This window comes from Pseudomonas rhodesiae (assembly GCF_007858255.1).
GTDB lineage: Bacteria > Pseudomonadota > Gammaproteobacteria > Pseudomonadales > Pseudomonadaceae > Aquipseudomonas > Aquipseudomonas rhodesiae.
In genome coordinates, this window is record NZ_VFEU01000005.1 from 168,194 (window position 1) to 397,982 (window position 229,789).

The following is a 229,789-nucleotide window of genomic DNA, read 5'->3' on the forward strand; positions in this document are numbered from 1 at the left end:
CACTGCTATCGGGGGCAAGGCGAATCGTCGCACCGCCCCTCCCATATTTGTCCGGTAGTCTTATCAGTCCAGGGTTCGGGGCAGTTGCAGGGTGACGCGCAAGCCGCCCTCGCGCAGGTTCTGCAAACTCACTTCGCCGCCATGGCTGTGGGCGATGTTGCGTGCGATGCCCAACCCCAGGCCGTAGCCCTGTTGCTGGCCGGCGAGGCGAAAGTGCGGTTCGAAGACTTGCTCCAGACGCTGCTCCGGCACGCCGGGGCCTTCGTCGTCCACATGCAGGATGAACTGCACGCCATCGTCCTCGATATGCAGATGAGCGTTTTGCCCGTACTTCAACGCGTTGTCGATCAGGTTGCCGATGCAGCGCTTGAGGGCCAGCGGTTTGCCCGGGTAAGTCGTCAGCGCCATGCCGTCCAGGGTTACGCGACCGTTGCCGCTGGGCGCCACGTAGGGCTCCACCAGGCATTCGAGCACATGGTTGAGGTCCACTGGCTGGATGTTCTCGTGGATATCGGTGTCCTTCACGCATTGCAGCGCGCCCTTGACCAACAGTTCCAGCTCATCCAGGTCCCGACCGAACTTGGCTTGCAGGTTCTCATCTTCAAGCAGCTCCACGCGCAGGCGCAGACGTGTGATCGGCGTGCGTAGGTCGTGGGAAATTGCACTGAACAACTGGCTGCGCTCGGTCAGGTAGCGGCTGATGCGTTCGCGCATGGCATTGAATGCACGCCCCACTTCGACCACCTCGCTGCCGCCGCCTTCGGCTACCGGTTCGACGTCGGCGCCCAGGGACATGTCTCGCGCCGCCCGCGCCAGGCGCTTGAGGGGCCGGCTTTGCCAGTGCACCAACAAACCGATAAACAGCAGTAGAAGGCCGCTGGTCAACACGATGAACCACACCTGCTGAGACGGCAGGCCCTGTTCTTCGAGGCTGGTGTAGGGTTCGGGCAGCAGCGAAGCGATATACAGCCATTCGCCGGGCGCCAGTTGGATCTGGGTCACCAGCACCGGCGGGTTTACCGGCTCCAGGGTCAACGCGTAATGGGCCCAGGACCGTGGCAGCTCATCGAGCTTGAGGCCGGCGTTGAAAATCCGCAGGTCTTCGGCGCTGACGAATTCCACCGAGATATGCACATCAGCGCCCAGGGTCTGGCGCAACACTTCATCCACCGCTACCAGCACCGCTTGTTTGCGCGGAGTTTCAGGCAGTACTTGCATGTCGAGGGGGCGATCGTTGAGGGTCACCACAAAGCGAGTGCCGCCCATGCTGCGCAGTTGGTCGAGCACCAATGGGCGATAGGCCACCGGCAGGGAACGGAAGTAACTCACGCTGGCGGTCATCGAATGCGCCAGGCTGCGCGCGCTGGTGACCAGGCCTTCGAGCTGGGTGGCGCGCAATTGCGAGACCCAGATCACGCTGGACAGCGCCTGGGCGAACAGCACCACCAGCAACGTGAGCAACAACATGCGCCCCAATAGCGAGCGTGGCACCGGAAAGCGGCGGCGACGTTCGGCTACTGGTTCAGTGGGCATTGCCGGCAACCACGTTGGCTGCCAGTTGATAGCCGCTGCCGCGCACGGTGCGGATCAGCCGTGGAGGCTTTTCGGTATCGCGCAGGCGTTGGCGCAGACGGCTGACCGCCATGTCGACGATACGGTCCAGCGGCATCAGGTCGCGGCCACGGGTGGCGTTGCCGATGGTGTCGCGGTCGAGAATTTCCTGGGGATGATCGAGAAACAATTTGAGCAGGGCAAAGTCGGCGCCGGACAGAATCACTTCTTCGCCATCGACGTGAAACAGGCGGTGGCTGATCATGTCCAGTCGCCACTCGTCGAACACCACCACGTCGCCACCGGTGTTGCGCTCCTGGCCGAACTGACAACGGCGCAACAGCGCTTTGATCCGCGCTTGCAGCTCACGTGGGCTGAACGGCTTACCGATGTAGTCATCGGCGCCCAGCTCCAGGCCGATCACGCGGTCGGCTTCGTCGGAGCTGGCGGTGAGCATGATGATCGGCACCTGCGCCTGGCGCGGGTGCTGGCGAACCCAGCGACACAGGCTGAAACCGTCTTCGTCCGGCAACATCACATCAAGGATGACCAGATCGCACGGCGCGTCGTTCATCGCCTGACGGAACCCCGCGCCATCGGCCACGCCCCGCACCTGGAAGCCGGCGCGACTGAGGTAGGTTTGCAGCAATTCGCGGATTTCCTGGTCGTCGTCGACCAGGAGAATGGATTTACTGATAACGCTCACGAGGGGCCTCCTTGTTGTTATGGGGTGTTGTTGCTGGCCTCATCGGGGGCAAGCTCCCTCCCACACGGCTGTGGGTGGCTATCACTGCCTAAGCAAATGCCTGTTCTAACGCCACACCCGCCCCGGTCAAGCCGGAATACGGCGCCGTCACCAGCCACACCGGAATACCGTTGAAGTACTCGCTCATGCAGCCTTTGTCACGAAAGCTCTTGGCAAAGCCGCTGTGGATAAAGAAGTCGGCAAATCTCGGAATCACCCCGCCCACGATATACACGCCGCCGCGCGCGCCGGTGGTGAGCACGTTGTTACCGGCCACACGACCCAGCCAGATGCTGAATTGATCCAATACTTCCATGGCGATCGGATCGCCGGCCAGGCCTGCCGCCGTGATGGCTTCGGGCGTGTCCAGCACCGGCACATGACCGTCCACCGCACAAATCGCCCGATACAGACGCGGCAAGCCGCCGCCGCTCAAGGCAGTTTCGGCGCTGACGTGGCCGATCTCGGTGTAGATGTGCTGCCACAGCTGGGTTTCCCGTGGGCTGCTCAGGGGCAGGTCGACATGGCCGCCCTCCCCCGGCAACGCCGCGAACCGGCCGGCGCCAAGGTCCAGCAAGGTGCCGACCCCCAGCCCGGTGCCTGGGCCGATCACCACCGCTGGGCGCAACGGCTCGGGCGTGCCTTCGCAAACCACGCGGAATTCGTCGGGTTGCAGGCGCGTCATGCCCAGGGCCATGGCCGAGAAATCGTTGACCAGCAGCAGTTCATCCACCTGCAACGTTTTGCAGAATGCGGTCTTGCTCAAGCGCCAGTGATTGTTGGTGAATTTGAACTCATCGCCACTCACCGGCCCCGCCACCGACAGGCACACCGCGCCGATGTCGCCGACGCTCAGGCCCTCTTCCTTGAGGTAGACCTGGATGGCCGCCTCCGGGCTGTCGTGATCCGCCGTGGCGTGCACGCGGATCGAATGCAGGGCTTGATCCCGCCACAACGCGAAACGGGCGTTGGTACCACCGATGTCACCGACCAGCGCTAACTTCACTTAAGCGTCTCCAGGGCAGAGGTAAAGGCGCTGGCGCCCTGCTCTGCGGAGCTTGCGGCCAAGCGCATAAATGCAAACAGCTCGCGACCGGCCCCCACGTTATTCCCCAACAGGCCCGTGGCAGGCGCTCGCGCTGCAAATTCTTCGGCGTCCACCTTAAGCTCCAGGGTGCCTTTGACGCCATCCACGCGAATGATATCGCCATCGCGCACGCGCGCCAGCGGCCCGCCGCTTTGGGCTTCGGGGTTCACATGGATCGCGGCGGGAATCTTACCCGACGCGCCGGACATGCGCCCGTCTGTTACCAACGCCACTTTGAAACCACGGTCCTGCAACACACCAAGGAACGGCGTCATTTTGTGCAGTTCCGGCATGCCATTGGAGCGCGGGCCCTGGAAGCGCATCACCGCCACGAAATCTTTTTCCAACTCGCCGGCCTTGAACGCGTCGGCCAGGTCCTGCTGGTCCTGGAACACCACCGCCGGCGCTTCGACGATCTGGTGCTCAAGGGCCACGGCGGAGACTTTCATCACACCACGACCGAGGTTGCCTTCCATCACCCGCAGCCCGCCTTCGGGCGAGAACGCACGGGCCACCGGGCGCAGGATGGCTTCGTCGAGGCTCTCGATGGGGCCGTCGCGCCAGATCAGCTCGCCGTCGACCAGGAACGGTTCCTGGGTGTAGCGGCTCAGGCCTTTGCCGGCCACGGTGTTGACGTCTTCATGCAACAGCCCGGCTTCCAGCAGTTCACGGATCAGGAACGACATACCGCCCGCTGCCTGGAAGTGGTTGATATCGGCTTTGCCGTTTGGATAAACGTGGGACAGGGTCGGCACCACCTCGGAGAGGTCGGCCATGTCCTGCCAGGTCAGGATGATGCCCGCCGACATGGCGATGGCCGGCATGTGCAGGGTGTGGTTGGTGGAGCCGCCGGTGGCATTCAGGGCCACGATGGAGTTGACGATGGATTTTTCGTCGACGATCTCGCCGATCGGTGTGAAGTTGCCGTTGGCCTTGGTCAGCCGCGTCACCTGGTGCGCGGCTTCGCGGGTCAACGCATCGCGCAGCGGTGTATACGGGTTGACGAACGACGCGCCCGGCAGGTGCAGGCCCATCACTTCCATCAGCAGTTGGTTGGTGTTGGCGGTGCCGTAGAAGGTGCAGGTGCCGGGGCTGTGGTAGGACTGCATCTCCGATTCCAGCAGCTCCTCACGGCTGGCCTTGCCTTCGGCGTAGCGCTGGCGCACATCGGCTTTCTGTTTGTTGGAGATGCCCGACGGCATCGGCCCGCCGGGCACGAAGATCATCGGCAAATGCCCGTAGCGCAGCGCGCCCATCATCAGGCCGGGCACGATCTTGTCGCAGATGCCCAGCATCAGCGCCGCATCGAACATGTTGTGGGACAGCGCCACCGCCGTGGACATGGCGATGACTTCACGACTGAGCAGGCTCAGCTCCATGCCCGGTTCGCCCTGAGTCACGCCGTCGCACATCGCCGGAGTGCCGCCGGCGAATTGGCCGACCGAGCCCACTTCGCGTAGGGCTTTCTTTATTTGTTCAGGGAAATGTTCGTAGGGCTGATGCGCCGAGAGCATGTCGTTATATGAAGAAACAATTGCCACGTTGGCGGCATTCATCATGCGCAGGCTCTGTTTGTCTTCGGTGCCGCAACCGGCCACGCCATGGGCAAAGTTGGCGCATTGCAGCTTACCGCGCATCGGACCGTCGCTGGCTGCGCCGCGGATGAGCGCAAGGTAAGCCTCGCGGGTGGCGCGGCTGCGGGCGATAAGCCGTTCGGTGACCTCAAGGACGCGGGGATGCATGTGTAGAACTCCAGGCTAACGGATGTGGCGACCTGAGTGTCTATGCTGATCAAACGCCCACAGCGCATGGGATGGCAGGGTGTCGTTTGGATCATCGGACCAGTTGATTCAGGTCACTCGTTGTAGATTGAACAAAATATTGCCACTAAAAAGGCTTGTTTTCTATTTTTATGCGAATAATCTTGTAATTCTTACAACAAATCGACGACAGGCACTTTCCAATGACTCTTCGTATCGCAATCAATGGTTTTGGCCGTATCGGCCGCAATGTCCTGCGCGCACTGTATACCCAAGGCTACCGCCAGGATTTGCAGATCGTCGCCATCAATGATCTGGGCGACAGTTCGATCAATGCCCACTTGCTCAAATTCGATACCGTACACGGTACTTTCGATGCAGAGGTCGCCCACGATCAGGAAAGCCTGACCGTCAACGGTGACCGGATCGCCGTCAGTGCCATTCGCAACCCGGCCGAGCTGCCGTGGGCCGCGCTGAATATCGACGTGGTGTTCGAATGCACCGGTCTGTTCACCGACCGCGCCAAAGCCGCCGCCCATATCAGCGCCGGCGCGCGCAAGGTGATCATCTCCGCCCCCGCCAAGGGCGCGGACGCCACCGTGGTCTACGGCGTGAACCATGACATTCTGCGCCAATCCCACCAGATCATCTCCAACGCTTCGTGCACCACCAACTGCCTGGCGCCGGTGGCCCAGGTGCTGCACCGTGAGCTGGGCATCGAAAGCGGCCTGATGACCACGATCCACGCCTACACCAACGACCAGAACCTGACCGACGTTTACCACACCGACCCATACCGCGCGCGTTCGGCCACCCAGAACATGATCCCAAGCAAGACCGGCGCTGCCGAAGCGGTCGGCCTGGTGCTGCCGGAACTGGCGGGCAAACTAACCGGCATGGCCGTGCGCGTGCCGGTAATCAACGTGTCCCTGGTGGACCTCACCGTGCAACTGAAGCAAGAAGCCACGGCCGAGCAAGTCAACGCGCTGCTCAAGGACGCCAGCCAACACTCCAAGATCCTCGGCTACAACACCCTGCCGCTGGTTTCCAGTGACTTCAACCACAACCCGCTGTCGTCAATCTTCGATGCCAATCACACCAAGGTCAGCGGTAAATTGCTGAAAGTGCTCGCCTGGTATGACAACGAGTGGGGCTTCTCCAACCGTATGCTGGATAACTGCCTGGCACTCTGCAACGCCGAGTAATGGTGGTTGCGCGGGAGGGGGGCAAGCCTCCTCCCGCATTGGCTTTGCATTGAGCAACAGAGGAATAGCCACTTGCCATTTGCATTGATGATAAGCATTATCATTAACTGCCTATCGGTCTGGTGTCACTGTGAGCCAATCTCGCTTCAACCATGTCTTCCTCACTCAACGGGCGATTCTGCTGCGCACCCTGCAACGCATGGTGCATAACCACAGCACCGCCGAAGACTTGCTGCAGGAAACCTACCTGCGCGTGACCCGGGCCCTGAACGAGCGGCCGATCGATCACCTGGAACCTTTCGTCTATCAAACAGCGCGCAATCTGGCGTTGGATCATCTACGCGCGCGCAAAATCCAGGCCCGCACCCTGCAAGAAGACGTACCGCTGCAGATTCTGCAAAGCGTCGTCGCCCCCACCACCACCCCCGAGGACGCGACCCAGGCCGAGCAACTGCTGGAGCACCTGAGCGTCAGCCTGGGCCAATTGAGCGCGCGTCAGCAGCAGATTTTCATCCTCAGTCGCCTGCACGGTTGCAGCTATCAGGAGATTGCCGACCAGTTGGGTGTGTCCTTGAGCACGGTGCAGAAGGAACTGAAATTGATCATGGCCATCTGCGTAGGTGTGGCCGAACGGCTGGATCAGTCTTAAGCTGCATCCCACAGAAGTGTCGACGCAGGCCGTAGGAAAATTGAATAAAAACGTGGCGAAGACCCGAGGAACCCCGTGACCGACCCCAATAACCCGCGCCCCGAAGCGCTGGCGCATGAGGTGCTGCAAGACCCGGCGATGGACCAGGCCCTCGATTGGCTGATCGCCCTGCAGTGCCCGCAGCCCGGCCAGCAGGCTGAGTTCCAAGCCTGGCTGGCCCGCGATCCGGCCCATGCTCACGCCTTCGATAAAGCCCAAGGCGCCTGGGGCGGCGCGCCGGTACACAGCGCCGCCGTGGCCCTGGCCGCGCCGCGCAAACCCAGCGCCTGGCGCCGTATCCAACCGCACTGGAAACCCCTGGCTACCGCCGCCGTGCTGGTAATCGGGCTGTTCAGCTTCAGCAGTCTGCCGATGCGCCTGCAAGCCGACCACCTCACCGTGGTCGGTGAACGGCAGCGCCTGCAACTGGAAGAAGGCGCCAACGTGTTGCTCAACACCAACTCGGCGTTTTCCAGCCGCGTTCAGAACCACCAGCGCATCGCCCGCCTCTATCAGGGCGAAGCGTTTTTCGACGTGACGGCCACCCATGGCCTGCCCCTGGAAATCGATGCCGGCCCGGTGCGCGCCAGCGTAAGTGACACCGCGTTCGCCGTGCGCTACCTCAATGGCGAGGCACAAGTGCAGGTGCAACGCGGCGATGTGGACCTGAGCAACACCTTCGACGACGCCCGGGTGCGCCTGAGCGCCGGGGAAAGTATCCGCATCGGCCCCAAGGGCTTCGGCCAGCCGGCCAAGCTGGATGCCAACAAAGACCTGGCCTGGGTGCGAGGCCGGCTGATTTTCGAAAACTGCCCTTTGAGCGAGGTGCTTGCCGAACTACGTCGCTACTACCCCGGCTGGATCGTCAACACCAACGAGCAACTCGCCAGTGTGGCCGTCACCGGTAATTACCGCCTCGACCAACCTCTGGATGTAGTGCGCTCACTGGCCCACATCACCTCCGCCACGCTCTCGGAATACCCCGCGCTGGTGATCTTGAACTAAATGAGAATTATTTTTACTCGATAGCCAGCGGTGGTACGTCTCGTCTTAGCCAATGCAACTAATTCCTATTTGGAAAGGTTCGCAACTATAAGATTCGTACCCCGGAGCGCTCTCGATGTCCTCTCGTTTCAACCGCCGGTCTTCTTCGCCCGTTCTGTCCTTGCTCACCGCCGCCATCCTGTTGGCCGGCATACCCGCCGTCAGCGCCACGGCCGCCGAACAGGCGCCGCGCAGCCACGGCAATTATCAATTCAGCATCGAACAACAGCCGCTGGTCTCGGCCCTCAATGCCTTTACCGCGGTGACTGGCTGGCAAGTGGGCCTGCCGGCGGAACTCGGCCAGGGCGTGTCCTCTCCGGGCGTGCGCGGCCCATTGCCGCCGGATAAAGCCCTGGATCGGCTGTTGGTGGGGACCAACCTGAGCTATCGCAAACTGGGCAATAACAACATTGTTCTAGAGAGACGCGCCGCCGGCAGCACCCTGAACCTGCAACAGGTGACCATCAGCGCCACCCGCAACGCCCAGGACGTCGACAGCGTACCGAGCACCGTCAGCGTGCACGAGCGCGAGGGACTCGACCGCCAGAACGTCAATACCATTCGCGACCTGGCCCGCTATGAACCTGGGGTTTCGGTGGGCGGCGCCGGCACCCGTTCGGGCAATGCCGGTTTCAACATCCGCGGCATCGACGGCGACCGCATTCTCACCCAGGTGGACGGCGTGGAAGTGCCGGACAACTTCTTCAACGGCCCCTACGCCAAGACGCGCCGCAATTATGTCGATCCGGAAATCGTCAAACGCGTGGAGATTCTGCGCGGCCCGGCCTCGGCCCTGTATGGCAGCAGCGCCATCGGCGGTGCCGTGAGTTACTTCACCCTCGACCCGGACGACATCATCAAGCCCGGCCAGGATGTCGGTGCGCGCCTGAAGACCGGCTACAGCTCCGCCGACGAGAGCTGGCTGACCTCCGGCACCTTCGCCGGCCGCGTGGGCGACGTCGACGGTTTGCTGCACCTGAGCCAGCGCAACGGCCATGAAACCGAATCCTACAACGGCAACAACGCCACCGGCCTGGCCCGCACCGGCGCCAACCCGGAAGACGCACGCACCACCAACGTACTGGCCAAGCTCGGGTGGAACTACGGCGAGGATAACCGCCTGGGCCTGACCTACGAAAAGTACAAGGATGACCGCGACGTCAACTTGAAGAACGCCGTGGGTGGTCCGTTCATCGGTGGCCGAGGGTTCAACCTGTACCGTGATCGTCGAGGCAACGACACCATCACCCGCGAGCGTTTCGGCCTGGAAAACAGCTTCGCGCTTGAGTCGCCGATTGCCGATCGCATCAAGACCAGCCTCAATTACCAGATCGCCAAGACCGACCAGACCACCGCCGAGATCTATCAGTCAGGCCGTCGCGTCCTGCGCACGCGCGACACCCTGTACCAGGAAAAACAGTGGGTTTTCGATGCGCAGTTAGACAAAGCATTCAGCCTGGGTGCCACCGATCACCAAGTGACTTACGGCACCACCCTCAAGCAGCAGAAGGTCACCGGCTCGCGGGAGGGCAGCGCGACGTGCCTGGCCGTCGGCAGCGGTTGCACCGCCATCGGCGCGCCCAGCCCAATGGCCAGTGACAGCGTGAAGAAGTCCAGCGACTTTCCCGACCCGACCATCAACACCTACTCGCTGTTCGCCCAGGATCAGATCGCCTGGGACAAATGGACCTTCCTGCCGGCCGTGCGCTACGACTACACCCGGCTCAAGCCCAAGCTGACCCAGGAGTTCCTCAACACCGTCAACCCGACCGGCGCGGACCCGGTGAGTGACAAGGAAAAAACCTGGCACCGTATAACGCCCAAGTTTGGCCTGACGTATGCCCTGACCGATCAATACACCTGGTTCGGCCAATACGCCGAAGGTTTCCGTACACCGTCCGCCAAGGCCCTGTACGGGCGCTTTGAAAACCTCAATCTGGGCTACACGGTCGAACCGAACCCCGACCTCAAGCCAGAAACCAGCAAAGGCGTCGAAACCGGAATTCGCGGCAAGTTCGACGAGGGCTCTTTTGAAATCGCGTTGTTTTATAACAAGTACCGCAACTTTATCGACGAAGACAATGCCGTCGTCGGGGGCACGGTTGAACAGTTCCAGGCGGTCAATATCAAGCGCGCCACCATCAAGGGCGCGGAAGCCAAAGGCCGCCTGAACCTGGATGCTTTCGGCGCCCCGCAAGGCCTCTATACCCAGGGTGCGGTTTCCTATGCCTACGGCCGCAACGACGATAACGGCGAGCCGCTGAACAGCGTCAACCCGCTTAAGGGCGTATTGGGCCTGGGCTATGACCAGGACAACTACGGTGGCCTGTTGAGCTGGACCCTGGTGAAAAAACAGAACCGCGTTGACAGCAGTACCTTCCACGCGCCGGACGGCGATACCAGCGGCCCGTTCAAAACCCCAGGATTCGGCGTGGTCGACCTGACGGCCGTCTACAAAGTGACTGACGACGTGACCATCAACGGCGGCGTCTACAACCTCACCGACAAGAAATACTGGAACTGGGATGACGTGCGCAGCTACGACAGCGTCGGCGAAGCGGCTGTGACCGGTCCGGCCAACCTCGACCGCCTGACCCAGCCCGGGCGCAACTTTGCCGTCAATGTGATCTGGGATATCTGACCGCATCGACCTCACTTCGCCGAAATGTCAGCGGCGAGGTGAGGATTTTTTACTGTGCTGCGTCTTCTTGTTCGTCTAGTTGATAACCACTCTCTTTAAGAACAACCCGGCGCCCCCCCCTATCAAGGACTTTTTCATGACCGCTTCCCCTACCGCAGAACGCCCAAGCCTGCGCTCCCAGCGCCTGAACCAGATCACCCACGCCCCGCACGCCAAGCTCGACGCGCTGGTCAAGGCCCACGCCCCATTCGAGACCCAGGCCAACTTCGCGCGGTTCGTGGTGGCGCAATACCAGTTCCAATCGGAACTGGTGGCGCTGTACACCGATCCCGAGCTGATCAAGCTGGTGCCGGACCTGGCCGAACGCTGCCGCGCCGAAGCCGCCAGGCTGGACCTGGCCGACCTGGAGACCGACGTGCCAGCCCCGGTCCCGGGCGCACTGAAAAACCCAAGCAAGGCCGAAGCCCTGGGCTGGTTGTTTGTGTCCGAAGGTTCCAAGCTGGGCGCTGCGTTCCTGATCAAGCGTGCCGTGGGCCTGGGCCTGAGCGACACCTTTGGTGCACGTCATTTGGGTGAGCCGGCCGGCGGACGCGCCGAAGGCTGGAAAAGCTTCACCCGCACCCTGGATGCACTGCAATTGAGCGCCGAAGAAGAAGCGGCAGCGGAAAAAGGCGCGATTGACGCGTTTGTACGCTTCACCGTTTTGCTGGAACAGGCGTACGCTAGCGCCCCAGAACTGGCCTGATCTCGCTTTTGAAATGCAATCGACTGTAGGAGGGGGCTTGCCCCCGATGACGGCGGGTCAGTTACCTATTTGTTGGCTGATGCACTGCAATCGAGGCCAAGCCCCCTCCCACCTTTGTCTTTGTTTTTTCCCGAATCTGCATATCCCATGACCCGCCAGACCCAATCCACTTCGAAAATCGCCCAGCTCCTCTTCGGCCTGCTGGCTTATGTGAGCCTGGGCATCGGCTTGATTGCGATTGTGGTGCCGGGGTTGCCCACCACCGAATTCATCCTGCTGGCCGCCTGGGCCGCGACCAAAAGCTCGCCGCGCCTGAGCGCGTGGCTGGAGAACCACCGCCTGTTCGGACCGATCCTGTTCAACTGGCGCAACGGCAAGATCATCGCCCGTCGCGCCAAAATCAGCGCCACCGTGAGCATGTTGCTGTGCGCGATCCTGATGCTGGTGATGCTCGACCATGGCTGGCCGGTGTACCTGGCAATCGTCGGCATGAGCCTGGGCAACGTGTGGATCTGGTCGCGCCCCGAACGGCTGCCAGCCCCCGCGTAACAAAGGCTGTAGTTGTTTTCCTACCGCTTATCGCCTTCTACTCATGAATCGATCCGTTGCGCCGATGTTGCAGACATAGCGCTGAATGGACTTGGCCGTGCCTTGCCCACCACTACGTCCATTCGTGAGTGAACCTATGTTCGACACCCTCTCCATCCGCTTGAAAATCGTGCTGTTGTCCGGGCTTTGCCTGTTAGGGGTGATTGCGCTGGTGGTCAGCATCAACATTTACAACACCAACCAGAATGATCAACTGGTCAGTGACTCAAGCTCACGCATGCTCACTGACGGCGTGGAACAGTTGCTGCAGGCCAAGGCGGCCGAACAGGCGGTGCAGTTGCAGGAAACATTCGGCGACAGCCTGCTGGCGCTGACCGCACTGGCCGACCAGATCAAGGACCTGCGCATCATGGCCAGCAAGCGTGGCCTGGAAGCCGGCGCGCTGCGCGAAGACATCAACCAGAGCGTGAAAACCACGTTTGATCGCAACAGCAAAGTGCTGGGTTTCTGGCTGTCGTTCGAACCCAACGCTCTGGATGGCAAGGACAGCGAATTCCTTGATGACAAGGCCCGCGCTTCCAATGAGAAAGGGCGCTTCTCCAGTTATTGGAGCCGTGCCGGCGGCGAAAGCTTGAACACCATCATGGTTGAAGAGGACCTGAACAAGACCACTCTGACCCTCAACGGTACGCCCTACAACATCTGGTACACGTGCCCACGCGACACCCGCAATACCTGCCTGCTGGAACCCTATGAAGATACGGTAGGTGGCAAAAAGGTACTGATGACCACCATCGCATCGCCGTTGATTGTAGAAGGCAAGCTTATCGGCGTCGTCGGCGTGGACATTGCGCTGACCGCCTTGCAGGAAACCACCGACGTCGCACAAAAAGACCTGTTCAACGGGGCTGCGCACCTGGAGATTCTCTCCAGCAGCGGTCTGATTGCGGCCTACAGCGGCGAACCGGCCAGGGTCGGCAAGAATTTGATCGACACCCTGGGTGAAGAAGGCAAGGAGATCGTGCAGTTGCTGGCAAGTGACAGCCGCATGATCCGCGAACAGGGCGACACCATCCGCGCGGTGTACCCGGTCAAACCACTCGCCGATGCCAAGCCTTGGGGCGTGGTGATCAAACTGCCCAAAAGCGTGATGCTGGCCGATAACGTCAAGCTCCAAGCGGTACTCGACGAAGCCCAGGCCAGCGGCACAATCAAGGCGCTGCTGGTAGGGGCTGCTGCCGGCCTGCTGGGCCTGCTGCTGATCTGGCTCACCGCCACCGGCGTGACCCGTCCGATCAACAGCGTGGCGGCCATGCTCAAGAACATCGCCAGCGGTGAAGGCGACCTTACGCAGCGTCTGGCCTACGCCAAAAAGGACGAACTAGGCGAGTTGGTGAACTGGTTCAACCGCTTCCTCGACAAGCTGCAGCCCACCATTGCACAGATCAAGCAAAGCATCACCGAAGCCCGGGGCACGGCGGATCAATCGTCGGCCATTGCTCGCCAGACCAGTGAAGGCATGCAAGTGCAGTTCCGCGAAATCGACCAGGTGGCCACCGCCTCCAACGAGATGAGTGCCACGGCCCACGACGTCGCCAACAGCGCCTCCAACGCCGCCAGTGCGGCGCGCGGCGCCGACCAGTCGGCCCGTGAAGGCATGCAGATTATCGAGAAGAGCACCCGCGACATCACCACCTTGGCCGACGAAGTCAGCAAAGCGGTGGGTGAAGTCGAAGCGCTGGCGGTCAACAGCGAGCAGATCGGCTCAGTGCTGGAGGTGATCCGCAGCATCGCCGAGCAGACCAACCTGCTGGCGCTCAACGCGGCGATCGAAGCAGCACGCGCCGGGGAAAGCGGACGCGGATTCGCGGTGGTGGCCGACGAAGTGCGCAACCTGGCCAAGCGCACTCAGGATTCGGTGGAGGAAATCCGCCAGGTAATCGAACGCATCCAGAGCGGCACCCGTGGCGTGGTGGCGACCATGCATTCCAGCCAAAGCCAGGCCCAGAGCAATGCCGGACAGATCCATCAGGCCGTGCAGGCCCTGGGCAAGATCAGCGACGCAGTTACGGTGATCAGCGATATGAACCTGCAAATCGCCAGCGCCGCCGAGCAGCAGAGCGCCGTGGCCGAAGAGGTCAACCGCAATGTCTCGGCGATCCGCACCGTGACCGAAACCCTTACCGGCCAGGCCACCGAATCGGCGGCCATCAGCAGCCAGCTCAATGCGTTGGCCAGCCAGCAGATGAAGCTCATGGATCAGTTCAAGGTTTAACAAATACCATGGGACCAATGTGGGAGGGGGCTTGCCCCCGATTGCAGTGTGTCAGTCAACTCATCTGTAGCTGACACATCGCTGTCGGGGGCAAGCCCCCTCCCACCTTGTCAAAGACCGGGCCAAGCCTGCACAAACGCCGCCACATCTTCCTTCGGCGCCGTACGCGGCGGGTTCTGCGGTGTGCCCAAATAGAGGAAGCCAATCACTTCCTCATTCGTCGCCAGCCCCAAGCCCTTGGCGACGTGGGCCGAGTAGGACAATTCGCCAGTGCGCCACACCGCGCCTATTCCTTGGGCGTAAGCCGCCAGCAGAATGCCGTGGGCGGCGCAGGCGGCTGCCAGCAGTTGTTCGGATTTTGGCACCTTGAAATGCTCCTGCAGACGCGCGATCACCACCACCACCAGCGGCGCCCGCAACGGACCATTCTGGGCCTTGTCGATGGCGGCCTGCGGGGCTTGGGGGTCTTGCAGGCGCGCGGCTTCGGCCAGCAGCGTGCCCATTTGCTCACGCGCCGCGCCTTCAACGGTGAGGAAGCGCCACGGACGCAGTTGACCGTGGTCCGGCGCGCGCATGGCGGCGGCGAAGAGCACCTCGCGCTGCGCCGGGGTCGGTGCCGGCTCCAGCAAACGCGGCACGGAAACACGGTTGAGCAAAGCGTCGAGAGCCTGCATTGGCCACCTCCAGAAAAAAATGTGCGGTCATTCTAGCGGGAATGAACCGTGAGTCCATCAAACGATAATTGCTCTTATTCAATCCGCCCCGCCCTGTTAGACTTTGCGCCCACCTTTTTCGCATTCGTTCAGGAAACTCGATGTTCCGTTCGCTTTTTCGTCTGTCTGTCGCATGTATGGCCCTGGGCCTGACTGCGTGCGACAACGCCCCGCGCTTTACCCAGGCCGAGCCCGGTGAAGCGCGCGCCGGCGGTGCGACGACGGTAAACAAAGGCGACCAGAACGCGTTTTCCCTGCCCTCGGCCAACCTGTCACCCACGCGCCGCCTGGACTTCAGCGTCGGCAACAGTTTTTTCCGCAGCCCCTGGGTGATTGCACCGTCCACCACCACCGCCCGTGATGGCCTGGGCCCGCTGTTCAACACCAATGCCTGCCAGAACTGCCATATCAAGGACGGTCGCGGGCACCCGCCGCTGGCCGATGCGCCCAACGCAGTGTCCATGCTGGTGCGCCTGTCGATACCGGATGCACCGCCCTACGCCAAGCTGATCGAACAACTCGGCGTGGTGCCGGAGCCGGTGTACGGCGGGCAATTGCAGGACATGGCCGTACCGGGCGTGGCGCCGGAAGGCAAGGTGCGGGTCGACTACACCCCGGTCAACGTGACATTCAAAGACGGCACCGTGGTCGAGCTGCGCAAGCCGAACCTGCAAATCACCCAACTGGGCTACGGCCCGATGCACCCCGACACGCGTTTCTCCGCCCGCATTGCGCCACCGATGATTGGCCTGGGCCTGCTCGAAGCCATCAGCGACGCGGATATCCTGCGCAACACCGATCCAAAAACCGCCGACAAAGACGCCATTGTCGGTCGGCCGAATTGGGTCTGGGACGACGCCCAGCAGAAAACCGTGCTGGGCCGGTTTGGCTGGAAAGCCGGGCAACCCACGCTCAATCAACAAAATGTTCACGCGTTCTCTGGTGATATGGGCCTCACCACCACCCTGAGGCCCTTCGATGACTGCACCGACGCCCAAGTCGCCTGCAAACAGGCGCCCAACGGGAATGGCCCCGACGGCGAGCCGGAAGTCAGCGATAACATTCTGCGCCTGGTGCTGTTCTACACTCGCAACCTGGCCGTGCCGGTGCGCCGCGATGTCGACGCACCGCAGGTGCTGGCCGGGAAAAACCTGTTCTATCAGGCCGGTTGCCAGGGTTGTCACAAGCCGACGTTCACCACCGCCGCCGACGCCGCCGAGCCTGAATTGGCCAATCAAGCCATCCGTCCATACAGCGATTTGTTGTTGCACGACATGGGCGAAGGCCTTGCCGACAACCGCAGCGAATTCAAGGCCGGTGGCCGTGACTGGCGCACGCCGCCGTTGTGGGGCATCGGTTTGACGCAAACCGTGAGTGGTCATACCCAGTTTCTGCATGACGGCCGCGCCCGCAACCTGCTCGAAGCCGTGCTCTGGCATGGCGGCGAGGCCCAGGCGGCGCAGCAGCATGTGCTGTCTTTCAATGCCGAACAGCGCGCTGCGTTGCTGGCGTTTCTGAACTCTTTATAAGCTTCGCCCCAATTACAGAAGGGAGCTCGACATGTTCCGTCCCAAGTTGTTGTTCACCAGCCTGGCCGCCCTCGCCCTTGGCGCCTGTTCGCCCCAGGACCCGCAAGCCGTGACCTCGGCGGCCATCGCCAAGCAAGTGATCCTGCCTACCTACAGCCGCTGGGTCGACGCCGACCGCCAATTGGCAGTCAGCGCGCTGGCCTACTGCCAAGGCAAGGAAAGCCTGGACACCGCCCGCGCCGATTTCCTGCACGCACAAAAGGCCTGGGCCGAGCTGCAACCGCTGCTGATCGGCCCGTTGGCCGAAGGCAACCGCGCGTGGCAAGTGCAGTTCTGGCCGGACAAAAAGAACTTGGTGGGTCGCCAGGTCGAGCAACTGGTGGAAGCCCAGCCGCAGATCGACGGCGCCGCCCTGGCCAAGGCCAGCGTGGTTGTGCAAGGCCTGTCGGCCTACGAATACATCCTCTACGACGCCAAGACCGACCTCGCCGACAGCGCCCAGAAAGCCCGCTATTGCCCGCTGCTAATGGCCATCGGTGAGCGCCAGAAAGCCCTGGCCGAAGAGATCCTGGCTAGTTGGAACAGCACCGACGGCATGCTCGCGCAGATGAGCAAATTTCCGAACCAGCGTTATGCCGATTCCCACGAAGCGATTGCCGATCTGCTGCGTGTGCAGGTGACCGCGCTGGACACCCTGAAGAAAAAACTCGGCACGCCCATGGGTCGCCAGACCAAAGGCATCCCGCAACCGTTCCAGGCCGATGCCTGGCGTAGCCAGTCGTCGCTGCAAAGCCTGGAGGCCAGCCTCGCCGCCGCCCAGACCGTGTGGGTCGGCGTCGACAATAAAGGCTTGCGTGGCTTGCTGCCGTCGGATCAGAAAGCCTTGGCCGACAAGATCGACGCCGCCTATGCCGCGTCCCTGAAACTGTTCGCCAGCAACCAGCGCAGCCTCAACGAACTGTTGAACGACGACGCCGGGCGTCAGCAACTCAACGACCTCTACGACAGCCTCAACGTGGTGCATCGCCTGCATGAAGGTGAGCTGGCCAAGGCGCTGGGGATCCAACTGGGCTTTAACGCCAACGACGGTGACTGATGATGCTCAGGCGACAGGCTTTGGCGATTGGCAGCGTGCTGCTCAGCGCGCTCACTCTGGGCGGCTGGACGCTGTTCAAGCACAAGGACAACGGACCGTTGCTGCTGTCGGCGCGGGATGATGGGGACGGCAAGCACTACGCCGTGGGCTATCGCCTGGACGGCACGCGGGTGTTCGCCACCCAGGTCGGCCAGCGCTGCCACGACATCATCAACCACCCGACGCTGCCGATTGCGCTGTTTGTGGCCCGTCGTCCGGGCACCGAGAGCTACCTGATCGACCTGCGCGATGGCGCGCTGCTGCAAACCATCGCCTCAAACGCCAATCGCCACTTCTATGGCCACGCGGTCATCCACAAGAGTGGCGAGTGGCTGTACGCCACCGAAAACGATACCTCCGACCCCGGCCGCGGCCTGCTCGGTGTGTACAAGTTCGAGGGTGAGCGCCTGGTGCATAGCGGCGAGCTGTCCACCCATGGCATCGGCCCGCACCAAGTGTCGTGGATGCCCGACGGCGAAACCCTGGTGGTGGCCAATGGCGGCATCCGCACCGAAGCGGAAAGCCGCGTGGAGATGAACCTCAACGCCATGGAGCCGAGCCTGGTGCTGATGCGCCGCGACGGCACGCTGATCAGCAAGGAAACTCTGGACCAGCAAATGAACAGCGTGCGCCATATGGGTATTGCCAGCGATGGCACGATTCTGACCGGGCAACAGTTTATGGGCCCTTCCCAGGAGCGCTCCGAACTGCTGGCCATCAAGCGTCCCGGACAACCGTTCGTGGCGTTTCCCGTGGCCGATGCGCAGCTGCAAGCCATGGGGCATTACACCGCCAGCGTGGCCGTGCACAGCGAGTTGCGCTTGGTCGCCTTGACGGCCCCGCGCGGCAATCGCTTCTTTATCTGGGACATGGACAGCGGTGAGCTGCGCCTGGACGGCCCACTGCCCGACTGCGCGGGCGTGGGAGCGGTGGCGGATGGCTTTGTGGTCACCTCGGGCCAGGGCCGTTGCCGCTTCTACGATTGCCGGCAGAAACAGTTGGTCGCTAAACCGTTGGAATTGCCGGCCGGGCTTTGGGATAACCATCTGCACCTGGTCTGAATATCCCGACAGATTCAAGCGCCCTTTGGAACCGTAACGCGCGAATGGTCACTCAGCAGATTCATATCAGTACGACATCTCGAGGTGACCATGACGATCAGCAGTCCCCTATCCCGCCATTTCTCCCAGGTGCTGACGCCAGCATCGGTTAACCGGACCGATGCAAGATCCACTATTGAGAAACAATCTTCCTGGGGAATGGAAAACCCAGGCACTAGTGCTAGAGCGTTCGCAAGTACATTCACCAGCGCGGTTATCGAAAGCAATCACCGCGCGCTCAGAGACCCGCATTCACCACTGAAAAACCCGGACACGCAGGGGACGATGGCAAATAAGGCCAACACGGCTTCACTCAGTGAGAAAAATACTGACTTTGCCCCCACCGCTGCTACGGGACGGCCGCAAGGCGACCATCGCACGGCAGAACAGATTATCAGCGAAAATCCCATTTTGAATAACCTGCCCTCGTCTGTCTCGAAGGAGGCGATGTTCAAGCATCTGAGTGACTGGACCAGCAGTAATCCGGATCCAGAGAAACGAGCAGATGCAGCCTTCAATGCCGCACGCCTGTTCAATTACATTGATGGGCTCGAAGCGAAGCAATCCGCTCGAGGCGACAGCAAGCAAGGTGACGGCAAGATCAAGGGTGAGTACTGGTCCCCGCTCCCGCCGCCCTTCGATGAGGTCTCGATCGAAGAAAATTCCGAGGCCGCTCTGGTTAAAAAATTCAGCGAAGAGGGTTACGCCGCCTTGGGCAATCAAGGCGCACCGCTTGCCTCAGAGAATGAAAAAGCCGCTGAGACAATCCCGACTTCGGCTTCCGGGCGGCCTGAAGGCGATGGACGCACGGCGGATCAAATTCTCAGCGCGAATCCGATCGTTGCCCGGTTGGAATCATCCTTGGCAAAGCAACCTGGTGGCGCTAAAACGTTGGAGAACCTCAAAGCGCTGACAGGCGATTGGAGCGAGAACAATACGAATGCCGACTCGCGTGCCGACGCCGCGTACAACATCGCGAAAGTAGCCAACTATTTTGACGCAAACCCCACCTACAATCGGCTTGATGAGGCGTTTGATAACATCGGCCCTGGCCACCTGACTGGCTTCACCCGCAACGGCGCGAACCCAGGCACTGAAGCAAGCGCCCTGATCGACTTCAGCAATAGAGGCTACACGGCCTTGGCGGGATGATTAAAATTGCGGCACATTGAAAAAATGCCTCGCAGTGCGAGGCATTTTAGGTGGGTTTGAATCGTTTCAACTCTGCGGCCTCATCCCTTGAGACATTCCGAACATGAACAGCAACAGTTCATGATCGGGCTTGGCCGCGGTGCTCGCCTTGGCGACACGCGGCAACAGGCATTGCGCGCCGCCCTGCGACGCGCTGAGTACCTGGGTGCGAGGCTGCTCCCAGGCGGCCAGCGCCAAGGCTGCTACGCCTAACGCTCCCACCAAAAAAAAACCTCGTGCTATTTCTAGCTTCATCTGGTTAAGCCCTTGATAGCGCTGCCAAACGCCGTCTCGTAAAAGTAGCTGAGTTTTTCCCAGTCAGCGCTGCTCCACGACGAATGGCGCCGCAGTTGCAGCATGTCGTGGGAAGCCGCCCGATAAGCGGTCAGGCGCTGGCGACATTTTTCAAAATCCAGCAACGCCACTTCGACGTTGGCCGAGTCACCCTCGCCCGTCACGCGCGCAAAAATATGCTTGATGTACAGACAGCCGTGCTGCCAGCGCCCCTTGTGCATACGTGCCAGGGTGGTCGCCACTTCCTTGAGCAGACGCTCATGCACCTGTTCACCGTACTGCTCACGGCCACCGGCGGCATACCATTTTTCGATCTCGTCGAAACCGTCCAGTGAAGCTGTCACCAACAAGGCCTTCCATTGGTGGTCGGTATCGCGACGTGCCTCGCAAAACACCATTTCCGGGACTCGCACGTCCAACAGACGCAGACCGTTGAGCGCGTCACGTTCGCGCAGCACCGTGGGGCGCCCGAAGGGATGCAACCAACTGCGGTAAATATGCCCGGTCTGCCGCTTGCAGTAGAGCAAACGCCCGCTGGCACTTATAACCCGCTGTACACCGCTTTCACCGCCGCGCCGACGGTTGGGCTCTTCCACCCATTCGCCCTGCTGACGCCAGAAATAGTCAAATCGTTCTTCTGGAGCTACGTGACTGCCTGCTACGCACTCAACTGCCATCCTGTTACCTCTTGCGTAATACATATACTCGCCACATGGCGTAGAGCGGTATGAAGTCCAGAGCGTCCTGAACACGAAAACCCGCCTGCTCGAATTCTGCTTCTACAGTAGCAGCCGGTAACACAAACCTGTTTTGGTAACCGTCCTGCCCACCTTTGCTACGGCGTCGCTCTTCGCTGCGCTTGCGCTTCCACGCTTTGAAATTGCCGTCGACCCATAGCGAAATAATCACACTGTCACGGGTAACTCGCTGAAACTCGCGCAATATCGCCAGACGATGGGCCGGATCACCAATATGGTGCAGCAGGCGCATACAGAAAATGCTGTCGACCGCGTTATCTGGCAAATCAATATCAAAGGCAGAGGTGTGCAAAGGACGTACCCGTTTCACCACCTCTGCCGGCTGCGCCTGGGTGGCTACCTTCAGCATCGACGCGGAATTATCGGCACCGATAATCACGCGGTTGGGCTTTTCCGCCAGCAGCGGCCAGAAACGACCGGCACCACACGGCAGGTCCAACACCAGCCCAGGCTCACCGGCCATGGCCAGCGCGCCACGGGCCAATTGCTCGTCGCGTTTGTGGGACAACCGGCGAGCCAGATTGTCCTGATGCTTGAGCAAATATTTCTCTGCGTGCTGATCGTCGTACTTTTCGGAAAATTCGAGCTTGATCGGGGTAGGCATCAACAGGTCTCCAATGACTGATGCCTACAAACTATTCAGCGCCGCGTGATCAATAGGTCAACTCGTTGTGAAAAACTTGTCCTGTCCAATCTCATACATTTCAAGACTTTACAAAGACAAATAGTATCAACGGGCCATATTCGCCGAATTACGGCGACCATTGGCAGGATAGCGGCAGGGGGTGGAGTCAGGGTTTGACCTGACTCAACTCGACATGAAAGCGGCAACCATTGGGCTCCATGGTGCTGAGGCTGACGCTCCAGCCCTGGTTCTCGCAGATGCGCTGTACCAGCGACAGGCCCAGCCCCAGGCCCTCGCCACGTTTCTCACTACCGCGTACGAACGGCTCGAACATGGCTTCGCGTTTTTCTTCGGGAATGCCGACGCCGCTGTCTTCCACGACAAAACCGGTCGGTTCCAGAGTCAGGCGGATAAAGCCCTGCTCGGTGTAGTGCAACGCATTGCGCAGCAGGTTGCCCATTACCGCGTGCAGGAAGGTGGTGTTATAGCGCGTGTCCAGAGGGTTGCCCGGTTGATAGATCAGTTGCAGGCCCTTCTGCTCGATAGGCTCACGCCAGATTCCCAACAGGTCCTCCGCTACTTGAGTGAGGCTGACCTGGGGCGACATCACCGCATCGTTGTGCTGGGCCCGCGCCAGCATCAGGAAGGTTTGCACCAGCTCGCGCATTTCTTCGCAAGCCCTGGCAATGCGTAGCACCTGGTTACGCCCGCGCTGGTCGATGGCCGGGTTTTCCAGCAGCAGTTCGCAAGAACTGGCCAGCACCATCAACGGCGTGCGCAATTCGTGACTCACATCGCTGGTAAACAATTGCTCGCGGGACAATGCCTGGCGCAGACGGCCCAATGTGGCGTCGAATGCCACCGCCAATTCGCCCACTTCATCGGCCGCGTAGTCCGGCGCCAAAGGCGGCGCCAGGCCCAGCAACTGGTCACGATGGCGCACCTGGCGGGCCAGACGCACCACCGGGGCCATCACTTTGCGCGCCAGCACCCAACCGAGGAACACAGCCAGGGCAAGGCTGAGCACGAAGCCCACCAGCACCACGGCGAACAGCACGCGCTCACGTTCTTCGAAGTCACTTTGATCCTGCAGCAGCACGTAGCGCCGCCCGTCTATGACTTCGACCATGGCGTGGTATGACAGCGACTCACGGAATACCTCGTGAAAGCCAGGCTCGAGGTGACGCAGATCCTTGGGTAATTCGAAATCGCCACGGCCGCCGCTGAAATAGAACAGCTGATCCGGCTCGGGTCGATGGCTCCAGTCTTCGACGCTGTCCATCAGCAGCAAGCGTTGCAAATCGCCGCCGAGGCCCGCCGAAATCAGCTTTTCCTCCACCAGGTGCACCGTTGCCACAATGCCCATGGCGAAAGCCCCCGCCACCAGCGCGCTCATCAAGGCAAAGGCAATGATGATCCGCTGGGCAAGGCTCTGCTTAAATTCCATCTCGGCCCTCGGCCAGGCGATACCCCACACCGTGCACCGTGTGCAGCAGCGGTTTGGCAAAAGGTTTGTCGATCACTTGGCGCAACTGGTGGACATGGCTGCGCAGGCTGTCGCTGTCCGGGCAGTCATCGCCCCACAATGCCTCTTCGAGAATTTCCCGCCGCAGCACATGGGGGCTTTTTTGCATCAGCACCGCCAGCAGCTTCAGGCCGACCGGGTTGAGTTTGAGCAGGCGCCCTTCACGGGTCACTTCCAAGGTGTCGAGGTCGTAGCTCAGGTCACCCACTTGCAACTCCCGGCGGCCGCCGCCCTGGGCACGGCGAAGCACCGCTTCGATGCGCGCGGCAAGTTCCGACAGGGCAAAGGGTTTGAGCAGGTAATCATCGGCGCCGGACTTGAAGCCTTGTAGCCGATCGTCCAATTGGTCGCGCGCGGTGAGCATGATCACCGGCGTATCGCGCCGCGCATCTTCGCGCAGGCGCTTGCACAAGGTGTAGCCATCGATGCCAGGCAGCATGATGTCGAGCACGATCAGATCGTAGTGTTCGGTGGCGGCCAGATGCAGGCCCGACAGACCGTCTTGCGCACAGTCGACGGTGTAGCCCTTCAGCCCCAGGTAATCGGCCAGGTTGGCCAGAATATCGCGGTTGTCTTCAACCAATAGAATTCGCATGGGCAGTGTCTCCGTACGCGGTAACGGCCGTGTTGGCTCGCGCAGCTTAAGGCCAAGTGGGGCTCAGGGATAGACCTGAAAGGCCCGTGGATCAGGGTTTTCAATCAAATAGCCAGGGCAACGAGTTTTTCACTATAGCTTCACAAACTGACTACAGCGTCAGGACGAATATCGCCCCCCATTTATATAAGGAACATAGACATGGGTTTCGTCAAAACAGCGCCAATGCGCTATCTGCTGTTGATAACCGGTGCCTGGTTATTGATATTCCTGCTGACGCGCGCCGTGCTGCTGCTCACCCACCTGGATGAAGTCGGCGGCAACCTGCTACCGGTGTTTGCGGTGGGCCTGGTTTACGACCTGGGTTTCCTGGCCTATGCAGCCTTGCCGCTGGGCCTGTATGTGCTGCTCTGCCCGCCCGGCCTGTGGCGGCGTCGCGGCCACCGCTGGTTTTTGCAGGCGGTACTCACTGTCAGCGTTTTCGCGATGCTGTTTACCTCGGTGGCCGAATGGCTGTTCTGGGACGAGTTCGGTGTGCGCTTCAACTTTATCGCCGTCGACTATCTGGTGTACTCCGATGAAGTGTTGAACAACCTGCTGGAGTCTTACCCGATCGGCAAACTGCTCAGTTTGCTGGCGATGCTGGCCGTTGTGTTGAGCCTGGTGTTGCGCAAACCGTTCACCGCCGCCATGGACGCCCCGTTGCCGCCGTTGCGTGGCCGTTTGCTCAATGCACTGGTGCTGGTGCTGGCCGTCGGCCTCAGCCTGCAGTTGATCAGTCAGGACAGCCCTCGCACCCAAGGCGGTAACGCCTACAAAAACGAACTGGCCAGCAACGGCCCTTATCAGTTTTTCGCAGCCTTCCGTAACAACGAGTTGGATTACGCACAATTCTATAAAAGCCTGCCGACCGAAGTTGTCGCCAGGCAACTGCGCGCCGAACTCAGCGAGCCCAACGCGCGCTTCATCGGCCAGGACCCACTGGATATCCGCCGCGCCATCAGCCACCCGGGCCCGCTGCGCACGCCCAATATCGTGCTGGTGACCATCGAAAGCTTCAGCGCCAAATACATGGGCAGCAACGGCGACGGGCGTAACCTCACACCCAATCTGGACGCGCTGCGCCAACAAAGCCTGTACTTCAATAACTTTTATGCCACCGGTACCCGAACCGACCGCGGCCTGGAAGCGATCACCCTGGCGATTCCCCCTACACCCGGGCGCTCAATCGTCAAACGCATCGGTCGTGAAAGCGGTTTTGCCAGCCTCGGGCAACAGCTTTCCGCGGTCGGTTATGACAGCGTGTTCGTGTACGGTGGGCGCGGTTACTTCGATAACATGAACGCGTTTTTCAGCGGCAACGGTTATCGCGTGGTCGATCAGAGCAGCGTACCCGAGACCGAAATCTCGTTTAAGAACGCCTGGGGCATGGCCGACGAGGATCTATACAAACAAACTCTGAAACTGGCCGATGCCGATTACGCTAAGCAGCAGCCATTCCTGCTACAACTGATGACCACCTCCAACCATCGCCCTTATACCTACCCGGATGGGCGTATCGATATCAAATCCGGCAATGGCCGCGACGGAGCGGTGAAATACACCGACCATGCCATCGGCAAATTCCTCGACGCAGCACGCCAGAAGCCTTGGTTCGATAACACGATCTTTGTGTTCGTCGCCGACCACACGGCCGGCAGCGCGGGCAAAGAGGACCTGCCCATCACCAACTACCAGATTCCATTGTTCATTTATGCCCCCAAACTGATCGACCCTCGGGAATCCGCGCAACTGGCGAGTCAGATCGACCTGGCGCCGACCCTGCTGGGCCTGATCAACCTGAGCTACGAGTCGACGTTCTTCGGCCGCGATTTGCTTCAGGACAACCCGCTGCCGCCGCGCGTGGTAGTCGGCAACTACCAGCACCTGGGGCTGTTCGACGGCAAGGACTTGGCCATTCTCAGTCCGCGCCTGGGCTTGCGTCGCCACGATCAGGCGTTGGCGGAGAGTCAGGAATCGCGAGTGGGAAGCGATGATCCGTTGATTCAGCGGGCGATCACCTACTACCAGGCCGCCAGCTATGATTTCAAACAGCAGTTATTGAGTTGGAAAGCGCCCAAGGAGGCAAGCCCACGGTTGACCGAGCGCTAGGTACGTTCTTTACCGAACGCGCAATAAAAAGCCCCGCCTGCATCACTGCAGGCGGGGCTTTTCAGTACGGGGGTAAGGCTGGCTGTCGGGTAAGAAACGGCCATTACTGACCGTCCCTCCCCTAAGAACTGTACGTGCGAGTTTCCCCGCATACAGCTCAAGCCTTTGTAAGCCCTTTCTCAGTTGAAAGAGCCGGTGCCGCACTGTGTAACTGTCGATGACAGTTGGGATGCAACAACACCAGATTGCCCAGCTCGTCGCATCCGCCCTTGTGCCGCTCGATAACATGGTGAATGTTCCACCCGCTTTCGAACGTAATCAACTGCTTGCACATCGGGCAGCGCTTGCTCTGGCCAAGCCACAGCGTCAGCGTCTTCCGCTTCCCCTCGTCCGAGCTTCGCCACGCATATTCCAGCCGTTGCTCGAAGTACATCTCGTCCTCTGGGGCGTATGGGTTAGCCTCCGCCTTGATCTTGGTGTGCCGCTTGATCGGCGTATCGCTGGCGTACAACAAGTGGAGCAGTTTGCCGCTGGGGTGTAGCCCGGAGAATACCCAACTACGTGTTCCCACGCGCTTGAAGTATTTTTCCTTGATCCAACGTTTGCAGCGATTCAGATGTCGCCGCCTGCACCATCGCCATAGCAATTTCCAGATCCTGTAATCCACGTAGTTGAAGGTCTGCTTGGCGACAATCGGCCGATGATAATTGGCCCAACCCCGAATAACTGGATTGAGCTGCTTGATCAACAGGCTGGCCGGTGCCGCTTTGTTCGCTTCAACCAACGCCTTAACCTTGGCCAGAAATGCTTTCACGTTCTTGTGGGCTGGCTTTATCAGCAGCTTGTCACCGTACTTGCGAATATTCTGACCGAGGAAATCGAACCCATCCGATACATGCGTGAACAACGTTTTCTCCACCGCAAGGCTCAACCCCCGCTCGGCCATGAAGGCTTCGACGAGTGGCTTCACCTCGTTTTCCAGCAGCTCTTTCGAGATGCCGGTGATGACGAAATCATCTGCGTATCGCACATAGTTGACCTTGGTCTTGTAGCTGGCTTTGGTATTACGCTGCCCGAACCGAGATTCGAGCTCCTTTTCCAGTCCATCAAGGGCCAGGTTGGCCAATACGGGCGAGATGATCCCTCCTTGCGGAGTTCCCGCCCCTGTCGGATTCAATCGACCGGATTCCAAATATCCCGCTTTCAGCCATTTCCTTAGAACCACTTTGTCCATCGGGACGTTAGTGATCAGCCAGTCGTGACTGATGTTGTCGAAACATCCCTTTATATCGCCCTCCATGACCCACTGCGCAGAATGCTTGCGACCGAGATTGACGAACAATTGCTCGATTGCATCTGCCGTGGAACGGTGAGGGCGAAAGCCATAGGAATTTCGGTCGGCTGTGGTCTCAGACACCGGTTCAAGTGCCAGCAGGTATAACGCCTGCATCGCTCGATCCAGCATCGTCGGAATCCCCAGCGGTCTACGCTGGCCATTTGCTTTGGGAATGTAAATCCGCCGCAGTGGCCGGGGCTTGTAGCCCCTGCGCTCTAACCGAAAAACTGCCTTCCATTTGCTTTCAGGCGTGCTCCAGGTTTCCCCATCGACGCCGGGAGTCCTGCGACCCCGGTTTTCAGTGACCCGTTTAACCGCCAATACCTTGGCGGCAAACGAGCGAACCAGCATACGCTGCAAGGTTTTCACCTGCCGCCATTGCTGATTCTTGGCTGCCTTCGCGATCCGTACCTGTAGCCCTCGCACCTGTCGATGACCTGTTTCCCAGTCTATCGAATGCCAACTGATGGCCAGATGGGAGGACGCAGGTACTTCTATTTCAGACGCACTCATCTTGCTTTTCCTCCAGAGAAGATTTCCCCAGAGGGCAGTAGACGCACGTCGCCCTTGTGGGGGAGTGAGTACACTGCCCCGCAAGGGATTTCTATGAGTTAGACGCAGCCGGTCAAACCGACAAACGTCTGTTCTTGATGGCTTTACAGGCCTTCTCGCGATCAAAGACCAGTCGGAAGTCAGCACCGTTTCCAGTCAGGGCAGAGCCCTTATCCAACCCCATTACAGGGAGGCATTCGCTTTTTCCGACATCCTCTACCCGCATTTTCAACAGTCTTCCTCACGGTCGACCTGCCTTGCCATACAGGCCAATGGCGAAAATACGGGCTTACCGAGTTCCATAACCGTCACAAGGATGGGTTAGGCCCTGCCTATTCACCGATGACTCAATGTCAGCGTGCCCCCAGATGTAAAAGGGACAACCAGTCATGCACCATTTTGGTCAAAGCCTATCAGCAACTTTGGCTCCATGCGGTTGACGGTGTTTATCAGCAGTTCACTTACGTTGGCCATACCAACCAGCCTAGCGTCTCACCCGCGTGTTGCTCGCAGGGTCTGCATGGTGCCTCGCGGCGACCACACACCACAGAATCATGGGACTACATTGTCAGGAAGCTTCGCACCCCGCCGTTACCAGCGACGCACTATCCCTAGGCTACTTTTGGCTGAACAAAAGGTCTCGCGCCCCTCTACCTTGCGGTTTCCGGGTGAGACAATGACAGCTATGGCTTGCGCCCTATAGATAGGAGCAGGCCAGCTCTTTGGACACGATTTCCCATACCTCCCTCGCAGTGATTCAAAATCTGCAAGCTCAGTACGCATATCGTTCTGATGATTTCCAGAGAGAAAATCACGATATATAGGCGACATTACGCCGAATTCTAAGCACCTTGTGAGTGCCGGAAATCCGGGTTTTGACGCCCGGACTTCGGGTTTTTTAAGCTGTTTCTGCGGGAAAGTGATCACCGGTTCAACCGGTGATCACCTAAGATGTAGCCCGCTAGGTGCTTCTACCTATAGCGACTCTCGTCGCACTACATCATGCCGCCCATGCCACCCATGCCGCCCATGTCTGGCATACCGCCGCCAGCCGCGCCTTCAGCCTTCGGCTTGTCAGCAATGGCCGCTTCGGTGGTCAGGATCAGACCGCCGATGGAGGATGCTGCTTGCAGAGCGGAACGGGTTACCTTGGTTGGATCCAGGATGCCCATTTCGATCATGTCGCCGTAGACGCCAGTGGCGGCGTTGTAACCGTAGTTACCTTTGCCGTTCTTGACTTCGTTGACCACAACGCTTGGCTCGTCGCCGGAGTTGGCAGCGATCTGGCGCAGTGGTGCTTCTACAGCGCGACGCAGTACAGCAATACCGACGTTCTGGTCGGCGTTGTCGCCAGTCAGGCCAGTCAGGGCTTCCAGAGCACGGATCAGCGCAACGCCACCGCCAGGAACCACGCCTTCCTCAACGGCTGCACGGGTTGCGTGCAGGGCGTCCTCAACGCGGGCTTTCTTCTCTTTCATTTCAACTTCGGAACCGGCGCCAACCTTGATCACTGCAACGCCGCCGGACAGCTTGGCCAGACGCTCTTGCAGTTTTTCACGGTCGTAGTCCGAGGAAGTCTCGGCAACCTGGGCGCGGATCTGAGCGATGCGCGACTCGATGTCACCTTCAACGCCAGCACCGTCAACGATGATGGTGTTTTCCTTGGACAGGGTCACGCGCTTGGCGCTACCCAGGTTTTCCAGAGTGGCGCTTTCCAGGCTCAGACCGATCTCTTCGGAGATAACGGTACCGCCAGTCAGAACGGCGATGTCCTGCAGCATGGCCTTGCGACGGTCACCAAAGCCTGGCGCCTTGACGGCAGCGACTTTGACGATGCCACGCATGTTGTTCACAACCAGAGTCGCCAGGGCTTCGCCTTCGACGTCTTCGGCCACGATCAGCAGTGGGCGACCGGCTTTGGCAACCGCTTCCAGCACCGGCAGCATTTCGCGGATGTTGGAGATTTTCTTGTCGACCAGCAGGATCAGCGGGCTGTCCAGCTCGGCAACCATGGTGTCTGGCTTGTTGACGAAGTACGGGGACAGGTAGCCGCGGTCAAACTGCATGCCTTCTACGACCGACAGTTCGTTTTCCAGGCCCGAGCCTTCTTCAACGGTGATCACGCCTTCTTTACCGACTTTTTCCATGGCTTCGGCAATGATGTCGCCGATGGAGTTGTCGGAGTTGGCCGAGATGGTACCCACCTGAGCGATGGCCTTGGTGTCGGCGCATGGCTTGGACAGGTTCTTCAGCTCTTTGACGATGGCGATGGTCGCCTTGTCGATACCGCGCTTGAGGTCCATCGGGTTCATGCCGGCAGCGACGGCCTTGAGGCCTTCGTTGACGATCGACTGAGCCAGAACGGTGGCGGTGGTGGTGCCGTCGCCTGCGTCATCGTTGGCACGGGAGGCAACGTCTTTGACCAGCTGCGCGCCCATGTTTTCGAAACGGTCTTCCAGTTCGATTTCTTTAGCTACGGAAACGCCGTCCTTGGTGATGGTCGGAGCGCCGAAGCTCTTCTCGATGATCACGTTACGGCCTTTCGGGCCCAGGGTGGCTTTAACTGCATCAGCCAGGATGTTGACACCGGTGAGCATTTTCTTACGGGCGGAATCGCCGAATTTAACTTCTTTAGCAGCCATGATCGATATTCCTTAAATACTTTGAAGTAACGGGAAAATGAGCGGGAAATCAGCCTTCCAGTACAGCGAGAATTTCGTTCTCGCTCATGACCAGCAGGTCTTCGCCGTCGACTTTCACAGTGTTGCTACCGGAGTAAGGGCCGAAAACAACCTTGTCACCCACTTTCACGGCCAGCGCGCGTACTTCACCGTTCTCCAGGGTTTTGCCTGGGCCAGCAGCGACGATCACACCGTGGTTGGCTTTTTCAGCAGCCGAACCTGGCAGGACGATGCCGCCGGCGGTTTTCTTTTCTTCTTCGCTGCGACGGATGACGACGCGGTCGTGCAGAGGACGAAGCTTGCTCATTGTCGATCTCTCCTAATTGTGTTTTTCATCGGCCGGTATCAATTCCGGCGGGTTAAATTCCGGCGGTGCCGGTCGCGGTTCGCTGAGCGAAACGCGGAAGTCTGTCTAGTGTCACCACCAGAAACCTTGCGGTGACCGTTACATAAGGGCGCCTGGGCTTATTACAAGGGGCGGTGAATGAAATTTTTTATGTCCGGGAGCGGGTAAACGCAGCACGGCACCCGAAGGTGCCGTGCCAATGGAGCGGTTATTTGCTGTCGCGGTGCTCGAACTCGCCTTCGATCACATCGCCTTCACGTCCCAGGGGCTGGCGCGGAGCCGGGCCGCCACGGGGTTGCAGGTCGTCGGCAAACGCGCGCTGACGAATAGCTGCCTCCTCGGCACGCTGGCGCATCTTGCCGGCCAGTAGCCTGCGGGTAACCGGCAGCAGCATCACCAGGCCCACCACGTCGCTGATGAAACCCGGCAGGATCAACAGGCCACCGGCCAGGGCCATCATCAGACCTTCGAGCATGGTCTGAGCGGGCAATTCGCCGCGGTTCAGGCTTTCACGGGCACGCAGCGCCGTGGCCAGGCCGGCGACGCGCAGCACCAGAACGCCGAGCATCGAGCCCAGAATAATCAACAGCAATGCTGGGAAGAACCCGATCGCACCGCTGACTTGAACGAAGACGAACAGCTCCAACACCGGGAACAGCAGAAAGAGCAATAAAAAAGGGCGCATCAAATGTTTCCTCAACGCAAGAATGCCTTGCCAGTCCACCTTAGATGACGTCGCCGTTTCGTGAATTCAAGCGTCAGCCGCCGCTTTTTTCGGCCAGGCTGCGGCGTGAGCCAGTGAAACCAAGGCTTCGCGCACTTGTGTCGGCGTGTTGCAAGGCGCGGCAAATGGCAACCAATGTAGCGATTGGCCAATCCGCAGGTGCATGCCTTCACTGTCGATGCCGGCCAATTGCGCAGGCTCGCTGACGGGCAAACCGGCCAGGTCGACGTAATGGGCAATCGCCTTGGCATGGTCGCTGTTCATGTGTTCGACCATGCTGCGCTCTGCCGCGCCGGCGAAGGGGTTGGCCAGGGTCAGTTGATCGAGCCAGTGGATCGCGCCGAATCCGCCTATGTAGCGGTGGCGAACCGGCTTGAGCACCCAGAAATCGAAATCGTGGGCCTTGTGGTAATTGGCCGATTCGGGGAAGTAGCGGTAATAGCGCTCGGCTGCGGCCTCGATGGCGGCATCGTCATGCAATTGCTCGGCTTCGGCCAGGTAGGTGAGACGCCCTACCGCCTGCACATCGTCCGCCCCACGCTCACCGACCAGCAGCGAGCATTTGGGCTCTTTTTGCAGGTTATGGGTGTGCTGGGCGATGCGGCTGATCAGAATCAGCGGGCGGCCCTGCTCGTCCAGGCAGTACGGCACCACCGATCCAAATGGAAAGCCAGGCATGGCTTTGGACAATGTGGAGAGAGCCCCACGGTATTCCTTGAGCAACAGCTCTCGGGCGTTCTTGGCAACCTGTGCGCTCAACGTATGACTCCTCGGGTATTCAGCCGCCCATAACGTATGGGAATGGATCTCAACACAAGGTAATCAATATAAGCAGCGGTTGCCAGGGACGCGACTACCAGGCTACCCCGAAACCGGCGGTATAACGGGTCTTGCTCAGACTGCTCTCCGAGTCGCCGCTGATCACGTCACGCTCGGCCTTGAGGTTGAGCGATGCCCACTCGGTGACTTTGTAGCGCAGACCCATTTCCGCATCCAGGGAGTACTCGGCTGGCGCATCGATAGGCTTGCCCAGTTCGCCATTGGTGAAGAACTCAACGGTCTTGCCCACCAGGTAGCGGTTGTAGTTCCACTTCATGGCCAGGGAATAGAAGTTGTCCTTGCCGCCATCGGCATATTCATAGTCGGTGCGGTTGACCAGCGAGCCGAGGGAGAAAGCGCCCAGCTCGTCATCCCAGAACTGGTAGCCAGGGCCAGTACCCACGGTGCGCTGACGCGCCAGGTCTTCGACTTTGTCGCGCTTGTAGGTCAGGCGCCCCTGCCAGAACCAGTGCTCGGTGATAAAGCGGTCCAGGTCGTACTCCAGGGCCCAGTTGTCGGTGGTGGTCACGTCATCCTGGAATTCGCGGTTGTACTCGCCCTGCCCGGTATGGCGCCATTGGCCATGGCGGGCGGTGGTCTTGAAGTCGACGTCGTAGTCGTTGGTGTCTTTTTCGGCGCGCTTGTAGTCCAGCGCCAGATCGACATTGCCCTTCCACACCAGGTCCTCGATCACCGGTTTAGGCTTGATGATCTGTTGGATGCTCGCCAGTTCAACGGTCTTGGGCGCCTCGCCATTGGCCAGCACCACCTTGCCGTCTTCTGCCGCTTGGAGGGACTTGGCTTTCTCGCCACTGTAGGCATCCTGCTTGACCAGCAGCTCCTGGTCGCTTTCCAGGGTTTTGACTTGCTTCCAGTCCACTGGAATCGCACCGGCATACGCGGTCTGGATCAGCAATTTGCCGCCGTCGAAGACCTTTATTTTGCCGGTCAGGCGATCACCGTTCTTCAACCAGACGGTGTCCGCAAGCAAGGGTGTGGAAGCGCTTAAAACAGCAAGGCACAGCAAGGTTCTGGACAACATAAGCGGATTCGAGGCTCGGGCTTGGCGAAAAAGAGGGCATTATCGTGTTAGATAACGTCTTAGCAAGGACTGACTCAGGGATCGCAGATGAGTTCAATTCTCACCGCCATGTTTACAGCCGTTTCTTGCAAAAATGCCGACATATTCAACGGATAGTCCCACAGTGAAATTGCCTGTCGATACACCACAAACCGCTGCCGATATGCGCCGCACCGCGCTGTACCTGACCTTGGCGCAAGTGCCCGAGGGCTGCGTGGTGAGCTACGGCGAGCTGGCGCACTTGGCCGGTCTCGGGCGGGCGGCGCGCTGGGTGGGGCGGACCTTGAGCCAGCTCCCAGAGGACACGCGGTTGCCCTGGCATCGCGTGCTGGGTGCCGGCGGTCGGATAAGTCTGCCGGCGGGCAGCGCATCGGGTGACGAACAACGTGCGCGTTTGCGCGGCGAAGGTGTCAGTATCCTGAACAATCGCGTTGATATTCAGCGCCATGGCTGGCGCCCGGTAGAGCACAGCGGTTAGAGTGCGCGCTTTGTTTCCGTGAATCTGAGGCAGACTCCAGCCCATGCCCCGTAAAACCTGGCGCGCCGCGCTCGCTGCCTATGCCAGCCCCTCGACGTTAGTGCTGTTGTTGCTCGGCTTCGCCGCCGGCATGCCTTACATGTTGGTGTTCTCGACGCTTTCGGTGTGGTTGCGCGAAGCCGGTGTGGCCCGCGAAACCATCGGCTATGCCAGCCTGATCGGGCTGGCCTACGCCTTCAAGTGGGTCTGGTCGCCGCTGCTCGACCAATGGCGCCTGCCGCTGCTGGGCAGGCTCGGGCGCCGCCGTTCATGGCTGGTGCTCGCGCAGTCGCTGGTCATCCTGGGCCTGATCGGCATGGGGTTCTGCGATCCGCAGAAGCATTTGTCCTGGCTGATCGCCATTGCTGTGATCGTTGCCTTTGCCTCCGCCACCCAGGACATCGCGGTCGACGCCTATCGCCTGGAAATCGCCGACGACAGCCGCCAGGCCGCCTTGGCCGCCAGCTATATGTCCGGCTACCGGATCGCCGCGCTGCTGGCCACCGCAGGCGCGTTGTTCTTTGCCGAAGGTTTCGGCTCCACCGGTTTCAACTATAAGCACTCGGCATGGACCGGCACTTACGTGCTGTTCGGCGTGCTGATGATCCCAGCCCTGCTGACCACGCTGTTCATGCGCGAGCCCAATGTGCCGCTGCGTACCCAATTGCAGGCGGGCCGCTACAGCTTCGTGCATCAACTGGCCTCGGTGTTCGTGCTGATCGTACTGCTGGTGTCGGTGCCGGCGATGTTCACTCAGCTGTACAACACCGATTTCGCCAGCGTGCTCTTCCAGGGCGTCAGCCTGTGGGATTTGCTGATGGAAGACCGCGCCTTCCTGCGCGCAATCCTCTATATCACCCTGACCTGCCTGTGCCTGTCGACCATGGGCCGCCGTGGCCTGGCGCCGGTGCTGACGCCAGTCAACGACTTTATCCTGCGCTACCGTTGGCAGGCCCTGCTGCTGCTCGGGCTGATCGCCACCTATCGCATGTCCGACACGGTGATGGGCGTGATGGCCAACGTGTTCTACATCGACCAGGGTTTTACCAAGGACCAGATTGCCGGCGTCAGCAAGATCTTCGGCCTGATCATGACCCTGCTCGGCGCCGGTATGGGCGGCTTGCTGATCGTGCGCTTCGGTATCCTGCCGATCCTGTTTATCGGCGGCGTCATGTCGGCCGGCACTAACCTGCTGTTCGTGATGCTCGCCGATATGGGCCCGGACCTGCAGATGCTGATTTTCACCATCTCCCTGGATAACTTCAGCTCGGGCATGGCCACGTCGGCCTTCGTGGCCTATCTGTCGAGCCTGACCAACCTCAAGTTCTCCGCCACCCAATATGCGTTGCTCAGCTCGATCATGCTGCTGCTGCCGCGCTTGATTGGCGGCTACTCGGGCGTAATGGTGGAAAAGTTCGGTTACCACAACTTCTTCCTGATCACCTGCATGCTGGGTGTGCCGACGCTGCTTCTGATTGCGTTGCACTGGTTCCAGGAAAATCGGCGGATTCGGTTGAGTCCACCCGCTGAAGACTGACAATGTGGGAGGGGCATTGCGACGATTGGACTTGCCCCGGTAGGTCAGTAACACATTAGCGCCTGACACCCTGCTATCGGGGGCAAGCCCCATCCCACATGCCCCTCTGCATTCTGATGCCTGTACTCCTGCAGCCCGCGCCCGTACAATCCCAAGTCATTTCAAGTCCAAGCAACCGACAACGGCCTACCATGCGTACCAGTCAATATTTGCTCGCCACACAGAAAGAAACGCCTTCCGATGCGGTCGTGATCAGCCACCAACTGATGCTGCGCGCCGGCATGATTCGCAAGCTGGCCTCCGGCCTTTACACCTGGCTGCCCATGGGCTTGAAGGTGATGCGCAAGGTCGAAGCCATCGTTCGTGAAGAAATGAACGCCGCCGGCTCCCTGGAAGTGTTGATGCCGAGCACCCAGCCGGCCGAGCTGTGGCAGGAATCCGGGCGCTGGGAAGAGTACGGCCCTGAGTTGCTGCGCTTCAAGGATCGTCATGGCCGCGACTTCTGCGCCGGCCCGACCCATGAAGAAGTCATTACCGACCTGATGCGCAACGAGCTGAGCAGCTATAAACAGTTGCCGCTGAACCTGTATCAGATCCAGACCAAATTCCGTGATGAAATCCGCCCACGTTTCGGCTTGATGCGTGGCCGCGAATTCATCATGAAGGACGCCTATTCGTTCCACGCCGACCAGGCGTCCCTGCAGGTCACCTACGACCGCATGCACCAGGCCTACTGCAATGTGTTCACGCGCCTGGGCCTGAAATTCCGCCCGGTTGAAGCGGATAACGGTTCCATCGGCGGCGCCGGCTCCCACGAATTTCACGTACTGGCCGAGTCCGGCGAAGACGATATCGTGTTCAGCAACGGTTCCGACTACGCGGCGAACATCGAGAAAGCCGAGGCCGTGCCACGGGAAACCTCACGCCCTGCCCCGACCGAAGAACTGCGCCTGGTAGACACGCCGGACACCAAGACCATCGCGGCCCTGGTGGAGAAATTCAATCTGCCGATTGAAAAGACCATCAAGACCCTGATCGTGCACGCTGAGGAAGCAGGCAAGCTGATCGCCCTGGTTATCCGTGGCGACCACGAACTCAACGAAATCAAGGCCGCCCAGCAGCCAGGCGTGGCCAGCCCGCTGGTCATGGCCAGCGATGCCGAACTGCGCGACGCCATTGGCGCCGGCGCCGGTTCCCTGGGCCCGCTGAACCTGCCGCTGCCGATCATCATCGACCGCTCGGTCGAGCTGATGAGCGACTTCGGTATCGGTGCGAACATCGACGACAAGCACTACTTCGGCGTGAACTGGGAGCGTGACCTGCCGGTTCCGACCGTGGCCGACCTGCGCAACGTGGTGGCCGGCGACCCAAGCCCGGATGGCAAGGGCACCCTGGAAATCAAGCGCGGCATCGAAGTCGGGCACATCTTCCAGCTGGGCAACAAATACAGCAAGGCGATGAAGTGCGAAGTGCTGGGCGAGAACGGCAAGCCGATCACCCTGGAAATGGGCTGCTACGGTATTGGCGTATCCCGCGTAGTGGCGGCTGCCATCGAGCAGAGCAACGACGAGAAAGGCATCATCTGGAGCGACGCCCTGGCGCCGTTCCAAGTGGCGCTGGTACCGCTGCGCTACGAAACCGAGCAAGTACGCGAAGCCACCGACAAACTGTATGCCGAGTTGACGGCCGCCGGTTTTGAAGTGCTGCTCGATGACCGGGACAAGAAAACCAGCCCTGGCATCAAGTTCGCCGACATGGAACTGATTGGCATCCCACACCGGATCGTGGTCAGCGACCGCGGCCTGGCCGATGGCAATCTGGAATACAAGAGCCGGACCGAAGCCGAAGCCCAACCGTTGCCGGTGGCTGACGTGCTGTCTTTCCTTCAGGCGCGTATTCGTCGCTGAAAACCAGATCAAGAGAAGTCATGTTCAAGCGAAACACCAGAGCCCTGGGGGGCGCCGCCTTGTGCGGCGCCCTGCTGGTCAGCGGCTGCGCCAATCATATGTCGCAACGCAGTGAGCACGAGGAGCGGGTCGAGCGCAAATTGCTCGATCACAGCCTGCAGATCGATGTAGGCGAACCCAAAGTGCTGGAACTGCCGCAACGCCGGGTTCGCATTCACGAGCAGAAGACCTTCGAGGTCACCGAGTTCGAAGTCACCCGGCATTACGACCGCTACACCCCCTATCAGCCTTGGCGCAAAGTCTACGAGATGCCCCTGGGCGCGGTGGCACTGGTGGCGGGCGCGGGCGCCAATGTGGCGAACATCTTCGCCCTCGGCAACCTGCCTTCGAGCATGACCCATGACTGGCTGATCTACGGCATAGACGGGCTCAACCCGTTCATGAACGTGCAATCCCATGGACGCGCGCAACAGAACCTGGCGGGTATTGATGAAGTTCAGCGCGACAAGCGCCTGGATTATTCAAGCCTGCCGTGGAGCGAGCGTCCCGTGCAGGTCACCGCCGGCCAACACACCCACGAGCTGACCACCGACCGTAACGGCGTGCTGCGCCTGAACCTGTTGGACAGCCCGTTCGCCGAGCAGGACCTTAACCATGTCACCACCTTGAAGATCAGCGTGGAGGATGGTCAGGACGACGCGCACTCGGACTCGACCCTGGCTATCAGCAAGACCCTGCGCGGCAAGTTGCTCGAAGCCCACGGCTTGATCTATGACGATCTGGAAGACGACGAAGTCAGCCAGTGGGTACACCGGGTCAAGCGCCTTTCGGAGCTGGGTCTGGAAGAAGAAGCCAGCGAGCTGGAACAAAGCCTGATCGAACTGACCCGCAATGATCCGGAGTTGCAGCAGGAATTCCTGCAAGCGCTGACCAAGGATGCGGGGCGACTCGTAGCGGATCCAGGCGCACGCTGAGACGCCCAAAGGGTTGGAGATGGATGTGGGAGGAGCCCCTTCCACATTTTGATTGGCGGTTTCTACCAGGCGAACTCTAGCTGTTCGTTACCGCCACTGAGGTCCAACAACCGTACCCCGATCCCCAGCAGACGCACGGGCTTGCCGCCGCGATTGAACGCTTGGGTCATCAACCGTTGATAACTCTCCAGATCCCGCCCTGCCCCGGCCTGCTCCAAGGTGGTCTGGGTAAAGTCATGAAACTTCACCTTCACGAACGGCTTGCCCGCGCGATAGCTGCTGTCGATGCGCGCCATGCGCCCGGCCAGGGTTTCCATCAGTTCGGGCAATTTAGCCAGGCAGCTTGAGAGATCCGGCAGGTCCACATCGTAGGTATTTTCCACACTGATGGATTGCCGACGGCTGTCGTTCTGTACCAAGCGATCATCGATGCCACGGGCCAGACTCCACAGTCGCTCGCCAAAACTGCCGAATTCCCGCACCAGCGCCAGCTTGTTCCATTCGCGCAGTTGCAGGCAGTCTTCAATGCCCAAGCGCGCCAGTTTGTCAGCGGTAACTTTGCCCACGCCGTGGAGCTTGCTTACGCGCAACTGCGAGACAAACGCTTCGACCTGATCCGGCGTGATCACAAACAGGCCATTGGGCTTCTTCCAATCGCTGGCGATCTTGGCCAGGAACTTGTTCGGTGCCACGCCAGCTGACACCGTGATGTGCAATTGATTGGAGACGCGACGACGGATGTCCTGGGCAATGCGTGTGGCGCTGCCGCCAAAATGCGGGCTGTCGGAAACGTCCAGATAGGCTTCATCCAGCGACAACGGTTCAATCAGGTCGGTGTAGTCGCGAAAGATGGTCTGGATTTCCTTCGACGCCTCTTTATAAGCATCCATGCGCGGCTTGACGATGGTCAGGTCCGGGCACAGCTTCAAGGCATGCCGTGACGACATCGCCGATCGCACCCCGTAGGCCCGCGCTTCATAGTTACAGGTGGCAATCACCCCTCGACGATCGGCTGAACCACCGACCGCCAGAGGCTTCTGCGCCAGACTCGGGTCATCGCGCATCTCGATGGCGGCGTAGAAGCAATCACAGTCAACGTGGATGATTTTGCGCTGCGTCATAAATAGAAGGGGCAATTCAACGGGCGATCAGTATCGCATTCACCCCTGTATATAGCACCAGTAGTTTGAATCTTCCGCCTGAACGGTAGGAATTCTCCTCCATGGATTTATTTTCTCAATCGAATTCACCACCTCGATAGAGCTGAAAGCCTCGGCCTGACTGGGCCCGCGTGTTTTCGGCGCACCTCGCCGAACGCTAACCGATTGAACCCAAAGCGCTTTTCATGGATTTACGGGTTGACACACTCGCGTTCCTCTGTAGAATGCCGCCACACAGACGCGGGATGGAGCAGTCTGGTAGCTCGTCGGGCTCATAACCCGAAGGTCGTCGGTTCAAATCCGGCTCCCGCAACCAAACATCAAAAAAGGCTACTCGAAAGAGTGGCCTTTTTTGTGCGCGTCTGTTTTGAGATGTATGGAAATTGTAAGACAAAAAATCTTTGCCCACCGTAGACTTACCGTGCGAAGCGCAGGCAGGGCCATCAATTCACACTTATTTGACCCATTAGGTCATTAACGGTTGACACCTCGCCGTCTGACTGTAGAATGCCGCCCACAGACGCGGGATGGAGCAGTCTGGTAGCTCGTCGGGCTCATAACCCGAAGGTCGTCGGTTCAAATCCGGCTCCCGCAACCAAACATCAAGAAAGGCTACTCGAAAGAGTGGCCTTTTTTGTATCTGGCAGAAAAGTTCTTCTGAAACAATGACATGGCATCTTTCATGAAACCGTACAGGGTTTGTGGAGTCCATCTCAGCACACGCTATGCTTACTCCTCTACGACCGATGGTCGCAGTCGCCGCCCCCGGTGATACGCGTTAATATTTGTAATTATTTTGTCCATAGGGATTGGTAACTTGGCTGGATACCCCCATCCTGTCGCGCACAATCCTAGAGGTGATTGATGCGCGCCAACTCGTCTGAACCACAAGACTCCGTGACTGCAACCCAACCGATCGCCCCTACCCGTTTGCGTTGGCTTGATCTATTGAGCAAATACCGACAGCCGATCGGCCTGGCCGTTACGTTGTTGCTGTTTGCAATCGCCCTGATCGCCTGTCGACACCTGTTGCTGGAGCTGGATCTCTACGCTCTCCACGACTCCATCCTGGAAGTGCCCAAGCCAGCCTTACTGGGAGCCTTCGCCGCGGCCGTCGCCGGCTTTGTGATCCTGCTGGGCTATGAATTTTCCGGCGCCCGCTACGCAGGGGTGAACCTACCCGCCAAGACTCTGGCCCTCGGCGGCTTTACCGCATTTGCCATCGGCAACGCCATTGGCCTGTCGATGCTCTCGGGCGGGTCGGTGCGTTACCGTCTCTATGCCCGCCACGGCATCGGGGCTTCGGAGGTGGCGCGCATGACGGTGTTTGCCAGCCTGGCCCTGGGCACTGCCCTGCCGCCGCTGGCCGCTCTGGCGACCTTGAGCAACCTGCCGGCCGCCGCCACCTACCTGCATCTGCCGCAGATACTGCTCGGCGGCATAGCCGGCGCCGTACTGTTGCTGTCGACGGTGCTGTGCATCGGTATTTATCGCCGTCGCCTGCCGGAACAACCGTTTGCCGACAACCCGCTGGTCAAAGTCGGTCGCCGCACGCTGCGGCTTCCCGGGCGTCGCCTGACCTTCCTTCAGTTGATCATCACCGCGCTGGACGTCGCCGCCGCAGCCACCGTCCTTTATATGTTGCTACCGGAAGCGCCGCCTTTCGGGCCGTTCCTGCTGGTGTACCTGTTGGCCCTGGCCGCGGGCGTGCTCAGCCATGTACCGGGCGGTGTGGGGGTGTTCGAGGCCATCCTGCTCGCCGCCTTCGCCGATAAGCTCGGCGCCGCGCCATTGGCGGCCGCGCTGCTGCTGTATCGCATGATCTATGTGGTGCTGCCGCTGTTGATTGCCTGTGTGTTCCTGCTGGTCAACGAGGCCCAGCGCCTATTCCAAACCCAGCAGAGCCTGCGGGTTGCCTCGGGCCTGGCGGCACCGGTGTTGGCCGTACTGGTTTTTTTGTCCGGCGTGGTCCTGCTGTTTTCCGGCGCCACGCCGGAAATCGATTCACGCCTGGAAAACATCGGCTTCCTGATTCCCCACCGCCTGATTGACGCGTCCCACTTCGGCGCCAGCCTGATCGGCGTGCTGTGCCTGCTGCTCGCTCAAGGCTTGCGTCGACGTTTGTCGGCCGCCTGGATGCTGACCATGGTGCTGCTGCTGGTGGGCGCCCTGCTCTCGCTGCTTAAAGGCTTCGACTGGGAAGAAGCCACCCTGATGACCATGACTGCGGTGCTGCTGGCGATCTTTCGACGCTCGTTCTACCGCGCCAGCCGACTGACCGAGCTACCGTTTTCGCCGCTGTACCTGGTGGCCAGCGTCTGCGTGCTGGGGGCTTCAATCTGGCTGCTGCTGTTTGCCTATCAAGATGTCCCCTACAGCCATCAACTGTGGTGGCAATTCACCCTCGACGCCAACGCGCCGCGTGGCCTGCGCTCGTTGCTGGGCGCAGCGGTGTTGCTGGTGATTGTGTCGCTGACCTGGCTGCTGCGCACCGCGCGCCCGGTGATCCATTTGCCGACGCCGGAAGAACTGGAGCGTGCCACCAAGATTTTAATGGCTTCGTCCCAACCCGACGGCGGCCTGGCATTGACCGGCGACAAAGCCCTGCTGTTTCACCCCAACGATGAAGCGTTCCTGATGTACGCCCGTCGTGGACGCAGCCTGGTGGCCTTGTACGATCCGATCGGCCCGACCCAGCAACGGGCCGAGATGATCTGGCAATTCCGCGACCTGTGTGACATCCACCACGCGCGCCCAGTGTTCTACCAAGTGCGGGCGGAGAACCTGCCGTACTACATGGATATCGGCCTGACCGCGATCAAGTTGGGCGAAGAAGCCCGCGTCGACCTCAAGCGCTTTGACCTGGAAGCCAAGGGCAAAGAGATGAAGGATCTGCGTTACACCTGGAACCGCGGCACCCGGGACGGTTTGTCCCTGGAGATCTGCGAACCGGGCACGGCGCCGATGGAGGAGCTAAAGGTCATTTCCGATGCCTGGCTGACCGGTAAGAACGTGCGGGAAAAAGGCTTTTCCCTGGGGCGCTTCAGCGACGACTACCTTAAGCACTTTCGCATTGCGATTATTCGCTTCGAAGGGCGCCCGGTGGCCTTCGCCAACCTGCTCGAAACCTACAGCCACGACCTGGCCAGTCTGGACCTGATGCGCGCACACCCGGATGCACCCAAGTTGACCATGGAATTCATGATGGTCGGCCTGATTCAACACTACAAAACCCACGGCTACGCCCGCTTCAGCCTCGGCATGGTGCCGCTGTCGGGCCTGCAACCGCGACGCGGCGCTCCGCTGACCCAGCGCTTGGGCTCGATGGTGTTCCGTCGCGGCGAGCAACTGTATAACTTCCAAGGTTTGCGCCGCTTCAAAGACAAGTTCCAGCCCGACTGGGAACCTCGTTACATGGCCGTGCCCGCCGGACTCGATCCGCTGGTGGCATTGGCCGATACCGCCGCCCTGATCGCGGGCGGCTTGACTGGACTGGTGAAACGCTGATGATTCGACGCTCCTGGCGGTATGTATTGGCCTTTGTAGTGCTGCTCGCCCTGATCCTGGGCGGCGGCTTTTGGTACTGGAACCGCCCTGCCCCGCAGCCCACCCTGGAGCAGTTGCCCCAGGCCGATGGCGTTGCGATGACCCGCGTGACGCCGAACGGCAATGCCAAAGCCCGTGTGATCGTGGCGGTGATGGCCGACGACGTGTTGGCCGACAGTCAATTGCTTGCCCTGAGCCAGGGCGGTAAAGCGCAGATCGTGCAGGTGGTGCTGCCCAAGGATGACTGCAAGCTACAAGAACAAGCCTTGCAAGGCGCTCTGGCGCAGCTCAAAGGCCCAGCGACCCTGGTCAGCGGCATCGACCCCGGCGCAGCCCTCGCGTGGCGCTGGCTGGCCACACAGAACGACGATAAGGCCAATGCCATCTCCGTTGGCTTTGCCCTGGTGCAGGAAGGTTGCAAGGATCCGCTGCCGAAGACCGCCGCCCACGGCAACTGGCTGGTGGCCTGGAACGACAACCCTGACGACGAAAGCGCCAGTTTCGTACGCGATACGCCGCGCGCCACCACCAGCATCAGCGACTACGACATTCATTACCCGCAAGTGCTGAACAACGAGCTGCGCAAGCAATTGGTGGGTTCGGACAACGGCGGCCTGGCGATCCCGGTGGTTGAAGTGCCGGCCGGGCAAGCCAAGGACACCGTCACGCTGTTTCTCTCCGGTGACGGCGGCTGGCGCGACCTGGACCGCGATGTGGCCAGCGAGATGGCCAAGATCGGCTACCCCGTGGTCGGTATCGACACCCTGCGCTACTACTGGCAGCACAAGACCCCGGAACAAAGCGCCAAGGACCTCACAGAGCTGATGCAGCACTACCGGCAGAAATGGGGCACCAAACGTTTCGTATTGACCGGCTACTCATTCGGCGCCGATGTCCTGCCCGCTATCTACAACCGCCTGCCGGAAAACGAGCAACAGCGGGTTGATGCGATCATCCTGCTGGCCTTCGCCCGCACCGGCAGCTTTGAAATCGAAGTGGAAGGCTGGCTGGGTAACGCCGGCAAAGAGGCCGCCACCGGGCCGGAAATGGCCAAGTTGCCAGCGGACAAAGTGGTATGCATCTACGGTGCCGAAGAAGTCGATGAGAGCGGCTGCACCGATAAGACTGCCGTGGGCGAAGCCTTGAAGCTGCCGGGCGGCCATCACTTCGACGAGAACTACCCGGCACTGGCCAAACGCCTGGTAGATATCATCGTCAAGCACCAGGCCAAGTCCGAGTAATCCCGGGCTGTACGCCAAACAAACTGTGGGAGGGGGCTTGCCCCCTCCCACAGTTGTTTTGCGGCCTTAGTAAAATCTAGCGCGGTTCGATGTGGGCAATCATCAGTTGCACGGTTTCATTGCCACGAAACTCGTTCACATCCAGCTTGTAGGCCAATTCCACCCAACGCACCGTCGGGTTCGGCCAGACTTCCCGATCCACCCCGAACGCGATGCCGTCGAGCTTCACCGAACCGCACTCACTCTTGAGCACCACCTTCAGGTGCCGCTCCCCCACCACCCGCTGCTCTACCAACTGGAACACCCCGTGAAACAACGGCTCGGGAAAATGCTGGCCCCAAGGGCCGGCATGCCGCAGAGCGCGGGCCAGTTCCAGGTGGAATTCCTCCACCGCCAAGGTGCCATCGGACAGCAGGCGCCCGGTGAGGTCTTCTTCACGCAATTGCCGACGCACTTCGGCATCGAAAGCTTCAGCGAACAGCGGGAAATTTTCCTCAGGCAACGTCAGCCCCGCCGCCATGGCGTGTCCGCCGTATTTTGCGATCAGCGTGGGATGCTGGCTAGCGACTACGGCCAGCGCGTCACGGATATGGAAACCCGGCACAGATCGCCCTGAGCCTTTAAGCAGGCCGTCACCGGCGTCGGCAAAGGCGATGGTCGGGCGGAAATAGCGTTCTTTCATGCGCGACGCCAGGATGCCGATCACCCCCTGGTGCCACTCCGGATCGAACAGGCACAGGCCATAGGGCATGGAGTCCACCGGCAAGTCCTTAAGCTGGGCCAGGGCCTCGCGCTGCATGCCCTGCTCGATGGATTTACGGTCTTGGTTCATGCCGTCCAGTTGCGCGGCCATCTCACGCGCCGCAGCGAAATCGCGAGTCAGCAGGCATTCGATACCCAGGCTCATATCGTCCAGGCGCCCGGCGGCGTTGAGCCGTGGCCCGAGGATAAAGCCCAGGTCGGTGGAGGTGATTCGCGCCGCATCGCGCTTGGCCACTTCAAGGATTGCCTTGATCCCCGGTCGCGCGCGCCCGGCGCGAATACGCTCCAGCCCCTGATGGACGAGAATGCGATTGTTGGCGTCCAGGGGCACCACGTCGGCGACGCTGCCCAGGGCTACCAGATCGAGCAGGTCGCCGATATTGGGCTGTGGTGTGTTCGCATACCACCCCAACTCGCGCAGGCGCGCGCGCAGGGCCATCAATACATAGAAAATCACGCCGACACCGGCCAGGGCTTTGCTGGGGAACGTGCAGCCAGGCTGGTTCGGATTGACGATGGCGTCCGCCGCCGGCAACTCTTCCCCCGGCAAGTGGTGGTCGGTCACCAGCACCTTCAGCCCCGCCGCTTTTGCCGCTGCCACGCCTTCGACGCTGGAAATACCGTTGTCCACGGTGATCAGCAATTGCGGTTCGCGCTGCAGGGCAACGGCGACGATTTCCGGCGTGAGGCCATAACCGTATTCGAAGCGGTTGGGCACCAGATAATCGACATGGGCCGCACCCAGCAACCGCAGGCCCAGGGTGCCGACGGCGCTGGCCGTGGCGCCATCGGCATCGAAGTCGCCCACGATCAGGATGCGCTGGCGTTGCTCCAGCGCGGTCACCAGCAAGTCCACCGCGGTATCGATACCCTTGAGCTGCTGGTAGGGAATCAACCGCGCCAGGCTCTTGTCCAGCTCGGCCTCGGACTGCACCCCGCGCGCGGCGTAAAGGCGGGTCAACAGGGGCGGCAATTCACCAAGAAACGGCAGGACGGCGGGCAACGGACGAGGATCGATACGCATGGGGTGAAGGAAACTTCTCTTTAATACGACGGTTAAACGGCAAGGCTGAAATCAACTGACAGGCAACGTGGGAGGGGCAGGCCCCTTCCGAGCGTTTCAACCACGCTCGCCGACCAGCCACTGCAACTGCACTTCATGCTGGCCACGGTCGTCGGTGACGAACATCGTGCCTTCGCTGATCATCACATCCCACTTGATCACCCTGGGCATGTCCTTGGCCAGGGTTTCGAGGACTTCCTGCGGCACAGCCGCGATGTGCACATTCTTCAGGTTAGCGGCGACCGGCACCACTTTGCCTTCCCAAACGCGCAGGCTGCCGTAGGCCAGCAGGCTGGTGCGCTCGGTGCGGCGCGAGCACCAGGTCAGGCGATCGGCATCGGGTTGGCCGACTTCAATCCAGTGTAAAACCCGGTCATCCAGGCTTTTTTCCCACAGGGCCGGTTCGTCTACATCTGACAAACCACGCCCAAACGACAACTGCTCGTTGTACCAGAGGGCATAGGCCAGCAAACGCACGGTCATGCGCTCTTCGGTCTCCGACGGGTGGCGGGCGATGGTCTGTTTGACGCTCTCGTACACCGAACGGTCGAGGTCGGTGAGGTTGAGTTCGAATTTGTAGGTCGTGGACGGCTGGGCCATGAACGGGCTTCTAGAGACAAGGAAAGGCGGCCAGTCTAACCGATGGCGAGGCCAATCAACGAATCCTGCGCTGCATCACCCTTATCCCTGGGCCCCTCGCCTATGTTAAAAGGCATCACACACCTGTTCTGCGCAGCCAAGGATCCCCATGTCGTTTAATGCCAAACCGCTTGCCGGCCTGAAAGTCATCGAACTCGGCACCCTGATCGCGGGCCCGTTCGCCTCACGTATCTGCGCAGAATTCGGCGCCGAGGTCATCAAGGTCGAATCCCCGGGCGGCGGCGATCCGCTGCGCAAATGGCGCAAGCTGTATGAAGGCACATCGCTGTGGTGGTTCGTGCAGGCGCGCAACAAGAAATCCCTCACGCTGAACCTCAAGCACCCGGATGGCCTGGCCATTCTTAAGCAACTGCTGGCGGACGCCGACATCTTGATCGAAAACTTCCGTCCCGGCGTGTTGGAAAAACTGGGCCTGAGTTGGGAAACCCTGCACGCGCTCAACCCGAAACTGGTCATGGTGCGCCTCTCGGGCTTTGGCCAGACCGGGCCGATGAAGGACCAGCCAGGGTTTGGCGCCGTGGGCGAGTCCATGGGCGGGCTGCGTTACATCACCGGTTTCGAGGACCGCCCGCCGGTGCGTACCGGGATCTCCATCGGAGATTCCATTGCAGCGCTATGGGCGGTGATCGGTGCGCTGATGGCGCTGCGGCATCGTGAGGTTAACGGCGGCCTGGGCCAGGTGGTCGATGTCGCGCTGTATGAAGCGATTTTCGCCATGATGGAAAGCATGATTCCCGAGTTCGACGTGTTCGGGTTTATCCGCGAACGCACCGGCAACATCATGCCCGGTATCACGCCCTCCTCGATCCATACCAGTGCGGACGGCAAGCATGTGCAGATCGGCGCCAATGGCGATGCGATCTTCAAGCGCTTCATGGCCGCCATCGGCCGCGAAGACCTGGCCAACGATCCACAACTGGCCAGCAATGACGGGCGCGACAGCCGCCGTGACGAGCTGTACGGCGTAATCGATCGCTGGGTCAATTCGCTGCCACTGGAGCAGGTGATCGAGCAATTGAATGGTGCCGAGGTGCCCGCCAGCCGCATCTACAGTGCCGAGGATATGCTGGGCGACCCGCAATTTCTGGCCCGCGAGATGTTCCTCAAGGCGCAGCTTCCGGGTGGCAAGGATTTCAAGATGCCGGGCATCGTGCCCAAGCTGTCGGATACCCCCGGCAGTTGCGAGTGGGTGGGCCCGCAACTGGGCGAGCATAACGGCGCTGTACTGGGTGAGCTGGGCTATGACGCCGCAGCGATTGTGCGCTTGCGCGAGGCAGGCGCCATCTGATGCGCCATGGGTGCGTACGCGGGTTTGCGCAGCTCTGTCTGGTGACTGCACTGGCCAGCGTGTGGCCAGCCTCGGCTCACGCGCAAGACACCGTGATCTGGCTGCTGCGGGATTTGCCGCCATTGACGATTTTCGACGGCCCCGGCAAAGGCCAGGGCGCCTTGGATCAGTTGCTGCCGCTGCTGATCGAGCGCCTGCCGGACTATCGCCACGAAGTGCTGCACGTCAATCGCGCACGCGGAACGCAAATGCTGCGCGAGGGGACGCTCATCTGCGATCCCTCGTTGCTTTGGACGGCGAAGCGTGCGGCATACGTTGCGTTTTCCAAACAGGCCTTTGTCGTCGCCAGCAATGGCGCGGCCATCCGCAGCAGCCAGGGTGAGCAGCTGGCGCGATTTATCAGCCACGGTCAGTTGGACCTGCAGGCGTTTCTGGCTGCCCATGAAGCTCGGGTAGGCGCTGTTGCGGAACGAAGCTATGGACCGAATATCGATGAAGCGCTCAAGCAGACCGACACCCAGCACCTGGCCCTGCACTACGGCAACGATGCCATGGGCAGCCTGCTGCAAATGCAACGCCTGGGCAGACTGGAAGCGGTGCTCGGCTATTGGCCCGAGATCCGCTATCACGCCCAGCAACAAGGCATTGCACCTGACGACTTGAGTTTCTACCCGATCAAAGGCTCCCCACCCTATCAGCACACCCATATCGGCTGCTCGAACACGCCCCAGGGGCGCCAGGCCATCACCCGCATCAATCAAGCGGTGCGTGACATCCCGCAGAAGCAGATACAACAAGCCTACGCCGCCTGGCTGGACCCGCTGATGCGCCAGAATTACCTGCGCGACAACCCGGAATTTTTTCAAGACTGGAACGAGCCCTGACAAATCGCAGGCAAAAAGAAACCCCGAAGAGTGGGGAGACACTTCGGGGTTAAACGTGGCCTATCTAAAGACCAGTACAGCAAGCCACAAACACCGGAGCACAATGTTTGCTCTTGCTGTTACAAAATCTGACCGGGCACGCTGTAGGAAGTTTCCATGAGTGAACAATTCTTCATGCGCAGGCAGCGCCACGGGTTTGGGCGGCATTGCGCAGAGCAGCGATCACCGACGGTTCCAAGCGGCCTTCAGCGATTTTCAGGTCGCGCAGCAGGCAATCGACCACATCTACCAGCACCCGCTTATCCATCAACTGGGCGCGGTCGACTTCACGTTCCACCACGATAGCGCCGGCAGGATTCTTCACGGTTACCAGGCATTCGCCTTGCACGCCAACGGTGGTCAGCGTAACCCGGTAAGGGCTCAGTGCTTCTTCGAGCAATAGGCTGATACTTTCCATCTCGATCACCATTCAATAGTTCGGGAACAATCGTTTCAACGAGCGCTGCGTCTTTTCTAAATGACCGATTGCCATGTAGGAAAGTTCGCTTTTTCGTCGCTATGGACATCCGGGGTGTTCAGTTCAGCTTGCGCTTGGAACATGACAGACAAAAAACGGCGGCGCTGATCACGCGATGGCGGGTGTTGGCGGGTTTATCGGAGGCGAACGAAAAAAAACGCCGCTGCCCCATGAATGGGAAAGCGGCGTCTCTTACGCGGGCAAATCAGCCTTACAGCGGCTTGCCTCGGTTACCGTGTTGGCTGACAAACGCCTGCACGGCCTTCAGGTCATTGGCCAGTACGGTGCAACGTTCTTCACGCTCGAAGAGGTCCGCCAGGTGCGTCGGCAACTCCAGCGCCTTGCCAACGCCCGCCTTTTCCACCGCTTCCGGGAACTTGACCGGGTGGGCCGTGCCCAGGATCACCATCGGGATATCCAGGCTGCGACGGCATTCCCGTGCGGCCTTCACGCCGATGGCAGTGTGCGGGTCGAGCAGCTCGCCGGTCTGGGCATAGACTTCAGCGATGGTTTCGCAGGTCTGTGCATCGTCCACGGCCAGGGAATCGAACAACTTGCGGGTTTCGGTCCAGCGCTCTTGCTCGACGCTGAAACCGCCGCCTTGCTTGAAGTTGTCCATCAAACCGGCAATGGCCGCCCCGTTGCGACCGTGCATGTCGAACAGCAGACGCTCGAAGTTCGACGACACCATGATGTCCATGGACGGCGACAAGGTTGCGTGCAGGGTTTCCTTGACGTACTGGTTGCCGCTCATAAAGCGGTGCAGGATGTCGTTGCGGTTGGTGGCGACGATCAACTGGTTGATCGGCAGGCCCATGTTGCGCGCCAGGTAACCGGCGAAGATGTCGCCGAAGTTGCCGGTCGGCACCGAGAACGACACCGAACGCGCTGGGCCGCCCAACTGCAGGGCTGCGTGGAAGTAGTAGACGATCTGAGCCATGATCCGCGCCCAGTTGATCGAGTTCACCGCCACCAGACGCGTGCCCTTGAGGAAGCTTTGGTCGGCGAAGCTGTTCTTGACCATTTCCTGGCAGTCATCGAAGTTACCTTCGATGGCGATGTTGTGGATATTGTCGCCGAAGATAGTCGTCATCTGACGGCGCTGCACTTCCGACACCCGCTTGTGCGGATGCAGGATGAAAATGTCGACGTTTTCGCAGTGCTTGCAGCCTTCAATCGCCGCCGAACCGGTATCACCGGAGGTGGCACCGATGATCACCACGCGCTCGCCACGCTTGGCCAGCACGTAATCCAGCAGGCGACCCAGCAGTTGCAGCGCAAAGTCCTTGAACGCCAGGGTCGGGCCGTGGAACAGCTCCAAGACCCACTCGTTGCCGTTCAACTGACGCAACGGTGCGATGGCGCTGTGGGAAAACACGCCGTAGGTTTCTTCCAGAATCTTTTTGAAGTCCGCATCTGGAATGCTGCCGGTGACGAACGGGCGCATCACCCGAAACGCCAGCTCGTGGTACGGCAGGCCAGACCAGGAGGCAATTTCTTCCTGGGTAAAACGTGGCAGGTTTTCCGGCACGTACAGACCGCCGTCGGTGGCAAGACCTGCCAGCAGGACGTCTTCGAAATTCAGGGCCGGTGCCTGGCCGCGGGTGCTGATGTAGCGCATAAAAGCAAACCTTTGGTTTGAGCTTCAAGCTTCAAGCTACAAGCGGCAAGTTAAAGCTGATCGGCTTTTACCTGCAGCTTGCAGCTAATAGCTTGCAGCTGGATTAATTCAAATGTTCGACGCGAATCCGTACAACCGGCCCAACCACACCCTGGAGCGCTTCCAGTGCCTGGATGGCATCGTTAATGTGCTGTTCGAGCACGCGGTGGGTCAGCAGGATCATTGGCACTTGGCCGTTTTGCTCCTCGACTTCCTTCTGCATGATCGACTCGATGTTGATGCCCCGCTCCGACAGGATGCTGGCCACCTGAGCCAACACGCCCGGGTGATCCTGGGCCTGGATGCGCAGGTAGTAGGCGCTTTCGCACGCCTCGATCGGCAGAATCGGATGGGCCGACAGCGAGTCCGGCTGGAAGGCCAGGTGCGGCACACGGTTTTCCGGGTCGCTGGTCATGGCGCGAACCACGTCCACCAGGTCGGCGATCACCGACGAAGCGGTAGGCTCCATGCCGGCGCCGGCGCCGTAGAACAGGGTCGAACCTGCGGCGTCACCGTTGACCATCACCGCGTTCATCACGCCATTGACGTTGGCGATCAGGCGGTCGGCCGGGATCAGCGTCGGGTGCACACGCAACTCGATACCCGCCGGCGTGCTGCGAGCCACGCCCAGGTGCTTGATGCGGTAGCCCAAGGCTTCGGCGTAGTTGACGTCGGCGGTAGTCAGCTTGGTGATGCCTTCGGTGTAGGCCTTGTCGAATTGCAGCGGGATACCAAAGGCGATGGACGCCAGGATGGTCAGCTTGTGTGCCGCGTCGATGCCTTCCACGTCGAAGGTCGGATCGGCTTCGGCGTAGCCCAGAGCCTGGGCTTCGGCCAGCACGTCTTCGAAGGTGCGGCCCTTCTCGCGCATTTCGGTGAGGATGAAGTTACCGGTGCCGTTGATGATGCCGGCCACCCAGTTGATACGGTTAGCCGACAGGCCTTCACGGATCGCCTTGATCACCGGGATACCGCCGGCCACTGCGGCTTCGAACGCCACGATCACGCCCTTCTCGCGGGCCTTGGCGAAAATTTCGTTGCCATACACGGCGATCAGCGCCTTGTTGGCGGTGACCACATGCTTGCCGTTCTCAATGGCTTTGAGCACCAGCTCGCGGGCCACGGTGTAGCCCCCGACCAGCTCGATGACGATATCGATTTCAGGGTTGGTGGCCACGGCGAAGACATCGTTGGTAATCGCAATACCGGTCGTTTGGAACTGAGGCTTTGGCGAACGCGTGGCAATTTGCGCCACTTCAATTCCACGCCCTGCACGGCGCGAAATTTCTTCAGCGTTACGCTGAAGGACGTTGAAGGTGCCGCCACCGACGGTCCCTAACCCACAGATGCCTACTTTGACCGGTTTCACTGAAGAACTCCCCATGAAACGGCCGACGCTAGGTCGGCCGTGGAAAACAGCCGCACAACTGCGGCTTTCAATTAATGGTCCGTCGACTCATCGGCGGACCACGATCGTCAAAGATTCGACGATGCTGGTTTATTTGGCACTCAGCGCCAGTTTGGCAACTTGTGGTGCCGGCTGGTAGCCCGGAATCACTTGACCGTCCGCCAATACGATGGCCGGTGTACCGTTCACGCCAATGGACTGGCCGAGAGCGAACTGCTTGGATACCGGGTTGGCGCATTTGGCGGCCTTGATTTCCTTACCGTCGACCATCTTGTCCATCGCCGCCTTCTTGTCGGCTGAACACCACACGGCCTGCAATTGTTCATCGCCCGGCGAGCCCAGCCCCTGACGCGGGAACGCGACGTAGCGCACTTCCACACCCAGCTTGTTCAGCTCAGGCACTTCGGCGTGCAGTTTGTGGCAGTACGGGCAGGTGGTGTCGGTAAACACGGTGATGTGGGTCTTGGTTTCGCCGATGGCCGGGTAGACCACCGTTTCAGCCACGGGAATGCCATTGATCAGCTTGGACACGCCCAGGCGCTCGGCCTTCTCGGTCAGGTTGACGGGCTTGCCGTCCTTGAGCTGGAACAGGTAGCCCTGGACGATGTACTGACCATCGGCGCTGGCGTACAGCACGCGGCTGCCCTTGAGCTTGACCTCGTACAGACCGGCCATGGGGCTGGCGCTGATGCTTTCGATCGGTGTGTCGAGCTGCAGATTGGCCAGGCTCTTGCGAATGGTCTGCTCGGCAGCATCATCAGCGAAGGCAAACGAGGAAACCAACGCAATCGCTGCGGCGGCAATAATCTGGGTCAAGCGCATGGGAACTCCTGAAGGCAGATGCAGGGACGGGAAGGAACACCGATCTGGAAACACGGGCCGGGACCGTCCCCTTTGCTAACCGGCAAAGCCTACCACAGTTGGGCCGCAGGGCAGCCCGTGGCGGAATAAATTGGCGGTTTTCAGCCGCGCGGATGGTGCTTGGCGTGCATATCCTGCAAGCGCGCACGCGCCACATGGGTGTAGATCTGGGTTGTGGATAAATCGCTGTGGCCGAGCAGCATCTGCACCACGCGCAAATCCGCACCATGATTGAGCAAATGCGTGGCGAAAGCATGGCGCAGCGTGTGGGGCGACAACGCCTTGCCGATCCCGGCGACCTTGGCCTGGTGCTTGATGCGGTGCCAGAACGTCTGACGTGTCATCTGCTCGCCACGCTGACTGGGGAACAGCACATCACTGGGCCGCCCGCCGAGCAGTTCAATGCGCGCGTCACGCATGTAGCGCTCGACCCACACAATCGCCTCCTCTCCCATCGGCACCAACCGCTCCTTGCTGCCCTTGCCCATCACCCGCAACACGCCCTGGCGCAAGTTGACCTGCTCCAAGGTCAGACTGATCAGCTCGGTCACCCGCAGACCGCAGGCGTACAGCACCTCCAGCATCGCGCGATCGCGCTGACCGATGGCTTCGCTCAGATCAGGAGCATTGAGCAAGGCCTCCACGTCGGCTTCCGACAGGGATTTAGGCAGTGGCCTACCCAACTGCGGCATATCGATTTGCAAGGTCGGGTCGAGAGCGATGAGTTTTTCCCGCAGCAGATAGCGATAGAAACCTCTCACGCCCGAGAGAAATCGCGCCGTGGAACGCGGCTTGTAGTTCTGCTCCAAGCGCCAGGCCAAATGATCAAGGATCAATTCACGCCCGGCGTTGATCAGTTCGAGGTTCTTTTCCTGCAGCCAGCCATTGAACAGAGCCAGGTCGCTGCGGTAAGCCTGACGTGTGTTATCCGACAGGCCTTTTTCCAACCAAAGGGCGTCGAGGAAACGGTCGATCAGAGGGTGGTCAATGGCAGGCATGGGGGCTCGAACAGGAAAATAGATAGAAAAGAGATCCTAGCGCGGACCTTAAATCGCAGGCACAAAAAAGCAGCCCGTAGGCTGCTTTTTTCTGCATCGGAAGCTGGACTTAAGCCAGTTTTTCCTTGATGCGAGCTGCTTTACCGGACAGGTCACGCAGGTAGTACAGCTTGGCTTTACGTACGTCACCGCGACGCTTAACGGCCATGCTGTCGATCTGCGGGCTGTAGGTCTGGAAAGTACGCTCTACGCCAACACCGTTGGAGATTTTACGAACAGTGAAAGCACTGTTCACACCACGGTTACGCTTGGCGATTACCACGCCTTCGAACGCTTGCAGACGCGAACGGTCGCCTTCCTTCACTTTCACCTGAACGACAATGGTGTCGCCCGGGGCAAAGGTAGGGATCTCTTTGGTCATCTGCTCTGCTTCGAGTGCAAGGATGATTTTGTTAGTCATGCTGTGCTCCTAAGGTAAGTCAATGGACCTACCATCGATACGTTGTTAACTATCGTCCCGCGCGAGGATGTATTCCTCGAGCAGCTTCTTCTCTTCTCCAGAAAGCGAGCGGCTTTCCAGAAGATCGGCGCGTCGTTCATAGGTCCGACCAAGGGACTGCTGTAAACGCCAACGCCGGATGTGTGCGTGATTGCCACTTAGCAATACGTCGGGAACACGCTGATCCGCATACACCTCCGGTCGGGTGTAGTGCGGGCAATCCAGCAGACCATCCGTGAAGGAGTCTTCCTCCGCGGAGTCCGCATGCCCTAAAGCTCCAGGCAGCAGTCGTGTAACCGCATCTATCAGGACCATCGCTGGCAGCTCGCCGCCAGACAGAACATAGTCCCCAATCGACCACTCTTCATCGACATGAGCTTCAATAAACCGCTCGTCAATGCCTTCATAGCGACCGGCAATCAGGATCAGTGCTTCCTCATTCGCCAGTTCGCGTACCGCCGCCTGTTTCAGCTGACGGCCTTGAGGGGACAGGTAAATTACCTTCGCCTTCTCCCCGGCAGCTGCCTTGGCCTGAACCAACGCGTCTTCCAGGGGCTTGATCTTCATCACCATGCCCGGGCCACCGCCAAATGGGCGATCGTCCACAGTGTGATGTCGATCCGTCGTGTAGTCTCGCGGGTTCCAACAGGTAAGCTGTAACAGCCCCTGTTTCACCGCCCGACTGGTGATGCCGTACTCGCTGATGGCGGAAAACATCTCGGGAAACAAACTGATCACTTCAATGCGCAAATTAGCCACGCTTAGAAGTCCGCGTCCCATTCCACCTTCATCTCGCCCGCTGCCAGGTCGACGGCCAACACGCATTGCTCGGTATAGGGCAATAGGCGTTCGCGATCATCCAGGCTGCCAGCGCAAGGCTTGACCACCATTACATCATTGGCGCCGGTTTCCAGAAGATGATCGATTTTCCCGAGCAATTGCCCCAGTTGATCAATAACCTTCAGACCTTCCAGCTGGTACCAGTAGTACTCGCCGTCGGTCAATTCAGGGAACAGGTTGCGCGGCACGCAGATCTCATAACCGGCCAGAAGACGGGCTTCTTCACGATCATCAAGACCCTTGAGCTTTGCGACCAGGAACTTATCGCTCCCGCGTCCACTGACCAGCTCGACCTGTTTCACACTACCTTCGCGCTTGAGCGTCCAGGTCTTGTACTGCAACAGGTTTTCAGTCGGATCAGTAAAGGAATACACCTTCACTTCGCCGCGAACGCCATGAACAGAATAAATCTTGCCGATAACGATCAAATCATCAGCAACCGCTGGCGTCGCGCTCATATTGCTCAGGCTGCGGCCTTAGCCGAGTCCTTCAACAACTTGGCAACACGCTCAGAAGGCTGTGCACCAACGCTCAGCCAGTAGGCTACGCGCTCTTGGTTCACGGACAGGCGGACTTCTTGACCACGAGCGATCGGGTTGAAGAAGCCAACTTGTTCCTTGTGAGAGCCGTCACGTGGGTTGCGGCTGTCAGTTACGGTCAAGTGGTAAAACGGGCGCTTTTTGGAGCCGCCAAGGGCAAGACGGATTGTTAGCATGTGAACATCGTTCCTGTAGTCGGTGCTGCAAATCTAAATGCACAGCGGGCATAGGTGCCCGAAAGGCCGCATATTCTAAGGAATATCCGGACTTTTGCAAATGTCTTTTTCTGGCGCCTATGGGCGTACCACTCAGATCTGCTGGAGAGCCGTCGGTTAAAACAGCGAGTCAGCACCCGCCAACGGCGGGTTTGCTGGAGATCCCACATCCCTGTGGGGCGGAGCAAGAGCGAGCCCTTGCTCGAATTCTTTACATTTTCGGCATGCCGCCGCCGGGCAACATACCGCCCATGCCGCGCATCATCTTGGCCATGCCGCCTTTGGCGGAGAATTTCTTCATCATCTTCTGCATCTGCTTGTGCTGCTTGATCAAGCGGCCGATGTCCTGCACCTGAGTGCCGGAACCCATGGCGATCCGACGCTTGCGCGAACCGCTGATCAGCTCAGGGTCGCGGCGCTCGGCCGGGGTCATGGAGTTGATGATGGCTTCCATCTGCTTGAACTGCTTCTCTGCCGCGCCCTGGGCGTTGCCCATCTGCGCCAGGTTCACGCCACCGATGTTTGGCAGCTTGTCCATCAGGCCGCCGAGGCCGCCCATGTTCTTCATTTGTTGCAGCTGGTCGCGGAAGTCTTCGAGGTCGAAGCCCTTGCCCTTCTTCAGTTTCTTGGCGAGCTTGTCGGCCTTGTCCTTGTCGAGGGTGGCTTCGGCCTGCTCGATCAGGCTGAGCACGTCGCCCATGCCGAGGATGCGCGAGGCGATACGCTCAGGGTGGAACGGTTCGAGCGCTTCGCTCTTCTCGCCCATACCGATGAACTTGATCGGCTTGCCGGTAATCGAGCGCACCGACAAAGCGGCACCGCCACGGGCATCGCCGTCGACCTTGGTGAGGATCACGCCCGTCAGTGGCAGCGCATCGCCGAAGGCCTTGGCGGTGTTCGCCGCGTCCTGGCCGGTCATGGCGTCAACCACGAACAGCGTTTCGACCGGGTTGATCGCGGCATGCAGCGCCTTGATCTCGCCCATCATCTCTTCGTCGATGTGCAGGCGACCGGCGGTATCGACGATAACCACGTCGATGAACTTCAGCCGGGCTTCTTTAATAGCAGCGTTGGCGATGTCGACCGGCTTCTGGCTCAGGTCGGACGGGAAGAAGGTCACGCCCACTTCGCCGGCAAGCATTTCCAACTGTTTGATGGCCGCCGGACGGTATACGTCGGCCGACACCACCATCACCGATTTCTTCTTGCGCTCTTTAAGGAAGCGCGCCAGCTTGCCGGCGGTGGTGGTCTTACCCGCGCCTTGCAGACCGGCCATCAGCACGACGGCCGGTGGCACGGCGCTGAGGTTGAGGTCTTCGTTGGCAGCGCCCATCAGGCTTTCGAGTTCGGCCTGGACGATTTTCACAAACGCCTGGCCCGGAGTCAGGCTGCGGGACACTTCGGTGCCGACCGCGCGCTCCTTGACCGAGTTGACGAAGTCCTTGACCACAGGCAAGGCGACGTCGGCTTCCAGCAGTGCCATGCGCACTTCGCGCAGGGTGTCTTTAATATTGTCCTCGGTCAGCTTGGCCTTGCCGGTAACGTGGCGCAGCGTCTGCGAGAGACGGTCAGTCAAGTTTTCAAACATGCGCGATCCTTTCAGGCCCTATGGTAGACCGAGGTAATGGCGGCCCAGGCTGTGGTAAATCGCTATTAGAAACAGCGGCCGGCGAGCCTGCGGCGGGGGCAGGTCGCGGATTATAGCGAAGACTGCGCCCATGCACACCCGCTGTCTGGCGCGGGAGTCTTTCGTGGAACGCAGGTGTATGCCAAACTCAGCGCCTTTCGGGCTTGCCTAACAGGATTTATGCTCCCTTTGCCACCCAGTTTGCTACCCAGCCTCGCCGCCGCCCTTTTATATGCCGCTGCGACCCTCTATCAGGGCACCCGCCTGGCCCAATGCGCCAAGGCCGACAAACGCCTGCTGGTCGGCTTGGGCGTCCTCGCCCTGCTGGCACATGCCGCGAGCCTGTTCACCCATTTGATGACGCCGGTCGGCCTGGGCCTGGACTTCTTCAGCGCCGCCAGCCTGATCGCCGCCGCGGTGATTGCCCTGACGCTGCTCGCCTGCTCCCGCATTCCCGTAGAAAACCTGCTGGTGCTGCTCTTCCCACTGGGCATGTTGACGGTGCTGCTGGCGCAGTTCGCACCCACCGGCACCGTGCAGGTGATCGACGAAGAACCCGGCATTCTCGCCCACATCCTGCTGTCGATCCTGGCCTACGGCATGTTCACCATTGCCGTGTTCCAGTCCCTGCTCCTGCTGTTGCAGGACCACCAGCTCAAGCACAAACACCCATTGGGCCTGATCAAGAACTTCCCACCGCTGCAAACCATGGAGAGCCTGCTGTTCGGCTTCCTGTGGGCCGGTTGGACGCTGCTGTCGCTGTCGCTGATTTCCGGCTGGCTGTTCGTCGAGAACCTGTTCGCCCAGCACCTGGTGCATAAAACCCTGCTGGCCTGCCTGGCGTGGGTGGTGTTCAGCGTTTTGTTGTGGGGCCGCAACCGTCTCGGTTGGCGCGGGCATAAGGCAATCCGCTGGACCCTGGCCGGTTTCTGCCTGCTGATGCTGGCCTATTTCGGCAGCAAGCTGGTTCGCGAATACATCCTGCATATCTGACGGGCAGCGATCATGGACAATTTGCCCCTGGGGCCGATGCTCGCGGTAATCGCCCTGCTGGTGTTATGGGCCGGGCTGTTTACCGCCATAGAAGCCGCCCAGCAACACCTGCTGGCCCTGCGTCCCGGCACGCGCCAGGGCGACAAGGCCGCTGCCCGCCTGAATTTCCCGCGTGACAGCCTGATCCTGTGCAATACGCTGTGCCGTGGGGTGGTGGTCATCCTGTGTACGCTGCTGGCGATTTACGCCTGGGCGGAAAACGGTCCCTGGCTGGGCTGGCTGATTTCTTGCGCAGTCCTCCTGGTGCTGGCCGACTACCTGCCCCGGGCCCTGGCTACCCGCCATCCGCAAGCGGTGCTCGGTTTTGGCAATACGTTGCTGGGCGTGCCACTGAAGATCCTCTATCCCCTGGCGTGGTTGCTCAATGGCATCAGCCTGATGCTATTGCGTCCCTTCGCCCGCAAGACTGGCGCAGTCAAAAAAAGCGACGAGCCGCTGCCCGATCACGATGACGAACCGGAGCAGGCAACCGATAAAAGCCAAGCCCACGGCATGCCCGGCATCCACGCTCTGGACAACATCACGGTCAATGACATCCTGGTGCCGCGCAGTGAAGTCGACGGCATCAACCTGGACGAGCCGATCGAAGCGATCATCGAACAACTGCGCGCCTCCGAGCGTACGCGCTTGCCGGTGTTCCACAGCGATATCAACCAGGTGCAGGCGGTGTTGAATACGCGGCAGATCCAGCATTTGCTGCCCGACGCCAGCCTGACCAAAGAGGCGTTGCTCGCCGCCTGCCACGACCCCTACTTCGTTCCGGAAAGCACGCCGCTGCAGTTGCAACTGCTGAACTTCCACAAGCAGCAGCGTCGTCTGGGCATGGTGGTGGACGAGTACGGTGAAGTGCTGGGGATTGTCACCCTGGAAGACATCCTCGAAGAAATCGTCGGCGAATTCGAAAGCGAGCAAGGCGCGGATAACCCGCACATCCAGGCCCAGCCGGATGGTCGTTACATCATCGACGGCGCCGCTTCGATCCGTGAGCTGAACAAAAGCCTGGGCTGGCACTTACCCAGCGACGGCCCCAAAACCCTCAACGGCCTGGTGACCGAAGCACTGGAGACCATCCCGGATTGCGCGGTGTGCCTGAAGATCGGGCGTTACCGCCTGGAAATCCTCGAGACCGAAGATAACCGCGTGAGCAAGGTGTTGATCTGGCATACCAGCAGAATGCCTGTCGCCGCATAACTTCTGATCAACCAAAACTAAACGTGGGCCCCTTCTCCACAGGTTGATTTGCACCGTGTCAGGCCTTGTTACAATTCCACGCCCCTTCCTATAATCCCTGCGGCTTATCCAAGCTCTGCCAGACCGCGTGCTACCCGCACTCAGCGCGTCCAGGCATCGATTCACCATGTCCGACCGGTGTTCGCTCCCATCCCGAGCCGCCCCGCGTGCAACCCTGATCCATGGGTGTTCGACCAATAATAATCCGCGTCCAAACGCGCAACGACCGTCAGGGATACTGCCATGAGCACCACCTATAACGAGGCCGCGACCGCCGCCCCGAGCAACTCCACCGCACGGGTCGCTACCGCGAGCATCGTCGGCACTGCCATCGAATTCTATGATTTCTATATCTATGCCACCGCTGCGGCACTGGTGATCGGCCCGGTGTTCTTCCCGCAGAGTTCGGGCACCGCGCAGATGCTGGCGTCTTTCCTCACTTTCGGTATCGCCTTTATTGCCCGCCCGCTGGGCTCGGCACTGTTCGGCCATTTCGGCGATCGCATCGGCCGCAAGTCCACACTGGTGGCTTCGTTGCTGCTGATGGGCGTGTGTACGACGCTGATCGGCTTGCTCCCCGGCTATGACAGCATTGGAGCCTGGGCGCCGATCCTGTTGTGCGTGCTGCGTTTCGGCCAGGGCCTGGGCCTTGGCGGCGAATGGGGTGGCGCGGCGCTGCTGGCGACTGAGAACGCGCCCAAGGGTAAGCGCGCTTGGTTCGGCATGTTCCCGCAATTGGGCCCTTCCATTGGCTTTCTGGCAGCCAACGGCCTGTTCCTGATCCTGGCCATGAGCCTGAGCGACGAACAGTTCCGCAGTTGGGGCTGGCGCATCCCGTTTATCCTCAGCGCCGCGCTGGTGATGGTCGGCCTGTATGCGCGCCTGAAGCTGCATGAAACGCCGGTGTTCGCCAAGGCCGTGGCCAAGCAAGCGCCCGTGAAAGTGCCGCTGGTGGAGCTGTTCAGCCAGCATTGGCTGCCAGTGCTGCTGGGCGCCGCGTCGATGGTGGTGTGCTATGCGCTGTTCTACATCACCACCGCATTTTCCCTGAGCTACGGTGTTTCCACCCTGGGTTACAGCCGCGAGACGTTCCTCGGCCTGCTGTGCTTCGCCGTGTTGTTCATGGGCCTGGCCACGCCGATTGCCGCCTTGGCCAGCGACCGCTATGGCCGCAAACCCGTGCTGATCGTCGGTGCGATTTTGGCGATTCTGTCCGGTTTCACCATGGAACCACTGCTGACCCATGGTTCCACCTGGGCCGTGGCCTTGTTCCTGGCATTGGAGCTGTTTCTGATGGGCGTGACGTTCGCACCGATGGGCGCCTTGCTGCCGGAGCTGTTCCCGACCCGCGTGCGTTATACCGGGGCTTCGGCGGCGTATAACCTGGGTGGCATCGTTGGCGCATCGGCCGCGCCGTTTTTCGCGACCAAGCTGGTGGCAATGGGCGGGCTGAGTTATGTGGGTGGGTATGTGTCGGCGGCGGCACTGCTTAGTTTGATTGCGGTGCTGTGCCTGAAAGAGACGCGGGATAATGATTTGAACAGGGTGGGCTGATAGGCCGCTATCGGGGGCAAGCCCCCTCCCACTTTGATTTGTGAATACCGTCAAATGTGGGAGGGGGCTTGCCCCCGATGCTTTTAGAGTTCTACCACAACCGCTTTGGAAGCACGGGTAGCCTTGGCCCGAGCCGCTTCAATCGACTCATCCCGCGCCAACGCCACACCCATGCGGCGCTGGCCATTCACTTCTGGCTTACCGAACAGACGCAATGCCGTATCCGGCTCGCTCAAAGCCGCGCCGAGATTGGCGAAAGCGGTCTGGGTCGACTGCCCTTCCACCAGGATCACCGCCGACGCCGATGGCCCGAACTGACGGATCAACGGGATCGGCAGGCCGAGGATGGCGCGTGCGTGCAAGGCGAATTGCGACAGGTCCTGGGAAATCAGGGTCACCAGGCCGGTGTCATGCGGGCGCGGCGATACTTCGCTGAACCACACTTGATCGCCCTTGATGAACAATTCCACGCCGAACAAACCACGTCCGCCCAGAGCCTCGGTCACGGCCTTGGCCACGCGCTCGGATTCGGCCAGGGCAATCGGGCTCATGGCCTGTGGCTGCCAGGATTCCTGGTAGTCGCCTTTTTCCTGACGATGACCAACCGGCGCGCAGAACGTGGTGCCGCCGATATGGCGCACGGTCAGCAAGGTGATTTCGTAGTCGAAATCGATAAAGCCTTCGATGATCACCCGGCCTTTACCGGCACGTCCGCCTTCTTGGGCATAGTCCCAGGCTTTCTGCACGTCATCGGCGCTGCGCAACAGGCTCTGGCCCTTGCCCGACGAACTCATCACCGGCTTGACCACACACGGGAAGCCCAGGTCCTGAACGGCCTTGCTGTAGTCCTCGAAGGTGTCGGCGAAGTGGTACGGCGAGGTCGGCAGGTCCAGTTCCTCGGCGGCCAGGCGACGGATGCCTTCACGGTTCATGGTCAGCGACGTGGCGCGCGCGGTCGGGATCACGGTGAAGCCTTCGGCCTCCAGCTCCACCAAGGTAGCGGTGGCGATGGCTTCGATTTCCGGCACGATGAAGTGCGGTTTTTCCGCTTCGATCACCGCACGCAGGGCGGCGCCGTCAAGCATGTTGATCACATGGCTACGATGGGCCACCTGCATGGCCGGCGCATTGGCGTAACGATCCACGGCAATCACTTCAACGCCCAGGCGTTGCAGTTCGATTACCACTTCCTTGCCCAGTTCACCGCAGCCACACAGCAAAACGCGGGTCGCGGTTGGCGACAATGGAGTTCCGATTCGGGTCATCTCAGGTCCTCAGGGGAGCGGATCATGGGGAGAAAGGCCGGCATTTTACATGAACTGTAAAAATTGGCCTCAGTTGGCGACCGCCCGTTTGCGCACGCGCCAGGCCATGATCAGCCACACCGCAGTGACCCCGGCGAATTTCGACACCAGCGCGGTGCCCACCACCATCGGCGTCAACGCGCCGATCAGGCCGAAGAAGATAAACGTATCGAGGGGGATGCTCAGCGCCGAACTTATCCACAGGCGATCGTGGAGCGGGCGCTTGGTGATGGTGAACACCAGCCAGTCGATGCACTCGGACACCGCGAATGCCGTGGCACTGGCCAGGGCGATGGACGGGTCGGAGGTGATATAGGACAGCACCAGCGCGGCCAGCATGGCGATGATCGCGCCGTGGCCGAAGCGGGTTTGCACCATGTCGCGCAGGATAAACACCAGGCCACCCCAGGCGGACCAGATCACATCCAGGTGCGGGGCGGTGGAGAAGGCAAAGTTGATCAGCACGACGCTGCTGATATAGGCGATCAGGAAGAGCATGGCGGGATGGGCCCTGTGTATAAGGGGCACAGGGTACTTCACATTAAGACAGATGTCGTCTGGGGGCCTTATCGAGGGCAAGCCCCTCCCACACGCTTTCAAATGTGGGAGGGGGCTTGCCCCCGATAGCAATGGTTCAGGCGCCAGATTTACCAGAAGCCATAAACACCAACCCATTCGCCAAGGCCCGCTCATGGCACAAGCCCAACACTACCCGGCGCTCGGCATTAGCCATGCGACTCCAACGCGTGATTTCATCCACGGTGCGCTGGCAGCCGGTACAGATGTCGTCATCATCCAGCGCGCAAATGCTCACGCAGGGCGATGCAACAGGTCGTTCAATTGCACTCATTCTTCCTGCTCAGCCAGGTCACGGGCATAACGCTGCGAATTGTGTACATAGTGCGCGGCACTGGCCTCGAGCATCCTCTTCTGCGCCTCGGTCAATTCACGCACCACTTTGCCCGGCGACCCCATCACCAGCGAGCCATCGGGAATCTCCTTGCCTTCGCCGATCAGCGAGTTAGCGCCAATGATGCAATGCTTGCCAATCTTCGCGCCGTTGAGCACCACCGCATTGATGCCGATCAGGCTGTAATCGCCGACGGTGCAGCCGTGCAACATGGCGTTATGGCCGATGGTCACGCCGGTGCCGAGGGTCAGCGGGTAGCCCATGTCGGTGTGCATCACGCTGCCATCCTGCACGTTGCTGTTCTTGCCGATCAGGATCAGTTCGTTGTCGCCGCGCAATACCGCGTTGAACCAGACGTTGGCGCCCTCCTCCAGTTTGACCTTGCCCACCAGCGTGGCGTTGGGCGCCACCCAGCTGTGTGGATGGGTCTCGACGCGGGCATCGCCCAGGCGGTATTTCATGGTGTTCCCTCACGGCGTTGCCATTGAATGGATGGCTTATTTATGGATAAAGCTCTTGGGCGGCTGGTGCAGGCTGATCTGCGCGTCGTCATAGAGCAGGTTGATCAGCTCGACGATCATGATCGCCGTCAGCCCCCAAATCTTGTATTCACCGAAACGGTAGCTGGGCACGTACCAACTGCGGCCCTGGTAATCGATTCGGTGGGTATGCTCCCGCGGGTCCTGTCGGAAAAAATCCAACGGGACGCTGAAGACCGCGGCAATCTCGGCATCGTTGGCCAGGTACTCCACGTAATCGGGAATCACACCTACGTAGGGGGTGACGCGGATACCGTGCAAGGAGATCAGCGGGCTGAGTGGCCCGATGACCTCCACCAGGCCCGGCGCCAAGCCGATTTCTTCTTCGGCTTCACGCAGGGCGGTAAAGACCAGGTCCGGGTCTTCCGGGTCGCGACGCCCGCCGGGAAAGGCCACTTCGCCACCATGGGTCGACAGGCCGCTGGCGCGCAGGGTCAGGATCAGCTCAGGTTCGTCACTGCGGGTAATCGGCACCAGCACGGCGGCCTCGGGGAAACGTCCGTCGGTCTCCAACGTGTGCGGCGTGTGATTGCTTACCCGGCGAAGTAGCTCGTCCAGCATGAGTCATCTCGATCTGTTGGCTACCTGGCATCATGCACCAAAGCGTGCAGGCGCCCAACCCCAAAACCATGACCGTGTCGCGAAACGACAACTTGCAGGAACGCCTGACCCCAAGCCAAGATGGATGGACTTTCCAGGAACCCCAGCATGAAATTCTGCAGCCAGTGCGGTAAACCGGTGACCCAACGCATTCCCGACGGCGACGCGCGCCTGCGCTATGTGTGCGATCACTGTTCGACCATTCATTATCAGAACCCCAACATCGTCGCCGGCACCGTGCCGGTGTGGGGCGATCAAGTGCTGTTGTGCCGCCGCGCCATCGAGCCGCGCCTGGGTTACTGGACCCTGCCCGCCGGTTTCATGGAGAACGGTGAAACCGTGGAACAGGCCGCCATGCGCGAAACCCTTGAAGAAGCCTGCGCCCGCGTACGTGACTTGAGCCTCTATACCTTGATCAATGTGCCGCATATCAGCCAGGTGCATATTTTCTACCGTGCCGAGCTGATCGACCTGGACTTCGCCGCCGGCGCCGAAAGCCTGGAAGTGAAGCTGTTCGCCGAGGCTGACATCCCTTGGTCCGAGCTGGCTTTCCGCACCGTCGGGCGTACCTTAGAATGCTTCTTCGCTGATCGCCGCCAGCACGCCTACCCGGTGCGCAGCGAGTCGGTGCCGCCACTTGCCAAACCCGCCCAATAACAACGGCAGACGGCCTTCAAAGGGAAATCGTTTCAATGCGTTGGTTGCTTGCTCTGTTCTGCCTGTCGTTCACCCTATTGTCATCAGCCTCCACCCTGCAAACCGCGAGCGGTAAAACGGTCGAGAAGGTGCTGGTGCTCAAGTCCGCTCATCAATTGCAGTTGATCAATGACGGCAAGCCTTTCAAGACTTATCGCATTTCCCTGGGCAAAAACCCCAAAGGCCACAAACTGATCGAAGGCGACCGCCGTACGCCCGAAGGGCTGTACTGGATCGACTGGCGCAAGACCAGCGAGCGCTTCAACCTGGCCATGCACATTTCCTACCCCAATATCAGCGATGCCGCACGCGCGCGCCGCGAGGGCGTGAACCCGGGCAGCATGATCATGATCCACGGCACCCCCGACACCGAGGACTACCCGGAGCAGTGGTTTCATACCCTGGACTGGACCGACGGCTGCATCGGCATGCGCAACGTCGACATGCGCGAAGTCTGGAACCTGGTCAAAGACGGCACCCTGATCGAGATCCGGCCGTAACCGTCGACCGCTCGTAAAATAATTCAAAAACTTCTATCGCCCCTGGCGAGGCCTACCGGTGAATACCAGTTCACCGCGCGGGCCTGTGCATTTCTGCGCGCCACAAAGACCTCTCTAATACCACTTACCAAACAGCACCAATATCGCGCCCTAAATCATGGATTCGCACCGTTTTGGCAGCATTGACATGGTATTTAAGTGGTATTAGCTTGCGCCCCATACCGAGTGCCAGAACACCAATAACCGCATCGGACACCTCACAAATGAACCACATCCTCACCCTGCGCCCCGACGACAAACAATCCACGCCGCTGTACCTGCAATTGGCGCGCAATCTGGAGGCCGCCATTCATGCCGGTCGATGGACGTCCGAACAAGCTCTGCCGTCGGAGCGAACACTCAGTGAGCAGTTGAGCATTTCGCGGGTTACTGCGCGCAAGGCGCTGGAAGTGTTGCTCAGCCAGGGCTTGATCCGCCGCAGCCAGGGCTCAGGGACTTTTATCACGCCGCGCCTGGAGCAGCCGTTGTCGCGCCTGTCGGGGTTCAGCGAGATGTTGCGCCTCAAGGGGTTCGTGCCCAGCTCACAGTGGCTGGAGCGCGAGATCACCCCGCCGACCCATGAAGAACTGATCCGCCTGGGCCTGTCGCCCACCGACAAAGTCGCGCGGCTCAAGCGCCTGCGTAAGGCCGATGACACGGTGATGGCGATCGAGATGACCACCCTGCCCGCCAGCGTACTGCCGCAGCCGCAGTCCGTCGGCAACTCGCTGTACGAATACCTGGACGGCGTCAACAAACCCATCATGCGCGCGCTGCAGCATATTCAGGCGATCAACGCCTCGGACGAGTTCGCCAACCTGGTGGGCATCGCCCCCGGCACCGCCATGCTGCTGATGACCCGGGTCGGCTACACCGCCGACAACACACCGATCGAAATCACCGACACCTACTGTCGCAACGACTACTACGACTTCGTCGCCGAACTTCGACGTTAAAACGCCGCGCGGCGCTGACGTTGCGACCCTTTGCGAGACACAGAGAACTGCCCATGTCCGAAGACAATATCCTTACGCCCCAAGGCTGGGTGCGCGGCCGCCTGGTGCACGAGCACGGCAAGGTCGTCGCCGTCCACGGCCAGCCGTGCGACCCGGCCGACAACGACCTGCCCTACCTGCTGCCCGGTTTTATCGACCTGCATGTACACGGCGGTGGCGGCAAGGACATCATGGAAGGCGCCACGGCCTTCGAGACCATCACCCGCACCCATGTGCGCTTCGGCACCACCTCGCTGCTGGCCACCACCATGACCGCACCGGTGGATGAAATCTCCAGTGTCCTCGGCCAGCTCGGCGCGTTCTGCGAGCAACGCCCCGTTGGCTGCGCCCGGGTACTTGGGGTGCATCTGGAAGGGCCCTACATCAATCCGGGAAAACTCGGCGCCCAGCCCAACTTCGCCCACACCGCGCTGATGGCCGAAGTGGAAGCCTATCTGCGACTGGCGCCGATCCGGGTGATCACCATTGCTCCGGAAATCGCCGGCCATGACGGCCTGATCCGCGCCCTCAGCCAACGCGGCGTGCGCATGCAGATCGGTCACACCCTGGGCAGCTATGAAGAGGGCGTTGCGGCCCTGGCCGCTGGCGCTACCAGCTTCACCCATTTGTACAACGCCATGAGCCCCCTGCATCACCGCGAACCCGGCATTGTCGGCGCCGCGCTGGCCCATGCCACCTACGCCGAATTGATCCCGGATTTGCTGCACGTACACCCCGGCGCCATCCGCGTGGCGTTGCGGTCGATCCCGTGCCTGTACTGCGTCACCGACTCCACCGCCGCCGCCGGCATGCCCGACGGTGAATACAAGCTGGGCAGCCACACCGTGACCAAATGCCTGGGCGGCGTGCGTCTGGCCGACGGCACCCTGGCCGGCAGCACCCTGACCATGGATCAGGCGCTGCGTAACCTGGTGAAGATCGGCCTGCCGCTTCACGAAGCCTCGCAGCGCCTGTCGCAATTCCCCGCGGATTACCTGGGCCTGGAAGAACGCGGCCGCCTGCAACCCGGCAGCTTTGCCGACTGCGTGCGCCTGGACCGTTCCCTGCACCTCACTGACGTAATGGTCGAAGGAGACACCATTGACTTCAAAAATGCTTGAAGAGGCCCTGGCCTCCGCTGACGCGGTTGCCGCGCAGTTGCAACGTTTGGATCCGTTGCTGGAAGAGATTGCCGGTCGCCTGCGTCGCCAGCCGCCGCAAGTGGCGATGACCATCGCCCGCGGCAGCTCCGACCATGCCGCCAGTTACTTCGCTTACTTGGCCATGCAGCATGTGGGGGTGCCGGTGGCGTCGTTGCCGATGTCGGTGGTCACGTTGTTGCAAGCGCCGTTGAAGGTCAGTGGCCAGGTGGCGTTCGGGTTTTCCCAATCGGGCCAGAGCCCGGATCTGGTCAACAGCCTGCGCCTGCTGCGCAAGCGTGGCGCCTTGAGCATCTCGTTGGTCAATGCCGAAGATTCGCCCCTGGAAGCCGCGTGCGAATTCCACGTACCGCTGTGCGCCGGGCCGGAACTGAGTGTCGCCGCCACCAAAAGTTTTATAGCCACCCTTAGCGCCACGGCGCAGTTGATCGGCCACTGGAACCAGGAAGCCGAGCTGCTGCGCGCCTGCCGCGCGTTGCCCGATGAATTGCGCGCCGCCGCTAAGCAGGATTGGAGCCCCGCCATCGACGCCCTGCGCGGCAGCCAACGTCTGATGGTGATCGGTCGTGGCGCCGGTTTCGCCATTGCCCAGGAGGCCGCGCTCAAGCTCAAGGAAACCTCGGCGATCCAGGCCGAAGCCTTCAGCAGCGCCGAAGTACGTCACGGCCCAATGGCCTTGATCGATGACAACTACCCGCTGTTGGTGTTCGCCCCGCGCGGCGCCGAGCAGGCTGGTCTGCTGAGCTTGGCCGCCGACATGCGCCAACGCGGCGCCCGCGTGCTGCTGTCCGCGCCGGACGATATCGCCGAACGCGACCTGACCCTGAGCCGCGCCGAACACCCGAGCCTGGACCCGATCCTGGCGATCCAGAGTTTCTATGTGATGGCGGCCGGCCTGGCCGTGGCGCGAGGCATGGACCCGGACCAGCCGCGCCACCTGAGCAAAGTCACCCGCACCCACTGAGTCGCTTGCCGTGTTTTCCTGATGAGTACCGTGCCCATGTCCAATAACAACAATGACCTGACCCTCAGCGCCCCTTTAAGCGGGCCGGTGCTGGCCCTGGGCAATGTGCCCGACAAGGTATTCGCCAGCGGTGCCATGGGCGACGGCCTGGCCATCGATCCGTTGAACGATTGCCTGCACGCGCCGTGCGACGGCGAGATCATCCAAGTAGCCCGCACCGGCCATGCGCTGACGATCCGCGCCGACAACGGCGCCGAACTGCTGATGCACGTGGGCATCGACACGGTGGCGCTCAACGGCCAGGGCTTTGCCCTGCGCGTGGAACAGGGCGCGCGGGTCAGCCGGGGCCAGGTGTTGCTGCAGTTCGACCTGGACCGCGTCGCACGCCACTGCAAAAGCCTGATCAGCCTGATCATCCTCACCAATGGCGAGCACTTCCAATTGCGTCCGCTGGGGATTGATTCGGTCAAGGTCGGCGAGCCGTTTATGCAGATTACGGCGCGCGCGACCGCTTCGGTGCGCACGGCTGTGGACAACAGCGACGCTGAAGCCAGCGCCCAGGTGCGCGTCACGCATCGGGGCGGTTTGCATGCGCGTCCGGCGGCGCTGATCCGCAAGGCGGCGCAGGGGTTCAGCAGCCAGTCACGCCTGCATTTCGCCGGTCACTCGGCGGCGTGCGACAGCTTGATGGGCGTGATGGGGCTGGGCGTGGGAGAAGGCGACGAGGTGCGCGTGACATGCCGCGGCAAGGATTGCGAAGCCGCACTGCAAGCGTTGGTGACGGCGCTGTCCCAGCCCATCGGCGATGCCCCTCACGCGCCGGCCGCCGCCGCGCCCGTGCGGGTCACTGCCGAGGCCGGCGTGCTGCAAGGCGTGTGCGCGGCGCCCGGGCTGGTGTGCGGGCCGCTGTTGCGCATGGCCGGTGTGGAGCTGGCGCCCGATCCCGGCAATCATCAAGCCGATGAACAACTGCAGCGCCTGGACGCGGCGCTGGAGCAAGTGCGCGGCGAAATCCACACCACCCTGGCGCAGGCCCGCCAACGTAAAGCCGTGGAGGAAGAAGAGATCTTCGCCGCCCATTTGGCCTTGCTGGAAGACCCCGCGTTGCTGGACGCCGCCAACGCCGCCATCGAACACGGCAGCGCGGCCACCCACGCCTGGCGCGATGCGATCCAGGCCCAGTGCCAGGTGTTGCTGGGCTTGGGCAAGCCGCTGTTCGCCGAACGCGCCAATGACCTGCGCGACCTGCAGCAACGGGTGCTACGTGCATTGCTCGGCGAAGCCTGGCAGTTCGAACTGCCCGCCGGGGCCATCGTCAGCGCCCATGAACTGACCCCATCGGACCTGCTGCAATTGAGTGCACAACACGCGGTGGGCCTCTGCATGGCCGAAGGCGGCGCCACCTCCCATGTGGCGATCCTCGCCCGAGGCAAAGGGCTGCCCTGTGTGGTCGCCCTCGGCGCCGAAGTGCTCGACGTGCCCCAAGGCCAACGGGTGGTGCTCGACGCGGCCAATGGGCGCCTCGAATTGGCGCCCAGCGAGGCGCGTCACGCCGAAGTGCATCGGATTCGCGACGCGCAAAAACGCCGGCGCCAGCAGCAACAAAACCAGGCACACCAGCCGGCGCAGACCCGCGACGGGGTGAGCATTGAAGTGGCGGCCAATGTCGCCTCCAGCGCCGAGGCACAGGTAGCGTTCGAGAACGGTGCCGATGGCGTCGGCCTGCTGCGCACCGAATTCCTGTTCGTCGACCGTCGCACCGCGCCGGATGAGCAGGAGCAACGCCAGGCCTATCAAGCAGTGCTGGATGCCATGGGCGAAAAATCGGTGATCATCCGCACCATCGATGTGGGCGGTGACAAACAGCTCGACTATCTGCCGCTGCCGGCGGAAGCCAACCCGGTGCTGGGCTTGCGTGGTATTCGCCTGGCCCAGGTACGGCCCGAATTGCTCGATCAACAACTGCGCGCGCTGTTGCAAGTCACGCCGCTGGGGCGTTGCCGCATCCTGCTGCCGATGGTCAGCGAAGTCGACGAACTGCTGCACATCCGCCAGCGTCTCGACCAACTGTGTATGGAGCTGGAACTGAGCGTGCGTCCGGAACTGGGCGTGATGATCGAAGTGCCTGCCGCCGCGCTATTGGCCGAGCAACTGGCCCGGCATGCGGATTTTCTTTCCATAGGCACCAATGACCTGTCCCAGTACACCCTGGCCATGGACCGCGACCACGCGGGGCTCGCGGCCCGCGTTGATGCCCTGCACCCGGCGCTGTTGCGCCTGATCGCCCAAACCTGCGCCGGCGCGGCCAAGCACGGGCGTTGGGTCGGCGTGTGCGGCGCCCTGGCCTCCGATCCGCTCGCCACCCCGGTACTGGTGGGGCTGGGGGTCAGCGAGCTGTCCGTCAGCCCGCTTCAAATAGCCGAGATCAAAGACCGCGTCCGCCATCTGGAGGCGGCGCACTGCCGGCAACTGAGCCAAGGGCTGCTCGACCTGAGCAGTGCCACGGCCGTTCGCCAAGCCTGTCAACGCCACTGGCCGCTGAGCTGACAACAACAAGAAAAAGGGAGACATGCCATGTACCAGCACTTTATCGAAGGCCTGCAACGCCTGGGCCGTGCACTGATGCTGCCGATTGCGATCCTGCCGATCGCCGGCCTGCTGCTGCGCCTGGGCGACACCGACCTTCTGAACATTGCGGTGATGCACGATGCCGGTCAGGCGATTTTCGCCAACCTGGCGCTGATCTTCGCCATCGGTATCGCCGTGGGTTTTGCCCGCGACAATAACGGCACCGCCGGCTTGGCCGGGGCCATCGGCTATTTGGTGATGATCTCCACCCTCAAGGTGATGGACACCACGATCAACATGGGGATGCTCGCCGGTATCGCCAGCGGCTTGATGGCCGGGGCGCTGTACAACCGCTTCAAGGACATCAAGCTGCCGGAGTACCTGGCGTTTTTCGGCGGCCGGCGGTTTGTGCCGATTGTCACCGGGTTCTCTGCCGTGGGCTTGGGCGTGGTGTTCGGCCTGATCTGGCCACCGATCCAGCATGGCATCAACAGCTTCGGCGTACTGCTGATGGAAAGCGGCAGCCTCGGCGCATTCGTATTCGGCGTGTTCAACCGCCTGCTGATCGTTACCGGTCTGCACCACATCCTCAACAACATGGCCTGGTTCGTGTTCGGCAGTTTTACCGACCCGGCCACCGGCGCGGTGGTCACGGGCGACCTGACCCGCTATTTTGCCGGCGACCCCAAGGGCGGCCAGTTCATGACCGGCATGTTCCCGGTGATGCTGTTCGGCCTGCCCGCCGCGTGCCTGGCGATGTACCGCAACGCTTTGCCGGAGCGGCGCAAGGTCATGGGCGGGATTTTCCTGTCGATGGCCCTGACATCGTTTCTGACCGGGGTGACCGAGCCGATCGAATTCGCGTTCATGTTCCTCGCGCCATTTTTGTACCTGATCCATGCGGTACTGACGGGTCTGTCGATGGCCGTCACCAATATGTTGAACATCCACCTCGGCTTCACCTTCTCCGGTGGCTTTATCGATATGGTGCTGGGTTGGGGCAAGTCCACCAATGGTTGGTTGGTGGTCCCGGTCGGCTTGGCGTATGCGCTGATCTACTACAGCGTGTTCAGCTATTGCATCCGCCGCTTCAACCTGAAAACGCCGGGGCGTGAAGATATCCAAGCCGCGCCGACGCAAACACTGACCGACAACCAACGCGCCAGCGCCTATATCCGCGCCCTGGGCGGTGCGGACAACCTGCTCAGCGTCGGCGCCTGCACCACCCGCCTGCGCCTGGACATGGTGGATCGCAACAAAGCGCTGGATGCCGACCTCAAGGCGCTGGGCGCCATGGCCGTGGTGCGCCCCGGCAACGGTGGCAGCCTGCAGGTGGTGGTCGGGCCGATGGCCGATAGCATCGCCGATGAAATTCGCTTGGCCATGCCGTCATTCGTCGCTACCGCACCGGTGGCAGCGGCACCTGTGGATAAACCGAAAGCGGTGAATGAGCAGCACGCCGAGCAATGGCTGAACGCCTTGGGCGGACGCGCGAATGTGCGCCAATTGGAAGCGCTGGCCATGACCCGCCTGCGGGTGGTGCTGGGCGATGATTCAGCCTTGTCCGAAGCGCAACTGACGGCGCTGGGCTGCCAGGGCATCAGCCAGCTCGACAGCGGCGTTTGGCACCTGCTGGTCGGTGACAACGCAACCGGATTGGGCGAGGCGCTGGAACGCCTGACCCGCCCGCTCAACGCCTGACCGGCGGGGGGCACCACTGACTTATCTACAGCCCGTTCACGGCGCCATTCTCCAAGCTAAGGGTTCTTTCCCTCAGCATGGAGAATGTGCCCGTGAGCACGTCCAGCCCCCCTATTGCCCCGACGTTCGATGAGATAAAGGCCTACCTCAATCAGATCGGCCAGCATCTGCTCGAATCCCCCACACTGTTGATCCCGGAGAAAGCCCCCTCGCCTGACCTGCGCTATCTCGAACGCTTGAACGGGCTGATCCGTGGCGCCCGCCGGCAATACCTTGAACATGCCCGTGTCCACTACGGAACACTGCGCGACAGCGATCTGCGCAGCGAAGCAGGACAAGCCTTGCTCGCCACCCTCAAGGCCAACCTCGATACCCGGTTGCGACAACTGGATCTGGCCCACCAGATCGACGGCAAGCCGCGTAAATCCTTTATGACCTTCGACGCCGGCTTCATCGCGCTGACCCACGAAGCCAAGCTCGGCGTGCAGGATCGGCTGTTGCACCCACAAGAAGGCGCGATGCTTGAAAAGGTGTCGCTGTACCCAACCCTGCGCCCGGGGCTGTATGCGTTGCGCTTCAGCTATCAGGAGCAGACCGTCGAGCTGGCCGGTGCGTTTGTGGTGACCGAAAAAAACCATCCCGTGCCGAGCAGCCTCACCGCCCCGCTGGATGTCGGCCAGGTGCTGCTGTTCACTCCGGCGCGGGGCGTCGAGTCATTCGATTCATTGGCGCTGCTGGACAGACGCTTGCACCAGCAGTTCGAACACCCCGCCAGCACCGAGGAATTCAGGGCGCTGCTGCCAGTGCGCTACCAAGCGCTGGGTAGCAGCGGAATCTGGCCGCTGACGCTGTCGCCCATCAGCGATAAGCCGCTGTTCGAGCACGTCAACGACGTGCTGATCGACCGGCGCACCCTGGACATCGAGCGCGCGTTAAGCCTTGTGGACAACCCGGACCAGAACGCCGCGCAACTCATTGAGGCTGTCGAGCATGCCATCGAGGCCGCCCTGCCCGACCTCACCGCCCGCCTTGAACTGCGAGCCCAGACCCTGCTCGAACGCTGCCTGCGTTACAGCGCGCCGGACTGGTACCGCAGCGCCAGCGAGGTTGCGCGCAGCACCCTGGCCGAGCGCCTCAAGGGCTACGATCAGGCGCGCCGGGCAATGCTGGAGGTGTTGAACCCGGCCACCACCCCCCGCACGCTGGCACGCTATCAATGGCTGGAACGGCTGGCGGACGAGTTGGACATCCACGACCTGGAACCCCAGCACCTGCTGGTCAGCACCCGACGCTTCGTACCCAATGTCGGCCATTACGATCACGACCGCACGCTGATCGAGCTAGCCTTGCGCGGCCTGCACACCGACGATGAAAAGCCGGGCTCCGACTTCCTCGCCAACACCGTCCTCACCTACCAGGATGCGCCCCTGCCAGCGGCCTATCAGGATCTGAACGTCGCCTGGCTGGCGCAGCAAATGGCCACCCTGCAACCGCGCCTGGACTTCGCCGATGCGCAACGCGATCTGCATGGCCGGGCAGAAGTGCGGCGCGCGGTTGAGCACATGCTCGATCAACGTATCGTCGCATTGGCGTATATCGCCCACCTGCAAGGTCATCTGCTGGAGAGCGACCTGCAACTGCTTGAGCGTCTGCGCGAAGGCACCGACCCGCAGCTCAGCGCCGCCACCGTGGGGGCCAATACCCTGTCGCTGCACGGCGCACAGCTTCAGGACCTGTGGGTGCTGCGCCGCACGAACGCCAGCGGCGTCGTGGACCGCGTGCTGCTGTGCACCCCTGAAGCGCCGCGCGACCAGCAATTCAAGGCCTTCGACACGGAACGGGCCTGCCAGCAACATATCCTCGGCTGGACCTTGGACAACGGCCTGAAGGCCGCGCCGGGGAGCATGACCGATTACCTGATCACCCGCGTGCCGCTGCGCTTTCGCGCGGCGATGCAGCACGTACTCAGCAACCTGAGCCTCAAATACCACGCCGAGGAATACAAAGAGGTCACCTTCAGCACCACCGCCAGCCACGCCGAATGCCTGCAAGCGATGTCGCGCCATGTGCTGTCGGCGCGTATCGACGACTATGCGTTCAGCACCCCGAACTGGTACCGCTCGACCACCGATGAGGTGCGCAAACAACTGGTGACCGCCGCCGAGGACGCCGAAGGGGCGCTGCAGGCCTACCACGAACATCCGCTCTCGGAGGCTAATTTCCACAGCTTCAACACCTACCTCCATGACCAGGCCCGACAACGCTTGAATGGCCTGCTGGGCCGCCCAGGGAATGACGTCGACCCGGATACCGTCTGGGTCTATGCCCCGCCGACATTAGTTCTTGCCTCGCGCCCCGAACCGATGACCTACACCCAATTGTTTCGCGACGGCTACGCCGACGGGGTGGGCTTTCTCGATGAGAAATTTTCCCGCTCGGCTACTTTCAGGGGCCCGGAGGGTATCGACCTGAGCGCACTGACCGCCGAAAAGGTCGCGCGCTCGGTCACCGGGGTGTGGATCGGTCAGCGCTACACAGACAAAGTCAGACGCGAGCTGCTGAATGCCGACAGCCCGGCCTATGACTTCCGGCGCAATGCCATTCTGGCCATCACCCAACGCCAGTTGCTCAGTGCCGCCATCGAGGCGCAGCTCAAAGGCGACATCGCCGGGGTGGACTTGAATTGGCTGAAAAAAAGCATCGCCAGCCTGGGCGACACCACCGTGCAGACCCGCAAGACCTACGCCATCCACCGCTTGATGATCGATGGCGATTGGGTGATCGACACCTACCTGTTCAGCCACGCCGACAACCCGGTCCTGCTGTACACCCCGCAAGCGCCCGACGGCATCAGTTTTCGCGAGGCTCGGCTGTTCAATTACCTGCTCAAGACCCAGCCCGGCTGGATCGGCTACCTGGTCAACCGGGTCGGCGTTCAATCCCAGGTGCGAGTGCGCCGCTTTCTGGAAGAAGCGCGGCGCCTGCTGCCCGCGCACTTGGATAGCACCAGCCTCAGTCCGGCGCGCTACGACGCCATAGCCGGCGTGCCGCCTGTTACCGACCTGCGCCAGCTGCTGTACAACATGAAACTGCAACGCAAGATCGACAACGTCACAGGCACCACGGTCAACCGCACGCAAATGGTGACCGGCATTCTCTGGACCTGTGTGGAATGGGTCACCGCTATCGCCACCGCGCCCTACCCGGTGCTGAGCCTGAGCACCGGGATGTTGCTGGCTTTCAAGGACGCCATGCTCGCCCTGCACGCCTATCACCAGGGCGACACCGGCGCGACACTGGAACACCTGGCCGGGTACCTGTTCAACAGCGCCGGCGCGGTGTTCACCGACTTGCGCCCGGTATTGCGCGGCTTCAAGCCGACTGGCAAACCGTTGCGTCTGGCCGCAGCCAAGAACGAACACCTGCGCGCCATGAAATTGATCCGGCAACTGGAGCCCGCCCCTGCGGTGCCCGCCAACATGCAGCCGGTGATGTTCGAAGGGCAAGCCTTGTGGGCGAGCCGTACGCCGGATGTGATCGGGCGCTATTTGCTGTATCGGCTCGATCCGCTCAGCGGCAGGTTGGTCTCGACCACCCGCGTGGCCGCCCCCAATGCCGAGGGCGTATGGCGTCGTACCGGAGTGGCCGGCGGCGGCCCGAAATATGAAACGCTACCAGAGACACCCCAACCGTTTGCCCAGTATGAAATGCCGGAGAAACACTGGCGCGACCTGACGACGGTGATCAACCCGAACGTGCGCGAAGAACTCATACGGCTGGGCCGCGAACGCGACGTGCCGGCCTATACGGTGTTGTCGTCCGCGGCCGACAGCGTGAAACACTTGCAGCCGGTTTACGTGCAAAAAGTCGAGCGGCTGATCAAGGATGCGCGCAATTTTTTCCGATTCCTCGACCCGATCCCCACCCGCGCGCCCGCGCCGCCCATAGAGGCGAGCACAACCTTCAGGCAACTGCTCGACAGCGATGTGTTCGCCGGCAACAAGAACCTGGTCATTGGGGCGGTACCCGGCTCCATCGCCAGTAAACAGGTGCTGATGCAACAGATGGACGCCCTGATCGAAAAAGGCTTCAAGCGCCTGTACGTGGAATACCTGCCGGGGGACGTGTTCCGGCCGAAACTGGAGAAATTCAACAAGGGCCAGTCCTGGCGGCACATCCAGCAGCATATGCGGAGTATCGACAGCGCCTTCGGCATCGCCGACGACGCGGAGTTTTCCTACGCTGCCCTGCTAGGTAAAGCGCAGGAAAAAAAGGTGCAAATCTGCGCCCTCGATGCCACGACGTCCTATCAACTCGAAGACTCGCTGACCCTGCTCGGTAATACGCCGTCCACCACGCCACGGGGCAATGACCTGAGAAACTTCTACTCCCATAAAGTGATTCAAGCCGACAGCGTCGACGCCATGGATGAACGCTGGGTGGCCTTGGTCGAACCGTCCCGGATGCGCAGCTTCAATCAAACCCCGGGGCTGGCCGACCTGCACAATGCGGTGGCGTTGCGCATCGACGACGTGGGCGCGAACCAGCCTGTCGGCCTTTGGCTGGATACTCCCGGCGCGATTCCCGGCGATGGACTGGCCAAGGCCGATTACCGTATGACCCTGCACACCGACTACAAAGCCCCCCAACCCAGTATCGCGGAGAGTGCACCCCAGCCCGGTCACTTCAGTGAGTTCGACATTGCGCCGACCTTCAGGGACGACATCGCCAGCCTGGCCGAACACCCCAGGGGCCTGGACACGCGTTACGCCCCCAGCGGTGCCCGCAGTCGTGAAGCATTCGATGCCTTTGTGGCGCTACGCACGCAGTTGAAGGCCAGGGCCCGAGCGTTTTTTGCCGACTATCACGCCACGCCCCGACCGGAACTGCCGCACCTGAGAACGGACACCACACCGGAAGCTTTCCTCAAGCAGGTCAGTGACAGCACGTTCTCGGGGCTGGTGATTGGCGAAGCCCACTCGGCCCAGGCCAGCAAAGCATTCCTGCGCAAACAGATGAAGACCCTCAAGCAACAAGGCTTCAAAACCTTATATGTCGAGCACCTGCTGACCGACCTGCATCAGGCACAACTGGACCTGTTCCATCGCACCCAGCGCCTGCCCGACGAACTCAAGGCTTACCTAAAGCGCCAGGACAGCGGGCATATGCCACTGTATCGAGGCCCTAACAGTTATTCCGAAGTGGTTCAGGCCGCCGGCAAATACGGCATTCGCGTTCGCGCCCTGGACTGCACCGCCAGCTATCACGTCAAAGGCCTGGAGGGCATCACCGATCGCAATCAACTGTTCAGCTATTTTGCCGCTCAGATAATCAAGGCCGACCAGGCAGCCCATGGCCCGCACAAATGGGTGGCGTTCGTAGGCAGCGGCCACACCAATACCCAGCTCGGGGTGCCGGGGCTGGCCGAATTGCAGGGCGCCATCAGCCTGCATATTCGCGACGTCGCGCCCACCCTGTCGCGCAGCCTGCATCGCGGTTATTGGGAGACGGACATCCAGGGCGCCTACTGGCTTGCCGTGCGTAGCGACTTCAAGCTAGACGTCGGTATCGCAGGCACCCAGACGCCCCTGCCCTTTCCTGCCGCCGACCGCTCGAAACTGACTCGACCCGGTTACTTTCTGGTGGAACGCCCATCAGCTGCCGAAACCAACATCCTGCACCGCTCCCGTAGCGGCGAGATCGTTTCCACGCCAATTCAGGTAGATGACAACGGGCTGTTTTTCATCGACCGCTGGAACATGAAAGAACAGCGCTTCGAGTTCCAGAACACCCTGATCGAAGCCTTGAGGGAAGAGGTGAAACTGACACCGGCCCCCTGAACACCGGCCACAAAAAACCCGCCGACCATAAAGGCTCGGCGGGTTGCTTGGAGTGGCTGCCGGCAGATCAGAAATCCGCCAACGACCACACTTCATACGCAGGTGTTTCGTAGGGATGGCTGAGCTTTAACGCAGCCACTGCGGCTACGATCAAATCGTCCGCCACCACCATCTCAACTTTCCACTCATCGACCACTTCAACCTCGCCGACTTGCCCGAGAAACGGCTGGCTGCCGTCCAACGCGCGAAACTGGCCGCGGCCCAGCACTTGCCAGGCGCAGCTGTCGTAGTCGCCGATGCGCCCGCCGCCAGCTGCAAAGACGGCGGTTTTCACCGTCTCCACATGGCTGTCGGGCACAAAGAAGCTGAGCTTGTACACCGCCTCAGTTCACCCACACGCGCGCGTTGCGGAACATGCGCATCCAGGCACCGTCTTCGTTCCACTCTTCCGGACGCCACGAGTTCTGCACGGCGCGGAACACGCGCTCTGGGTGCGGCATCATGATGGTCACGCGGCCGTCGCGGCTGGTCAGGCCGGTGATCCCGCGCGGCGAGCCGTTCGGGTTGGCCGGGTAGGTCTCGGTGACCTTGCCGTGGTTGTCGACGAAACGCAGGGCCACGGTGCCGGACAGGTCGGCTTCCAGCAGTGCCTCTTCGCTTTCGAACTCGGCATGGCCTTCACCGTGGGCGATGGCGATCGGCATGCGCGAACCGGCCATGCCTTGCAGGAAGATCGAGTTGGACTCCTGCACCTGCACCATGGCGACACGGGCTTCGAACTGCTCGGAGCGGTTGCGCACAAAGTGCGGCCAGAACTCGCTGCCCGGGATCAGCTCGTGAAGGTTGGACATCATCTGGCAACCGTTGCACACACCCAGGGTGAAGCTGTCGTTGCGCTCGAAGAAGCCCTGGAACGCATCGCGGGCACGGCTGTTGAACAGCGCCGACTTGGCCCAGCCTTCGCCGGCACCCAGCACGTCGCCATAGGAGAAACCGCCACAGGCCACCAGGCCCTTGAACTCGTTGAGGTCGACGCGACCGGCGAGGATGTCGCTCATGTGCACGTCGATCGCATTGAAGCCGGCGCGGTCGAACGCCGCCGCCATTTCCACCTGACCGTTGACGCCCTGCTCACGCAGCACCGCCACCTGTGGGCGGATGCCTTTCTTGATGTACGGCGCGGCGATGTCCTGGTTGACGTCGAAGCTGAGCTTGGTGCTCAGGCCCGGGTTGTCTTCTTCCAGGATCACGTCGAATTCCTGCTCGGCGCAGTCGGCGTTATCGCGCAGGCGTTGGATCTGGTAGCTGGTCTCGGCCCACTGGCGTTGCAGCAGACGACGCTGGCCGCTGAACACGGTGTCGCCGTTGAAGGAGATATTGATTTCGCCGTTGTTGATCGGCTGACCGATCACCGCGACGCAATCGGCCAGGCCGGCCGCGCTGAACTGAGCCAGCACATCCGGAGTGGCGTCCTGACGGACCTGGATCACTGCACCCAACTCTTCGTTGAACAGGATGCCGTTGATCTCGGAGGCATCCTCGGCAACGCTGTCGAGCACGATGTTCAGGCCGCAGTGACCGGCGAAGGCCATTTCCACGACGCTGGTCAGCAAGCCGCCGTCGGAACGGTCGTGGTAGGCCAGCAGGTGGCCGTCGGCGTTAAGGCCCTGGATCACGGCGAAGAAGGCTTTGAGGTCTTCGGCGTCGTCGACGTCCGGGGCCTGCTTGCCGAGCTTGCCGTGGGTCTGCGCCAGGATCGAGGCGCCCATGCGGTTCTGGCCACGGCCCAGGTCGATCAGCACCAGGTCAGTGGTGCCCTTGTCCATGCGCAGTTGCGGGGTGAGGGTCTGGCGGATGTCGGTAACCGGCGCAAAACCGGTGACGATCAGCGACAGCGGCGAGGTGACGCTCTTGTCGGTGCCGTCTTCGTTCCAGCGGGTGGCCATGGACATCGAGTCCTTGCCCACCGGGATGGTAATGCCCAGCTCAGGGCACAGCTCCATGCCGACGGCTTTCACGGTGTCGTACAGGCGCGCGTCTTCACCCGGGTGGCCGGCGGCAGACATCCAGTTGGCCGACAATTTGATGTCGGACAGCTTGCCGATGCGCGACGCGGCGATGTTGGTGAGGGTTTCACCAATGGCCATGCGGCCCGACGCCGGAGCGTCCAGCAGGGCCAGCGGGGTACGCTCGCCCATGGCCATGGCTTCACCGGTATAAACGTCGAAGCTGGTGGCGGTGACGGCCACGTCAGCCACCGGGACCTGCCACGGGCCGACCATTTGGTCACGGGCCACCAGGCCGGTGATGGTGCGGTCGCCGATGGTGATCAGGAAGCTCTTGCTCGCCACGGCCGGGTGATGCAGCACGCGTTCGATGCTGTCGGCCAGTTCCAGCTTGCTTGGGTCGAAATCATCGCCCAGTTCGGTTTCACGTACCGCCGAACGGTGCATGCGCGGGGCTTTGCCCAGCAGCACTTCGAGGGGCATGTCCACCGGGCTGTTGCCGAAGTGGCTGTCGGTGACGGTCAGTTGCGGTTCGGCAGTGGCTTCGCCGACCACGGCAAACGGGCAGCGCTCACGCTCGCAGATGGCCTGGAAGCGCGCGAAGTCGTCGGCGCCGACGGCCAGCACGTAACGCTCCTGGGATTCGTTACTCCAGATTTCGTGCGGGGCCATGCCCGGCTCGTCGTTTGGAATATTGCGCAGTTCGAAGCGGCCGCCACGGTCGCCATCGTTGACCAGCTCCGGGAAGGCGTTGGACAGACCGCCCGCGCCGACGTCGTGGATAAAGCTGATGGGGTTCTTGTCACCCAGTTGCCAGCAACGGTCGATGACTTCCTGGCAACGGCGTTCCATTTCCGGGTTTTCGCGCTGTACGGACGCGAAGTCCAGGTCCGCCGAGCTGGTGCCGGTGGCCATGGAGGAAGCAGCGCCGCCGCCCAGGCCGATCAGCATCGCCGGGCCGCCGAGCACGATCAGCTTGGAGCCGACCAGGATCTCGCCTTTCTTGACGTGTTCTTCACGGATGTTGCCCATGCCGCCGGCCAGCATGATCGGCTTGTGGTAACCGCGCACTTCATCGCCACGGGGGGTGGTGATGGACTGTTCAAAGGTACGGAAGTAGCCGGTCAGGGCCGGACGGCCGAACTCGTTATTGAACGCGGCGCCGCCCAGCGGGCCTTCGATCATGATGTCCAGCGCGTTGACGATGCGCTCGGGCTTGCCGTACGGCACTTCCCACGGCTGTTCGAAGCCCGGGATCTGCAGGTTGGAGACGGTGAAACCGGTGAGGCCGGCCTTGGGCTTGGCGCCGCGACCGGTAGCACCTTCGTCGCGGATCTCGCCGCCGGAACCGGTGGCTGCGCCTGGGAACGGGGCAATCGCGGTCGGGTGGTTGTGGGTCTCGACCTTCATCAGGATATGCACCGGCTCCTGCACCGCGCCGTACTGGCGGGTCTCGGGGTCCGGGAAGAAACGGCCGGCGACGGAGCCGACGATTACCGAGGCGTTGTCCTTATAAGCAGAAAGAACACCTTCGCTGTGCATCACGTAGGTGTTCTTGATCATGCCGAACAGGCTTTTTTCCTGGCTTTCGCCGTCGATGTCCCAACTGGCGTTGAAGATCTTGTGACGGCAATGCTCGGAGTTGGCCTGGGCGAACATCATCAGTTCGATGTCGTGGGGGTTACGCTTGAGGCCGTTGAAGGCGTTGACCAGATAGTCGATCTCGTCTTCGGCCAGGGCCAGGCCCAGTTCGGTGTTGGCCTTCTCGAGGGCGGCGCGGCCACCGCCGAGCACATCAATCGCGGTCAGCGGCTTGGGCTCGGCATGGCTGAACAGACCGGCGGCCTGTTCCAACTGACCAACGATGATCTGGGTCATGCGGTCGTGCAGGCTGCTGGCGATCAGCTCGGCTTCGGCCTCGCTGAACTGCCCGGCGACGTAGAAGGCGATACCGCGTTCCAGGCGCTGGATATTCGACAGGCCGCAGTTACGGGCAATGTCGCTGGCCTTGCTCGACCAGGGCGAGATGGTGCCGAACCGTGGCAGAACCAGGAACAAGCGGCCGGTCGGCTCTTGAACGGGAACGCTTGGGCCGTACTTCAGAAGGCGTGCCAGCACTTGCTGTTCGTCGGCGGTCAAAACGCCGCTCACGTCGGCGAAGTGAGCAAATTCAGCGTACAAGCCTGTAACAGCTGGAACCTTCTGGCTCAGTTGCTCAAGGAGTTTGCTGTGGCGAAAGGCAGAAAGGGCAGGAGCGCCGCGCAGGATCAACATCTTCGGGACAGCCTCGGGAAGGGGTGTGCTTTGAGGCCGTGCATTCTAGCGTAAACCGCCGCCAACGGCACCCGAAACGGCATCGCTGGCCGCTGCCGAACGTCAGTTGGCCGCGATTGCACCTTATCGCGGCGGCATCCGCTGCATTCCGCGCAGTTATTTTAACCGTCACAAACGCCCGCCAACGCCCATTTCTGCGGGCTGCAGCACAGTTTTGGCAGCGCTAGCAGACAAGTCCTGCGCTGTCGAGATATGGCGCCGTGGGCCGTTTGCGTATACTGCGCAGATGTTCTCCCCAACTGCTTTGCGCCCGCGATGCGCCAGATGGCTCATCGCAACCGGACTCTTCCTGATGCTCAGCGCCTGTGTTGATAAACCCAGCACGCTCGAGCGAATCAAGGAGGATGGCGTATTGCGGGTGGTTACTCGAAACAGTCCAGCCACTTATTTCCAGGACCGCAACGGTGAAACCGGTTTCGAGTACGAACTGGTCAAGCGCTTTGCCGATGACCTTGGGGTGAAGCTGGAAATCGAGACCGCCGACAACCTTGACGACCTGTTCGGCCAGTTGGGCAAACCCAACGGCCCGGTGCTCGCCGCCGCCGGCCTGGTGAGCAGCGAACAGCGTCAGCAACAAGTGCGTTTCTCCCATCCTTATTTGGAAGTCACTCCACAGATCATCTACCGCAACGGCCAATCGCGGCCGACCAACGCGGCGGATCTGGTGGGCAAGAAGATCATGGTGCTCAAGGGCAGCACCCACGCCGAACAACTGGCCGAGCTCAAAAAGCAAAATCCTGCCATCGAATACGAAGAATCCGACGCGGTCGAGGTGGTCGATTTGCTGCGCATGGTGGACGAGGGCCAAATCGACCTGACCCTGGTGGACTCCAACGAAGTGGCCATGAACCAGGTGTACTTCCCCAATGTGCGCGTGGCCTTCGACTTGGGCAATGCCAGCAACCAGAGCTGGGCCGTGGCCGCAGGGGATGACAACAGCCTGCTCAACGAGGTCAACAGTTACCTCGACAAGGTGCAGAAGAACGGCACCCTGCAACGGCTAAAAGACCGCTATTACGGGCATGTCGACGTACTGGGTTACGTCGGCGCCTATACCTTCGCCCAGCATTTGCAGCAACGCCTGCCCAAATATGAAAAGCACTTCCGGGCATATGCCAAGGCAGAAAAGGTCGATTGGCGCCTGCTGGCGGCCATCGGTTACCAGGAATCACTGTGGCAGCCGGCCGTCACCTCCAAGACTGGCGTGCGCGGCCTGATGATGCTGACCCAGAACACCGCCCAGGCGATGGGCGTGTCCAACCGTCTGGATGCCCGGCAAAGCATCATGGGCGGCGCCAAGTACCTGGCCAAGATCAAGGACGAACTGGACGACAAGATCGCCGAACCGGACCGCACCTGGTTCGCCCTCGCCGCCTACAACGTGGGCACCGGCCATCTTGAAGACGCTCGCACGTTGGCCAAGCGCGAAGGCCTGAACCCGAACAAATGGCTGGACGTAAAGAAGATGCTGCCGCGCCTGTCGCAGAAGCAGTGGTATAGCAAGACCCGCTACGGTTACGCGCGGGGCGGCGAACCGGTGCACTTCGTGGCGAACATCCGGCGCTACTACGACATTCTCACCTGGGTGACCCAGCCGCAGCTGGAAGGCAACCAGGTGGTCGAAGGCAACCTGCATGTGCCGGGTATCGACAAGACCAAGCCGCCGGAAGACACCCCACCACTCTGAGCGCAATATTTCAGACACCGCCAATTGGCTTTACTTGGCTCAAAGGCCGGTGAGCAGATGGACTACGCCGCCCGGTAACACCATCACGCCCGCAATACCCGACGCCCTTAACCCCGCCTCATCCAGCCGCCCCGCATCCTCCAATTGCACCCGCACCCGCGTCAGTGCCACGCGCTGTTGCGACTTGAGGTTATCCGCCCCGCCCAACGCACTCAGCACCTCGGCCGACAACTCATTCTGCGTTGGCGCGGCTACGGTTTCCGCCACCAGATCCGGAGTAAGTGCCTTCCAGAACGCCCGCTGCAATTTCTCGAACATGCTCAAAGCTCCACGACAGGTGAGGTTTCAACGGTGGCCGCCTGGTACATGCGCAATGCCTCGCGCACTTGGGCGGCTTCTTCCAGGCCCAGGACCTGACGGGCGATGATCTGGCAGTCAGCCAGGTCCAGCTCGCGTACCGTGGCCTTGATAGTGGGGATCAACGGGACGCTGACCGACAGCTCATCCACCCCCAACCCGATCAACACCGGCACCGCCAGCGCTTCGGACGCCAACGCACCGCACACGCCTACCCACTTGCCGTGGGCATGGGCAGCCTTGACCGTTGTGTCGATCAGCCGCAATACCGCCGGGTGGAAGCTGTCGGCCTGACTGGCCAGGCGCGGATGGTCACGGTCCATGGCCAGGGTGTATTGGGTCAGGTCATTGGTGCCGATGGAGAAAAAGTCCACATGGGGAGCGAAGACGTCCGCCATCAATGCAGCGGACGGCACTTCGATCATGATGCCCAGTTTCGGTAGCGTCGCGAGCCCGAGCGTCGCTGCTTCTTCTTGAAGAATCCGCCGAGCCAGGTGCAACTCAGAGAGCAGGCTGACCATCGGCAGCATGATATGCAGCCGCGCGAAACCGGCGCTGGCGAGAATCGCGCGGAACTGTTCGCGCAACAATTGCGGCCGCTCCAGGCATAGGCGAATGCCGCGCAGACCGAGGAATGGGTTGTTCTCGGCCTCCATCGGCACATAGGCCAAAGGTTTGTCACCGCCGACATCCAGGGTGCGCACCACCAGATTGCGCTCGGTGCCCAAGGCACGGGCGATGGCGGTGTAGGTGGCGGCTTGTTCGTCGGGGCTGGGGGCGCGGTTGCGGTCCAGGTAGAGAAATTCCGAACGCAGCAGGCCGACGCCTTCGCCGCCCAGGCCCAGGGACTGCTCCACTTCCGGCAACGAAGCAACGTTGGCGGTGACTTCGACATGATGCCCATCGCGGGTGATTGCAGGAACACCGGCCTGCGCCATGTCCCGCTGATGACGCAGTAGCTGTTGCGCGCGCGCCGTTTCCAACTGCTCGATTTGCGCCAGGTCCGGGTCCAACTGCAACGTACCCTGATCGGCGTCCAACAAGACATACCGAGCGTTGGCCAGCGCCAGCACTTCAGGCGATACGCCGCAAATCGCCGGCAGGCCAAGGGCCCGGGCGAGGATGGCGACATGGCTGGTGGCGCCGCCGCCGACCGTGACAAAGCCCAGCACCTTGCGCGTGTCCAGGCTGGCGGTTTGCGAAGGGGTGAGTTGCTCGGCGATCAGGATCGCGCGCTCGGGCAAGTCCCAGGCGCTGTCTTGAATGCCGAGGATCAGTTTCAACACACGCTGGCCGACATCCGCCAGGTCCGCTGCCCGCTCAGCGATCAGCGCATTGCCCAAGCCCTGGAAGAGTTCCACGGTGGCGGCGGTGGCGCGGTTCCAGGCAAAGGCTGCGCTCTTGCCCTCGGCCAATAATCCGTGGGCTTGTTCCAGTAATGTCGGGTCTTCAAGCAGTTCCTGATGGGCACGAAAGATCTCCGCCTGGGCACTGCCGACGGCATCGTCCTGCAAGGCTTGAAGCGCTTGGGTCGCGGCCGCCAGACCACGGGCCAACGCTGCCTGCTCAACGGCCTGCCCGGCGCCCTGCTCGGTGATGTTCAACACAGGCTCGGCCACTTGAAACACTTGGCCGAACGCCGCCCCCGGCGATGCACACACGCCCCTTAGCAGCGTGGCCGGCAACACCGCTGTCGGTGTCGTAACGGCCTCACCACAGCCTTGCGTCAACAACGCAACCAACGCCGCGATCGCGGCCTCGGCGTCTTCCCCCGCCGCACTCACTTGCAAGCTGTCGCCCTGCACGGTTTGCAGGGCCATGATCGCCACCAGCGATTTGGCATTGGCGCTCTGGGTTTGCTTGTGCAGGTAGATGCTTGCGCTAAACGCTTTCGCGGCCTGGGCCAATACAGCCGCCGGGCGGGCGTGCAGGCCGTTGGCATTCGGCAAGGTCAGGGGCTTGGAGAACAGGGCGTCGCCCTCCTCCTCATCGGCCTCTTCTATCCGATTGCCAGGGGCTACCTGCAACACGGGCTGGCCCAGTTCTACCAGGCCGTTTGCCAAAGGCGTGAAGGGCTCGCCGCTGACCACCAGCATCAGGGTCAGCACACTGCGTGCGTTGAGCGCCACATAGTCGGCATCGAATTCGATCAGGGCTTGCCCCGCCTCCACCCGCTGGCCTTCCTCGACCAGACGGGTGAAGCCCTTGCCGGCCAGGCTTACGGTGTCCAGGCCGATATGCATCAGCACCTGCACGCCGTTGTCATCGGTGATGCTGACCGCATGCCCAGTGTCCTGGATATTGCTGATCACCCCGGCCAGCGGCGCGCAGAGGGTCTGCGATGTTGGGTCGATGCACAGGCCGTCGCCGATCATGCGGCTGGCGAATACCGGGTCGGGCACCTTGTCCAGCGCCAGCAGTACACCCGACAAGGGCGCCCGCAATTCCAGGGGTTGCGTTGCGATCATGACTTCACCTGCAGTTTTGTTCTGTAAAAATCACGGGGTGGATGCGTATGCCAGGGGTGTCTTACTTCCACCAGTATTCAACCTGCACGCCCACGTTCGACCCATGCCGCGCCGTGCCATAGGAACCGGTGTCGGACAACGCCGAGCCCGCCGCCAGTTCATTCGCCGCACGCTTGGCCGCTTCGTTCCAGGTCGCATAGGTGTAGTACAAGCGCACTTCCGGTCGCGCCCAGAAATCCGGGCCTTTGGGCGACCAGGTCGGGGCGAAGGTGAATTTGCTCAGTTTGCGCGTGCCGCCGGTGGCGTCGACTTGATCGTGCCCCAGTTCGGTGACCAGTTTGAATTGTTCGCTGAGCGCATACGCAGGTCGTACGCCGATGGACATCCAGGTCTGATCCTGGCTGCCGGGGCGAATGTCCTTCTGGTACACCGCCTCGATCTGCCCACCGAAACGCGGGGTCACCTGCCAGTCGAAAAACTCCACGGCGCGATAACTTTTGCTGCTGTTGTCCAGGAAGGTATTGCCGGTGTAGCCCAGGCCGGTGCCGGGGCCTTCGCCGTACTGCAGGGCGAATTTGTTCTTGCCGCCCAGGAAGGGTTTTTGCACATGCTGCGCGGTCAGCGCCCAACCGCTGTGGGTATCACGCCCACCGGCCTTTTCGATATAGCTCAAGCCCAGCTCCAGCTCGCCGCCGGGGTTGGTCTTGAAGCCCGCGACGTTGAAATCGTGACGGGTGGCGTATTCCTTCTGGTACAGGTTGTCCTTGCGGGAAATCGCATAGCTGTACTTGAGGTCGCCGATCAGCACGTCCTCGATACCGCCGCCCGTGGCGCTCTGGTTCCAGTAGTAGAAGTCGGAAATATGGATGTCGTTACGTTTGTAGTAACGCCGACCGGCCCACAGCGAACCGCCGTTGAGGGCAGGCAGGTTCGACCATTGCGCATACATCTGCGGCATGCGCGCCGAGCCGTTGTCTTCGCCTTGGAATTTAAGGGCGCGGTCGTACTTGTTGTAGAGCGAGGCCATCGCATCGACGCTGAGTACCGAGCCATCGTCGAAGGTCAACAAGTCCTGACGCAGTTCCAGTTCGGCGTACTGCTCGCATTCGTTGCCCAGACGGTATTTGGTTTGCGCCCCCGGCAACTGGAAACACTGCTGTGGGCCACTGCCCGTGGAAGTCCCCGCGCCACTGCGCAGGTAACCGGCGAATTCCAGGGCCTGGGCGCCGAATGGCAGACTCAGGCAGGAGGCAACGAGGCCGAGCTTTACGGTGGTTTTCATGAAGCACTCCAATATTTTTATTATGTTTTTTTGCAGCGCCCCTGCACTCCCATACAGGGGTTACAGCGGGTCTCAGTCCTTCAAATGCAGCACAAAAGATTCGTACGGACGCAACACCACCGTGGTGGTGCGTTGCGGGCAGTCGGGGTAGTTGCTGATCAGCAGGCGTTGCTCGGTCGCCGCACCAATCACCTGGTCAGGCAGTTGGATCTCACAGGGCTGGCCGTAGAAGTTGTTCAGCACCAGCAGGCGCTCGCCGAGGCCTTCGCGCAGGTAGGCCCAGACCTGCAAATGGTCTTGCAGCAGTGGCCGGTAAACGCCCTCTTGAATCAGCGGTTCGTGACGACGCAAGGCGATCAGCGCGCGGTAGTGGTGCAGCACGGAGTCGGGATCATCGAGTTGGTTTTCGACATTGATATGCGCCGCACTGACCGGGATGCCGATCCACGGCTCGCCGCTGCTGAAACCCGCATTTGGCTGCGCGTTCCATTGCATGGGCGTACGGCCGTTGTCGCGGGACTTCTGCATGATCGCGGCCATGCTCGCCGCTTCGGATTCGCCCGCATCGCGCTTGAGGCGGAAGATGTTCAGGGTCTCCACATCGCGGTACTGCTCGATCCTGTCGAAGCCCGGATTGGGCATGCCCAGTTCTTCGCCCTGGTACACAAACGGCGTGCCTTGGAGAAAGTGCAGCGCAGTGGCGAGCATCTTGGCCGAGACCACGCGGTACTCGCCGTCATCACCGAAGCGCGAGACCACTCGCGGCTGGTCGTGGTTACACCAGAACAGCGCGTTCCAGCCGCCACCGGCCTGCATGCCCAGTTGCCAGTCGGAAAGGATCTGCTTGAGTTGCAGGAAGTCGAAGTCGGCCTTCACCCACTTTTGCAGGTTCGGGTAATCCACTTTCAAATGGTGAAAGTTGAAGGTCATCGACAGCTCTTTCGACTCGGGCCGAGAGTAGCGGATGCAATGTTCCAGGCTGGTGGACGACATTTCGCCGACATTGATCAAGTCATGCCCCTCGAAGACTTCGCGGTGCATTTCCTGCAGGTAGGCGTGCACGTTCGGGCCATCGGTGTAGAAACGGCGGCCGTCGCTGCTGTCTTCAGGGAAATCGGCGGGTTTGGAGATCAGGTTGATCACATCCAGGCGGAAACCGCCCACGCCTTTGTCACGCCAGAAACGCATGAGCTTGAACACTTCGGCGCGCACCTTGGGGTTGTCCCAATTGAGGTCGGCCTGGGTGTGATCGAACAGATGCAGGAAATACTGGCCGGTTTGCGCCTCGTACTCCCAGGCCGAACCACCAAACTTGGATTCCCAGTTGTTCGGCTGGTCGCGCCAGATATAGAAATCGCGGTAGGGGTTGTCGAGGCTGCTGCGTGCCTGCTGGAACCATTCATGCTCGATGGAGGTGTGGTTGACCACAATGTCGAGCATCAGCTTGATGCCGCGCTTGGCCGCCTCGGCGATCAGCAGGTCGCAGTCGGCCATGGTCCCGTAGCTGGGGTCGATGGCGTAGTAGTCGCTGATGTCGTAGCCGTTGTCCCGTTGCGGCGAACGCAGGAACGGCGTGATCCACAAACAATCCACGCCTAGCCATTGGAGGTAGTCGAGCTTGTCCACGATGCCCAGCAGATCACCGGTGGCGTTACCCGCGTGACTGTGGAAGCTTTTGGGGTAGATCTGGTAGATCACCGAGTGTTGCCAGTCTTGCATGGTGGGTTCCTTTAGTAGGGTTTTGTGCTGGCCTCTCAGGCCTCATCGCGAGCAAATCGAACCGTCGCGCCGCCCTCCCACAGGGTGTAAGCATTCCAACTGTGGGAAGGGGGCTTGCCCCCCGATAGCGATAGTTCAGGCGACGCGATAACCCGGCCGAACAATCTTCATGCTCAACGCGCAGGTCAAAACAAACGGCACGACCATCGCGATGACCATCCCGATCACAAACATCGTGATGGATTGCGGCACGATCGAAATAAACCCAGGCAAGCCGCCCACTCCGATGGCCGAGGCCTGCACCTTGTTCAGCGACAGGAAAATGCTGCCCAGGGCCGCCCCCACCAACGCCGCATAAAACGGAAACTTGAAGCGCAGGTTCACCCCGAACATCGCCGGTTCCGTGATGCCGAAATACGCGGAAATCGCGGAGGTGGAGGCCATGCTTTTGTCCCGCGCATTGCGGGTGGTGTAGAACACGGCGAGTGTGGCACTGCCCTGGGCCAGGTTGGACATCACGATCATCGGCCAGATAAAGGTGCCGCCCTGGGTAGAGATCAGTTGCAGGTCCACGGCCAGGAACATGTGGTGCATGCCGGTGATCACCAGCGGCGCATACAGCAGGCCGAAAATCGCCCCGCCGACCATCGGCGCCAGGTCGAACAGGGTGACCACGCCTTCGGTGATCAGGATGCCAAGGTGACGGGTCACCGGGCCGATGATCGCCAAGGCCAGCACACCGGTGACCACGATGGTGGTGATGGGCACCACCAGCAATTGAATCGAATTGGGCACCCGTGCCCGCAGCCACTTCTCGATCACGCTCATCACATAGGCGGCCATCAGGATCGGCAGGATCTGCCCCTGGTAGCCGACTTTTTCGATCCTGAACCAGCCGAAAATGTCGAAGTACGGCAGGCTCTGGCCATCCAGACCGGCGACGGCCTTGCCGTAGTTCCAGGCGTTGAGCAGGTCCGGATGCACCAGCATCAAGCCGAGTACGATGCCGAGGATTTCACTGCCGCCGAAGCGCTTGGCCGCCGACCAACCCACCAGCGCCGGGAGGAACACGAACGAGGTATTGGCCATCAGGTTGATCAGGCTCCACAGGCCATCCAGGTTCGGATAGGCCTCCAGCAGCGTCTTGCCCTCGATGAACATGCCCTTGGCGCCCATCAGGTTGTTGATGCCCATAAGCAGGCCGGCAATGATCAGCGCGGGCAGGATCGGCATAAACACATCGGAGAACACGCGGACCAGGCGCTGCATGGGGTTGGTTTTGTCGGCGCCGGCTTTCTTGACGTCGGCGATGGTCGAGGCGGCAAGGCCGGTTTGCTCGCGCAGGGCGGCGTAGACCTTTTCCACTTCACCCGGACCGATCACCACTTGAAACAGGCCGCCGGTAAAGAACAACCCCTTGACCAGATCGACCTGGTTCAGCGCGCTGCCATTGACCCGGCTGGGGTCCTTGAGCGCCAGGCGCAGGCGGGTCACGCAGTGTGCGGCTTGCTCCAGGTTGTCGCTGCCTCCGAGGTGCTCGAGGATCTCGCGGGCGATATTCGAATAGTCGTGGCTCATGCTTGGTTTCCACTTTGGTTTTTTTATTTGGGGGCAGTTATTGGCAGCACGCCGAAAGCAAAAGTACTCGTACAGACGAGTTAAAGCAACAACTCGTCTGTACGAGTTTGAAATTGTTTTTTCCTGATTTTCTGTAGGAATCTGCTGAGCCCCATGGAAGCCGCAGCAACCAAGGGCTCAATGGACAAACCCTATCGGTAGCACTAAGGTTCGAGCCTGAATAAGCCGGGCACAGAGCCATCCCCATGAGCAAATACAACCAGATCTATAGCGATCTGCTTGCCAGCATCACCACTGAACGCCTGCAACGTGGTACGCGCCTCCCCTCCGAAACCGAATTGATGGACAGCTACCAGGCCAGCCGAGGCACCGTGCGCCGCGCCATCGAACAGTTGCAGGAGCGTGGGTTTGCGCAAAAGATCCACGGCAAGGGCACGTTCGTGTTGTCGCCCAACCCGATCGAGTTTCAACTGGGCGGCATCGTCAGCTTCCACGAAACCCACGCCGACCTCGGCGATGACGTCCTGACCGAAGTGGTCGAATTCACCCAGATCCCGCTGGAGGGTTCGCTGCTGCAACACATCGAAGCCGAACCCGGCACGCTGATCACCCGCATCAAACGGGTACGACACATCGATGGCAAACGCGTGATCCTCGACATCAACCACTTCGTCGCCGACCTGATCCCAGGCTTGGACCGCACCATTGCCGAGCAGTCGATCTACGCGTTCATCGAACAGACGTTGCAGCTGCAAATCAGCTACGCCCAACGCACCATCAAAGCCCTGCCACGCAGCAAAGACGACCAGGCCCACCTGGACCTCGACGGCCAGAGCCATGTGATCGTGGTGAGCAACCAGACATTCTTCCAGGATGGACGGCAGTTCGAGTACACCGAGTCGCGGCATACGTTGGATAAGTTTTATTTTTCGGATATTGCGCGGCGGTGAGCCGAGTCAGGAAAAAGCAATGGCGTTAAGTCATCTGCTACGAACTCCCCCCTATGTTGAGTAGAGACTTTTCCTGCCGTCGGCCATTGGCCGGCGTCTGTAAAGCCTGGTTGGTGATGCTCAGCGTGCTGCTCATCGCCTGCCAGACGCCGCGTGAGGCGCTGCAACAACTGGCTCAAGAGCATGGCCGACACTGGGAGGTCTTGCCGGGACATGAGTTCCCCCTCTTCATCCTTGCACCGCGAACTGCCGAAAAAATGACTCGCCTGCGTGTCTATTTGGAAGGCGATGGGCATTCCTGGGCCACGGCCACACAACCCAGCCTGGACCCAAGCCCGCATAATCTCTTGGTGCCACGGCTGGCGGTCGACGATCCGACGCCGAACGTTTACTTGGCACGCCCCTGCCAGTTCGTGATGGCCGCAACCTGTCAAACCTCACTCTGGACCGATCGACGATTTTCTCAGGCAGTGGTCGACCGTCTCAGCCAGGCCATGGACCAACTGAAACAGCGATATGGCAATCGTGAGTTCGAACTGGTGGGGTATTCAGGAGGCGCCGCGCTGGCATTATTGCTGGCGGCGCAGCGCAATGATGTGACCCAAGTGCAAACCCTTGCCGGCAATCTCAGCCCACGTCTGTGGGCGGCGATGAAAGGGTTGTCCCCGCTCGACGGTTCACTGGAACCGCTGGACTACCGTGATCGACTCGTCTTAATACCCCAGCGTCATTTCATCGCAGAAGCTGACTCAATCATTCCGAGTCATTTAGCCGATCAGTACCAACAGGCACTTGGCTCGCCCCTCTCCCAATGCGTGCATGTACCAGGGGCAAGTCATGACAAGGGGTGGGAAGCGGCATGGAGCCGCTGGGCTAAAACTCCGTTGGCGCATCAGCGTCTTGAGGCTGAGAGTAGGCAGATCCCTTTGAAACAACCCACTACCTCCCCCATCAGGCTCCGCGCGGCGCGTGACAGCGCCAATAACCCTGAAGTTCCAGCTATTGCTGATTAATTCCGCAAAGTTAAAAAAAATAACTGAAACGTCGCATTTTTTAGCTTTTTTCCCGGCCCTAGTCATTTTCTTGATGAATTGTCCTACACGCATCGTGTAAATTCGGCCGCGCTTGAATCAGCACTCACTGACAAGCTGGCAGGGATGCCTAAAAGACGGACGCTGACGCGCGCGTTATTCCCTGTCAGTTTCCGCCCTGTAAGGATACTGCCTTGAACATTTCCCACCTGCGCCGCTCGTTGTTGGCACTGTCCGTTGCGGCTGCCACTGCCACGGTCCATGCCGCACCCGCACCCGACTTCAACCATGACCTGAACAACGGGGCCTACAACAGCGACGGCGATGTTTTCAATAACGCCACCCTGACCGGGACCTCGCAAAACGCAGGTGTCGGCCTGCTCAACGTGACCCTGGCGGGCAATCTGATCAATCAGGGCAACATCAACCTGACGACCACCAGCCCCAGCGACGTCCCATCCGGCATCGCCGTACTCCTTAATTCCAACATCGCGGGCGACCTGGTCAATAACGGCGACATTACGGTGAGCGGCAACGGCGCGATGGGGCTGGACCTGTATCAGGCGAATATCGCGGGCAATGTAAACAACAACGGCAAGATCAGTGTGACTGGCCAAAACGCCAACGGCATGATGATCACCTCGACTCAGGCGCGCATCAATAACTCGGGCACGATCACCGCTCGCGGCCTCGATTCAGCGGGCATCGAGATCGAGAACGCGCGCTTCACCGGGCAGATGACAGGCGCGCCCTTCACAAGCGATATCAACAACAGCGGGACTATCTCCGGCGAAGGCATGGGTATCCACTTCGTCAACCTCGACACCTCCGGGGGCTTCGACACCCTCTCCATCAGGCAGACAGGTGGCCTGATCGAAGGCGGCATTGCGGCAATTCTGGTGAACGACAACGCCTCACCCTCGTATTTCTACTGGCAAGGTGGTCAGGTCAAGGGTGACCTGCTGGGCCTCAGTGGCGTGCTGGTGCAAGGCGAGGCGATGTTCGATGGCTCGACCATCCGCGCCGGTTTCGTCGATATCGACGGTGGCCGCCTGACGCTGCTTCGCCCGCAGACCACCATCGTCGGCGACCTCGACATGGACAGCGACACTGCGCGCCTGCGTCTGCTGCTTGATAACGACACACTGCCCAACGCGCCGATCCTGAAAGTCACCGGCAATACCTTCTTCTCGGCAGGCAGCCAGATCGAATTGCAGGCCCGCTCCGATGACTTCCGCACCTCGGCCGCGGGCAACCGCTACACCCTTATCAATTCCGGTACGTGGGAAGACCCAGAGAACCTGTCCGTGGTTTCCTCCTCGGCCCTGCTTGAGGTAAAGAACTTCGGCATTGAAGGCCAGGACGTGAAAGCACTGGTTGCCACCCGCAATGATGAGGTCGTCACACAAGACCTGCTGGGTGCCCACGGCTCGCGTAATGCGGTGAATGCCATCAAGCCGTTCAAGAACACGGTGATGGGCCAACTGGACGAAAGCGACCCGGTATTCCAAAGCTTCGCCAACGCCGCCACCGCCGAAGAGCTGGCCAAACTGGCCGAAACCCTGACGCCGGATGTCAGCCGTGGGGCGATCAACGCTGCCACCAACAGCCAGAACTTGGTCGCAAGCGCCATCAACCGTCGTGCCAGCAAAGCGCGCAGCGGTTTGTCCTCCGGTGACGTGCTGGCTGAACAAGGCGTATGGCTGCAAGCGCTGTCCAGCGATGCCGACCAAGACAGTCGCCACGGTGTCGCGGGCTACGACGCCAACACCAACGGCATCGCCGTGGGCGCCGACGGCAAGGTCAACGCCGAGACCACCGTGGGCCTGGCTTACAGCTACCTGACCAGCGACGTCAAATCCGACCTGGGCAACAAAACCGATGTCAGTGGCCACGCATTGACCCTGTACGGCAACTGGGCCCGTGACAACTTCTTTGTCGACACCTCGCTGATGTATGGCTGGAACGACAACGAATCCAAACGCTACATCGCCGGCACCCGTGCCAAGGCCGACTACGACAGTGAGATCTTTGGCGTCAACGCACTGGCCGGCTACACGTTGCAGCTCAACAAGCAGTGGCTGCTGGAACCTCAGGTCGGTGCGCGCTATGCCAATGTGTCGATGGATTCGTACCACGAGAAAGGCAGCTCAGCCGCCCTCAACGTCGGCAGCCAGCGCTATGAAATCGGCGAAATGGGCCTGGGCGCTCGCCTGGCGGCCGCTTTTGACCTAGGTGCAGGCAGCCTGGAACCGGAAGCCAAGCTGATGGCCTGGCACGACTTCATCGGCGACAAGGCCGGCACCACCTCCACCTTCGTGCTCGGCGGCACCCCATTCACCACCACCGGCGCCACACCAGCGCGCGACAGCTACGAGCTGGGCCTGGGTGCAAACTACCGAGTGGGCGCTTGGAGCGTGGGAGGGACATACAACTACCTGACCAGCAGTGGTTTCGACGCCGACACTTTCAGCGCGAACGTGCGTTACGACTTCTGATAAACCCCTTCGCTAGAAACAACAAAACCCGCCCATGCGGGTTTTGTTGTTTCAGGCTGGTGGTTTGCGGCGGGTGGGCGCCGTAGCCGACGCATCGTAGGCATCGCCAACAGCCGCTAAGTTTCGTAGGAAATTTTGTAGGTCTTGCCTAGCCGTTCGACACGTGCAAACCCGAGTTCGCCAAGGTGCATACCCGCGATAAGAATCTTATCCGAGCTAACAACACTCAATAGTTTGGATCGTGTTTCGGCGCTAAGAAGCGGATCTTGGTCGAATGCAATGGATACATCGGGACGAGCAATCTGAATTTGGGGGAAATGAACGATATCCCCCCAAACCAGCAGACTACGACCATTGGAATCGAGACGATAACCGCAATGTCCTGCGGTATGCCCCAGAAGAGGCATCGCACTGATGCCAGGCAGAACTTCGTTATCAGTAAACGTGCGCGTCTTCTCCCGATACTGATCGAACACCTTGCGAGCAAACAGAAAGTTGCCACGAGCCCGCTCACTCGATCGGCTGAGGTTGCCATCATCCTTCCAAAAAGAAACCTCGCGCTGGTGGACGACTAACTCTGCATCGGGAAAGGCTGCTTCCCCTGAAGAGTCAAGCAGGCCCCCAACATGGTCGGGATGAGCATGGGTCAGAAGAATGGTGTCAATGTCAGCGGGTTGCACCCCAGCAAGCGCGAGATTCGCCTTTAACTTGCCGCCCCACTGCTTGAAACCACCAGCCCCCGCATCGATGAGGATCGTGCGGCCCCTTCCACGCACCAGGTAACAGTTGATGTGAATCGAGGACGGGTCGCTCACACCTGCGTCCTGCTGCAACTTGTACGCCTGCGTAGGATTAATGTTGGAGAGAAGATCCAGACTTGCGCAAAGGTATCCATCACTGATGGCCGTAATCGAAAAGTCGCCGATCTGCTGGCCCGGAAATTTCATGTCGTTCATTGCGGCACTCCTTGCGGATCATCAGTTCCGCGCGTAGAGGGTATCGGCTGGATAGCCAAAGCAACGGATGCGTGCCGTGAGCCCGGCATGGCGTTTTATTGCCTCATCCAGTCGCGCCATGAAATCGTCCATGACCGATGGCGTTCTGAACGGTTCGAGGCGGTACTTGATTTGCGCGTAAGCAGGATGCCCACGCCCCTGGCGAGCAGCGACATAGATGACATGCACGTTGTCCAGCGCAGCCTGGAGGACGTCCGTGCAAAGCAGGGTGCATCGTTCGGTGAGTTCCGCCAGATTCGCTTCGGGCGGCATCTTTTGCGCCTGGATAAAGATCGTCAGGTTAGGCATGTCGATTCCGCCCCTGCGTCAGGGGCACTGCGCCATTGCCACCGGTCAATTGCGCGGTCATCGGTGCATAGAGGTGCACGTTCTTTGGAAGGGTATTTGCACCAAGACTAATGGCGCTATCCAGCTTCGCCAGCCACCTGTTTTCAGGACATTTCTCCAATGCGACCGCCCACATCTGCTCAGGCGTGAGCCCCATCTCGATGAGCGGCTCGGGACCGACTGCGCTCACGATCAGATACTCGCCTTCACCGATGGCAGGCGCGCGCTCAAGGCCGCCGTAAAGATTGCGGTGCCAATCGGTAATGTACTGCTGCCAGCGCGCGAAGTTGCCCCCGCCCTTCTGGCGATACTCATCACTTTCAAGCACAGCCAGACCGTCGATCGAGTGCATGGCCAGGTACACAGGGCAACCAGTGCTAATCGCTTTGAAGCGTTGCGAAGTATGGAACCCACTTACGGAAATAAGCGCGGGTAACTTCTCCAAGCTATAGAAATCATTCCACAGTGCTTCGCTGACTGGGTCAGCAAAGCTGCACTCGACGGTATAGATCATGGATAGCTTGCTACCGGCCTTTTCGTAGGTCCGGCCCTAATTATTGATGTCTAGTCATGCTATGACCTTGATCTCGGCGTATAAAACGATTAATCGGTATGCTTCAGTGACAAAAGATCAAGCTAAGCTGGATCACCATCATCACAAAGGGAACGCTCATGCGAAGGAAGATCCCCAGCAGCACGGCACTGACAGCATTCGAAGCCGCCGCCCGCCACGGCAGTTTCGCGCGCGCAGCAGAGGAACTGTCTTTGACTGAAGGAGCTATCAGTCGCCAGATCGGCCGGTTGGAAGCCTTCCTCGGGGTCACGCTGTTTGAGCGGATCGGCAATCGTGTCCGACTCCTTCCTAACGGAGAGCGTTACGCGGCGCAGGTTCGCGAATCACTTGACCGCTTGGATCGGGACAGTCAGTACTTGATGGGGCAGCCGAACGATGGCGCAAGCCTGGACATTGCCACTATCCCAACGTTCGCGATGCGATGGCTCATCCCTCGCTTGGGACGCTTCCAGCAGAAGCATCCGAACATTACTGTGCATTTGGCCGAGCGCATGGAGCCCTTCGTCCTGGCCGGCAGCGGATTCGATGCTGCCATCCATTTCGAACACCCGGCGTGGACGGGCATGCAAACTCACCAACTTTTGCATGAAGTGCTGGTTCCGGTTTGCCATCCTGGACTTCTGACAGGACGCAATCGAACAACCGCATTGGACGAATTACCGCGCCTTCACCGACGACAGAACCCTGACGCTTGGCAACACTACTCCCAAGAGGTGGGAAGCCCGCTGACCAATCCTGCAATTGGCGCACGCTTTGATCTCCATGGAATGTTGATAGAAGCCGCATTGGCCGGCCTCGGCGTTGCGCTAGTACCGCGCCTGTACGTTGAGACCGAACTGGCGTCAGGAAGCCTGATCGCCCCGTGGCCGGACGGAAAAACCATCTCTAAAACCTTCTGCCTCATCCTCCCTGAGCCCATCGAATTGGGTAGAGAGCCAATACAAGCTTTTGCTCAATGGCTGCTCGACGAAGCAAAGAAGGGAACAGAACTTGCCCGCGGCGATCATCTTCTTCGCCTCCCCTAGACGCTCACACGCTTGAGCCAGGGTGATCCCGCCTAAGCCGTAACGACCGGAGCTGACGTCACACAGACACGCTGCCTGGCGATGCACAAAGCTGCCAGAATTTGCCAGCCCCAAAAAGCCAAAAGCCCGCAGTTACGCGGGCTCCAGGGCATTTTTTGCTAGTGGGTGCCGGACAGTGCCGGACGTCCCATCATTCCCACTCAATCGTCGCCGGCGGCTTGCTCGACACGTCATACGTCACGCGCGAGATGCCTTCGATCTCATTGATGATACGGCCGCTGACGGTTTCCAGCAGTTCGTACGGCAGGTGTGCCCAGCGGGCGGTCATGAAGTCGATGGTTTCCACTGCGCGCAGGGCCACGACCCAGGCGTAACGACGGCCATCGCCGACCACGCCAACCGACTTGACCGGCTGGAACACCACGAACGCCTGGCTGACTTTGTGGTACCAGTCGGCCTTGCGCAGTTCTTCGATGAAGATATGGTCGGCGCGACGCAGCAGGTCGGCGTATTCCTTCTTCACTTCACCAAGGATACGCACACCCAGGCCCGGGCCTGGGAAGGGGTGACGGTAGACCATGTCGTACGGCAGGCCCAGTTCCAGGCCCAGGCGACGGACTTCGTCCTTGAACAGTTCGCGCAGCGGTTCGACCAGCTTGAGGTTCATTTCCTCAGGCAGGCCACCCACGTTGTGGTGGGACTTGATCACGTGGGCCTTGCCGCTCTTGGCGCCGGCCGACTCGATCACGTCGGGGTAGATGGTGCCCTGGGCGAGGTACTTGATGTTGTCCAGTTTGCTGGACTGGGCATCGAACACGTCGATGAAGGTGCGACCGATGATCTTGCGCTTCTTCTCCGGGTCGGACTCGCCGGCCAGGTTATTCAGGAATTGCTCTTCGGCGTTGGCGCGGATCACTTTGACGCCCATGTTCTCGGCGAACATGGCCATCACTTGCTCGCCTTCGTGCAGGCGCAACAGGCCGTTGTCGACGAACACGCAGGTCAGTTGGTCGCCGATGGCCTTGTGCAGCAGCGCAGCAACCACGGAGGAGTCAACGCCGCCCGACAGACCAAGCAGCACGTTGTCGGTACCGACCTGGGCGCGTACTTGGGCGATGGCGTCTTCAGCGATTTTCGACGGGGTCCACAGGGCTTCACACTCGCAGATATCGAGGATGAAGCGCGACAGAATGCGCCCGCCTTGCTTGGTGTGGGTCACTTCCGGGTGGAACTGCACGCCGTAGTAGCGACGCTCGTCACTGAACATGCCGGCGATCGGGCAGCTCGGGGTGCTGGCCAGGATGTGGAAGTCTTCCGGCATTTTGGTGACCTTGTCACCGTGGCTCATCCATACGTCGAGGCCGAACAGGCCGTCGGCGTCGACGTGATCTTCGATGCCGTCCAGCAGGCGGCTCTTGCCGACCACGTCCACACGGGCGTAACCGAACTCACGCAACTCGGAACCTTCGACCTTGCCGCCCAGTTGCTCGGCCATGGTCTGCATGCCGTAGCAAATACCGAAGACCGGCACGCCCAGGTCGAACACGGCTTGTGGGCAGCGCGGGCTGTTGGCTTCGTGCACGGACTCGGGGCCGCCGGCGAGGATGACACCTTTAGGGGCGAATTCGCGGATCGCTTCGTCGTCCATGTCGAACGGATGCAGTTCGCAATACACGCCGATTTCACGCACGCGGCGGGCGATCAGTTGGGTGTACTGGGAACCGAAGTCGAGGATCAGGATGCGGTGGGCGTGAATGTCGAGGGCCATGAGAGAAACTCTGAAGAGCAGTTGCAAGCTTCAAGCTGCAAGCTGCAAGTAATCGGAAGCCGCGCGGTAGCTGTACGAATACAGCCCCGCTTGCAGCTTATAACTTGTGGCTTATAGCTGTCGGCATCAGCCGACCCGATAGTTTGGCGCTTCCTTGGTGATCTGCACGTCGTGGACATGGGATTCAGCCATGCCGGCGCCGGTGATCCGTACGAACTCTGGCTTGGTGCGCATTTCGTCGATGTTGGCGCTGCCGGTGTAGCCCATCGAGGAACGCAGGCCACCCATCAGTTGATGGATGATGGCGCTCAGGGTGCCCTTGTACGGCACACGGCCTTCGATACCTTCCGGAACGAGCTTCTCAGCGCCAGCCGAGGAGTCCTGGAAGTAACGGTCGGAAGAACCTTGCGCCTGGGACATGGCGCCCAACGAACCCATGCCGCGGTAAGCCTTGTACGAACGGCCCTGGAACAGTTCGATTTCGCCTGGCGCCTCTTCGGTACCGGCGAACATCGAGCCCATCATCACGCAGGAGGCACCGGCGACGATGGCCTTGGACAGGTCACCGGAGAAACGGATGCCGCCGTCGGCGATCAACGGTACGCCAGTGCCTTCAAGGGCAGCGGCGACGTTGGCGATGGCGCTGATTTGCGGCACGCCCACACCGGCGACGATACGGGTGGTGCAGATCGAGCCAGGGCCGATACCAACCTTGACCGCATCCGCGCCCGCTTCGGCCAGGGCCTTGGCGGCAGCGCCGGTGGCGATGTTGCCGCCGATCACTTGCACTTCAGGGAAATTCTGTTTGACCCAACGTACGCGGTCGATCACGCCTTTGGAGTGACCGTGGGCGGTGTCGACCACCACCACGTCCACACCGGCAGCGACCAGGGCCGCAACGCGGTCACCCGTGTCTTTACCGGTGCCGACGGCGGCGCCGACGCGCAGACGACCTTGGTCATCCTTGCTGGCCAGCGGGTAAGCCTTGGCTTTTTCGATGTCGTTGACGGTCATCATGCCTTTGAGGGCGAATTTGTCGTCGACGATCAGCACGCGCTCGATGCGGTGCTTGTGCAGCAATTCGCGCACGTCGTTCTTGTCGGCGCCTTCCTTGACCGTGACCAGACGCTCTTTAGGCGTCATCACTTCGCGGACGGTGACTTCAAGACGGTTCTCGAAACGCACGTCACGGGAGGTAACGATGCCGACCAGGTCGCCATCGTGCAGTACCGGAACGCCGGAGATGTTGTGCAGGCGGGTCAGGTCGAACAGGTCACGCACGGTAGCGTCGGCTTCGATGGTGATCGGATCCTTCACCACACCGGCTTCGTAACGCTTGACCTTGCGCACTTCGGCAGCTTGCTGCTCGATGGTCATGTTCTTGTGAATAATGCCGATGCCGCCTTCCTGAGCCATGGCAATGGCCAGACGGGCTTCGGTGACGGTGTCCATGGCAGCGGAGACCAGGGGAATATTCAGCTCGATGCCACGGGTTAGGCGGGTCTTGAGACTGACTTCGTTAGGAAGCACCTCGGAATAACCAGGCACTAGGAGAATGTCGTCGAATGTCAGAGCTTCTTGGCTGATACGCAGCATCGCGGGGGCTCCCGAGCGGGAAAATGGAAGCGCGCCATTATATACATGCACCCTGCCTGGCTCAATGTAAAACTCTGACAAACTTGGTAATACTGATAGATGGATTAAAGTTCGACCTTGACCCAACTGATCTTCTGGTCCAGCCAATCGGCAAATTCGTCGATAAAGCTCTGCTTGAAGCCCGCTTCGGCCCAGTTGTTGAAGATAAATCCCAGGTTGGAAAACCCGCACTCCTGCAAGAACAGAAAGCCGTTGATGTCATCTTCATGCCCGCACAGTGGGCAGGTGAAGTTGTCGGTGTGGCCGGGCATCCAGTCTTCCAGGCTTTCGAACAACGCCTCCCCCACTTCCCGCCGACACTCCGGGCAGCCGGCCTCGCCAAGAAAGCCTTTGGCGGGCGTGTAGATACAGCGTTTATAGATAATTTCCAGCCCATTGACCGGCTCGTTGAACGGTAGCGCTTCGGGATACAACACCACGGCGCGGGCGCCGTCGGCCAGGGCATAGCCCATGCGGTTGCCGGTGCGGCCGCAGGTGGTCAGTTCTTCCTGGACGATATTCTTGCGCACCAGCCAGCGCACGATTGCCCGAGCGCGGGGTTCGTGCACGGGCAAAGTGGAGATTTTCGGAACAAGGATGCTTTGGGAATTCATGGGAGTCCTGCGGTGTGGCTTCTGACGCCTGGGAGGACGGCAGCTTAATCCCTGAAGAAATCAGGTCAAGTACTCAAATACCGTCCAATCAACGCAATGCCGCTGGCCAGCACCAGCCAAGTCACCAAGCGCACGAATGCCTCCCGCGACAGGCGCATCGTCAACCTGCGCCCTGCCCACAACCCCACAGCCATCGCCGGCAACAAGCACACGGCAAGTAGCAACAGCGGTAAGTCCGCATACACGCCGGCGACCAGGAACAGGCTCAAGCGCACCACAGTGCTGCAACTGATCAACGCACTTTGGGTGGCGCGCGCCGCGTCCTTGGGCAGACGACTGTTCAGGTAGATCGCATATAAAAAACCGCCGCTGCCGAACAGCGCACCAAACAGCCCGCCGATCGTTCCCATCGGGATCGACCAACCCGCAGCCAACTGCGTCGGGCGGGCCTTTATCGCCAGGCTATAAAGGGCGTAGGCACTGATAAACAACCCCATCAACAGCAGCAGCAGGTCGGAATGCAGATTGAGCAAAAACACCACGCCCAAGGTGCAACCGACGGCCATGCACGGCAGCAGGCGCAATAACTCGGGCTTGCTCACGTCTCGTCGGGTTTGCAGCAAACCGCCAAATGCCGCGACAAAATCCAACAGCACCAGCAGTGGGATGATCTTCGACAGCGGCATAAACACAATCAACACCGGCCCGGCCACCAGCGCCGTGCCAAAGCCGGCGATGCCGAACACGATATAGGCAACGGCCACGCCCAGGCCGATCACGAGCCACTCCAAACCGCTAAACGACCACTGACTCATCAGCTCAACCGGGCCCATGGGTGATTCCTTGCAAGAGATGGCGTTCACTTTAGCCATCGACGAGCGTTGCGACTAATATCTTCAAATCCTTCAAGCCATCTTAAAAAGGCATAACGCGTGATCTCCACCCGCCAATTGCGCTACTTCGTTGAAATCGCCGACAGCGGCAGTTTCAGTGCCGCGGCCGAGCGCCTGTTCGTCGCGCAATCGGCCTTGAGCCGGCAAATCAAGGCGCTTGAGCACCAACTGCAAACGCCGCTGTTCGAACGCACGGCGCGTCAACCGAAGCTGACGGCGGCGGGCGAAGCCTTTTACCCTCGGGCGCGCAACCTGCTGAGCGAACTGCATAAGGCCAGTGAAGCGGCGACCCAGATCGGCAGCGGCCAGGTCGGCACCCTGCGTCTGAGCCATTCGAGCACCGTGCCGATGAGCGGCGTGCTGCTGCGCGGCATCAGTGCCTGGCTGGAGCGCTGCCCTGGGGTGTCGGTGGATATCGCCAAGATGTCCTCCGAAGCGCAGCTGGAAGAGATCGCCGACGGCCGCCTGGACATCGGCCTGCTGCGCTTGCCGGTGTTGCGCCAGCGCGAAGGCGTGCGCGTACAGCCTTTATACAGCGAACCCTTGATGCTGGCGGTGCCGCCGAACCATGCGCTGGCTGGCCGTGATGCGCCCATAGAGCTGGCGCAGTTGCGGGATGAGGCGTTTATTTCGATCCCCCATCCTCAGCGCGGCGGTTTGAGTTATCTGTCCGCCGAGCTGTGCATGCGCGCCGGTTTTTTCCCCAAGGCGGCCCGGGTGATGTCGCGCAAGACCACGCAGTTGCAGTTGATCCAGGCCGGTTTCGGTATTGCCTTGTTACCAAAATCCATGCAGGACATTGCACCTGCCAACCTGCGTTTTTTACCTCTGGCCGAGCCGGACAGCCTCAGCACCGTGGCCCTGGCCTGCGCGCAAGGGCCGAGCGCGCTGGTCGAGCAATTCTGCCAAACCCTGCGCGAATGCCTATAAACTGCCGCCCATGATTAAAGACCTGTTGCCATGATTAAAGACCCGTTTGCCCGTCTGGGCCTGGACCGCGAAGTTCTGACTGTCAGCCAGCTCAACGGCCGTGCGCGGGTGTTGCTGGAAGACGTGTTCGCCAATATCTGGGTCGAAGGCGAAATCTCCAACCTCGCCCGCCCGGCGTCCGGCCACGTGTATTTCACCCTCAAGGACAGCGGCGCCCAGGTGCGTTGCGCATTGTTTCGCAGTAACGCCGCACGGGTTCGGCAGGCCTTGAAGGATGGCCTGGCGGTGAAGGTGCGCGGCAAGGTCTCGTTGTTTGAGGGCCGTGGTGATTACCAGTTGATTCTCGACACCGTGGAGCCCGCAGGCGACGGTGCGCTGCGCCTGGCCTTCGATGCGCTGAAAGAAAAACTCAGCGCCGAAGGTCTGTTCAGCGCCGAGCGCAAAGTGCCGCTGCCGGCCCACCCGCAGCGCATCGGCATCATCAGCTCGCCCACCGGCGCGGTGATCCGCGACATCATCAGCGTATTCCGTCGCCGTGCGCCGCAGGTGCAACTGACGTTGATCCCCACCGCCGTGCAAGGCCGCGAAGCCATCCCGCAAATTGTACGGGCGCTGAAACTGGCGGATGCGCGCGGCTTCGACGCACTGATCCTGGCCCGTGGCGGCGGTTCGCTGGAAGACCTCTGGTGCTTCAACGAAGAAGCCGTGGCCCGTGCGGTGGATGCCTGCGTAACCCCTATTGTCAGCGCCGTCGGCCATGAAACCGATGTGTCGATCAGCGACTTCGTGGCTGACGTACGTGCGCCTACACCGTCCGCTGCCGCCGAGCTGCTGGCGCCGGATTCAAGCCATCTGGTGCGCCAGGTGGAGAACCTGCATCGGCGCCTGGTGATGCTGATGCGCAACCGCCTGCGGCACGACCGCTTGCGACTTGAGGGCATGGCCCGCCGGCTGCGTCATCCGGGCGAACGTCTGCGCCAACAGGCCCAACGCCTGGACGACCTGGACATGCGCCTGCGCCGTGCCTTCGAGCGTAGCCTCAACACCCGTCGCGAGCGCTTGATCCGCCTGGAAACCCGCCTCGCCGGCCAGCATCCGGGACGTCAACTGGCCCTTTTGCGCCAGCGCTTGGACAGCCTCGCCGAACGCCTGCCGCGCGCCATGCGCGAAGGCCTCAAGGCGCGTCGTCTGCAATTGCAAAGCCAGGTGCAGACGCTGCAGGTGGTCAGCCCGCTAGCCACCCTGGGCCGCGGCTACAGCATCCTGCTGGACGAGCGCGGCCAAGCCATTCGCAGTGCCGCGCAGACCCACACTGGCCAGCGTCTGACCGCGCGACTTGGTGAAGGCCAATTGCAAGTGAGGGTGGAAGACAACCACCTGACACCCGTTACCCTTTCGTTACTGGATTGATCGATGCCACGTCTTTTTAGCCTGTTGATGCTGCTATGCCTGACCTTTAACGCCCACGCCGACAGTTACATCAGCCGCACCCTGAACAAACCGGTGCCGGGCGGCGTGGCAGTGGTCGAGCTGGGCCCTTCGGCAACGGCGCCCAAGGCCACGTATCAAGGCAAGCCGGTGCTGGTGGTCAAGGAACAGGACAATTGGCTGGCGATCGTCGGCATTCCGCTGACGGTCAAACCCGGCAACGAGCGCATCAGCAGCGGCGGCCGCAGCCTGCCCTTTATCGTCGGCTATAAAAAGTACCCGGAACAGCGCATCACCTTGAAGAACAAAAGCCAGGTCAACCCTGCCCCGGCGCAGCTCAAGCGCATCGAGGCCGAGCTGGCGGTACAGATCAAGGCTTACCGCAGTTTCAGCCCGAACCTGCCGAGCAATCTGGTGCTGGACAAGCCTGTTAACGGTCCGCTGTCGAGCAAGTTCGGCGTGCGCCGCTTTTTCAACGGCGAAGAGCGCAACCCGCATTCGGGCCTGGACTTCGCGGTGCCCGCCGGCACGCCGATCAAAACGCCTGCAAACGGCAAAGTGATTCTGGTGGGCAATTACTTTTTCAACGGCAATACCGTGTTCGTCGATCACGGCCAAGGCTTTATCAGCATGTTCTGCCACATGTCCACGATCGACGTGAAGGTCGGCCAGCAACTGGTGCGAGGCGCGGTGGTGGGCAAGGTCGGCTCGACCGGCCGCGCGACGGGGCCGCACATGCACTGGAACGTCAGCCTTAACGATGCGCGGGTGGACCCAGCGATCTTTATTGGCGCATTCCAACCTTGATGCCCGCGATTGCGCGCCTAAGAATTGGCGCGCAATAAAATCCATGTCATACCCGAATAAATGGCAGAAAATCTCGACAATACTGCACAACAAAGAACTTCTATCAATTTTTTTCGACTGCTTGCCATCATTCACCTCGGCGGTTAGGGTTGGACCTATGAAAACCTCTCATACCCTCATTCAGCTCCGCCAGCACCGCAGCCTGTGCCTTGTCAGCGCACGACTGCCAGGCTGAATCGATCTGCCTCGTCTTGTGCTTTATCCCAATAACAGTTCCACGGCAGGCCGCCTCTTCTCGGCCCCTACACAAAGGATTTCCCGATGAGCATGCTCAAAGACCCGTCTTCGAAGTACCGCGCGTTCCCGACCATCGATATCCCGGACCGCACCTGGCCATCGAAAACCATCACCGCCGCGCCGATCTGGTGCAGTTCCGACTTGCGTGATGGCAACCAATCGCTGATCGAACCGATGGATGCGGTAAAAAAACTGCGCTTCTGGAAAACCCTGGTCGCAGTGGGCGTGAAGGAAATCGAGGCCTCCTTCCCGGCGGCCTCGCAGACCGACTTCGACTTTGTGCGCACCCTGATCGAAGACAACCACATCCCCGAGGACACCACCATCCAGGTGCTGACCCAGGGCCGTGAAGACTTGATCGCACGTACCTTCGAATCCCTGCGCGGAGCCAAGAAGGCCATCGTGCACTTGTACAACGCCACGTCGCCGTCGTTCCGCCGCATCGTGTTCAACCAGGACAAGGACGGGATCAAGGCGATCGCGGTCAACGCCGCCAAGCTGTTCGTCAAATACGCCGCCCAGCAACCGGAAACCCAATGGACCTTCGAGTACTCGCCTGAGACCTTCAGCGCCACCGAACTGGAGTTCGCCAAGGAAGTCTGCGACGCCGTGATCGAGGTGTGGAACCCGACACCGGAGCACAAGGTCATCCTCAACCTGCCGGCCACCGTGGAATGCGCCACGCCAAATATCTATGCCGACCAGATCGAGTGGTTCGGTCGCCATATCAACCGCCGTGACAGCGTGATCATCAGCCTGCACACCCACAACGACCGTGGTACCGGCGTGGCTGCCACCGAATTGGGCCTGATGGCCGGTGCCGACCGTGTCGAAGGCTGCCTGTTCGGCAACGGCGAGCGCACCGGTAACGTCGATCTGGTCACCGTGGCCCTGAACCTCTATACCCAGGGCGTGGACCCTGAGCTGGATTTCTCCGATATCGACGGCGTGCGCAAAGTCGTTGAAGAGTGCAACCAGATCCAGGTCCACCCACGTCACCCGTACGTCGGCGACCTGGTTCACACCGCGTTCTCCGGCTCCCACCAGGACGCGATCCGCAAGGGCTTTGCCCAGCAGAAATCCGACGCACTGTGGGAAGTCCCGTACTTGCCGATCGACCCGGCCGATATCGGCCGCAGCTACGAGGCCGTGATCCGCGTCAACAGCCAGTCGGGCAAGGGTGGCATCGCCTACCTGCTGGAACAGGAATACGACATCAGCTTGCCGCGTCGCATGCAGATCGAGTTCAGCCAAGTGGTGCAGGCCGAAACCGACCGCGTGGGCCTGGAGATGACCGCACCGCAAATCTATGCGTTGCTGCAACGTGAATACCTGCAAGCCAACACACCGTATGCGTTGGTCAGCCATCGTTTGCAGGAAGAGAACGGCAACAGCTTCGTCGAGGTGGAAGTCTCCGGCAAAGGCCAGGGCGAGACCAACCTGCACTGGAAAGGCAAAGGCAACGGCGCGCTGGAAGCCTTGGTGGCCGGCCTGCCGGTGGCGGTCGAGATCATGGACTACAACGAACACGCCATCGGCGCGGGCACCAACGCCAAGGCGGCGGCCTACATCGAACTGCGTGTGAACGGCGAACGCCCGGTGCATGGCGTGGGCATCGATGAAAACATCACCACGGCCAGCTTCAAGGCATTGTTCAGTGCACTGAACCGCTCGTTGAGCCAGTTGGAAGCTAAGGCGGCGTAAACGCCGGCCGCTGAGTGCCAAAGGCCCCTGGGTGTGAATCCAGGGGCCTTTTTATTGAGTATCGGATTTGGGTTGACCGTCAGGCACTCATCGGGGGCAAGCCCCCTCCCACATTTTTGAATGTTTTCACAAATCAACCTGTGGCAGGGGGCTTGCCCCCGATAGCGGTCAGTCAGACGAACTGAAAACTATCGGCATCCAGATGCGCCGGAAACCGGGCGCGATACGCCGCCAACTCCGCCGCCTCCAGCTTCACCTGAAACACCCCGTCAGCCTCCCCTGCACTGAGCAGCGTCTCTCCCTGGAAGTCCAGCACCTGACTGTCGCCGGTGTAGGCAAAGCCTTTACCGTCGGTGCCGACCCGATTCACTGCGGCTACATAACACAGGTTTTCGATGGCCCGCGCCGGTAGCAAGCGGTTCCAGTGCTGGCGCCGGGCGCCGGGCCAGTTGGCGGTGTACAACAGCAGGTCAGTATCTTGAGCGTCGCGGCTCCATACCGGGAAGCGCAGGTCGTAGCAAATCAACGGGCGTATACGCCAGCCCTTCAATTCGAACTGCACTTGGCGCTCGCCGGGGGTGTAGTGATTGTGCTCGCCGGCCATGCGGAATAGATGGCGCTTGTCGTAGTGCAACACCTCGCCATCCGGCCGTGCCCATAGCAAGCGATTGCGGTGGCTGCCATCGGCGGCCTGGATGATCACACTGCCGGTGATCACTGCGTCGTATTTGACCGCTTGGGATTGCAACCACTGCTGGGTGGGACCGTGTTCCGGTTCGGCGAGGGCCTGGGACTCCATGGAGAAACCCGTGGTAAACATCTCGGGCAGTACGATCAGATCGGCTCCCCTGGCCTGCTCCAGCAGCAGTTCAAAATGCTCAAGGTTGGCCTGGCGGTCGTGCCAGGCAAGGGTGGTCTGGATCAGGGCAATCGTCAGATCGGGCAGTGCAGTCAGATCACGCATAGTTTTTCGGCTGCCTGGCGCAGCGTGTCCTCACGTTTGGCAAAGCACAAGCGCACCAGACGCTGGCCTTGGGGTGGGTGCTGGTAGAACACCGAGATCGGAATGCTCGCCACGCCATGTTCGCGAGTCATCCACAGCGACATGGCGACGTCATCCAGATCCGGGCGTATCTGTGAGTAGTCCACCAATTGGAAGTAAGTACCGGTCACCCGGGTAAAGCTCAAGCGCGACGGCGCCAGCAAGTCGCAGAACAGGTCGCGCTTGGCCTGATAGAACGCCGGCAGTTCGTCGACATGCTCCGGGCGTTCGGCCATAAAGTCAGCCAATGCGCACTGCAACGGCGTCACACCACAGAAATTGACGTATTGGTGCACCTTGCGCAGTTCAGCCGTCAGCGCTGGTGGGGCGACGACATAGCCGGTTTTCCAGCCGGTGACGTGATAGGTCTTGCCAAAGGAGCTGACCACGAACGCACGTTGGTAAAGCTCCTCATGGGCCAACACGCTGACGTGAGAGACCCCGTCGAATACCAAGTGCTCGTAAACCTCATCGCTGACCAGGTAAATATCGCGATCGCGGATCAGTTCAGCCAATTGGTCCAGCTCAGCACGGCTGATCAACGCGCCGGTCGGGTTGTGGGGGGTGTTGAGGATGATCATGCGCGTGCGCGGCGACAGCGCGGCCTTGATCCGTTCAAAGTCCAGCGCGAAGCCTTGCAGGCTCAGTTGCACATGCACGCAACGGCCGCCGGCCAGCTCGACCGAGGGTTCATAGCTGTCGTAACACGGGTCGAACACGATGACTTCGTCGCCGCTGCGAATTACTGCCTGGATGGCGCAAAAGATCGCGGCAGTCGCGCCAGGCGTGATGGTCACTTCGGTGTCGGGATTGACCGTAACCCCATAACTGCGGGCGATCTTGGCCGCCACTTGCTGACGCAGAGCCGGCAAACCCGTCATAGGCGAATATTGGTTATGGCCGGCGGCAACATGCTTGCCCACCGCATCGAGCAAACCTTGAGGCCCGTTGAAATCGGGGAAACCCTGGGACAGGTTGAGGGCGCCGGTTTCAGCGGCGAGTTGCGACATGGTGGTAAAAATGGTCGTGCCGACCGTTGGCAGCTTGCTGGTGATCATCGAAGGCCCCTGCGGATGAGCCCCAAGTTTTAAGCTGCCAACCCGGTTGGGTCAAGGCACAAACCGGCGCGCACAAAAAAGGGCTCATCAAGAGCCCTTTCTGCGAAGTCGATATCAGCGCTTGTCGCGGCGCTTTTTGTCGGCTTTCTTGTGGTGAGTCATCAAACGACGCTTCTTGTTCACCTGACGGTCAGTCAGTGTGTTCTTGTTGCCTTCGTATGGGTTCTCACCACCTTTGAACTCGATACGAATCGGCGTACCGACCAGTTTCAAGACGCGGCGGTAGGTGTTTTCCAGGTAACGCACGTAGGACTTGGGCACCTTCTCGATCTGGTTACCGTGGATCACGATAATCGGCGGGTTGGCACCACCCAAGTGGGCATAACGCAGCTTGATCCGGCGGTTGTTGACCATCGGCGGCGCGTGCTCACCCACTGCGTCTTCCAGGATCTGGGTCAGACGGTTGGTCGGCCAGCGGGTGACCGCAGACTTGAACGAGTTCTGTACGGAGGCATAGAGGTTACCCACGCCAGTGCCGTGCAACGCCGAGATGAAGTGGATATCTGCAAACTCGACGAAGAACAGTCGACGCTGCAGCTCGACCTTGACGAAGTCGCGCTCGCTCGGCGTCATGCCGTCCCACTTGTTGATCGCGATCACCAGTGCCCGACCGGCCTCCAGGGCGAAGCCCAGCAGGTTGAGGTCGTGGTCCACCACGCCTTCACGGGCGTCCATCACAAAGATCACCACGTTGGCGTCCTTGATGGCTTGCAGGGTCTTCACCACGGAGAATTTTTCAACTTCCTCATGGATCTTGCCGCGCTTGCGCACACCGGCGGTATCGATCAGCGTGTACTTCTCGTCGTTGCGTTCGAACGGGATGTAGATGCTGTCGCGAGTGGTGCCTGGCTGGTCATAGACGATGACGCGGTCTTCACCGAGCATGCGGTTGACCAGGGTCGACTTGCCCACGTTGGGGCGGCCGATAATGGCGATCTTGATACCGTCTTTTTCGCTCGGGCCAGGAATGCGCTTGGCTTCCTCGCCTTCGGCGACGATCTCTTCTTCGCCCTCTTCTTCCTCGACATCATCTTTCGGGAAGTCGCGCAGAGCGACCTCCAACATCTGAGTGATGCCGCGACCGTGGGCACCGGCAATCGGGATCGCGTCACCCAGGCCCATCGGGCTGAATTCGGCACGGGCCTGCTCAGGATCGATGTTGTCGATCTTGTTGGCGACCAGGTAGGAGCGTTTGTTGCGCTTGCGCAGGTGCTCGCCGATCATCTGGTCGGCAGCGGTGTAGCCCGCGCGGGCGTCCACCAGGAACAACACGACATCGGCTTCTTCAATGGCCAGCAGCGACTGCTCGGCCATTTTTTCGTCCATGCCATGCTCGTCACCGGAGATACCACCGGTGTCGACGATAATGTAGGAGCGCCCTTGCCACTTTGCCTCACCGTATTGGCGATCACGGGTCAGACCGGACAAGTCGCCGACAATGGCGTCGCGAGTCCTGGTCAGGCGGTTGAACAAGGTGGACTTGCCGACGTTAGGTCGGCCCACCAGGGCGATTACGGGAACCATGCGGCTCTCCACTTCGTTATTTCAGAAAATACAAAAGCCGCTGCAGGGCAGCGGCTGGTGCTCGGGGCAGCATATTCATGCCGCATACCCTGCCAAAGCAGGGCCGCCTGGGGGTAACCCCAAGCATAGTCAAACCTTTACTTGATGGTCAGGGCTTCCAGCTTGCCGCTGTTGCCATACACATAAAGCATGTTACCCACCACCAGCGGACGCGCACGCAGGCCGTAGCTGTCGATACGCTCGCGACCGACAAAACGACCGTCCACCTGGCTCAGCAGGTGCAGGTAGCCTTCGAAGTCGCCGACCGCCACATAGCTGGAGAATACTTCCGGCGCCGACAACTGACGGCGAGCCAGCGAGTCATTGCTCCACAACGCAGTGGTAGTACGCTCGTCGACACTTTCCACGGTTCCCGACGCCAGGCTGACATAGACACTGCCAAGCCCCTGCGCGACACCGGCGTAGCTGGAAGCATCACGCTGCCAGTTCACCCGACCGGTCTGCAGGTCCAGTGCCGCGACACGGCCTTGGTAAGTGGCGACGTAGAGGGTTTCGCCCGACAGCAGCAAGCCGCCATCGATATCCACAACGCGGTCCAGCTCGGAACGACCTTGTGGGATGGCCACGCGGGTTTCCCAGGCCGGTACGCCGTTAAGCGTATCAAGGGCGACCACTTTACCGGTCGACAGACCTACCACGGCCAGATTATTGGTCACTACCGGACCGCTGGTACCGCGCAAGGTCAACACCGCCGGGGTACTGTCGTACAACCAGCGCTGTTCGCCGGTGCTGGCGTCCAGGCCAATCACACGGTCGTCCTGGGTCTGCACCACGACCACATTGCCATTGGTGGCAGGGGGTGCGAGTACTTCACTGGTCACGCGAGCGCGCCATTTCTCTTCACCGGTGCTGGAATCCAGCGCCACGACTTCGCCCTTGAGCGTGCCGAGCATTACCAGGCCATAACCCACGCCAACGGCGCCGGACACTGGCAGTTCCAGGTCTTTCTTCCACTTGACGTCGCCGTTCATGCGATCCATCGAGATCACAACGCCGGTCACGTCAGCGGCAACGATGTTTTCACCGTCGATAGCCGGCACCAACATGTTGTAGGTTTCGCCCTGACCGTCACCGATGGAGCGGCTCCACTGCTTTTGCAGGACCACTTCTTCCTTGAAGCTGGTCAGCTCGGCCGGAGGCAGTTCTTTTTTACTGTTGCTGCTGCAACCCGCGGCCAGAACGGCCAGAGCCAGCAATGCTGCATGTTTCCAACGGATCACGTCACGCATCCCCTTTGGCCAAGTCGTCCAGCTTGATTTGTAAGCCACCGACCGCCGCTTCATCAGACAGCGCCGCCTTGGCTTTTTGGTACGCAGCATTCGCTTCGTCGGTACGACCCAATTGGACCAGCAGGTCGCCCTTGAGCTCTTCGCGAGTGGCTACAAATGCTTTGTCAGCATCGCCGTCGAGCAGTTTGAGTGCTTCGTCAGCTTTGTTCTGTGCCGCCATCACCTGAGCCAGGCGCTGACGCGCGATTTCACCCAGGGTCGGGTTGGTCGGCTTGTCGACGATGGCTTTCAGCTCGGTGGCTGCATCGTCCAGCTTGCCGGTATCGACCGCGACTTTCGCGACGAACAAGCTGCCGTACTGGGCGTAGGTGCTGCCGCCAAATTCGTTCTTCAGCTTGCCGGCCAGGTCGGCCACGCGCGCCGGATCGGGCTTACCGTCCGGTGTCAGGGTGGTTTCCAGCAATTGCTGATAAACGATCGAGGCGCCTTGGGATTGGTTGGCCTGATACTTGGTCCAGGCTTGCCAGCCGAACACCACCACTAAAGCCAGCAGACCGCCGGTAACCAGGGGCTTGCCGTTACGCTGCCACCAGTCCTTGAACTCGGCCAACTGCTCATCATCAGTACTCGACACCCCAATACTCCTTAATCGCTAAATTCGGCTGTTCGACAGCTTCAACCCTGCACGACGCAGGTGGCCAAGTGCGCTGCGAGCGCATCAAAGGCAATATTCTGTTGCTCGCCCTGGCCACGCAGGGGTTTGAAACCTATCACTTGCTGGGCCAACTCGTCATCGCCCAGGATCAATGCGTACAACGCACCGCTCTTGTCGGCTTTCTTGAACTGGCTCTTGAAGCTGCCCGCGCCGGCGTTGATCTGCAGGCGCAGGTTTGGCAGTTGGTCGCGAACCTTTTCGCTCAAGGCCAGTGCAGCCAACTCGGCGGCCTCGCCAAAGGCGCACAGGTACACATCCACCTGACGGGAAATTTCTTCCGGCACCTGCTCCAGGGTTTCCAGCAGCAGGATCAAGCGCTCGATGCCCATGGCAAAACCTACGCCGGTGGTCGGCTTGCCGCCCATCTGCTCGACCAGGCCATCATAACGGCCACCGGCACACACGGTGCCCTGGGCGCCGAGCTTGTCGGTAACCCATTCGAATACGGTTTTGCTGTAGTAATCCAGGCCACGTACCAATTTCGGATTGATCACGTAGGGAATACCGGCCGCATCCAGGCGAGCCTTGAGGCCCTCGAAGTGCGTGCGGGATTCGTCGTCCAGGTAATCGGCCATTTTCGGCGCGTCGACCAGGACCGCCTGGGTATCGGCGTTCTTGGTGTCCAGCACGCGCAGCGGGTTGGTCTTCAGACGGCGCTGGCTGTCTTCATCCAACTGATCCAGGCGCGCGGACAGGAATTCAACCAGGGCTTCGCGATAGCGCCCACGGGACTCGCTGGTGCCCAGGCTGTTGAGTTCAAGCTTGACTGCATCGCGGATGCCCAACATGCCCCACAGGCGCCAGGTCAGCACGATCAATTCGGCGTCAATGTCCGGGCCATCGAGGTTGAACACTTCCAGGCCGATCTGGTGAAACTGGCGATAACGGCCCTTCTGCGGACGCTCGTGACGAAACATCGGGCCGATGTACCACAGTTTCTGCGGCTGGCCGCCACCGGTCAGGCCGTGTTCGAGTACTGCGCGCACGCAGGCGGCAGTACCTTCCGGACGCAGGGTCAGGGAGTCGCCGTTGCGGTCTTCGAAGGTGTACATCTCTTTTTCGACGATGTCGGTCACCTCACCGATGGAGCGCTTGAACAACTCGGTGAACTCGACGATGGGCATGCGGATCTGCTTGTAACCGTAGTTATCCAGCAGGCGCGCGACAGTCCCCTCGAAATAGCGCCACAGTGGCGTCTGGTCGGGCAGGATGTCGTTCATGCCACGAATGGCTTGCAGAGACTTGCTCACATCAAATCCTTAAATTCGTTCTTAGCCGCGTGCGATCAGCGCTGCGTCAGCCGCGACCTTCTCGGCCGCTTTCTCGCGGATCAGCCGTTCAAGCTCATCCACCAGATTGTCATTCGTCAACTTCTGCGACGGTTTGCCGTCGATGTAAATCAGGTTCGGTGTACCGCCGGTCAAGCCAATATGGGCTTCCTTGGCTTCACCCGGCCCGTTGACCACACAACCGATCACCGCGACATCCAGCGGTACCAGCAGATCTTCGAGGCGCCCTTCCAGATCGTTCATGGTTTTCACCACGTCGAAATTCTGCCGCGAGCAGCTCGGGCAGGCGATGAAGTTGATGCCTCGGGAACGCAAATGCAGGGATTTGAGAATGTCGTAGCCGACTTTCACTTCCTCTACCGGGTCTGCCGCCAAGGAGATGCGGATGGTATCGCCAATCCCTTCGGCGAGCAGCATACCGAGACCCACCGCAGATTTCACTGTGCCTGAGCGCAAACCGCCCGCTTCGGTGATACCCAGGTGCAGCGGCTGCACGATTTCCTTGGCCAATAAACGATAGGCTTCTACCGCCATGAACACATCGGAGGCTTTTACGCTGACCTTGAAGTCCTGGAAATTCAGGCGCTCCAGATGTTCAACGTGGCGCAACGCCGACTCAACCAGCGCCGCCGGGGTTGGCTCGCCGTATTTTTTTTGCAGGTCTTTTTCCAGGGAACCGGCGTTGACGCCAATACGGATAGGGATCCCACGATCACGCGCGGCATCCACCACCGCACGCACGCGGTCTTCGCGACCGATGTTGCCCGGGTTGATGCGCAGGCAGTCCACACCCAGCTCGGCAACGCGCAACGCAATGCGGTAGTCGAAGTGAATGTCGGCCACCAACGGCACTTTGACCAATTGCTTGATACGACCGAATGCCTCAGCGGCATCCATGTCCGGCACGGACACCCGCACGATGTCCACACCGGCAGCTTCCAGGCGATTGATCTGGGCAACGGTTGCGGCCACATCATTGGTGTCGCTGTTGGTCATGCTCTGCACCGCGATGGGAGCATCGCCGCCCACCGGCACCGAGCCGACCCAGATCTTGCGCGATACGCGACGTTTGATTGGAGATTCGCCGTGCATGACTATTGTCCCAACTTGAGGCGAGCGGTCTCGCCACTGGTGAACGGCGCCACGTCCACAGGCTGGCCGTTATAGGCCACTTGTGCGCCTCGGGCGTAGCCCAGACGCAGCGTCAAAGGAGGCTTGCCGCCCTGGTCCAGCGTATCGCCCTTGCGCTTGAGACCGCTAAACAGCACTTTGCCATTGCCATCGGTGAGCTGCGTCCAGCAATCAGCGATGAAAGTGATCTGTACGCGCCCGTCACCGGCAATCAACGCAGGCGTGGTGGGCGGCGAAATCGCCGGGGTGGCCGGAGCAGCCGGGGCGGTGGTTGCCGGAGCCTGTGCGGGCACGGCAGGCACATGGGCTTGGGCGGCAGGCGCAGCTGGTGTTGCGGGGGCCGCAGGCGCGGTCGCAGCCGGCGCGGTTTCCGATGCGAGCGGCTGCTCAGTGGCCAGTGGCGCCTCAGGCGTGGTCTGCCCCTCGACAACGGCCTGGTCTTCCGGCTCATCCAACGGATGAATCTGGGTGGTGCCATCGGCGCTTTCGACTTCGACATGCTCCATGGCGTTACTGGTCATGTCCTTGGTGCGCTGGGAAGTCTGGTCTTGCCACCAGACAAAACCGCCGCCAATCACGGCGATCAGCAGCAAAAGGCTGACAATTCGCAAAATAGTGTGAGAAACGCGTACCGGCTCTTCAATACGTCCCAGCCCATGCACGCTGCTGCCTTGGGAGTCGGTGCCGGTGTACTGGTCGAACTCCTGAACCAATACGGCCTGGTCGATACCCAGCAATTTGGCATAAGCGCGGATATAGCCACGGGCGAAGGTATGCCCAGGTAACTTGTCGAACGCGCCTGCTTCAAGGTTAGCCAGGGACGTAGTGGTCAAATTGAGCTTGAGGGCCACTTCCGCCAGCGACCAACCATTGCTTTCGCGGGCCTGACGCAAGGTCTCGCCTGGGTTTACGCGATTAGCTGCTACAACTTCCGGGTGCGCCGCTTTCATCATTGCTCCGACAGGTATTGCTGATATTCCGGGGTACCGGGATAGAGTCGTTCGAGTTGCTGGCCAAACCGTGCGGCCGTGTCGCGTTCTTCATGAACCGTCGCCAGGCGCACGCCGAGCAATAGACTACGTGCATTTTGCCCGCTGAGCAGGCTAAAACGTTCGTAATAGTCGCGGGCCGGCACATAATGCCTGTCTTCATAAGACAACTCAGCCATTTCGAGCAAGGCACGCGGCTGGCGAGCGTTCAAATGCAGAGCCTTTTCCAGATGCCTGCGGGCGTCTTCACGCTGGCCGAGGCGCACCGCAGTAACCCCGAGATTTTCGAATACCCGCGAGCGCTCAGGATAGAGGGTATCAACGCTTGCTCGTTGGAAATAATCGGCGGCCTGCTCATATCGTTTCTGCGCGAACAGGAAGCTACCGTAGTTGTTCAGCAACCGTGGGTCGTCAGGACGGGCAGCCAGGGCCTTCTTGAAATAACCGTCAGCCAGCTCCGGCTCGGCCTGGGCTTGAAAGACCAGCGCCAACGCTGCGTTAGCATCGGCATCATCGCCGTCCAGCTCAAGGGCCTTTTTCAACGGTACCTTGGCCTGTTCGCTCATGCCCTGCTGCAAATAGCCCAACCCTAACTGAACATAAGCGACTCGCGCTTCGTCACGGCCCTTGCCGGTTTGCAAAGGGTGCTCATGGCCCGATGAAACACACCCGGCAAGACCGGTAATCAGCAGAAGCAGCGCAAGGCGCAAGGGCATAGAGATCCTCTCTCAGGTTCGATTCACAGCGCTTTGCGGCATATCGTCGGCGGCGCTCAGTTCGCGCACCGCAATATAACGTTCGCTGCGACGGGTGCGATCCAGCACCTGTCCTACCAATTGGCCACAGGCGGCGTCGATGTCTTCACCACGGGTGGTGCGTACGGTGACATTGAAACCGGCCTGGTGCAGTAGATCCTGGAAACGACGGATGGCGTTGTTGCTCGGCCGCTCGTAGCCAGAATGGGGAAACGGGTTAAACGGAATCAGGTTGATCTTGCATGGGATGTTCTTGAGCAACTCGATCATCTCGACCGCGTGTTCGACCTTGTCGTTGATGTCTTTGAGCAAGGTGTACTCGATGGTCAGCACGCGCTTTTCGCCCAGGGACGACATGTAGCGCTGGCAAGATTCGAGCAGCATCTTAAGCGGATACTTTTTGTTGATCGGCACCAATTGGTTACGCAATGCGTCATTGGGTGCGTGCAGCGACAACGCCAGGGAGACGTCGATGTGCTTGGACAGCTCATCGATCATCGGCACCACGCCGGAGGTCGAGAGGGTCACACGGCGCTTGGAGATGCCGTAGCCCAGGTCGTCCATCATCAGGTGCATGGCCGAAACGACCTTGTCGAAGTTCAGCAGCGGCTCACCCATGCCCATCATCACCACGTTGGTGATGGCACGGTCGACGGTTGCCGGGACGCTGCCAAAGGATTTGTTGGCAATCCACACCTGGCCGATGACTTCGGCGGCCGTGAGGTTGCTATTGAAACCTTGCTTGCCGGTGGAGCAGAAACTGCAATCCAGGGCACAGCCTGCCTGGGACGAAACGCACAATGTGCCGCGCTTGCCCTGGGGAATGTAAACGGTCTCGACGCAGCTGCCGGACGCCACACGCACCACCCACTTACGGGTGCCGTCGCTGGAAATGTCCTCGCTGACCACTTCGGGACCACGGACCTCAGCAATGGCCTTGAGCTTGTCGCGCAAGGCTTTGCTGACGTTCGTCATGGCGTCGAAATCGTCGACGCCAAAGTGGTGAATCCACTTCATTACCTGACCGGCACGGAAACGCTTCTCCCCGATTGAGTCGAAGAATTTTTCCATTTCCTGTTGAGTCAGACCCAGCAGGTTGGTTTTTACAGTCGATGTAGTCATGGATTCACCTTCACTCTTAAGCCGATGCTTAGCGAGTGGTTACTTCAGTAGCTGCGAAGAAGTACGAGATTTCGCGAGCGGCAGCGGCTTCGGAGTCCGAACCGTGTACAGCGTTGGCGTCGATGGATTCAGCGAAATCGGCACGGATGGTGCCGGCAGCGGCTTCTTTAGGGTTGGTCGCGCCCATCAGCTCACGGTTCAGAGCGATAGCGTTTTCGCCTTCCAGCACCTGAACGACAACAGGACCGGAGATCATGAAAGCAACCAGGTCACCGAAGAAACCACGCTCTTTGTGCTCAGCGTAGAAGCCTTCAGCTTCAGCTTTGGACAGCTGCTTGAGTTTCGAAGCTACCACCTTCAGGCCGGCTTTTTCGAAACGAGTGGTGATCTCGCCGATGACGTTTTTTGCAACAGCGTCAGGCTTGATGATGGAGAAAGTACGTTGAACAGCCATGGTGTAACTCCAGAAACGGTAATTTACGAAAAATTAAACCCGCGAATTATACGCGGGTTATTGGGTATTGCCTAACTGCGTAAGGGAGGCGTCAGTCCTGTTCTTCTTGCCAGGCAGTCTGGATAGCTTCGAGAACCTTCTCTCCCCCCCGATCACGCTCGTCGTCGAACCCTGGCAATGCCATGACCATGTCACGCAAAGCTACAAAGTTCAGGGAATAGGGATCCAGATTCGGATTGCCATCGGCCAACAGGATAGCGATCTCTCGTACATCAACCCATTTAAGACTCATGACATTTCCTTGAATCAATGCGGCGCTTCGGCCGCATGGTTGAGCGAATATTTCGGGATTTCCACGGTGAGATCTTCAGTTCCCACTTTCGCCTGGCAACTCAGGCGCGATGTCGGCTCAAGGCCCCACGCCCTGTCAAGGTAGTCTTCTTCCAGATCGTCGGCCTCGTTGAGGCTATCAAAACCTTTACGAATGATGCAGTGGCAGGTGGTACAGGCGTTCACGCCACCACAGGCACTTTCGATCTCAATGTGGTGGTCATGGGCAACTTCAAGAAGGGACTTGCCGGTCTCAGCCTGCACGACCATGCCATCCGGGCAATGCTCGGCGTGCGGTAGAAAAGTGACCTGCGGCATCAGTTATTCCTCAATTTCATTCAGGTTGCGGCCCGCCAGCGCGGCTTTAACCGTCTGATCCATACGGCGGGCGGCAAAGGCATCGGTGACTTGCGACAGGCGCTTGGTCTGCTGTTCGATGGCATAACCATCGTTACCTTTCATCAGTTCGGCCAATTCCTGCATCTGCAAGTCAATGACCATGCGCTCTTCAGCGTCCAGCAGGCGTTCGCCATCGACATCCAGGGCGCCCTGCACCGCCTCGAGCAGACGCTGGGCGTCCACTTGCTGTTCGCGCAACACCCGGGCGACCTTGTCGTCACTGGCGTGCTGGAACGAATCCTTGAGCATTTTGGCGATTTCGCCGTCGGTCAGGCCGTAGGACGGCTTGACCTGGATGCTGGCTTCAACACCCGAGCCCAGTTCGCGCGCGGCCACATTGAGCAATCCATCGGCGTCGACCTGGAACGTCACGCGAATCTTCGCCGCACCGGCAACCATCGCCGGAATGCCGCGCAGTTCGAAGCGCGCCAGGGAGCGGCAGTCACTGATCAGCTCGCGCTCGCCTTGCAGCACATGAATCATCATGGCCGTTTGGCCGTCTTTGTACGTGGTGAAATCTTGGGCACGGGCAACGGGGATGGTGGTGTTACGTGGAATCACCTTCTCCATCAGGCCGCCCATGGTTTCCAGACCCAGCGACAACGGAATCACGTCGAGCAACAACAATTCGCCGCCATCGCGCTTGTTACCGGCCAAAGTATCGGCCTGGATGGCTGCACCGATGGCGACTACCTGATCCGGGTCGATTTCAGTCAACGGCTGACGACCAAACGCCTCAGCCACGGCCTCTCGCACGCGCGGAACACGGGTGGAGCCACCGACCATCACCACAGCCCCTACATCTTCCAGTTCGATACCGGAGTCGCGTACGGCACGGCGGCATGCCTTGAGGCTGCGAGCAACCATCGGCTCGATCAGCGCATCGAAGGTCTCGCGAGTCAGTTGAGCCGACCAGTCGCCGTAGGAAACTTCAACGGACGCGGCGTCAGTCAACGCCTCTTTCGCCGCACAGGCGGTTTGTAGCAGGTTGCGCTGCGCGCCCGGATCGAGATCGGCGGACAAGCCCGCGCCGCTGATGATCCAACCCGCGATAGCGTGATCGAAGTCATCACCGCCCAGGGCACTATCGCCGCCGGTGGCCAGCACTTCGAACACACCGCCGGTCAGGCGCAGGATGGAGATATCAAAGGTGCCGCCACCCAGGTCATAAATGGCAACCAAGCCTTCGGCGTGCTGGTCCAGGCCATAGGCTACTGCGGCCGCAGTCGGCTCATTGAGCAAACGCAGCACATTCAGACCGGCGAGCCTCGCCGCGTCCTTGGTGGCTTGGCGCTGCGCGTCATCGAAGTACGCGGGCACGGTAATCACCGCGCCAACCAGCTCGCCACCCAGGGTGGTTTCCGCGCGCAGGCGCAGCACCTTGAGAATTTCCGCCGACACTTCCACCGGGCTTTTTGGGCCCTGGACGGTGTCGATAAACGGCATATGGGACTCGCCGCCAACAAAGCGATACGGCAGTTGATCGCCCAATTGCTTGACGTCGGATAGCCCACGGCCCATCAGGCGTTTAACAGACAGCACCGTGTTGAGCGGGTCAGCCGAGGCTGCGAGCTTGGCCGATTCGCCTACTTCGACGCGGTCAGCGTGGTAGCGCACGGCGGACGGCAGGATCACCTGGCCATCGGCATCGGGCAATGGCTCAGACAGGCCGCTGCGCAAGGCAGCGACCAGGGAATTGGTGGTGCCCAGGTCAATCCCCACCGCCAGGCGTCGCTGGTGCGGTTGTGGGCTTTGGCCGGGTTCGGCGATCTGCAGTAGAGCCATGGTAATCAGGTCTTATCTGTCTATCAGGCGTGCAACGGGGCAGCGCTGGGTTAATCGTCGAGGCGCTCTTCTAGCTGGCGCACTTCATAGGTGAGCTTGTCGAGAAACTGCATGCGCCGCATCAGGCGTTCGGCCTGTTCGCGTTGCGCTGCATCATCCCAACAGGCTGCGAAGCTTTCGTTGAGCTCATCCTGGGCCGTTTTCAGGCGACGCTTGAAGACCGCGACGCCCGCCAGATCAGCGTCGTCCTGCAAGTCTTCCAGCTCCTCGCGCCACTGCATCTGCTGCATCAGGAAGTCGGGGTCATGCACGGTGACTTCCAACGGCAACTCGCCCCCGTTCATCGCGAGCAGGTAGCGTGCGCGTTTCGGCGGACTCTTGAGGGTCTGATAGGCTTCGTTGAGGCTGGCCGATTGCTCCAGCGCCAGGCGCTGCTCACGTTCGGAAGCGTCGGCAAAGCGGTCCGGATGCACCCCACGCGCCAGCTCTCGATAGCGCGTGGCAAGCTGCTCAAGATCGAGCCGAAAGCTCGGCTGCAAATCGAATAAAGCGAAATGACAAGGAGTGCCCACGAATAGCCTCAGATGTTGAAGCTTTCGCCGCAGCCACATTCACCGCGAACGTTGGGGTTGTTGAACTTGAAGCCTTCGTTCAACCCTTCCTTGACGAAATCGAGTTCGGTGCCGTCCAGGTAGGTCAGGCTTTTGGGATCGATGATCACTTTCTCGCCGTGACTCTCGAACACCTTATCTTCCGCCACTACCTCGTCGACAAACTCCAGCACGTAGGCAAGGCCGGAACAGCCTGTGGTGCGAACACCAAGACGAATCCCCTCACCTTTACCGCGCCCATCCAGGGAGCGTCGCACGTGCCGCGCAGCCGCTTCTGTCATGCTGATAGCCATCGTTGACTCCTTACTCGTCGCCAAATGCTTAGATCAAGCCTTTCTTCTGCTTGTAGTCGCGAACGGCGGCCTTGATGGCGTCTTCAGCGAGCACGGAGCAGTGGATTTTCACGGGCGGCAGGGCCAGCTCTTCAGCCAGCTGGGTGTTGCTGATGGTGACAGCTTCATCCAGGGTCTTGCCTTTCATCCATTCGGTCGCCAGGGAGCTGGAGGCGATGGCCGAACCGCAACCGTAGGTCTTGAACTTAGCGTCTTCAATCACGCCAGCATCGTTGACCTTGATCTGCAGGCGCATCACATCGCCGCACGCGGGAGCGCCGACCATGCCGGTGCCGACATCCGGGTCTTGCGCGTCCATCTTGCCGACGTTGCGCGGGTTTTCGTAGTGGTCGATGACCTTTTCACTGTAAGCCATGGTACTGAATCCTCACTCATCAGGGCCGCTCTGGAACCCTGTAGAAACGCCTGCGTTTTCCGCCACGTTCCTACAGAGCTGGGGTGGCGGCTTCTATAGTTAGTGTGCCGCCCACTCGATTTTGGAAATGTCGACACCGTCCTTGTACATGTCCCACAGCGGCGACAGGGTACGCAGTTTGTTGACCGCTTCGCAGACTTTCTGCGCGGCGTAATCGACTTCTTCTTCGGTGGTGAAACGGCCAAACGTAAAGCGGATCGAGCTGTGCGCCAGTTCATCGTTGCGGCCCAGGGCACGCAACACGTAGGACGGCTCAAGGGAAGCCGAGGTGCAGGCCGAACCGGAAGAAACCGCCAGGTCCTTGAGCGCCATGATCAGCGACTCGCCTTCGACGTAGTTGAAGCTCAAATTCAGGTTGTGCGGGACGCGGGCGGTCATGCTGCCGTTGATGTACAGTTCTTCAAGGTTCTCGACCTGCTTGAAGAAGCGATCGCTCAACGCCTTGATGCGCACGTTTTCGGCAGCCATGTCTTCCTTGGCCACACGGAACGCTTCACCCATGCCGACGATCTGGTGAGTCGCCAGGGTGCCCGAACGCATACCGCGCTCGTGACCGCCGCCGTGCATGGTGGCTTCGATGCGCACACGCGGCTTGCGGCTCACGTACAGCGCGCCAATGCCTTTGGGGCCGTAAGTCTTGTGCGCAGAGAACGACATCAGATCGACTTTCAGCTTCGACAGATCGATATCGACCTTGCCAGTGGACTGCGCCGCATCGACGTGCAACAACACACCCTTGGAGCGGGTCAGCTCGCCGATCGCGGCGATGTCATTGATGGTGCCGATTTCGTTGTTAACGTGGATCACGGAAACCAGGATGGTGTCTTCACGCAGCGCAGCTTCGATCATGGCCGGAGTGACGATGCCGTCAGTAGTGGGCTCAAGGTAGGTAACCTCGAAACCTTCACGCTCCAGTTGGCGCATGGTGTCGAGGACAGCCTTGTGCTCAATCTTGGTGGTGATCAGGTGCTTGCCCTTGGTCGCGTAGAAATGCGCGGCACCCTTGATAGCCAGGTTGTCGGACTCGGTGGCACCGGAGGTCCAGACAATTTCACGCGGATCGGCGCCGACCAGATCAGCAACCTGGCGACGAGCGTTCTCAACCGCTTCCTCGGCTTTCCAGCCGAAAACGTGGGAACGGGAGGCCGGGTTGCCGAAGTTTCCGTCAACCAGCAGGCATTCGCTCATCTTTTGTGCGACACGCGGATCAACCGGGGTGGTCGCTGAGTAATCAAGGTAAATCGGCAATTTCATGGACTTTCTCCTAAATCAGGCTGGCTGGCGTGCCGTTAGCTCTGCGGCTGTCACTCGACGGCGGACGCTTCAATCTTGTCCAGACGCGGCGCCTTGGTATTGCAACGGCGCTGGTCCTGACGCTGGGCTACTTCTTGCACCTCACGGCGAGTCACAAGATCAGCCAAGCTGATACCACTCAAAAACTCATGGATCTGCAGGCTCAAATCACACCACAAGTGATGTGTAAGGCAGGTATCGCCGGCATGGCAGTCACCCAACCCCTGGCATTTTGTGGCATCGACCGATTCGTTGACCGCATCGATCACCTGGGCTACCTGAATGCCCTGCATGTCGCGGGACAATTGATAGCCACCACCCGGCCCACGCACACTGGAGACCAGATTACTGCGGCGCAATTTGGCGAACAGTTGCTCAAGGTAGGACAGGGAAATGCCTTGACGCTCGGAAATATCGGCCAGGGACACCGGCCCAGTTTGCGCGTGCAAGGCCAAGTCGAGCATGGCAGTCACCGCGTATCGGCCTTTTGTAGTCAGTCTCATGGACAAGTACCAAGGTGTTTCAGAATGGGAGCAAGTATGCGATTCCCGAGTATTTAAGTCAACTATAAGACCTAGTACTTTAGTCAGGATTACCCGTAAAAAGGGCGCGCGAATCATAGCAGGATGGGGTTGGATCGAACAGCGAGAACAGGACCGACCAGGAATTCCGAGACCAATGGAGCCAAAAATCTGGGAGGGCTCGCCCCTCCCATGGGGTTTGGTGGCTTCAGCCGGCCTTCGTGACAGCTTCGTCCTTGATTTCGGCGAAGTCCTCTTCACGCAGCTCAGGCAGATCTTTCGCACAGTAAGTGCTACCCAGCTCCTTCAGTGCACCGCACATACCATCCAACTTTCCATCCACCGCTTGCAGATGGTCGAGCAACTGCCCGATGGCGCGAGCCACGGGGTCGGGCATGTCTTCGCTGACGCCATAGGCATCGAAACCGATTTTCTCGGCCATGGCCTTGCGCTTGGCCTCTTGCTCATCACCGACTTCCGGCTTGACGATGATGCGCCCCGGAATACCCACCACCGTGGCGCCAGGCGGAACCGCCTTGGTCACCACAGCATTGGAGCCCACCTTGGCACCAGCGCCGACCGTGAACGGACCAAGCACCTTGGCGCCCGCCCCGACCACCACACCATCGCCCAACGTAGGGTGGCGCTTACCTTTATTCCAACTGGTACCGCCCAGGGTCACGCCTTGATAAAGCGTTACGTCGTCGCCGATCTCAGCGGTTTCACCAATAACGATGCCCATGCCGTGATCAATAAAGAAGCGCCGCCCCACCTTGGCGCCCGGATGAATCTCGATCCCGGTCAGCCAGCGACCGAAATTCGACACCAGCCGCGCCAGCCATTTCCAGCCCATATTCCACAGCGCACCGGAAAGACGATGGATCCAGATCGCGTGCATGCCCGGGTAGCAGGTCAGCACTTCAAAGGCGTTGCGCGCCGCCGGGTCACGGTGAAAAACACTCTGGATATCTTCTCGCAAACGCTCGAACATTTTTAATCCTTCCGCTTAAGGAGTTCGCCACGGGCCGCTTTCTGGGTTTCCGTGAGGATGCCACGCAATATATTCATTTCCGCCCGACTGACCGAGCTGCGGCCGTAGAGGCGACGCAGGCGCGCCATCAAGTGCCGTGGCTTTTCAGGATCGAGGAATTCGATGGCCACCAGAGTATGTTCCAGATGCTCATAGAATCGCTCCAGCTCGTCCATGGTGGCCAACTCACCACTTTTAGTGGACGCCACTTCATCCTTCTCGACCTTGCTCGGCTGCCCTTCGGCGGCCAGCCAAGCCATGCGCACTTCATAACTCAACACCTGCACCGCCGCCCCCAGGTTCAGCGAACTGAACTCGGGGTCTGACGGAATGTGCACATGAAAGTGACATCGCTGCAGCTCCTCATTGGTCAGGCCGGAGTCTTCACGGCCAAATACCAAGGCGATTTCAGCGCCGCCTGCCGCTTCCTCCACCACCTTGGCCCCGCACTCTCGCGGGTCCAGCAATGGCCACGGGATACGACGGTCACGGGCACTGGTGCCCAGCACCAGGTTGCAGCCGACCAAGGCATCTTCCAAGGTGGCGACGACCTGGGCCTTTTCAAGGATGTCATTGGCGCCCGACGCGCGCGCGTCAGCCTCGTGGTGCGGGAACACACGCGGCTCGACCAGCACCAGGCGCGTCAGCCCCATGTTTTTCATGGCTCGCGCCACCCCACCGATATTGCCGGGATGACTGGTATTGACCAAGACGACACGAATGTTTTGCAGCAAGGGAGGCGCTCTCGGACACAGGAAAGGGGAGCAAATCTTACAGAACAGCCTAAGGTTATGCCATGAAAGCGAACGTCGTCCTTCACCTGAAGAAAGTTTCTGCTAGAATGCCCGGCTTTCTTTAACAACCTTAGGTGACACATCCATGCAGCCCATGCTGAATATCGCGCTGCGCGCCGCCCGCAGCGCCAGTGAATTGATCTTCCGCTCCATCGAGCGCCTGGATACCATCAAGGTCGACGAAAAAGACGCCAAGGATTATGTATCCGAGGTGGATCGCGCCGCCGAACAGAAAATCATCGACGCACTGCGCAAGGCCTACCCTACCCACGGCATCCTCGGCGAAGAAACCGGTTTGCACAAAGGCAGCGGCGAAGGCGAAGACTACCTGTGGATCATCGACCCACTGGATGGCACCACCAACTTCCTGCGCGGTATCCCGCACTTTGCCGTGAGCATTGCCTGCAAATACCGTGGCCGTTTGGAACACGCGGTTGTACTCGACCCGGTTCGCCAGGAAGAATTCACCGCCAGCCGTGGCCGTGGCGCCCAGCTCAATGGCCGTCGCCTGCGCGTCAGCGGTCGCACCAGCCTGGACGGCGCTCTTCTGGGCACTGGCTTCCCATTCCGCGACGACCAGATGGATAACCTGGAAAACTACCTGGGCATGTTCCGCGCCCTGGTTGGCCAGACCGCCGGCATCCGCCGCGCCGGCGCCGCCAGCCTGGACCTGGCCTACGTTGCCGCCGGTCGTTTTGACGCGTTCTGGGAGTCGGGCCTGTCCGAGTGGGACATGGCCGCAGGCGCACTGCTGATTCAAGAAGCAGGCGGCCTGGTGAGCGACTTCACCGGCGGTCACGACTTCCTGGAAAAAGGCCATGTCGTTGCCGGTAACACCAAATGCTTCAAGGCAGTTCTGACGGCGATCCAGCCGCACCTGCCGGCCTCGCTGAAGCGTTAAGCGAGCGAGCAAAAAAAAGCACCCTTCGGGGTGCTTTTTTTGTGCCTGGGATTTGGTGCGAGTCTAAATGCCAAGAGCACCACAAATAAAATGCGGGAGGGGGCTAGCCCCTCCCGCATTTTGAACTGCACACGCCGTTGAACCTGCGTCTGGACGAGTATTACTGCTGGTTTTGACCGAGGACGAGACGACCCTCCTTGTCGACCGGAATCTGGCCGCCTGGATCACGATCCATGCGCACCGAACCTTCCTTGCCATCCAAGGTGTACCGCACGTCATAGCCGACAACCTTGTCGCTGATGTCGTTGACGGTGTTACACCGGGTTTGTGTGGTGGTGTAGGTATCGCGGTTCTGCATACCTTCCTGCACCTTGTTGCCGGCGTAACCACCACCGACCGCACCGGCCACGGTGGCCAGTTTCTTACCGTTGCCGCCGCCGATCTGGTTGCCCAGCAGGCCACCTGCGAGGGCGCCGACGACGGTACCGGCGATTTGATGCTGATCCTGCACCGGACGCTGCCGGGTCACGGTGACGTCCTTGCAGACCTCACGCGGGGTTTTGATCTGGGTCTTGACCGGCTGCACCGCCAGTACTTGCGCATACTCAGGGCCGCTTTTTACCAGGCTGTAGGTGGCGACAGCACCCCCGGCAGTTACACCGACAGCACCCAATACCGCACCAACCAGTAACGACTTGTTCACGTTGAACCTCCTGACCATCACAAACGGACCGAAAGGTCCGCGCTATACCCAGCCTTGGAGCAAAAAAAAAGGCACGAGTTCAATACTCGTGCCTTCTTTGTAACAACGATCAACTAGCGCCCATCAAGGACGATCGTCGACTTCCTTGTCGGTGATGGCCGGAGGAATCAGGTCTTCGCTGTTGAGGTTCAGCCAGATCAACACCACGTTGGCGATGTAGATCGACGAGTAGGTGCCCGCCAGAACGCCGATGAACAGCGCCAGGGAGAAGCCCCACAGGTTGTCGCCGCCGAAGATCATCAACGCCGCGATCGCCAGCAAGGTGGAGATCGACGTGGCCATGGTCCGCAGCAGGGTCTGGGTGGTGGAGATATTGATGTTCTCGATCAACGTCGCCTTGCGCAGTACACGGAAGTTCTCGCGGACCCGGTCGAATACCACGATGGTGTCGTTGAGCGAATAACCAATGATCGCCAGCACCGCCGCCAGCACCGTCAGGTCGAACGTGACCTGGAAGTAAGCCAGGATGCCTACAGTTACGATCACGTCATGGATCAGCGACACAATGGCGCCGACGCCGAATTTCCACTGAAAGCGGAACGCCAGGTAGATCATGATGCCGACCAGCGCCATCAGCATGCCGAGGCCGCCCTGGTCGCGCAGCTCTTCACCCACTTGCGGCCCCACGAACTCGACGCGCTTGACCGACGCCGGGTTATCGCCGCCGACCTTCTGCAAAGCCTCGGCCACCTGGTGACCCAGTTGCGGGTCTTCGCCAGGCATACGCACCAGCAGATCGGTGGTAGCGCCGAAGTTCTGCACCACGGCTTCGTGATAACCGGCCTTGACCAGTTCGTTGCGCACCAGGGTGACGTCGGCCGGCTTCTCGTAGGTCAGCTCGATGAGCGTACCGCCGGTGAAGTCCAGCCCGTAGTTCAGGCCCTTATGGAACCAGCTGAACAATGCCAGAACGGTAAGGAGCACTGTGGCGCCGAACGCAATGTTGCGAACGCCCATGAAGTTGATTGTACGTAACATGGCAGCCCCTTAAATCCACAACTTCTTGAAGTCACGTCCGCCAAAGATCAGGTTGACCATTGCGCGGGTCACCATGATGGCCGTGAACATCGAGGTAAAGATACCGAGGGACATGGTCACCGCAAAACCTTTGACCGGGCCGGTGCCCATGGCAAAGAGAATCCCGCCGACCAGCAACGTGGTCAGGTTGGAGTCGAGAATCGCGGTAAATGCCCGGCCGAAGCCTTCGTTGATTGCGCGCTGCACCGTCATGCCGGCGGCGATCTCTTCACGAATACGCGAAAAGATCAGCACGTTGGCGTCCACCGCCATACCCATGGTGAGCACGATACCAGCGATACCCGGCAGGGTCAGCGTTGCCCCCAGCAGCGACATCAAAGCCAGCAGCATCACCATATTGCCCGCCAGGGCCACAGTGGCGATGACACCGAAGAAGCGGTAGATGGCGATGATGAACAGCGATACGAAAAGCATGCCCCACAAGGCTGCATCGATACCCTTGGTGATGTTGTCCGCACCCAGGCTCGGGCCAATGGTACGTTCTTCGGCGAAGTACATCGGCGCGGCCAGGCCACCGGCGCGCAGCAGCAGCGCCAGTTCGGACGATTCACCCTGGCCGTTCAGGCCGGTGATGCGGAATTGAGCACCCAGCGGCGACTGAATGGTCGCCAGACTGATGATCTTCTTCTCTTCCTTGAACGACTGCACCGGCACGTCTTTCTCGACGCCGTTGACCATTTGCTTGGTGTAGGTAGTGATTGGGCGTTGCTCGATGAAGATCACCGCCATACTGCGACCGACGTTGCTGCGCGTAGCGCGACTCATCAGTTCGCCGCCATGGCCATCCAGGCGGATATTCACTTCAGGAGTGCCGTGCTCGCCAAAACCGGCCTTGGCGTCGGTCACCTGATCACCGGTGATGATCAAGCCACGCTCGATCAGCGCCGGAGGACGGTTGCCTTCGCGGAACTCGAACTCTTCGGCAGTAGCACGGGTAGCGCCCGGCTCAGCCGCCAAACGGAATTCCAGGTTGGCGGTCTTGCCCAGGATACGCTTGGCTTCAGCAGTGTCCTGCACGCCCGGCAGCTCAACCACGATACGGTTGGCGCCCTGGCGCTGCACGATCGGCTCGGCCACACCCAGTTCGTTGACGCGGTTACGCACCGTGGTCAAGTTCTGCTTGATGGAGTATTCGCGGATTTCCGCGATCTTGGCCGGGCTCATCGCCAGACGCAGTACAGGTTGACCATTCAGGTCGGCCGGTACGATGTCGAAATCGTTGAAGTTCTTACGGATCAGCGCACGGGCCTGTTCGCGGGACGCTTCGTCAGAGAAGCCCAGCTGGATGGCACCGTTGAGCTGCGGCAGGCTGCGATAACGCAGCTTTTCTTTACGCAGCAGGCTCTTCACGTCGCCTTCGTAGACCTTGAGGCGGGCGTCGAGGGCTTTGTCCATGTCGACTTCCAGCAGGAAGTGCACGCCACCGGACAAGTCCAGGCCCAGCTTCATCGGGTGCGCGCCAATGCTGCGCAGCCACTGCGGGGTGGTTTGCGCCAGGTTGAGCGCGACCACATAGTCGTCACCCATGGCCTTGCGCACGACATCCTTGGCCGGCAATTGGTCTTCCTGCTTGGCCAGGCGCAACAAGCCGCCCTTCGCACCAGCCGCCAATGTTGCCGCCTTGACCTGGATACCCGCGTCGGTGAGCGCCTTGCTCGCGCGGTCCAGATCAGCCTGATTGACCTGCAGCGAAGTGCTGGCGCCAGTGATCTGGATCGCCGGGTCATCAGGATAGAGATTGGGAGCGGAATAAATAAAACCGATCGCCAGCACCGCCAGGATCAGTACGTATTTCCACAGAGGGTATTTGTTCAGCATCACGCCGCCCGCTTATAACGCGGGGCGCCTTGCGCGCCCCGTCGATTGGTAAAGGTTGTTACTTAGATCGCTTTGAGCGTGCCTTTAGGCAGCGTGGCGGCGATGGCGCCCTTCTGGAACTTCATTTCAACGGTGTCGGAGACTTCCAGTACCACGAAAGCATCGGAAACCTTGGTGATCTTGCCGGCGATACCGCCAGTGGTGACCACTTCGTCGCCTTTCTGCAGGCTGCTGAGCAGGTTCTTCTGCTCTTTGGCGCGCTTGGCCTGTGGACGCCAGATCATCAGGTAGAAGATGACCAGGAAGCCGACCAGGAAAATCCACTCGAAACCACCGCCCATAGGGCCCGCAGCGGCAGGCGCAGCGGCGTCGGCCATGGCGTTAGAGATAAAAAAGCTCATTTAGCACTCCAGTTGCAAATAGTGAATCTTAGGGTCGGGAAACTCAGTCCAAGGGCGGCACAGGGAGCCCGCGCTTGGCATAGAAGGCATCGACGAAGGCGGCCAATGTACCCTGTTGAATAGCCTCGCGCAAACCAGCCATCAGGACTTGGTAATGACGCAAATTGTGGATGGTATTCAACATGCTACCCAGCATTTCTCCGCACTTGTCCAGATGGTGCAGATAAGCACGGGAGAAGTTCTGGCAGGTGTAGCAATCACAGGTGGGATCCAGCGGCGAATCATCATGGCGATGGAACGCGTTACGGATCTTCAGCACGCCTGTATCGATGAACAGATGCCCATTGCGGGCATTACGGGTTGGCATCACGCAATCGAACATGTCCACACCGCGGCGCACACCCTCTACGAGATCTTCCGGTTTGCCAACGCCCATAAGGTAACGAGGTTTGTCAGCCGGCATCAGGCCCGGCAGATAATCCAGCACCTTGATCATCTCGTGCTTGGGCTCGCCCACCGACAGACCGCCGATGGCCAGGCCGTCGAAGCCAATCTTGTCGAGGCCTTCCAGCGAGCGCTTGCGCAGGCTTTCATGCATGCCGCCCTGGACGATACCGAACAACGCCGCAGTGTTATCGCCATGGGCGTTTTTCGAACGTTGGGCCCAACGCAGCGACAACTCCATGGACACGCGCGCGACGTCTTCGTCGGCCGGGTACGGCGTGCACTCGTCGAAAATCATCACGATGTCCGAACCCAGGTCACGCTGCACCTGCATCGATTCTTCCGGGCCCATGAACACTTTGGAACCATCCACCGGCGAGGCGAAGGTCACGCCCTCCTCCTTGATCTTGCGCATGGCGCCCAGGCTGAACACCTGGAAACCACCGGAGTCGGTGAGGATCGGGCCCTGCCACTTCATGAAGTCATGCAGGTCGCCATGCTTCTTGATCACTTCCGTGCCCGGGCGCAGCCACAGGTGGAAGGTGTTGCCGAGGATAATCTCGGCGCCGGTGGCGACGATATCGCGCGGCAGCATGCCCTTGACGGTGCCGTAGGTGCCGACAGGCATGAACGCCGGGGTCTCCACGGTGCCGCGCGGGAACGTCAGGCGACCGCGACGGGCCTTACCGTCGGTGGCCAGCAATTCAAACGACATACGACTCATAGTTGTTCCTCTGGGCCGCGCGGCGCCGGGTTACGGGTGATGAACATCGCATCACCGTAGCTGAAAAAACGGTATCCATTTTCGATGGCGGCTTGATAAGCGGCCATGGTCTCGGGATAACCGGCAAATGCCGACACCAGCATCAACAGCGTGGATTCCGGCAAATGGAAGTTGGTGACCAGGCAATCGACCACATGGAACGGTCGGCCTGGGTAAATGAAGATATCGGTGTCGCCGCTAAACGGCTTGAGCACGCCGTCGCGCGCCGCGCTTTCCAGGGAGCGCACGCTAGTGGTACCCACCGCAATCACCCGCCCGCCGCGCGACTTGCACGCGTTGACCGCGTCCACCACATCCTGAGTGACCTCCAGCCATTCGCTGTGCATATGGTGGTCTTCGATGTTCTCCACACGCACCGGCTGAAACGTGCCGGCCCCCACGTGCAGGGTCACATAGGCGGTCTCGACGCCCTTGGCGGCGATCGCCTCCAGCAGCGGCTGGTCGAAATGCAGCCCGGCCGTAGGCGCGGCCACCGCACCCAGGCGCTGGGAATACACGGTCTGATAGCGTTCGCGGTCGGCGTCTTCATCCGGGCGGTCGATATAAGGAGGCAACGGCATATGGCCGACGCGCTCCAGCAATGGCAGGACTTCTTCGGCGAACTTCAGCTCGAACAGCGCATCATGACGCGCCACCATCTCGGCTTCGCCACCGCCATCGATAAGAAGGCTCGATCCCGGTTTCGGTGATTTGCTGGAGCGCACATGGGCCAGCACGCGATGGCTGTCCAGCACCCGCTCCACCAGAATTTCCAGCTTGCCGCCGGAGGCTTTCTGGCCAAACAGCCGCGCCGGAATCACCCGGGTATTGTTGAACACCATCAGATCGTCTGGGCGTAAATGCTCAAGCAAATCAGTGAATTGACGGTGTGCGAGGGCACCGCTTGGCCCGTCCAGGGTCAGCAGTCGACTGGCGTGACGCTCGGCCAAAGGGTGGCGAGCGATCAGCGAATCAGGGAGCTCAAAAGTAAAGTCAGCAACGCGCATGATGGGGTTCGTCTAGCAGGGCCGGGAAGTCTAGCGGAAATAGTCAAAATTGACCATGAAACGTGATTGACCAACGGTAATCACCTCTCTATACTTCGCCGCCATTGAGCCCTGATGGCGGAATTGGTAGACGCGGCGGATTCAAAATCCGTTTTCGAAAGGAGTGGGAGTTCGAGTCTCCCTCGGGGCACCATCTTAAAAAAAGACCTTGAAATTCAAGGTCTTTTTTTTCGCCTGTCGAAAAGTGGGCACTCTGCTGATTTATTGCTCAGCGCCTCTTTCAGCTGAAACACAGTTCACTGTGGGAGCCAGGTTTGAAGCGGCAGAGGGAAAAGTCGTAATCGGCCCCCGATTACACACCCGGCCGCCCTGGCCGGGCGGCCGGTAACCTTACTTGAACAGCGCAATCACCACGCACACCAGTGTGATCGCCAGTGCCGGCCATTGCATGGGCAAGAAAAAGAAATGGTGGCGCACGCCATCTTCATGCACTTCCCTATTCAGCACAAAACCCAGCACCGTGTTGATGGCCGAGCCGATCCCCACGCCCATCAGCAATTGCGTCAACGAGGTGTTGCCCGGTTTGACGCTGGGGTCGGGCCACAACACCATCAGCAACAAAATCATGGCCACCGGTGTGAACAGCGTCAGCCAGCCTGCGCCGCGATAGATCATCGTTTAATCCCTTTATGCACAATCAACGATTACGCGAGCGGTTCACGCCAGCTCGCGCGTTTGAGTTTGAGCCGTGAGCACTGTGTCCAGCGTATGCAGGAACAGGTCGTGGCTCAGGATGCCGGTGGCGATGGTCGACAGGACCGGTTGGCCGCTGTCGCCTTTGATTACCACTTTTTCGCTCCAGGCGTTGAGGTCGACGCTGCGCAATGACGACATCGGCACCTTACGGCCCTGGTATTCCAGGCACTGAGCGCTCACCAGGATGGGCGCCGTGGTGATCTTGAGGAAATTACCGCTCATGCGCTTGCCCCACACTTGGCCGGAGCTGATGCAATTAAACGTCACCGCCCCGCCCGACTCCAGCACACTGAGCACTCCCGGCATGCGCGCGCGGACGTGCAGTTCGCGCACCAATTGCTGGAATTTTTGAAAACCCTTAAGGCTTTCAATCACGCGATGAAACGGCTCGGCGGCCGTGCGACGGTAGGCCAGGTTGGTGATCAAGCCTGTCATCACCGTTTGCCCGGAGCTGAACAGATACAAGTCCTGGATCTCGATAAACGGGGTGTAGTCGCGCTGGCCCTGGTTGATGCGTGCGATGCCATGCTCGTACACATCATAAGCGGTACTGCGCAATTTCTTATGCCAACCGTACAGGCCGAATACACACAGCCCAAGAATGGCCAGAAAGCCACTGGTGAGATTGATCAGCGACTGCCCGCTGCTGAAGTTAATCGTCATGCCCCGGGACGTTGTGACACCGATAGGCCCTTCATTACCCGGCGGCAGGATCGTACCCAGATACAGCACAAATCCCGCGAGCGCCAACAGCACAACGCCGAGTATCAGGCTGAAAATGAGAAAACCTTTGCCATGGCGAAAGCTCGCGATCAGCTCGCCGGTGGCGGATGAATCAGGTGTGGAGGATGGCTGCATAAGTACTTGCGTCCCTGTAAGTGAGTCAAACGTGCCGATTCAACATCGCACCGGTCCATTGGCTGGCTGCGCGAGCTGTGCACGGCGGGTTGGAACATGGCTAATTAATATCGTTCCGCGGAGAGCTTGAGGTGCAAGCGTTTGAAGTCTTTTTTTTCAGCCGCAGAACAGTGATTATCGCGCTCCGCCCGCACACCGAGGAAGCCCTACCATGGAATTGACGCTGGAAGCTGTTGCGCTCTTCGCACTCAAACTGGTGCATGAAACCGACGGCGGCAGCCCGGTATTGCGCGACGACCCGGCGATGGCCGCGTATGAGCGTGAAGTGTTTGGATTGCTGGTGCGCCAAGGGGACTTGCGCCAGATTCAACGTAAGCTCGATGAATGCGTGATGCAGGCGCTGCAGGCGTTGGGCGGAACGGAGACGGTGTTGGGGCGTGAGTTGGAGAGACTGGCCGCCGACACTCGAAAAGCCTCTACGCTGGAGGAACTCGATGCCCCGCTCGACGCACTCAAGCATTACCTCAAAGCTATCCAGTGACACCTTCCATTGAAGGAACGAGCCTGACCACGATGAGTGTCAACTTATGCGGCGTCACAGACCGACCACAAGGACCGTTACATGATCGACTTCAACAACAAAGGCTTCTTCAAACTCAAACAAAACAATGAATACGCCGAACGCGTCTCGGCCTTGCTGCTCGATGGCGAAGAAGTGGTGGACGCCTACAAGGCCATGCGCGACGGCGTGGTGTTCACCACCAAACGCATCATCGCGGTAAACGTACAAGGCATCACCGGCAGCAAGAAGGACTTCACATCACTGCCGTACAAAAACATCGTGGCGTATTCGGTGGAAACGTCCGGGACCTTCGACCTGGATTCGGAGTTGGAGATTTACTTTTCATCCCTGGGCAAAGTGAAATTCGAGTTCACTGGGAAGACCTCGATTGTGGAAATCTCGCGGCTGATTTCCAAGCATTTGCTGACGTGATCAATCGGCCAGAAGTATCGCCTGGCGAAGGAGTGCTTACTTGGACGGGAACGTCTCAAGATACGCCAGGATATTTTCAATCTTCTCCTGATCGCTGATACCCCAGAAGATCATCCGCGTGCCGCTCACTACCTTCTTGGGGTCTTCGATGTACGCGGCGAGTTTTTCGCGGGTCCAGACCACGCCGGAGTTTTTCATCGCGTCGGAATACTGGTAGTCCTCGGTGGTGCCGGCGGGGCGGTCGATGATGCCGTTGAGTTGCGGGCCGAAACCGCCGCGCGCGCCTTCGCCGATGCTGTGGCAGCCGCCGCAGGTCTTGGTGAAGAGCTTACCGCCGGCTTCGGCATCGCCAGCGGCGAAGGCTGGGGCGGTGTTGAGAATCAGGGCGAGGGTCAGTAAGGCGTACTTCATGGGCGACTCCACATCGGCGGTTGCGGGAATTATGCCTGGCATCTCCATCCGGATCACCGCCGCCTGCAATGCCACGGGTGCAAACACGCAACCTAGACACCCTGAACGACCACCCATCGCCTGGGACACATCCAATCGAACCTATACCGCTGCGTTCCACTCCACCTAACTGAACCCTGATGGTGGAGTAAGGATCATGGCTCAGCCATCGATTTTGGTATTGGAAGACGACGAAATTATTCGGGCGTTGATGGTGGATGTACTGGAGGATTTCGGCGCGATTGTGACGTCGTTTCCCTCAGCGGATGAAGGGATGATTTACCTGGAACGCGAGGACGACCCCGTGGACCTGATTGTCAGCGACATACAAATGCCTGGCCTGCTCAATGGTTATGACTTGAGCCGCGTGGTTGCCCATCGCTGGCCATCAGTGCGGGTGCTGCTAACCTCGGGCAATACAAAAATGGCTGAAGAGCTAGGCGGTTCCGTGCGTTTCCTGCCCAAGCCATGGAGCACTGAGCATCTGATCGAATGCGTGCAAACGGCGCTGACTCAGCAAGGTTCGTCACTGCACTGATAGCGCCGCAATATCACCTAAACCGAACTTCACGGTACGCTGCACGGTCAGTCATAAGGCAAGGAGCGACTTTTCTGATCCGCTGGTCAGGCCTTTCGCCTTGTGCGTACAGTCAATGGCCATGAGTTGTGTAGAATCGTCGCCCATTTCCACGCGTCATTCATGGCCGGCAGGCCCACAGCTCGAGCTATTTGCATGCTTTCAAAGGCCCATGACGTTGGTGCGCCCTCATTGCTTGATGCGTTACGCACAGGCACCAGCCTGTTGCACGTTGCGCTGGAAAAGCGTTTGCCGTTTTTTTCCGAGCGCCTGGATGCCGACGGGTACCGGCGCCTGCTACAGGCCTATCACGGGTTTTACGCCCCCATTGAAGCGGCGCTGTATGCCAGTGGGCTGATCCCGGCGGGATTCGATACTGCCCTGCGTGTGAAAACGCCGACATTGGTCAGCGACCTGCACGGTCTTGGCCTGGATGACACCGCTATCAACGCCCTGCCCCACTGCACCGCCCTGCCGCGCCTCGACACCCCTGCGGCCTGCCTCGGTGTGTTGTATGTGCTTGAAGGCGCAACGTTGGGCGGCCAGGTGCTGCGCCGGGAAATGTCCCAGCGCTTTGGCATCGATGCCACCAACGGTGGCGCGTTTCTTGATGTGTATGGCCCTGAGACGGGCCGGCGTTGGAAAGACTTTCTCGATTATCTGGGCAGCCAGGCGCTGGACGCCGAAGCCCAACAGCGCGCGGTACATGCCGCCCGTTCGACATTCAGCGGCTTTGAGCGATGGCTCGACAGCCAGGAGGTACTGCTATGAAACCCCAAGATTTTGAACAGCTGCTTGCCAACTGCGCCGACGAACCCATCCGCTTTCCTGGGGCGATTCAGCCTCACGGTGTGCTGCTGACGCTGTCCGAGCCAGACCTGAAGATTATCCAAGTGAGCGCCAACGTCGCTACGCTGTTCAACCGCACGCCCGAGGCGCTGTTGGGCCAGCCGCTACATAGCCTGATCGGCCCCGAGCACGCCCAGGCCGTGCAGGCCATGGCCGAACTCAATACGTTTATCGATGCGCCGCCGCTGCACGTGACGCTCAACGGCGCTGAGTTCGAAGGTTTGTTGCACCGCCACCAAAATGTGCTGGTGCTGGAGTTCGAACCCCACCTCAAGGATTTTCAACCACGGGCCCCCAACGGTCGCACCAGTGATCTGGGCAAGATGCTGCGCCGCTTGCAGTCGGCAAAAACCCTGGCGGCGCTGTATGACATCAGCGTCACGGAAATCCAGGCCATGACCGGTTACGACCGCGTGCTCATCTACCGCTTCGAAGAAGAAGGCCATGGTCAGGTGATTGCCGAAGCATCCGCTCCGTCCATGGAATTGTTCAACGGGCTGTTCTTCCCTGCATCTGACATCCCCGAACAGGCTCGCGAGCTGTACCGCACCAACTGGCTGCGGATTATCCCGAACGCCGATTACACGCCGGTGCCGCTGGTGCCCAAATTGCGCCCGGATACCGGCGAACCGCTGGACCTGAGCTTTGCGACGCTGCGCAGTGTGTCGCCGATTCACTGCCAGTACATGCAGAACATGGGCGTGTTGTCGTCCATGAGCATTTCGCTGATGAAAGGCGACAAACTCTGGGGCCTGATCAGTTGCGGCAACCGCACCCCGCTGCTGGTACCGAACGAACTGCGTACCGCCTGCCAGACCATCGGCCAGGTACTCTCGCTGCAGATCAGCGCCATGGAGGCTCTGGACCTGAGCCACCAGCGCGAAGAAAAAGTCGAAGCCTTGGCCCAACTGGACAAAGCCATGAAAGCCTCGGACCACAACGTGTTCGACGGCCTGGCCAAGCAACCGCGCTTGCTCATGGACCTGACCCTGGCCGGCGGCGTGGCGATCATCGAAGACAAACAACTGCACCGCTACGGCAACTGCCCGGAACCGGCGCAGATCCGGGCGTTGCACAAGTGGCTGCAAGCCAGCGGCGAACCGGTGTTCGCCAGCCATAACCTGGCCTCGGTTTACCCTCCGGCGGCGGAGTTTCAGCAAGTGGCCAGCGGCGTATTGGCCATGGGCCTGCCCAAGCCGGTGGACAACGGTGTGCTGTGGTTCCGCCCCGAGGTCAAAGAGAACATCAATTGGAGCGGCGACCCGAAAAAACCGCTGGACCTGGAAAATTCCGACGCTGGTATGCGCCTGCGCCCACGCACGTCGTTTGAAATCTGGAAAGTGGAAATGGCCGGCATCTCCACCAAGTGGAGCCACGGCGACCTGTTCGCCGCCAACGACCTGCGCCGCTCCGCCCTGGAAAACGACCTGGCCCGCCAGGTCGAGCGCGAGCAACAGGCCGTGCGCGCCCGTGATGACCTGGTGGCGGTGGTGTCCCACGACCTGCGCAACCCGATGACTGTCATCTCGATGCTCTGCGGCATGATGCAAAAAGCCTTCAGCTCCGAAGGCCCACACACCTCGCGCCGTATTTCCTCGGCCATCGACACCATGCAACAAGCCGCCGGGCGCATGAACGTGCTGCTGGAAGACCTGCTCGACACCTCGAAAATCGAGGCCGGCCGCTATGTGGTCAAGCCCGTGGCGCTGGATGTGAACCAGATGTTCGAGGAGGCGTACTCCTTGCTGGCACCGTTGGCGATGGAAAAAGGCATCGACCTGTCGTTCAACGCCGAACCTGGCCTGCAGATCAAAGGCGACCCCGAGCGCTTGTTCCAAGTGCTGTCGAACCTGATCGGCAACGCCATCAAGTTCACCCCGCGCCAGGGCAATATCGGCATCAGTGCCATGAGCAACGGCGAGGAAATTGTGTTTTCGGTGCGCGACTCCGGCGAAGGCATTGCCCCAGAGCTGTTGCCGTATGTGTTCGACCGCTACTGGACACAGACCGAAAACAATCCCACCGGCAGCGGGCTGGGGCTGTATATCACCCAAGGCATCGTGCAGGCCCACGGCGGCAAGATCGTGGCCGAAAGTGAAGTAGGCCGTGGCAGTGAGTTCCGATTCACGGTGCCGAAGGTGATGCAGGACGCCCATACCTGATCGGTCCGGCTGAAGGGCTCGATGGCCCTAAACCGCCATTGCCGTTACACGTTGCCACGAGGTGTTTATAGCTCCAACACCTCGCGCCTCTATAAGTTTGGCCCGGCTTCGCAGACGCGGAGCCCATCTAACTTACAGAAGGATATTTTTATGCTTGGAGCTATCAGTCCGTTCCTAGGCCATCTGCAACTCCCCACCCCACAACACGATGAAGTAGCCCTGCAACGCAAGAAGCGCAGCCTGGACAGCCACTCACTCCCACTTGATCCCCAGCAAACCGACAACGCCCCACGTCACAATCGGCGCCGCGGCAGCGGCAGCCTGGACAGCCTCGGCAAGGGCAACCTGCTTTAGAGCGACCTACGGAGGGCAGCCCGCTGCCCTTCGTACACCCCATGCCTTAACAAAACACTGACATTCATTGCGCTAACCTTGCCGGTTCTAGCCTGGCCGGAGCCCTTCCCTGCATGCTGCACCCCGACAACCTGCCCGCCGTACTTGCCGGCCCTTTGCTACGACGTCTCGAACCCAGGCGCCTGGTGCTGTGGCTGACTGGCAGTCGTCCCCTGGACCTGACCTTGAAGCTGCAATGGGCCGGACACACGCTGCACATCCCGCTGGATCAAGGCCAGTGCCAAGTCAACCCCATAGGCCGCCAGGCCTTTGTGCATCTGATTGATGTGCCGCTGGACGAAGCGCTGCCCCAGGACGAGGTCATCCACTACGACCTGCTGATCGACGGCCTCGGTATCGCCTATTGGGCGGCGCATCTGCTGTATGCCGACGCGCCATCACCGCATTTTGTCCTGCACAGTCGCATCCACCAGCTCGTGCACGGCTCCTGCCGCAAGCCTCACCACGCCGCAGACGACGGCCTGCTCTGCGTCGATCGCCTGCTCGCCGATGCGCACACGCTCGATGAGCGTCCGGCCTTGCTGATGATGAGCGGCGACCAGGTTTACGCCGACGATGTGGCCGGGCCGATGCTTCGGGCAATCCACGCACTGATCGCGCGCCTGGGCCTGTTCGACGAACATCTGGAAGGCGCCGTGGTGGACGACAGCGCCAGTCTCTACGGGCACCGCGCCAGCTATTACCATCGCGCGGACCTGCTACCGGCGCTGGACAGCAATCAGACCCTGCGCGAGCGCTTCTTCGGCGGCGTTAAAAAGCCGATTTTCACCAGCAGTACCGCCGACAACCATCTGGTCACCTTTGCCGAAGTCATGGCGATGTACCTGCTGGTATGGTCCCCCACGCCCTGGACCTTGATCGAAACCCAAGCGCCACCACTGAGCCCGGACGAATCGGCGCGCTATGCGCGTGAGCACGTGCACATCGAGCGCTTTCGCGACGGCCTGCCCGGCGTTGCGCGAGTCTTCGCGCACCTGTCCACCCTGATGATCTTTGACGATCACGACATCACCGACGACTGGAACCTCAGCGCCCAATGGGAAGAAACCGCCTACGGCCACCCGTTTTCCAAGCGCATCATCGGCAATGCCCTGCTCGCCTATCTGCTGTGCCAGGGTTGGGGCAACCACCCGGATGCCTTCGTCGAACTGTTGCCGCCCATCCAGGCGCTGACCGCTCACGTCCCCGACAACCATCTCGACGCCGCTGCCCAGGATGCCTTGCTGGCCACGTTGCTCAAATTTCAACAATGGCATTACGTGCTGCCCAGCACCCCCGCTCTGGTGGTGCTCGACACCCGCACCCGGCGCTGGCGCAGTGAGTTCACCCTCAAGCAACCCTCCGGCCTGCTGGACTGGGAAGCTTTGAGCGAACTGCAACAGGAACTGCTGGACCACCCGTCGGCGATCATCGTCTCGCCCGCGCCGATCTTCGGCGTCAAGCTGATCGAGACAGTGCAGAAGGTCTTCAGCTGGTGCGGCTACCCGCTGCTGGTGGACGCGGAAAACTGGATGGCCCACCGGGGCGCCGCCCAGGTGATCCTCAATATTTTCCGCCACTCGCGTACGCCGGGTAACTACGTGATTCTCTCCGGTGACGTGCATTACTCGTTCGTCTATGCCGTGCTGATCCGCCACCGCAATGCCGGCCCCCGGATCTGGCAGATCACCAGCAGCGGCATCAAGAACGAATTTCCCCGGCGCCTGCTGGAATGGTTCGACCGTCTCAACCGCTGGCTATACTCACCCCGTTCGCCGCTCAACTGGTTGACACGCCGTCGCACCATGCAGGTCGTACCGCATGTTCCGGAACATGCCGAGGCCGGCGAACGGTTATGGAACTCGGCGGGCATCGGTCAGGTGTTTTTCAACGAACAAGGTCAACCGGACGCAATTTACCAACACAATGCGAACGGGAAGGCTCGCACACAGATGGTTGCGCCCACGCCATAGCGCGCGGCGGCGAACGCAGTGCGCATGCAAGGAGCAAAAGCAATGGGCGATACCTCAGGCAGCAACCCGGCGAAGCAGGATTTCTCGCACCTCAACGCCGACATGCTGCACACCATCCTGGAGCTGGTCAGCGACGGTATCTGGGACTGGAACGCCAACACCGGGTTCGTCTACCGCAATCCGGGCTGGTACGAAATGCTGGGCTACCCGCGGCATGCGCTGGAGAACACCCTGTTCACCTGGGAAAACATCATTCATCCGGAGGACTACCCCCAGGTGATGGCGCTGTTCGATGACTACATCAACCGCCGCGCGCCGCACTACCAGACCGAATACCGTTGCCGAAAAAAAGATGGCAGCTACCTGTGGATCGAGGACCGCGGCTACGTGATCGCGCGTAACCCCGACGGTTCGGTGGCGCGCATGGTCGGCGCCCATCGCGACATTCAAGCGCGCAAATATTCAGTCGCCCAACTCGAACAACGCAACCAGTCGCTGGAAGCGCTGGTGGCCGAGCGCACCCGTGAACTGGCTCGGGTCAACCAGCAACTCAAATTGCAGTTGGACGAAAACCGCGCCTTGGCCGAGCGGGACGCCTTGACCCTGGTTGCCAACCGCTATCGCCTGGAAAAAACCCTGCTGCAAGCGTGCGAGCGTGCCCAGCGCTTCCGCCTGCCGCTGGCGCTGATCGCCATGGACATCGATGACTTCAAGCCCATCAACGACCGCTATGGCCACGGCGCTGGCGACCAGACCCTGGTGCGGGTGGTGGATGCCTGGAGAGCTGCATTCGCCCGTGTGACCTACTGGCACGCTGGGGCGGCGATGAATTCATGGTGATCCTGCCCGAGAGCACCCTGGAAACGGCCAAGGCGTTGGCCGAGCAGATCTGCCGCAAGATACGCACCATCCAGGCACCCGGCGACTTCGCCGTCACCCTGAGCCTGGGCGTGGCCGAGCGCCACGCGGATGAATCCCCCGCCGCCCTGATGGAGCGCGCCGATCAAGCGTTGTATCGCGCCAAGGCCGCGGGCAAGGCCGGGGTGTCGGAATAACCGGAGGCGTCAGCGCAGCGGCGCGCACTTGAGCAGTGTCGACCGGTTTGTCCGCGCCCCCTTCGGCAGTAGCTCCTTCCGATTTGGAATGACCCAAAGACTTTATTTCGTTTGCGACAGGCCCCGGCGGGCGGCTTAGATAAAAAACGCCCCACCACTGCCGAGTCCCGGATTCATGAGCCACGCCACCGTCAGCCAGTCGATTTCCATCGTCCACCCCATCAGCCTCAGCCACGGCAAGAACGCCGAAGTGTGGGATACCGCAGGCAAGCGCTATATCGACTTCGTCGGCGGCATCGGTGTGCTCAACCTCGGCCATTGCCACCCGCGGGTAGTCGAGGCGATTCGCGAGCAGGCTACTCGGCTTACGCACTATGCCTTCAACGCCGCGCCGCACGCGCCCTACATCGAGCTGATGGCACGCCTGAGTGATTTTATCCCTGTGAGCTACCCGGTCAGCGGCATGCTCACCAACAGCGGCGCGGAAGCGGCGGAAAACGCTTTGAAGATCGTGCGCGGCGCCACCGGCCGCACTGCGGTGATCGCCTTTGACGGTGCCTTCCATGGCCGCACCCTGGCCACCTTGAACCTTAACGGCAAGGTCGCGCCCTACAAACAAAAGGTCGGCGTCCTGCCCGGCTCGGTGTATCACCTGCCGTACCCCAGCGCCGACAACGGCGTGACCTGCGCCGACGCACTGAAGGCCCTGGAGCGTTTGTTCAGCGTGGAAATCGACGTGGAAGACGTCGCCTGTTTCATCATCGAACCGGTGCAGGGCGAAGGTGGCTTCCTGGCTCTGGACGTCGAATTTGCCCAGGCGCTGCGGCGTTTCTGCGACGAGAAACAGATCCTGCTGATTGCCGACGAAATCCAATCGGGCTTCGGCCGTACCGGTCAACGCTTCGCGTTTTCGCGCCTGGGCATTGAGCCGGACCTGATCTTGCTGGGCAAAAGCATTGCCGGCGGTGTACCGCTGGGGGCGGTGGTCGGGCGCAAGAACCTGATGGACAACTTGCCCAAAGGCGGCCTGGGCGGTACGTACTCCGGCAACCCCATCGCCTGCGCGGCGGCGTTGGCCACCCTGGAGGTGATGACGGACGCAAACTTGCACGCGTGGGGCGCGCAGCAGGAAGCCGCGATTGTCCGCAGGTACGCGACCTGGCGCGACCAAGCGCTGTCGCCCTACCTCGGGCGCCTGACCGGCGTCGGCGCCATGCGCGGCATCGAACTGGCCAACGCCGACGGCACGCCGGCGCCCCGGCAATTGACGCAACTGCTCGGCCTGGCGCGGGACGCCGGGTTGCTGCTGATGCCCAGCGGCAAGGCGCGGCACATCATCCGCCTGCTGGCACCGCTGACCACAGAGCCAGCGGTGCTGGAAGAAGGGCTGGATATCCTTGAAGCCTGCTTCAAGCGCCTGGATCAGTAGCGCGCATCCACCGGTTTGCCGCCGTTCGGCCAGTCTTTGACCTTGTCCGGGAAGTCCGGACGCGGCTGCCCGGAAAAGTACGCCGCGACGTCCACCGCTTCCTGTTCCGTCAAGCCACCCTGCCCCAGCGGGAAGCGTTCGTGGAAGCCAATCGGCATATTGCGTTGGACGAACGCGGCGGCTGTGTAGGTGCGCGCCATCCCCGCACCGATATTGAACGACTGCTCACCCCACAGCGGCGGGTAGATCCATTCACCGTCGGCACGGGTCAGGCCCTGGCCATTGTCGCCATGGCACACCGCGCATTGCTTGGCGTACACCGCTTTGCCATTGGCCAGGTCGGGTTTGAGCGTCGGGTCGACCTTGCCCACGCCGCGCCCGGCGACTTTGTCCTGCGGGCGGGTGTTGTTTTTCATCCAGTCGAAATACGCCACCATCGCCTGCATATCCGCCGATTGCGGCGCCAGCGGCTTGCCGTTCATGGACCGGCGGAAACAGCCGTTGATGCGCTCCTCCAACGTGATCACCTTGCCGGCACGCGGGGCATAACCGGGGAAAAACGCCGACACCCCTAAGAACGGCGATCCATCGGCCACCGTGCCTGCATTGAGATGGCAACTGGTGCAGTTCAGTGCGTTGCCGACATTGTCCGGCAGCAGTGCCTTGGTCTGCAGATGCAACCGCATACCACGTAGCACCTGGTCGGCATTCGGAGCGGCCAGCAACTCGGCCAGACGCGGAGTCTGGAACGCGGACATGTCACTGCTGGCCGGGTTGAGCTGCTCGCGCAGGGTTTTCACCTGCGCGGGGCTGACCGGTGTGCCCTGGTTGCCCCAATGGGTGCGCACAAAACTGAGGATCTCGGCGATTTCCTGGTCGGCCAGCCGCGCGAACCCAGGCATGGTGTAGACCCGCGGGTGGGTGGCGGTTTGCGCGGTTTCCCAGCCGGTGAGGGTGATATGCAAAAGAGATGTTGGGTTAGCGGCGACCACGCTCGGGTTGCCGGCCAACGGCGGGAACAGGCCCTTCACGCCGGCACCGTCACTGCGGTGGCAGTCGCTGCAGAACTGCGTGTAGCCCAGGCCGCCACGACTGCTGAACAGGTCGTCAGGCACGCCAACCGGGGCTTTGGCCACGGCAGGCATCGGCAGATCCTCCTGGCCCGCCGGCAGGGATTTTAAGTAACGGGCGATGGCAATCAGGTCGTCATCACTAAAATGCTGGGTGCTGTGGTGGATCACATCGGCCATGTTGCCCGACACTGTGGCAAAACGGTTTTGCCCGGTCTTGAGCAGCTGCACGGTGTCGTCAACGGTCCACAGGTTGCGCAGGCTCAAGGCGCGCCAATGCTCGACGGTTTCCCCCGCCAGGTAGTGCTGGCCGCCACGCTCGGTTTCGCTCATGGCTTTTTCCTGGAACGCGATGCCCCTCGGCGTATGGCACGAGCCGCAATGCCCCAGGCCCTGAACCAAGTAGGCACCACGGTTAAGCCCCGCGTCACGGCCAGGATCGGGTTGGAAGGGTTGCTTGTCGAGAAAGGCGAAATTCCACAATGCCAAGCCCCAGCGTTGATTGAACGGAAAGCCCATGTCCGCCGGCAGGTTGTCCTGGCGGACCGCCGGCACGCCCTGCATCAGGTAGGCGTACAACGCGCGCATGTCCTCTTCGCTGATCTTCGCGTAGGACGGGTACGGCATCGCCGGGTACAAGTTCATACCACTGGGGGTAACGCCTTCGCGCATGACGCGGTCGAACTGCTCGAAGGTGTAGCGCCCGATGCCTGTCTCGGCATCGGGCGTGATATTGCTGGAGTAGATCGTCCCCATCGGCGTACTCAACGCCAGGCCGCCGGCCATCAGCGCGCCTGGCTTGGCGGTGTGACAGGCAATGCAGTCGCCGAGTTGAGCGACGTAGTGGCCGCGTTCGAGCAGAGGGGCGTCGGGCGTGCTGGCGTGCAGCGAGAGGGACAGGCACATCAGCATCCCCATGAAGCTGACGCGTAAGAGGGCAAACATCATCGCAATAGTCCTTTAAGGACCTGGCGTGGAGCGGTCTCCTCGGCGCAGGTCTGCAATTGTTTTTATGCGTTATCAGGCAAATAGTCGGGGGCGCAGTCAGCCCCGAGGTTGTTGTAAACCACTCTCCGGCATGGCCTTTTGATATGGATCAGCGGAACGCCGAAGGCAGTGTGCCGCCTTGACCTGACTCCCCTGCCCCTTGAAAATGCGCGACGCTTTTTTGTCTCCGTTTATTGAAGTAGTGAACTATTAATGTCCGATTCCTACACCGCAGAATCCGTCGTCGCCTTGGCCTCCAAAGCTGAATACGAAAACGCCATCAATCTTTCACAGCATGTGCCAGCGGCCAAGACCATCAGCGAGATGGTGCTGGACGCGTTTCACACTTCCAAGGAGAGCGACCAGATCCGCGAACTGCGCGTCGCCATCCGCCAGGCCCACGATGCGTTCGACGACGACAAGGCCTACGACCTGATGGGCCAGCTCAAGCAACTCAAGGACGCCGAAGCCGCCGACAACCTGGCCCTGGAAGACTTGAGCAGCAAGTTCTCCATCAGCCGCATCCTGTCCAGCTTCAAGGACGACCCCGAGTTTCAGGAACTGGTCTACGGCCTGGCCCTCAAGGTGCTGAACCAGACCCATCAAGCCATCAGCAACCCGAGCGCCGGCAAGGGCAAGGCGGCACGCGCCAAGAAAGACGCCGAAGTGTTCGTGATCAGCAAGGACGGCATCAGCGTCACCCTGCCGCTGCGCACGCCACGCTCCAAGCTGAACGTGGACCGCGAAGCGTTCGAGTTTCTAGGGTTCAGCTTTGTGGGCGAAGGGGATGACGCCGAGCTGGAACGTGAGTCGTTCACCGACAACAACGGCGCTGAGTTGCCGGTCAACCGCAAGAACGTGGTGAACGCCTTGCAACAGAAAACCGCATTTGATGGGTACAGCATCGCACAGCAATAACACCTGGGACTTCATTGAGGGAGGAGCGTCGCCTTCCCTCATGGAGTCCTGCGCTAGACCCGCGCGGCAAACACCTCACGAAAGCGCGCCATCTCCTGCTTGTTCCCCACTGTCACCCTTACCCACTGCGGCCAGTTCTGCCACACCCGGCCGATCAATACGCCTTCGGCGGCGAGCTTTTCGATGACCTGCTGCGCGGGCTGCTTGACGTCGATCATGAAGCAATTGCTGTGGGAAGCGGTGCAAGTGAAACCACGGCCCTTGAGCCAGGCCAGGGTTTCATCGCGCAACTGGGCATTGAGGGCTTTACGTTGGGGCAGCAGTTTGACGTCTTCCAGGCTGGCAAGGCCGCCGAGCAACGACGAGCCCGCCGGCACATTGTCGCCGCCAAACACCGCCAGCCGTTCCAGCAACGTTGGGTGGCCGATGGCCAGGCCCAGGCGTGCGCCCGCCATGCCGTAGATTTTCGAGAAGGTGCGCAGCACCAGCAGGTCGTCGTGATCCTTGACCCAACTGACCACGCTCGGGGCGTCGGCGAAGTCGATGTAAGCCTCGTCCACCACCAGCACGCTGCCCTTGGGCTTGTTCGCCAGTGCGTCGCGAATGGCCTGGGTGGGAGTCAGGGTGCCGGTGGGGTTGTTGGGGTTGCACAGGTAGAGCATGCCGGCCTGGGGGTCGGCGGCGAGCATGGCGGGGATATCGTGGGCGTGGTGGGCGTCGAGGTTCACTTCATGCACCGGCGCCTTGTGCGCTTCGGCGGCCTGGCGCGGTACTTCGTAGGATGGCGTGGCCATTACCAGGCCACGGGTATCGCTGGTGAACGCCAGCACCGCATAACGCAACGCCGCCATGGAGCCTGAAAACACCGCCACCTGTTCTTCGGCAATGCCCTGTTGCTGAGCGAACAATGCGGCCAATGCGTACATGTGGTTGTACGGGTAGCGCCCGGCAGTGGCGATGCCGCGCTGCATCGCTTCACGGGCCGCCAGGGCTGGACCGTAAGGGCTTTCGTTGTAGTTGAGACGGACCTTGTCGGCCTTGGCCGGCGGCGTCGCCGCGACCGCCCAGTCCAAGCGCCCCAGCAAGGGCAAGGCGGCGCTGAAGGCGAGAAGGGACCGACGACTCACGCTGACCATGGTGACTACTCCTTGTAGGCGGGTGATGGATTCGCACAGTGCGTACAGAGGGGTATGACGAGATAAGCGTGGGCAGATTTAACCTGACGCCCGAGAAAAACCCACATCACCGCAGAGCAGGAACAGGGTCGCAGTGGGGAGGAGCATTGCGCACCCTCCCCCACGCTAAAGCCGAATAGCCCTAGTTGAGCTGCAACTTATGCTTGAGGCTGTGCATGACCTGCGCCTTGTTCTGCAGGTATTCGTTCAGGCCGCGAGCGCGCAGGTTGCAGGCGTCGCATTCGCCGCAGCCGGTGCCGATCACGCCGTTGTAGCAAGTCAAGGTGTGTTCGCGCACCAGGTCCAACTGATGGTGGTAATCGGCCAGGGCCCAGGTCTCGGCCTTGTTCAACCACATCAGCGGGGTGTCCAGCCGTACGTCGTACTCCATGCCCAGCTTGAGCGCCTGGTTCAGGGCTTTGACGAACTCATCGCGGCAGTCGGGGTAGCCCGAGAAGTCGGTTTCGCACACGCCGGTAATGACCGTCTCGGCCTTGACCTGGTACGCGTAGATCGCCGCCAGGGTCAGGAACAGGATATTGCGCCCCGGTACAAAGGTGCTCGGCAGGCTTTCGCCGGAACTGTTCACGGTGGGCACGGGGATGTTGTCGCGGGTAAGACTACTGATGGCCAACTCGTTGAGCAGGGACACATCCATCACTTTGTGCACCGTGGCGCCCAGTTGCTTGGCAAGCTGGCGGGCCACTTCGATTTCCGCCACATGGCGCTGGCCATAATCGAACGTGATGCAGTGCACTTCGTCATACAACGCCAGTGCCTGGATCAGGCAGGTCGTCGAGTCCTGCCCGCCACTGAACACCATTACGGCTTTTTTACTCATCGCTGTGCTTCCTGGATGCGTGGAATGGGGGATAGTTTAGAGGCCATGCCATAAAAAACCCCGCGCTTCTTGCGAAGGCGGGGCCTTTTACTGCTCGGACCACTCAGTGGGCGTAGGTCAGCAACAGCTCTTTCGGTACTTGGAAATCCAGGGACATCATCACGCTCAGCGCGGTGATGGTGAAGATCGAGAACACGAACAGCTTGCGCGCCCAGACGGTGTCGTCTACCGCCTTGTAGCCGGTCCAGGCCATGTACAACCAGTACATGCCCATGGCGGCGGCGACGGCGAGGTAACTCATGCCGGCGTAGCCGCTGAAGGTCAACATCAAGGTCGCCACAAGGAAGGCCAGGATGTAGAGCAGGATGTGTTTCTTGGCCACCTGGATGCCACGCTTTACCGGCAAAACCGGAATCGACGCAGCCAGGTAGTCATTGAAGCGGAAAATCGCGATGGCGTAGGAATGCGGCATCTGCCACAGGCTGAACATCACCAGCAGCGTCAGCGCGGCCATGTCGAAGCTATTGGTCACAGCCACATAACCAATCACCGGCGGCATCGCCCCCGACAGACTGCCCACCAGCGTGCCGTGAACCGACTTGCGCTTGAGGTACAGGCTGTAGAGGCCGACGTAGATGACAAAGCCGATCACGGCAAACAACGCCGCCAACGGATTGGCCACCTTGTACAACAGGGCCACACCGGCAACACCCAGGACGGTCGCGTAGACCAGTGCCAGTTTCAGGGAGATAAGGCCCTGCACCAGCACACGGTTTTTGGTGCGTTCCATCTTGATATCGATGTCACGGTCGATGCAGTTGTTGAAGACACAACCGGAAGCTACCACCAGGGATGTGCCGATCATTGCAGCCAGGAAGATGGCCAGATCGACATGTCCCTTGGAGGCCAGGAAGAAACCGCCCGCCACAGAAAGCACGTTACCGAAAATGATCCCCGGTTTGGTGATTTGGATAAAGTGCTTAAGCGACATCGGGTCTTACCTCACTTCGCCATCATGTAGGTGTGGATGCTGAACATGATCCACAGCGACAGACCAACCAGCAGAACGATCACCAGGCCGGCGAACACGAACGCAATCACGTTCTCGCGCTGGGCCTCGGAGCGGTCCAGGTGCAGGAAGTACACCAGGTGAACCAGTACCTGAATCACTGCGAACGCCAGGACGATCATCAAGGTGATCGACTTCGGCAGGGTCGGGTACATCACCAGGCCGAACGGGATCAGGGTCAGGATGACCGACAGGATGAAGCCGATAGCGTAAGACTTGACGCTGCCGTGGCTTGCATCGTGGCTGTCATGGGAGTGTGCATTAGCCATTACAGAGTCCCCATCAGGTAGACAACGGTGAATACGCAGATCCAGACCACGTCCAGGAAGTGCCAGAACAGGCTCAGGCAGCTCAGGCGGGTCTTGTTGGTGTTGGTCAGGCCGTGCTTATTGACCTGATACATCATCACCGCCATCCACAGCAGACCGGCCGAGACGTGCAGACCGTGGGTGCCGACCAGCGTGAAGAACGCCGACAGGAAACCGGAACGGTGCGGGCCGTAGCCTTCGGAGATCAGCAGGTGGAACTCGTTGATCTCCATGCCGATAAAGCCCAGGCCGAACAGGAAGGTCAGGGCCAACCAGCTCAGCACGCCTTTCTTGTTGCCCTTGTAGAAGGCCAACATGGCGAAGCCGTAGGTGATCGAACTGAACAACAGCAAGGCGGTTTCGCCGAGCACGTAAGGCAGTTCGAAGATGTCGTGGCCCGACGGGCCACCCGCTACGTTGTTTACCAGTACCGCGTACACCGCGAAGATCGACGCAAACAAGATGCAGTCGGTCATCAGGTAGAGCCAGAAACCGAAGACGGTCATTGGCCCCGAGTCGTGGTGATGGTCATCGTGCCCATGGTCATCGACATGGGCGTGTCCAGCATTGGTCACTAAGTTCGACATGGTTTAAGCCTGTTCCAACGAGGTTTCTACACGGTTGGCCGGGATTTTCTTCTCGGCGACCAGGCGAGCGTGCTGCTCGGCTTCGATGCGTTCGATCGTTTCGACCGGCACCATGTAGCCTTGATCATCACGTGCGGCGTGGACGATGAAGTAACCGATGGTACCCACCAGACTCACGATCGCCAGCCACCAGATGTGCCAGATCATCGCGAAACCGAACACGGTCAACAGCGCACCCATCACCACGCCAGTGGCGGTGTTGCTTGGCATGTGGATCGGTTCGTAGTGCTTAGGCTTCTGGTACGCCGTACCGTCTTCCTTGGCTTCGGTGAACGCATCGATCGTGTTCGCAGTCGGGATCACGGCGAAGTTGTAGAACGGTGGTGGCGACGAAGTCGACCATTCCAGGGTGTGGCCGTTCCATGGGTCGCCGGATTCGCACATGTTCTGCTTGCGATCACGCACGCTGACATACAGCTGGATCAGCTGGCAGGCGATACCCACCGCAATCATCACCGCACCGAACATGGCGACGTACAGGTACGGCACCCACTCAGGGTTGGTGGTGGCGTTCAGACGACGGGTCATGCCCATGAAGCCCAGTGCATAAAGCGGCATGAACGCGACGAAGAAGCCCGAGATCCAGAACCAGAACGCAGCCTTGCCCCAACCTTCGTGCAGCTTGAAGCCGAACGCTTTCGGGAAGTAGAAGCTGAAACCGGCGATGTAACCGAATACCGCACCACCGATGATCACGTTGTGGAAGTGCGCGATCACGAAGAGGCTGTTGTGCAGCACGAAGTCAGCACCTGGGATGGCCAGCAGTACGCCGGTCATGCCGCCGATGGCGAAGGTCACCATAAAGCCCAGGGTCCACAGCACCTGGCTGGTGATACGCAGACGCCCGTGGTAGATGGTGAACAGCCAGTTGAATAGCTTCACCCCCGTCGGGATGGAAATCAGCATAGTCGCCAAGCCGAAGAAGGCGTTGACGCTGGCCCCCGAACCCATGGTGAAGAAGTGGTGCAGCCACACCATGAAGCCAAGTACGGAAATTGCGCCCGATGCGTAAACCATCGAGTGGTGACCGAACAGGCGCTTGCCGGTAAAGGTCGAGATCACTTCGGAGAAGATACCGAACGCTGGCAGGATCAGGATGTACACCTCAGGGTGACCCCATGCCCAGAACAGGTTCACGTACATCATTGGATTGCCACCAAGTTCGTTGGTGAAAATGTGGAAATCCAGGTAACGGTCAAGCGACAGCAGCGCCATGGTAGCGGCCAGGATCGGGAACGAAGCCACGATCAGGACGTTTGCCCAGGTGCAGGTCCAGGTGAAGATCGGCATGTCCATCAGTTTCATGCCAGGGGCGCGCATTTTCAGGACGGTGGCCAGGAAGTTGACCCCCGTCAGCGTCGTCCCTAGCCCTGATAGCTGTAGCGCCCAGATGTAGTAGTCCACCCCCACGCCAGGGCTGTACTGAATGCCCGACAGCGGCGGATACGCAACCCAACCGGTCTTGGCGAATTCGCCAACGCCCAGGGATACGTTGATCAGCACGACGCCGGAAACCAGCAGCCAGAAGCTCAGGGAGTTCAGGAACGGATAGGCCACGTCACGCGCGCCGATCTGCAGCGGCACTGCCAGGTTCATCAGGCCGGTGAAGAATGGCATCGCCATGAAGATGATCATGATCACACCGTGAGCGGTGAAGATCTGGTCATAGTGTTCAGGTGGCAGGTAGCCAGGCGAACCCTCGGTGGCCATGGCCAACTGGGTACGCATCATGATGGCGTCGGCAAAACCGCGCAGCAGCATGACCATGGCGACGATGATGTACATCACGCCGATTTTCTTGTGGTCGACCGAAGTCAGCCACTCGGTCCACAGGTAGGTCCACTTCTTGAAGTAAGTGATACCCGCGAACAGTGCCAGACCACCCAGCGCGATCATGGCGATGGTCACCATCACGATCGGCTCGTGGAACGGGACCGCATCCCAACTTAATTTACCAAACATCGTTTACTCCTCTGCCCCAGCAGTTGAATGCGCGCCCGTCTCAGAACCTTCAACCGCGGCCACTTCTTTCTTCTCGTGCTTGACCGGCTTGCCTGGCTTCATACCTTCGTACTTGTCGACGATTTTCTGAAACAGGTTCGGCTCGTACGAGGAGTACAGCGCGACAGGGTTGTTCTGGCTCGGTTTGGCCAGGGCGTCGTATTCAGCTTGATCAAGCTGTTTAGGTGCGGCCTTGACTTCGGCTACCCAGGCGTTGAAGTCTTCCTGGGTCGTCGAGATCGCTTTGAATTTCATGCCGGTGAAGCCAGCGCCGCTGTAGTTGGCGGAGATGCCTTCCATTTCAGCTTTCTGGTTGGCGATCAGGTGCAGCTTGGTCTGCATACCTGCCATCGCGTAGATCTGGCCGCCCAGGGCTGGGATGAAGAACGAGTTCATCACGGCGTCGGAGGTGATCTTGAAGTTCAGCGGAGTGTGCTCCGGGAAGCGGATCTGGTTAACCGTGGCGATACCCAGGTCCGGGTAGATGAACAGCCACTTCCAGTCCAGCGCGACCACTTCGATATTGATCGGCTTGGCGTCCGATTCCAGCGGACGGTACGGGTCCAGCGCGTGGGTGGACTTGTAGGTCACATAACCCAGGGCAATGATGATGAGGATCGGAACCAGCCACACCGCGATTTCGATCTTGGTGGAGTGCGACCACTTCGGCGCGTAGGTGGCGCTGGTGTTCGACGCGCGGTATTTCCAGGCGAAGGCGAAGGTCATGATGATCACAGGGACCACGACCAGCAGCATCAGCAGGGTGGCGGTGATGATCAGGTTTCGTTCATCCAGACCGACCTGTCCTTTTGGGTCGAGCAAGGTCCACTTGCAGCCTCCCAGCATTAACATCATGCCAAGCAGCGGCAAAAAGCCTAGTAATCGGGGGTACCTGTTTTTACTCATCTCACGACCTCTAAAGCAGCTTGCGCAATGCAGTTGGGTTTTGATCGCCAACACTTCACCCTGCCAAGGGTTGGCATTTCTCTTCGATTGAATAAGAGCCTGCTCGCACGCCATGAATGGACGATTTACGAGCCTGCGGTGAGTTCTTATTCGATTTCGTGGTTAAAGGCCTTGTTACAGACCAATTCCATTTGGTGCGGATAGTTGAAAGGCTGCCGGAACCTGGGGTCGCACAGAGCCATCCATCTGCCCCTCGACCGCTCCAATGCTCAAATATTGAACAGCACCGGACATTCAGTGCGGGCGATTGTAGTTAGCTAGCGATGTATAAACCATGTCTTATAAAGAAATAATTTTTATCGAAAGCAGCAATAATCCTTCACCAAAATTGCAAAGGTCGGGGATCTTATCGTGTTCGATTCTCAACAAAAACCACAAAAATTGCCGTGTTATAGGGCAATCCGCCACATCCCTTACCCTCTGTAAGGGCTTGCCAAAGCCATCCAAGTCCCCATAAAACAAGGCATTCGTACATCATCGAATGGCGCGGACGGCGCGTGGTTCCTGACATTGGCCAGACGATGAAGTGACAGCACAATTTGACCGTTCGGTGCAAATTTAAGCGGGGTTGCGGGGGGTCAGAAACGTCCTGCGACAGCTTCCGTGTGACAACATGTCGCACACCGCGCGCAGCGGAAATTGTCCGGCGTCATGCTCTGTTCATAAAAGCCTACCTGCGAAAACGCCCCGGCCCTCCAGAGGAGGAACCGGGGCGTTTTCGTGCAGTGGCTCAGGCCGCGTGACGGCGATTGCGGTAAATGCCCAGCGGCACCAGGATCACGGTCAGCACAAAAGCCACCAGCGCCCATTGCGCCAGGGACAGCCCAAGGATCGGTGGGTAAGGCGTGCTGCAGAAACCATCGACCTGAAAGCCCAGTGGGAAGACCTTGGCCAGCGGCAGGTCATCGACGATGGGCTGCAGCACATCGACGCCGCAACTCACCTGGGGAAAGAACTGCGTATAAACATGATGGCCCGCCGCTGCGACCCCGCCGAGGGCGCTGAGGATCACCAAGCCTTCGAAAAACGTGAGGGCGCCTTTGCGGGGCATGGCGGCGCCGATAAAGGCGAAGATGGCAATCAACAACAAGGCATAACGCTGCAGGATGCACAGTGGGCAAGGCGCTTCGCCCAACACCACCTGCATGTACAAGGCCCCGCCGATCAACGCCAGGCAGATGATGCCCAGCAACACCAGAAAGCGCCGCTCCCTGCCTAAACGCAATTCGTCACTCATCTCCGTTTCCCTTTGTTTGGTTGTGCCTGTAGGCGCGAGTTTACACACAGGGAGTGGTTTAAACAGAGAGGGGTTAACAGGGGATTAATTGGGGGGGTAGCGATAAGTTGCAAGCTGCAAGCTGCAAGTAAAAAAGCGGGCTTCGATCCGGCCTTTACTTGAAGCTGCAGCTTCCTACTACTCCAAAGGCGGTTACTCCAACGCGGCAGCCGGACCGAAGAATTCGTAGCGGCTTTGCTTTTCGGGCACGCCCAGCGCTTTGAGGTGGCGTTTGATCGCGGCCATAAAGCCTTTAGGTCCCAGGAAGTAAGCATCTAGGTCGCGCTGTTCAGGCAACCATGCGGCCAGTTGTTCCTGGCTGAGTAGGCCGACCTTGTCCGCCGCCGGGCTCACGCCGTCGTCTTCGGCGTAGCAATAGAAACGCTTGAGCTGCGGGTGCTTGGCCGCCAGGGCGTCGACCCAGTCGCGAAACGCGTGCACGCCGCCGTTACGCGCGCAGTGGATAAAATGCACCGGGCGCTCGGTGGCCAGCGCCGCTTCGAGCATCGGCAGGGTCGGGGTGATGCCTACGCCGCCGCTGATCAGCACCAACGGCTTATCGCTGGCGGCCAGGGTGAACTCCCCCGCCGGCGGGAACAGGTCGAGGGTCGCGCCTACCTGCAACTCATCATGCAGGTAATTGGACACTCGCCCGCCGGCTTCGCGCTTGACGCTGATACGGTACTGGCCAGCATCGCTCAACGCCGAGAGCGAATAGTTGCGACGCACCTCTTCGCCGTCCAACACCAGCGTCATACCGATGTACTGGCCTGGCGCTGCCGCCAGGATCGGGCCGTTATCCACCGGGGCGAAATAGAAGGAGGTGATCTCGGCGCTCTCCTTTACCCGCTTGATCAGCGTGAACGACCGCGCACCGCGCCAGCCGCCAGGGGCTTGGGCTTTCTCGTCGTAAATGGCCGCTTCGGCGCCGATCAGGATATCCGCCAATTGCCCGTAGGCCGCGCCCCAGGCATTCATCACCTCCGGCGTGGCGATCTCGCTGCCCAGCACTTCAGAAATCGCCCGCAGCAGGCAGGCGCCGACAATCGGGTAATGCTCCGGCAGGATCTGCAAGGCCACATGTTTATTGATGATCTTGGCCACCAGATCGCCCAGTTGATCCAACTGGTCAATATGTCGCGCGTACATCAGCACCCCATTGGCCAGGGCGCGGGGTTGATCGCCGCTGGCCTGGTGGGCCTGGTTGAACAGCGGGCGAACTTCGGGGTACTCGGACAGCATCATGCGGTAGAAATGGGTGATCAGCGCTTCACCGCCACTTTCCAGCAGAGGCACGGTGGATTTGACGATGGCACGGTCTTGGGCACTAAGCATGAGAGCCTCCAGGGCTTCTTTAAGGATTACCCTTGTGTACTCAGCATTCGTGCCAACTAAAAATTCGTTATTTATCAGGTAGTTGAAATAGATGTAGTCAGTATGACTTCCTACACGCTAGAGTCATAAGGACTACAAGGAGTCATTATGACTGCGCACTCACTGCTCACCACCCTCCTGCCTCTCGTGGCCGACCTGTCCCGCGACCTGCCCGAGGGCGAGCGTTACCGCCGCTTGCTGCAAGCCATGCGCACTCTGCTGCCCTGCGATGCCGCCGCGCTGTTGCGCCTGGACGGTGAAGCGCTGGTGCCGCTGGCGGTGGACGGCCTGAGCGCCGATACCCTGGGCCGACGCTTCAAGGTCAGCGAACACCCACGGTTTGCGGTGTTGCTCGCCAGCCCCGGCCCCACGCGCTTCGACAGCGACAGCGAATTGCCCGACCCCTATGACGGCCTGGTGGACGGCCTGCACGGGCACCTGCCAGTGCACGACTGCATGGGCTGCCCGTTGTTTGTCGACGACCGGCCCTGGGGCCTGCTGACCCTCGATGCGCTCGACACCGAGCGCTTCGAACGGGTCGAGCTGGACGCCCTGCAAGCCTTCGCCAGCCTGGCCGCCGCCACCGTCAATGTGGCCGAACGCATCGAACGCCTGGCTCTGCGCGCTGAAGACGAACACCAGCGCGCGGAAATCTACCGTCAGGCCAGCGGCCAACAGCACAAGGAAATGATCGGCCAGAGCAAAAGCCACAAGCGCCTGGTGGAAGAAATCAAACTGGTGGGCGGCAGCGACCTCACCGTGCTGATCACCGGGGAAACCGGGGTGGGTAAGGAATTGGTGGCCCAGGCGATTCACGCCGCTTCGGCGCGTGCCGACAAACCGCTGATCAGCCTCAACTGCGCGGCCCTGCCGGAAACCCTGGTGGAGAGCGAGCTGTTCGGCCATGTCCGTGGCGCCTTCACCGGCGCGCTGAACGAGCGTCGGGGCAAGTTCGAGCTGGCCAACGGCGGCACCTTGTTTCTCGACGAAGTGGGCGAGCTGTCCCTGACGGTGCAGGCCAAACTGCTGCGGGTGCTGCAAAGCGGTCAGTTGCAGCGCCTGGGCTCGGACAAGGAACACCACGTGGATGTGCGCCTGATCGCCGCCACCAACCGCGATCTGGCCGATGAGGTGCGCAATGGCCGCTATCGCGCCGACTTCTACCACCGCCTGAGTGTTTACCCGCTGCAAGTACCGGCCCTGCGCGAACGCGGTCGCGACGTGCTGCTGCTGGCGGGTTTCTTCCTCGAACAGAACCGTTCACGCATGGGCCTGGGCAGTCTACGCCTGACCGGCGATGCCCAGGCAGCCCTGCTGGCCTACAACTGGCCAGGCAACGTGCGGGAGCTGGAACATTTGATCGGGCGCAGCGCGCTCAAGGCCCTGGGAAACTGTCGCGAACGTCCGAGGATTCTCAGCCTGAGCGCCGCCGACCTCGACCTGCCCGACGTCAGCGCGCCGCTAATCGAAGCCCAGCTACCATCGACGCCCATCACCGGCGACTTGCGCCAGGCCACCGAAGATTACCAACGGCAAATCATCAATACCTGCCTGGAACGCCACCAGCACAACTGGGCCAGCACCGCCCGCGAACTCGGCCTCAACCGCGCCAACCTCGCCCGCCTGGCCAAGCGCCTGGGGATAAAATAGCTCGCTGAACTCGGTCAAAAATGAGGGGGAAAGTCCTGATGCCAGTCCGATCCACCTCAGGCAATGACTATCAAAAGTGGGAGGGGGCTTGCCCCCGATAAGGGTGCGTCAGTGATAGCTGGGCTGACTGTCACACTGTAATCGGGGGCAAGCCCCCTCCCACATTTGGTCCCGTCCAGGGCAGAAATTCATTCACTGAGTCCTTTACTGATGGGCATCAGTGACTTGCCCCCTGTTCAGACTGTTCTCGCCTTCAAGACCGGACTCACAATCTTGGGCTTGCGAAATACCAACACATTCCCCGCCATCACCAACCCCAACCCCACCAGCGCCGGGGCGGTCCACTGATAGCCCTCGGCGAACGCCGACACATTCAACGCCACCACCGGAAACAACACCGTGCAATACGCCGCACGCTCCGGCCCCATACGCCCGACCAGCGTCAAATACGCGGTAAACCCAATCACCGACCCCGGAATCACCAGGTACCACAACGCGCCGATATACCGCGCGCTCCAGTCCATCTCGAACGGAATGCCACGCAGCACACACCAGGTCGCCAGCATGGCCGCGCCATACGCCATGCCCCAGGCATTGGTGGTCAGTGGCCTGAGCCCGGCCTTCTGCTGCAAGCTCGACAACATATTGCCGGCCGAGAAACACATCGTCCCCAACAGCGCCAACCCCAGGCCCAGCAAGGTCTGCGGGCTGGCGGTATGCCCCACCAGTTCTGGCCAGAACAACAACCCCAACCCTGCCAACCCAAGGCCACCGCCCATCAACACGTTGCGGGCCACGCGCTGGCCGAAAAAGACCCGCGCGTTCAACGCGTTCCACAGCGTCGCGGTGGAAAACACCACCGCCACCAAGCCGCTGGGGATCCATTGGCTGGCCGTGAGAAAGCACATGAAGTTGACGCAAAACAGGCACAACCCCTGGGCCAGGCAGATCAGGTGCCCGCGCCGGTTCATCACCTGCAACTTGCGGCTGAGCAATAGCAACGCAAACAACACCAACGCCGCCAGGGCGAAGCGATAGACGATGGACACGGGAATCGCTACCACGCCCAGTTGCCACTTGAGGGCGATCCAGGTGGTGCCCCAGATCAGCACGGTGAGTAAGTACAGGAAAAGGTTCATGACAGGCTCCATCGATTGAGCCTCAGTGTCGCCCCCAAGGCGCGCCCGGCTCTTGCACATTCTTGCGCTTTTGTCGGGTGAGCAGCGCACAGCACCGGCAGCGCGGAGTAGGATGCAAGGCGTCGGAGAGTACACGCCATGTCAGATCTGGAATCCCTGCAAGTCTTCCAAGCCCTCAACCGCTCGCCCCACGCCCGCCTGGAAGCCTGCGCCGAGCTGGGTGACGGCCTCGCCGCGGCGCTGTGGAGCAATCATCATGACTCCCAGGACTACCAAGCGCCGGGGCATCACACCCTGTCGTGCTATGTGGGCGGCGGCACCGGTACGTTTCGGCGCGACCGGCCCGACACCAAGGGCGGCCCCGACAAGCTGTGCATCCTGCCCGCCGAGCATCAGTCCGGGTGGGTGATCAACGGCGAGATCCGCCTGGCCCATGTGTACTTCAGCCAGGAACAATTCGCCCTCGGTTGCGTGACCCTGCTCGACCGCGAACCACGCACTGTGCAGTTGCACGAGAGCACGTTTCTGGAAGACCCCACGCAAGCCCAACGCTTTCACCAGTTGATCGCCCTGAACTGGCAGGAACCCGCCGAGCGTTTGCTGACCAGCAGCCTGGCCCACGAACTGCTCAACCACACTTTGCTCAGCCAGGTCGGCCTGCGCGACGGGTTGCGTTTGAAGGGCGGGCTGGCGCCGCACCAACGCCGGTTGTTGGTGGACTACATCGATTACCACTTGGAGGCTCCGCTCAGCCTCGGCCAATTGGCCGGGTTGTGCGCGTTGTCGGAATACCACTTTGCGCGGATGTTCCGTCAAAGCTTCGGCCTGCCGCCCCATCAATACCTGCTGGCGCGCCGCCTGGCTCGTGCGCAGAGCCTGTTGCGGGGCGGCACCCTGCCCCTTGGCGAGATTGCGCTGATATGCGGCTTCTCCAGCGCCAGCCATTTCACTCACCGCTTCCGCCAGGCCATGGGCGCCACGCCTGGGGAATATCGCCAGGCGTTCTGCGCCTAGGTCATCAAGCCCAACGTCTTGGCCTTGGCCACCGCCTGGGTACGCCGCTCCACGCCGAGCTTGCTGTGGATGCGCCGTGCATGGGTCTTGACGGTGTGCAGGGAGATAAACAATCGGTCGGCGATTTCCAGGTTGGAGTTGCCCAGGGCAATCAATTGCAGCACTTCCAGCTCGCGCTGACTGAGTGGGTTTTCCACCGTGCCCGGGCTTGAGGCCTGTGGCTCCATCCCCAGTTCGCTCAACAGCCCCGGCGAGCGCAGACGCAATTCGCGAATCGCTTGCTGCACCTGGCAGCGCGCCGCCAATTCAAGCCCGGCGTGCAATGAACGACGCGCCAGGCCGGCGTCGCCCAGTTGCCAAGCCACTTCGCCCAGCACCAGTTGCAATTCGGTTTCCAGACAGAGCATGCCGCGCTGGTGGGTGGCGTCCAGCAGCGCTTGCAGGCGTGCCAGCGGCTGTTCGGCGCAACCCAGTTTTACCTCGGCCAGCACCAATAAGTATTCGAGGCGCGGGATCAACTCCAGAGTGGCCGGCGGCGCTTGCTTGGCCAGCGGCCCACGGAAGTGGCGCAGCACGCGGCGCAGCGCTTCCACGGTCAACTCGGCGCGGCCCTGCTGCAACCAGAAATGCCCGCTGACCAGCAGCAACACCGCGCGGTACACGGTGTCCGGCACCTGGCGTTGCTGCATCAGCCGTTCGGCCTCGCGCAGTTGAATGAACGCCTGGGCGTAATCGCCTCGGTTGGCCGCCAGCAGCGCCAGGCCAAGAAACCCGTAGAGCACGCGCTTGTCCTGGCTGTGCAGGCACAGGGGCAAGCCACTCTCAAAACACTCCGCGGCCAAGGCATCCTGCCCCTGGCGCAACGCCAGGTGCCCGCGGCGCAAGGCGATACGCCCGAGCAACGGTCCGGCCTTGAGCCGCTGCTTGAGCAACATCGCCTGCATATGTTCCAGCAGGCTCTGCGCCCGATGCGGCGCGCCGCGCTGTTCCAGTAACTGTGCGTGATCCAGCTCCAACAACGCTTCCAACAGCAATGAGCCATGGGCGCGCGCCAGGCACAGCGCTTCGCGATTGAGGGTTTGTGCCACATCCAATTCACCGCGCAGCAAGGCTTGCTGGGTGAGCCCCGACAGGCACATCAACCGCGAGGTCCAGGCGCTGTCGGGCAAGGCTTGCAAGGCCTCGATAAAGTGCGCGCGCGAACCCTCGGCGTCGCCGTCCAAATGCAGCAACCACCCCCACTGTGCCTGCCAGCGCGCCAGCAAGTGGCGCTGTTGCGCAGCCGTGGGTTGCGGGGCGAAACGCGCAAGTTGGTCGATGCACACCGCCGCCTGCTCGAAGCGCCCGGCAAACAGCAGCGCCGCCGTGACCAGCCCCACCAACTGGGCCGAACCGAGCATCAGTTCGTCGCCATGCTCCTCGTGCAGGCGCAACAGCAACACCGCGTTCTGCTGACGAAACAGGTCTTCGAAACTGAAATGCTGCAACAGGCTTACCGCCACTTCGTATTCTTCGGCCAGCAGCGCCTGTTCGAAGGCCGCCTGCCAGTCCTGCTCGGCGGTGAACCATTGGCAGGCGCGACGGTGCCAGGAGCGCTTGGTCGGCCAGGGCTCGTCGCGTATCAAGCGTGCCAGGGGTGGGAACACCTGCAACCAATCGCTGCTTTCCCACGCTTGGATAAACGCGCCGAGGGCCTGTAGGTCACGCAGGTACTGATCACCGTCGCCCGCGCCGAACAGGTGCTCGCACAGTCCGGTGTTGAAACGCGGCAGGTGGGCCAGCACGCGCCACGCGTCGGCCAGCTCAGGGGGCAGCGTGCTGAACAGTTCGTGTTGCAGGTAATCGAGTAGGGTCTTGTCGGGATGACCGTCGCCCAGCAACGCGATGCGCACACCGGCGCACCAGCCGGCGCTGAATTGCAGCACGCCCTCGACGGACTGCCCCGGCGCATGGTTGAGCAGCGCCTGGATCTCTGCGGCGCTGAAGGCCAGCTCCGCGCCGCATTCCAGCAGTTCGTCGTCCAGCAGCAGCCGCGGCCAATTGCACGCCGGCCGCCGCCGCGCGCCTAGCCACCAGGTCAGCGCCGGGCTGCTGGCGGTAAACAGGCGGTCGAGCAAGGCATCGGTTGCGGGAGCGGGCAAGCGGCAAAAGTCATCGAGGAACAACCACGCCAGCGCCTGCCAGCGACCCAGGTCCTGTAGCAACGTGGCTTCATCGGTGAAGGGCAACCCCAGGTTATGCGCCAAGCGCTGGCAGAGATCGAGGGGGTCGAGCGCCACGCCGTTGAGCGGCAGCCAGTACACCTGACAGCCTTCAGGCGCCTGCAACGCGCACTCGGCGAGCAGCGCGCTCTTGCCACTGCCGCCGGGGGCACACACCAACTTTACCCGCGCGGCAGACGCCAGCAACGGCTCAGCCAGTCGCGGGCGCAGCAGATGATGGGCGGACAGCCGAGGCATGAATCCAGGACGGTCCAGGCAGCGAGTCATGGCGGTCATTGCTGCATCCTGCGTTTTTATTGTTATGCAACCTGACGCGTACCCTAGACCCGTGGCGGGCGATTGTTGAAGAAGTATTCAGCGGGGTGATTGAAGGCCATGCATAAAACCCAAGGTGGGAGGGGGCTAGCCTCCTCCCACCTTTGCTCCGGGATCAGCGCACGCCTTCGGCTCGCAACGCCGCCGGGGTGTAGTCCGCCGCCTTGGCCGCGAACCCGAACACGAAGCTGCTCTTCTCCTCGTTCTTCATCCCCAGCGCGATATAACGCCCGGCGATCAAGTCATACAGGGTCTCGACGGTATACGCCGGCACCTGATGGTCGTAGTAGAACTGCGAATGACCTTCGGCAACCCGCCACAGTTGACCACGGCCGTCATAGTGATCCACCAGCGCGACTTGCCAGCTGTCTTCATCGATGTACATGTGACGCTTGGCATAGATGTGGCGCTCGCTCGGCTTGACCGTGCCGACCACTTCCCATACGCGGTGCAGCTCGTAGCGGGTCAGGTCCTGGTTGATGTGGCCGGCCTTGATGATGTCGTCGTACTTGAGCGACGGCGAGTCGAGCTTGTAACTGTTGTAGGGGATGTACATCTCTTTTTTGCCCACCAGCTTCCAGTCATAGCGGTCGGGCGCGCCGGAGAACATGTCGAAGTTGTCGGTGGTGCGCAGACCGTCGGACGCGGTGCCCGGCCCGTCATAGGACACTTGCGGCGCCCGCCGCACGCGGCGTTGACCGGCGTTGTAGATCCACGCCAGGCGCGGCTCTTTCACCTGGTCGAGGGTTTCGTGCACCAGCAGCACGTTACCCGCCAGGCGCGCCGGCGCGGTCACCGATTGCTTGAAGTAACTCAACACGTTAGCCGCCTTGGCCGGGTCGATATCCGGGATGGCCTGGGGCACCGCCACTTCTTCCTCGAAGCGGATCGGCGTGTAGCTGCCATTGGTCTGTGGGGTGGCCTGGGTGATGATGCGACGCAGGTTGCCGCCGTGATAACGGGTGATGTGGTTCCACAGCACTTCCACGCCATTCTTGGGAATCGGGAACGCGTAGTAACGATTGCCGGTGAAGTTCTCCAGGCCGTTGCCGTCGTTGATCGCCTTGACGTTCAGCGCGCTGCGTTTGATCGATTCATAGATGTCAGGCGGCAGGTTCACCGTGCGGTGGCTGGGGTAGACCGGGATCTTGTAGGTCTCGGGGTAGCGCTTGAACATCGCCACTTGGCCGTCGGACAGTTTGTCCTTGTACTTGTCCACCGTAGCGGCGGTGATCACAAACAGCGGTTTTTCATTGGCGAACGGGTCAGCCAGAAAGCCTTTGCTGTCCACCGCGCCGGCGTTTTTAGGGATGCCACCGGTCCAGGCCGGGATCGAACCGTCGGCATTACCGGCCTTCTCCGCGCCCACCGGAGTGAGGGTGGTGCCAAGCTTGGCGGCTTCTTCCGGGGAAACCGCGGCCCATACGTTGGCGGCCAACAAGCTGAGGGCCAACACTGCAATTGTCTTACGCATACGTTCTTGTCCTTCTTTAAGCCAAATCAGAAGTTCACGCCGAAGCTGAGGGCGAGGAAGTCACGGTCGGTCAGGGTGTTGTAGTCGCCGCCGAAGAAGTCGGTGTAACTGAGGCTGGCGGTGTAGGTGCTGCGGTAGTCAGCATCGACGCCCACGCTGATGGCCTTGGCGCCTTTGTTGAACAGGCCGTTGGGGCCGTAGCCGGCAACGTCATGGGACCAGGACAGGTTGGGTTTGAGGTTCACCCCGGCAATCGCGTTGTTGTAGTCCAGGATCGCCCGCGCGCGGTAACCCCAGGACGTCGAGGTGACGAAACCGTCGGTGTCGCCCTGGAATCCGTAAGCGCCATACACCGAGTCGCGGCCGTAACGCAGTTTGGATTTGTCTTCCAGGCCCGCCACATGTACCACGGCCGCTTCGCCCACCACCGTCAGACGCTCAGCGCCCAACACCTGGTCGAAGAACTGGGTCATGGAGCTCTGGATCTGGGTGATTTCCTTGCGGCGGTAGCCGGTGTTGTCATCCCCGAAGTTGCTGCGAATCGGCGAGGCCGCCTGGCCGGCGACCGGGTTGATCAAGGCCAGGGTCAGGTCGGTGGTGTTCAGTTGCACCGGCGCATTCGGCCGGTAGCTGATCTCCCCGGTCCAGGCCGTGCCGGTGGGCAACGTGGTGGAGAAACTGGCGCCGAACAGTCGGATATCTTCCGGGTAATCGAGGTAGTACTGGCCACGCCCGAGCATCAGGCTTTGCACCAGACCCGCACCGGAACCGGGGGCCAGGCCATTGGCCGCGCCGGCGATGGCGCCGAGGGTGGCCAAGCTGGTGTTGTTGGTGATGGTGCCCACGGTCGGGGTACGGCTGTGGTAGTTCATGAAGTACAGGCCGTACTCGGTGTCGTCGCCCAACCAGCGCAACGCGGCGCCGAACTGGCCGGAATCCCGCGCATCGCGGTCGCCGGCACGCCGTACGATCACCCCTTCATTGGCCACACTAAAACCCTGGCCGAACGCCGCCGCTACCGGTTGCAAAGGGCGGATGGCCGGGTTGCCGACGGTGTAGTTATTGGTGCAACCGTCCGCCGCCACATCGCCACCGAAGAACGTGCCGCAGTTGTCCAACACAGTCTGGTCCCATTCCAGCTGATAGAAACCTTCCACGGTCAGCTGGTTGGTCAGGCTCTGGGACGCAAACAGCATGTTCACCGGGATCAGGCCTTCCTTGATCTCGGCGCCCGGCCGACGAAACGCTGACACGTCGATCGGGTTGATGCTGTTAATGGAGTTACCGATGAAGGTGCTTTCGCCCCAACTGACCACCTGCTTACCGGCGCGCACGGTGCCCGGCAGGTCGCCCAGGGAATAGTTGTGGTAGACGAACGCATCGAGGATCTCTGCGCCGCTGGATTTGGCGCCTTCCTTGCGGTTGTGGTCGCTGATGGGTTTGAACTCGCGGTCTTCGTCCTTGAGTTCGAAGTCGTACCAGTATTTGCCGCGCACGAATACGCCGGTATCGCCGTACTTCAGCTCCAGATCGTGCAAGCCTTTAAAGATTTTGGAGAAGGTCTCGCCCTTCTTGAAGTTGAGACGTCCGTCATCCCCCGTGGAAGCCTGGCCCGTGCCGCCGTTGACGGTGCCCACGAGCTTCTTGTCGGCATCGCGCATGCCCCAACTCGAACCGACCGACAGCGACGAATCGAATTGCCCTTCGATCTCGCCAATGTTGAACGAAACAGCCTGCGCCTGAGCACAGCAACCCAACGCAACCGCAGCGGCCAGCGCCTGTGGCGTGAAGATGGCGCGCATTGTTGTTTTTGTCATGCGTCTTCCCCGGTGAGTGACAGAAGGCCCCACCCTACTGCCGCGAATCAGGAGCGATAAGCGCACCAAGGAGGGATTCGTGTTGTCGCTCGAAAGGATTACAGGCCGCTCTGGCTGGGTGCGGGCGCGGGTATGCGCCGGGTGGATGGGGCACTATCAGGAGCATGGATGGCGAACTTATGACTGTTTCCGGATACGTAACAGTCCTTGTCCTGAACCGCTATTACTCATCTTGTTACAAACCGCTATTCTGACCGGGCTTTCAGGGCAAACCGCCCGCTTCCAGGTTTGGAAGACAAGCTGAAGTTCAATAGATTGATGCCTTCTTTCAATCTGTTACCGGTGTTCACTGACGTTGATTTGTTGCTCCTTGATCAAACGTCTTACTTCGGCCGCTGCCTGTGCAGCGGCCTTTTTTATGCGCGAAACAAAACGGGGCGCCATCAGCGCCCCGTGGGATTCAAGCATGTTCAGGCAATGATCACAGGCTGTATTTCTGCAAGTTGGCCATCATCTCCTTTAACGCTTCGATATTGTCCTTGGGGTGCGCGGCGCCTTCGAAGTCGCAGATCTGCGCCCAATGGGCGGCCACATCGTCCGGGGAGAACCCGGCTTCGGGGTCGAAGCCCACGCCCAGGCTGCGCTCCCAGCGGGTCTTGCCGATCCAGCCGCCGCCCACTTCGAACAGCCCCGAGGTTTCCTGGCAGGCCTCACTGCCCAAGTACACCACCAGCGGGCTGACCAGCTCCGGCTTGAGGCGTTCGAACACCTGCGGCGGAATCAAGCCTTCGGTCATGCGCGTGGCGCCGGTCGGGGCGATGGCGTTGACCAGGATGTTGTTCTTGCGGCCTTCCAGCGCCAGGGTGCGGGTCAGGCCGTACAGGCCGAGCTTGGCCATGCCGTAGTTGGACTGGCCGAAGTTGCCGTAGATGCCCGAGGTGGACGCGGTGAAGATCACCCGGCCATAACCTTGCTCGCGCAGATGGGGCCAGGCGGCGCGGGTGACTTTGTAGGCGCCTTCGACATGCACCCGGTAAACCAGGTCCCAGTCGCTGTCGTCCATTTTATGAAAGGTCTTGTCCCGCAGAATGCCGGCGTTGTTGACCACCACGTCGATACGGCCAAACGCATCGAGAGCGTTCTGCACGATCTTGTCACCGTCGGTGACAGAGTCATGGTTGGCCTCGGCGATACCGCCCGCCGCACGAATCTCCGCCACCACACGGTCAGCGGCCGACGCACTGGCGCCCTCGCCCTGGGTCGAACCGCCGAGATCGTTGACCAGCACCTTGGCGCCATGCCGGGCGAACAACAGCGCATGGGCCCGGCCCAAGCCGCCGCCGGCACCGGTGACGATCACGACCTTATCCTGAAACTGCACTGACTCACTCATACCGAACTCCAATGGCGACAATGGGAATGGCTGGAGTGTCAGGCACAGGGCCTTTGGTCACAATAAATACGGTCGCGGCTGAATGGTGCGCGATAAGGCTGAGGGATAATTGCGCGCCTCAGGAATAGGCCACCTGCGACGCTGGCCGCCCGATCCGGTCACGAAATGCCAGGTAGTGCTTGAGCACCTGCACCGGCGCCTCGACCTGTGGGTAATGGCCGATATTGGCCAGCAGCACCGTGTCGGCATTCGGTATCAACTGCTGGTAACGCTCCACCATGTGGGCACCGGAAATCGGGTCGATCTCGCCGTCGATCATCCGCAACGGCACGCCCCCCCTTTGCATGGCCTGCACCCAACGCTCGCGCAGGCGCCGACGTTGGGGGATGTAAGCGATCAATTTGTGCAGGATGCGCGGGCCATCGTTGCAACTGATCAGGCTCCAGTAATCATCCAGGGCACTTTCGCTGGGGCGGGTGGAGGGGCCGAAAATCTGGCTGAAGCTTTTCGACAGGGCATTGCGCCCGAAGGCCCGCCCGATCATCCAACCCAATGGGCTGAGCAAGAGTTTCTGCACCAGCGCCGGGCGATGGGTTTCCGGAAACAGCCCACCGTTGAGAAACACCCCACTGGCCATGCGGAAGCGGCCTTCATAGTGCCGCGCCAACAGTTCTTGGGCGACGCTGTCGCCATAGTCGTGGGCCAACACATGTACCGGTTGATCCACACACAGATGGTCGAGCAGGGTCTGCTGCAAATCCGCCTGTTCCAACAGGCAGTAGCCATGGTCCAGAGGCTTGTCCGAATCGCCAAAACCGAGCATGTCGCAGGCGATCACTAGGTAGCGCTGGGCCAGGGCTTGCCACAGGTAATGCCAGTCCCAACTGGCCGTGGGAAAACCGTGGATCAGCAACAGCGGCTCGCCCTGCCCCGCTACCCAGTAGCGGATGGTACGGCCATGAAAGTCGAAATCCTGGCCACGCTTGCGCCAGGCTCGAAGCGGGATCTCGGCGATTGGCATCAGGTTTTATACCCAGGGTTTTGATGGTCCAGCTTACGCAGCAACGCCGGCCAGGCCAGCGCGCCGCCCATGCCTTGAGCGCTCTTGGTGACGGCCGCGCTCATGGCCTTCGCTCCCGCGAGAATCTGCGGCTCGATGCCAATCAGCTCGGCGCCGCCGGTTTGCGCCAGTACTTGGATTTCGCAGGCGCGCTGGAAGATAAACATCATCAGGAACGTGTCGGCGATGCTGGCGCCGCAGGTCAGCAGGCCATGGTTGTGCAACATCAGAAATTGACTGTCGCCCAGATCGGCTTGCAGGCGGGCCTTTTCCTCGTGGTTCAGCGCCACCCCTTCGTAAGCGTGATAGGCCAGGCTGGAGAGCACGAAGATCGATTGCTGACTGATGGGCAATACGCCCTGTTTCTGCGCAGCCACGGCGACACCGGCGGCGGTGTGGGTGTGCAGCACGCAGGTCACATCGTGGCGCACTTCATGGATGGCGCTGTGGATGGTGTAGCCGGCTGGGTTGATGTCATAGGGGCTGTCCATGCGCTTGTTGCCGGCCTGGTCGACCTTGACCAGGCTCGACGCGGTAATCTCGTGGAACATCAGGCCGTAGGGGTTGATCAGGAAATCGTCGGTGCCCGGCACTTTGGCCGAGATATGGGTGAAGATCAGATCGTCCCAACCATGCATCGCTACCAGGCGATAGCACGCGGCAAGGTCGACACGCGTTTGCCACTCGGCAGCGCTGACCTGGGCCTGGACATTGTGTGGCGATACAACCGGGGCTAGGCTCACGGTGATGACCTCCTTGGCGCACGTTCTTATTGTTTTTTTTTTGGGATGGGCCAGTCTAGTCAGGCGCCTTGGCTGGCGGAGTCGCCTTGGCAGCCAGCTTGATGACTGTGCGAGTCAGCTTTGAGAATAGTTGAAATTCGTCCAAGCGCCGTCAGAGAAGCGCCGCCAGTAAAGGCGCGGCGAACAGGTTGAGCAGGCCGGTCAGCACCATCACCAGGCCGGCCACCGAGCCTTCTTCGCCACCCACCTCATGGGCGCGGCTCACACCCGCACCGTGGGCGCCTACCCCGAACAGCGCGCCACGCGCCAACGGCGTGCGCAACGGCAGCCATTTGAGCAACACGCCGCCGAGCATGGCGCCGATCACCCCGGTGAACATCACGAATACAGCCGTGAGTTCCGGCACCCCGCCCAGGTCGGATGACACCGGCATGGCGAACGGCGTAGTGATCGAGCGCGGCACCAGCGACAACGCCACCGAGCTGTCCAACGCCAGCGCTTTGGCCAGGCCAAACGAGGTGGCGATGGAGGCCGCGCTGCCCGCCACCATCCCCAGCAACAACGCCGACCAGTGGCGCGCCAACAAACGGCGCTGCTGCCAGATAGGCACCGCGAACGCCACGGTGACCGGGCCTAGCACCCCAATCAACCAGTGGGTGTCGGTGGCGTATTCGGCATAGGCGGTATGCATCGGCACCGCCACCGCCAGCAGCAACACCGGCACCAGGACCAACGGCGACAACAGATAACGCCCGGTGCGTCGATACAACCAACGGCTGAAGACATAGGCGCCGAGGGTCAGCGCAAGCCAGAACAACGGCATCAGTTCAAACTTCATGGCGCAACCTCCAGCGGCACACCAGCTCCACGGTAAACGCCGTGACCAGCATCACCGCCAAGGTGCTGCAACCGATCACCAGCAGGATGCGCCAGCCTTCGTTGCGTACCAGGCCGCCGTAGTCCAACAGGCTCATCAATGCAGGAATAAAGAACAGCAGCATTTCCGCCATTAACACACCGGCGCCCAATTGCAGCGTGGCCGGTTGCACCAAGCCACTGGCGAAGGCCACCAGCAACAGGCCCAGGCCCACCACGCCGCCGGGAATCGGCCAGGCCAGCCAGGCGGCCAATTGGCATCCCAGCAGGTAGATAGCCAGCAGCACCACCAGTTCGGTCAGCAGGCGGCCAAGGGGTTTAAAGGTAAGACGATTCATGGTTGGAGTCCTCGCAGGGCTTCTATTTTAAAGAGCCCATGCCTATCCCCGAAGCGAATTGTTAGACTGCCAGCCATTCCAGACTGGAATCGGACCCATGGAATTCAAGCAGCTGCGCAGTTTTGTCGAAGTGGTTCATCGCGGCGGGTTTACCCAGGCCGGTAAAACCCTGCATATCAGCCAATCGGCGGTCAGTAAGCAGGTCGCACAATTGGAATACAGCCTCGGCACGCCGCTGCTGGAGCGCACCGGTTCGCACATTCGCCTGACCGCCGCTGGCCGCGTCGTGTTGCAACGCGCCGAAGCCATGCTGCGCTTGCAAAGCGAACTGCAGAGCGAACTGGACGACATGCAACAGCTCACCCGTGGCGAGTTACGCCTGGGCCTGCCGCAGCTAGGCGGCGATACCTTGTTCGCCGAGCTATTTGCCGAATACCGCCGACGCTACCCCAACGTGACCATCCAATTGCTGGAAGGCGGCACGCGCAGCATCGAACAGGCGATTCTCAACGGCGAATTGGAAGTGGGCGGCAGCCTGATGCCCAGCGACCCGGCGTTCGCCTGGCAGGCGTTCTGCGATGAACCGCTGGACGCGTTGCTGCCCGTGGATCACCCCTTGGCGCAACAACCACAGGTACACCTGGAGGCGCTGGCCGACACGCCGTTCCTGATGTATCAGCGCAGCTTCGTGTTGAATGATCGGCTGCTGCAAGCCTGCCAAAGCCTGGGCTTTACCCCCAAGGAAGCCGGGCGCAGCGGCCAGGCGGATTTCCTTGCGGCCCTGGTCGCGGCCGGCCAGGGCGTGGTGCTGCTACCCAGCGTGGTCGCCCGTGGGCTGGTGCGTCCAGGGGTGGTGCGCGTGCCCCTGCAAGCGCCGGATTATCTGCGTTGGGACATTGCTTTTATCTGGCGCGAAGGCGCTTATCTGTCGAAAGCCGCCCAAGCCTGGCTGGCACTGTTGCGTGAGTACCCACTCAACCGCGCAGTGCCGTGATCAACTCGCCCAGCCACGGTTCGGCGTCGGTTTCCGGGGTCACGCTTTCGCTGGCATCCAGGCGCAGCATCGGCAGCACTTCGCTCACGCCCAGCTCGCCGAACAGCTCGCGCATCTGCTCGCCACCGGCGCAGAAGGTATCGCCGTAGCTGGCGTCGCCCAGGGCGATTACCGCGCCAGGCAAACCGCGCAAAGCGGCAGGTAGTTGATCGCGAAGTGTCGAGTACAGAGGCTGGAGGTTGTCGGGCAATTCACCCATGCCGGTGGTGGACGTCACGGCCACGAGCGCCTGGGGGGCATACGCCTGCACGTCCGCCAGGGTGGCGCGAGGATCGTGCCAGGCCTCGAAGCCTGCGGCTTTGAGGATGCTGACAGCGTGGCGGGCCACTTCTTCTGCGGTGCCGTACACCGAGCCGGAAAGGATGGCGACTTTCATCAATCTGATCCTGTAGTTGAGCGAAAGCCTGGGATATTAACAGCTGGCGCAAAAATTTCGCGGCGCCCCGTGCAAGATTCAGCACTTGCCATAAACTGCACATTCCACCGACATGCCATGGACCGCTCAATGATTAATGCCAAGCTGATGCAACTGGTCATCAATGCGTCGAACGACGGTATCGTCGTCGCGGAACGCGAAGGCAAAGACAAACCGCTGATTTACGTCAACCCGGCATTCGAACGGCTGACCGGTTACACCTTGGATGAAATCCTCTATCAGGACTGCCGCTTCCTGCAATCGGGCGATCGCGACCAACCCGCGCTGATGGCCATTCGCGACACGCTGGAGAGCGGCGGCGCCTGCCGAGAAATCCTGCGTAATTACCGCAAGGACGGCAGTCATTTCTGGAATGAGCTGTCGCTGTCGACGGTTTATAACCAGGCCGACAAGCAGACGTATTTTGTCGGTGTGCAAAAGGACGTCACCCAGCAGGTCAAGGCCCAACAGCGCGTGGCCCAGTTGGAAGCCGAACTGGCCCAGGTCAAGGCCGAGCTGGCCGCCCTTCGCGCGACCAGCGGAACAAACAAAATTTAGAAAACAGGGTCACTAAAGGGGATAATGGCGCTTTAGCACCTCCTACCGAGCAACGGCGATGCCACGCAACGCACTTCTGACCCAGGATGAACTGGACTTCATTCAGAACATGCAGCACAACCCGCAACTCAACCTGCGGGATTCTTCGTCGAGCCTGACCGTCAACGGCGGCGCGCAGATTCGCGATTTACTCACCCGCCTCGCGGCTCATGACCATGTGACCATCCAGGCGCAGTTCGACAACCAGCAACTGACCTTCCCTTTGCAGTTGGTAGAGGACGAGTTCAACGCGGTGCATCTGCGGCTAGGCGTGCCGAGTATTTTCGAAGACGGGCCCATGATTCGCCCGTGGCGGCTGGCGCTGGAAACGCCGGTGGCATTGGAGAATATCCGGGGCATCCCTGGCGCCCTGTGGGTGCATGAGGTGTCATTCAAAGGCGTGCTGGTGGAAATCCGCGGGCGCTTCAAGCCGCCGAAAACCTTTGCGTTGTGGTTCAGCCCTTCCGGCTACGAGCGCATCGCCCTGCGCGGCACGCTGCAACGGGAAACCGCGCGGGGCCTGTTCGCCTATCGCATAAGCCAGAGCAACGTGGACGAAACCGAGCGCCTGCGCCACTTCATCCTGCACCAGCACCGCCTGGCGCACCCGCACGTGCATGCCTGAAATCAGGTATCGAGGCTGCCGCTGAGAAACTGCTGCAAACGGCGCTGCATCACCGGCCCGTCATTGCCCAAGCAGCCGATGGAAGAACCCGCCAGGTCGTTTTCGGCTAGGTCCGAAGCATCCCCGGCGATAAATAGCGGGCAATCCAGGGTTTGCGCCAGGCGGTTCAACCGCGCAGCCAGGTCGTGGTTATGGGCATGATTGGAGAAGATCACCAGCGCCTGGGGCTGGATCTTCTGGCAGACCAGCGTCAACTCGTCGAAAGGCTGGCCCATCCCGAGCACCCTCACGGCTAGGCCGTCGCGCGCTATCAGCAAGCCCGCCACCAGCAATTCCAACTTACGGCATTCGCCCGGCAGAGCCGCCAGTAAAACCCGACGCGGTGCTGCGGCGCTTGCCAGTTGCAGACGCTGCGATACTTGCATGCGCAGGAAGGCGTCGAAGAACAACCATTCACTGGCCTGGCCGAAGCGCCCTTGATGGCGCAGCAGCTCACTCCATAACGGCATCAGGATGTCCTGGAATGCGACGCTGATCGGATAAGTGGCAAGCACCTGGCCGTACAGGCTCTCCAGTTGGCGGTCATCGAAGGCACTGATGGCCTGCCTTAGCCTTGCCTGTAACTGCAGCCATTCATTCTCTTGCGGCGCAACCCCTTCGGCGCGGACCGCTTCGGCCTGGCGAGCATCGCGGGCAAGAATCTTGCCCACTTTACTGACCGCCACCCCGCGCTCGACCCAACTGAGAATGCGATTGACCGTCTCAATATCGTGCCGAGAGTACAACCGATGCCCACTTTCGGTGCGCATTGGCTGGATCAGACCGTAGCGTCGCTCCCAGGCACGCAGGGTGACGGGGTTGATGCCTGTCATTCTGGACACTTCGCGGATCGGAAACAGCTCTTGGGAATCCGTCGAATCTGAATGCGAAATACTATCAACAGGGGCAATGATCACAGGCATTTAAGACCAAAGAACCAACGGTAAGCGGGGCCTCATTTAACGCCTTTAAAGCTGTCTATTTCAAGGCCTGTGCTTTTCAGACCAATGTCGCTGGTGTATTGGCTGAATTCAGGAATAATCCTTGCCTGTTTTTTCCACGTCGCTGCATTACCCCGCAGCCTCGTCTGTGTGCCACCTACCCGGTCAAGCGCACCTGTCTATTTGGAGATACACAATGTCTACCTCTCCCGTCACCCTGATGGTCGCCCGCCGTGTGGCCAAGGGACGCTACGAAGAACTGATGGCCTGGCTGCGCGAAGGCGAGCAATTGGCCACCGACTTCCCTGGTTACCTGGGCTCGGGCGTACTCGCGCCACCGCCCAACGACGATGAGTTCCAGATCATTTTCCGGTTCGCCGATGAACAGACCCTGCACGCCTGGGAGTTTTCGGCGTCGCGCAGTGCATGGCTGAGCCGGGGCAGCGACTTGTTTGCCGACCCGTCCGAGCACCGTGTGCGTGGCATCGACGGTTGGTTCGGCGCAGTAGGTGCACGTCCACCGCGCTGGAAGCAGGCCGTGGCGATCTGGCTGGCCTTTTTCCCGGTGTCGCTGCTGTTCAACTTTGTGTTGGGGCCGCTGCTCAACGGGCTGGAGCTGGTGCCTCGGGTGCTGGTCAGTACCCTGGCGCTGACGCCACTGATGGTTTACCTGTTCATCCCGCTGTCGACCCACCTGCTGGCGAACTGGCTGCACCCCACCCCGCCACCGCGCAAGGCCACCGAAGCGGCGGCGTAAATACAGAGGCGGCGTGTCGCTGGTATGATTCGAGCCTGCCAGCGACGCGAGCCTCCCATGACTGCAACGAACGCCCCGATCCTGATCACCGGCGCCGGCCAGCGTGTCGGCCTGCATTGCGCCCATCGCCTGCTGGACGAGGGTCAACCGGTTATTTTCAGTTACCGCAGCGAACGCCCCGGCGTGCAGGCCTTGCGCGAACGCGGCGCGATCGGCATCTTCGCTGACTTCTCCAGCGAGGCCGGGGTGCTGGCGTTTATCGCGCAAGTGCACACCCGCACTCAAAGCCTGCGCGCGATCATTCATAACGCCTCGGCCTGGATCGCGGAAACCCCGGGTGATGAAAGCCGCGCGTTTATCGACATGTTCAATGTGCACATGCTTGCGCCGTACCTGATCAACCTGCATTGTTCACCTTTGCTGCAACGCTCTTCACCCGCCGATATCGTGCATATCAGCGATGACGTGGTGCGCAAGGGCAGCCGCCAGCACATCGCCTATTGCGCCACCAAGGCCGGGCTCGACAGCCTGACCCTGTCGTTCGCCGCGCAGTTCGCGCCGCGGATCAAGGTCAACGGCATTGCGCCGGCCATGGTGATGTTCAACGAGGGTGATGACGCGGCCTATCGCGCCAAAGTCCTGGCCAAATCGGCACTGGGCATCGAGCCCGGCCCCGACGTGATCTACCAGAGCGTGCGTTACCTGTTGGATAACCCTTATGTCACCGGTACCACCCTGACCGTCAATGGCGGGCGGCATATCAAGTAAGCCGTTTTGAGGATGTTGTATGACCTTTTCCCTGCCCCACCATTACCGCGAGATCCTCATGGGCCTGGGCGAAGACCCGGAACGCGAAGGCTTGCTCGATACCCCCAAGCGCGCCGCCAAAGCCATGCAATACCTGTGTCATGGCTACGAGCAGAACCTGGAAGAGATCGTCAATGGCGCGCTGTTCGCCTCCGACAATGACGAGATGGTGATCCTCAAGGACATCGAGCTGTATTCGCTGTGCGAGCACCACCTGCTGCCCTTTATCGGCAAAGCCCATGTGGCGTATATCCCGACCGGCCGCGTGCTGGGCCTGTCGAAGCTGGCGCGCATCGTCGACATGTTCGCCCGACGCCTGCAGATCCAGGAAAACCTCACGCGGCAAATCGCCGATGCGATCCAGGAGGTCACCCAGGCCGCTGGCGTGGCCGTGGTGATCGAGGCCCAGCACATGTGCATGATGATGCGCGGCGTGGAGAAACAGAATTCAACCATGAACACCTCGGTGATGCTCGGCGCGTTTCGCGAGTCGAACACCACGCGCATGGAGTTCCTGCAACTGATTGGACGGAGCAAGTAGCAATGCCACAACTTCAACCAGGCATGGCGCGCATCCGGGTCAAGGACCTGTGCCTGCGTACCTATATCGGCATCAATGAGGACGAAATCCTCAATAAGCAGGACGTGCTGATCAACCTGACCATCCTGTATGCCGCCCAGGAAGCCGTGCGCGACAACGACATCGACCACGCGCTGAACTACCGCACCATCACCAAGGCCATCATTGCCCATGTGGAGGGCAACCGCTTTGCCCTGCTGGAGCGCCTGACTCAGGAACTGTTGGACCTGGTGATGAGCAACGCATCGGTGCTGTATGCCGAAGTCGAAGTGGACAAGCCCCACGCGCTGCGGTTTGCCGAGTCGGTGTCGATAACGTTAGCTGCAAGCCGCTAGCTACAAGCTGCAAGCTAAAGGCCAACCCCATTCCAACTTGCAGCTTGAAGCTCACCCGCTTGAAGCTGCCTCGAAGAGCCCCACTATGAACGATCAACAACGCCTCGAACTCGAAGCCGCCGCCTTCCGCCGACTGGTAGCGCATCTGGACAGCCGCAAGGACGTGCAGAATATCGACCTGATGAACCTCGCCGGCTTCTGCCGCAATTGCCTGTCCAAGTGGTACAAGGCCGAGGCCGATGAGCGCCAGATCGAGCTGAGCCTCGATGACGCCCGTGAAGTGGTGTACGGCATGCCGTACGCCGAGTGGAAAGCCCAATACCAGAAAGAAGCCAGCGCCGAGCAACAGGCCGCGTTCGCTCAAGGAAAACCCCATGACTGATCTGAACACTCTGCGCGCCAGCCTTAACAGTGGCGAGCACGTTTTTGCCGATACCCTGGCGTTTGTCGCGGCCGGTTACGATTACCAGCCCCAAGCGTTCACCAATGGCAACGTGGAAAACGCCGCTTTGCAGAACGAAGGTTCGTGCAAGACCCTGGGATTGGCCCTGCTGGAAGGCTTGAGCGTTCAGGAAGCGCTACTGGCGTTTGGGGAGCACTACCGTGCGGTGGTGGCCACGCCGGAGGGCAGTGACCATGGCAATATTCGCGCGTTGATGGCCCATGGGTTGGCCGGGGTGAAATTTGCGGCACCGCCCCTGACGCGCAAGTCCTGAGTCAGATGCAGGTAATAGACTTGCCCAGATAGGGTCAGGTCAGCCAACTATTCTGCAGCGGGTACATCTGCATCGGGGGCAAGCCCCCTCCCACAAATCTGATCGGGTCCATGCCTCCACAATGCGCCAAGCTGAAGGCAAACGCAGATTCAGTGTGGGAGGGGGCTTGCCCCCGATAGCGGTGTCCAAAAAAAACCGGCCTCGCAGCCGGTTTTTTTATATGGGCACTTTAGAACGAAGCGTTCTTCAAACCGTCGAGGTAACGCTCGGCATCCAGGGCCGCCATGCAACCGGCGCCGGCCGAGGTGATGGCCTGGCGGTATACGTGGTCAGCCACGTCACCGGCGGCGAAGATACCTTCGATATTGGTGGCGGTGGCATTGCCTTCACGACCGCCCTGCACCACCAGGTAACCGTCTTTGGCTTCCAGCACGCCTTCGAACAGCGAAGTGTTCGGGGTGTGACCGATGGCGATGAACACACCGTCGACTTTCAGCTCGTCGAAGCTGCCGTCGTTGTTTTTCAGGCGAGCACCGGTCACGCCCATATTGTCGCCCAGGACTTCGTCCAGGGTGGCGTTGAGCTTGAGGATGATTTTGCCTTCGGCGACGCGGGCGTGCAGCTTGTCGATCAGGATCTTTTCGGCACGGAAGGTCTCACGACGGTGGATCAGGGTCACGGTGCTGGCGATGTTGGCCAGGTACAGCGCCTCTTCCACGGCAGTGTTGCCGCCACCAACCACGGCGACCGGCTTGTTACGGTAGAAGAAACCGTCGCAGGTGGCGCAGGCGGACACGCCCTTGCCCATAAACGCTTCTTCCGACGGCAGGCCCAGGTAACGGGCGCTGGCACCGGTGGCGATGATCAGGGCATCACAGGTGTACACGCCGCTGTCGCCAGTCAGGCTGTAAGGCTTCTTCGAGAAATCGACCTGGTTGATGTGGTCGAAAACAATTTCGGTCTCAAAGCGCTCGGCGTGTTCTTTCATACGCTCCATCAGCGCCGGGCCGGTCAGGCCGTGGACGTCGCCCGGCCAATTGTCGACTTCGGTGGTGGTGGTCAGCTGACCGCCCGCCTGCATGCCGGTGATCAGCAGCGGCTTGAGGTTGGCGCGGGCCGCATAGACGGCAGCGCTGTAACCGGCAGGGCCGGAACCGAGAATAATCACTCGCGAATGACGGGTATCAGACATGACTCGCTCCTATCGACCGCCCGAACCACAAGACGGCTGGAATAAAAAAAGGACTGCGAAGCACTTGGGGAAGGCTTGAACTCGCAGATCCTGAAAAATAATGGGTGCAGCGTATAGAGGGGGGCAAGATTAAGGAAATACGGATTAACAATCCAGCTCATAGGCGGTCTCTATGCAGTCGACGCCCTTGATCGACGCGTTTGTTACCTTTGATGTCGTCGCGCTGACCACGCTTTCGCCCTGAAGACAAAGCCGGTAAGGTCGGCGCGTTCGTCATTCTGCTCGGAGTTCATCATGCCCGCCCCTGTACTTTCCGGCCCGCAATACCTGCGCGAGGGCCTCAAACTGGTGTTGAGCCCCGGCCTGCGTTTGTTTGTGCTGCTGCCGCTGGCGATCAACCTGATCTTGTTCGTCGGCCTGATCTATTTTGCCGGCCATCAGTTCAGCCTGTGGGTCGATCACTTGATGCCGACCCTGCCCAGTTGGCTGAGTTTTCTCAATTATCTGCTGTGGCCATTGTTTGTGGTGCTGGTGGTGCTGATGGTGTTTTTCACCTTCACGATGCTCGCCAACATCATCGCGGCACCGTTCAATGGCTTCCTGGCGGAGAAGGTCGAAGTGGTGGTGCGGGGCACCGATGACTTCCCGCCCTTCAGTTGGGGCGAACTGATCGCCATGGTTCCCCGCACCCTGGCCCGGGAAATGCGCAAGCTGGGTTACTTCCTGCCACGGGCCATCGGCCTGTTTATCCTGTCGTTCATTCCGGTGGTCAACCTGGTCGCCGCACCGCTGTGGCTGCTGTTCGGCGTATGGATGATGGCGATCCAGTACATCGACTACCCGGCGGACAACCACAAACTGGGCTGGAACGAAATGCTCGCCTGGCTGCGCCAGAAACGCTGGCAGAGCATGAGCTTCGGCGGCGTCGTCTATCTGGTGCTATTGGTGCCGGTGGTCAACCTGTTGATGATGCCGGCGGCGGTGGCCGGCGCAACGCTGTTCTGGGTGCGTGAGCAGGGGGCCGAGGCCATGGCGCAGCAACACAAAGCGACACCCGTCATAAATCCATCATCCCGATGACACATTGACGACATGGCCCACAGTGAGACTGTGGGTCATGACGACAGCTTCGCTTCACATCACCCTGATTACCGAAACCTTCCCGCCAGAGATCAACGGGGTGGCCAATACCCTCGGCCGCTTGTGCGATGGTTTGCGCGCCCGTGGCCATCAAGTCGAACTGGTGCGCCCACGCCAGAGCGTTGACCAGAGCCGCCCGAGCGACGCCCAATTGCTACTGTGCCGTGGCTGGCCGCTGCCAGGTTATCCGGGGCTGCAATGGGGCCAATCGTCGATGCACAAGTTACTACGACGCTGGACACGTCAGCGCCCGGATGTGCTGTACATCGCCACCGAAGGCCCCTTGGGGTTGTCGGCGTTGCGCGCGGCGCGGCGTTTGGGGATCAGCGTGGTCAGTGGTTTCCACACCAATTTCCAGCAGTACTCGAACCAATATGGTCTGAGCCTGTTAAGCCGGATGGTCACCCACTATCTGCGCTGGTTCCATAACCGTTCCAGCTTGACGCTGGTGCCCAGCGCCAGCCAACGCCTGGAACTGGAACGCCGGCATTTCGAGCGCCTGGGCATGCTGTCGCGCGGCGTCGACAGCCAACTCTTCCACCCGGCCAAACGCGACAATGCACTGCGCGACAGTTGGGGGTTAGGCAACGAGGATGTGGCGGTGCTGCATGTCGGGCGACTGGCCCAGGAAAAAAACCTCGGGTTGCTCAAACGTTGCTTCGAGTCCTTGCAGACCACTTATCCACAGCGCCGACTGAAATTAATCATCGTCGGCGACGGCCCACAGCGGCCTCAACTGGAGCGCGACCTCCCGGACGCAATCTTCTGCGGCACCCAGCGCGGCGAGACCCTGGCCAGGCACTATGCCTCGGGGGACCTGTTCCTGTTTCCGAGCCTCACAGAAACCTTCGGCAATGTTGTGTTGGAAGCCATGGCCTCAGGATTGGGCGTGGTGGCGTACGATCAGGCGGCCGCGACCCAGCACATCCGCCATGGCTATAACGGTGTGCTGGCGATGCCTGGAGATGAGGACGCGTTTTGCGATGCGGCCAACTGGCTACTCGAAGAACGCGAAAGTTTGCGCAGGGCACGCTTGAATGCACGCCAGCATGCGAGCCGCCAAGGCTGGCCGGCGATCATTGAGCAGTTCGAGCGCCAATTGCGCGGTGTCTGCGAGGGCGGGCACCTGGCACCCGCCCTGTCGCCGCTTACACCAGGGTCGTCAACGCCTCACGACTGAACGGCAGGATGTCGGCTTCGCGGCCTTCGCGCACCTTGACGGCCCAATCCGGGTCCACCAGCAGCGCACGACCTACGGCAACCAAGTCGAACTCATCGTTGTTCAGACGCTCCAGCAGTTTTTCCAGGCTGGCCGGTTGGGCGACCTTATCGGTGTTGACCATAAATTGCAGGAACTCGCCATCCAAGCCGACGCTGCCGACGGTGATGGTGGGTTTACCGGTGAGCTGGCGAGTCCAGCCGGCCAGATTAAGGTCGGAACCTTCGAACTCCGGCTCCCAAAAACGCCGCGTGGAGCAGTGGAAAATATCCACACCCGCGTCAGATAGCGGCTTGAGAAACTCACCCAGCGCTTCGGGGGTTTGTACCAGACGCGCGGTGTAGTCCTGTTGTTTCCACTGGGAGAAACGGAAGATGATCGGAAAGTCCGGGCCCACAGCGGCGCGGGTTGCTTGGATCAGCTCGATGGCGAACCGCGAGCGGTTGGCCAGGCTGCCGCCGTACTCGTCGGTGCGCTGGTTGCTGCCTTCCCAGAAGAACTGGTCTACCAGATAGCCGTGGGCGCCGTGGATTTCCACGCCGTCCATGCCGATACGCTGCGCGTCTTTAGCCGCTTGTGCGAAGGCGGCGATGACGTCCTGGATATCCTGGGCGGTCATACCGTGGACGACCACGTTGCCATCCTTGAGTTTTTCCATCGGGCCGTAGGCCGGTACGCTAGCGTCTGGCTCGGTGCCTATGCGGCGTACGCTGCCTACATGCCACAACTGCGGGACAATCTTGCCACCCTCGGCGTGCACGGCGTCCACCACTTTCTTCCAACCGGCCAGAGCAGCTTCGCCATAGAAATGCGGGACGTTCGAGTAGCCGTTGGAGGCTTTATGACCCACCACGGTGCCTTCGGTAATGATCAGACCCACGCCTGCGGCGGCACGGCGGCGGTAATACTCGACAACCTTGGCATTGGGCACGCCGCCGGGCGAGAACGAACGGGTCATCGGCGCCATGACCACACGGGTCGGCAAGTGCAGCGCACCGAGCTGGAACGGTTTGAACAAGGCTTGGGCAGGCATGGGAGCACTCCACAAAGGGCTGGATTTATGATGCGGATAATATGGCCAGCATCGTGTGTGGAGTAGCACTATTGATCTGAGTGATTAAGGCTTAGAAACGCCGAACACCTGCAGGCGCAAACATGCTTGCGCCCGCAGGTGAGGGGGATCAGGACAAGGCTTTTTCGATGGCCTGAATGACCGTCGGATCATCCGGCGCCGTGCGCGGCGAGAAGCGCGCAAGCACGCGGCCATCTTTACCCAGCAGGAATTTTTCGAAGTTCCAGGTGATATCCCCAGGAAACTCGGCACCCTCGCCCGCCAGCAAGCGGTACAGCTGGTGACGCTCAGGGCCGTTCACGTCGAGTTTGCTACCCAGGGGGAAGGTCACGCCGTAATTCAGGCTGCAGAACGCGCGGATTTCTTCCTCGCTGCCGGGTTCCTGGCCCGCAAACTGGTTGCACGGCAGGCCCAGCACGGTAAATCCGCGGCCTTTGTATTGTTTATAGAGGTTTTCCAACGCCGCATATTGCGGGGTCAAACCGCACTTGGACGCAACGTTGACCACCAGCACAACTTGCCCCTTGAAAGGCGCCAGCGGCAGCTCCTGTCCGTCTAAAGCTTTGAGTTTCAGGTCGTGGAAAGCACTCATGACGAACTCCAGATATCCCATGTTCTATGCATTGCGGCTGTTCGAGAGTACAGACCGCAAGCCTGCAATCATAGACGGCGATTACAAAACCCGCCTGCGGGTTACTGAGCGGTCGGCCACGGCAAAATCGGAATCGCCGTGACGGCATTCTGCGGGCTGCCCTCGATCAGGCGGTCGCTGTAGACCAGGTACACCAGGGTATTGCGCTTCTTGTCGAGGAAACGCACCACCTGCATGGTCTTGAACACCAGCGAGGTGCGCTCCTTGAACACTTCATCGCCATCCTTGAGTTCGCCCTTGAAGCGGATCGGCCCGACCTGACGGCAGGCGATCGAGGCTTCGGCGCGGTCTTCGGCCAGACCAAGGCCGCCTTTCACGCCGCCAGTCTTGGCGCGCGAGAGGTAGCAGGTCACGCCGTCGACCTTGGGGTCATCGAACGCTTCGACCACGATCCGGTCATTGGGGCCGACGAATTTGAACACCGTCGACACCTGGCCAACTTCCTCGGCAGACGCCAGCAGCGGCATGGCCAACAGCAGGCCGAGCAATCCTTTCATTACGCGCATCGTGTATTCCTTTGGTTAAACCAGGATCAGGTTATCGCGGTGCACCAGTTCCGGCTCCGCCATGTAACCCAATAGACCGACAATCGCGTCGGACGGCTGCCCGATGATTTTTTGCGCTTCCAGAGCGCTGTAGTTGGCCAGGCCGCGGGCGATCTCACGACCGTCCGGCGCCACGCAGACCACCATCTCGCCACGGCGGAAGCTGCCCTGCACTTGCTTGACGCCTACCGGCAACAAGCTTTTGTTGCCTTGGGACAACGCCGCCACAGCGCCGTCGTCCAGCACCAGGGTGCCACGGGTTTGCAAATGCCCCGCCAGCCACTGCTTGCGTGCCGCCAACATGCCGCGCTCCGGCGACAGCAACGTGCCGATGCGCTCGCCGGCCTTGAGACGGTCCAGCACACGCTCCAGGCGCCCACCGACGATGATGGTGTGCGCGCCGGAACGCGCCGCCAGGCGCGCAGCGCGCAGCTTGGTCTGCATACCGCCACGGCCCAAAGCACCGCCGACACTGCCGGCCACGGCATCGAGCGCCGGGTCATCGGCGCGCGCTTCGTAAATAAGCTGGGCATCGGGGTTGTTGCGCGGGTCGGCGTCGAACATGCCGTCGCGGTCGGTGAGGATCACCAACAGATCGGCTTCCACCAGGTTGGCCACGAGGGCGGCCAGGGTGTCGTTGTCGCCGAAGCGGATTTCGTCGGTGACCACGGTATCGTTCTCGTTGATCACCGGGATCACCTTGAGCTCCACCAGGGCGCGCAAGGTGCTGCGGGCGTTCAGGTAGCGTTTGCGGTCGGACAGGTCGTCGTGGGTCAGCAGGATCTGCGCGGTGTGACGGCCGTGCTCGGCAAAGCTGGATTCCCAGGCTTGCACCAGGCCCATCTGGCCGATGGCGGCCGCCGCCTGCAGCTCGTGCATCGCGCTGGGTCGCGCGGTCCAGCCGAGGCGGCTCATGCCGGCGGCAACCGCCCCGGACGACACCAGTACCAATTCAACACCGGCCTCATGCAAGGCCACCATCTGCTCGACCCAGACGCTCATGGCTGCGCGATCGAGCCCCTTGCCATCCGCCGTCAGCAGCGCACTGCCGATCTTTACGACCCAGCGCTGCGCGCCTGTCACTTTGCTCCGCATCATCTTCAACCTTAGAGTGAGGGCTGCGCGACCCAGCGCGGCCCATAACGTTATTCGTGGCTACTTTAAAGACTACAGATACCAAAACGCCGCTCAAGTGAGCGGCGCTTAAGTTTACTGCAACGAATCAGTCGCGCACGTAAATGATTTCCGGACCGTCTTCGTCATCCACGTCTTCTTCGTCCCAATCATCGTCGCCGATGTCGTGGACCGACTTCACGCCGCTACGGCGCAGGGCACGCTGGTCATCCAGAGCCTGCAGTTGGGCGCGCGCTTCGTCTTCGATACGCTGGTCGAGTTCGGCCAGTTCGGCCTTGAACACCGGATCGGCCGCCAGGCGGTCGGCGCGGTCTTCCAGGTAGCGCATGATGTCGCGGGTCAGGCGCTCGGTGCCTTCTTTGGCGATGGCCGAGATCACATAGACCGGACCGGTCCATTCCAGGCGATCGACGATTTCCTTGACGCGTTCCTCGTGTTCTTCTTCGAGGATCTGGTCGCACTTGTTCAGCACCAGCCAACGATCACGCTCGGCCAGGGAGGGGCTGAACTTGGTCAGCTCGCTGACGATCACTTCGGCGGCGTCTGGTGCACTGGTGTCATCCAGCGGCGCCATGTCGACGAGGTGCAGCAGCAAACGGGTGCGGGACAAGTGCTTGAGGAAGCGAATACCCAAGCCAGCACCGTCGGAAGCGCCTTCGATCAAGCCGGGAATGTCGGCGATCACGAAGCTTTTCCAGCGGTCTACGCTGACCACGCCCAGGTTAGGTACCAGGGTGGTGAACGGGTAGTCGGCGACTTTCGGCTTGGCGGCCGATACCGAGCGGATAAAGGTACTCTTGCCAGCGTTCGGCAGACCCAGCAGACCCACGTCCGCCAGTACTTTCATTTCCAGCTTGAGGTCACGCTGCTCGCCCGGCTTGCCCGGCGTAGTCTGGCGCGGCGCACGGTTGGTACTGGATTTGAATCGGGTGTTACCCAAACCGTGCCAGCCGCCCTGTACCACCATCAGTTTCTGACCGGCCTTGGTCAGGTCGCCGATCACTTCCTGGGTCGCCGAGTCGATGATCGTGGTGCCTACGGGTACGCGCAGGACCAGGTCTTCACCCTTCTTACCGGTGCAGTCGGTGCTGCCGCCGTTGGAGCCACGCTCGGCATCGAAGTGCCGGGTGTAACGGTAGTCGACCAGGGTGTTGAGGTTTTCGTCGGCCATCATGTAGATGGAACCGCCGTCACCGCCGTCGCCGCCGTTGGGGCCACCGTTTTCGATGAACTTTTCGCGACGGAAACTCATGCAACCGTTACCGCCGTCGCCTGCTTTTACTCGGATGGAAACTTCATCAACGAACTTCATAACAAAACGCCTCTCGTCGCATGGACGAGCTTAAGAAACCAAGACATAAGACTCTTGCAAAAATGAGCGCAGCGACCTCAAGCAACATCCGCAAAATCCGCTGCTCTTGCCCATCACAAACAGCTTTGCAAGAGACTCACTCCACAAACGAAAAAGCCCCGTCGCAAGACAGGGCTTTTCCAGCGATCTCGCAATTAAGCTGCGACAACGCTCACGTAACGGCGGTTGAACGCGCCTTTTACTTCAAACTTGATCACGCCTTCGATTTTAGCGAAGAGGGTGTGATCTTTACCCATGCCAACGCCGTAGCCAGCGTGGAATTGGGTGCCGCGCTGACGCACGATGATGTTGCCCGGAATGATTTTCTGGCCGCCATACATCTTCACGCCAAGGCGTTTGGCTTCTGAGTCGCGACCGTTACGGGTACTACCACCAGCTTTTTTGTGTGCCATGAGTCAATTCTCCTAGTGAGGAATTAGGCTGAAATTAAGCCTGAATACCGGTGATTTTGATCTCGGTGTACCACTGGCGGTGGCCCATACGCTTCATGTGGTGCTTACGACGACGGAACTTGATGATGCGGACTTTATCGTGACGACCTTGGGAGATCACTTCAGCCACAACGGTAGCGCCAGCAACGACTGGAGCGCCGATGTTCACGTCATCGCCATTGGCGACCAACAGAACGCGATCAAAAGTCACGGATTCGCCGGTAGCGATTTCCAGTTTTTCGATCTTCAGGTATTCACCTGGGGCGACCTTGTATTGCTTGCCACCAGTAACAATTACTGCGTACGACATGGTATTTCTCCGATAATCCTGCTCACCCAGCGCTTTATAAGAAGAGGTATTGGCTGGCATGGCTGCATGGGATGGACGTCCCGAATGCAATTGCGTAAGGCAGGTGCTGCCCAGGAAGTTCAGGGTGCGCGATTGTACGCAAGGTAAATGGGTGTTGCAAGAGGCCGTCCATCGCGCCTTGACACTGCGGGGCCTGGGTCCTAGCATGCCGCGCAACCCTTCTGGAGCGACTGTCGCTGATGCAACCCCAAGCTTTCTACCGCGCGGTCGCGGACGATTTTAGCGCCGTCGACGGCATCATCAAGCAGCAGCTGACATCTAAAGTGCCGCTGGTCTCCAAAATTGGCGACTACATTACGTCGGCCGGCGGCAAACGCCTGCGTCCTTTATTAGTGTTGCTGTGCGGCAAGGCCCTGGGCCGCGAAGGCGATGACCTGCGCTTGCTGGCCGCCACCATTGAATTCCTGCACACCGCCACCCTGCTGCATGACGACGTGGTCGACATGTCCGGCATGCGCCGTGGCCGCGAGACCGCCAATGCCATGTGGGGCAACGCGCCCAGTGTGCTGGTGGGTGACTTCCTGTATTCGCGCTCGTTCGAAATGATGGTCGAGCTGGGCTCGATGCCGGTGATGAAAATCCTGTCCCAGGCCACGCGCATCATCGCCGAGGGCGAAGTGCTGCAACTGTCCAAGGTGCGCGACGCCAGCACCACCGAAGAAACCTATATGGAAGTGATTCGCGGCAAAACCGCGATGCTCTTCGAGGCCTCCACCCACAGCGCCGCCGCGTTGTGCGGCGCGACCGCCGAGCAGGCCGAAGCCTTGCGTACGTTCGGCGATCATCTGGGCGTGGCATTCCAGTTGGTGGACGATTTGCTCGACTACCGTGGCGACGCCGAAACCCTGGGCAAGAACGTCGGCGACGACCTGGCCGAAGGCAAGCCCACCCTGCCACTGATCTACACCATGCGCGAAGGTACGCCGGAGCAGGCTGCCCTGGTGCGCAAAGCCATCCAGAAAGGCGGGATCGAAGACCTGGAAAGCATCCGTGAGGCCGTCGAGGCGTCTGGTTCGCTGGAATACACCGCGCAACTGGCCCGTGACTACGTAGCCCGTGCCATCCAGTGCCTGGACGCCCTGCCCGCCAGCGAATACCGGGACGCCCTGGTTGAGCTGAGTGAGTTCGCGGTAGCCCGTACGCACTAAGTCATTCCAATGTGGGAGGAGCTTGTCTCCTTCCACATTTAGATTTCATTCAACCTGTAAGACCATAAATCCCTATACAATGTGCGACTTTAGCCATCCTGACCTTTAAGGAGCGCAAGTGAGCACTTTGCCACCCTGCCCGAAATGCAATTCCGAATTCACCTACGAAGACGGCACTCAACTGATCTGCCCGGAATGCGCCCATGAGTGGTCCGCCAATGGCGAGACCGAAGCAGCCGGCGATGAAACCGTTAAGAAGGACTCCGTGGGCAACGTGCTGCAGGACGGCGACACCATCACCGTGATCAAAGACCTCAAGGTCAAGGGCACCTCGCTGGTAGTAAAAGTCGGCACCAAGGTGAAGAACATTCGCCTGTGCGACGGTGACCACGATATCGATTGCAAGATCGACGGCATCGGCCCGATGAAACTCAAGTCCGAGTTCGTGCGCAAAGTCTGAATCTGCTGCTTCCATCCCGCGCCCGCCGCGGGATGGCGTTTCGCCCTCTGCGTTGACCGAACGCAATGCCCTTCCAGAAAAAACAGAAAATCGCCAATAGGCACTTGCTATTCAGCGAATAAGAATTATTCTCATTGAAACTCATCAAGGAGAATTGACCATGACTTATTTGATCGACGCCTGGCTGGATCGCCCACACCCTTACCTGCGGATCCTGCATCGGGAAACCGGCGAAGTCTGCGCGGTGCTTGAAGAAGAAGCGTTGAATGAACTGCAAGACCAGGGCGACCTGGACGTCAACGGCCTGAGTTCGAGCGAACCCGGTGTGCTCAAGGAGGTGGTGCGTAACCTGTTTCTGTTCTGCTATGCCCGAGCCTTGCGCCCGGCCACTGAGCTCAATGGCAAGTTTCATCCATGAGCTACGCCACCCAACACTGTAGGAGCGAGCAAACTCGCTCCTACAGGTGATCAGCCAACAGTCTTACAGAACGTCGAGCAGCTCGACGTCAAACACCAGAACGCTGTGCGGCGGGATGCTGCCAACGCCTTGAGCGCCGTAAGCCAGCTCGCTCGGCACGTACAGGCGCCATTTGCTGCCGGCATTCATCAGTTGCAGAGCTTCGGTCCAACCGGCGATCACGCCGCCGACCGGGAATTCGGCTGGCTGGCCACGCTCGTAGGAGCTGTCGAACACAGTGCCGTCGATCAGGGTGCCGTGGTAGTGGGTACGCACTTGGTCTTCACGGGTCGGCTTGGCGCCGTCGCCCTGGGTCAGCACTTCAAATTGCAGGCCGGAAGCCAGGGTGGTGATGCCTTCGCGCTTGGCGTTTTCAGCCAGGAAGGCCAGGCCGGCACCGGCGGCCGCTTCAGCCTTGGCAGCTGCTTCAGCTTGCATGACTTCGCGGATCACCTTGAAGCTGGCAGCCATTTGTTCCTGATCAACACGGCTTGGCTTGCCCGCGAAAGCGTCGGTCAGGCCGGCCAGGATTGCGTCCAGGCTCACGCCCGGTGGCGGGTTGTCGCGCAGTTGGTCGCCCAACTGACGGCCGATACCGTAGCTGACGCGGGTTTCGTCGGTGGACAGATTAACTTCGGACATGAAGAGGCTCCGCTGTAGGGCGGTACTGAAAACACTGTCTCCCGCACCGCCCAAAACTAAAAGGGCCCGCAGACTAGCACACAAGACAGCCCTGTGATCAGCCCCCGCCCCGACTACCAGAGTGCCAGGTCGTATGTGAGATAGAGCCGATAATTGTCCCGGTCACTGGCGTAGGTCGAACGATAGGTCGCCTTGCGCACCTCCACCCCAAGACCTTTGAAAGTGCTGTCCTGGATCACATAGCGCAGATTGGTGTCGGATTCCCATTCGCGGGCCTCACGCCCCTTGTAGTCACCGTTCTCACCCTTGTAGTAACGGGTTATAAAGCTCAGGCCGGGGAGCACGTTGGCAAAATCGTAGTCGTAGCGCAGCATCCAGGTTTGCTCACCCGCCTGGATGAACTTGCCCACACCGGCATTACTGAAGGAATACACCGTCGATACGCTGGCATACGGCAACGCAGTATCGCCCCGCACCTTCTGATAGCCGACGCCGAACGCTTGTGCGCCCAGTCGGTAAGTGAACAGCCCGCTGAAAAGGTCACTGTCGACCTTGCCATTACGCGCCTCCCCCGCCTCGCCGCTGATGAAGTAGCGCACGTCGCTAGTCAGCGAGCCACGTCCAACCGGTTGTTTATGGACAAGGCCGAAGAATTGCTGGCGATAGAACTCACGCATCTCGCCGTAATACCACGTTGCGCTCAGGCTCGGCGTCAAAGCATAGGTGGCCCCGGCGAAGTCGAAGTCGCTGCCACGGTTGCCGGTGTAGCCCTGAGGATAAATAGCCACGCTGTCGGTGGAGTTGCGCTGCTTGAACCGATCCAGATGCCCGGTGTGCAGGTACAGGTCAGGAATGCCGGTGTATTCCAACTGGGTGCCCTGGAACGTTTGCGGCAACAGGCGCCCATCGTTGTGCACCAACACTGGGATCTTGGGCAATAACGTGCCACTTTTCACCACCGCATCGCCCCAGCGCAGCTTCGCGGTGACGCCCAGGCTGGAGAATTCACTGGCCGCGTGGCCATCGTCGTGCACCGGCAACAGGCCGGTTCCGGCATGGGTGGGGCTGGAATCAAGGCGCAGCCCGGCAAGGCCGAGTGCATCCAGGCCAAACCCCACGGTGCCCTCGGTATAGCCGGACTGCAGGTTGAGCAGAAAACCCTGCGCCCACTCTTTGCGATCTTCGCCGCCATCGCGGTAACCGTCGTTGAAATAGAAATTGCGCAGGGTCAATCGCCCGTGGGAATCCTCCCAGAAGCCTTGCGCCATAAGCGCCGGTGACAGGCTTGCCATCAGGCTCGCCGAGACTATTTTTCCCCTGCTGATCAGTCTGCGCATGGCCGCTTCCTCAATGCCTTTTTATGGTTTTTTATGGGCAGTTCGATGGCGCGACACACTGGACGGAATGTCGCGATGGAGCGGACACTAACGGCTCGTCGAAAGCCCTACAACGTTATGCGAGATGCGCATCAGGCTATGCGCAAAGCAGCAATTGCCGCTCGCAACCGCCAGGAAAACCATGGTGAATCTCAAGCAACTCGAAGCCTTCAAGGCGATCATGTCCACCGGCTCGACCATCGGCGCCGCAACGCGCATGGGCCTGTCGCAATCTGCGGTCAGCCGTCTGCTGAGCCAACTGGAAGAAGCCTTGGGGTTCGTGTTGTTTCTACGCAAGAAAGGCCGCCTGATAACCACCCCGGAAGCAGAAGAGATGCTGATGGAGGTCACCGGCCTGGTGGACGGCATGCAGCGTATTCAGCGCCTGGCCGACGAAATGCGCGTAGGTCGCTCGCGCAAGAGCCTGCTCAAGGTCGGGGTGCCCACCAGCATGACCCAGGAGCTGTTGCCACCTATCGTTGCGGAGTTTCTCAAAGACCATGAGGACATCGTCGTGGAGCTGCTGACTGGTTCCTACGACACCATCGAGCGCGCCGTACTCGACCGTTCCGCCGACCTGGGCTTCGTACGCCTGCCGACGGAAATGCCCGATTTCGACATCGAACCGGTGCTGCAAACCGAAGGCGTCTGCGTGATGCCGGCCGACCACCCTCTGACTCGTCACGCCTGCATCGAAGTGCAGCACCTGCGCAATGTGCCGCTGGTGATGCTGGGCCGGCAACGCGCTTTACGGGCGCAACTGAACCAGGTGTTCCGCGCCGCCAACCTCACCCCCCAAGTGCGTGTCGAAGTGCATTCCGTAGGCGCGGCGTGCAGCTTTGTCGCCGAAGGTCTGGGGGTGTCCATCGTCAATGGTCTGCTGGCCAGCCACTTCCTGCATTTGCCGATTGTCACACGACCTTTTCGGCCGGCGCTGCCCTACGCATTCGGCCTGGCCTACCGCGTCAACGAACCCCGCTCACGAGTGGTGACCGCGTTCGCCGAGCATCTCAAACAGCGCCTGGCGCCACAAAACGCATAGCCCAACCCACCCTGCGCATAACGTTGTCGGCGCAAAAACTTTGCCCTAGTGTCCGCCCAACACACGTCACTCCCCCATAACAAAAACGGCGAACGCCGGGGCAGCCAGCATGAGCGAACCACAGATCACCTCCCCTCAAGCAGGGGTAGAAAAACCGACACTGCGCAAACAGATCAACCCGACCATCATCCTCCTATGCATCGTCTTGCTCGCGGTCGCCTTCACCTACGCGGTGAACGCGGGCAAGTTCGAGCGCCAGAACGGCCTGGTGGTACCGGGGTCCTACCAAGTGCTGGAAAAACACGATGCGTTGGGCCAACTGTTTTCACTGGAGCCGCGCAAGGTCAGCGATCCGGTGGCCCGCCCGGTGTCGCTGGTGGAAGGTTTCATGGCGATTCCCCAGGGCATCGAGAAACGTGCGGCGCTGATCTTCATGGTGTTGTTCATCGGCGGCATGTTCGGCGTGCTCAACAAAGCCGGGGTGATCGACGCCGGGCTGGAGCGCCTGCTGGGGCTGACTCGAGGCAATATCTACGTGCTGGTGCCGAGCCTGATGCTGGTGTTTTCCGCCGGCAGCACATTCATGGGGCTGGCCAAGGAATTCATTCTGATCGTGCCGCTGATGGTCGCCATGGCCAATCGTCTGGGACTGTCGAACCTGATCGGCCTGGCAATCGTCGCAATCTCCGTGAAGATCGGTTACCTCGCGTCGATCTCTAACCCGGTGGCGTTGTCCGTCGCCCAGCCAATGGTCGGGCTGCCGATATTCAGCGGGCTGAGCATGCGCGTGCTCGCCTACTGTAGCTTCCTGCTGGTGGGGATCGCCTTCGTGCTGTGGAGTATTCGCAAGCACGGTTTCGATGCGAGCGCGCAAATCACGTTCGAACGCAAACCCCTACCCATACGCCACCTGATCAACCTGACCGTCTTAATGGCGGGCATCGGCTTCCTGGTGTATGCCTCCAACCGCTGGGCCTGGAAATACCACGAACTGTCGGCGTTTTATCTGCTCCTGACGGTGGTGTTCAGCGTTGTCGCTGGGCTAGGGGCAAGCGTCGCCGCCAGCGCCTTCGTCGATGGCATGAAAAAAGTCCTGATCGCGGGCGTCCTGATTGGCCTGGCCACCGCCGTGGAAATCATCCTGAGTACCGGCCAGGTACTGGACACCATCGTCAACAGCCTGGCCAATCTGGTGGGTGACCACGGCCCGATTGTGTCGGCCTACGGCATGTTCTTCGCACAACTGGGACTGGATGTGTTGATCCCCTCCACGTCAGGCCAGGCCGCCGTCACCATGCCGATCTTCGGCCCGTTGGGCCAACTGTCCGGCGTCAGTCCACAAACCACGGTGTTCGCGTTCTTGATGGGCAACGGCCTGACCAACATGATCACCCCGACCTCCAGCGGCTTGCTGGTACTGCTGGCCACGGCCAATGTCGGCTGGGGCCAATGGGCGCGCTACATCCTGCCGCTGTTCCTGATCTACGCCGTACTGGCGATGGTGCTGCTGGCCATCGCGGTCACGAGTGGGTACTGAGTCAATGACTGCTTTGCGAGGACGTATTTCCCCCATGCAAACCCTGCTTAACCAGATGATCCCGATGCGCGACGGCATTTGCCTGGCCACCGACATCTACTTGCCCGCACAGGGCGAGGGGCCTTTTCCGGTAGTCATCGAACGTACGCCTTACGACAAGAGCAAACCCTCGCGCTCGGAAAAACAGCTCGACGGCCAACACATCTCCCGCGAGCAAATGGCCGCGCGCTTTACCGATCAAGGCTTTGTCGCGATCTTTCAGGACTGCCGTGGCCGCTATGCCTCGCAAGGGGTGTTCACCAAATACACCGCCGAGGGCCAAGACGGTTTCGACAGCCTGGCCTGGATCGTCCGGCAGCCCTGGTGCAACGGCAAGCTTGGCAGCATGGGTCTTTCTTACGCGGCCCATACCCAACTGGCGATGGCGTGCCTGCATCCGCCCGGCTTGAGCAGCATGGCGCTCGACAGCGGCGGCTTCGCCAACGCCTATCAGTGCGGGATACGCCAGGGTGGCGCGTTCGAACTCAAGCAAGCCACTTGGGCCTTTCGCCAGGCCAAGGAAAGCCCCACGGCACTGGCCGATCCGCAAATTCGCCAGGCCTTGGAGCAGGAAGACATTCATCAGTGGTTCACACGCATGCCGTGGCAACCCGGCCAGTCGCCCTTGCGCCATGTGCCGGAATACGAGACGTACTTACTGGACCAGTGGGCCCAAGGCAGCTTCAGCGAATATTGGCGCAAGAACGGTCTCTATGCCGAAGGCCACTATGGCCGGCTGCCTGATATTCCGGTGCTATTCATGTCCAGTTGGTACGACGCCTACGTCAGTTCGACCCTGGCCAACTACCGTGCTTTCGTGCAAAACGGCACGGCAAAGTCCCGACTGGTCATGGGACCGTGGCTACATGGTGATCGCAACATCAGCCACAGCGGCGACGTGGAATTCGGACCCACCGCGGTGTTTGACGGGCAGGTCGAGCAGGACTGGCTGAGCTGCCGCCTGGCATGGTTCGAGCAAACCCTCAACGCCTCGGCCCAAGCAGCGCAGACCCGCGTGCAGGTATTTTTGATGGGCGGCGGCAGTGGTCATCGCGACCGCAACGGCCGCCTGGAGCATGGCGGGCGCTGGCTGCAATCGACGCAATGGCCACTGCCGGACAGCCAGGTGCTGACCTTATACCTCAATGCCCCCGGGCAATTGAGCCACACAGCACCCGAGGCCGACAGCGCGAGCCTGAGCTACCTCGCCGACCCGGCACACCCGGTCCCGACCATCGGCGGCGCGCTGACCTCCGGCGCTCCGGTGTTCGTGGGCGGGGCTTTCGACCAACGTGAACGCGCGGACTTCTTCGGCACCTGTGGTAACGACCGCCCCTTGAACGAACGCGACGATGTGCTGAGTTTCCAGACCGAGCCTCTGGAGGAAGACCTGATCGTCGCCGGTGACGTACAGATTGAGCTGTGGATCGACAGCGACGCCCCCGACACTGACTTCACCGCCAAGTTGATCGATGTATACCCGCCCAGCGCCGATTACCCCGAGGGCTTTGCGATGAACATCACCGACGGCATCCGGCGTTGTCGCTATCGCGATTCGTGGACCCAACCGAAGCCACTCACAGCGGGCGAGCGGGTCAAGGTGCTGATCGAGCCTTTCGCTATCTGCAACCTGTTCAAGCGTGGCCACCGACTTCGCCTGGACATTGCCAGCAGTAACTTCCCGCGCTTCGACGTCAACCCCAATAGCGGCGAACCCTGCGGCCAGGCTAACCACCCACGGGTAGCGCGCAATACCCTGCACCTGAGTCGCGACGCCGCGTCTTGCCTGAGGCTGACCATCGTGTCCACCGTCACCACAGCGTAAACGCACAAGGGCGCCATCGCTGCCTGGCGATGGTGACCCTTCGTCGCCCCGCGCAATAAAAGCACTACAGAATCGTCTCTTGCCGCCGATACATTCCTTCTCAACTTGGCTGGCTCAAACAACAACACCGTCCAGCAGACAAATCACTTTTGCGGAGCATTCGATGAACAGCTGGTTCGGTAACATCAGCGTCAACCTCAAACTCGGCCTGGGCTTCGGTCTGGTGCTGGTCCTTACGTCCATCCTGGCCTTCACTGGCTGGACCAGCCTCGGCAGCCTGATCAACCGCAGTAACTGGATGAGCGATATCACCCAGCTCAATGCATCACTGACCAAACTGCGCATCGTGCGTTTGCAGTACATGCTGGCCAATGGCGACGAAGCCGTGGCGCAGAATGTGCAGACCAGCCTGGATGCGTTCGCCGCGCAACAGCAGAAGTTGCTAGACAGTTTCAAGAGCCCGGAAAACGTTAAGCTGCTGACCGACCAGAAGGCCGTGATCACCGCCTATCAGCAGTCCCTGAACAAAATGCGCGAGGCCTACCGTAACGGCAACGCTTCACGCCAGGTCATGGGCGACAAGGCCGACATTGCCAACGCTCAGATCGAAGCACTGGACACCAATGTGCAGCAGATGCCGGACAGCCCGGAACGCTTCACGCAGTTCCAGGCATTGACCAATGCCAAACAGCAATTCCTGTTAGCGCGCTACGAAGTGCGCGGCTATACCAACAACGTCAACCCTGACACTGAAGCCCGTGCCGCGGCACAAATCGAGAAAACCATCACCGGCTTGAAAGACTTGAGCGCGGTGTTCGGCAGCAGCCAGCAAAGTGCGTTGACCGCCCTTGAAACCGCGCTGAGCGCCTATCGCAGTGCCGTGCAGAACTACAAGGCCGCCAACGCCAACATCGTCGCCGCCCGGGCCGAGATGACCACCCAGGGTGCCGATATCGTCACCATCAGCGACAAGCTCTACGACATTCAGCTTGAGCGCCGCGACGCCGAAAGCGCCCAGGCCCGCAGCCTGCAATTGATCAGCACCTTGCTGGCACTGCTGGTTGGCATCATCGCCGCGCTGGTGATTACCCGCCAGATCACCCGCCCGATCCAGGACACCCTGGCCGTAGTGGAACGTATTGCCTCCGGTGATTTGAGCCATAACATCCAGGTCACCCGTCGCGACGAACTGGGCGTACTGCAACAAGGCATCCAGCGCATGGGCACGACCTTGCGTGAACTGATCAGCGGGATTCGTGACGGCGTCACGCAAATCGCCAGCGCCGCCGAAGAGTTGTCGGCCGTGACCGAGCAAACCAGCGCCGGCGTGAATAGCCAGAAAATCGAGACCGACCAGGTCGCCACCGCGATGCACGAAATGACCGCCACCGTGCAGGAAGTGGCGCGCAACGCCGAGCAGGCCTCCCAAGCCGCGTCCGATGCCGATGGCCAGGCCCGTGAAGGCGACAAGGTGGTGGCCGAGGCGATCGCCCAGATCGAGCGACTGGCCGCCGAAGTGGCACGCTCCACCGACGCCATGACGCACCTGCAGCAAGAGAGCAACAAGATCGGCAGCGTCATGGACGTGATCAAGGCCGTGGCCGAACAGACCAACCTGCTGGCCCTCAACGCCGCCATCGAAGCAGCGCGTGCCGGTGAAGCCGGTCGTGGGTTTGCCGTGGTCGCGGACGAAGTACGTGGCCTGGCCCAGCGCACACAGAAATCCACCGAAGAAATCGAAGGTCTGGTGGCCGGTTTACAGAACGGCACCCAGCAAGTGGCCACGGTGATGAACAACAGCCGCAGCCTCACCGACAGCAGCGTGGAACTGACCCGCAAGGCCGGAGTGTCGCTGGAGAACATCACGCGGACGGTGTCCAACATTCAATCGATGAACCAGCAGATCGCGGCTGCCGCCGAAGAACAGAGCGCCGTGGCCGAAGAGATCAGCCGCAGCATCGTCAACGTACGGGATGTATCGGAGCAGACCGCCACCGCCAGTGAGGAGACCGCCAAATCCAGCGTGGAACTGGCCCGACTGGGCAGCCAGTTGCAGCAGATGGTGAGTCACTTCCGGGTATAAGAAACCAAAAAGCCGCCTCGGCATACACCGAGGCGGCTCCGCTTTTCAGACCTTAGCGGTCATCGAAGCTGTCTCGCAGGAACTTCCATACGTGATAAGCACGCAGGCAGTTCACTACGAGGTTCCACATACGTCGTGCAAACTTAGACATACTCGGCCCTCCGTGAGTTGGGCCTTACCTCCAGCGCACTTACCGGAACATGTGGGCCTTCGGATGCACGTCAGTGCTCCTGTGAGGCGGCCAGGTTTAAGGTCCTCGTGCGTGAATCCGGCACGGGTTGCAAGCCCGTGGCAGTCGGTCCAAATATCTGCGCGCGAACCCAGCCAACCTCTTCACGATGATGCAGAACGGGGCGATACTAGCTCACCCCACCGCGCCAAGGTGTGACGAGAAACCGCCATTTACCCTTAAAAGTTGTTGCCGTTTTTTGCAGATATGAACGCGGAAAACTGGCGTCTACGGCATCCTCAAAAGGTGTTGCATAAAGCCTTGAAGCCGCAGTAGTATCGCCAGCACGTCAGTGCTCCTGTGAGCCGCAGCCCTGGCCGCAAACCGGGACTGCAAAAAAACCGTCTTAACCAAGACGGTTTTTTATTGCCTGCGATTTACCGCTCAGCCCTCGCCCTCCTCCACAAACACCAGCCGATTGCCGAACGGGTCCTTGATGCTCATCTCCCGCGAGCCCCATGGCGTTTCCTCGACCCCTGGCTTAGCGTAGCGATAATTTTTGGCCAACAATTGCTGCTGATAACCGTCCACGCCTTGTGCCTGGATACGCACAGCGGCGCCAGGCGAGGCATCGCCATGGTGCTCGGACAGATGCAGCACACACTCGCCCAGTGACACTTGCAGGTACAACGGATAATTGGCCTCGAAACGGTGCTGCCAATCCACCTTGAAACCCAGGAAGTCGACGTAGAATTCCAAGGCCTTGGCCTCGTCGAAAATCCGCAGGATGGGGGTGACTTTTCCTAAGTGCATGGCGCTCGCTCCGTGTATGAAGGCGCCCACTATAAAGACGAAAAGCCCCCGCGCAAATCCCCGCTGCGCGCCAGGAAGCGACCCGGTCGTTGACCGTTGGCCTGCCCATCGTGGTAGCTCAAAACGCCGTTGACCCACACCCCCTCAATGCCTTCTGCCGCCCGCTGCGGCGCTTTGAAATCGGCCACGTCGCGCACCCGCAGAGGATCGAACAACACCAGATCTGCCCAGTGCCCTTCACGAATTTGACCGCGCTCCGACAAACCAAACCGCGCCGCCGACAGGCCCGTCATTTTGTGTACCGCCGTATACAGTGGGAACAGCCCCACATCCCGGCTGAAGTGCCCGAGCACCCGTGGGAACGCACCCCACAAGCGCGGATGGGGGAACGGGTCTTCCGGCAAACCGTCAGAGCCCACCATCGACAACGGATGCGCGAGGATGCGCCGCACATCTGTCTCATCCATGCCGTAGTACACCGCCCCCGCCGGTTGCAGGCGACGTGCTGCGTCGAGCAGCGAAACGCCCCACTCGGCGGCAATGTCCTGCAAGTCGCGCCCGCCCATGGACGGGTGCGGCGTCGACCAGGTGATGGTGATGGGGAAAGCATCGGTGACTTGCTTGAGGTCCAGGGTCGAGGAACTGGCGGCGTAGGGGTAACAATCGCAGCCCACCGGATGGGTGTTCGCGGCGTGTTCCAAGGACGCCAGCAACTGCGGACTACGCCCCCAGTTACCCGCGCCGGCACATTTGAGGTGGGAAATGATCACCGGCGCCTGGGCATGCCGACCGATCAGGAACGCCTCGTCCATGGCCTCCAGCACCGGTTCGAATTCGCTGCGCAAATGCGTGGTGTACACCGCGCCGAAGGCGGTGAGTTCTTCGCTCAATTGCAGCACCTCATCGGTCTCGGCGTTGAACGCGCTGGCGTAGGCCAGACCGGTGGACAAACCCAGAGCGCCCGCCTCGAGGCTTTCCTTCAACTGCGCGCGCATGGCCGCGATTTCCGCCGGGCTGGCCGTACGGTACAGGTCATCCAGATGGTTGCTGCGCAGCGCCGTGTGGCCGATCAGCGCCGCGACGTTGACTGCCGGCTGGGCGTTTTCCACCGCCTGGCGGTAGTCGGTAAAGCGCGGGTAGGCAAAGGCGTCGCGCCGACCCAGCAGGTTCATCGGGTCCGGAGGATCGCCGCGCAGGCTGACCGGCGCGGCGCTGATGCCACAGTTGCCGACGATCACCGTGGTCACGCCCTGGCTGAGTTTGGGCAGCATCTGCGGTTGGCGGATCACCACGGTGTCGTCATGGGTGTGCACGTCGATAAACCCTGGTGCCAGCACGCGGCCGGCAGCCTCGAGGTGATGCTCGGCCACGGCAGCCGACAGGTCACCGATCGATTCGATGCGCCCGGCCAACAGTCCTACATCGGCGACATATCCCGGGGTGTTGCTGCCATCGATAATCAGCGCCTGGCGGATCAACGTGTCGTACTTCATTTCAATCTCCAAGCGGTAAGGCATCGGGGCCGCCGCGGTAGTCGTCCAGGGCCAGCTTGATGCGGCGCAAGCGCTCCTGGTTATCGTCCGGCATGGCCAGCGCCAGCTCGGTGGCGAGCAGGTCAATGGCCAACAGCATGCCGTAGCGCGCCGCCGTGGGTTTGTAGATAAAACTGGTTTCGGCCGGTTGCAGCGGCAGCACCACGTTGGCCAGGCGCGCCAAAGGAGAGTCGGCGAGAGTGATGGCGATAACGCGTGCGTCGTAGTTGCGCGCCAGTTCCACCACATCGAGCAACTCGGGCGTCAGGCCGGTCAGCGAGCAGACGATCAATACATGCTGCGGGCCCAGCGTGGCGGCGGTGACGCGCATCATCACCGGGTCATGACAGGCCGCAATCGGAAAACCCAGGCGCACCAGGCGTACTTGCAACTCGTCGCTGCACAGGCTCGACGGCCCGCCCATGCCAAACGCGTGCACCATGCGCGCCCGGCTCAACAGGCTGACGGCATCAGCGAAACCTGCCTGCTCGAAGCCCGACAGATGCTGACGCAGAGTGGCTTCGATATCCCCCAGGATCTGCCGGTGAAACGCCGACTGCTCCGGTGTGCCCGCCGGGTCCAGGAAGCGGCTGCCGACGCCGCTGGCCTGGGCCAGTTGCAGGCGCAGATCACGCAGGTCGCGACACCCCACACTGCGGGCAAAGCGCGACAAGGTGGTGGTGCTGACCTCCGCCCGTTGGGACAACGCTTCCAGGCTGGCCGACGCGGCAAACCCCACGTCTTCCAGCATCAGCCGGGCGATGCGCCCTTCGCCGGCGCTGAAGGACGCCTGGCGGGCGCGGATCTGGTAGAGGATGTCCATGGCGTCTCCGAATTACAGCAGGCAGGCCAGACCATAGGTCAGACCGAAGGCAACCACCGAAATCAGGGTCTCCAGCACGGTCCAGGTCTTGAAGGTCTGGATCACCGTCATATTGAAGTATTCCTTGATCAGCCAGAAGCCGCCGTCATTGACGTGGGAAAAGATCACCGAACCGGCGCCGGTGGCCAGCACCAATAATTCCGGGTGTGGATAACCCAGGCCCAGGGCCACCGGCGCCACCACACCGGAGGCGGTGGTCATGGCCACTGTCGCCGAGCCAGTGGCGATGCGCATCAATGCGGCGAACAACCAGCCCATCACCAACGGCGACAGGTGGAAGGCATGGGCCAGGCCAAGAATCTCGTTGGTCACGCCGGCATCCACCAGGATGCGATTCAAACCGCCACCCGCACCCACCAGCAGCGTGATGCTGGCGGTCGGTGCCAGGCATTCGTTGGTAAATTTGAGGATCGACTCGCGATTGAAGCCTTGAGCCAGGCCCAGGGTCCAGAAGCTCACCAGGGTCGCCACCAGCAGCGCGATCACCGAGTTACCGATAAACAACAGGAACTGGTTGAACCCTGTGCCCGGCGTGGAAATCACATTGGCCCAACCGCCGATCATCATCAGTACCACCGGCAATAGGATGGTGGCCATGGTCAGGGTAAAACTCGGGAGACGGCTACGCGGTTCGCGCTCGATAAACTGGCGCTCCAACGGGTTTTCCGCTGGCAGGTGGATACGCGGGACGATGTACTTGGCGTAGACGGGACCGGCAATGATCGCCGTCGGAATGCCGATCAGAATCGCATACAGCACGGTCTGCCCCACCGACGCGTTGTACGCCAGCACCGCCATCATCGCCGCCGGGTGCGGCGGCACCAGCGCGTGCACCACCGACAACCCGGCCACCATCGGCAAACCGACCATGAGGATCGACACCCCCACGCGCCGCGCCACGGTAAAGGCGATGGGCACCAACAACACAAAGCCCACCTCGAAAAACAGCGGCAGCCCCACCAGGAACGCGATACACACCATGGCCCAATGCGCGTTGCGCTCGCCGAAGCGATGGATCAACGTGCGCGCCACCTGCTCGGCGCCGCCGGACTCGGCCATCATCTTGCCAAGCATGGTGCCCAGTGCCACCACCAGGGCGATGTGCCCCAGGGTTTTGCCGACGCCCGCTTCATAGGACCCCATGATGGTGTCCGCCGGCATCCCGGCCATCAGCGCTAGGCCGATGGACACCAGAGTGATAACGATGAACGGGTTGAGTCGGTAACGTGCAATCAGCACGATCAAAGCAATGATGGCGATGGCAGCGTATGCCAACAGCCCGAAGCCCGGTGATGCGGCCATGCGGTACTCCTCGGAAAGGGTCACGTCGAATTGGTTGTGAAAGTCATAAATCATTTCCGCACGGCATTTTCAAACTGCATGAAAGTAACTTTCGTCCACGGATAAGCGCTGTCGCCATCGGGCATGCCCGGCGCCATCGGATGAAAATCAGGGGGGTGTTCTTACATGAGGATCGGACGCTGCCGGAAACTCAAACCGCGCCGTTGGGTCTTAGAATGCGCATCCACTCATGCCCAGGAAAATCGATGATGATTCGTAGCTCTCTCGCCACCGGCGCCGTGCTTCTGGCTTTGTGCGGCCACGCATCGGCTGCCGATAACGCGGCGCTGGAAAAATGCATGGACAGCGCCACCACCACGTTCGACATGGTCACCTGCAACACCAAAGCGGCCAAGGTTCAGGACGAACGCCTGAACCGCGCCTACAAAACCGCCCTCGCCGCCCAGGAAGGCCCGCGTAAACAGCAACTGCAGGACGTGCAGCGCCTGTGGATAAAGTATCGCGACGCTAATTGCGCCTTCGCCGGTTCGGCAACCGGTGGTTCCATCGATCGGGTCAACGGCTCCGGCTGCGTGCTGGACATGACCCAGACCCGCGCCCAGGAACTCGAAGACCTGGTCGGGCCATAACCCCTCGCTCAGAGTTGAAGGTCAGTCATGATGCACCCGCGCGCGCTTGAGCAGTTTCTTGCAGCGCTCGGACAAATGCAGCACCCGCAGGTGCTTGCCGGCCTTGCTGTAGCGCTCGCGCAAGGTCATCAACGCGGCAATCGCGGAATAATCGACGAAGCTCAGGTGGCGACAATCCAGCGTCACCTGGGCCGGGTCGTTGGCCGGATCGAACTGGTTCAGAAACGGCGTGGTCGAGGCGAAGAACAAGGTGCCGTGCAGGCGATAGAGCTTGCTGCCGTCGGCTTCCAGGTGTTCATCGGCATACAACTCGCGGGCCTGTTGCCAGGCGAAATTCAGTGCCGCAATCACGATCCCGCACAGCACGGCGGTGGCCAGGTCGGTGAACACGGTGATCACCGTCACCGCGATAATCACCAGTACGTCGTTGAGCGGCACTTTATTGATCACCCGCAGCGACGCCCAGGCGAAGGTCTGCTGCGACACCACGAACATCACCCCCACCAGCGCCGCCAACGGGATCCGCTCGATCAGCGGTGACAGAAACAGAATGAACAACAGAATCATCACCCCGGCAAACACCCCGGAAAAACGCCCGCGCCCGCCGGAGCTGAGGTTGATCACGGTTTGCCCGATCATCGCGCAACCACCCATGCCGCCGAACAGACCCGAGACCATATTCGCCGCGCCCAGGGCCACGCTTTCGCGGTCGGGGTAGCCACGGGTTTCGGTGATTTCGTCGGTGAGGTTGAGGGTCAGCAGGGTTTCCAGCAGACCGACCATGGCCATCAGGAACGCGTAGGGCGCGATGATGCCCAGGGTTTCCAGGGTCCAGGGAACCTGCGGCAGCGCAAAGCTCGGCAAGCCGCCGGCGATGTGGGCCATGTCGCCCAGGGTGCGCGTCGGCAAACCCAGCAGGTACACCGCCAGGCCCACGCCGAGGATCGCCACCAGCGCCGGTGGCACTGCGCGGGTGATGCGCGGCAACACATAGACAATCGCCATGGTCACCAGCACCAGGCCGGCCATCACATACAACGGCGTACCGCTGAGCCAGGCTTCACCGTTCTTGAAGTGTTCCAACTGCGCCAAGGCAATGATGATCGCCAGGCCGTTGACGAACCCCAGCATCACTGGGTGCGGCACCATGCGCACCAGTTTGCCCAGGCGCAACAGGCCGAAGGCAACCATGATCAGCCCGCCCAGCAGCACGGTGGCGAGCAAATAGTCCACGCCGTGCTGCACCACCAGCGCGACGATCACCACGGCCATCGAACCGGCCGCCCCCGACACCATCCCCGGCCGCCCGCCGAACAGCGCCGTGAGGGTACAGATGATAAAAGCGCCGTACAGGCCCATCAGCGGGTTGAGGTGAGCGACCAGAGCGAAGGCGATGCACTCGGGCAGCAACGCAAAGGACGTGGTGAGGCCGGCCAGGGTATCGGCGCGCAGACGGGTGAGGTTCATGAAGTACCAAGGTATTGCGGGGAATAAGGCCGGGAATGGTACGGAATTGAGCGGGGTGGGGCTAGTCTTGAAGGCCGAGTGGGGCCCATCGGGGGCAAGCCCCCTCCCACATGACTGTGGGAGTCGAATCAGCAGGCATACCGCGCCAGCTTGGCCTGGATAAAGTCCAGGAAGCACTGGATGCGCAGCGCCAACTGGGAGTTGCGATAAAACACCGCGTGGATCGGTTGGCGGTAGCCGCTGTAGAACGTTTCCAGCAGCGGCACAAGGCGCCCGGCGTCGATATCGTCGAAGGTCATGAAGTTCGACAGGCACGCTATGCCTTGCCCCTCCAATGCCAGATGACGCAAGGTCTCGCCACTGGAGGCGGCGATGCTCGGCTGAATCAACCAGCGGTCGCCTGCCGCGTGGCGCAACGGCCAGTGGTTGAGGGTTTCGGTCTGGGTGAAGCCCAGCAAGGTGTGGCTCGCCAGTTCAGCGACCGTGCGCGGGGTGCCGTGGCGTTCCAAATAGTCGGGGCTGGCGAGGATATGCAACGGCGTGCAGCCCAAGGAACGCGCATGCAGGCTCGAATCGGCCAATGCACCGATGCGAATCGCAATGTCGGTGCTCTGTTCCAGCAGGTCGATGATCAGGTCATCGCTGTTGAGCTCCAGCTGGATCTGCGGGTACAGGCGGCGGAATTCGGCGATGTACGGAATGATCCCGTGCAGCATGAACGGCACCGCCGCGTTGATGCGCAAGCGCCCGGCCGGTGTTTGCTGGCGCGATGACAAGCGTTCTTCCAGCTCATCCATCTGCGCCAGGATCACCTTGGCCCGCTCGAAGAAGTATTTGCCCTCTTCGGTCAGGTCCATGCGTCGCGTGGTGCGGTTGATCAGCGTGGTGTCGAGCTTGGCTTCCAGGCGCGACAAGGTCCGGCTGACCGCCGACGGCGTCTGCCCGGCCTGCTCCGCCGCCGCGGAAATCGAACCGCACTCGATCACGCTGACAAAGATCTGTAGTTCATCGGACCGGGCTTTCACGGGCGCTCCTCTCTCATCTAGAGGGGCAGCTTACACCGAGAGGTTGAACACCTGCGCCAGATGCTGCTCATAGCGCGCCACATCCGCCTCGATGGCCGGACGCTTCATCACGTCCACGCAGAGGAACGTCGGCAGGCCGGTCATGCCGAGGAACTGATTGGCCTTGTGGAATGGGAAGTACACCGCGTCCACACCCTTGGCTTCAAAGAAGTCACTGGGGTCGTCGAACGCTTGCTGCGGTGCGTTCCAGGTCAGCGACAACATGTACTGCTTGCCCTGGATCAGGCCGCCGCTGCCGTATTTCTGCGACGCATCGGAACGGGTGCGACCATCGCTGGCATACAGGCTGCCGTGGCCTTCGGTGAAGACTTCGTCGATGTACTTCTTGACGATCCACGGCGCGCCCATCCACCAACCAGGCATCTGATAGATGATCACGTCGGCCCACAGGAACTTGGCGACCTCTTCGGCCACGTCATAGCCGGCGTCGATATGGGTGACCTTGACGTCGATACCGGCACGGTCCAGCACCGCCGCCGCCGTGTCATGCAGGGTGGCGTTGTAGCGGCCATCGGAGTGGGCGAATTGTTTACCGCCGTTGAGCAAGAGGACTTTTTTCATGGGAGATTCCAGAAGGTTGAAAGGTCTGGACGCAGACTATCCATCTGGCTCCCTTTGAATAAGCCATGAACCGGCAAAATACATTTGACCTACAGGCACGAATAAACAGCCATTGTTAACCACTGATCAGCAGATGCCCGCCCAATAGCGCCATACCAACAAAAAATACCCGTTTGAACACCACGGCACTGATGCGCTGGCGTACCCACTGACCCAGCCACATGCCCAACAACGCCGGCACCAGCGCCAGCAGCGAGGCATTCAGTTCGGCGCCGCCCAGCCCGCCGCGCCAGGCCAGCCCGGCAGCCAAAGCCAGGGTAGACACGCTGAACGACAACCCCAACGCCTGCACCAGTTGATCGCGCTGCAAGCCAAGCGCCTGCAGATACGGCACGGCGGGGATCACAAACACTCCGGTGGCGGCGGTCACGATGCCGGTGAGCAATCCGCATAACGGGCCCAGCCAGCGTTCCGTCGTCGAGCCGACCTTGGCCGTGGGCAAGAACAAGCCGCTCAATGCATACATCAGCAAGGCTGCGCCCAATGCGCGCGTCACCCAGTCACCACTGTCCATGCCCAGCCACAGCGTACCGAGCCCGGTGCCGAGAAAAATCAGCAGCAGCATCGGCCACAGGCGCTTGAACAGCGCACTCAGATGGCCGCCGAACGCCAATTGCCAGAGGTTGGTAACGGTCGAAGGAATGATCAGCAACGCCGCAGCCTGCGCCGGTAACATAGCCAGACCGAGCAAGCCCATGGCCACCGTGGGCAAGCCCAGGCCGATCACCCCTTTGACGGTGCCTGCCAGCATAAAGGTGCCGATCACCAGCAAAGACAAGGCCAGGCCGATATTTTGGTAAAACGTAAGGAAAGTCGTCATTGATCGATAATGACGTTTTCCGATGGGCTCGAAAATTCGCCATATACTGAGCCAGCCTCTTGTTTAGCTTGAGGCTTAGCGCCCCTCGAAACGCCAATGTGGGAGGGGGCTTGCCGCCGATTAGGCCCGCTGAGCCACCCGAGAAACCAGTCATGCACTTTGACCTGATCGACCTGCGTCTCTACCTGCACACCCTGGACGCCGGCAATATCACCGCTGGCGCATCCCGCAGCCATTTGTCCCTGGCCGCCGCCAGCGCGCGCATCCGGGCCATGGAAGCGTCGCTGGGCATCGAGCTGCTGCAACGCGGTCGCCGCGGCGTCAGCCCAACGCCCGCCGGCAAAGCCCTGGCTCGCCACGCGCGGCTGTTATTGCAACAGGCCGATCACTTGCGACAGGACCTGGCCGCCTACGCCAACGGCGTCAAAGGCCAGGTGCGCTTGCTCTGCAATACCACCGCACTGAGTGAATACTTGCCTGAACTGCTGGCGGATGTACTGCGCGAACATCCCAACCTGGATATCGACATGCAGGAACTGCCCAGCCTGCGCATCACCCAGGCGTTACGCCAGGGCACGGCCGATTTGGGGATTATCTCCGACGCCGTCGACACCCACGGCTTGCAGACCCTGCCCTTTCGCGACGACCCACTGCTACTGATCATGCCGACAGAGCATACGTTGGCGGCAGGCCCGGTCAGTTTTGTCGACAGCCTGCAACACGATTTCGTCGGCCTGGCCGCCCACAGTGCGCTGGCGGTGTACCTGGACGAACAAGCGTTGCACGCCGGCTTTCGCCTGCACGCGCGCATCCGCGCCGAGAGCTTTGATGGGGTGATGCGCATGGTCGCCCGCGGCGCCGGCCTGGGGATCGTGCCCCAGGCCGCGTTGGACCGTTGGCCGGGGGAGCATCACTTTAAAGCCCAGCCCCTGCGCGAGGACTGGGCCTGTCGGCGACTGCTGTTATGCGCGCGCTCGTTCGAACAACTGCCGGGTTACGCCAAGGCCTTGTTCGAGGCGCTGGCAAGATCCCCTGTGGGAGGGGGCTTGCCCCCGAAAACGGTACGTCAGTGACATGTGGGCTAACCGACCTATCGGGAACCAGCGCCCTCACACATTTCAGGTGACACTGTGGCGGACCTTGAATTGCGGCTGGTCCCAGGTGCGGTTATCGAGAATCTCACCGAGGATTTCCACGGCGTCGAAGACTTCGGTGAAGCTTGTGTACAACGGGGTAAACCCAAAACGCATGATGCGCGGTTCGCGGTAATCGCCGATCACGCCTCGGGCGATCAGGGCCTGGATCACCGCGTAGCCTTCAGGATGCTCGAAGCTCACATGGCTGCCACGCCGGGCGTGTTCACGCGGGGTAATCAGCACAAGGTTATGGGCCGCGCAGCGAGCCTCCACCAAGTCGATAAACAGATCGGTCAACGCCAGGGATTTGCGGCGCAGGCTGGCCATGTCGGTCTGTTCAAAAATCTCCAGACCGCATTCCACCATCGCCAGCGACGTGATCGGCTGGGTGCCGCACAGGTAACGAGCGATGCCGGCGCTCGGCGCATAGCTGGACTCCATAGCGAACTGCCGCGTATGCCCGAACCAGCCCGACAACGGCTGGCGCACCAGGTCCACCAGCGCCGGGTTGACCCACACGAACGCCTGGGAACCGGGGCCGCCGTTGAGGTATTTGTAGGTACAGCCAATTGCGTAATCGGCGCCGGCCCGATGTAGGTCCACCGGCACCGCGCCCGCCGAGTGCGCCAGGTCCCAGATCGTCAGCGCACCGCACTCGTGGCTCAGGGTGGTCACGCCCTGCATGTCGTACAGGTAGCCGGTCTTGTAGTTGACGTGGGTGAGCATTACCACGGCCACGTCGGCGTCGATGGCCTGGGTCAGCTCGTCGGGGCTGCTCACCAAGCGCAGCGAATAGCCCTGTTGCAGCAACTCGGCCAGGCCTTCGGCGATGTACAGGTCGGTGGGAAAGTTGCCGGCCTCGCTGACGATCACCTTGCGCGTCGGCGCCCGCTGGCGCTGCACACTCAACGCGGCACTGAGCACTTTGAACAGGTTGATCGAGGTGGTATCGGTGATCGCCACTTCGCCATCGCGTGCGCCGATCAGCGGGGCCAACCGGTCGCCCAGGCGCAGGGCCAGATCCGCCCAGCCCGCGCTGTTCCAACTGCGGATCAAGCCCTCGCCCCACTCCTGGGCAATCACCTGTTGCGCCCGTGCCAGCGATGCCACGGGGCGGGCGCCCAGGGAGTTGCCATCCAGATAGATCATGCCGTGGGGCAGAGCGAACTGCTCACGCAAAGGCGCCAATGGGTCCTGGGCATCAAGGGTTTGGCAATGGCTTCGAAGGGGCATGGGCGATCCTGGTTTTTATAAGAGAAGATGAGCCAAATTATTAACGAAGCTTTAGAGAATTTTCGTGCAAAGTGGTGGGCAACAAGCTAATTAAGCTGTAGGAAATTCGAATTAAACCTCCAAATACGCGGAATTATTCTAAGCATGATTCTTGACCCCACCGACCTGCGCCTCCTGCATTTCCTGCAACAGGATGGCCGTATCAGCAACCAGGAACTGGCGGAAAAAGTCGCCCTGTCGCCCTCTGCCTGCCTGCGCCGCTTACGCCTGCTGGAGAGCGAAGGCGTGATCAGCGGCTACCGGGCGGTGCTGAATGCCGAGCAACTGGGGATCGAATTGGAGGCCATCGTTCACCTGTCTTTGCGCCAGGACGTGGAGGATTGGCACGAGACGTTCATCAAGAAAGTGCAAGGCTGGCCGGAAGTGGCCAGCGCCTATGTGATCACCGGCGCCAGCAACTATGTGCTGCGGGTACAGGCGCGCAACCTCAAGCATTTTTCGGACTTTATCGTGAACCACCTGAACCGCACGGCGGGGGTGACGGATATTCGCTCGGAGATCGTGCTGCAGAAAATCAAGGATCGGGATGAGGTGTTGGATCTGGTCGTGCGCAAATAGTCAGCCACGCCCCCATTCAAATGTGAGAGGGCGTTAGCCCGGCAAGCACGGCGACCTCAACGATGGTGGAATCCGCCCAACAATGGCTGTTGGATCAGGCACTTGATGGCGTTCAGCTGTATTACGAACAGTTCACGCAGAGTAATATCTGACCCCAGCACTTCTGAGGGGCTGATGCGGCCTGCACTCACCCTTAAGAAAAACAAGTAGAAGGGAACGTTAATGGCGGATGACATGGTTAACCCGGTGGGCCTCAAGCGTGGCTTGAAGAACCGGCATATTCAGCTGATCGCTTTGGGCGGCGCCATCGGTACGGGGTTGTTCCTCGGCTCGGCCGGGGTGCTCAAGTCTGCCGGGCCGTCGATGATCCTCGGCTACGCGATCGCCGGTTTCATCGCCTTCCTGATCATGCGCCAGCTCGGCGAAATGATCGTCGAAGAGCCGGTGGCCGGTTCTTTCAGCCACTTCGCGCACAAATACTGGGGCGGTTACGCGGGCTTCCTGGCAGGCTGGAACTACTGGGTGCTGTATGTGCTGGTGGGCATGGCCGAACTGACGGCGGTGGGCAAATACATCCAGTTCTGGTGGCCGGAGATTCCGACCTGGGTCAGTGCGTTGGTGTTCTTCGTCGCAGTGAACTTGATCAATACGCTGAACGTGAAGTTCTTCGGTGAGGCCGAGTTCTGGTTCGCGATCATCAAGGTGGTGGCGATTGTCGGCATGATCGTGCTCGGCTGCTATTTGCTGTTCAGCGGCAGCGGCGGCCCCCAGGCCTCCATCGACAATCTGTGGAGCCACGGCGGGTTCTTCCCCAATGGCGGCATGGGGCTGTTGATGTCCATGGCGTTCATCATGTTCTCCTTCGGTGGCCTGGAGCTGGTGGGCATCACCGCCGCCGAGGCCAGCGAACCGCGCAAGGTGATCCCCAAGGCGATCAATCAGGTGGTGTACCGCATCCTGATTTTCTACGTGGGTGCGCTGACCGTGCTGCTGTCGCTGTATCCATGGGACCAATTGCTGCAAACCCTCGGCGCGTCGGGCGACGCTTACAGCGGCAGCCCGTTCGTGCAGATCTTCTCGCTGATCGGTAACGACACCGCTGCGCACATCCTCAACTTCGTGGTGCTGACCGCGGCGCTGTCGGTGTACAACAGCGGTGTGTACTGCAACAGCCGCATGTTGTTCGGCCTGGCCGAGCAAGGCGATGCGCCCAAAGCGCTGATGAAGCTCAACAAGCAAGGCGTGCCGCTGCGAGCCCTGGCGATCTCGGCGCTGGTGACGATGCTGTGCGTGGTGGTCAACTACGTCGCGCCGCAGAGCGCGCTGGAGTTGCTGTTCGCCCTGGTGGTTGCCTCGTTGATGATCAACTGGGCGCTGATCAGCATCACCCATATCAAGTTCCGCAAGGCCATGGGCCAGCAAGGCGTGGAGCCGTCGTTCAAGACCTTCTGGTTCCCGTTCAGCAACTACCTGTGCCTGGCGTTCATGTTGATGATCGTCAGCGTGATGCTGGCCATTCCGGGGATTCGCGAGTCGGTGTTTGCGATGCCGGTGTGGGTGGGGGTGATCTATGTGGCCTACCGGTTGCGAATGAGTAAGGCGAAAGCGGTCGCCGCTGCGCAGTGATAGCCATATGGGAGAGGGCTTGCCCCCCTCCCATATTTGTTTACAGCGTGGAACGCACTCGCCACAGCTCGGGGAACAACACCGTGTCGAGCATCTTGCGCAGGTAACCCACACCTTCGGTTCCCCCGGTGCCCGGTTGGAAGCCGATGATGCGCTCCACCGTGGTCACATGGCGGAAGCGCCACTGGCGGAACGAGTCCTCCAGGTCGATAAACTTCTCGGCCAACTGGTACAGGTCCCAGTAACGGCTCGGATCGCGATACACCTCGCGCCATGCCGCCTCCACCGAGTCATCGTGTACGGTCGCGGCCGTTGGGTCGCGTTCGGCGCGTTGCGGGTCAATCGACAAACCGGCCTTGACCATCAAATTGATCGCCTCGTCATACAGCGACGGCGTGGCAATCGCCACTTGCAGTTGCTGCAACAATTCCGGTCGATGGGCATGGGGCCGCAACAACGCCGGGCTCTTGTTGCCGAGGATAAATTCGATCTCACGGTACTGAAACGACTGGAACCCCGACGACTGCCCCAGGAATGGGCGAATGGCCTTGTATTCCGACGGTGTCATGGTCGCCAGCACGGCCCAGGCATGCACCAGTTGGTCGAAGATTCGCGACACCCGCGCCAGCATCTTGAACGCCGGCGGCAACTCGCCCAGGCGCACGTGTTCGCGGGCGGCCTTGAGTTCATGGAGCATCAGCTTCATCCACAGCTCGGAGGTCTGGTGCTGGATGATAAACAGCATTTCGTTGTGGTCCGGCGACAGAGGGTGCTGGGCGCTGAGCACTTTGCCCAGGTCCAAGTAGTCGCCGTAGCTCATGGACTCGGAAAAATTCAGCTCGGCGTTATGCCATTCTTCCGGGGCTTGGTAGTCGGCAGAAAAGGGACATTGGCTCATCGCGTGGGCTCCTTGAGCGGGCGCAGGATTGCGCGGACCGGGCTGGCGTCGAGGTGGGCAAAGCGCAGCGGCAAGGCGATCAGCTCGTAGTCGCCCTCCGGCACGTCGTCGAGCACGATGCCTTCGAGAATCGCCATGCCATGCCGGGCCACGGCGTTGTGAGCGTCCATGGTCTTGGACTGTTGCGGGTCCAGGGACGGGGTGTCGATACCGATCAGCCGCACCCCCAGGCTGGCAAGCCGCTCGATGGTTTGCGCGGCGATGGCGGTGAAATTCTCATCCCACTCGGTCAGCGGCGCTTGTGGATAAGTACGCAGCAATACCCGCTCGGGCAAGTTATCCACACGACCGTCGAGCTGATGGGGCTGCACTAGCGCGCCACTGTCCAGGCAATGCAGCACTCGGCACGGGCCCATGTACACATCCAGCGAAACCTCGCCAATCGGCGCGCCGTCGGCGCTGTAGTGCAGCGGTGCATCCACATGGGCGCCGGTATGCGGCGAAAAGGTCACGCGCCCGACATTCACCGGACACTCCGGGCCCAACTGCCATACGCGTTCTTCCTGAAACGGCGTATCGCCCGGCCAGGTGGGCGTGGCCGCGCTCAAGGGCGGGCTGATGTCCCACCACGTTTTTATTGGGTTCATGCTCAAGGCTCTCGGTCGTTACTGGGGTGAATGATACGAGGGCCTGCTGTGAATTTTCTTGCAAATTCTGGCGTAAGAGGTGAGTTCTTTCGCACTTACTGCGAGAAACAGGCTTATTCACGCTCGAATATGTCGCCTAATGTGGGAGGGGGGCTTGCCCCCGATTAAGTGGGCCAGTTGATCCAGGTGCCCGTTGTGACGCCGCCATCAAGGGCAAGCCCCTCCCACACTGACCTCGCCGTGCCAATAACACCCTATTCATCTGCGCTTCTGGACATCCCGATGTCGAGTTCAGACCACTGAGGGTGCTGGCGACGCTATAGGGTTCGACTCTCGTTTCCTTGCCTCGGAGTCATCATGTCCAAGCCCATTACCGTACTGCGCGACACCCATCCCTTGCCGGTCCTGGATGCCTGCAAATGGGAGAAGCTCGAAGGCGACCCGCACACCGTCAACCTTAACGCCTACACCAGCGAAGACGGCAGCAAGATCATGGGCACCTGGATCTGCACCCCAGGCAAGTGGTACGTGGAATACGTGAAGTGGGAGTACTGCCACTTCCAAGAAGGCTACTGCGTGATCACGCCTGAGGGGATGGAGCCAATTCACTTGCGGGCTGGGGATATCTTTGTGGTGGAGCCAGGGATGAAGGGGACGTGGGAAGTGGTCGAGACGGTGCGTAAGTATTTTGTGTTTGCTTGACGGGCGATGGTGTAACGCACTGGGCACGAACTCAGCCCAGTGCACTTTCACGGTACGCATTAAGCCCTGACCTACAGTTTTTTCGTCGGCGATTGGCAAGATCTGAACGGTTTCAATCTACGAATTGAACAATTCAGAGGAAGCCAATGATCCCTATCTCGTCCCAAGTTGCCTCGCCCTTAACCATCTACCAGCCCCTAGAGCCAGGCAACCTAAGTGCAAAGAAACAGGTGTTCCCCAACTCCTGCGGTGCAGCCGCATTGCTATGTGCGGCAAAAGAACTTGGGGTCAATAAAATACCGGCTCTTGCCGGATCTATGTCTGAGCATCTAGGTGTCGACACACTTGAGCTGGACAATCGCTGTGAAAACGACCTGTATAGGATCACCAGCGGCAGCACAAGCATCAGGCAGGGGCAGAGCAATTTGCTAGAGGCTGGTTACTCGATGCCGGACAATATCGTCATCGCGGGGAGGCTTTTGGGCTTGAACATGAGAGTGGAAAAGTGCCCGGGCCTGTTCGTGACTGCATTGGAATGGCTTTACCCAACGATCGAAAAAAACCTCAAAGGGATTGGCTGCCCTGTTGACCTGCCTGGTCCTGCGCTCAGGAGCAATGAGGTAAAACTGGAAGCCATGGCGGTGTCATGCGTAGGCGTACCCATCGGATTGCACTGGGTGCTGAACCGGGCGGATGGCAGTTATATGGACCCCGCAACAGGCGAAAACCAAAAAAATCTTTCCGAGTTAAACAAGGGAGCTAAAAAAGCTGTCGGCAGAATAATTGGCTATTTCCCATCGGGCATTTCAATCGTCGCGTCGTTGAACACGTAAACGATGACGTAAAAGCCGGGAGGCAACCTAAAGTTGCCCCCCGCCCCCTTAATTGTTTTTAAGGTAGCTGTTGATGATCGCCGAGAAGTCCTTACCCCCTTCCCCACGCTGGCTCATAGACTGGTACAACTGCTGCGCCACTGCACCGAGGATCACCGGCTGGTGTGCCTGGCGTGCGGCTTCTGTTGCCAGGCCCAGGTCTTTGAGCATCAGATCGGCACCAAAACCACCGGTATAGCCACGCGACGAGGGTGCAGTTTCAATCACTCCCGGCCACGGATTGTAGGTATCCGAGCTCCAGCAGCGCCCGGTGGAGCTGTTGATGATTCCAGCCAGCACCTTTGTATCGATACCCAGCGCATCGCCCAGCGCCATAGCTTCGCTGACGCCCACCATGCTGATGCCGAGCAGCAGGTTATTGCAGATCTTGGCGATCTGGCCAGTACCTACTTCACCGCAATGCACGATGTTGCGGCCCATTTGCCCCAGTACCGGTTGCAGGGTAGCGAACAGTTCAGGGGTCGCGCCGACCATAAAGGTCAGCGTACCCGCCTGGGCGCCGCCGGTGCCGCCGGAGACGGGCGCGTCGGCCATCGCCACGCCGTGTTTGGCTGCCGCTGCGGCCACGTCACGAGCAGTCTGCGGGTCGATGGTGCTGCAATCCACCGCCGGCACGCCGCTACCGATACCGGCGAGTACGCCATCGTCATTCATCCAAACGCTGCGTACATGAGCGGCGGCCGGGAGCATGGTAATCACCAGCTCAGCGCCCTGGGCCGCATGGCGTGGCGAGTCGCTGATAGTACCGCCCAGTTCGGCGAGTTCCTTGAGCACAGTCTGGTTGAGGTCAAACAGGTTCAGCGCGTGGCCGGCCTTGATCAAGTTGCGGGCCATGGGCGCGCCCATGTTGCCCAAACCGATAAATGCAATCTTCATGAGGGTCTCCCGGAATCAGCGCAGGTTGATGGTGGTGTTGACGCCATCGTTGACCGTGTCGTCGTCGAACCAGCGGCTCGTGACGGTTTTGGTCTGGGTGTAGAACTGCACCACTTGCTTGCCGTAGGGGCCGAGGTCGCCGAGCTTGGAACCACGGGAACCGGTGAAGCTGAAGAACGGCACCGGCACTGGGATCGGGATGTTGATACCCACCTGGCCCACGTCGATTTCGCTCTGGAATTTACGCGCCGCCGCCCCACTCTGGGTAAACAGGCCGGTGCCATTGCCGAATGGGTTGGCGTTGACCAGGGCGATGGCCTCATCAAGGGTGTCAACTTCGATCACCACTAGCACCGGGCCGAAGATTTCTTCGGTGTAGATGCGCATGTCCGTGGTCACGCCCGAGAACAGGGTCGGGCCGACAAAGTTGCCCTGCTCGAAACCCGGCACCTGGATGTCGCGACCGTCCAATTCGAGCTTGGCGCCTTGCTGCACGCCACTTTCGATCAGCTCCAGGATGCGTGCCTTGGCGCGCTTGGAAATCACCGGGCCGACATCGGTGCCGGCTTCGCTGCCGGCGTTGACCTTGAGCTTCTGTGCCAGCGCCTTCAGGTCCGGCAGCCATTGCTTGGACGCGCCCACCAGCACCACCACCGACGTGGCCATGCAGCGCTGGCCTGCCGCACCGAAACCGGCGCCGACCAAGGCATTGAGGGTGTGTTCGCGGTTGGCATCCGGCAGCACGACGGCGTGGTTCTTGGCGCCCATCATCGATTGCACGCGCTTGCCGTGCTTGCCGGCCAGGTCATACACGTGGGTGCCGACGGCGGTGGAGCCGACGAAGGACACCGCCTTGATGTCCTTATGAGTGCACAGTGCATCTACCACGTCCTTGCCGCCATGCACCACGTTGAGCACACCGGCCGGTACGCCGGCTTCCAGCGCCAGCTCCACCAGCAGCATGGTCGATAGTGGGTCCTGTTCGGACGGCTTGAGGACGAAGGTGTTACCGCAGGCGATGGCCATCGGGAACATCCACAGCGGAATCATCGCCGGGAAGTTGAACGGGGTAATGCCCGCACACACGCCGATGGGCTGGCGCAGGGTGTAGGTATCGACGCCACCGGCGACGTTCTCGGCGAACTCGCCCATTTGCAGGGTGCCGATGGAACAGGCGTGCTCCACCACTTCCAAGCCACGGAAAATATCGCCCTCGGCATCGGCAATAGTCTTACCCTGCTCGGCACTGAGCACGACGGCGATGCGTTTGGAATGTTCGCGAATCAACGCCTGCAGCTTGAGCATGATGCGCATGCGCGCGCCGATCGGCGTCAGCTTCCAGGTCTGGAAGGCGCGATGGGCGGCATCGATGGCGGCGTTGACTTCATCAGCAGTGGCAAACGGGACTTTGGCCAGCACTTGCTGAGTGGCGGGGTTGACGATGTCTTGCCACTGGGTGGTCTTGGACTCGACCCACTCACCGTTGATCAGCAACTTGACCGGTTGTACGGAAATTTCGGCAGATGCGTTCATGTGGTCTCCAATTCTTATTTATATGCAGAGAACCAAGGCGTTGAACCGCCTTGAAGAATGAGGCGTTCGGACTGTTTTTGGAGTATAGATGTGCAAATCTCTAATAAGAACGCACATAAAAGCCGGACCAATATGCAAAAAAACATCACGTCTCTGGGCTCCCTGAACTGGGATGACCTGAAGTTTTTCCTCGAAGTGGCCCGCACCCGCAAGGCCAGCGTCGCCGCCAAGCGCCTGGCGGTGGACTACACCACGGTGTCGCGGCGCATCAGTTCGCTGGAAGTGTCATTGGGCACGCTGCTGTTTGAAAAATCCCGCACCAACGGCTTTGTACTCACCCCCGAAGGCCAACGATTGCTGGGCTACGCCGAGTCCATTGAAAGCACCCTGCACATGGCCTGCGAGCAGGTGTCCGGCTCCGGTGTCGCACTGTCCGGGCATGTGCGCATGGGCTGCACCGAGGGCTTCGGCAGCTTCTTCGTCACGCCGCAATTGAGCCACTTTGTCGACACCTACCCGGCGATCTCCGTCGACATCCTGCCCCTGCCCCACTTCATCAGCCTGTCCAAGCGCGAAGCCGACATCGTCATCGCCCTGGAACGCCCGGAACACGGGCCGTACGTGTGTTGCAAACTGTGCGACTACACCCTGCAGCTGTACGCCACCCAGGATTACCTCGACCAACACCCGCCGATCCAACGCCCGGCGGACCTGGCCACCCACCCGTTTATCAGTTACGTCGATGACCTAGCCTTCAGCTCCGAGCTGCTCTACCTGGCCAACGTAGTCCCCGGCGCCAGCGCCAGCCTGCGCAGCACCAGCGTGATTGCGCAGTACGTCGCGGCACAACAGGGCCGCTCGATGGCGATACTGCCGTGCTTCCTGGCGGCACAAGACCCACGCTTGTTGCCGGTGCTGGGGGAGCAAATCACGATCACGCGCCAGTTTTGGATGTATTGCCGGGAGGACTTAAGGAAGCTGAAGCGGATTACGTTGTTGTGGGATTACATCAGGGAAGTGACCGAGCAAAACCGGGGGTTGTTAATGGGGGAAACGCGGGAGATGCGGTTTGCGGATTGAGAATCTGCAAGACCAAAGGAAGACTCATCCCAACGATTTCAAGAGACTACTGGCTACTGCAACAGCGATTGTGACAACAACACTTGTTACTGTGCCGGGGGCAGTCCAGATCTGTCGCGTGGTGAGCGTTATCCTAGATCAATTTTCTGGCAGTCAGCGCATGGCATTAGGAAACGCTTTAGTGATCCTCTCAATGGTAAAGCATGCCCAAAAATTGCCAGTGCAAGTACCTAGAATAAGCCAGTTGCTTGCATCAAGGACGTTATGCGGCTTATAGATTTTGAAGCCAAATTCAGAATGGGGTTAGGTGCTTGCTGTAGCCGAATTTAACACCTGATGCGAAAAACCCTCCGCACTCACTCTGTTTTGTGCAGCTCAGGCACTCAGGCGCGTACTCATTCTTCCAGTCGCTGATTGACTTACGGTAGTAGGGCTGGATGTCCCGATTCACCAAGCACAGCTGATGGTTATAGACAGAGATGTTCATACCGTATCTGGCCAGGATACTAACCGATTTGCTGAGCGTGTCTTTGTACTCGACCGGGTCGATCCACAGCTCATCAAGATTGGCTCTGGTGAAGCCCATCATCTCAAGGCCCATTAGCGCCACATGGTCAACAAACAGCAGATTGCGAGCGATGAACTCACACAGTTCAGGCAGGCGCTGCACCGAAAGTTTGTGAATGACAACTCGGATCTCAACCTTCTGACCCAAGCGCTTCAGATTGAGGATGCCCTGAATGGTTTCATCGAACGCGCCTTGGGCTTGGACGATGTAGTCGTGCAGCGTCGGATCGTCTGAATAGACAGGGATTCCTATCATCGCGTCGTGCAATTCAATCCGCGCATACTTTTCAGCGAACGCTGGGTCTTTGAAGCTGCGCCCGTTCGAGAGAATATGGATTGCGGTTCTCGGCAGATAACTTTTTGTCAGGCTAATGATCTTAAGGAAGCGCTCTCGATTGGTCGTCGGCTCGCCCCCAGTAAACCCCAGCTCGCGGGTATCTTTTGGAATAAGCGGAATCAGACTCTCGATTTCGTCAAGTATCCACGAGTCATCAGCTGCCTTAGGCGGTTGTGAACACATAAGACAGTAATGATTGCATTGCTCGGTGACCAGGATGCTGTTGTGCGGCGACGATGCTCGGAACAGTACGCTAATGCTCTGACGATCAGCTGAAAGCCGAATAATGTCACCATCATCGATGTAGCTGTAGTCATCCGGTAGGAGCGAGTAATCAGAGTCGGAAAGCAGTACCTCAACCAAGTGTTTATGTTTCTCAAGCAGAAGGTAGTGCGCGAATCCTCGGGGGATCTCCTGATCGGAAACCAAGTAGGCTATTTCCCGTCGCAAGACTTCTGGCAAATTCCGGCTGGTCGACACCTTGAGCAGAGTAAGGTCCCTATGAACATCAACCGCATGGATGCGGATAATCTTTCCGCCGAGTTTCAGCATCGGTTGGCCCAACCCATAAAAATCCGTTTTATTTGCTCATCGCTTTCCATCAGCTCAATGAGATGCTTGAAAATCGCCATATTTCGCTTGCAGAAAGAGGACTCAGGTTTTCTTGCTACAACGTCTTTGTAAATGGCGTGATGGTAGACAGGCTCCGCTCCACAGTAAGGTTCAAATGCACAGTCAGAGCACATAGGAGCGCTTAAGGTGAAAGAGTTTTCCAGTGCATCCAGAAGCTGATCAGAGAGGATGATCTCCTCATATGAGTGTTCAAGAATGTTGCCCAGACGGAACGTTTGATCTCCCATTTCGGCAAGCATACGGCTTTCATCTGAGGCGTAGACCGATCCGTCGTAGTTGAACACGATGGCTGCGATACCAGCACCGGCAGGGTTCATCAAATCAACGAACCCAGGGTCTTCTGATGTCAGCATTTTTGTCAGCACGAGCGAAGAATATTGCTCTACAAATCGTATGCCGGACTTGTTTAGATCAATGATGTACTCAAGGCCCTCCTTGTAAAATTCCAGCCAGCGCTCCGTGTCATACGACATGAATTTTTTGGTCTTGATCGCAAAGCCGTAAGGGGAGAGCGTGCGGAGGAAGATGCCATCAAAGCCCAGGCGCAAGTATTCATCAATGATGTCGCGTGCTCGTGGCAGGCTCTTATCTGTGGTTGTCATCAGGGCTGACACTTGGTCATAGCCGAGGGCTGCACGTGCTTTCTTCAAGCCTTCCTCGAAACGCTGATGACTATCTCTGCCGGGGCGTGGGCGATTTGCGTTATGCAGATCCATTGGCCCGTCAAGCGAAGATGAAAGAACGATGTTGTGCTGCTTACAGAAGTCGAGCACATCATCGTTCAGTAGCGAGAGCGTGGTCGCAATGACGAACTGTAGGTCACGTCCTTCCTTGACGTTACGTTTTTTGGCTTTAAGAACAACGTACCTCACCATCTCGAAGTTCAGCAGCGGCTCTCCACCCTGAAATTCAATTTTGATGGCGGGATTGGGAGACATAAATACGAAATCCAACGACTTGTCTGCCATCTCCGTGGTCATATCGAATTCGCCTTTGCTCTCCGACTGCCTTGAAACCTGGCAATACGGGCAGCTATGGTCACACCGAAGAGTCACTACAAAGATATGCAGATTGGTGAACTCGGCCAGCCTGGACAATCGCGTACGAATTTTGAGAGCCAGAAGCTGAAGTGGCGCTTGCTCATTGGTGAAGCGAATGAACTGCTTGGATCTAAGCGTAGGGATCAGCTCTGATGTGAGCGGAAGCGTCTTGCTAATGATCGATTCAAGCATCGGCACCGGTATGACATGAAATTCGCCTGCCATGTTGGTAATGACGTACTCGTTGTCATTCAGACGGTCGAACTTAAAGGGCAGCAACTCGTAGGGACGTTGCTGCGCGTAGAACTCCAGCTTTTGGAATTTACTCACTAATCAGTCCGGTTTTTGAAAAGGCCAGTCCGAGTATCAGGTTCTTGATCGGTTGCGTCTCAACTGCCAGTCGGTGACGAAGCTGATAATCGAGCGCATCCTTCTTGAACTCTTGGACCGCAGACAGAAAGGACTGCTCGTCCATGCCGATATTCGATGACAAAGCGCAGACAAACTGCTTCCCATCGGATGTGATATCAACGGTCAGGACATTGATCGATCGATATGCAGCTTTCTGCAAAACCTGCGCGTCATAAAGCCGCTCATCAAAAAGGAGCTTATGAGAGAAATCCATTATCGTCCCGAATAGTGGGAGCTGTGGGAACTGTGCGAAGAGTGGGAGCTATGGGAGCTGTGATAAGCCATCATCTGCCCCTGGTCCCCGCGTTTGAGAACAAAGGCGAACAGATCGTTGCCACCACGAACCGAAAGGTTCTCGCTTTGGGCTTCAGCTTGAAATGCGTTCTTGGCTTCCGGGCTGGGCTCGATAACTTCATAAGTAGTTAGAGCGGAGGCCTGTTCGGTAGCAACGGCTGCAGCCAGAGTGGCCAGGGGAACCAGAAAGGAACGCTTTTTCATTGCAGATATCCCTATAGATGCGATGGTTATTCGCTTCAGTGTCGGTGATCCCTGCTGATGATGTCAATGTGAAATCGCTTAATGGCCTTTATTCATCAACAATCCGACAACCGACACCCCTCTGCTTCCTGACTGCTTAACGCGGGCTATGAGTTGAGAAAATGCTCAGCGCGAAAATGATGCAGATACCAACACCTGGCAGGCTCTCCAACTGAGCCACGATTTGAACGCCACGGTTCAGAGCACCTTTGTCAGCGCCTCAGCCACCTGCTCGCCGCCCATTAAGGCACTACCAGCCCTACGCAAGTCATAGCTAACCTAGCAAAACCGGGAGGTTGTTGATGGGGGAAACGCGGGAGATGCGGTTTGCAAATTAATCGGCCGAAGCCAGACCAACCGGTAGGCAGGGACTCGCCGTGGTTCAGCCACGCCGTCATCGGGGGCAAGCCCCCTCCCACATTTGATCTGGTTTCGTCAGCCAGGTATTCAACCTGCAATGCATTCGAGGTGGGAGGGGGCTTGCCCCCGATGGGGCCTGCTCAGTCGATACCTGTGTTGCAGACCCACCGCTATCGGGGGGTGAGCTCATACTTGATCGGCATTCAGGTTGAAGCGCGTGAAACCGCTCAGTCGGCAATCACCACAATCGCCACCCGTCGATTCTCGGTGCGCCCTGCGGCTGTATCGTTCGACGCCACGGGCTGGCTGCTGCCCAAGCCGCGCAGTTGGATGTTTTCTTCTTTCATACCCACGCCCGTCAGCACCGTGGCCACGCTTTTGGCGCGGCGCAGGGAGAGTTGCTCGTTGTAGGCTTCTTTGCCGGAGACGTCAGTGTGGCCGTCCACGCGTACGCGCTCTATGCCCACGCCGAGCAGGGCTTTGCCGATGCGTTGGACGATCACGGTGCTCGGCGGGTTGAGGGTTTCGATGTCGCTGCCAAACAGCACTTTGCCCGACAGGCCGAATGCCCAGCCGTCATCCGTGAGTTCAAAGCCCTGTTGTTTGAGTACCGCGACTTGCGCCGGGGTCAGGCCTTTAGGGGGTTGTGTCTGACAGCCGCCGAGGGCCATCAAGACCACCAGCATAGTAAGAAACAGAACGCGTGCAGTCGAGAACAAGGGATCAACTCCTGTGTTGAACGTTAACAGCAGAGTGCTCCGACTCCGCCGTGTGCTGGCCGCCCTGGGTCAGGCGTTTGGCCTGGTACATCGCCGCGTCGGCGGCATTGAGCAAGGTGCCGGGTGTGGCGCCATGCTCGGGGTAAATAGCAATGCCGATGCTGAGCGACGTCAGCACTTGGGTGCCACCCGGCACCTCAATCGGCATGTCCATGCTGGCGATGATCTTGTCAGCGATGCGTTGCGCGTCCTCGGCCTTGTGCAACGGCGCAAGCAGGATGGCGAACTCGTCACCGCCCAGGCGCGCCACCAGGTCACCGTCACGCAGTTGCGCGCGCACACGGGCAGCGACAGCCACCAGCACCGCGTCGCCGGCGGCGTGGCCGAAGTTGTCGTTGATGTCTTTGAAGCGATCGCTGTCGAGGAACAATACCGCGACCCGCTCGTCGAGCTTGGCCGCGCCGCGCAGGGCTCGAATCAGCCGACCTTCGAAGAACGCGCGGTTGGGCAGGCCGGTCAGGCTGTCGTGGTTGGCCTTGTGGGCCAGGGTTTCGTTTTCGCTTTGCAGGTGGCTTTGCCAGGCTTCCATTTCGCCGAGCAAGGCATTGAAGTCACTGCCCAGGCTGTCGAGTTCGGCGATGCGCGCGGGCGGTACACGTCGATCAAAATCCCGCTCGCTACGAGCGGCGTGAGCCACGGCGGCCAGGCTTTGCAACGGCACGGTGATCCCGCGCAGCAGTCGCCGGGCCAAGTGTAATGCGACCCAGGCGCTGAGGGCGGTGCAGATCAGAATCCCGGCCAGACCACTGAGCAGGAAGCGCAGCAGGCTGCCGCCGTGGCCGGTCAGGTGGATACTGCCGACGGTGCGGCCCTGGTGCAGGATCGGTTGGTTGATCGGCTGTTCAAGCAGGGCATGCGCCAGTGCCAGTTCCACCCGCGAGAGCATGCCGGTTTCGGGGCGTGCCCAGTGGGCCAGTAACTTGCCGTTGGCGTCGAAAACGTCGGCATCGGCCACCTCTTCGGTGGACGCAATCAGGCTCAGTGCCTCGGTGGCTGCGGCGCGGTCGTTGAACACCACCGCCGCTTCCACGGTGTAAGTGATGGAGCGTGCGATCAGGTGCAAGTTGTGTTCGGCATAGACGCGCAGCGCCAGCACGCCGAGCAGGGTCAGGGACACACTGGCCAGGGTCACCGCCACCAGAGCCAGGATCAAATGACCACGGCCGATAACCGAGCGCAGGCTAGGTCGCACTTTCACATGGGTCATGGAGCAGGCGCCCGACGGCGGGACAGTTGCAGCACGCTGGGGTGAATGCGCACGCCGCTGCGTGCCACCGAGTCGAGATTGACCTCGAATGACACTTGTTCATCGCTTACGCGCAGGCAAAACAAGCTGCCGACGGTGCACTGGTCGCCGCCTTCGCTGATGCTGAGCACCGGGTGGCCGATCAACGAGGCAAACAATTGGCTGCGCTCATCGGCGGTAAGCTTGCCGATGTACACCGCGTCGCAGGCGTTGACGATATCGGGATGGTTGACCAACAGGCGCTGCACCACCACCGGACGGCCGGTCGCCTGGGTGGTGCCTTTGATCAGGTCATCGGTGTATTGGGTGGGCCCGACGATACACAGGCGCAATTGCGCTGGCTCCACCGGCCACCGCGCGTAACTGAGAATACCGAGTACCACCTGAGTGACCGCCTGGGCACGCTGCGCGGCCATACCCTCGGTGGCCGGGACGTCCGCAAACCCGTATGGCGCCAGCGCACACAGCAGCGCCATCAGCAGCAGGCGTCTCCAGCTCCAACGGCACTCTGTGGGCGAGACAGCCACGTTCATGCTGCGATTCTCTCAGGTGTTTTCGTGGGGTGATGCCGCAACGATAGCACAGCGGCGGAAAACCCCGCGAGGCAGTGCCTTCGCGAGGTCCGCTATTTTTTCAGAAAATTCAGGCAGTAGAATCAGAAATATTAGATGACCTATCAGTCAATTTTTTAGGCGCCTTGATCCAACTCCAGCATTAACCCACTCAAGCGCTTGACCTTGCGCCGCACCGCTTCCTCAAACACACCGCCGCGCGGCTCGATCAGGCTGAACCAGCGCTTGGCGCGGGTGATGCCGGTGTATATCAATTCTTTGGTCAACACCGGGTTCAGGGCGTCGGGCAGGATCAGCGCAGTGTGGGTGAATTCCGAGCCTTGGGATTTGTGCACGGTCATGGCGTACACGGTTTCCACATCGTTCAGGCGGCTGGGCAGCACGAATCGCACGCCGCCCTGGCCGTCATTACGTGGGAAAGCCACCCGTAGCACCTGAGGGCCACCGTCGCTTTCGGGCAGTTTGAGGGCGATGCCGATATCGCCATTCATCAGGCCCAGGCCGTAGTCGTTGCGCGTCATCAGCACCGGGCGACCTTCGTACCATTGCTCGTCACCTTCGATCAGCCGCACTTTACGCAGCGCCGCGGTGATTCGCAGGTTCAACCCCTCCACACCCCACGGACCTTTGCGCACGGCGCAGAGCAATTGGAACGCGTCGAAGGCCTGCAACAATTGCTGCGCCCAGGCCGTCCAGGCGTGGTCGTCACGGGGGGTGGCGGGTGACGGACGCGCCGATTGCAGCAGGTTCAGGTAATAGCGATAGCCCTCGGCACCGCCGCCCTGCCCGTCCAGCACCAGGCGCTCAAGCGCGTGGTCGTGTTCGCCCTTGAGGCTGACGCAGAACAGGTCGCTGTGGCTGCGCGCGGCCAGCAGCTTGCGGGCCTCTTCGGCATTTTGCTGGTTGACCCAGCGCGCCAGTTGGCCGATGCCGCTACCTTCGCCGAACCGCCGCGAATAGCGCAGCATCACCACTTGTTGCGCCAGGGGGTGGCTGTGGTCAAGGTCTTCGCTCAGGCCGCTGGTGCTGAGGTCTTCACCGCTGACGGCTTGTAGCCACTGGCGCGTGTCGGGGCTGTACCAACCGGCTTCGGCGTCGCGGCATAAATCGCCGAGCACGGCACCGGCTTCCACCGAGGCCAGTTGATCCT

207 protein-coding genes, 3 tRNA genes and 3 pseudogenes (1 of these 213 only partly in view) are annotated in these 229,789 nt (G+C 60.5%); 83 read left to right on the forward strand and 130 right to left on the reverse strand.

Going from position 1 to position 229,789, the window contains the following annotated elements; translation table 11 throughout:
* Nucleotides 1-63 precede the first annotated feature (63 nt).
* The 4 genes from FIV35_RS09795 to edd form a co-directional block, all read right to left on the reverse strand.
* Nucleotides 64-1,533 carry an ATP-binding protein gene (locus FIV35_RS09795; RefSeq protein ID WP_034139159.1) on the reverse strand — a complete coding sequence of 490 codons (1,470 nt, stop codon included), beginning with the start codon at nt 1,531-1,533 and terminating at the stop codon, nt 64-66.
* Entirely contained in the window at nt 1,523-2,257 is a 735-nt protein-coding gene (locus tag FIV35_RS09800; RefSeq protein WP_034100258.1) for a response regulator, read from the reverse strand. The genes FIV35_RS09795 and FIV35_RS09800 overlap by 11 nt, the downstream gene beginning before the upstream one ends.
* An 88-nt stretch (nt 2,258-2,345) precedes the next feature.
* Nucleotides 2,346-3,302, reverse strand: coding sequence for a glucokinase (locus FIV35_RS09805; RefSeq protein WP_034139160.1), 957 nt, complete (start codon nt 3,300-3,302; stop codon nt 2,346-2,348).
* Nucleotides 3,299-5,125, reverse strand: a complete 1,827-nt coding sequence (gene edd, locus FIV35_RS09810) for a phosphogluconate dehydratase (protein WP_034100262.1) — start codon at nt 5,123-5,125, stop codon at nt 3,299-3,301. The genes FIV35_RS09805 and edd overlap by 4 nt, the downstream gene beginning before the upstream one ends.
* A gap of 221 nt (nt 5,126-5,346) precedes the next feature.
* Here edd and gap point away from each other — a divergent pair, with 221 nt between their 5' ends.
* The 7 genes from gap to FIV35_RS09845 all read left to right on the forward strand — a co-directional run bounded on the left by gap (nt 5,347) and on the right by FIV35_RS09845 (nt 14,290).
* Entirely contained in the window at nt 5,347-6,348 is a 1,002-nt protein-coding gene (gap, locus tag FIV35_RS09815) for a type I glyceraldehyde-3-phosphate dehydrogenase (RefSeq protein ID WP_034114997.1), read from the forward strand.
* Between the two features lie 130 nt (nt 6,349-6,478).
* Nucleotides 6,479-6,997 (forward strand): RNA polymerase sigma factor, encoded by a 519-nt coding sequence (locus FIV35_RS09820; protein ID WP_034114998.1) that lies wholly within the window; start codon nt 6,479-6,481, stop codon nt 6,995-6,997.
* Nucleotides 6,998-7,072: 75 nt separating this feature from the next.
* Nucleotides 7,073-8,041 carry a FecR family protein gene (locus tag FIV35_RS09825; RefSeq protein WP_034139161.1) on the forward strand — a complete coding sequence of 323 codons (969 nt, stop codon included), beginning with the start codon at nt 7,073-7,075 and terminating at the stop codon, nt 8,039-8,041.
* A gap of 115 nt (nt 8,042-8,156) precedes the next feature.
* Nucleotides 8,157-10,721 (forward strand): TonB-dependent receptor, encoded by a 2,565-nt coding sequence (locus FIV35_RS09830; RefSeq protein ID WP_034139162.1) that lies wholly within the window; start codon nt 8,157-8,159, stop codon nt 10,719-10,721.
* 136 nt (nt 10,722-10,857) lie between these two features.
* Nucleotides 10,858-11,466 (forward strand): biliverdin-producing heme oxygenase, encoded by a 609-nt coding sequence (locus FIV35_RS09835; protein ID WP_034139163.1) that lies wholly within the window; start codon nt 10,858-10,860, stop codon nt 11,464-11,466.
* A gap of 147 nt (nt 11,467-11,613) precedes the next feature.
* Nucleotides 11,614-12,015: a YbaN family protein gene (locus FIV35_RS09840; RefSeq protein ID WP_034139164.1), complete on the forward strand. Its 402-nt coding sequence runs from the start codon at nt 11,614-11,616 to the stop codon at nt 12,013-12,015.
* A 136-nt stretch (nt 12,016-12,151) separates the two neighbouring features.
* Nucleotides 12,152-14,290 carry a methyl-accepting chemotaxis protein gene (locus FIV35_RS09845; protein WP_034139165.1) on the forward strand — a complete coding sequence of 713 codons (2,139 nt, stop codon included), beginning with the start codon at nt 12,152-12,154 and terminating at the stop codon, nt 14,288-14,290.
* 110 nt (nt 14,291-14,400) lie between these two features.
* Here FIV35_RS09845 and FIV35_RS09850 read toward each other — a convergent pair whose 3' ends face one another.
* Nucleotides 14,401-14,964: a nitroreductase family protein gene (locus FIV35_RS09850; protein WP_034139166.1), complete on the reverse strand. Its 564-nt coding sequence runs from the start codon at nt 14,962-14,964 to the stop codon at nt 14,401-14,403.
* A gap of 140 nt (nt 14,965-15,104) precedes the next feature.
* Here FIV35_RS09850 and FIV35_RS09855 point away from each other — a divergent pair, with 140 nt between their 5' ends.
* The 4 genes from FIV35_RS09855 to FIV35_RS09870 all read left to right on the forward strand — a co-directional run bounded on the left by FIV35_RS09855 (nt 15,105) and on the right by FIV35_RS09870 (nt 19,919).
* Nucleotides 15,105-16,532: a di-heme oxidoreductase family protein gene (locus FIV35_RS09855; RefSeq protein WP_034139167.1), complete on the forward strand. Its 1,428-nt coding sequence runs from the start codon at nt 15,105-15,107 to the stop codon at nt 16,530-16,532.
* Between the two features lie 31 nt (nt 16,533-16,563).
* The gene (locus FIV35_RS09860) at nt 16,564-17,628 is read left to right on the forward strand and encodes an imelysin family protein (protein WP_034100282.1); all 1,065 of its coding nucleotides are present in this window, start codon (nt 16,564-16,566) and stop codon (nt 17,626-17,628) included.
* 2 nt (nt 17,629-17,630) lie between these two features.
* Nucleotides 17,631-18,728, forward strand: a complete 1,098-nt coding sequence (locus FIV35_RS09865) for a DUF1513 domain-containing protein (protein ID WP_034139212.1) — start codon at nt 17,631-17,633, stop codon at nt 18,726-18,728.
* 90 nt (nt 18,729-18,818) lie between these two features.
* On the forward strand, nt 18,819-19,919 hold the full coding sequence (locus tag FIV35_RS09870; protein WP_146374968.1) for a hypothetical protein: 1,101 nt from the start codon (nt 18,819-18,821) through the stop codon (nt 19,917-19,919).
* Nucleotides 19,920-19,985: 66 nt separating this feature from the next.
* Here the strand turns inward: FIV35_RS09870 and FIV35_RS09875 are convergent, their stop codons facing one another.
* From FIV35_RS09875 to colR, 5 genes are all read right to left on the reverse strand, one after another.
* Entirely contained in the window at nt 19,986-20,213 is a 228-nt protein-coding gene (locus FIV35_RS09875) for a hypothetical protein (protein WP_034100283.1), read from the reverse strand.
* Nucleotides 20,210-20,929, reverse strand: coding sequence for a lipopolysaccharide kinase InaA family protein (locus FIV35_RS09880; RefSeq protein WP_034139168.1), 720 nt, complete (start codon nt 20,927-20,929; stop codon nt 20,210-20,212). The genes FIV35_RS09875 and FIV35_RS09880 overlap by 4 nt, the downstream gene beginning before the upstream one ends.
* Before the next feature lie 4 nt (nt 20,930-20,933).
* Nucleotides 20,934-21,614: a class I SAM-dependent methyltransferase gene (locus tag FIV35_RS09885; protein WP_034139169.1), complete on the reverse strand. Its 681-nt coding sequence runs from the start codon at nt 21,612-21,614 to the stop codon at nt 20,934-20,936.
* A 187-nt stretch (nt 21,615-21,801) separates the two neighbouring features.
* Nucleotides 21,802-23,082, reverse strand: a complete 1,281-nt coding sequence (locus FIV35_RS09890) for a sensor histidine kinase (RefSeq protein ID WP_034139170.1) — start codon at nt 23,080-23,082, stop codon at nt 21,802-21,804.
* Nucleotides 23,072-23,755 carry a two-component system response regulator ColR gene (colR, locus tag FIV35_RS09895; RefSeq protein ID WP_034139171.1) on the reverse strand — a complete coding sequence of 228 codons (684 nt, stop codon included), beginning with the start codon at nt 23,753-23,755 and terminating at the stop codon, nt 23,072-23,074. Before colR ends, FIV35_RS09890 begins: the two co-directional genes overlap by 11 nt.
* Before the next feature lie 201 nt (nt 23,756-23,956).
* Here colR and FIV35_RS09900 point away from each other — a divergent pair, with 201 nt between their 5' ends.
* On the forward strand, nt 23,957-25,906 hold the full coding sequence (locus FIV35_RS09900) for an LTA synthase family protein (protein ID WP_034139172.1): 1,950 nt from the start codon (nt 23,957-23,959) through the stop codon (nt 25,904-25,906).
* Nucleotides 25,907-26,063: 157 nt separating this feature from the next.
* Here the strand turns inward: FIV35_RS09900 and ltrA are convergent, their stop codons facing one another.
* The 6 genes from ltrA to FIV35_RS09935 form a co-directional block, all read right to left on the reverse strand.
* The gene (gene ltrA / locus FIV35_RS09905) at nt 26,064-27,755 is read right to left on the reverse strand and encodes a group II intron reverse transcriptase/maturase (protein WP_071534438.1); all 1,692 of its coding nucleotides are present in this window, start codon (nt 27,753-27,755) and stop codon (nt 26,064-26,066) included.
* 1,034 nt (nt 27,756-28,789) lie between these two features.
* A complete protein-coding gene (groL, locus tag FIV35_RS09915) occupies nt 28,790-30,436 on the reverse strand; it encodes a chaperonin GroEL (protein ID WP_034100295.1) in 1,647 nt (548 codons plus the stop codon).
* 49 nt (nt 30,437-30,485) lie between these two features.
* The gene (locus FIV35_RS09920; RefSeq protein WP_034139173.1) at nt 30,486-30,782 is read right to left on the reverse strand and encodes a co-chaperone GroES; all 297 of its coding nucleotides are present in this window, start codon (nt 30,780-30,782) and stop codon (nt 30,486-30,488) included.
* Between the two features lie 247 nt (nt 30,783-31,029).
* Nucleotides 31,030-31,506: an FxsA family protein gene (locus tag FIV35_RS09925; RefSeq protein WP_034139174.1), complete on the reverse strand. Its 477-nt coding sequence runs from the start codon at nt 31,504-31,506 to the stop codon at nt 31,030-31,032.
* 66 nt (nt 31,507-31,572) lie between these two features.
* The gene (locus FIV35_RS09930) at nt 31,573-32,304 is read right to left on the reverse strand and encodes a HugZ family pyridoxamine 5'-phosphate oxidase (RefSeq protein WP_034139175.1); all 732 of its coding nucleotides are present in this window, start codon (nt 32,302-32,304) and stop codon (nt 31,573-31,575) included.
* Between the two features lie 94 nt (nt 32,305-32,398).
* Nucleotides 32,399-33,406, reverse strand: a complete 1,008-nt coding sequence (locus FIV35_RS09935; protein WP_034100302.1) for a DUF481 domain-containing protein — start codon at nt 33,404-33,406, stop codon at nt 32,399-32,401.
* A 133-nt stretch (nt 33,407-33,539) separates the two neighbouring features.
* On the opposite strand from FIV35_RS09935, the gene FIV35_RS09940 reads away from it, so the two are divergent.
* From FIV35_RS09940 to FIV35_RS09955, 4 genes are all read left to right on the forward strand, one after another.
* Nucleotides 33,540-33,923, forward strand: coding sequence for an MGMT family protein (locus FIV35_RS09940; protein ID WP_052198998.1), 384 nt, complete (start codon nt 33,540-33,542; stop codon nt 33,921-33,923).
* Nucleotides 33,924-33,966: 43 nt separating this feature from the next.
* Nucleotides 33,967-35,499, forward strand: coding sequence for an AmpG family muropeptide MFS transporter (locus tag FIV35_RS09945; RefSeq protein WP_034115007.1), 1,533 nt, complete (start codon nt 33,967-33,969; stop codon nt 35,497-35,499).
* A 191-nt stretch (nt 35,500-35,690) separates the two neighbouring features.
* Entirely contained in the window at nt 35,691-37,406 is a 1,716-nt protein-coding gene (locus FIV35_RS09950; RefSeq protein WP_034139177.1) for a proline--tRNA ligase, read from the forward strand.
* A 20-nt stretch (nt 37,407-37,426) separates the two neighbouring features.
* On the forward strand, nt 37,427-38,380 hold the full coding sequence (locus FIV35_RS09955) for a hypothetical protein (protein WP_034139178.1): 954 nt from the start codon (nt 37,427-37,429) through the stop codon (nt 38,378-38,380).
* 62 nt (nt 38,381-38,442) lie between these two features.
* Here FIV35_RS09955 and dinB read toward each other — a convergent pair whose 3' ends face one another.
* A complete protein-coding gene (gene dinB / locus FIV35_RS09960; RefSeq protein ID WP_034139179.1) occupies nt 38,443-39,501 on the reverse strand; it encodes a DNA polymerase IV in 1,059 nt (352 codons plus the stop codon).
* Between the two features lie 278 nt (nt 39,502-39,779).
* Here dinB and FIV35_RS09965 point away from each other — a divergent pair.
* The 4 genes from FIV35_RS09965 (at nt 39,780) to FIV35_RS09980 (ending at nt 44,327) form a co-directional block, all read left to right on the forward strand.
* Nucleotides 39,780-39,856 (forward strand) — tRNA-Met (locus tag FIV35_RS09965).
* Nucleotides 39,857-40,061: 205 nt separating this feature from the next.
* Nucleotides 40,062-40,138 (forward strand) — tRNA-Met (locus FIV35_RS09970).
* Between the two features lie 266 nt (nt 40,139-40,404).
* A complete protein-coding gene (gene mprF / locus FIV35_RS09975) occupies nt 40,405-43,047 on the forward strand; it encodes a bifunctional lysylphosphatidylglycerol flippase/synthetase MprF (RefSeq protein WP_034139180.1) in 2,643 nt (880 codons plus the stop codon).
* Nucleotides 43,047-44,327, forward strand: a complete 1,281-nt coding sequence (locus tag FIV35_RS09980) for a virulence factor family protein (RefSeq protein WP_083377782.1) — start codon at nt 43,047-43,049, stop codon at nt 44,325-44,327. The genes mprF and FIV35_RS09980 overlap by 1 nt, the downstream gene beginning before the upstream one ends.
* A 76-nt stretch (nt 44,328-44,403) precedes the next feature.
* Here the strand turns inward: FIV35_RS09980 and recJ are convergent, their stop codons facing one another.
* Both recJ and FIV35_RS09990 read right to left on the reverse strand, forming a co-directional pair.
* Nucleotides 44,404-46,113 carry a single-stranded-DNA-specific exonuclease RecJ gene (gene recJ, locus FIV35_RS09985; RefSeq protein ID WP_034139182.1) on the reverse strand — a complete coding sequence of 570 codons (1,710 nt, stop codon included), beginning with the start codon at nt 46,111-46,113 and terminating at the stop codon, nt 44,404-44,406.
* Between the two features lie 96 nt (nt 46,114-46,209).
* Nucleotides 46,210-46,752 carry a YaeQ family protein gene (locus FIV35_RS09990; RefSeq protein WP_034115010.1) on the reverse strand — a complete coding sequence of 181 codons (543 nt, stop codon included), beginning with the start codon at nt 46,750-46,752 and terminating at the stop codon, nt 46,210-46,212.
* A gap of 148 nt (nt 46,753-46,900) precedes the next feature.
* Between FIV35_RS09990 and FIV35_RS09995 the strand changes: the two genes are divergently transcribed.
* On the forward strand, nt 46,901-48,100 hold the full coding sequence (locus FIV35_RS09995) for a CaiB/BaiF CoA transferase family protein (RefSeq protein ID WP_034139183.1): 1,200 nt from the start codon (nt 46,901-46,903) through the stop codon (nt 48,098-48,100).
* The gene (locus tag FIV35_RS10000; protein WP_034139184.1) at nt 48,100-48,984 is read left to right on the forward strand and encodes a TIGR02285 family protein; all 885 of its coding nucleotides are present in this window, start codon (nt 48,100-48,102) and stop codon (nt 48,982-48,984) included. Before FIV35_RS09995 ends, FIV35_RS10000 begins: the two co-directional genes overlap by 1 nt.
* A gap of 172 nt (nt 48,985-49,156) precedes the next feature.
* On the opposite strand, the gene FIV35_RS10005 is transcribed toward FIV35_RS10000, so the two are convergent.
* The 10 genes from FIV35_RS10005 to ffh all read right to left on the reverse strand — a co-directional run bounded on the left by FIV35_RS10005 (nt 49,157) and on the right by ffh (nt 58,109).
* Nucleotides 49,157-49,453 carry a DUF3509 domain-containing protein gene (locus FIV35_RS10005; RefSeq protein WP_034100324.1) on the reverse strand — a complete coding sequence of 99 codons (297 nt, stop codon included), beginning with the start codon at nt 49,451-49,453 and terminating at the stop codon, nt 49,157-49,159.
* A gap of 259 nt (nt 49,454-49,712) precedes the next feature.
* The gene (gene thrC, locus FIV35_RS10010; protein ID WP_034139185.1) at nt 49,713-51,122 is read right to left on the reverse strand and encodes a threonine synthase; all 1,410 of its coding nucleotides are present in this window, start codon (nt 51,120-51,122) and stop codon (nt 49,713-49,715) included.
* A gap of 103 nt (nt 51,123-51,225) precedes the next feature.
* On the reverse strand, nt 51,226-52,530 hold the full coding sequence (locus FIV35_RS10015; RefSeq protein WP_034139186.1) for a homoserine dehydrogenase: 1,305 nt from the start codon (nt 52,528-52,530) through the stop codon (nt 51,226-51,228).
* A 129-nt stretch (nt 52,531-52,659) separates the two neighbouring features.
* Nucleotides 52,660-53,391 carry a bifunctional protein-disulfide isomerase/oxidoreductase DsbC gene (gene dsbC, locus FIV35_RS10020; RefSeq protein ID WP_034100330.1) on the reverse strand — a complete coding sequence of 244 codons (732 nt, stop codon included), beginning with the start codon at nt 53,389-53,391 and terminating at the stop codon, nt 52,660-52,662.
* 140 nt (nt 53,392-53,531) lie between these two features.
* Nucleotides 53,532-54,428, reverse strand: a complete 897-nt coding sequence (gene xerD / locus FIV35_RS10025; protein ID WP_034139187.1) for a site-specific tyrosine recombinase XerD — start codon at nt 54,426-54,428, stop codon at nt 53,532-53,534.
* A 109-nt stretch (nt 54,429-54,537) separates the two neighbouring features.
* Nucleotides 54,538-54,888 (reverse strand): 50S ribosomal protein L19, encoded by a 351-nt coding sequence (gene rplS / locus FIV35_RS10030; protein ID WP_003175895.1) that lies wholly within the window; start codon nt 54,886-54,888, stop codon nt 54,538-54,540.
* Nucleotides 54,889-54,933: 45 nt separating this feature from the next.
* Entirely contained in the window at nt 54,934-55,707 is a 774-nt protein-coding gene (trmD, locus tag FIV35_RS10035; RefSeq protein WP_024077235.1) for a tRNA (guanosine(37)-N1)-methyltransferase TrmD, read from the reverse strand.
* Complete coding sequence (gene rimM / locus FIV35_RS10040; protein ID WP_034139188.1) at nt 55,689-56,225, reverse strand: ribosome maturation factor RimM; 537 nt, start codon at nt 56,223-56,225, stop codon at nt 55,689-55,691. The genes trmD and rimM overlap by 19 nt, the downstream gene beginning before the upstream one ends.
* A gap of 5 nt (nt 56,226-56,230) precedes the next feature.
* Nucleotides 56,231-56,482, reverse strand: a complete 252-nt coding sequence (rpsP, locus tag FIV35_RS10045) for a 30S ribosomal protein S16 (protein WP_003238923.1) — start codon at nt 56,480-56,482, stop codon at nt 56,231-56,233.
* A gap of 250 nt (nt 56,483-56,732) precedes the next feature.
* Complete coding sequence (ffh, locus tag FIV35_RS10050) at nt 56,733-58,109, reverse strand: signal recognition particle protein (protein WP_034100336.1); 1,377 nt, start codon at nt 58,107-58,109, stop codon at nt 56,733-56,735.
* A gap of 219 nt (nt 58,110-58,328) precedes the next feature.
* On the opposite strand from ffh, the gene FIV35_RS10055 reads away from it, so the two are divergent.
* The 3 genes from FIV35_RS10055 to FIV35_RS10065 all read left to right on the forward strand — a co-directional run bounded on the left by FIV35_RS10055 (nt 58,329) and on the right by FIV35_RS10065 (nt 61,985).
* The gene (locus FIV35_RS10055; protein ID WP_034100338.1) at nt 58,329-59,141 is read left to right on the forward strand and encodes a cytochrome C assembly family protein; all 813 of its coding nucleotides are present in this window, start codon (nt 58,329-58,331) and stop codon (nt 59,139-59,141) included.
* A 12-nt stretch (nt 59,142-59,153) separates the two neighbouring features.
* Entirely contained in the window at nt 59,154-60,392 is a 1,239-nt protein-coding gene (locus FIV35_RS10060) for a transporter associated domain-containing protein (RefSeq protein ID WP_034139189.1), read from the forward strand.
* 282 nt (nt 60,393-60,674) lie between these two features.
* A complete protein-coding gene (locus tag FIV35_RS10065; RefSeq protein WP_034100341.1) occupies nt 60,675-61,985 on the forward strand; it encodes an MFS transporter in 1,311 nt (436 codons plus the stop codon).
* Between the two features lie 83 nt (nt 61,986-62,068).
* Here FIV35_RS10065 and purT read toward each other — a convergent pair whose 3' ends face one another.
* From purT to FIV35_RS10090, 5 genes are all read right to left on the reverse strand, one after another.
* Nucleotides 62,069-63,250 (reverse strand): formate-dependent phosphoribosylglycinamide formyltransferase, encoded by a 1,182-nt coding sequence (gene purT / locus FIV35_RS10070; RefSeq protein ID WP_017139720.1) that lies wholly within the window; start codon nt 63,248-63,250, stop codon nt 62,069-62,071.
* Nucleotides 63,251-63,319: 69 nt separating this feature from the next.
* Nucleotides 63,320-63,787, reverse strand: coding sequence for a VUT family protein (locus FIV35_RS10075; protein ID WP_034100344.1), 468 nt, complete (start codon nt 63,785-63,787; stop codon nt 63,320-63,322).
* A gap of 136 nt (nt 63,788-63,923) precedes the next feature.
* Nucleotides 63,924-64,139, reverse strand: a complete 216-nt coding sequence (locus FIV35_RS10080; protein WP_034139190.1) for a DUF1289 domain-containing protein — start codon at nt 64,137-64,139, stop codon at nt 63,924-63,926.
* Entirely contained in the window at nt 64,136-64,660 is a 525-nt protein-coding gene (locus FIV35_RS10085) for a gamma carbonic anhydrase family protein (protein WP_034139191.1), read from the reverse strand. The genes FIV35_RS10080 and FIV35_RS10085 overlap by 4 nt, the downstream gene beginning before the upstream one ends.
* 36 nt (nt 64,661-64,696) lie before the next feature.
* On the reverse strand, nt 64,697-65,299 hold the full coding sequence (locus FIV35_RS10090; RefSeq protein ID WP_034100348.1) for a CoA pyrophosphatase: 603 nt from the start codon (nt 65,297-65,299) through the stop codon (nt 64,697-64,699).
* 147 nt (nt 65,300-65,446) lie between these two features.
* Here FIV35_RS10090 and FIV35_RS10095 point away from each other — a divergent pair, with 147 nt between their 5' ends.
* The 8 genes from FIV35_RS10095 (at nt 65,447) to FIV35_RS10130 (ending at nt 79,801) form a co-directional block, all read left to right on the forward strand.
* The gene (locus FIV35_RS10095) at nt 65,447-65,995 is read left to right on the forward strand and encodes an NUDIX hydrolase (protein ID WP_034139192.1); all 549 of its coding nucleotides are present in this window, start codon (nt 65,447-65,449) and stop codon (nt 65,993-65,995) included.
* Nucleotides 65,996-66,030: 35 nt separating this feature from the next.
* Nucleotides 66,031-66,534: a L,D-transpeptidase family protein gene (locus tag FIV35_RS10100; RefSeq protein ID WP_034139193.1), complete on the forward strand. Its 504-nt coding sequence runs from the start codon at nt 66,031-66,033 to the stop codon at nt 66,532-66,534.
* Between the two features lie 263 nt (nt 66,535-66,797).
* Nucleotides 66,798-67,529: a GntR family transcriptional regulator gene (locus tag FIV35_RS10105; RefSeq protein WP_034100353.1), complete on the forward strand. Its 732-nt coding sequence runs from the start codon at nt 66,798-66,800 to the stop codon at nt 67,527-67,529.
* A gap of 53 nt (nt 67,530-67,582) precedes the next feature.
* Nucleotides 67,583-68,689 carry an N-acetylglucosamine-6-phosphate deacetylase gene (gene nagA, locus FIV35_RS10110; RefSeq protein WP_083377781.1) on the forward strand — a complete coding sequence of 369 codons (1,107 nt, stop codon included), beginning with the start codon at nt 67,583-67,585 and terminating at the stop codon, nt 68,687-68,689.
* Nucleotides 68,670-69,692, forward strand: a complete 1,023-nt coding sequence (locus tag FIV35_RS10115; RefSeq protein ID WP_146374970.1) for an SIS domain-containing protein — start codon at nt 68,670-68,672, stop codon at nt 69,690-69,692. The genes nagA and FIV35_RS10115 overlap by 20 nt, the downstream gene beginning before the upstream one ends.
* A 36-nt stretch (nt 69,693-69,728) precedes the next feature.
* Nucleotides 69,729-72,239 (forward strand): phosphoenolpyruvate--protein phosphotransferase, encoded by a 2,511-nt coding sequence (ptsP, locus tag FIV35_RS10120; protein WP_034139196.1) that lies wholly within the window; start codon nt 69,729-69,731, stop codon nt 72,237-72,239.
* A gap of 27 nt (nt 72,240-72,266) precedes the next feature.
* Nucleotides 72,267-73,961, forward strand: coding sequence for an N-acetylglucosamine-specific PTS transporter subunit IIBC (nagE, locus tag FIV35_RS10125; RefSeq protein ID WP_034139197.1), 1,695 nt, complete (start codon nt 72,267-72,269; stop codon nt 73,959-73,961).
* Nucleotides 73,962-74,053: 92 nt separating this feature from the next.
* Nucleotides 74,054-79,801 (forward strand): membrane-targeted effector domain-containing toxin, encoded by a 5,748-nt coding sequence (locus tag FIV35_RS10130; RefSeq protein WP_034139198.1) that lies wholly within the window; start codon nt 74,054-74,056, stop codon nt 79,799-79,801.
* A 67-nt stretch (nt 79,802-79,868) separates the two neighbouring features.
* Here the strand turns inward: FIV35_RS10130 and FIV35_RS10135 are convergent, their stop codons facing one another.
* Nucleotides 79,869-80,180 (reverse strand): YqfO family protein, encoded by a 312-nt coding sequence (locus FIV35_RS10135; RefSeq protein WP_034139199.1) that lies wholly within the window; start codon nt 80,178-80,180, stop codon nt 79,869-79,871.
* Between the two features lie 4 nt (nt 80,181-80,184).
* Nucleotides 80,185-84,081 carry a phosphoribosylformylglycinamidine synthase gene (gene purL / locus FIV35_RS10140; RefSeq protein ID WP_034139200.1) on the reverse strand — a complete coding sequence of 1,299 codons (3,897 nt, stop codon included), beginning with the start codon at nt 84,079-84,081 and terminating at the stop codon, nt 80,185-80,187.
* Between the two features lie 286 nt (nt 84,082-84,367).
* Here purL and mltF point away from each other — a divergent pair, with 286 nt between their 5' ends.
* Nucleotides 84,368-85,828, forward strand: coding sequence for a membrane-bound lytic murein transglycosylase MltF (mltF, locus tag FIV35_RS10145; RefSeq protein WP_034100367.1), 1,461 nt, complete (start codon nt 84,368-84,370; stop codon nt 85,826-85,828).
* A gap of 39 nt (nt 85,829-85,867) precedes the next feature.
* On the opposite strand, the gene FIV35_RS10150 is transcribed toward mltF, so the two are convergent.
* The 5 genes from FIV35_RS10150 to treP all read right to left on the reverse strand — a co-directional run bounded on the left by FIV35_RS10150 (nt 85,868) and on the right by treP (nt 93,232).
* Nucleotides 85,868-86,146 (reverse strand): PTS sugar transporter subunit IIB, encoded by a 279-nt coding sequence (locus FIV35_RS10150; RefSeq protein WP_034100369.1) that lies wholly within the window; start codon nt 86,144-86,146, stop codon nt 85,868-85,870.
* Between the two features lie 2 nt (nt 86,147-86,148).
* The gene (ptsP, locus tag FIV35_RS10155) at nt 86,149-88,653 is read right to left on the reverse strand and encodes a phosphoenolpyruvate--protein phosphotransferase (protein WP_034139201.1); all 2,505 of its coding nucleotides are present in this window, start codon (nt 88,651-88,653) and stop codon (nt 86,149-86,151) included.
* A gap of 61 nt (nt 88,654-88,714) precedes the next feature.
* Complete coding sequence (locus FIV35_RS10160) at nt 88,715-89,935, reverse strand: maltoporin (protein WP_034139202.1); 1,221 nt, start codon at nt 89,933-89,935, stop codon at nt 88,715-88,717.
* A gap of 72 nt (nt 89,936-90,007) precedes the next feature.
* A complete protein-coding gene (gene treC / locus FIV35_RS10165; protein WP_034139203.1) occupies nt 90,008-91,654 on the reverse strand; it encodes an alpha,alpha-phosphotrehalase in 1,647 nt (548 codons plus the stop codon).
* Nucleotides 91,655-91,789: 135 nt separating this feature from the next.
* Entirely contained in the window at nt 91,790-93,232 is a 1,443-nt protein-coding gene (gene treP / locus FIV35_RS10170) for a PTS system trehalose-specific EIIBC component (RefSeq protein ID WP_083377780.1), read from the reverse strand.
* A 245-nt stretch (nt 93,233-93,477) separates the two neighbouring features.
* Here treP and treR point away from each other — a divergent pair, with 245 nt between their 5' ends.
* From treR to FIV35_RS10185, 3 genes are all read left to right on the forward strand, one after another.
* Nucleotides 93,478-94,182, forward strand: coding sequence for a trehalose operon repressor (gene treR, locus FIV35_RS10175; RefSeq protein WP_034100378.1), 705 nt, complete (start codon nt 93,478-93,480; stop codon nt 94,180-94,182).
* 116 nt (nt 94,183-94,298) lie between these two features.
* A complete protein-coding gene (locus FIV35_RS10180) occupies nt 94,299-95,195 on the forward strand; it encodes an alpha/beta hydrolase (protein ID WP_231980904.1) in 897 nt (298 codons plus the stop codon).
* 212 nt (nt 95,196-95,407) lie between these two features.
* Nucleotides 95,408-97,711, forward strand: a complete 2,304-nt coding sequence (locus tag FIV35_RS10185; protein WP_034139205.1) for an autotransporter family protein — start codon at nt 95,408-95,410, stop codon at nt 97,709-97,711.
* A 116-nt stretch (nt 97,712-97,827) separates the two neighbouring features.
* Here FIV35_RS10185 and FIV35_RS10190 read toward each other — a convergent pair whose 3' ends face one another.
* Genes FIV35_RS10190 through FIV35_RS10200 form a run of 3 tightly spaced genes read right to left on the reverse strand, consistent with a single transcriptional unit; the run spans nt 97,828 to nt 99,568 of the window.
* Nucleotides 97,828-98,667: an MBL fold metallo-hydrolase gene (locus FIV35_RS10190; RefSeq protein ID WP_034139215.1), complete on the reverse strand. Its 840-nt coding sequence runs from the start codon at nt 98,665-98,667 to the stop codon at nt 97,828-97,830.
* Between the two features lie 21 nt (nt 98,668-98,688).
* Nucleotides 98,689-99,015 carry a hypothetical protein gene (locus FIV35_RS10195; protein ID WP_034139216.1) on the reverse strand — a complete coding sequence of 109 codons (327 nt, stop codon included), beginning with the start codon at nt 99,013-99,015 and terminating at the stop codon, nt 98,689-98,691.
* Nucleotides 99,008-99,568, reverse strand: coding sequence for a hypothetical protein (locus tag FIV35_RS10200; protein WP_034139217.1), 561 nt, complete (start codon nt 99,566-99,568; stop codon nt 99,008-99,010). Before FIV35_RS10200 ends, FIV35_RS10195 begins: the two co-directional genes overlap by 8 nt.
* A gap of 158 nt (nt 99,569-99,726) precedes the next feature.
* On the opposite strand from FIV35_RS10200, the gene FIV35_RS10205 reads away from it, so the two are divergent.
* A complete protein-coding gene (locus tag FIV35_RS10205; RefSeq protein WP_034139218.1) occupies nt 99,727-100,653 on the forward strand; it encodes a LysR substrate-binding domain-containing protein in 927 nt (308 codons plus the stop codon).
* A gap of 190 nt (nt 100,654-100,843) precedes the next feature.
* Here the strand turns inward: FIV35_RS10205 and guaA are convergent, their stop codons facing one another.
* The 4 genes from guaA to FIV35_RS10225 form a co-directional block, all read right to left on the reverse strand.
* The gene (gene guaA / locus FIV35_RS10210; RefSeq protein ID WP_034100389.1) at nt 100,844-102,421 is read right to left on the reverse strand and encodes a glutamine-hydrolyzing GMP synthase; all 1,578 of its coding nucleotides are present in this window, start codon (nt 102,419-102,421) and stop codon (nt 100,844-100,846) included.
* A gap of 126 nt (nt 102,422-102,547) precedes the next feature.
* On the reverse strand, nt 102,548-104,017 hold the full coding sequence (gene guaB / locus FIV35_RS10215) for an IMP dehydrogenase (protein WP_034115028.1): 1,470 nt from the start codon (nt 104,015-104,017) through the stop codon (nt 102,548-102,550).
* A gap of 104 nt (nt 104,018-104,121) precedes the next feature.
* Nucleotides 104,122-104,670: a hypothetical protein gene (locus FIV35_RS10220; RefSeq protein ID WP_034139219.1), complete on the reverse strand. Its 549-nt coding sequence runs from the start codon at nt 104,668-104,670 to the stop codon at nt 104,122-104,124.
* Nucleotides 104,671-104,735: 65 nt separating this feature from the next.
* On the reverse strand, nt 104,736-105,503 hold the full coding sequence (locus FIV35_RS10225) for a sulfite exporter TauE/SafE family protein (protein WP_034139220.1): 768 nt from the start codon (nt 105,501-105,503) through the stop codon (nt 104,736-104,738).
* Between the two features lie 99 nt (nt 105,504-105,602).
* Here FIV35_RS10225 and FIV35_RS10230 point away from each other — a divergent pair, with 99 nt between their 5' ends.
* The 4 genes from FIV35_RS10230 (at nt 105,603) to leuA (ending at nt 110,729) form a co-directional block, all read left to right on the forward strand.
* The gene (locus FIV35_RS10230) at nt 105,603-106,493 is read left to right on the forward strand and encodes a LysR family transcriptional regulator (RefSeq protein WP_034139221.1); all 891 of its coding nucleotides are present in this window, start codon (nt 105,603-105,605) and stop codon (nt 106,491-106,493) included.
* A gap of 30 nt (nt 106,494-106,523) precedes the next feature.
* Nucleotides 106,524-107,903, forward strand: a complete 1,380-nt coding sequence (xseA, locus tag FIV35_RS10235; protein WP_034139222.1) for an exodeoxyribonuclease VII large subunit — start codon at nt 106,524-106,526, stop codon at nt 107,901-107,903.
* A 3-nt stretch (nt 107,904-107,906) separates the two neighbouring features.
* On the forward strand, nt 107,907-108,728 hold the full coding sequence (locus FIV35_RS10240) for a M23 family metallopeptidase (RefSeq protein ID WP_034139223.1): 822 nt from the start codon (nt 107,907-107,909) through the stop codon (nt 108,726-108,728).
* A 321-nt stretch (nt 108,729-109,049) separates the two neighbouring features.
* Entirely contained in the window at nt 109,050-110,729 is a 1,680-nt protein-coding gene (gene leuA, locus FIV35_RS10250; protein ID WP_034100403.1) for a 2-isopropylmalate synthase, read from the forward strand.
* A 172-nt stretch (nt 110,730-110,901) separates the two neighbouring features.
* Here leuA and FIV35_RS10255 read toward each other — a convergent pair whose 3' ends face one another.
* From FIV35_RS10255 to trmJ, 21 genes are all read right to left on the reverse strand, one after another.
* Nucleotides 110,902-111,693 (reverse strand): amidohydrolase, encoded by a 792-nt coding sequence (locus tag FIV35_RS10255; RefSeq protein WP_034115031.1) that lies wholly within the window; start codon nt 111,691-111,693, stop codon nt 110,902-110,904.
* Complete coding sequence (locus FIV35_RS10260; RefSeq protein WP_034139224.1) at nt 111,681-112,829, reverse strand: pyridoxal phosphate-dependent aminotransferase; 1,149 nt, start codon at nt 112,827-112,829, stop codon at nt 111,681-111,683. Before FIV35_RS10260 ends, FIV35_RS10255 begins: the two co-directional genes overlap by 13 nt.
* A 114-nt stretch (nt 112,830-112,943) precedes the next feature.
* Nucleotides 112,944-114,413: a ribosome biogenesis GTPase Der gene (gene der / locus FIV35_RS10265; RefSeq protein ID WP_034139225.1), complete on the reverse strand. Its 1,470-nt coding sequence runs from the start codon at nt 114,411-114,413 to the stop codon at nt 112,944-112,946.
* 137 nt (nt 114,414-114,550) lie between these two features.
* Entirely contained in the window at nt 114,551-115,702 is a 1,152-nt protein-coding gene (bamB, locus tag FIV35_RS10270; RefSeq protein ID WP_034139226.1) for an outer membrane protein assembly factor BamB, read from the reverse strand.
* Entirely contained in the window at nt 115,695-116,336 is a 642-nt protein-coding gene (locus FIV35_RS10275; RefSeq protein WP_034100415.1) for a YfgM family protein, read from the reverse strand. Before FIV35_RS10275 ends, bamB begins: the two co-directional genes overlap by 8 nt.
* A gap of 41 nt (nt 116,337-116,377) precedes the next feature.
* A complete protein-coding gene (gene hisS, locus FIV35_RS10280; RefSeq protein ID WP_034115032.1) occupies nt 116,378-117,667 on the reverse strand; it encodes a histidine--tRNA ligase in 1,290 nt (429 codons plus the stop codon).
* A 21-nt stretch (nt 117,668-117,688) separates the two neighbouring features.
* The gene (gene ispG, locus FIV35_RS10285) at nt 117,689-118,798 is read right to left on the reverse strand and encodes a flavodoxin-dependent (E)-4-hydroxy-3-methylbut-2-enyl-diphosphate synthase (RefSeq protein WP_034100419.1); all 1,110 of its coding nucleotides are present in this window, start codon (nt 118,796-118,798) and stop codon (nt 117,689-117,691) included.
* Nucleotides 118,799-118,800: 2 nt separating this feature from the next.
* The gene (locus FIV35_RS10290) at nt 118,801-119,787 is read right to left on the reverse strand and encodes a RodZ domain-containing protein (RefSeq protein ID WP_034139227.1); all 987 of its coding nucleotides are present in this window, start codon (nt 119,785-119,787) and stop codon (nt 118,801-118,803) included.
* Nucleotides 119,787-120,542 (reverse strand): type IV pilus biogenesis/stability protein PilW, encoded by a 756-nt coding sequence (gene pilW / locus FIV35_RS10295; RefSeq protein WP_034139228.1) that lies wholly within the window; start codon nt 120,540-120,542, stop codon nt 119,787-119,789. The genes FIV35_RS10290 and pilW overlap by 1 nt, the downstream gene beginning before the upstream one ends.
* Nucleotides 120,543-120,554: 12 nt before the next feature.
* The gene (rlmN, locus tag FIV35_RS10300) at nt 120,555-121,703 is read right to left on the reverse strand and encodes a dual-specificity RNA methyltransferase RlmN (RefSeq protein ID WP_034139229.1); all 1,149 of its coding nucleotides are present in this window, start codon (nt 121,701-121,703) and stop codon (nt 120,555-120,557) included.
* Between the two features lie 28 nt (nt 121,704-121,731).
* Nucleotides 121,732-122,157, reverse strand: coding sequence for a nucleoside-diphosphate kinase (gene ndk / locus FIV35_RS10305; protein WP_034100426.1), 426 nt, complete (start codon nt 122,155-122,157; stop codon nt 121,732-121,734).
* 91 nt (nt 122,158-122,248) lie between these two features.
* The gene (gene iscX / locus FIV35_RS10310; protein ID WP_034139230.1) at nt 122,249-122,449 is read right to left on the reverse strand and encodes a Fe-S cluster assembly protein IscX; all 201 of its coding nucleotides are present in this window, start codon (nt 122,447-122,449) and stop codon (nt 122,249-122,251) included.
* Between the two features lie 14 nt (nt 122,450-122,463).
* Entirely contained in the window at nt 122,464-122,805 is a 342-nt protein-coding gene (fdx, locus tag FIV35_RS10315; RefSeq protein ID WP_034139231.1) for an ISC system 2Fe-2S type ferredoxin, read from the reverse strand.
* 3 nt (nt 122,806-122,808) lie between these two features.
* Entirely contained in the window at nt 122,809-124,671 is a 1,863-nt protein-coding gene (gene hscA, locus FIV35_RS10320; protein WP_034139232.1) for a Fe-S protein assembly chaperone HscA, read from the reverse strand.
* A 50-nt stretch (nt 124,672-124,721) separates the two neighbouring features.
* Nucleotides 124,722-125,243 carry a co-chaperone HscB gene (gene hscB / locus FIV35_RS10325; RefSeq protein WP_034139233.1) on the reverse strand — a complete coding sequence of 174 codons (522 nt, stop codon included), beginning with the start codon at nt 125,241-125,243 and terminating at the stop codon, nt 124,722-124,724.
* Nucleotides 125,244-125,251: 8 nt separating this feature from the next.
* Nucleotides 125,252-125,575 carry an iron-sulfur cluster assembly protein IscA gene (gene iscA, locus FIV35_RS10330; protein ID WP_034139234.1) on the reverse strand — a complete coding sequence of 108 codons (324 nt, stop codon included), beginning with the start codon at nt 125,573-125,575 and terminating at the stop codon, nt 125,252-125,254.
* Nucleotides 125,576-125,603: 28 nt separating this feature from the next.
* Nucleotides 125,604-125,990, reverse strand: coding sequence for a Fe-S cluster assembly scaffold IscU (gene iscU / locus FIV35_RS10335; RefSeq protein ID WP_034100437.1), 387 nt, complete (start codon nt 125,988-125,990; stop codon nt 125,604-125,606).
* A gap of 99 nt (nt 125,991-126,089) precedes the next feature.
* On the reverse strand, nt 126,090-127,304 hold the full coding sequence (locus tag FIV35_RS10340; protein WP_034100439.1) for an IscS subfamily cysteine desulfurase: 1,215 nt from the start codon (nt 127,302-127,304) through the stop codon (nt 126,090-126,092).
* Between the two features lie 50 nt (nt 127,305-127,354).
* Nucleotides 127,355-127,846 (reverse strand): Fe-S cluster assembly transcriptional regulator IscR, encoded by a 492-nt coding sequence (gene iscR, locus FIV35_RS10345; protein ID WP_003194020.1) that lies wholly within the window; start codon nt 127,844-127,846, stop codon nt 127,355-127,357.
* Between the two features lie 226 nt (nt 127,847-128,072).
* Entirely contained in the window at nt 128,073-128,855 is a 783-nt protein-coding gene (gene cysE / locus FIV35_RS10350) for a serine O-acetyltransferase (RefSeq protein WP_034100442.1), read from the reverse strand.
* 2 nt (nt 128,856-128,857) lie between these two features.
* Nucleotides 128,858-129,628, reverse strand: coding sequence for a tRNA (cytosine(32)/uridine(32)-2'-O)-methyltransferase TrmJ (gene trmJ / locus FIV35_RS10355; protein WP_034139235.1), 771 nt, complete (start codon nt 129,626-129,628; stop codon nt 128,858-128,860).
* A 145-nt stretch (nt 129,629-129,773) separates the two neighbouring features.
* On the opposite strand from trmJ, the gene suhB reads away from it, so the two are divergent.
* Complete coding sequence (gene suhB, locus FIV35_RS10360; RefSeq protein ID WP_003175971.1) at nt 129,774-130,589, forward strand: type III secretion system regulator SuhB; 816 nt, start codon at nt 129,774-129,776, stop codon at nt 130,587-130,589.
* A gap of 160 nt (nt 130,590-130,749) precedes the next feature.
* On the opposite strand, the gene FIV35_RS10365 is transcribed toward suhB, so the two are convergent.
* The 6 genes from FIV35_RS10365 to queA form a co-directional block, all read right to left on the reverse strand.
* Nucleotides 130,750-131,292, reverse strand: coding sequence for a glycine zipper 2TM domain-containing protein (locus FIV35_RS10365; RefSeq protein ID WP_034100446.1), 543 nt, complete (start codon nt 131,290-131,292; stop codon nt 130,750-130,752).
* 123 nt (nt 131,293-131,415) lie between these two features.
* The gene (secF, locus tag FIV35_RS10370; protein ID WP_034115036.1) at nt 131,416-132,330 is read right to left on the reverse strand and encodes a protein translocase subunit SecF; all 915 of its coding nucleotides are present in this window, start codon (nt 132,328-132,330) and stop codon (nt 131,416-131,418) included.
* 9 nt (nt 132,331-132,339) lie between these two features.
* On the reverse strand, nt 132,340-134,208 hold the full coding sequence (secD, locus tag FIV35_RS10375) for a protein translocase subunit SecD (protein ID WP_034139236.1): 1,869 nt from the start codon (nt 134,206-134,208) through the stop codon (nt 132,340-132,342).
* 62 nt (nt 134,209-134,270) lie between these two features.
* The gene (gene yajC, locus FIV35_RS10380) at nt 134,271-134,609 is read right to left on the reverse strand and encodes a preprotein translocase subunit YajC (RefSeq protein ID WP_010565221.1); all 339 of its coding nucleotides are present in this window, start codon (nt 134,607-134,609) and stop codon (nt 134,271-134,273) included.
* 43 nt (nt 134,610-134,652) lie between these two features.
* A complete protein-coding gene (tgt, locus tag FIV35_RS10385) occupies nt 134,653-135,768 on the reverse strand; it encodes a tRNA guanosine(34) transglycosylase Tgt (protein ID WP_010565220.1) in 1,116 nt (371 codons plus the stop codon).
* A gap of 5 nt (nt 135,769-135,773) precedes the next feature.
* On the reverse strand, nt 135,774-136,823 hold the full coding sequence (queA, locus tag FIV35_RS10390) for a tRNA preQ1(34) S-adenosylmethionine ribosyltransferase-isomerase QueA (RefSeq protein WP_034139237.1): 1,050 nt from the start codon (nt 136,821-136,823) through the stop codon (nt 135,774-135,776).
* A 108-nt stretch (nt 136,824-136,931) separates the two neighbouring features.
* Between queA and FIV35_RS10395 the strand changes: the two genes are divergently transcribed.
* Nucleotides 136,932-137,016: transfer RNA gene (locus tag FIV35_RS10395), tRNA-Leu, on the forward strand.
* Between the two features lie 197 nt (nt 137,017-137,213).
* Here the strand turns inward: FIV35_RS10395 and FIV35_RS10400 are convergent.
* The gene (locus FIV35_RS10400; RefSeq protein ID WP_034115041.1) at nt 137,214-137,498 is read right to left on the reverse strand and encodes a hypothetical protein; all 285 of its coding nucleotides are present in this window, start codon (nt 137,496-137,498) and stop codon (nt 137,214-137,216) included.
* 42 nt (nt 137,499-137,540) lie between these two features.
* A complete protein-coding gene (locus tag FIV35_RS10405; protein ID WP_034139238.1) occupies nt 137,541-138,437 on the reverse strand; it encodes a hypothetical protein in 897 nt (298 codons plus the stop codon).
* A gap of 211 nt (nt 138,438-138,648) precedes the next feature.
* Here FIV35_RS10405 and FIV35_RS10410 point away from each other — a divergent pair, with 211 nt between their 5' ends.
* Both FIV35_RS10410 and FIV35_RS10415 read left to right on the forward strand, forming a co-directional pair.
* Nucleotides 138,649-138,978 carry a hypothetical protein gene (locus FIV35_RS10410; RefSeq protein ID WP_034139239.1) on the forward strand — a complete coding sequence of 110 codons (330 nt, stop codon included), beginning with the start codon at nt 138,649-138,651 and terminating at the stop codon, nt 138,976-138,978.
* 81 nt (nt 138,979-139,059) lie between these two features.
* Nucleotides 139,060-139,431, forward strand: a complete 372-nt coding sequence (locus FIV35_RS10415) for a PH domain-containing protein (RefSeq protein ID WP_015885780.1) — start codon at nt 139,060-139,062, stop codon at nt 139,429-139,431.
* A gap of 36 nt (nt 139,432-139,467) precedes the next feature.
* On the opposite strand, the gene FIV35_RS10420 is transcribed toward FIV35_RS10415, so the two are convergent.
* The gene (locus FIV35_RS10420; RefSeq protein ID WP_034100476.1) at nt 139,468-139,842 is read right to left on the reverse strand and encodes a c-type cytochrome; all 375 of its coding nucleotides are present in this window, start codon (nt 139,840-139,842) and stop codon (nt 139,468-139,470) included.
* Nucleotides 139,843-140,038: 196 nt separating this feature from the next.
* On the opposite strand from FIV35_RS10420, the gene FIV35_RS10425 reads away from it, so the two are divergent.
* The 7 genes and pseudogenes from FIV35_RS10425 (at nt 140,039) to FIV35_RS10455 (ending at nt 148,319) form a co-directional block, all read left to right on the forward strand.
* Entirely contained in the window at nt 140,039-140,419 is a 381-nt protein-coding gene (locus FIV35_RS10425) for a response regulator (RefSeq protein WP_034100478.1), read from the forward strand.
* A gap of 195 nt (nt 140,420-140,614) precedes the next feature.
* On the forward strand, nt 140,615-141,229 hold the full coding sequence (locus tag FIV35_RS10430) for a biliverdin-producing heme oxygenase (protein WP_034139240.1): 615 nt from the start codon (nt 140,615-140,617) through the stop codon (nt 141,227-141,229).
* Nucleotides 141,226-143,469 (forward strand): ATP-binding protein, encoded by a 2,244-nt coding sequence (locus FIV35_RS10435; RefSeq protein WP_034139241.1) that lies wholly within the window; start codon nt 141,226-141,228, stop codon nt 143,467-143,469. Before FIV35_RS10430 ends, FIV35_RS10435 begins: the two co-directional genes overlap by 4 nt.
* A 150-nt stretch (nt 143,470-143,619) precedes the next feature.
* Nucleotides 143,620-143,823 carry a hypothetical protein gene (locus tag FIV35_RS10440; RefSeq protein WP_034139242.1) on the forward strand — a complete coding sequence of 68 codons (204 nt, stop codon included), beginning with the start codon at nt 143,620-143,622 and terminating at the stop codon, nt 143,821-143,823.
* A 113-nt stretch (nt 143,824-143,936) separates the two neighbouring features.
* The gene (locus tag FIV35_RS10445; RefSeq protein WP_034139243.1) at nt 143,937-145,835 is read left to right on the forward strand and encodes a metallophosphoesterase family protein; all 1,899 of its coding nucleotides are present in this window, start codon (nt 143,937-143,939) and stop codon (nt 145,833-145,835) included.
* A 42-nt stretch (nt 145,836-145,877) separates the two neighbouring features.
* Nucleotides 145,878-146,890: pseudogene (locus tag FIV35_RS10450) on the forward strand (sensor domain-containing diguanylate cyclase).
* Between the two features lie 175 nt (nt 146,891-147,065).
* On the forward strand, nt 147,066-148,319 hold the full coding sequence (locus tag FIV35_RS10455) for a 2-aminoadipate transaminase (RefSeq protein ID WP_034139244.1): 1,254 nt from the start codon (nt 147,066-147,068) through the stop codon (nt 148,317-148,319).
* Here FIV35_RS10455 and FIV35_RS10460 read toward each other — a convergent pair.
* The gene (locus FIV35_RS10460) at nt 148,313-150,337 is read right to left on the reverse strand and encodes a c-type cytochrome (protein ID WP_034139245.1); all 2,025 of its coding nucleotides are present in this window, start codon (nt 150,335-150,337) and stop codon (nt 148,313-148,315) included. The two genes, FIV35_RS10455 and FIV35_RS10460, sit on opposite strands and share 7 nt — an antisense overlap.
* A 252-nt stretch (nt 150,338-150,589) precedes the next feature.
* Between FIV35_RS10460 and FIV35_RS10465 the strand changes: the two genes are divergently transcribed.
* Complete coding sequence (locus FIV35_RS10465) at nt 150,590-151,294, forward strand: hypothetical protein (RefSeq protein ID WP_034100494.1); 705 nt, start codon at nt 150,590-150,592, stop codon at nt 151,292-151,294.
* Nucleotides 151,295-151,347: 53 nt separating this feature from the next.
* Here FIV35_RS10465 and ptaA read toward each other — a convergent pair whose 3' ends face one another.
* The 7 genes from ptaA to cyoA form a co-directional block, all read right to left on the reverse strand.
* Nucleotides 151,348-152,430 (reverse strand): pyoverdine biosynthesis transaminase PtaA, encoded by a 1,083-nt coding sequence (ptaA, locus tag FIV35_RS10470; protein ID WP_034139246.1) that lies wholly within the window; start codon nt 152,428-152,430, stop codon nt 151,348-151,350.
* A 181-nt stretch (nt 152,431-152,611) separates the two neighbouring features.
* A complete protein-coding gene (queC, locus tag FIV35_RS10475; protein WP_034100498.1) occupies nt 152,612-153,310 on the reverse strand; it encodes a 7-cyano-7-deazaguanine synthase QueC in 699 nt (232 codons plus the stop codon).
* A 103-nt stretch (nt 153,311-153,413) separates the two neighbouring features.
* The gene (gene cyoE, locus FIV35_RS10480; RefSeq protein WP_034100500.1) at nt 153,414-154,301 is read right to left on the reverse strand and encodes a heme o synthase; all 888 of its coding nucleotides are present in this window, start codon (nt 154,299-154,301) and stop codon (nt 153,414-153,416) included.
* A gap of 11 nt (nt 154,302-154,312) precedes the next feature.
* The gene (gene cyoD, locus FIV35_RS10485; protein WP_003176003.1) at nt 154,313-154,648 is read right to left on the reverse strand and encodes a cytochrome o ubiquinol oxidase subunit IV; all 336 of its coding nucleotides are present in this window, start codon (nt 154,646-154,648) and stop codon (nt 154,313-154,315) included.
* Nucleotides 154,648-155,274: a cytochrome o ubiquinol oxidase subunit III gene (locus tag FIV35_RS10490; protein ID WP_024077337.1), complete on the reverse strand. Its 627-nt coding sequence runs from the start codon at nt 155,272-155,274 to the stop codon at nt 154,648-154,650. The genes cyoD and FIV35_RS10490 overlap by 1 nt, the downstream gene beginning before the upstream one ends.
* 3 nt (nt 155,275-155,277) lie before the next feature.
* Nucleotides 155,278-157,296, reverse strand: a complete 2,019-nt coding sequence (gene cyoB / locus FIV35_RS10495) for a cytochrome o ubiquinol oxidase subunit I (RefSeq protein WP_034100504.1) — start codon at nt 157,294-157,296, stop codon at nt 155,278-155,280.
* A 3-nt stretch (nt 157,297-157,299) separates the two neighbouring features.
* On the reverse strand, nt 157,300-158,241 hold the full coding sequence (gene cyoA / locus FIV35_RS10500; protein ID WP_034139247.1) for a ubiquinol oxidase subunit II: 942 nt from the start codon (nt 158,239-158,241) through the stop codon (nt 157,300-157,302).
* 27 nt (nt 158,242-158,268) lie between these two features.
* On the opposite strand from cyoA, the pseudogene FIV35_RS30160 reads away from it, so the two are divergent.
* Nucleotides 158,269-158,558, forward strand: a pseudogene (locus tag FIV35_RS30160) (hypothetical protein).
* 473 nt (nt 158,559-159,031) lie between these two features.
* Here the strand turns inward: FIV35_RS30160 and FIV35_RS10510 are convergent.
* Both FIV35_RS10510 and hmpA read right to left on the reverse strand, forming a co-directional pair.
* The gene (locus FIV35_RS10510) at nt 159,032-159,538 is read right to left on the reverse strand and encodes a disulfide bond formation protein B (protein ID WP_034139248.1); all 507 of its coding nucleotides are present in this window, start codon (nt 159,536-159,538) and stop codon (nt 159,032-159,034) included.
* Between the two features lie 192 nt (nt 159,539-159,730).
* Nucleotides 159,731-160,912: an NO-inducible flavohemoprotein gene (hmpA, locus tag FIV35_RS10515; protein ID WP_034139249.1), complete on the reverse strand. Its 1,182-nt coding sequence runs from the start codon at nt 160,910-160,912 to the stop codon at nt 159,731-159,733.
* Nucleotides 160,913-161,059: 147 nt separating this feature from the next.
* On the opposite strand from hmpA, the gene norR reads away from it, so the two are divergent.
* Nucleotides 161,060-162,601 (forward strand): nitric oxide reductase transcriptional regulator NorR, encoded by a 1,542-nt coding sequence (gene norR / locus FIV35_RS10520; protein WP_034100512.1) that lies wholly within the window; start codon nt 161,060-161,062, stop codon nt 162,599-162,601.
* A 236-nt stretch (nt 162,602-162,837) separates the two neighbouring features.
* On the opposite strand, the gene FIV35_RS10525 is transcribed toward norR, so the two are convergent.
* On the reverse strand, nt 162,838-163,740 hold the full coding sequence (locus FIV35_RS10525; protein ID WP_034100514.1) for a DMT family transporter: 903 nt from the start codon (nt 163,738-163,740) through the stop codon (nt 162,838-162,840).
* Nucleotides 163,741-163,878: 138 nt separating this feature from the next.
* On the opposite strand from FIV35_RS10525, the gene FIV35_RS10530 reads away from it, so the two are divergent.
* The gene (locus tag FIV35_RS10530; protein ID WP_034139250.1) at nt 163,879-164,754 is read left to right on the forward strand and encodes an AraC family transcriptional regulator; all 876 of its coding nucleotides are present in this window, start codon (nt 163,879-163,881) and stop codon (nt 164,752-164,754) included.
* Here the strand turns inward: FIV35_RS10530 and FIV35_RS10535 are convergent.
* From FIV35_RS10535 to FIV35_RS10570, 8 genes are all read right to left on the reverse strand, one after another.
* Nucleotides 164,751-167,252 carry a helix-turn-helix transcriptional regulator gene (locus FIV35_RS10535; RefSeq protein WP_034139251.1) on the reverse strand — a complete coding sequence of 834 codons (2,502 nt, stop codon included), beginning with the start codon at nt 167,250-167,252 and terminating at the stop codon, nt 164,751-164,753. The two genes, FIV35_RS10530 and FIV35_RS10535, sit on opposite strands and share 4 nt — an antisense overlap.
* Before the next feature lie 154 nt (nt 167,253-167,406).
* The gene (locus tag FIV35_RS10540) at nt 167,407-168,765 is read right to left on the reverse strand and encodes a DUF1329 domain-containing protein (protein ID WP_034100521.1); all 1,359 of its coding nucleotides are present in this window, start codon (nt 168,763-168,765) and stop codon (nt 167,407-167,409) included.
* Nucleotides 168,766-168,791: 26 nt separating this feature from the next.
* On the reverse strand, nt 168,792-170,582 hold the full coding sequence (locus tag FIV35_RS10545; RefSeq protein WP_371264009.1) for a DUF1302 domain-containing protein: 1,791 nt from the start codon (nt 170,580-170,582) through the stop codon (nt 168,792-168,794).
* Between the two features lie 481 nt (nt 170,583-171,063).
* Complete coding sequence (locus FIV35_RS10550) at nt 171,064-171,975, reverse strand: SDR family oxidoreductase (RefSeq protein WP_034100526.1); 912 nt, start codon at nt 171,973-171,975, stop codon at nt 171,064-171,066.
* 118 nt (nt 171,976-172,093) lie between these two features.
* Entirely contained in the window at nt 172,094-172,996 is a 903-nt protein-coding gene (locus FIV35_RS10555) for an alpha/beta fold hydrolase (RefSeq protein ID WP_034139252.1), read from the reverse strand.
* Complete coding sequence (locus FIV35_RS10560) at nt 172,996-173,778, reverse strand: class II aldolase/adducin family protein (RefSeq protein WP_034115057.1); 783 nt, start codon at nt 173,776-173,778, stop codon at nt 172,996-172,998. The genes FIV35_RS10555 and FIV35_RS10560 overlap by 1 nt, the downstream gene beginning before the upstream one ends.
* A gap of 151 nt (nt 173,779-173,929) precedes the next feature.
* Nucleotides 173,930-174,616, reverse strand: coding sequence for an LrgB family protein (locus FIV35_RS10565; RefSeq protein ID WP_034139253.1), 687 nt, complete (start codon nt 174,614-174,616; stop codon nt 173,930-173,932).
* A complete protein-coding gene (locus FIV35_RS10570) occupies nt 174,606-174,992 on the reverse strand; it encodes a CidA/LrgA family protein (protein ID WP_034139254.1) in 387 nt (128 codons plus the stop codon). The genes FIV35_RS10565 and FIV35_RS10570 overlap by 11 nt, the downstream gene beginning before the upstream one ends.
* 97 nt (nt 174,993-175,089) lie before the next feature.
* On the opposite strand from FIV35_RS10570, the gene FIV35_RS10575 reads away from it, so the two are divergent.
* Nucleotides 175,090-175,986 (forward strand): LysR family transcriptional regulator, encoded by an 897-nt coding sequence (locus tag FIV35_RS10575; RefSeq protein ID WP_034139255.1) that lies wholly within the window; start codon nt 175,090-175,092, stop codon nt 175,984-175,986.
* Here the strand turns inward: FIV35_RS10575 and FIV35_RS10580 are convergent.
* Nucleotides 175,967-176,422 carry a flavodoxin gene (locus FIV35_RS10580; protein WP_034139256.1) on the reverse strand — a complete coding sequence of 152 codons (456 nt, stop codon included), beginning with the start codon at nt 176,420-176,422 and terminating at the stop codon, nt 175,967-175,969. The two genes, FIV35_RS10575 and FIV35_RS10580, sit on opposite strands and share 20 nt — an antisense overlap.
* A gap of 129 nt (nt 176,423-176,551) precedes the next feature.
* Between FIV35_RS10580 and FIV35_RS10585 the strand changes: the two genes are divergently transcribed.
* Together FIV35_RS10585 and FIV35_RS10590 are read left to right on the forward strand one after the other, a co-directional pair.
* Nucleotides 176,552-177,019 carry a PAS domain S-box protein gene (locus FIV35_RS10585; RefSeq protein ID WP_034139257.1) on the forward strand — a complete coding sequence of 156 codons (468 nt, stop codon included), beginning with the start codon at nt 176,552-176,554 and terminating at the stop codon, nt 177,017-177,019.
* Nucleotides 177,020-177,077: 58 nt separating this feature from the next.
* Nucleotides 177,078-177,683: a hypothetical protein gene (locus tag FIV35_RS10590; RefSeq protein WP_034100543.1), complete on the forward strand. Its 606-nt coding sequence runs from the start codon at nt 177,078-177,080 to the stop codon at nt 177,681-177,683.
* A gap of 2 nt (nt 177,684-177,685) precedes the next feature.
* Here the strand turns inward: FIV35_RS10590 and FIV35_RS10595 are convergent, their stop codons facing one another.
* Nucleotides 177,686-178,645 carry a MerR family transcriptional regulator gene (locus FIV35_RS10595; protein WP_034139259.1) on the reverse strand — a complete coding sequence of 320 codons (960 nt, stop codon included), beginning with the start codon at nt 178,643-178,645 and terminating at the stop codon, nt 177,686-177,688.
* A 214-nt stretch (nt 178,646-178,859) separates the two neighbouring features.
* Between FIV35_RS10595 and FIV35_RS10600 the strand changes: the two genes are divergently transcribed.
* The 6 genes from FIV35_RS10600 to FIV35_RS10625 all read left to right on the forward strand — a co-directional run bounded on the left by FIV35_RS10600 (nt 178,860) and on the right by FIV35_RS10625 (nt 181,858).
* Nucleotides 178,860-179,420: an antibiotic biosynthesis monooxygenase gene (locus tag FIV35_RS10600; protein ID WP_034139260.1), complete on the forward strand. Its 561-nt coding sequence runs from the start codon at nt 178,860-178,862 to the stop codon at nt 179,418-179,420.
* A 57-nt stretch (nt 179,421-179,477) separates the two neighbouring features.
* Nucleotides 179,478-180,188, forward strand: a complete 711-nt coding sequence (folM, locus tag FIV35_RS10605; protein ID WP_034115062.1) for a dihydromonapterin reductase — start codon at nt 179,478-179,480, stop codon at nt 180,186-180,188.
* Nucleotides 180,189-180,207: 19 nt separating this feature from the next.
* Nucleotides 180,208-180,768, forward strand: coding sequence for a GTP cyclohydrolase I FolE (gene folE / locus FIV35_RS10610; protein ID WP_034100547.1), 561 nt, complete (start codon nt 180,208-180,210; stop codon nt 180,766-180,768).
* Nucleotides 180,769-180,770: 2 nt separating this feature from the next.
* On the forward strand, nt 180,771-181,142 hold the full coding sequence (gene folX, locus FIV35_RS10615; RefSeq protein WP_034100548.1) for a dihydroneopterin triphosphate 2'-epimerase: 372 nt from the start codon (nt 180,771-180,773) through the stop codon (nt 181,140-181,142).
* 85 nt (nt 181,143-181,227) lie between these two features.
* Nucleotides 181,228-181,524 carry a DUF1244 domain-containing protein gene (locus FIV35_RS10620; protein ID WP_034139261.1) on the forward strand — a complete coding sequence of 99 codons (297 nt, stop codon included), beginning with the start codon at nt 181,228-181,230 and terminating at the stop codon, nt 181,522-181,524.
* The gene (locus tag FIV35_RS10625; protein ID WP_034139262.1) at nt 181,517-181,858 is read left to right on the forward strand and encodes a HopJ type III effector protein; all 342 of its coding nucleotides are present in this window, start codon (nt 181,517-181,519) and stop codon (nt 181,856-181,858) included. The genes FIV35_RS10620 and FIV35_RS10625 overlap by 8 nt, the downstream gene beginning before the upstream one ends.
* 229 nt (nt 181,859-182,087) lie before the next feature.
* On the opposite strand, the gene trxB is transcribed toward FIV35_RS10625, so the two are convergent.
* Nucleotides 182,088-183,050, reverse strand: coding sequence for a thioredoxin-disulfide reductase (trxB, locus tag FIV35_RS10630; protein ID WP_034139263.1), 963 nt, complete (start codon nt 183,048-183,050; stop codon nt 182,088-182,090).
* 294 nt (nt 183,051-183,344) lie between these two features.
* Here trxB and cysZ point away from each other — a divergent pair, with 294 nt between their 5' ends.
* Both cysZ and FIV35_RS10640 read left to right on the forward strand, forming a co-directional pair.
* Nucleotides 183,345-184,130, forward strand: coding sequence for a sulfate transporter CysZ (gene cysZ, locus FIV35_RS10635; protein ID WP_034115065.1), 786 nt, complete (start codon nt 183,345-183,347; stop codon nt 184,128-184,130).
* A gap of 37 nt (nt 184,131-184,167) precedes the next feature.
* A complete protein-coding gene (locus FIV35_RS10640) occupies nt 184,168-185,370 on the forward strand; it encodes a glycosyltransferase family 4 protein (RefSeq protein WP_034100553.1) in 1,203 nt (400 codons plus the stop codon).
* On the opposite strand, the gene FIV35_RS10645 is transcribed toward FIV35_RS10640, so the two are convergent.
* The 7 genes from FIV35_RS10645 to rplU all read right to left on the reverse strand — a co-directional run bounded on the left by FIV35_RS10645 (nt 185,339) and on the right by rplU (nt 190,925).
* Entirely contained in the window at nt 185,339-186,442 is a 1,104-nt protein-coding gene (locus tag FIV35_RS10645; RefSeq protein WP_034139264.1) for an NADH:flavin oxidoreductase, read from the reverse strand. The two genes, FIV35_RS10640 and FIV35_RS10645, sit on opposite strands and share 32 nt — an antisense overlap.
* 148 nt (nt 186,443-186,590) lie before the next feature.
* On the reverse strand, nt 186,591-187,073 hold the full coding sequence (locus FIV35_RS10650) for a glutathione peroxidase (protein ID WP_034139265.1): 483 nt from the start codon (nt 187,071-187,073) through the stop codon (nt 186,591-186,593).
* A 101-nt stretch (nt 187,074-187,174) separates the two neighbouring features.
* Nucleotides 187,175-187,639 carry a CreA family protein gene (locus FIV35_RS10655; protein WP_034100556.1) on the reverse strand — a complete coding sequence of 155 codons (465 nt, stop codon included), beginning with the start codon at nt 187,637-187,639 and terminating at the stop codon, nt 187,175-187,177.
* A gap of 15 nt (nt 187,640-187,654) precedes the next feature.
* A complete protein-coding gene (gene proB, locus FIV35_RS10660; protein WP_034139267.1) occupies nt 187,655-188,773 on the reverse strand; it encodes a glutamate 5-kinase in 1,119 nt (372 codons plus the stop codon).
* A gap of 127 nt (nt 188,774-188,900) precedes the next feature.
* Nucleotides 188,901-190,124, reverse strand: coding sequence for an Obg family GTPase CgtA (cgtA, locus tag FIV35_RS10665; protein ID WP_024077369.1), 1,224 nt, complete (start codon nt 190,122-190,124; stop codon nt 188,901-188,903).
* Between the two features lie 194 nt (nt 190,125-190,318).
* Nucleotides 190,319-190,576, reverse strand: a complete 258-nt coding sequence (gene rpmA / locus FIV35_RS10670; RefSeq protein ID WP_003176049.1) for a 50S ribosomal protein L27 — start codon at nt 190,574-190,576, stop codon at nt 190,319-190,321.
* Between the two features lie 34 nt (nt 190,577-190,610).
* On the reverse strand, nt 190,611-190,925 hold the full coding sequence (rplU, locus tag FIV35_RS10675) for a 50S ribosomal protein L21 (RefSeq protein WP_003176051.1): 315 nt from the start codon (nt 190,923-190,925) through the stop codon (nt 190,611-190,613).
* A gap of 239 nt (nt 190,926-191,164) precedes the next feature.
* Between rplU and FIV35_RS10680 the strand changes: the two genes are divergently transcribed.
* The 3 genes from FIV35_RS10680 to FIV35_RS10690 all read left to right on the forward strand — a co-directional run bounded on the left by FIV35_RS10680 (nt 191,165) and on the right by FIV35_RS10690 (nt 193,011).
* The gene (locus FIV35_RS10680; RefSeq protein WP_034139268.1) at nt 191,165-192,133 is read left to right on the forward strand and encodes a polyprenyl synthetase family protein; all 969 of its coding nucleotides are present in this window, start codon (nt 191,165-191,167) and stop codon (nt 192,131-192,133) included.
* Between the two features lie 118 nt (nt 192,134-192,251).
* On the forward strand, nt 192,252-192,593 hold the full coding sequence (locus FIV35_RS10685; protein ID WP_034100559.1) for a zinc ribbon domain-containing protein YjdM: 342 nt from the start codon (nt 192,252-192,254) through the stop codon (nt 192,591-192,593).
* Nucleotides 192,594-192,753: 160 nt separating this feature from the next.
* Nucleotides 192,754-193,011, forward strand: coding sequence for a PA4570 family protein (locus FIV35_RS10690; RefSeq protein ID WP_003194088.1), 258 nt, complete (start codon nt 192,754-192,756; stop codon nt 193,009-193,011).
* A gap of 63 nt (nt 193,012-193,074) precedes the next feature.
* On the opposite strand, the gene bamJ is transcribed toward FIV35_RS10690, so the two are convergent.
* Complete coding sequence (gene bamJ / locus FIV35_RS10695) at nt 193,075-193,692, reverse strand: BamJ family beta-barrel-assembly machinery protein (protein ID WP_034100560.1); 618 nt, start codon at nt 193,690-193,692, stop codon at nt 193,075-193,077.
* Nucleotides 193,693-193,805: 113 nt separating this feature from the next.
* Entirely contained in the window at nt 193,806-195,029 is a 1,224-nt protein-coding gene (locus FIV35_RS10700; RefSeq protein ID WP_034139269.1) for an OprD family porin, read from the reverse strand.
* A 184-nt stretch (nt 195,030-195,213) separates the two neighbouring features.
* Here FIV35_RS10700 and FIV35_RS10705 point away from each other — a divergent pair, with 184 nt between their 5' ends.
* The 5 genes and pseudogenes from FIV35_RS10705 (at nt 195,214) to FIV35_RS30275 (ending at nt 201,594) form a co-directional block, all read left to right on the forward strand.
* Nucleotides 195,214-196,110, forward strand: a complete 897-nt coding sequence (locus tag FIV35_RS10705; RefSeq protein WP_034139293.1) for a LysR family transcriptional regulator — start codon at nt 195,214-195,216, stop codon at nt 196,108-196,110.
* Nucleotides 196,111-196,219: 109 nt separating this feature from the next.
* Nucleotides 196,220-197,647: a YfcC family protein gene (locus tag FIV35_RS10710; RefSeq protein ID WP_034139270.1), complete on the forward strand. Its 1,428-nt coding sequence runs from the start codon at nt 196,220-196,222 to the stop codon at nt 197,645-197,647.
* A 34-nt stretch (nt 197,648-197,681) separates the two neighbouring features.
* A complete protein-coding gene (locus FIV35_RS10715; protein WP_034139271.1) occupies nt 197,682-199,511 on the forward strand; it encodes a CocE/NonD family hydrolase in 1,830 nt (609 codons plus the stop codon).
* Between the two features lie 298 nt (nt 199,512-199,809).
* Nucleotides 199,810-200,739, forward strand: a pseudogene (locus FIV35_RS30270) (methyl-accepting chemotaxis protein); the annotation flags it as partial.
* A complete protein-coding gene (locus FIV35_RS30275) occupies nt 200,731-201,594 on the forward strand; it encodes a methyl-accepting chemotaxis protein (RefSeq protein WP_371918507.1) in 864 nt (287 codons plus the stop codon). The pseudogene FIV35_RS30270 and the gene FIV35_RS30275, both read left to right, overlap by 9 nt.
* A gap of 613 nt (nt 201,595-202,207) precedes the next feature.
* On the opposite strand, the gene FIV35_RS10725 is transcribed toward FIV35_RS30275, so the two are convergent.
* From FIV35_RS10725 to FIV35_RS10740, 4 genes are read right to left on the reverse strand one after another with little or no spacing between them, the layout of a single operon-like run.
* Nucleotides 202,208-202,576, reverse strand: a complete 369-nt coding sequence (locus FIV35_RS10725; protein ID WP_034139273.1) for a glyoxalase superfamily protein — start codon at nt 202,574-202,576, stop codon at nt 202,208-202,210.
* Nucleotides 202,577-202,605: 29 nt separating this feature from the next.
* Nucleotides 202,606-204,069: an N-acyl-D-amino-acid deacylase family protein gene (locus FIV35_RS10730; protein ID WP_034139274.1), complete on the reverse strand. Its 1,464-nt coding sequence runs from the start codon at nt 204,067-204,069 to the stop codon at nt 202,606-202,608.
* 1 nt (nt 204,070) lies between these two features.
* Nucleotides 204,071-204,931 (reverse strand): MurR/RpiR family transcriptional regulator, encoded by an 861-nt coding sequence (locus FIV35_RS10735; protein ID WP_034139275.1) that lies wholly within the window; start codon nt 204,929-204,931, stop codon nt 204,071-204,073.
* A gap of 12 nt (nt 204,932-204,943) precedes the next feature.
* Entirely contained in the window at nt 204,944-206,293 is a 1,350-nt protein-coding gene (locus tag FIV35_RS10740) for a GntT/GntP/DsdX family permease (protein WP_231980902.1), read from the reverse strand.
* A gap of 248 nt (nt 206,294-206,541) precedes the next feature.
* On the opposite strand from FIV35_RS10740, the gene FIV35_RS10745 reads away from it, so the two are divergent.
* Complete coding sequence (locus tag FIV35_RS10745) at nt 206,542-206,922, forward strand: lysozyme inhibitor LprI family protein (protein WP_034100626.1); 381 nt, start codon at nt 206,542-206,544, stop codon at nt 206,920-206,922.
* A gap of 21 nt (nt 206,923-206,943) precedes the next feature.
* Here the strand turns inward: FIV35_RS10745 and FIV35_RS10750 are convergent, their stop codons facing one another.
* The 4 genes from FIV35_RS10750 to FIV35_RS10765 form a co-directional block, all read right to left on the reverse strand.
* Entirely contained in the window at nt 206,944-208,389 is a 1,446-nt protein-coding gene (locus FIV35_RS10750) for a SulP family inorganic anion transporter (RefSeq protein WP_034139277.1), read from the reverse strand.
* Between the two features lie 128 nt (nt 208,390-208,517).
* Nucleotides 208,518-209,414, reverse strand: a complete 897-nt coding sequence (locus FIV35_RS10755; RefSeq protein WP_034139278.1) for a LysR family transcriptional regulator — start codon at nt 209,412-209,414, stop codon at nt 208,518-208,520.
* A gap of 30 nt (nt 209,415-209,444) precedes the next feature.
* Entirely contained in the window at nt 209,445-210,035 is a 591-nt protein-coding gene (mdaB, locus tag FIV35_RS10760; RefSeq protein WP_034100571.1) for an NADPH:quinone oxidoreductase MdaB, read from the reverse strand.
* Nucleotides 210,036-210,150: 115 nt separating this feature from the next.
* Entirely contained in the window at nt 210,151-210,915 is a 765-nt protein-coding gene (locus FIV35_RS10765) for a sulfite exporter TauE/SafE family protein (RefSeq protein WP_034139279.1), read from the reverse strand.
* Between the two features lie 152 nt (nt 210,916-211,067).
* Between FIV35_RS10765 and FIV35_RS10770 the strand changes: the two genes are divergently transcribed.
* On the forward strand, nt 211,068-211,988 hold the full coding sequence (locus tag FIV35_RS10770; protein WP_052199000.1) for a LysR family transcriptional regulator: 921 nt from the start codon (nt 211,068-211,070) through the stop codon (nt 211,986-211,988).
* A 45-nt stretch (nt 211,989-212,033) separates the two neighbouring features.
* Here FIV35_RS10770 and kynU read toward each other — a convergent pair whose 3' ends face one another.
* Nucleotides 212,034-213,284: a kynureninase gene (kynU, locus tag FIV35_RS10775; RefSeq protein ID WP_034139280.1), complete on the reverse strand. Its 1,251-nt coding sequence runs from the start codon at nt 213,282-213,284 to the stop codon at nt 212,034-212,036.
* Nucleotides 213,285-213,428: 144 nt separating this feature from the next.
* Between kynU and FIV35_RS10780 the strand changes: the two genes are divergently transcribed.
* Together FIV35_RS10780 and FIV35_RS10785 are read left to right on the forward strand one after the other, a co-directional pair.
* Complete coding sequence (locus tag FIV35_RS10780; protein ID WP_034100577.1) at nt 213,429-213,902, forward strand: Lrp/AsnC family transcriptional regulator; 474 nt, start codon at nt 213,429-213,431, stop codon at nt 213,900-213,902.
* Nucleotides 213,903-214,124: 222 nt separating this feature from the next.
* Complete coding sequence (locus FIV35_RS10785) at nt 214,125-215,528, forward strand: amino acid permease (RefSeq protein WP_034100579.1); 1,404 nt, start codon at nt 214,125-214,127, stop codon at nt 215,526-215,528.
* Between the two features lie 40 nt (nt 215,529-215,568).
* Here FIV35_RS10785 and kynA read toward each other — a convergent pair whose 3' ends face one another.
* Together kynA and kynB are read right to left on the reverse strand one after the other, a co-directional pair.
* Entirely contained in the window at nt 215,569-216,426 is an 858-nt protein-coding gene (gene kynA, locus FIV35_RS10790) for a tryptophan 2,3-dioxygenase (RefSeq protein ID WP_034139281.1), read from the reverse strand.
* Nucleotides 216,423-217,073, reverse strand: coding sequence for an arylformamidase (kynB, locus tag FIV35_RS10795; protein WP_034139282.1), 651 nt, complete (start codon nt 217,071-217,073; stop codon nt 216,423-216,425). The genes kynA and kynB overlap by 4 nt, the downstream gene beginning before the upstream one ends.
* Before the next feature lie 357 nt (nt 217,074-217,430).
* On the opposite strand from kynB, the gene FIV35_RS10800 reads away from it, so the two are divergent.
* Both FIV35_RS10800 and FIV35_RS10805 read left to right on the forward strand, forming a co-directional pair.
* Nucleotides 217,431-217,775, forward strand: coding sequence for a cupin domain-containing protein (locus tag FIV35_RS10800; RefSeq protein ID WP_003230905.1), 345 nt, complete (start codon nt 217,431-217,433; stop codon nt 217,773-217,775).
* A gap of 146 nt (nt 217,776-217,921) precedes the next feature.
* Nucleotides 217,922-218,608 (forward strand): T3SS effector IpaJ family cysteine protease, encoded by a 687-nt coding sequence (locus tag FIV35_RS10805; protein ID WP_052199001.1) that lies wholly within the window; start codon nt 217,922-217,924, stop codon nt 218,606-218,608.
* Between the two features lie 48 nt (nt 218,609-218,656).
* On the opposite strand, the gene mmsB is transcribed toward FIV35_RS10805, so the two are convergent.
* Nucleotides 218,657-219,544 carry a 3-hydroxyisobutyrate dehydrogenase gene (mmsB, locus tag FIV35_RS10810; protein ID WP_034139283.1) on the reverse strand — a complete coding sequence of 296 codons (888 nt, stop codon included), beginning with the start codon at nt 219,542-219,544 and terminating at the stop codon, nt 218,657-218,659.
* Between the two features lie 15 nt (nt 219,545-219,559).
* Nucleotides 219,560-221,077, reverse strand: coding sequence for a CoA-acylating methylmalonate-semialdehyde dehydrogenase (locus tag FIV35_RS10815; protein WP_034100588.1), 1,518 nt, complete (start codon nt 221,075-221,077; stop codon nt 219,560-219,562).
* A 132-nt stretch (nt 221,078-221,209) separates the two neighbouring features.
* On the opposite strand from FIV35_RS10815, the gene FIV35_RS10820 reads away from it, so the two are divergent.
* A complete protein-coding gene (locus FIV35_RS10820; protein ID WP_034115080.1) occupies nt 221,210-222,157 on the forward strand; it encodes a LysR family transcriptional regulator in 948 nt (315 codons plus the stop codon).
* A gap of 292 nt (nt 222,158-222,449) precedes the next feature.
* Here FIV35_RS10820 and hxsC read toward each other — a convergent pair whose 3' ends face one another.
* The 8 genes from hxsC to recD form a co-directional block, all read right to left on the reverse strand.
* Nucleotides 222,450-223,613, reverse strand: coding sequence for a His-Xaa-Ser system radical SAM maturase HxsC (hxsC, locus tag FIV35_RS10825; RefSeq protein WP_034139284.1), 1,164 nt, complete (start codon nt 223,611-223,613; stop codon nt 222,450-222,452).
* Nucleotides 223,607-225,064, reverse strand: coding sequence for a His-Xaa-Ser system radical SAM maturase HxsB (gene hxsB, locus FIV35_RS10830; RefSeq protein ID WP_034139285.1), 1,458 nt, complete (start codon nt 225,062-225,064; stop codon nt 223,607-223,609). The genes hxsC and hxsB overlap by 7 nt, the downstream gene beginning before the upstream one ends.
* Complete coding sequence (gene hxsD, locus FIV35_RS10835) at nt 225,057-225,359, reverse strand: His-Xaa-Ser system protein HxsD (protein ID WP_034139286.1); 303 nt, start codon at nt 225,357-225,359, stop codon at nt 225,057-225,059. The genes hxsB and hxsD overlap by 8 nt, the downstream gene beginning before the upstream one ends.
* Complete coding sequence (hxsA2, locus tag FIV35_RS10840; protein WP_034139287.1) at nt 225,359-225,643, reverse strand: His-Xaa-Ser repeat protein HxsA2; 285 nt, start codon at nt 225,641-225,643, stop codon at nt 225,359-225,361. Before hxsA2 ends, hxsD begins: the two co-directional genes overlap by 1 nt.
* 626 nt (nt 225,644-226,269) lie before the next feature.
* Nucleotides 226,270-226,761 (reverse strand): outer membrane lipoprotein YfiB, encoded by a 492-nt coding sequence (yfiB, locus tag FIV35_RS10845; protein ID WP_034139288.1) that lies wholly within the window; start codon nt 226,759-226,761, stop codon nt 226,270-226,272.
* Nucleotides 226,762-226,765: 4 nt separating this feature from the next.
* Nucleotides 226,766-228,028 (reverse strand): diguanylate cyclase DgcN/YfiN, encoded by a 1,263-nt coding sequence (dgcN, locus tag FIV35_RS10850; protein ID WP_034139289.1) that lies wholly within the window; start codon nt 228,026-228,028, stop codon nt 226,766-226,768.
* Nucleotides 228,025-228,600, reverse strand: a complete 576-nt coding sequence (gene yfiR, locus FIV35_RS10855; protein WP_034115083.1) for a regulatory sequestration protein YfiR — start codon at nt 228,598-228,600, stop codon at nt 228,025-228,027. The genes dgcN and yfiR overlap by 4 nt, the downstream gene beginning before the upstream one ends.
* 155 nt (nt 228,601-228,755) lie before the next feature.
* Nucleotides 228,756-229,789, reverse strand: the 3' portion of a protein-coding gene (gene recD, locus FIV35_RS10860) for an exodeoxyribonuclease V subunit alpha (protein ID WP_034139290.1). It continues 1,024 nt past the right edge of the window; 1,034 of the gene's 2,058 nt are visible here — the last part of the coding sequence; its start codon lies beyond the right edge, outside the window; the stop codon is at nt 228,756-228,758.

What these genes read in the sequence shown, in the direction of transcription:
- FIV35_RS09795 (WP_034139159.1), bottom strand. Translation starts at nt 1,533, where the DNA reads ATGCCCACTGAACCAGTAGCCGAACGTCGCCGCCGCTTTCCGGTGCCA.
- edd (WP_034100262.1), bottom strand. Translation starts at nt 5,125, where the DNA reads ATGCATCCCCGCGTCCTTGAGGTCACCGAACGGCTTATCGCCCGCAGC.
- gap (WP_034114997.1), top strand. Translation starts at nt 5,347, where the DNA reads ATGACTCTTCGTATCGCAATCAATGGTTTTGGCCGTATCGGCCGCAAT.
- FIV35_RS09830 (WP_034139162.1), top strand. Translation starts at nt 8,157, where the DNA reads ATGTCCTCTCGTTTCAACCGCCGGTCTTCTTCGCCCGTTCTGTCCTTG.
- FIV35_RS09835 (WP_034139163.1), top strand. Translation starts at nt 10,858, where the DNA reads ATGACCGCTTCCCCTACCGCAGAACGCCCAAGCCTGCGCTCCCAGCGC.
- FIV35_RS09840 (WP_034139164.1), top strand. Translation starts at nt 11,614, where the DNA reads ATGACCCGCCAGACCCAATCCACTTCGAAAATCGCCCAGCTCCTCTTC.
- FIV35_RS09845 (WP_034139165.1), top strand. Translation starts at nt 12,152, where the DNA reads ATGTTCGACACCCTCTCCATCCGCTTGAAAATCGTGCTGTTGTCCGGG.
- FIV35_RS09850 (WP_034139166.1), bottom strand. Translation starts at nt 14,964, where the DNA reads ATGCAGGCTCTCGACGCTTTGCTCAACCGTGTTTCCGTGCCGCGTTTG.
- FIV35_RS09855 (WP_034139167.1), top strand. Translation starts at nt 15,105, where the DNA reads ATGTTCCGTTCGCTTTTTCGTCTGTCTGTCGCATGTATGGCCCTGGGC.
- FIV35_RS09860 (WP_034100282.1), top strand. Translation starts at nt 16,564, where the DNA reads ATGTTCCGTCCCAAGTTGTTGTTCACCAGCCTGGCCGCCCTCGCCCTT.
- FIV35_RS09865 (WP_034139212.1), top strand. Translation starts at nt 17,631, where the DNA reads ATGCTCAGGCGACAGGCTTTGGCGATTGGCAGCGTGCTGCTCAGCGCG.
- FIV35_RS09870 (WP_146374968.1), top strand. Translation starts at nt 18,819, where the DNA reads ATGACGATCAGCAGTCCCCTATCCCGCCATTTCTCCCAGGTGCTGACG.
- FIV35_RS09875 (WP_034100283.1), bottom strand. Translation starts at nt 20,213, where the DNA reads ATGAAGCTAGAAATAGCACGAGGTTTTTTTTTGGTGGGAGCGTTAGGC.
- FIV35_RS09880 (WP_034139168.1), bottom strand. Translation starts at nt 20,929, where the DNA reads ATGGCAGTTGAGTGCGTAGCAGGCAGTCACGTAGCTCCAGAAGAACGA.
- FIV35_RS09885 (WP_034139169.1), bottom strand. Translation starts at nt 21,614, where the DNA reads ATGCCTACCCCGATCAAGCTCGAATTTTCCGAAAAGTACGACGATCAG.
- FIV35_RS09890 (WP_034139170.1), bottom strand. Translation starts at nt 23,082, where the DNA reads ATGGAATTTAAGCAGAGCCTTGCCCAGCGGATCATCATTGCCTTTGCC.
- colR (WP_034139171.1), bottom strand. Translation starts at nt 23,755, where the DNA reads ATGCGAATTCTATTGGTTGAAGACAACCGCGATATTCTGGCCAACCTG.
- FIV35_RS09900 (WP_034139172.1), top strand. Translation starts at nt 23,957, where the DNA reads ATGGGTTTCGTCAAAACAGCGCCAATGCGCTATCTGCTGTTGATAACC.
- ltrA (WP_071534438.1), bottom strand. Translation starts at nt 27,755, where the DNA reads ATGAGTGCGTCTGAAATAGAAGTACCTGCGTCCTCCCATCTGGCCATC.
- groL (WP_034100295.1), bottom strand. Translation starts at nt 30,436, where the DNA reads ATGGCTGCTAAAGAAGTTAAATTCGGCGATTCCGCCCGTAAGAAAATG.
- FIV35_RS09920 (WP_034139173.1), bottom strand. Translation starts at nt 30,782, where the DNA reads ATGAGCAAGCTTCGTCCTCTGCACGACCGCGTCGTCATCCGTCGCAGC.
- FIV35_RS09925 (WP_034139174.1), bottom strand. Translation starts at nt 31,506, where the DNA reads ATGCGCCCTTTTTTATTGCTCTTTCTGCTGTTCCCGGTGTTGGAGCTG.
- FIV35_RS09935 (WP_034100302.1), bottom strand. Translation starts at nt 33,406, where the DNA reads ATGTTGTCCAGAACCTTGCTGTGCCTTGCTGTTTTAAGCGCTTCCACA.
- FIV35_RS09940 (WP_052198998.1), top strand. Translation starts at nt 33,540, where the DNA reads ATGCCGACATATTCAACGGATAGTCCCACAGTGAAATTGCCTGTCGAT.
- FIV35_RS09945 (WP_034115007.1), top strand. Translation starts at nt 33,967, where the DNA reads ATGCCCCGTAAAACCTGGCGCGCCGCGCTCGCTGCCTATGCCAGCCCC.
- FIV35_RS09950 (WP_034139177.1), top strand. Translation starts at nt 35,691, where the DNA reads ATGCGTACCAGTCAATATTTGCTCGCCACACAGAAAGAAACGCCTTCC.
- FIV35_RS09955 (WP_034139178.1), top strand. Translation starts at nt 37,427, where the DNA reads ATGTTCAAGCGAAACACCAGAGCCCTGGGGGGCGCCGCCTTGTGCGGC.
- dinB (WP_034139179.1), bottom strand. Translation starts at nt 39,501, where the DNA reads ATGACGCAGCGCAAAATCATCCACGTTGACTGTGATTGCTTCTACGCC.
- mprF (WP_034139180.1), top strand. Translation starts at nt 40,405, where the DNA reads ATGCGCGCCAACTCGTCTGAACCACAAGACTCCGTGACTGCAACCCAA.
- FIV35_RS09980 (WP_083377782.1), top strand. Translation starts at nt 43,047, where the DNA reads ATGATTCGACGCTCCTGGCGGTATGTATTGGCCTTTGTAGTGCTGCTC.
- recJ (WP_034139182.1), bottom strand. Translation starts at nt 46,113, where the DNA reads ATGCGTATCGATCCTCGTCCGTTGCCCGCCGTCCTGCCGTTTCTTGGT.
- FIV35_RS09990 (WP_034115010.1), bottom strand. Translation starts at nt 46,752, where the DNA reads ATGGCCCAGCCGTCCACGACCTACAAATTCGAACTCAACCTCACCGAC.
- FIV35_RS09995 (WP_034139183.1), top strand. Translation starts at nt 46,901, where the DNA reads ATGTCGTTTAATGCCAAACCGCTTGCCGGCCTGAAAGTCATCGAACTC.
- FIV35_RS10000 (WP_034139184.1), top strand. Translation starts at nt 48,100, where the DNA reads ATGCGCCATGGGTGCGTACGCGGGTTTGCGCAGCTCTGTCTGGTGACT.
- FIV35_RS10005 (WP_034100324.1), bottom strand. Translation starts at nt 49,453, where the DNA reads ATGGTGATCGAGATGGAAAGTATCAGCCTATTGCTCGAAGAAGCACTG.
- thrC (WP_034139185.1), bottom strand. Translation starts at nt 51,122, where the DNA reads ATGCGCTACATCAGCACCCGCGGCCAGGCACCGGCCCTGAATTTCGAA.
- dsbC (WP_034100330.1), bottom strand. Translation starts at nt 53,391, where the DNA reads ATGCGCTTGACCCAGATTATTGCCGCCGCAGCGATTGCGTTGGTTTCC.
- xerD (WP_034139187.1), bottom strand. Translation starts at nt 54,428, where the DNA reads ATGCCTGCCATTGACCACCCTCTGATCGACCGTTTCCTCGACGCCCTT.
- rplS (WP_003175895.1), bottom strand. Translation starts at nt 54,888, where the DNA reads ATGACTAACAAAATCATCCTTGCACTCGAAGCAGAGCAGATGACCAAA.
- trmD (WP_024077235.1), bottom strand. Translation starts at nt 55,707, where the DNA reads ATGGGACGCGGACTTCTAAGCGTGGCTAATTTGCGCATTGAAGTGATC.
- rimM (WP_034139188.1), bottom strand. Translation starts at nt 56,225, where the DNA reads ATGAGCGCGACGCCAGCGGTTGCTGATGATTTGATCGTTATCGGCAAG.
- rpsP (WP_003238923.1), bottom strand. Translation starts at nt 56,482, where the DNA reads ATGCTAACAATCCGTCTTGCCCTTGGCGGCTCCAAAAAGCGCCCGTTT.
- ffh (WP_034100336.1), bottom strand. Translation starts at nt 58,109, where the DNA reads ATGTTTGAAAACTTGACTGACCGTCTCTCGCAGACGCTGCGCCACGTT.
- FIV35_RS10055 (WP_034100338.1), top strand. Translation starts at nt 58,329, where the DNA reads ATGCTCCCTTTGCCACCCAGTTTGCTACCCAGCCTCGCCGCCGCCCTT.
- FIV35_RS10060 (WP_034139189.1), top strand. Translation starts at nt 59,154, where the DNA reads ATGGACAATTTGCCCCTGGGGCCGATGCTCGCGGTAATCGCCCTGCTG.
- FIV35_RS10065 (WP_034100341.1), top strand. Translation starts at nt 60,675, where the DNA reads ATGAGCACCACCTATAACGAGGCCGCGACCGCCGCCCCGAGCAACTCC.
- purT (WP_017139720.1), bottom strand. Translation starts at nt 63,250, where the DNA reads ATGACCCGAATCGGAACTCCATTGTCGCCAACCGCGACCCGCGTTTTG.
- FIV35_RS10075 (WP_034100344.1), bottom strand. Translation starts at nt 63,787, where the DNA reads ATGCTCTTCCTGATCGCCTATATCAGCAGCGTCGTGCTGATCAACTTT.
- FIV35_RS10080 (WP_034139190.1), bottom strand. Translation starts at nt 64,139, where the DNA reads ATGAGTGCAATTGAACGACCTGTTGCATCGCCCTGCGTGAGCATTTGC.
- FIV35_RS10085 (WP_034139191.1), bottom strand. Translation starts at nt 64,660, where the DNA reads ATGAAATACCGCCTGGGCGATGCCCGCGTCGAGACCCATCCACACAGC.
- FIV35_RS10090 (WP_034100348.1), bottom strand. Translation starts at nt 65,299, where the DNA reads ATGCTGGACGAGCTACTTCGCCGGGTAAGCAATCACACGCCGCACACG.
- FIV35_RS10095 (WP_034139192.1), top strand. Translation starts at nt 65,447, where the DNA reads ATGAAATTCTGCAGCCAGTGCGGTAAACCGGTGACCCAACGCATTCCC.
- FIV35_RS10100 (WP_034139193.1), top strand. Translation starts at nt 66,031, where the DNA reads ATGCGTTGGTTGCTTGCTCTGTTCTGCCTGTCGTTCACCCTATTGTCA.
- FIV35_RS10105 (WP_034100353.1), top strand. Translation starts at nt 66,798, where the DNA reads ATGAACCACATCCTCACCCTGCGCCCCGACGACAAACAATCCACGCCG.
- nagA (WP_083377781.1), top strand. Translation starts at nt 67,583, where the DNA reads ATGTCCGAAGACAATATCCTTACGCCCCAAGGCTGGGTGCGCGGCCGC.
- ptsP (WP_034139196.1), top strand. Translation starts at nt 69,729, where the DNA reads ATGTCCAATAACAACAATGACCTGACCCTCAGCGCCCCTTTAAGCGGG.
- nagE (WP_034139197.1), top strand. Translation starts at nt 72,267, where the DNA reads ATGTACCAGCACTTTATCGAAGGCCTGCAACGCCTGGGCCGTGCACTG.
- purL (WP_034139200.1), bottom strand. Translation starts at nt 84,081, where the DNA reads ATGTTGATCCTGCGCGGCGCTCCTGCCCTTTCTGCCTTTCGCCACAGC.
- mltF (WP_034100367.1), top strand. Translation starts at nt 84,368, where the DNA reads ATGTTCTCCCCAACTGCTTTGCGCCCGCGATGCGCCAGATGGCTCATC.
- FIV35_RS10150 (WP_034100369.1), bottom strand. Translation starts at nt 86,146, where the DNA reads ATGTTCGAGAAATTGCAGCGGGCGTTCTGGAAGGCACTTACTCCGGAT.
- ptsP (WP_034139201.1), bottom strand. Translation starts at nt 88,653, where the DNA reads ATGATCGCAACGCAACCCCTGGAATTGCGGGCGCCCTTGTCGGGTGTA.
- FIV35_RS10160 (WP_034139202.1), bottom strand. Translation starts at nt 89,935, where the DNA reads ATGAAAACCACCGTAAAGCTCGGCCTCGTTGCCTCCTGCCTGAGTCTG.
- treC (WP_034139203.1), bottom strand. Translation starts at nt 91,654, where the DNA reads ATGCAAGACTGGCAACACTCGGTGATCTACCAGATCTACCCCAAAAGC.
- treP (WP_083377780.1), bottom strand. Translation starts at nt 93,232, where the DNA reads ATGAGCCACGACTATTCGAATATCGCCCGCGAGATCCTCGAGCACCTC.
- treR (WP_034100378.1), top strand. Translation starts at nt 93,478, where the DNA reads ATGAGCAAATACAACCAGATCTATAGCGATCTGCTTGCCAGCATCACC.
- FIV35_RS10180 (WP_231980904.1), top strand. Translation starts at nt 94,299, where the DNA reads ATGCTCAGCGTGCTGCTCATCGCCTGCCAGACGCCGCGTGAGGCGCTG.
- FIV35_RS10190 (WP_034139215.1), bottom strand. Translation starts at nt 98,667, where the DNA reads ATGAACGACATGAAATTTCCGGGCCAGCAGATCGGCGACTTTTCGATT.
- FIV35_RS10195 (WP_034139216.1), bottom strand. Translation starts at nt 99,015, where the DNA reads ATGCCTAACCTGACGATCTTTATCCAGGCGCAAAAGATGCCGCCCGAA.
- FIV35_RS10200 (WP_034139217.1), bottom strand. Translation starts at nt 99,568, where the DNA reads ATGATCTATACCGTCGAGTGCAGCTTTGCTGACCCAGTCAGCGAAGCA.
- FIV35_RS10205 (WP_034139218.1), top strand. Translation starts at nt 99,727, where the DNA reads ATGCGAAGGAAGATCCCCAGCAGCACGGCACTGACAGCATTCGAAGCC.
- guaA (WP_034100389.1), bottom strand. Translation starts at nt 102,421, where the DNA reads ATGGCCCTCGACATTCACGCCCACCGCATCCTGATCCTCGACTTCGGT.
- guaB (WP_034115028.1), bottom strand. Translation starts at nt 104,017, where the DNA reads ATGCTGCGTATCAGCCAAGAAGCTCTGACATTCGACGACATTCTCCTA.
- FIV35_RS10220 (WP_034139219.1), bottom strand. Translation starts at nt 104,670, where the DNA reads ATGAATTCCCAAAGCATCCTTGTTCCGAAAATCTCCACTTTGCCCGTG.
- FIV35_RS10225 (WP_034139220.1), bottom strand. Translation starts at nt 105,503, where the DNA reads ATGGGCCCGGTTGAGCTGATGAGTCAGTGGTCGTTTAGCGGTTTGGAG.
- xseA (WP_034139222.1), top strand. Translation starts at nt 106,524, where the DNA reads ATGATTAAAGACCCGTTTGCCCGTCTGGGCCTGGACCGCGAAGTTCTG.
- FIV35_RS10240 (WP_034139223.1), top strand. Translation starts at nt 107,907, where the DNA reads ATGCCACGTCTTTTTAGCCTGTTGATGCTGCTATGCCTGACCTTTAAC.
- leuA (WP_034100403.1), top strand. Translation starts at nt 109,050, where the DNA reads ATGAGCATGCTCAAAGACCCGTCTTCGAAGTACCGCGCGTTCCCGACC.
- FIV35_RS10255 (WP_034115031.1), bottom strand. Translation starts at nt 111,693, where the DNA reads ATGCGTGATCTGACTGCACTGCCCGATCTGACGATTGCCCTGATCCAG.
- FIV35_RS10260 (WP_034139224.1), bottom strand. Translation starts at nt 112,829, where the DNA reads ATGATCACCAGCAAGCTGCCAACGGTCGGCACGACCATTTTTACCACC.
- der (WP_034139225.1), bottom strand. Translation starts at nt 114,413, where the DNA reads ATGGTTCCCGTAATCGCCCTGGTGGGCCGACCTAACGTCGGCAAGTCC.
- bamB (WP_034139226.1), bottom strand. Translation starts at nt 115,702, where the DNA reads ATGCGTGACGTGATCCGTTGGAAACATGCAGCATTGCTGGCTCTGGCC.
- ispG (WP_034100419.1), bottom strand. Translation starts at nt 118,798, where the DNA reads ATGCACGGCGAATCTCCAATCAAACGTCGCGTATCGCGCAAGATCTGG.
- FIV35_RS10290 (WP_034139227.1), bottom strand. Translation starts at nt 119,787, where the DNA reads ATGAAAGCGGCGCACCCGGAAGTTGTAGCAGCTAATCGCGTAAACCCA.
- pilW (WP_034139228.1), bottom strand. Translation starts at nt 120,542, where the DNA reads ATGCCCTTGCGCCTTGCGCTGCTTCTGCTGATTACCGGTCTTGCCGGG.
- rlmN (WP_034139229.1), bottom strand. Translation starts at nt 121,703, where the DNA reads ATGACTACATCGACTGTAAAAACCAACCTGCTGGGTCTGACTCAACAG.
- ndk (WP_034100426.1), bottom strand. Translation starts at nt 122,157, where the DNA reads ATGGCTGTTCAACGTACTTTCTCCATCATCAAGCCTGACGCTGTTGCA.
- iscX (WP_034139230.1), bottom strand. Translation starts at nt 122,449, where the DNA reads ATGAGTCTTAAATGGGTTGATGTACGAGAGATCGCTATCCTGTTGGCC.
- fdx (WP_034139231.1), bottom strand. Translation starts at nt 122,805, where the DNA reads ATGCCGCAGGTCACTTTTCTACCGCACGCCGAGCATTGCCCGGATGGC.
- hscA (WP_034139232.1), bottom strand. Translation starts at nt 124,671, where the DNA reads ATGGCTCTACTGCAGATCGCCGAACCCGGCCAAAGCCCACAACCGCAC.
- iscA (WP_034139234.1), bottom strand. Translation starts at nt 125,575, where the DNA reads ATGGCTATCAGCATGACAGAAGCGGCTGCGCGGCACGTGCGACGCTCC.
- iscU (WP_034100437.1), bottom strand. Translation starts at nt 125,990, where the DNA reads ATGGCTTACAGTGAAAAGGTCATCGACCACTACGAAAACCCGCGCAAC.
- FIV35_RS10340 (WP_034100439.1), bottom strand. Translation starts at nt 127,304, where the DNA reads ATGAAATTGCCGATTTACCTTGATTACTCAGCGACCACCCCGGTTGAT.
- iscR (WP_003194020.1), bottom strand. Translation starts at nt 127,846, where the DNA reads ATGAGACTGACTACAAAAGGCCGATACGCGGTGACTGCCATGCTCGAC.
- cysE (WP_034100442.1), bottom strand. Translation starts at nt 128,855, where the DNA reads ATGTTCGAGCGTTTGCGAGAAGATATCCAGAGTGTTTTTCACCGTGAC.
- suhB (WP_003175971.1), top strand. Translation starts at nt 129,774, where the DNA reads ATGCAGCCCATGCTGAATATCGCGCTGCGCGCCGCCCGCAGCGCCAGT.
- secF (WP_034115036.1), bottom strand. Translation starts at nt 132,330, where the DNA reads ATGTTACGTACAATCAACTTCATGGGCGTTCGCAACATTGCGTTCGGC.
- secD (WP_034139236.1), bottom strand. Translation starts at nt 134,208, where the DNA reads ATGCTGAACAAATACCCTCTGTGGAAATACGTACTGATCCTGGCGGTG.
- yajC (WP_010565221.1), bottom strand. Translation starts at nt 134,609, where the DNA reads ATGAGCTTTTTTATCTCTAACGCCATGGCCGACGCCGCTGCGCCTGCC.
- tgt (WP_010565220.1), bottom strand. Translation starts at nt 135,768, where the DNA reads ATGTCGTTTGAATTGCTGGCCACCGACGGTAAGGCCCGTCGCGGTCGC.
- queA (WP_034139237.1), bottom strand. Translation starts at nt 136,823, where the DNA reads ATGCGCGTTGCTGACTTTACTTTTGAGCTCCCTGATTCGCTGATCGCT.
- FIV35_RS10400 (WP_034115041.1), bottom strand. Translation starts at nt 137,498, where the DNA reads ATGATCTATCGCGGCGCAGGCTGGCTGACGCTGTTCACACCGGTGGCC.
- FIV35_RS10405 (WP_034139238.1), bottom strand. Translation starts at nt 138,437, where the DNA reads ATGCAGCCATCCTCCACACCTGATTCATCCGCCACCGGCGAGCTGATC.
- FIV35_RS10410 (WP_034139239.1), top strand. Translation starts at nt 138,649, where the DNA reads ATGGAATTGACGCTGGAAGCTGTTGCGCTCTTCGCACTCAAACTGGTG.
- FIV35_RS10415 (WP_015885780.1), top strand. Translation starts at nt 139,060, where the DNA reads ATGATCGACTTCAACAACAAAGGCTTCTTCAAACTCAAACAAAACAAT.
- FIV35_RS10420 (WP_034100476.1), bottom strand. Translation starts at nt 139,842, where the DNA reads ATGAAGTACGCCTTACTGACCCTCGCCCTGATTCTCAACACCGCCCCA.
- FIV35_RS10425 (WP_034100478.1), top strand. Translation starts at nt 140,039, where the DNA reads ATGGCTCAGCCATCGATTTTGGTATTGGAAGACGACGAAATTATTCGG.
- FIV35_RS10430 (WP_034139240.1), top strand. Translation starts at nt 140,615, where the DNA reads ATGCTTTCAAAGGCCCATGACGTTGGTGCGCCCTCATTGCTTGATGCG.
- FIV35_RS10435 (WP_034139241.1), top strand. Translation starts at nt 141,226, where the DNA reads ATGAAACCCCAAGATTTTGAACAGCTGCTTGCCAACTGCGCCGACGAA.
- FIV35_RS10440 (WP_034139242.1), top strand. Translation starts at nt 143,620, where the DNA reads ATGCTTGGAGCTATCAGTCCGTTCCTAGGCCATCTGCAACTCCCCACC.
- FIV35_RS10445 (WP_034139243.1), top strand. Translation starts at nt 143,937, where the DNA reads ATGCTGCACCCCGACAACCTGCCCGCCGTACTTGCCGGCCCTTTGCTA.
- FIV35_RS10455 (WP_034139244.1), top strand. Translation starts at nt 147,066, where the DNA reads ATGAGCCACGCCACCGTCAGCCAGTCGATTTCCATCGTCCACCCCATC.
- FIV35_RS10460 (WP_034139245.1), bottom strand. Translation starts at nt 150,337, where the DNA reads ATGATGTTTGCCCTCTTACGCGTCAGCTTCATGGGGATGCTGATGTGC.
- FIV35_RS10465 (WP_034100494.1), top strand. Translation starts at nt 150,590, where the DNA reads ATGTCCGATTCCTACACCGCAGAATCCGTCGTCGCCTTGGCCTCCAAA.
- ptaA (WP_034139246.1), bottom strand. Translation starts at nt 152,430, where the DNA reads ATGGTCAGCGTGAGTCGTCGGTCCCTTCTCGCCTTCAGCGCCGCCTTG.
- queC (WP_034100498.1), bottom strand. Translation starts at nt 153,310, where the DNA reads ATGAGTAAAAAAGCCGTAATGGTGTTCAGTGGCGGGCAGGACTCGACG.
- cyoE (WP_034100500.1), bottom strand. Translation starts at nt 154,301, where the DNA reads ATGTCGCTTAAGCACTTTATCCAAATCACCAAACCGGGGATCATTTTC.
- cyoD (WP_003176003.1), bottom strand. Translation starts at nt 154,648, where the DNA reads ATGGCTAATGCACACTCCCATGACAGCCACGATGCAAGCCACGGCAGC.
- FIV35_RS10490 (WP_024077337.1), bottom strand. Translation starts at nt 155,274, where the DNA reads ATGTCGAACTTAGTGACCAATGCTGGACACGCCCATGTCGATGACCAT.
- cyoB (WP_034100504.1), bottom strand. Translation starts at nt 157,296, where the DNA reads ATGTTTGGTAAATTAAGTTGGGATGCGGTCCCGTTCCACGAGCCGATC.
- cyoA (WP_034139247.1), bottom strand. Translation starts at nt 158,241, where the DNA reads ATGAGTAAAAACAGGTACCCCCGATTACTAGGCTTTTTGCCGCTGCTT.
- FIV35_RS10510 (WP_034139248.1), bottom strand. Translation starts at nt 159,538, where the DNA reads ATGAGTGACGAATTGCGTTTAGGCAGGGAGCGGCGCTTTCTGGTGTTG.
- hmpA (WP_034139249.1), bottom strand. Translation starts at nt 160,912, where the DNA reads ATGCTTAGTGCCCAAGACCGTGCCATCGTCAAATCCACCGTGCCTCTG.
- norR (WP_034100512.1), top strand. Translation starts at nt 161,060, where the DNA reads ATGACTGCGCACTCACTGCTCACCACCCTCCTGCCTCTCGTGGCCGAC.
- FIV35_RS10525 (WP_034100514.1), bottom strand. Translation starts at nt 163,740, where the DNA reads ATGAACCTTTTCCTGTACTTACTCACCGTGCTGATCTGGGGCACCACC.
- FIV35_RS10530 (WP_034139250.1), top strand. Translation starts at nt 163,879, where the DNA reads ATGTCAGATCTGGAATCCCTGCAAGTCTTCCAAGCCCTCAACCGCTCG.
- FIV35_RS10535 (WP_034139251.1), bottom strand. Translation starts at nt 167,252, where the DNA reads ATGACCGCCATGACTCGCTGCCTGGACCGTCCTGGATTCATGCCTCGG.
- FIV35_RS10540 (WP_034100521.1), bottom strand. Translation starts at nt 168,765, where the DNA reads ATGCGTAAGACAATTGCAGTGTTGGCCCTCAGCTTGTTGGCCGCCAAC.
- FIV35_RS10545 (WP_371264009.1), bottom strand. Translation starts at nt 170,582, where the DNA reads ATGACAAAAACAACAATGCGCGCCATCTTCACGCCACAGGCGCTGGCC.
- FIV35_RS10550 (WP_034100526.1), bottom strand. Translation starts at nt 171,975, where the DNA reads ATGAGTGAGTCAGTGCAGTTTCAGGATAAGGTCGTGATCGTCACCGGT.
- FIV35_RS10555 (WP_034139252.1), bottom strand. Translation starts at nt 172,996, where the DNA reads ATGCCAATCGCCGAGATCCCGCTTCGAGCCTGGCGCAAGCGTGGCCAG.
- FIV35_RS10565 (WP_034139253.1), bottom strand. Translation starts at nt 174,616, where the DNA reads ATGAAGTTTGAACTGATGCCGTTGTTCTGGCTTGCGCTGACCCTCGGC.
- FIV35_RS10570 (WP_034139254.1), bottom strand. Translation starts at nt 174,992, where the DNA reads ATGAATCGTCTTACCTTTAAACCCCTTGGCCGCCTGCTGACCGAACTG.
- FIV35_RS10575 (WP_034139255.1), top strand. Translation starts at nt 175,090, where the DNA reads ATGGAATTCAAGCAGCTGCGCAGTTTTGTCGAAGTGGTTCATCGCGGC.
- FIV35_RS10580 (WP_034139256.1), bottom strand. Translation starts at nt 176,422, where the DNA reads ATGAAAGTCGCCATCCTTTCCGGCTCGGTGTACGGCACCGCAGAAGAA.
- FIV35_RS10585 (WP_034139257.1), top strand. Translation starts at nt 176,552, where the DNA reads ATGATTAATGCCAAGCTGATGCAACTGGTCATCAATGCGTCGAACGAC.
- FIV35_RS10590 (WP_034100543.1), top strand. Translation starts at nt 177,078, where the DNA reads ATGCCACGCAACGCACTTCTGACCCAGGATGAACTGGACTTCATTCAG.
- FIV35_RS10595 (WP_034139259.1), bottom strand. Translation starts at nt 178,645, where the DNA reads ATGCCTGTGATCATTGCCCCTGTTGATAGTATTTCGCATTCAGATTCG.
- FIV35_RS10600 (WP_034139260.1), top strand. Translation starts at nt 178,860, where the DNA reads ATGTCTACCTCTCCCGTCACCCTGATGGTCGCCCGCCGTGTGGCCAAG.
- folM (WP_034115062.1), top strand. Translation starts at nt 179,478, where the DNA reads ATGACTGCAACGAACGCCCCGATCCTGATCACCGGCGCCGGCCAGCGT.
- folE (WP_034100547.1), top strand. Translation starts at nt 180,208, where the DNA reads ATGACCTTTTCCCTGCCCCACCATTACCGCGAGATCCTCATGGGCCTG.
- folX (WP_034100548.1), top strand. Translation starts at nt 180,771, where the DNA reads ATGCCACAACTTCAACCAGGCATGGCGCGCATCCGGGTCAAGGACCTG.
- FIV35_RS10620 (WP_034139261.1), top strand. Translation starts at nt 181,228, where the DNA reads ATGAACGATCAACAACGCCTCGAACTCGAAGCCGCCGCCTTCCGCCGA.
- FIV35_RS10625 (WP_034139262.1), top strand. Translation starts at nt 181,517, where the DNA reads ATGACTGATCTGAACACTCTGCGCGCCAGCCTTAACAGTGGCGAGCAC.
- trxB (WP_034139263.1), bottom strand. Translation starts at nt 183,050, where the DNA reads ATGTCTGATACCCGTCATTCGCGAGTGATTATTCTCGGTTCCGGCCCT.
- cysZ (WP_034115065.1), top strand. Translation starts at nt 183,345, where the DNA reads ATGCCCGCCCCTGTACTTTCCGGCCCGCAATACCTGCGCGAGGGCCTC.
- FIV35_RS10640 (WP_034100553.1), top strand. Translation starts at nt 184,168, where the DNA reads ATGACGACAGCTTCGCTTCACATCACCCTGATTACCGAAACCTTCCCG.
- FIV35_RS10645 (WP_034139264.1), bottom strand. Translation starts at nt 186,442, where the DNA reads ATGCCTGCCCAAGCCTTGTTCAAACCGTTCCAGCTCGGTGCGCTGCAC.
- FIV35_RS10650 (WP_034139265.1), bottom strand. Translation starts at nt 187,073, where the DNA reads ATGAGTGCTTTCCACGACCTGAAACTCAAAGCTTTAGACGGACAGGAG.
- FIV35_RS10655 (WP_034100556.1), bottom strand. Translation starts at nt 187,639, where the DNA reads ATGCGCGTAATGAAAGGATTGCTCGGCCTGCTGTTGGCCATGCCGCTG.
- proB (WP_034139267.1), bottom strand. Translation starts at nt 188,773, where the DNA reads ATGCGGAGCAAAGTGACAGGCGCGCAGCGCTGGGTCGTAAAGATCGGC.
- cgtA (WP_024077369.1), bottom strand. Translation starts at nt 190,124, where the DNA reads ATGAAGTTCGTTGATGAAGTTTCCATCCGAGTAAAAGCAGGCGACGGC.
- rpmA (WP_003176049.1), bottom strand. Translation starts at nt 190,576, where the DNA reads ATGGCACACAAAAAAGCTGGTGGTAGTACCCGTAACGGTCGCGACTCA.
- rplU (WP_003176051.1), bottom strand. Translation starts at nt 190,925, where the DNA reads ATGTCGTACGCAGTAATTGTTACTGGTGGCAAGCAATACAAGGTCGCC.
- FIV35_RS10680 (WP_034139268.1), top strand. Translation starts at nt 191,165, where the DNA reads ATGCAACCCCAAGCTTTCTACCGCGCGGTCGCGGACGATTTTAGCGCC.
- FIV35_RS10690 (WP_003194088.1), top strand. Translation starts at nt 192,754, where the DNA reads ATGACTTATTTGATCGACGCCTGGCTGGATCGCCCACACCCTTACCTG.
- bamJ (WP_034100560.1), bottom strand. Translation starts at nt 193,692, where the DNA reads ATGTCCGAAGTTAATCTGTCCACCGACGAAACCCGCGTCAGCTACGGT.
- FIV35_RS10700 (WP_034139269.1), bottom strand. Translation starts at nt 195,029, where the DNA reads ATGCGCAGACTGATCAGCAGGGGAAAAATAGTCTCGGCGAGCCTGATG.
- FIV35_RS10710 (WP_034139270.1), top strand. Translation starts at nt 196,220, where the DNA reads ATGAGCGAACCACAGATCACCTCCCCTCAAGCAGGGGTAGAAAAACCG.
- FIV35_RS10715 (WP_034139271.1), top strand. Translation starts at nt 197,682, where the DNA reads ATGCAAACCCTGCTTAACCAGATGATCCCGATGCGCGACGGCATTTGC.
- FIV35_RS30275 (WP_371918507.1), top strand. Translation starts at nt 200,731, where the DNA reads ATGGGCACGACCTTGCGTGAACTGATCAGCGGGATTCGTGACGGCGTC.
- FIV35_RS10725 (WP_034139273.1), bottom strand. Translation starts at nt 202,576, where the DNA reads ATGCACTTAGGAAAAGTCACCCCCATCCTGCGGATTTTCGACGAGGCC.
- FIV35_RS10730 (WP_034139274.1), bottom strand. Translation starts at nt 204,069, where the DNA reads ATGAAGTACGACACGTTGATCCGCCAGGCGCTGATTATCGATGGCAGC.
- FIV35_RS10735 (WP_034139275.1), bottom strand. Translation starts at nt 204,931, where the DNA reads ATGGACATCCTCTACCAGATCCGCGCCCGCCAGGCGTCCTTCAGCGCC.
- FIV35_RS10740 (WP_231980902.1), bottom strand. Translation starts at nt 206,293, where the DNA reads ATGGCCGCATCACCGGGCTTCGGGCTGTTGGCATACGCTGCCATCGCC.
- FIV35_RS10745 (WP_034100626.1), top strand. Translation starts at nt 206,542, where the DNA reads ATGATTCGTAGCTCTCTCGCCACCGGCGCCGTGCTTCTGGCTTTGTGC.
- FIV35_RS10750 (WP_034139277.1), bottom strand. Translation starts at nt 208,389, where the DNA reads ATGAACCTCACCCGTCTGCGCGCCGATACCCTGGCCGGCCTCACCACG.
- mdaB (WP_034100571.1), bottom strand. Translation starts at nt 210,035, where the DNA reads ATGAAAAAAGTCCTCTTGCTCAACGGCGGTAAACAATTCGCCCACTCC.
- FIV35_RS10765 (WP_034139279.1), bottom strand. Translation starts at nt 210,915, where the DNA reads ATGACGACTTTCCTTACGTTTTACCAAAATATCGGCCTGGCCTTGTCT.
- FIV35_RS10770 (WP_052199000.1), top strand. Translation starts at nt 211,068, where the DNA reads ATGCACTTTGACCTGATCGACCTGCGTCTCTACCTGCACACCCTGGAC.
- kynU (WP_034139280.1), bottom strand. Translation starts at nt 213,284, where the DNA reads ATGCCCCTTCGAAGCCATTGCCAAACCCTTGATGCCCAGGACCCATTG.
- FIV35_RS10780 (WP_034100577.1), top strand. Translation starts at nt 213,429, where the DNA reads ATGATTCTTGACCCCACCGACCTGCGCCTCCTGCATTTCCTGCAACAG.
- FIV35_RS10785 (WP_034100579.1), top strand. Translation starts at nt 214,125, where the DNA reads ATGGCGGATGACATGGTTAACCCGGTGGGCCTCAAGCGTGGCTTGAAG.
- kynA (WP_034139281.1), bottom strand. Translation starts at nt 216,426, where the DNA reads ATGAGCCAATGTCCCTTTTCTGCCGACTACCAAGCCCCGGAAGAATGG.
- kynB (WP_034139282.1), bottom strand. Translation starts at nt 217,073, where the DNA reads ATGAACCCAATAAAAACGTGGTGGGACATCAGCCCGCCCTTGAGCGCG.
- FIV35_RS10800 (WP_003230905.1), top strand. Translation starts at nt 217,431, where the DNA reads ATGTCCAAGCCCATTACCGTACTGCGCGACACCCATCCCTTGCCGGTC.
- FIV35_RS10805 (WP_052199001.1), top strand. Translation starts at nt 217,922, where the DNA reads ATGATCCCTATCTCGTCCCAAGTTGCCTCGCCCTTAACCATCTACCAG.
- mmsB (WP_034139283.1), bottom strand. Translation starts at nt 219,544, where the DNA reads ATGAAGATTGCATTTATCGGTTTGGGCAACATGGGCGCGCCCATGGCC.
- FIV35_RS10815 (WP_034100588.1), bottom strand. Translation starts at nt 221,077, where the DNA reads ATGAACGCATCTGCCGAAATTTCCGTACAACCGGTCAAGTTGCTGATC.
- FIV35_RS10820 (WP_034115080.1), top strand. Translation starts at nt 221,210, where the DNA reads ATGCAAAAAAACATCACGTCTCTGGGCTCCCTGAACTGGGATGACCTG.
- hxsC (WP_034139284.1), bottom strand. Translation starts at nt 223,613, where the DNA reads ATGCTGAAACTCGGCGGAAAGATTATCCGCATCCATGCGGTTGATGTT.
- hxsD (WP_034139286.1), bottom strand. Translation starts at nt 225,359, where the DNA reads ATGGATTTCTCTCATAAGCTCCTTTTTGATGAGCGGCTTTATGACGCG.
- hxsA2 (WP_034139287.1), bottom strand. Translation starts at nt 225,643, where the DNA reads ATGAAAAAGCGTTCCTTTCTGGTTCCCCTGGCCACTCTGGCTGCAGCC.
- dgcN (WP_034139289.1), bottom strand. Translation starts at nt 228,028, where the DNA reads ATGACCCATGTGAAAGTGCGACCTAGCCTGCGCTCGGTTATCGGCCGT.
- yfiR (WP_034115083.1), bottom strand. Translation starts at nt 228,600, where the DNA reads ATGAACGTGGCTGTCTCGCCCACAGAGTGCCGTTGGAGCTGGAGACGC.